At 67.2% G+C, this 230,686-nt stretch carries 192 protein-coding genes and 2 pseudogenes (2 of these 194 running past the window's edge); 63 read left to right on the forward strand and 131 right to left on the reverse strand.

Annotation, left to right across the window (positions count from 1 at the left end):
- Positions 1-582, forward strand: the 3' portion of a protein-coding gene (locus VZC37_RS11965) for an ABC transporter permease (protein WP_330432720.1). It extends 198 nt beyond the left edge of the window; only the last 582 of its 780 coding nucleotides appear in the window; its start codon lies off the left edge, out of view; it ends in the stop codon at positions 580-582.
- 182 nt (positions 583-764) lie between these two features.
- Here the strand turns inward: VZC37_RS11965 and VZC37_RS11970 are convergent, their stop codons facing one another.
- Both VZC37_RS11970 and VZC37_RS11975 read right to left on the reverse strand, forming a co-directional pair.
- Positions 765-1,571 carry an anti-sigma factor gene (locus VZC37_RS11970; RefSeq protein ID WP_330432721.1) on the reverse strand — a complete coding sequence of 269 codons (807 nt, stop codon included), beginning with the start codon at positions 1,569-1,571 and terminating at the stop codon, positions 765-767.
- Positions 1,564-2,142, reverse strand: coding sequence for a sigma-70 family RNA polymerase sigma factor (locus tag VZC37_RS11975; protein ID WP_330432722.1), 579 nt, complete (start codon positions 2,140-2,142; stop codon positions 1,564-1,566). The genes VZC37_RS11970 and VZC37_RS11975 overlap by 8 nt, the downstream gene beginning before the upstream one ends.
- Before the next feature lie 154 nt (positions 2,143-2,296).
- On the opposite strand from VZC37_RS11975, the gene VZC37_RS11980 reads away from it, so the two are divergent.
- Entirely contained in the window at positions 2,297-3,259 is a 963-nt protein-coding gene (locus VZC37_RS11980; RefSeq protein ID WP_330433133.1) for an alpha/beta hydrolase, read from the forward strand.
- A gap of 42 nt (positions 3,260-3,301) precedes the next feature.
- Here the strand turns inward: VZC37_RS11980 and VZC37_RS11985 are convergent, their stop codons facing one another.
- Complete coding sequence (locus tag VZC37_RS11985; protein WP_330432723.1) at positions 3,302-3,682, reverse strand: LuxR C-terminal-related transcriptional regulator; 381 nt, start codon at positions 3,680-3,682, stop codon at positions 3,302-3,304.
- 266 nt (positions 3,683-3,948) lie between these two features.
- On the reverse strand, positions 3,949-4,650 hold the full coding sequence (locus tag VZC37_RS11990; protein ID WP_330433134.1) for a response regulator transcription factor: 702 nt from the start codon (positions 4,648-4,650) through the stop codon (positions 3,949-3,951).
- A 250-nt stretch (positions 4,651-4,900) separates the two neighbouring features.
- Here VZC37_RS11990 and VZC37_RS11995 point away from each other — a divergent pair, with 250 nt between their 5' ends.
- The gene (locus VZC37_RS11995; protein WP_330432724.1) at positions 4,901-5,659 is read left to right on the forward strand and encodes an acetoacetate decarboxylase family protein; all 759 of its coding nucleotides are present in this window, start codon (positions 4,901-4,903) and stop codon (positions 5,657-5,659) included.
- A 70-nt stretch (positions 5,660-5,729) separates the two neighbouring features.
- Complete coding sequence (locus VZC37_RS12000) at positions 5,730-6,743, forward strand: pirin family protein (protein ID WP_330432725.1); 1,014 nt, start codon at positions 5,730-5,732, stop codon at positions 6,741-6,743.
- A gap of 136 nt (positions 6,744-6,879) precedes the next feature.
- Here VZC37_RS12000 and VZC37_RS12005 read toward each other — a convergent pair whose 3' ends face one another.
- Together VZC37_RS12005 and VZC37_RS12010 are read right to left on the reverse strand one after the other, a co-directional pair.
- Positions 6,880-7,551: a CE1759 family FMN reductase gene (locus VZC37_RS12005; protein ID WP_330432726.1), complete on the reverse strand. Its 672-nt coding sequence runs from the start codon at positions 7,549-7,551 to the stop codon at positions 6,880-6,882.
- Positions 7,548-8,669, reverse strand: coding sequence for an LLM class flavin-dependent oxidoreductase (locus VZC37_RS12010; RefSeq protein WP_330432727.1), 1,122 nt, complete (start codon positions 8,667-8,669; stop codon positions 7,548-7,550). Before VZC37_RS12010 ends, VZC37_RS12005 begins: the two co-directional genes overlap by 4 nt.
- A gap of 162 nt (positions 8,670-8,831) precedes the next feature.
- Between VZC37_RS12010 and VZC37_RS12015 the strand changes: the two genes are divergently transcribed.
- The gene (locus VZC37_RS12015; protein ID WP_330432728.1) at positions 8,832-9,344 is read left to right on the forward strand and encodes an MTB12 C-terminal domain-containing protein; all 513 of its coding nucleotides are present in this window, start codon (positions 8,832-8,834) and stop codon (positions 9,342-9,344) included.
- Positions 9,345-9,519: 175 nt separating this feature from the next.
- Positions 9,520-10,143 (forward strand): hypothetical protein, encoded by a 624-nt coding sequence (locus VZC37_RS12020; protein ID WP_330432729.1) that lies wholly within the window; start codon positions 9,520-9,522, stop codon positions 10,141-10,143.
- 15 nt (positions 10,144-10,158) lie between these two features.
- Here the strand turns inward: VZC37_RS12020 and VZC37_RS12025 are convergent, their stop codons facing one another.
- The 4 genes from VZC37_RS12025 to VZC37_RS12040 all read right to left on the reverse strand — a co-directional run bounded on the left by VZC37_RS12025 (position 10,159) and on the right by VZC37_RS12040 (position 44,091).
- The gene (locus VZC37_RS12025; RefSeq protein WP_330432730.1) at positions 10,159-10,407 is read right to left on the reverse strand and encodes a hypothetical protein; all 249 of its coding nucleotides are present in this window, start codon (positions 10,405-10,407) and stop codon (positions 10,159-10,161) included.
- Positions 10,408-10,735: 328 nt separating this feature from the next.
- On the reverse strand, positions 10,736-10,966 hold the full coding sequence (locus VZC37_RS12030) for an MbtH family protein (RefSeq protein ID WP_330432731.1): 231 nt from the start codon (positions 10,964-10,966) through the stop codon (positions 10,736-10,738).
- Positions 10,967-11,005: 39 nt separating this feature from the next.
- Positions 11,006-36,004 carry a non-ribosomal peptide synthase/polyketide synthase gene (locus VZC37_RS12035; protein WP_330432732.1) on the reverse strand — a complete coding sequence of 8,333 codons (24,999 nt, stop codon included), beginning with the start codon at positions 36,002-36,004 and terminating at the stop codon, positions 11,006-11,008.
- Entirely contained in the window at positions 36,001-44,091 is an 8,091-nt protein-coding gene (locus tag VZC37_RS12040; RefSeq protein WP_330432733.1) for an amino acid adenylation domain-containing protein, read from the reverse strand. Before VZC37_RS12040 ends, VZC37_RS12035 begins: the two co-directional genes overlap by 4 nt.
- 444 nt (positions 44,092-44,535) lie before the next feature.
- On the opposite strand from VZC37_RS12040, the gene VZC37_RS12045 reads away from it, so the two are divergent.
- The 4 genes from VZC37_RS12045 (at position 44,536) to VZC37_RS12060 (ending at position 48,320) form a co-directional block, all read left to right on the forward strand.
- Entirely contained in the window at positions 44,536-46,032 is a 1,497-nt protein-coding gene (locus VZC37_RS12045; RefSeq protein WP_330432734.1) for an ATP-binding cassette domain-containing protein, read from the forward strand.
- Positions 46,029-46,838, forward strand: coding sequence for an ABC transporter permease (locus VZC37_RS12050; RefSeq protein WP_330432735.1), 810 nt, complete (start codon positions 46,029-46,031; stop codon positions 46,836-46,838). The genes VZC37_RS12045 and VZC37_RS12050 overlap by 4 nt, the downstream gene beginning before the upstream one ends.
- A complete protein-coding gene (locus VZC37_RS12055; protein WP_431309390.1) occupies positions 46,835-47,740 on the forward strand; it encodes an ABC transporter permease in 906 nt (301 codons plus the stop codon). Before VZC37_RS12050 ends, VZC37_RS12055 begins: the two co-directional genes overlap by 4 nt.
- A 61-nt stretch (positions 47,741-47,801) precedes the next feature.
- On the forward strand, positions 47,802-48,320 hold the full coding sequence (locus VZC37_RS12060; RefSeq protein WP_330432737.1) for a phosphoribosyltransferase: 519 nt from the start codon (positions 47,802-47,804) through the stop codon (positions 48,318-48,320).
- Positions 48,321-48,355: 35 nt separating this feature from the next.
- On the opposite strand, the gene VZC37_RS12065 is transcribed toward VZC37_RS12060, so the two are convergent.
- Together VZC37_RS12065 and VZC37_RS12070 are read right to left on the reverse strand one after the other, a co-directional pair.
- Positions 48,356-48,697: a hypothetical protein gene (locus VZC37_RS12065; protein WP_330432738.1), complete on the reverse strand. Its 342-nt coding sequence runs from the start codon at positions 48,695-48,697 to the stop codon at positions 48,356-48,358.
- 166 nt (positions 48,698-48,863) lie between these two features.
- Positions 48,864-49,097, reverse strand: coding sequence for an MbtH family protein (locus VZC37_RS12070; protein WP_330432739.1), 234 nt, complete (start codon positions 49,095-49,097; stop codon positions 48,864-48,866).
- A 151-nt stretch (positions 49,098-49,248) separates the two neighbouring features.
- On the opposite strand from VZC37_RS12070, the gene VZC37_RS12075 reads away from it, so the two are divergent.
- On the forward strand, positions 49,249-49,620 hold the full coding sequence (locus VZC37_RS12075) for a GNAT family N-acetyltransferase (RefSeq protein WP_330432740.1): 372 nt from the start codon (positions 49,249-49,251) through the stop codon (positions 49,618-49,620).
- A 9-nt stretch (positions 49,621-49,629) separates the two neighbouring features.
- On the opposite strand, the gene VZC37_RS12080 is transcribed toward VZC37_RS12075, so the two are convergent.
- The 4 genes from VZC37_RS12080 to VZC37_RS12095 form a co-directional block, all read right to left on the reverse strand.
- On the reverse strand, positions 49,630-52,059 hold the full coding sequence (locus VZC37_RS12080; protein ID WP_330432741.1) for an ATP-binding protein: 2,430 nt from the start codon (positions 52,057-52,059) through the stop codon (positions 49,630-49,632).
- Between the two features lie 78 nt (positions 52,060-52,137).
- On the reverse strand, positions 52,138-53,667 hold the full coding sequence (locus VZC37_RS12085) for an alpha-amylase family protein (protein WP_330432742.1): 1,530 nt from the start codon (positions 53,665-53,667) through the stop codon (positions 52,138-52,140).
- A complete protein-coding gene (locus VZC37_RS12090; protein WP_330432743.1) occupies positions 53,655-54,995 on the reverse strand; it encodes a cation:proton antiporter in 1,341 nt (446 codons plus the stop codon). The genes VZC37_RS12085 and VZC37_RS12090 overlap by 13 nt, the downstream gene beginning before the upstream one ends.
- Before the next feature lie 106 nt (positions 54,996-55,101).
- Positions 55,102-55,710 (reverse strand): TetR/AcrR family transcriptional regulator, encoded by a 609-nt coding sequence (locus VZC37_RS12095; RefSeq protein WP_330432744.1) that lies wholly within the window; start codon positions 55,708-55,710, stop codon positions 55,102-55,104.
- Positions 55,711-55,840: 130 nt separating this feature from the next.
- Between VZC37_RS12095 and VZC37_RS12100 the strand changes: the two genes are divergently transcribed.
- The 3 genes from VZC37_RS12100 to VZC37_RS12110 are packed head-to-tail and all read left to right on the forward strand — an operon-like array spanning position 55,841 to position 57,524.
- Positions 55,841-56,434, forward strand: coding sequence for a hypothetical protein (locus tag VZC37_RS12100; protein ID WP_330432745.1), 594 nt, complete (start codon positions 55,841-55,843; stop codon positions 56,432-56,434).
- The gene (locus VZC37_RS12105; RefSeq protein ID WP_330432746.1) at positions 56,431-56,958 is read left to right on the forward strand and encodes a pyridoxamine 5'-phosphate oxidase family protein; all 528 of its coding nucleotides are present in this window, start codon (positions 56,431-56,433) and stop codon (positions 56,956-56,958) included. Before VZC37_RS12100 ends, VZC37_RS12105 begins: the two co-directional genes overlap by 4 nt.
- Entirely contained in the window at positions 56,958-57,524 is a 567-nt protein-coding gene (locus tag VZC37_RS12110; protein WP_330432747.1) for a dihydrofolate reductase family protein, read from the forward strand. The genes VZC37_RS12105 and VZC37_RS12110 overlap by 1 nt, the downstream gene beginning before the upstream one ends.
- 76 nt (positions 57,525-57,600) lie before the next feature.
- On the opposite strand, the gene rpsQ is transcribed toward VZC37_RS12110, so the two are convergent.
- The 11 genes from rpsQ to rpsJ are packed head-to-tail and all read right to left on the reverse strand — an operon-like array spanning position 57,601 to position 62,880.
- Positions 57,601-57,900: a 30S ribosomal protein S17 gene (gene rpsQ / locus VZC37_RS12115; protein ID WP_330432748.1), complete on the reverse strand. Its 300-nt coding sequence runs from the start codon at positions 57,898-57,900 to the stop codon at positions 57,601-57,603.
- Positions 57,897-58,130: a 50S ribosomal protein L29 gene (gene rpmC, locus VZC37_RS12120; protein WP_330432749.1), complete on the reverse strand. Its 234-nt coding sequence runs from the start codon at positions 58,128-58,130 to the stop codon at positions 57,897-57,899. The genes rpsQ and rpmC overlap by 4 nt, the downstream gene beginning before the upstream one ends.
- Entirely contained in the window at positions 58,130-58,546 is a 417-nt protein-coding gene (gene rplP / locus VZC37_RS12125) for a 50S ribosomal protein L16 (protein WP_330432750.1), read from the reverse strand. Before rplP ends, rpmC begins: the two co-directional genes overlap by 1 nt.
- 3 nt (positions 58,547-58,549) lie before the next feature.
- Positions 58,550-59,356, reverse strand: coding sequence for a 30S ribosomal protein S3 (gene rpsC / locus VZC37_RS12130; protein ID WP_330432751.1), 807 nt, complete (start codon positions 59,354-59,356; stop codon positions 58,550-58,552).
- Entirely contained in the window at positions 59,356-59,766 is a 411-nt protein-coding gene (rplV, locus tag VZC37_RS12135) for a 50S ribosomal protein L22 (protein ID WP_330432752.1), read from the reverse strand. The genes rpsC and rplV overlap by 1 nt, the downstream gene beginning before the upstream one ends.
- Positions 59,766-60,047 (reverse strand): 30S ribosomal protein S19, encoded by a 282-nt coding sequence (gene rpsS / locus VZC37_RS12140; RefSeq protein WP_005170311.1) that lies wholly within the window; start codon positions 60,045-60,047, stop codon positions 59,766-59,768. Before rpsS ends, rplV begins: the two co-directional genes overlap by 1 nt.
- A 20-nt stretch (positions 60,048-60,067) precedes the next feature.
- A complete protein-coding gene (gene rplB, locus VZC37_RS12145; RefSeq protein ID WP_330432753.1) occupies positions 60,068-60,904 on the reverse strand; it encodes a 50S ribosomal protein L2 in 837 nt (278 codons plus the stop codon).
- Between the two features lie 30 nt (positions 60,905-60,934).
- Positions 60,935-61,240: a 50S ribosomal protein L23 gene (gene rplW / locus VZC37_RS12150; protein ID WP_330432754.1), complete on the reverse strand. Its 306-nt coding sequence runs from the start codon at positions 61,238-61,240 to the stop codon at positions 60,935-60,937.
- A gap of 1 nt (position 61,241) precedes the next feature.
- Complete coding sequence (rplD, locus tag VZC37_RS12155; protein ID WP_330432755.1) at positions 61,242-61,898, reverse strand: 50S ribosomal protein L4; 657 nt, start codon at positions 61,896-61,898, stop codon at positions 61,242-61,244.
- Positions 61,895-62,554 carry a 50S ribosomal protein L3 gene (gene rplC / locus VZC37_RS12160; RefSeq protein WP_330432756.1) on the reverse strand — a complete coding sequence of 220 codons (660 nt, stop codon included), beginning with the start codon at positions 62,552-62,554 and terminating at the stop codon, positions 61,895-61,897. Before rplC ends, rplD begins: the two co-directional genes overlap by 4 nt.
- Positions 62,555-62,574: 20 nt before the next feature.
- Positions 62,575-62,880, reverse strand: coding sequence for a 30S ribosomal protein S10 (gene rpsJ / locus VZC37_RS12165; protein ID WP_003938093.1), 306 nt, complete (start codon positions 62,878-62,880; stop codon positions 62,575-62,577).
- 664 nt (positions 62,881-63,544) lie between these two features.
- Here rpsJ and VZC37_RS12170 point away from each other — a divergent pair.
- The 5 genes from VZC37_RS12170 to VZC37_RS12190 are packed head-to-tail and all read left to right on the forward strand — an operon-like array spanning position 63,545 to position 71,248.
- The gene (locus VZC37_RS12170) at positions 63,545-64,021 is read left to right on the forward strand and encodes a hotdog fold domain-containing protein (RefSeq protein WP_330432779.1); all 477 of its coding nucleotides are present in this window, start codon (positions 63,545-63,547) and stop codon (positions 64,019-64,021) included.
- 44 nt (positions 64,022-64,065) lie between these two features.
- Positions 64,066-66,777 (forward strand): glutamate--cysteine ligase, encoded by a 2,712-nt coding sequence (locus VZC37_RS12175; RefSeq protein WP_330432780.1) that lies wholly within the window; start codon positions 64,066-64,068, stop codon positions 66,775-66,777.
- Between the two features lie 3 nt (positions 66,778-66,780).
- On the forward strand, positions 66,781-68,580 hold the full coding sequence (locus tag VZC37_RS12180) for an N-acetylglutaminylglutamine amidotransferase (RefSeq protein ID WP_330432781.1): 1,800 nt from the start codon (positions 66,781-66,783) through the stop codon (positions 68,578-68,580).
- A complete protein-coding gene (locus VZC37_RS12185) occupies positions 68,577-70,547 on the forward strand; it encodes a S9 family peptidase (RefSeq protein ID WP_330432782.1) in 1,971 nt (656 codons plus the stop codon). The genes VZC37_RS12180 and VZC37_RS12185 overlap by 4 nt, the downstream gene beginning before the upstream one ends.
- Entirely contained in the window at positions 70,544-71,248 is a 705-nt protein-coding gene (locus VZC37_RS12190) for a GntR family transcriptional regulator (RefSeq protein WP_330432783.1), read from the forward strand. The genes VZC37_RS12185 and VZC37_RS12190 overlap by 4 nt, the downstream gene beginning before the upstream one ends.
- Before the next feature lie 17 nt (positions 71,249-71,265).
- Here VZC37_RS12190 and VZC37_RS12195 read toward each other — a convergent pair whose 3' ends face one another.
- The 7 genes from VZC37_RS12195 to VZC37_RS12225 all read right to left on the reverse strand — a co-directional run bounded on the left by VZC37_RS12195 (position 71,266) and on the right by VZC37_RS12225 (position 79,922).
- Complete coding sequence (locus tag VZC37_RS12195) at positions 71,266-72,384, reverse strand: AraC family transcriptional regulator (protein WP_330432784.1); 1,119 nt, start codon at positions 72,382-72,384, stop codon at positions 71,266-71,268.
- On the reverse strand, positions 72,381-73,412 hold the full coding sequence (locus tag VZC37_RS12200) for a helix-turn-helix domain-containing protein (protein WP_330432785.1): 1,032 nt from the start codon (positions 73,410-73,412) through the stop codon (positions 72,381-72,383). The genes VZC37_RS12195 and VZC37_RS12200 overlap by 4 nt, the downstream gene beginning before the upstream one ends.
- Before the next feature lie 60 nt (positions 73,413-73,472).
- Entirely contained in the window at positions 73,473-74,186 is a 714-nt protein-coding gene (locus VZC37_RS12205; protein ID WP_330432786.1) for a hypothetical protein, read from the reverse strand.
- Positions 74,187-74,333: 147 nt separating this feature from the next.
- Positions 74,334-75,743 carry a glutamate decarboxylase gene (gene gad / locus VZC37_RS12210; RefSeq protein WP_330432787.1) on the reverse strand — a complete coding sequence of 470 codons (1,410 nt, stop codon included), beginning with the start codon at positions 75,741-75,743 and terminating at the stop codon, positions 74,334-74,336.
- A 69-nt stretch (positions 75,744-75,812) separates the two neighbouring features.
- Positions 75,813-77,777, reverse strand: coding sequence for a YhgE/Pip domain-containing protein (locus VZC37_RS12215; RefSeq protein WP_330432788.1), 1,965 nt, complete (start codon positions 77,775-77,777; stop codon positions 75,813-75,815).
- Between the two features lies 1 nt (position 77,778).
- Positions 77,779-78,540: an ATP-binding cassette domain-containing protein gene (locus VZC37_RS12220; protein WP_330432789.1), complete on the reverse strand. Its 762-nt coding sequence runs from the start codon at positions 78,538-78,540 to the stop codon at positions 77,779-77,781.
- A 101-nt stretch (positions 78,541-78,641) separates the two neighbouring features.
- The gene (locus tag VZC37_RS12225; protein WP_330432790.1) at positions 78,642-79,922 is read right to left on the reverse strand and encodes a metal-dependent hydrolase family protein; all 1,281 of its coding nucleotides are present in this window, start codon (positions 79,920-79,922) and stop codon (positions 78,642-78,644) included.
- Positions 79,923-80,477: 555 nt separating this feature from the next.
- Between VZC37_RS12225 and VZC37_RS12230 the strand changes: the two genes are divergently transcribed.
- Positions 80,478-81,218, forward strand: coding sequence for an aspartate/glutamate racemase family protein (locus VZC37_RS12230; protein WP_330432791.1), 741 nt, complete (start codon positions 80,478-80,480; stop codon positions 81,216-81,218).
- Positions 81,219-81,222: 4 nt separating this feature from the next.
- Here VZC37_RS12230 and VZC37_RS12235 read toward each other — a convergent pair whose 3' ends face one another.
- Together VZC37_RS12235 and VZC37_RS12240 are read right to left on the reverse strand one after the other, a co-directional pair.
- On the reverse strand, positions 81,223-82,401 hold the full coding sequence (locus VZC37_RS12235; protein WP_330433135.1) for a CynX/NimT family MFS transporter: 1,179 nt from the start codon (positions 82,399-82,401) through the stop codon (positions 81,223-81,225).
- A gap of 50 nt (positions 82,402-82,451) precedes the next feature.
- A complete protein-coding gene (locus tag VZC37_RS12240) occupies positions 82,452-83,132 on the reverse strand; it encodes a FadR/GntR family transcriptional regulator (protein ID WP_330432792.1) in 681 nt (226 codons plus the stop codon).
- Between the two features lie 162 nt (positions 83,133-83,294).
- Between VZC37_RS12240 and VZC37_RS12245 the strand changes: the two genes are divergently transcribed.
- Together VZC37_RS12245 and VZC37_RS12250 are read left to right on the forward strand one after the other, a co-directional pair.
- Complete coding sequence (locus tag VZC37_RS12245) at positions 83,295-84,020, forward strand: DsbA family protein (RefSeq protein ID WP_330432793.1); 726 nt, start codon at positions 83,295-83,297, stop codon at positions 84,018-84,020.
- Between the two features lie 25 nt (positions 84,021-84,045).
- Positions 84,046-84,696 carry a vitamin K epoxide reductase family protein gene (locus tag VZC37_RS12250; protein ID WP_330432794.1) on the forward strand — a complete coding sequence of 217 codons (651 nt, stop codon included), beginning with the start codon at positions 84,046-84,048 and terminating at the stop codon, positions 84,694-84,696.
- Between the two features lie 24 nt (positions 84,697-84,720).
- Here the strand turns inward: VZC37_RS12250 and VZC37_RS12255 are convergent, their stop codons facing one another.
- Genes VZC37_RS12255 through mftE form a run of 4 tightly spaced genes read right to left on the reverse strand, consistent with a single transcriptional unit; the run spans position 84,721 to position 88,684 of the window.
- Entirely contained in the window at positions 84,721-85,149 is a 429-nt protein-coding gene (locus tag VZC37_RS12255) for a PPOX class F420-dependent oxidoreductase (RefSeq protein ID WP_330432795.1), read from the reverse strand.
- 9 nt (positions 85,150-85,158) lie between these two features.
- Positions 85,159-86,502, reverse strand: a complete 1,344-nt coding sequence (gene mftG, locus VZC37_RS12260) for a mycofactocin system GMC family oxidoreductase MftG (protein ID WP_330432796.1) — start codon at positions 86,500-86,502, stop codon at positions 85,159-85,161.
- 5 nt (positions 86,503-86,507) lie between these two features.
- On the reverse strand, positions 86,508-87,941 hold the full coding sequence (gene mftF, locus VZC37_RS12265) for a mycofactocin biosynthesis glycosyltransferase MftF (protein ID WP_330432797.1): 1,434 nt from the start codon (positions 87,939-87,941) through the stop codon (positions 86,508-86,510).
- Entirely contained in the window at positions 87,938-88,684 is a 747-nt protein-coding gene (gene mftE, locus VZC37_RS12270) for a mycofactocin biosynthesis peptidyl-dipeptidase MftE (protein ID WP_330432798.1), read from the reverse strand. Before mftE ends, mftF begins: the two co-directional genes overlap by 4 nt.
- A 180-nt stretch (positions 88,685-88,864) precedes the next feature.
- On the opposite strand from mftE, the gene VZC37_RS12275 reads away from it, so the two are divergent.
- Positions 88,865-89,977, forward strand: a complete 1,113-nt coding sequence (locus VZC37_RS12275) for a CaiB/BaiF CoA transferase family protein (protein ID WP_330432799.1) — start codon at positions 88,865-88,867, stop codon at positions 89,975-89,977.
- Here VZC37_RS12275 and VZC37_RS12280 read toward each other — a convergent pair.
- The 6 genes from VZC37_RS12280 to mftA all read right to left on the reverse strand — a co-directional run bounded on the left by VZC37_RS12280 (position 89,974) and on the right by mftA (position 94,335).
- Positions 89,974-90,375 (reverse strand): hypothetical protein, encoded by a 402-nt coding sequence (locus tag VZC37_RS12280; protein ID WP_330432800.1) that lies wholly within the window; start codon positions 90,373-90,375, stop codon positions 89,974-89,976. The two genes, VZC37_RS12275 and VZC37_RS12280, sit on opposite strands and share 4 nt — an antisense overlap.
- A complete protein-coding gene (locus VZC37_RS12285) occupies positions 90,359-91,171 on the reverse strand; it encodes a mycofactocin-coupled SDR family oxidoreductase (protein WP_330432801.1) in 813 nt (270 codons plus the stop codon). Before VZC37_RS12285 ends, VZC37_RS12280 begins: the two co-directional genes overlap by 17 nt.
- Positions 91,172-91,293: 122 nt before the next feature.
- Entirely contained in the window at positions 91,294-92,493 is a 1,200-nt protein-coding gene (gene mftD, locus VZC37_RS12290) for a pre-mycofactocin synthase MftD (protein ID WP_330432803.1), read from the reverse strand.
- Between the two features lie 44 nt (positions 92,494-92,537).
- Positions 92,538-93,824, reverse strand: coding sequence for a mycofactocin radical SAM maturase (mftC, locus tag VZC37_RS12295; protein WP_330432804.1), 1,287 nt, complete (start codon positions 93,822-93,824; stop codon positions 92,538-92,540).
- Positions 93,825-93,868: 44 nt separating this feature from the next.
- Complete coding sequence (gene mftB / locus VZC37_RS12300) at positions 93,869-94,240, reverse strand: mycofactocin biosynthesis chaperone MftB (protein ID WP_330432805.1); 372 nt, start codon at positions 94,238-94,240, stop codon at positions 93,869-93,871.
- A complete protein-coding gene (mftA, locus tag VZC37_RS12305) occupies positions 94,240-94,335 on the reverse strand; it encodes a mycofactocin precursor MftA (RefSeq protein WP_330432806.1) in 96 nt (31 codons plus the stop codon). The genes mftB and mftA overlap by 1 nt, the downstream gene beginning before the upstream one ends.
- Positions 94,336-94,445: 110 nt before the next feature.
- On the opposite strand from mftA, the gene mftR reads away from it, so the two are divergent.
- The 3 genes from mftR (at position 94,446) to VZC37_RS12320 (ending at position 96,665) form a co-directional block, all read left to right on the forward strand.
- Positions 94,446-95,066, forward strand: a complete 621-nt coding sequence (gene mftR, locus VZC37_RS12310) for a mycofactocin system transcriptional regulator MftR (protein WP_330432807.1) — start codon at positions 94,446-94,448, stop codon at positions 95,064-95,066.
- A 132-nt stretch (positions 95,067-95,198) separates the two neighbouring features.
- Positions 95,199-96,254, forward strand: coding sequence for a ferredoxin--NADP reductase (locus tag VZC37_RS12315; protein WP_330432808.1), 1,056 nt, complete (start codon positions 95,199-95,201; stop codon positions 96,252-96,254).
- 42 nt (positions 96,255-96,296) lie between these two features.
- Entirely contained in the window at positions 96,297-96,665 is a 369-nt protein-coding gene (locus VZC37_RS12320) for a DoxX family protein (RefSeq protein ID WP_330432809.1), read from the forward strand.
- Positions 96,666-96,842: 177 nt separating this feature from the next.
- Here the strand turns inward: VZC37_RS12320 and VZC37_RS12325 are convergent, their stop codons facing one another.
- The 6 genes from VZC37_RS12325 to VZC37_RS12350 all read right to left on the reverse strand — a co-directional run bounded on the left by VZC37_RS12325 (position 96,843) and on the right by VZC37_RS12350 (position 101,195).
- Positions 96,843-97,565, reverse strand: a complete 723-nt coding sequence (locus VZC37_RS12325; RefSeq protein WP_330432810.1) for a DNA alkylation repair protein — start codon at positions 97,563-97,565, stop codon at positions 96,843-96,845.
- A gap of 5 nt (positions 97,566-97,570) precedes the next feature.
- Positions 97,571-98,785: an NAD(P)/FAD-dependent oxidoreductase gene (locus VZC37_RS12330; RefSeq protein ID WP_330432811.1), complete on the reverse strand. Its 1,215-nt coding sequence runs from the start codon at positions 98,783-98,785 to the stop codon at positions 97,571-97,573.
- Positions 98,786-98,882: 97 nt separating this feature from the next.
- Positions 98,883-99,452, reverse strand: coding sequence for a hypothetical protein (locus tag VZC37_RS12335; protein WP_330432812.1), 570 nt, complete (start codon positions 99,450-99,452; stop codon positions 98,883-98,885).
- On the reverse strand, positions 99,449-100,099 hold the full coding sequence (locus tag VZC37_RS12340; protein WP_330432813.1) for a hypothetical protein: 651 nt from the start codon (positions 100,097-100,099) through the stop codon (positions 99,449-99,451). The genes VZC37_RS12335 and VZC37_RS12340 overlap by 4 nt, the downstream gene beginning before the upstream one ends.
- On the reverse strand, positions 100,099-100,617 hold the full coding sequence (locus VZC37_RS12345) for a hypothetical protein (protein WP_330432814.1): 519 nt from the start codon (positions 100,615-100,617) through the stop codon (positions 100,099-100,101). The genes VZC37_RS12340 and VZC37_RS12345 overlap by 1 nt, the downstream gene beginning before the upstream one ends.
- Positions 100,614-101,195 (reverse strand): hypothetical protein, encoded by a 582-nt coding sequence (locus tag VZC37_RS12350; RefSeq protein WP_330432815.1) that lies wholly within the window; start codon positions 101,193-101,195, stop codon positions 100,614-100,616. Before VZC37_RS12350 ends, VZC37_RS12345 begins: the two co-directional genes overlap by 4 nt.
- 152 nt (positions 101,196-101,347) lie before the next feature.
- On the opposite strand from VZC37_RS12350, the gene VZC37_RS12355 reads away from it, so the two are divergent.
- Complete coding sequence (locus VZC37_RS12355) at positions 101,348-102,808, forward strand: amino acid permease (RefSeq protein ID WP_330432816.1); 1,461 nt, start codon at positions 101,348-101,350, stop codon at positions 102,806-102,808.
- Positions 102,805-103,689, forward strand: a complete 885-nt coding sequence (locus VZC37_RS12360; RefSeq protein ID WP_330432818.1) for a universal stress protein — start codon at positions 102,805-102,807, stop codon at positions 103,687-103,689. Before VZC37_RS12355 ends, VZC37_RS12360 begins: the two co-directional genes overlap by 4 nt.
- Positions 103,690-104,039: 350 nt before the next feature.
- Here VZC37_RS12360 and VZC37_RS12365 read toward each other — a convergent pair whose 3' ends face one another.
- The 4 genes from VZC37_RS12365 to VZC37_RS12380 form a co-directional block, all read right to left on the reverse strand.
- Complete coding sequence (locus VZC37_RS12365; RefSeq protein ID WP_330432819.1) at positions 104,040-104,903, reverse strand: SDR family oxidoreductase; 864 nt, start codon at positions 104,901-104,903, stop codon at positions 104,040-104,042.
- 51 nt (positions 104,904-104,954) lie between these two features.
- Positions 104,955-105,566, reverse strand: coding sequence for a TetR/AcrR family transcriptional regulator (locus VZC37_RS12370; protein WP_330432820.1), 612 nt, complete (start codon positions 105,564-105,566; stop codon positions 104,955-104,957).
- Entirely contained in the window at positions 105,563-106,924 is a 1,362-nt protein-coding gene (locus tag VZC37_RS12375) for a cytochrome P450 (RefSeq protein WP_330432821.1), read from the reverse strand. The genes VZC37_RS12370 and VZC37_RS12375 overlap by 4 nt, the downstream gene beginning before the upstream one ends.
- Positions 106,925-107,205: 281 nt before the next feature.
- Complete coding sequence (locus VZC37_RS12380) at positions 107,206-108,201, reverse strand: o-succinylbenzoate synthase (protein ID WP_330432823.1); 996 nt, start codon at positions 108,199-108,201, stop codon at positions 107,206-107,208.
- A gap of 68 nt (positions 108,202-108,269) precedes the next feature.
- Between VZC37_RS12380 and VZC37_RS12385 the strand changes: the two genes are divergently transcribed.
- Positions 108,270-109,202, forward strand: coding sequence for an oxygenase MpaB family protein (locus tag VZC37_RS12385; protein WP_330432824.1), 933 nt, complete (start codon positions 108,270-108,272; stop codon positions 109,200-109,202).
- A 212-nt stretch (positions 109,203-109,414) separates the two neighbouring features.
- Here VZC37_RS12385 and VZC37_RS12390 read toward each other — a convergent pair whose 3' ends face one another.
- From VZC37_RS12390 to VZC37_RS12405, 4 genes are all read right to left on the reverse strand, one after another.
- Entirely contained in the window at positions 109,415-110,170 is a 756-nt protein-coding gene (locus VZC37_RS12390; protein WP_330432825.1) for an alpha/beta fold hydrolase, read from the reverse strand.
- Positions 110,171-110,235: 65 nt separating this feature from the next.
- Positions 110,236-110,526: a hypothetical protein gene (locus VZC37_RS12395; RefSeq protein WP_330432826.1), complete on the reverse strand. Its 291-nt coding sequence runs from the start codon at positions 110,524-110,526 to the stop codon at positions 110,236-110,238.
- A gap of 140 nt (positions 110,527-110,666) precedes the next feature.
- Positions 110,667-111,635, reverse strand: a complete 969-nt coding sequence (locus VZC37_RS12400; protein ID WP_431309391.1) for an alpha/beta hydrolase — start codon at positions 111,633-111,635, stop codon at positions 110,667-110,669.
- A gap of 129 nt (positions 111,636-111,764) precedes the next feature.
- Positions 111,765-112,577, reverse strand: coding sequence for an SHOCT domain-containing protein (locus VZC37_RS12405; protein WP_330432827.1), 813 nt, complete (start codon positions 112,575-112,577; stop codon positions 111,765-111,767).
- Positions 112,578-113,132: 555 nt separating this feature from the next.
- Here VZC37_RS12405 and VZC37_RS12410 point away from each other — a divergent pair.
- The 3 genes from VZC37_RS12410 to VZC37_RS12420 are packed head-to-tail and all read left to right on the forward strand — an operon-like array spanning position 113,133 to position 115,206.
- Entirely contained in the window at positions 113,133-114,053 is a 921-nt protein-coding gene (locus tag VZC37_RS12410) for a TIGR04222 domain-containing membrane protein (protein WP_330432828.1), read from the forward strand.
- Positions 114,050-114,916: an MbnB/TglH/ChrH family RiPP precursor modification enzyme gene (locus VZC37_RS12415; protein ID WP_330432829.1), complete on the forward strand. Its 867-nt coding sequence runs from the start codon at positions 114,050-114,052 to the stop codon at positions 114,914-114,916. The genes VZC37_RS12410 and VZC37_RS12415 overlap by 4 nt, the downstream gene beginning before the upstream one ends.
- Entirely contained in the window at positions 114,913-115,206 is a 294-nt protein-coding gene (locus tag VZC37_RS12420) for an SCO6045 C-terminal-like domain-containing protein (RefSeq protein WP_330432830.1), read from the forward strand. Before VZC37_RS12415 ends, VZC37_RS12420 begins: the two co-directional genes overlap by 4 nt.
- 107 nt (positions 115,207-115,313) lie before the next feature.
- Here VZC37_RS12420 and tuf read toward each other — a convergent pair whose 3' ends face one another.
- From tuf to VZC37_RS12450, 6 genes are all read right to left on the reverse strand, one after another.
- On the reverse strand, positions 115,314-116,504 hold the full coding sequence (gene tuf, locus VZC37_RS12425; RefSeq protein WP_330432831.1) for an elongation factor Tu: 1,191 nt from the start codon (positions 116,502-116,504) through the stop codon (positions 115,314-115,316).
- A 114-nt stretch (positions 116,505-116,618) separates the two neighbouring features.
- A complete protein-coding gene (fusA, locus tag VZC37_RS12430) occupies positions 116,619-118,724 on the reverse strand; it encodes an elongation factor G (protein ID WP_330432832.1) in 2,106 nt (701 codons plus the stop codon).
- Between the two features lie 78 nt (positions 118,725-118,802).
- Positions 118,803-119,273 carry a 30S ribosomal protein S7 gene (rpsG, locus tag VZC37_RS12435; RefSeq protein WP_330432833.1) on the reverse strand — a complete coding sequence of 157 codons (471 nt, stop codon included), beginning with the start codon at positions 119,271-119,273 and terminating at the stop codon, positions 118,803-118,805.
- A gap of 6 nt (positions 119,274-119,279) precedes the next feature.
- Complete coding sequence (gene rpsL / locus VZC37_RS12440) at positions 119,280-119,651, reverse strand: 30S ribosomal protein S12 (RefSeq protein WP_007619326.1); 372 nt, start codon at positions 119,649-119,651, stop codon at positions 119,280-119,282.
- Positions 119,652-120,121: 470 nt separating this feature from the next.
- Complete coding sequence (locus VZC37_RS12445; RefSeq protein WP_330432836.1) at positions 120,122-120,748, reverse strand: DUF8020 domain-containing protein; 627 nt, start codon at positions 120,746-120,748, stop codon at positions 120,122-120,124.
- 185 nt (positions 120,749-120,933) lie between these two features.
- Positions 120,934-121,821 (reverse strand): exodeoxyribonuclease III, encoded by an 888-nt coding sequence (locus tag VZC37_RS12450; protein ID WP_330432837.1) that lies wholly within the window; start codon positions 121,819-121,821, stop codon positions 120,934-120,936.
- Positions 121,822-121,848: 27 nt separating this feature from the next.
- Here VZC37_RS12450 and VZC37_RS12455 point away from each other — a divergent pair, with 27 nt between their 5' ends.
- The 3 genes from VZC37_RS12455 to VZC37_RS12465 all read left to right on the forward strand — a co-directional run bounded on the left by VZC37_RS12455 (position 121,849) and on the right by VZC37_RS12465 (position 126,331).
- Complete coding sequence (locus VZC37_RS12455) at positions 121,849-123,528, forward strand: sigma-54-dependent Fis family transcriptional regulator (protein WP_431309392.1); 1,680 nt, start codon at positions 121,849-121,851, stop codon at positions 123,526-123,528.
- A 142-nt stretch (positions 123,529-123,670) separates the two neighbouring features.
- Positions 123,671-125,167, forward strand: coding sequence for an aldehyde dehydrogenase family protein (locus VZC37_RS12460; RefSeq protein WP_330432838.1), 1,497 nt, complete (start codon positions 123,671-123,673; stop codon positions 125,165-125,167).
- A 51-nt stretch (positions 125,168-125,218) separates the two neighbouring features.
- Complete coding sequence (locus VZC37_RS12465; RefSeq protein ID WP_330433138.1) at positions 125,219-126,331, forward strand: NDMA-dependent alcohol dehydrogenase; 1,113 nt, start codon at positions 125,219-125,221, stop codon at positions 126,329-126,331.
- Positions 126,332-126,449: 118 nt separating this feature from the next.
- On the opposite strand, the gene VZC37_RS12470 is transcribed toward VZC37_RS12465, so the two are convergent.
- The 10 genes from VZC37_RS12470 to VZC37_RS12515 form a co-directional block, all read right to left on the reverse strand.
- Positions 126,450-127,496: a YdcF family protein gene (locus VZC37_RS12470; protein WP_330432839.1), complete on the reverse strand. Its 1,047-nt coding sequence runs from the start codon at positions 127,494-127,496 to the stop codon at positions 126,450-126,452.
- 271 nt (positions 127,497-127,767) lie between these two features.
- A complete protein-coding gene (locus VZC37_RS12475) occupies positions 127,768-128,418 on the reverse strand; it encodes a TetR/AcrR family transcriptional regulator (RefSeq protein WP_330432840.1) in 651 nt (216 codons plus the stop codon).
- Positions 128,415-129,221 (reverse strand): enoyl-CoA hydratase family protein, encoded by an 807-nt coding sequence (locus VZC37_RS12480; RefSeq protein WP_330432841.1) that lies wholly within the window; start codon positions 129,219-129,221, stop codon positions 128,415-128,417. The genes VZC37_RS12475 and VZC37_RS12480 overlap by 4 nt, the downstream gene beginning before the upstream one ends.
- An 11-nt stretch (positions 129,222-129,232) precedes the next feature.
- Positions 129,233-130,420 (reverse strand): acyl-CoA dehydrogenase family protein, encoded by a 1,188-nt coding sequence (locus VZC37_RS12485; protein WP_330432842.1) that lies wholly within the window; start codon positions 130,418-130,420, stop codon positions 129,233-129,235.
- A complete protein-coding gene (locus VZC37_RS12490) occupies positions 130,417-132,486 on the reverse strand; it encodes an acetyl/propionyl/methylcrotonyl-CoA carboxylase subunit alpha (RefSeq protein WP_330433139.1) in 2,070 nt (689 codons plus the stop codon). The genes VZC37_RS12485 and VZC37_RS12490 overlap by 4 nt, the downstream gene beginning before the upstream one ends.
- 8 nt (positions 132,487-132,494) lie before the next feature.
- Complete coding sequence (locus tag VZC37_RS12495) at positions 132,495-134,093, reverse strand: acyl-CoA carboxylase subunit beta (protein ID WP_330432844.1); 1,599 nt, start codon at positions 134,091-134,093, stop codon at positions 132,495-132,497.
- Positions 134,090-135,250: an acyl-CoA dehydrogenase family protein gene (locus VZC37_RS12500; protein WP_330432845.1), complete on the reverse strand. Its 1,161-nt coding sequence runs from the start codon at positions 135,248-135,250 to the stop codon at positions 134,090-134,092. Before VZC37_RS12500 ends, VZC37_RS12495 begins: the two co-directional genes overlap by 4 nt.
- Positions 135,247-136,977, reverse strand: a complete 1,731-nt coding sequence (locus VZC37_RS12505) for an acyclic terpene utilization AtuA family protein (RefSeq protein WP_330432846.1) — start codon at positions 136,975-136,977, stop codon at positions 135,247-135,249. The genes VZC37_RS12500 and VZC37_RS12505 overlap by 4 nt, the downstream gene beginning before the upstream one ends.
- Positions 136,978-136,981: 4 nt before the next feature.
- The gene (locus VZC37_RS12510; protein WP_330432847.1) at positions 136,982-137,782 is read right to left on the reverse strand and encodes a TIGR03084 family metal-binding protein; all 801 of its coding nucleotides are present in this window, start codon (positions 137,780-137,782) and stop codon (positions 136,982-136,984) included.
- A gap of 114 nt (positions 137,783-137,896) precedes the next feature.
- Complete coding sequence (locus VZC37_RS12515; RefSeq protein ID WP_330432848.1) at positions 137,897-138,829, reverse strand: hotdog domain-containing protein; 933 nt, start codon at positions 138,827-138,829, stop codon at positions 137,897-137,899.
- 169 nt (positions 138,830-138,998) lie between these two features.
- Here VZC37_RS12515 and fadD1 point away from each other — a divergent pair, with 169 nt between their 5' ends.
- From fadD1 to VZC37_RS12530, 3 genes are all read left to right on the forward strand, one after another.
- On the forward strand, positions 138,999-140,591 hold the full coding sequence (gene fadD1, locus VZC37_RS12520; protein WP_330432849.1) for a fatty-acid--CoA ligase FadD1: 1,593 nt from the start codon (positions 138,999-139,001) through the stop codon (positions 140,589-140,591).
- Between the two features lie 77 nt (positions 140,592-140,668).
- Entirely contained in the window at positions 140,669-141,667 is a 999-nt protein-coding gene (locus VZC37_RS12525) for a phosphotransferase (RefSeq protein WP_330433140.1), read from the forward strand.
- Positions 141,664-142,683: an NAD-dependent epimerase/dehydratase family protein gene (locus VZC37_RS12530; protein WP_330432850.1), complete on the forward strand. Its 1,020-nt coding sequence runs from the start codon at positions 141,664-141,666 to the stop codon at positions 142,681-142,683. Before VZC37_RS12525 ends, VZC37_RS12530 begins: the two co-directional genes overlap by 4 nt.
- Positions 142,684-145,234: 2,551 nt before the next feature.
- Here VZC37_RS12530 and VZC37_RS12535 read toward each other — a convergent pair.
- Genes VZC37_RS12535 through VZC37_RS12570 form a run of 8 tightly spaced genes read right to left on the reverse strand, consistent with a single transcriptional unit; the run spans position 145,235 to position 152,139 of the window.
- Positions 145,235-146,095, reverse strand: a complete 861-nt coding sequence (locus tag VZC37_RS12535; protein WP_431309405.1) for an SDR family NAD(P)-dependent oxidoreductase — start codon at positions 146,093-146,095, stop codon at positions 145,235-145,237.
- A gap of 43 nt (positions 146,096-146,138) precedes the next feature.
- Positions 146,139-147,407, reverse strand: coding sequence for a hypothetical protein (locus tag VZC37_RS12540; RefSeq protein ID WP_330432851.1), 1,269 nt, complete (start codon positions 147,405-147,407; stop codon positions 146,139-146,141).
- Positions 147,408-147,415: 8 nt separating this feature from the next.
- Positions 147,416-147,958, reverse strand: coding sequence for a Cif family virulence factor (locus VZC37_RS12545; protein ID WP_330432852.1), 543 nt, complete (start codon positions 147,956-147,958; stop codon positions 147,416-147,418).
- A 35-nt stretch (positions 147,959-147,993) separates the two neighbouring features.
- Positions 147,994-148,185, reverse strand: a complete 192-nt coding sequence (locus VZC37_RS12550) for a ferredoxin (protein ID WP_330432853.1) — start codon at positions 148,183-148,185, stop codon at positions 147,994-147,996.
- A gap of 6 nt (positions 148,186-148,191) precedes the next feature.
- Positions 148,192-149,535: a cytochrome P450 gene (locus tag VZC37_RS12555; RefSeq protein WP_330432855.1), complete on the reverse strand. Its 1,344-nt coding sequence runs from the start codon at positions 149,533-149,535 to the stop codon at positions 148,192-148,194.
- Positions 149,532-150,320: an SDR family oxidoreductase gene (locus VZC37_RS12560; protein ID WP_330432857.1), complete on the reverse strand. Its 789-nt coding sequence runs from the start codon at positions 150,318-150,320 to the stop codon at positions 149,532-149,534. The genes VZC37_RS12555 and VZC37_RS12560 overlap by 4 nt, the downstream gene beginning before the upstream one ends.
- A complete protein-coding gene (locus VZC37_RS12565) occupies positions 150,320-151,558 on the reverse strand; it encodes a cytochrome P450 (RefSeq protein WP_330432858.1) in 1,239 nt (412 codons plus the stop codon). The genes VZC37_RS12560 and VZC37_RS12565 overlap by 1 nt, the downstream gene beginning before the upstream one ends.
- Positions 151,558-152,139: a TetR/AcrR family transcriptional regulator gene (locus VZC37_RS12570; protein ID WP_330432859.1), complete on the reverse strand. Its 582-nt coding sequence runs from the start codon at positions 152,137-152,139 to the stop codon at positions 151,558-151,560. Before VZC37_RS12570 ends, VZC37_RS12565 begins: the two co-directional genes overlap by 1 nt.
- 64 nt (positions 152,140-152,203) lie before the next feature.
- On the opposite strand from VZC37_RS12570, the gene VZC37_RS12575 reads away from it, so the two are divergent.
- From VZC37_RS12575 to VZC37_RS12600, 6 genes are all read left to right on the forward strand, one after another.
- A complete protein-coding gene (locus VZC37_RS12575; RefSeq protein WP_330433142.1) occupies positions 152,204-153,670 on the forward strand; it encodes an aldehyde dehydrogenase in 1,467 nt (488 codons plus the stop codon).
- A 367-nt stretch (positions 153,671-154,037) separates the two neighbouring features.
- Positions 154,038-154,784, forward strand: a complete 747-nt coding sequence (locus VZC37_RS12580; protein ID WP_330432860.1) for an SDR family oxidoreductase — start codon at positions 154,038-154,040, stop codon at positions 154,782-154,784.
- Entirely contained in the window at positions 154,781-155,677 is an 897-nt protein-coding gene (locus VZC37_RS12585; RefSeq protein ID WP_330432861.1) for an NAD(P)-dependent oxidoreductase, read from the forward strand. Before VZC37_RS12580 ends, VZC37_RS12585 begins: the two co-directional genes overlap by 4 nt.
- Positions 155,674-156,057 carry a carboxymuconolactone decarboxylase family protein gene (locus VZC37_RS12590; RefSeq protein ID WP_330432862.1) on the forward strand — a complete coding sequence of 128 codons (384 nt, stop codon included), beginning with the start codon at positions 155,674-155,676 and terminating at the stop codon, positions 156,055-156,057. The genes VZC37_RS12585 and VZC37_RS12590 overlap by 4 nt, the downstream gene beginning before the upstream one ends.
- Entirely contained in the window at positions 156,054-157,442 is a 1,389-nt protein-coding gene (locus VZC37_RS12595; protein WP_330432863.1) for an alpha/beta hydrolase domain-containing protein, read from the forward strand. Before VZC37_RS12590 ends, VZC37_RS12595 begins: the two co-directional genes overlap by 4 nt.
- A 60-nt stretch (positions 157,443-157,502) precedes the next feature.
- The gene (locus VZC37_RS12600; RefSeq protein ID WP_330432864.1) at positions 157,503-158,159 is read left to right on the forward strand and encodes a PaaI family thioesterase; all 657 of its coding nucleotides are present in this window, start codon (positions 157,503-157,505) and stop codon (positions 158,157-158,159) included.
- An 8-nt stretch (positions 158,160-158,167) separates the two neighbouring features.
- On the opposite strand, the gene VZC37_RS12605 is transcribed toward VZC37_RS12600, so the two are convergent.
- From VZC37_RS12605 to VZC37_RS12615, 3 genes are read right to left on the reverse strand one after another with little or no spacing between them, the layout of a single operon-like run.
- Positions 158,168-158,905, reverse strand: a complete 738-nt coding sequence (locus VZC37_RS12605) for a branched-chain amino acid ABC transporter ATP-binding protein (protein ID WP_330432865.1) — start codon at positions 158,903-158,905, stop codon at positions 158,168-158,170.
- Positions 158,902-161,664 (reverse strand): branched-chain amino acid ABC transporter permease/ATP-binding protein, encoded by a 2,763-nt coding sequence (locus tag VZC37_RS12610; RefSeq protein ID WP_330432866.1) that lies wholly within the window; start codon positions 161,662-161,664, stop codon positions 158,902-158,904. The genes VZC37_RS12605 and VZC37_RS12610 overlap by 4 nt, the downstream gene beginning before the upstream one ends.
- Before the next feature lie 57 nt (positions 161,665-161,721).
- The gene (locus tag VZC37_RS12615; protein ID WP_330433143.1) at positions 161,722-162,930 is read right to left on the reverse strand and encodes an ABC transporter substrate-binding protein; all 1,209 of its coding nucleotides are present in this window, start codon (positions 162,928-162,930) and stop codon (positions 161,722-161,724) included.
- A 300-nt stretch (positions 162,931-163,230) separates the two neighbouring features.
- Here VZC37_RS12615 and VZC37_RS12620 point away from each other — a divergent pair, with 300 nt between their 5' ends.
- Together VZC37_RS12620 and VZC37_RS12625 are read left to right on the forward strand one after the other, a co-directional pair.
- A complete protein-coding gene (locus tag VZC37_RS12620; RefSeq protein WP_330432867.1) occupies positions 163,231-163,941 on the forward strand; it encodes a TetR/AcrR family transcriptional regulator in 711 nt (236 codons plus the stop codon).
- Positions 163,942-163,983: 42 nt separating this feature from the next.
- A complete protein-coding gene (locus tag VZC37_RS12625; protein ID WP_330432868.1) occupies positions 163,984-164,916 on the forward strand; it encodes an amidohydrolase family protein in 933 nt (310 codons plus the stop codon).
- On the opposite strand, the gene VZC37_RS12630 is transcribed toward VZC37_RS12625, so the two are convergent.
- The 4 genes from VZC37_RS12630 to VZC37_RS12645 all read right to left on the reverse strand — a co-directional run bounded on the left by VZC37_RS12630 (position 164,904) and on the right by VZC37_RS12645 (position 168,964).
- Complete coding sequence (locus tag VZC37_RS12630) at positions 164,904-165,683, reverse strand: amino acid ABC transporter ATP-binding protein (RefSeq protein ID WP_330432869.1); 780 nt, start codon at positions 165,681-165,683, stop codon at positions 164,904-164,906. The two genes, VZC37_RS12625 and VZC37_RS12630, sit on opposite strands and share 13 nt — an antisense overlap.
- Positions 165,684-165,686: 3 nt before the next feature.
- Positions 165,687-167,429 carry an ABC transporter substrate-binding protein/permease gene (locus VZC37_RS12635; protein WP_431309406.1) on the reverse strand — a complete coding sequence of 581 codons (1,743 nt, stop codon included), beginning with the start codon at positions 167,427-167,429 and terminating at the stop codon, positions 165,687-165,689.
- 172 nt (positions 167,430-167,601) lie between these two features.
- Complete coding sequence (locus tag VZC37_RS12640; RefSeq protein WP_330433144.1) at positions 167,602-167,877, reverse strand: DUF2277 domain-containing protein; 276 nt, start codon at positions 167,875-167,877, stop codon at positions 167,602-167,604.
- Positions 167,878-167,995: 118 nt separating this feature from the next.
- Positions 167,996-168,964, reverse strand: a complete 969-nt coding sequence (locus VZC37_RS12645) for an NADPH:quinone oxidoreductase family protein (RefSeq protein WP_330432871.1) — start codon at positions 168,962-168,964, stop codon at positions 167,996-167,998.
- Positions 168,965-169,013: 49 nt separating this feature from the next.
- On the opposite strand from VZC37_RS12645, the gene VZC37_RS12650 reads away from it, so the two are divergent.
- Complete coding sequence (locus VZC37_RS12650; RefSeq protein ID WP_330432873.1) at positions 169,014-169,712, forward strand: class I SAM-dependent methyltransferase; 699 nt, start codon at positions 169,014-169,016, stop codon at positions 169,710-169,712.
- A gap of 76 nt (positions 169,713-169,788) precedes the next feature.
- Here the strand turns inward: VZC37_RS12650 and VZC37_RS12655 are convergent, their stop codons facing one another.
- From VZC37_RS12655 to VZC37_RS12670, 4 genes are all read right to left on the reverse strand, one after another.
- Positions 169,789-170,757: a hypothetical protein gene (locus tag VZC37_RS12655; protein ID WP_330432874.1), complete on the reverse strand. Its 969-nt coding sequence runs from the start codon at positions 170,755-170,757 to the stop codon at positions 169,789-169,791.
- A 143-nt stretch (positions 170,758-170,900) separates the two neighbouring features.
- On the reverse strand, positions 170,901-171,650 hold the full coding sequence (locus tag VZC37_RS12660; protein ID WP_330432875.1) for an SDR family NAD(P)-dependent oxidoreductase: 750 nt from the start codon (positions 171,648-171,650) through the stop codon (positions 170,901-170,903).
- On the reverse strand, positions 171,647-172,591 hold the full coding sequence (locus tag VZC37_RS12665; RefSeq protein WP_330432876.1) for an alpha/beta hydrolase: 945 nt from the start codon (positions 172,589-172,591) through the stop codon (positions 171,647-171,649). Before VZC37_RS12665 ends, VZC37_RS12660 begins: the two co-directional genes overlap by 4 nt.
- Positions 172,588-173,985, reverse strand: a complete 1,398-nt coding sequence (locus VZC37_RS12670; protein WP_330432878.1) for a flavin-containing monooxygenase — start codon at positions 173,983-173,985, stop codon at positions 172,588-172,590. The genes VZC37_RS12665 and VZC37_RS12670 overlap by 4 nt, the downstream gene beginning before the upstream one ends.
- Positions 173,986-174,113: 128 nt before the next feature.
- On the opposite strand from VZC37_RS12670, the gene VZC37_RS12675 reads away from it, so the two are divergent.
- Positions 174,114-174,761: a TetR/AcrR family transcriptional regulator gene (locus VZC37_RS12675; protein WP_330432879.1), complete on the forward strand. Its 648-nt coding sequence runs from the start codon at positions 174,114-174,116 to the stop codon at positions 174,759-174,761.
- Between the two features lie 228 nt (positions 174,762-174,989).
- Here the strand turns inward: VZC37_RS12675 and VZC37_RS12680 are convergent, their stop codons facing one another.
- The 5 genes from VZC37_RS12680 to VZC37_RS12700 form a co-directional block, all read right to left on the reverse strand.
- Positions 174,990-175,850, reverse strand: coding sequence for an LLM class F420-dependent oxidoreductase (locus VZC37_RS12680; RefSeq protein ID WP_330432880.1), 861 nt, complete (start codon positions 175,848-175,850; stop codon positions 174,990-174,992).
- 65 nt (positions 175,851-175,915) lie between these two features.
- A complete protein-coding gene (locus VZC37_RS12685) occupies positions 175,916-176,962 on the reverse strand; it encodes a prenyltransferase (protein WP_330432881.1) in 1,047 nt (348 codons plus the stop codon).
- On the reverse strand, positions 176,959-177,702 hold the full coding sequence (locus VZC37_RS12690; protein WP_330432882.1) for a class I SAM-dependent methyltransferase: 744 nt from the start codon (positions 177,700-177,702) through the stop codon (positions 176,959-176,961). The genes VZC37_RS12685 and VZC37_RS12690 overlap by 4 nt, the downstream gene beginning before the upstream one ends.
- 77 nt (positions 177,703-177,779) lie before the next feature.
- Positions 177,780-179,054: a glycosyltransferase family 4 protein gene (locus VZC37_RS12695; protein ID WP_330432883.1), complete on the reverse strand. Its 1,275-nt coding sequence runs from the start codon at positions 179,052-179,054 to the stop codon at positions 177,780-177,782.
- A 4-nt stretch (positions 179,055-179,058) separates the two neighbouring features.
- Positions 179,059-180,735 (reverse strand): FAD-dependent oxidoreductase, encoded by a 1,677-nt coding sequence (locus tag VZC37_RS12700; protein ID WP_330432884.1) that lies wholly within the window; start codon positions 180,733-180,735, stop codon positions 179,059-179,061.
- Positions 180,736-180,834: 99 nt separating this feature from the next.
- Between VZC37_RS12700 and VZC37_RS12705 the strand changes: the two genes are divergently transcribed.
- From VZC37_RS12705 to VZC37_RS12715, 3 genes are read left to right on the forward strand one after another with little or no spacing between them, the layout of a single operon-like run.
- The gene (locus VZC37_RS12705; protein ID WP_431309393.1) at positions 180,835-181,677 is read left to right on the forward strand and encodes an acyl-[acyl-carrier-protein] thioesterase; all 843 of its coding nucleotides are present in this window, start codon (positions 180,835-180,837) and stop codon (positions 181,675-181,677) included.
- A 38-nt stretch (positions 181,678-181,715) separates the two neighbouring features.
- On the forward strand, positions 181,716-181,964 hold the full coding sequence (locus VZC37_RS12710; RefSeq protein WP_330432885.1) for a type II toxin-antitoxin system Phd/YefM family antitoxin: 249 nt from the start codon (positions 181,716-181,718) through the stop codon (positions 181,962-181,964).
- Positions 181,961-182,341: a type II toxin-antitoxin system VapC family toxin gene (locus VZC37_RS12715; RefSeq protein ID WP_330432887.1), complete on the forward strand. Its 381-nt coding sequence runs from the start codon at positions 181,961-181,963 to the stop codon at positions 182,339-182,341. The genes VZC37_RS12710 and VZC37_RS12715 overlap by 4 nt, the downstream gene beginning before the upstream one ends.
- 45 nt (positions 182,342-182,386) lie before the next feature.
- On the opposite strand, the gene VZC37_RS12720 is transcribed toward VZC37_RS12715, so the two are convergent.
- From VZC37_RS12720 to VZC37_RS12760, 9 genes are all read right to left on the reverse strand, one after another.
- Entirely contained in the window at positions 182,387-182,935 is a 549-nt protein-coding gene (locus VZC37_RS12720) for a DUF3558 domain-containing protein (protein ID WP_330432888.1), read from the reverse strand.
- Positions 182,932-183,828 carry a DUF3558 family protein gene (locus tag VZC37_RS12725; protein WP_330432889.1) on the reverse strand — a complete coding sequence of 299 codons (897 nt, stop codon included), beginning with the start codon at positions 183,826-183,828 and terminating at the stop codon, positions 182,932-182,934. Before VZC37_RS12725 ends, VZC37_RS12720 begins: the two co-directional genes overlap by 4 nt.
- A gap of 12 nt (positions 183,829-183,840) precedes the next feature.
- A complete protein-coding gene (locus VZC37_RS12730) occupies positions 183,841-183,975 on the reverse strand; it encodes a hypothetical protein (protein ID WP_431309394.1) in 135 nt (44 codons plus the stop codon).
- A gap of 147 nt (positions 183,976-184,122) precedes the next feature.
- A complete protein-coding gene (locus VZC37_RS12735; RefSeq protein ID WP_330432892.1) occupies positions 184,123-185,859 on the reverse strand; it encodes a hypothetical protein in 1,737 nt (578 codons plus the stop codon).
- 141 nt (positions 185,860-186,000) lie between these two features.
- The gene (atzF, locus tag VZC37_RS12740) at positions 186,001-187,653 is read right to left on the reverse strand and encodes an allophanate hydrolase (RefSeq protein WP_330432893.1); all 1,653 of its coding nucleotides are present in this window, start codon (positions 187,651-187,653) and stop codon (positions 186,001-186,003) included.
- Positions 187,650-189,680: a 5-oxoprolinase/urea amidolyase family protein gene (locus tag VZC37_RS12745; RefSeq protein ID WP_330432894.1), complete on the reverse strand. Its 2,031-nt coding sequence runs from the start codon at positions 189,678-189,680 to the stop codon at positions 187,650-187,652. The genes atzF and VZC37_RS12745 overlap by 4 nt, the downstream gene beginning before the upstream one ends.
- A gap of 40 nt (positions 189,681-189,720) precedes the next feature.
- Positions 189,721-190,389, reverse strand: coding sequence for an urea amidolyase associated protein UAAP2 (locus tag VZC37_RS12750; RefSeq protein WP_330432895.1), 669 nt, complete (start codon positions 190,387-190,389; stop codon positions 189,721-189,723).
- Positions 190,390-190,500: 111 nt separating this feature from the next.
- On the reverse strand, positions 190,501-191,349 hold the full coding sequence (locus VZC37_RS12755) for an urea amidolyase associated protein UAAP1 (RefSeq protein ID WP_330432896.1): 849 nt from the start codon (positions 191,347-191,349) through the stop codon (positions 190,501-190,503).
- 61 nt (positions 191,350-191,410) lie between these two features.
- Complete coding sequence (locus VZC37_RS12760; RefSeq protein WP_330432897.1) at positions 191,411-192,979, reverse strand: amino acid permease; 1,569 nt, start codon at positions 192,977-192,979, stop codon at positions 191,411-191,413.
- A 257-nt stretch (positions 192,980-193,236) separates the two neighbouring features.
- Between VZC37_RS12760 and VZC37_RS12765 the strand changes: the two genes are divergently transcribed.
- On the forward strand, positions 193,237-193,884 hold the full coding sequence (locus VZC37_RS12765) for a TetR/AcrR family transcriptional regulator (protein WP_330432898.1): 648 nt from the start codon (positions 193,237-193,239) through the stop codon (positions 193,882-193,884).
- A 100-nt stretch (positions 193,885-193,984) separates the two neighbouring features.
- Here VZC37_RS12765 and VZC37_RS12770 read toward each other — a convergent pair whose 3' ends face one another.
- Positions 193,985-194,461 carry a DUF4188 domain-containing protein gene (locus VZC37_RS12770; protein WP_330432899.1) on the reverse strand — a complete coding sequence of 159 codons (477 nt, stop codon included), beginning with the start codon at positions 194,459-194,461 and terminating at the stop codon, positions 193,985-193,987.
- Positions 194,462-194,516: 55 nt separating this feature from the next.
- On the opposite strand from VZC37_RS12770, the gene VZC37_RS12775 reads away from it, so the two are divergent.
- Positions 194,517-195,113, forward strand: a complete 597-nt coding sequence (locus tag VZC37_RS12775) for a TetR/AcrR family transcriptional regulator (RefSeq protein ID WP_330433146.1) — start codon at positions 194,517-194,519, stop codon at positions 195,111-195,113.
- Positions 195,114-195,123: 10 nt separating this feature from the next.
- Entirely contained in the window at positions 195,124-195,627 is a 504-nt protein-coding gene (locus VZC37_RS12780; RefSeq protein WP_330432900.1) for a MarR family transcriptional regulator, read from the forward strand.
- A 259-nt stretch (positions 195,628-195,886) separates the two neighbouring features.
- Here the strand turns inward: VZC37_RS12780 and mmsB are convergent, their stop codons facing one another.
- From mmsB to VZC37_RS12795, 3 genes are read right to left on the reverse strand one after another with little or no spacing between them, the layout of a single operon-like run.
- A complete protein-coding gene (gene mmsB, locus VZC37_RS12785) occupies positions 195,887-196,891 on the reverse strand; it encodes a 3-hydroxyisobutyrate dehydrogenase (RefSeq protein WP_431309407.1) in 1,005 nt (334 codons plus the stop codon).
- Positions 196,800-197,966: an acyl-CoA dehydrogenase family protein gene (locus tag VZC37_RS12790; RefSeq protein WP_330432902.1), complete on the reverse strand. Its 1,167-nt coding sequence runs from the start codon at positions 197,964-197,966 to the stop codon at positions 196,800-196,802. Before VZC37_RS12790 ends, mmsB begins: the two co-directional genes overlap by 92 nt.
- Before the next feature lie 32 nt (positions 197,967-197,998).
- The gene (locus tag VZC37_RS12795; RefSeq protein ID WP_330432903.1) at positions 197,999-199,537 is read right to left on the reverse strand and encodes a CoA-acylating methylmalonate-semialdehyde dehydrogenase; all 1,539 of its coding nucleotides are present in this window, start codon (positions 199,535-199,537) and stop codon (positions 197,999-198,001) included.
- Between the two features lie 189 nt (positions 199,538-199,726).
- Between VZC37_RS12795 and VZC37_RS12800 the strand changes: the two genes are divergently transcribed.
- The gene (locus tag VZC37_RS12800; protein WP_330432904.1) at positions 199,727-200,188 is read left to right on the forward strand and encodes a flavodoxin family protein; all 462 of its coding nucleotides are present in this window, start codon (positions 199,727-199,729) and stop codon (positions 200,186-200,188) included.
- Between the two features lie 27 nt (positions 200,189-200,215).
- Here VZC37_RS12800 and VZC37_RS12805 read toward each other — a convergent pair whose 3' ends face one another.
- A complete protein-coding gene (locus tag VZC37_RS12805) occupies positions 200,216-201,067 on the reverse strand; it encodes a DMT family transporter (protein ID WP_330432905.1) in 852 nt (283 codons plus the stop codon).
- Positions 201,068-201,172: 105 nt separating this feature from the next.
- Between VZC37_RS12805 and VZC37_RS12810 the strand changes: the two genes are divergently transcribed.
- Both VZC37_RS12810 and VZC37_RS12815 read left to right on the forward strand, forming a co-directional pair.
- On the forward strand, positions 201,173-201,448 hold the full coding sequence (locus tag VZC37_RS12810) for a hypothetical protein (protein ID WP_330432906.1): 276 nt from the start codon (positions 201,173-201,175) through the stop codon (positions 201,446-201,448).
- Complete coding sequence (locus VZC37_RS12815; RefSeq protein WP_330432907.1) at positions 201,445-201,930, forward strand: SixA phosphatase family protein; 486 nt, start codon at positions 201,445-201,447, stop codon at positions 201,928-201,930. Before VZC37_RS12810 ends, VZC37_RS12815 begins: the two co-directional genes overlap by 4 nt.
- Before the next feature lie 177 nt (positions 201,931-202,107).
- Here VZC37_RS12815 and VZC37_RS12820 read toward each other — a convergent pair whose 3' ends face one another.
- The 5 genes from VZC37_RS12820 to VZC37_RS12840 form a co-directional block, all read right to left on the reverse strand.
- Complete coding sequence (locus tag VZC37_RS12820) at positions 202,108-203,055, reverse strand: esterase/lipase family protein (RefSeq protein WP_330432908.1); 948 nt, start codon at positions 203,053-203,055, stop codon at positions 202,108-202,110.
- Positions 203,056-203,238: 183 nt separating this feature from the next.
- The gene (locus VZC37_RS12825) at positions 203,239-204,354 is read right to left on the reverse strand and encodes a DNA polymerase IV (RefSeq protein WP_330432909.1); all 1,116 of its coding nucleotides are present in this window, start codon (positions 204,352-204,354) and stop codon (positions 203,239-203,241) included.
- 399 nt (positions 204,355-204,753) lie between these two features.
- Complete coding sequence (locus VZC37_RS12830) at positions 204,754-205,542, reverse strand: hypothetical protein (RefSeq protein WP_330432910.1); 789 nt, start codon at positions 205,540-205,542, stop codon at positions 204,754-204,756.
- Positions 205,543-205,714: 172 nt separating this feature from the next.
- Positions 205,715-206,533, reverse strand: coding sequence for a carbon-nitrogen hydrolase family protein (locus VZC37_RS12835; protein ID WP_330432911.1), 819 nt, complete (start codon positions 206,531-206,533; stop codon positions 205,715-205,717).
- Positions 206,534-206,537: 4 nt separating this feature from the next.
- Positions 206,538-208,199, reverse strand: a complete 1,662-nt coding sequence (locus tag VZC37_RS12840; RefSeq protein ID WP_330432912.1) for a flavin monoamine oxidase family protein — start codon at positions 208,197-208,199, stop codon at positions 206,538-206,540.
- Positions 208,200-208,357: 158 nt separating this feature from the next.
- On the opposite strand from VZC37_RS12840, the gene VZC37_RS12845 reads away from it, so the two are divergent.
- The 3 genes from VZC37_RS12845 to VZC37_RS12855 all read left to right on the forward strand — a co-directional run bounded on the left by VZC37_RS12845 (position 208,358) and on the right by VZC37_RS12855 (position 211,271).
- Positions 208,358-208,732, forward strand: coding sequence for a VOC family protein (locus VZC37_RS12845; protein WP_330432913.1), 375 nt, complete (start codon positions 208,358-208,360; stop codon positions 208,730-208,732).
- A gap of 69 nt (positions 208,733-208,801) precedes the next feature.
- The gene (locus tag VZC37_RS12850; protein WP_330432914.1) at positions 208,802-210,142 is read left to right on the forward strand and encodes a glutamine synthetase family protein; all 1,341 of its coding nucleotides are present in this window, start codon (positions 208,802-208,804) and stop codon (positions 210,140-210,142) included.
- A gap of 4 nt (positions 210,143-210,146) precedes the next feature.
- Positions 210,147-211,271 (forward strand): amidohydrolase family protein, encoded by a 1,125-nt coding sequence (locus tag VZC37_RS12855; protein WP_330432915.1) that lies wholly within the window; start codon positions 210,147-210,149, stop codon positions 211,269-211,271.
- Here VZC37_RS12855 and VZC37_RS12860 read toward each other — a convergent pair.
- Genes VZC37_RS12860 through VZC37_RS12870 form a run of 3 tightly spaced genes read right to left on the reverse strand, consistent with a single transcriptional unit; the run spans position 211,257 to position 213,415 of the window.
- Positions 211,257-211,967, reverse strand: a complete 711-nt coding sequence (locus tag VZC37_RS12860; RefSeq protein ID WP_330432916.1) for a hypothetical protein — start codon at positions 211,965-211,967, stop codon at positions 211,257-211,259. The genes VZC37_RS12855 and VZC37_RS12860 overlap by 15 nt on opposite strands.
- Entirely contained in the window at positions 211,967-213,058 is a 1,092-nt protein-coding gene (locus tag VZC37_RS12865) for a hypothetical protein (RefSeq protein ID WP_488803383.1), read from the reverse strand. Before VZC37_RS12865 ends, VZC37_RS12860 begins: the two co-directional genes overlap by 1 nt.
- A 15-nt stretch (positions 213,059-213,073) precedes the next feature.
- Positions 213,074-213,415, reverse strand: a complete 342-nt coding sequence (locus VZC37_RS12870) for a WXG100 family type VII secretion target (RefSeq protein ID WP_330432918.1) — start codon at positions 213,413-213,415, stop codon at positions 213,074-213,076.
- A gap of 127 nt (positions 213,416-213,542) precedes the next feature.
- Here VZC37_RS12870 and VZC37_RS12875 point away from each other — a divergent pair, with 127 nt between their 5' ends.
- Complete coding sequence (locus tag VZC37_RS12875; RefSeq protein ID WP_330432919.1) at positions 213,543-214,436, forward strand: AlbA family DNA-binding domain-containing protein; 894 nt, start codon at positions 213,543-213,545, stop codon at positions 214,434-214,436.
- Positions 214,437-214,447: 11 nt separating this feature from the next.
- On the opposite strand, the gene VZC37_RS12880 is transcribed toward VZC37_RS12875, so the two are convergent.
- Together VZC37_RS12880 and VZC37_RS12885 are read right to left on the reverse strand one after the other, a co-directional pair.
- Positions 214,448-215,323: an alpha/beta fold hydrolase gene (locus VZC37_RS12880; RefSeq protein WP_330432920.1), complete on the reverse strand. Its 876-nt coding sequence runs from the start codon at positions 215,321-215,323 to the stop codon at positions 214,448-214,450.
- 33 nt (positions 215,324-215,356) lie between these two features.
- Positions 215,357-216,235, reverse strand: a complete 879-nt coding sequence (locus VZC37_RS12885; protein WP_330432921.1) for a hypothetical protein — start codon at positions 216,233-216,235, stop codon at positions 215,357-215,359.
- A gap of 94 nt (positions 216,236-216,329) precedes the next feature.
- Here VZC37_RS12885 and VZC37_RS12890 point away from each other — a divergent pair, with 94 nt between their 5' ends.
- Positions 216,330-216,779 (forward strand): MarR family winged helix-turn-helix transcriptional regulator, encoded by a 450-nt coding sequence (locus VZC37_RS12890; protein ID WP_330432923.1) that lies wholly within the window; start codon positions 216,330-216,332, stop codon positions 216,777-216,779.
- A gap of 281 nt (positions 216,780-217,060) precedes the next feature.
- On the opposite strand, the pseudogene VZC37_RS12895 reads toward VZC37_RS12890, so the two are convergent.
- Positions 217,061-217,741: pseudogene (locus VZC37_RS12895) on the reverse strand (IS30 family transposase); the annotation flags it as partial.
- Between the two features lie 24 nt (positions 217,742-217,765).
- Between VZC37_RS12895 and VZC37_RS12900 the strand changes: the two are divergent.
- Positions 217,766-219,154: an IS256 family transposase gene (locus tag VZC37_RS12900; RefSeq protein ID WP_330432925.1), complete on the forward strand. Its 1,389-nt coding sequence runs from the start codon at positions 217,766-217,768 to the stop codon at positions 219,152-219,154.
- Between the two features lie 60 nt (positions 219,155-219,214).
- Here VZC37_RS12900 and VZC37_RS12905 read toward each other — a convergent pair.
- The 6 genes and pseudogenes from VZC37_RS12905 to VZC37_RS12930 form a co-directional block, all read right to left on the reverse strand.
- Positions 219,215-220,117: pseudogene (locus VZC37_RS12905) on the reverse strand (transposase); the annotation flags it as partial.
- A gap of 141 nt (positions 220,118-220,258) precedes the next feature.
- The gene (locus VZC37_RS12910) at positions 220,259-224,215 is read right to left on the reverse strand and encodes a DNA-directed RNA polymerase subunit beta' (RefSeq protein WP_330432926.1); all 3,957 of its coding nucleotides are present in this window, start codon (positions 224,213-224,215) and stop codon (positions 220,259-220,261) included.
- Between the two features lie 42 nt (positions 224,216-224,257).
- A complete protein-coding gene (rpoB, locus tag VZC37_RS12915) occupies positions 224,258-227,746 on the reverse strand; it encodes a DNA-directed RNA polymerase subunit beta (protein WP_330432927.1) in 3,489 nt (1,162 codons plus the stop codon).
- A gap of 620 nt (positions 227,747-228,366) precedes the next feature.
- Complete coding sequence (locus VZC37_RS12920; RefSeq protein ID WP_330432928.1) at positions 228,367-229,338, reverse strand: hypothetical protein; 972 nt, start codon at positions 229,336-229,338, stop codon at positions 228,367-228,369.
- Positions 229,338-229,961, reverse strand: coding sequence for a hypothetical protein (locus tag VZC37_RS12925; protein WP_330432929.1), 624 nt, complete (start codon positions 229,959-229,961; stop codon positions 229,338-229,340). Before VZC37_RS12925 ends, VZC37_RS12920 begins: the two co-directional genes overlap by 1 nt.
- Before the next feature lie 43 nt (positions 229,962-230,004).
- Positions 230,005-230,686, reverse strand: partial view of an MCE family protein gene (locus VZC37_RS12930; RefSeq protein WP_330432930.1) — the 3' portion only. It continues 560 nt past the right edge of the window; only the last 682 of its 1,242 coding nucleotides appear in the window; its start codon lies off the right edge, out of view — the gene reads right to left on this strand; it ends in the stop codon at positions 230,005-230,007.

Below are 230,686 nucleotides of genomic sequence, written 5' to 3' on the forward strand. Positions count from 1 at the left end.
GCCGCCATCACCACCGTCGGACTCGCGAACGACATGTCCGACGGCATCATCGACCGCCTACGATCGTTGCCGATGTCACGTCTGGCGGTGATCGCCGGCCGGGTGAGCTCCGACATGCTGCTCGGCGTCCTCGGACTCGCCGTGATGGTGGCGTGCGGACTCGCGATCGGCTGGCGGGTCCGCGGCAGCGCTCTCGACGCGGCGATCGCCTTCGGCATCATCGTCCTGTTCGCCCTCGCGATGGCGTGGGTGGGAGCGGTGACCGGGCTGGCCGCACCGAACGTCAATGTGGCACAGAGCATCGGCTTTCTGTGGATGTTCCCCGTGACATTCCTGTCGAGTGCGTTCATCTCGGCGCAGAGCCTGCCCGGATTCCTACGGCCGATCGCCGAATGGAATCCGGTGACCGCAGTCGCCACGGCCTGCCGACAGAAGTTCGGCAACCCGTCACCCCCGGACTTCCCGGCCCCGTCCGGGTGGGTCGCCGAGCATGCCGTCGGCTATTCGATCGGCACCAGTCTGGCCATCCTCGCCGTGTGTATCCCGTTGTCGCTGATCCTGTATCGGCGGTCGACGAACTGACCCCGGGGTCTCGATACGCCACTCACTCCGTTCGCGGCTACTCGACCAACGGAAGGGGCAACGCCCCCCGCCGGTTGAGTAGCGACGTGCGAGCCTGCGAGCCCGACCCCAACCGCTGGTTGAGTAGCGACGTGCGAGCTTGCGAGCCCGACGCGTATCGAAACCCGCCGCACCCGAGCAGATTACAGTGCCACCTGCGCAAGGATCGGTGTCGTCGGTTGCGGTGAGCCACCTGCCGGCTCGACGGTGACGGCGAGAACCGTTGCCGAACCCAGGTTCTCGACGACGGTCGGCGAATCGCCACCGCCCGACGGGATCAGCCCGGCCGACACCGGCTGCTCCTCGTCGGCGACCAGCCAGAGCTGGAACTCGCGGTCTGCCGGGATCGGGTTGTCGAGATCTCTCAGCAGAGCCACCGCCTGGTCGGTCTCCCGCGAGGTCACCACCGAGATGGTGCCCCGATCGTCTTGCAGTTCCTGCGCCGAGAGTTGCGCGTCGGGCGCGGACAGCACGTCGAGCACCTGCTGTTGGGCCGCGGTCACCGTCGGCGCTGCGGGTTCGGGTGCCGTTCCGCGACCGATCAGCACGCCCGCGCCGAGAGCGACCACAACGGCCACCGCGGCGGCGGCGACGATGGCGGCTCGGCTGCGTCGACGGGCCCGGTCGATCGGGATCGCCGCGGGCACATCGCCGTCGTCGACTCGGTCCGGCACCCCACCGCCGTCCGGCCGAGTGCTTTCGCGACCGCCGGGCGTGGTGAAGACATGATCGAGCACGCGGTCGCGCAGGTCGGCCGGGGCGTCGACCGCGTAGGAGCTCGCCAGATCGGCCATCGCCGCGCGGGTCTCGGCGATACGGGCGTCATAGATGCGACGTTCGACGTCGGTCAGGCCGCGGAGTTCTTGCTCCACGCGTTCATATTCCGCGGGCGGCAGCACCGCCACGGCATACAGTTCGATGTGGTCGTCGAGCCAGTCGGTATCAGGCATACTCACGACCCCTCAGACAGTTGCGGAGTTTGCGCAGGCCGTCGCGGATGCGCGTCTTGATGGTGGGCAGCGGCGTCGACATGTGTTCGGCCACCTCGGGATACGTCAGCCCACCGAAGTACGACATCTCGATGCTGTCGCGCTGCAGGTCACTGAGCCGGTTGAGGCACGTCCGGAGCTCTACGCTCTCCTCGCGCTCCACCACGATGTCGAGCGGCACGGAACCCGGTGGCGCCTGGTTGCCGGACTCGTATTCCGTCGCCTTGCGACTGTGCAGTTCCTCCGAGCGCACCCGGTCCACCGCGCGACGGTGCGCGATGGTCATCATCCAGCTGATGACGGTTCCGCGCCCGGGGTGGTACTGGTCGGCTTTCTGCCAGAACTGCAGATACGCCTCCTGGACGACTTCCTCGGCATAGTTGCGGTCACGCACGATGCGCAGGGCGAGTCCGTAGATCCGCGCGCTGGTGAGGTCGTACAGACGGGTGAATGCGACCCGATCACCGATCGCCGAATCCGCGAGCAGGGTACGCAGGAGTTCGGGATCGTTGGCCGCCCCCGGGGATGTCATCCCTCCACGGTAGCCAACACCGCGTGCCACAGGCCGGATCGCTTCGCGATGCGGTCTCAGGAACGGCCGTTACACTTGGACAGCCGCGCACGGAGTGGGAACGGATTGGGGCATCGTGGGGAGACATCAGCGTCTGATCGCCGGGGTGTTGGCGATGGTCGCCGCCATCGTCGGAACATGGGTCGCCGGCGCCGGGACGGCGTCGTCGGCACCGGCGTCACGGATCGTGAGTTCCTATGACGACGACCCGCAGCAGGTCACGCTGGTCGTGTACTCCGCGTCGATGAACGAGAACATCCCCGTCACCGTGCTCACACCACGTGACCGTTCCCGGCCGAGCCCCACACTGTATCTGCTCAACGGGGCAGGTGGCGGTGAGGACTCCGCGACGTGGGAGGCACGGACGGATTACAAGGAGTTCTTCGCCGACGAGGATGTGTACGTGGTGACGCCCGTCGGCGGCGCGTTCTCGTATTACACCGACTGGCAGCGCGATGATCCGGTCCTCGGCCGCAACCAGTGGCAGACCTTCCTGACCGAGGAACTGCCACCGCTCATCGACGAACGCTTCAACACGACCGGACGCAACGCCGTGGCCGGGATCTCGATGGCCGGCACCACGGTCTTCAATCTCGCCATCGCGGCACCGGGCCTCTACCGATCGGTCGCGGGATTCAGCGGTTGCGCCCGCACCAGTGATCCGCTCGGCCAGCAGTACATCCGATTCGTCGTCGCCGATCGTGGCGGGGGCGACCTCGAGAACATGTGGGGCCCGATGAACGGTCCCGGCTGGCGCGCGAACGATCCGTATCTGAATGCGGAGAAGCTCCGCGGCACCAAGATCTACATGACGTCGGGCACCGGACTTCCCGGGACGCACGAGCGCCTCGAGGACCCGTTCGTCGACGGCGATCCGTTCTTCCTCGCCAATCAGGCGGTGCTCGGTGGGGTCATCGAGGTCGCCATGGACCAGTGCTCGCGGCAGATGGCGGGCCGGCTGGCCGAACTCCGCATCCCCGCCGACGTCACGTTCCGCAACACGGGCACCCACTCATGGGGCTACTGGCAGGACGACCTGCACACCACCTGGCCGAAGATCGAGCGCGATCTGCGCTGACCCGGCACGCACTCGCCGCCTCCGGGCGACGGGTCGGTCAGGTCACCAGCGGTCGAGACTGGTGTAACCGTCCTGGAGCGCCCTGGCCAGCAGGTGGGCCTTGGTCGGGGCCTCGCGTCCGACGCCGGAGTACTTGGCCCGAATCCGGGCGAGGTGGGTGCTGACGGTCGACGCCGAGATGAACAGGGCGGCGGCAGCTTCCTCCTTCGACTCGGCGGCCAGCCAGGCCAGCAGCACCTCGACCTCGCGCGACGACAGTTCCGGACGACGAAGCTCTGGCATCGCACCTTCCGCGTTGCGATAGTCCGACAGTCGGGCGACCGGACGTCCCGTGGGCGCGGCTGGTTCGCCGAGAGTGTGTGCGCCGACCCGCGGATGCGGTGCCGACGGCGGTTGTTGTGGAATGTGTGAACGCGCGGTCATCTGTCATCCTTCACTCGGCACCACTGTCCCCCGCTGCTACGGGCGCTCCAGTCCCCCGACAAGACCGCACCACAGGAACTGCAGGCTAGGTCACCGGCGTTCGATCGGTGTAGACCCAGAACTGGGGACACCGCCTATCCGGCGGGCACCACCTATCGGCCTCCGACACACTGTGACCTGGAGTTATGGGGACGTCGCCACCATGATCCGCAGGCGAGACACGAGGTGAGATCCGTCTCAGTCGGGAGGTGTTTCTCGCCCTGGACTCATGGGCGGGAGTCGCCCGGTCGGCCGGAGGCACGTCCGATTCCGCCGCGCCGCGACGACCGGTTCGGCGCGGTTCCCGGTCCGCGTCCCGGGAACGGCAGCCATCCGTCCTCGACCGCGCGCTTGAAGAGATCGAGCTTGGTGTGGGTGGGCCGGCCGGCTGCCGCGTACTTCTGGCGGATTCGTTTGAGGTACTCGTTGACCGTCTCGGCGGAGACACCGAGCGCGGCCCCCACCCCCGCGGACGTCTCACCGGACGCGTAGAGCGTGAGGACGCGTTGCAGCTGGGGACTCAGGTCGACCGTCGCGAGTTCGGGGTCCCCGTCGATCGCCGCGGCCCATTCGGTGGTCAGTACCTCACACCCGGAGCCGGCGGCCCGGATGGCGTCGACGATCTCCTGCTCCGAGGCAGATTTCAGGACCACCCCGAGTGTCCCTGCCCGGGCGGCGGACCGAAGGAGCGCTGGGTGCTCACCGGAGGTGTAGACGACGGTGCCGATACCCGATTCGGTGAGGCGGGTGACGTTCTCGCCGGGGGTCGTGCCGTCGTCGAGGCGCAGATCGAGGATCACGATGTCGATCGGGATTCCCTGTTGCAGCAGGCCGCTGACGGTGGTTGCCGAGCACACCAGCTCGAGATCGGCATGTCGGTCGAGAATCCGCTCGACACCCCAGACCGGCGACGGATGGTCGTCGACCATGCCCACGCGGACCACGGACCGGACCTCAGGTGTCACCCCTACCTCCGTCCGTTCGACCGCCGCCGGCGTGCCCCGGCATGCCCCGGCGTGCGGTTGTACAGCGCACCCCCAGACTAGTCCGTACGTGACTCGGGTCATGCAGTCGACCGACTCATCCAGCCGAGGTGCGATCCGCCGAAGTACTGGTCACATCCTCACCGAACTGACAGGATGAAACGAGAACATGTTCTAGTTCCGAGGAGAGTTGCCGATGACCCACACCGCGTCCACCCACGAGATCCTGGGCAGCACCGTCACGATGCCGGTCGAGATCCGTCACGCGCGGTGCTTCGTCGCCGGATTCACCGCGGACAGCTCGGCGGTCGAACGGGCGATCCGATCGGCGGGTACGGAGGGACGAGTACGGCCGCTGCGTGTCCGGCCCGGCCGCACGATGTGCATGGTGGTTTTCGTCGACTACGTCGACGGCGACCTCGGGCCGTACAACGAGTTCGGCGTCTGTTTCCTCGTCGAGGATCCGAGTCGGCCGCCGAGTTCGCCGCTCGCAGCGCTGGGTTCGCTGGCCCGCGGCGACGCCCGAGCGCTGATCCACCATCTACCGGTGGACGGCGACTTCACCCTCGCGGCCGGCCGCGGCATCTGGGGCTTCCCCAAGACCCTGGCCACCTTCGACGTCGACCACGAGGCGGCGACCAAACACGGTCGGGTCAGCGCAGACGGACAACTCATCGCGGACCTGACCGTCCGACCCGGAATCACGGTGCCCGACAACGCGAAGGACACCGTCCTCAACGCCTACTCCCAGCTCGACGGTGTCCTCCGGTTGACCCCGTGGAAGCTCACCTCCACCTCGGGCACCCGCAGCCGGGTCGGCGGGGCACGCCTGACCCTCGGCGACCATCCGATCGCCGACGAGCTGCGATCTCTGAAACTCGGACGCCACGCGCTGATGTCGACGTCCGTCGACAAGGTGACGATGACCTTCGAGGACGCCACGATCGTGTCCTGACCCGATCCCCGACCCCGGGGTTCTCACTACACTGGCCGGACAGCCCGAACGACGTGCGGATGGTGCGGTGATGAGCAATCTGGAGACCCGACCCGACGAGATCGACTGCCGCCCGGCAGTCGAGCGAACCGCGCCCCGCACCGACGGCGCCGTGGCCGTCGAGGTGCTCACGGCGCGCGACGTCCCCCTGGGCGGGCCACGCGCGATGACCGTGCACCGCACTCTCCCCCAGCGCCGCCGCTCGCTCATCGGCGCGTGGTGCTTCGCCGATCACTATGGGCCCGACGATGTCTCGGCGACCGGCGGGATGGACGTACCACCCCACCCGCACACCGGTCTCCAGACGGTCAGCTGGCTGTTCTCCGGAGAGATCGAGCACCGCGACACGATGGGCAACCACGCGATGGTCAGGCCGGGCGAACTCAATCTGATGACTGCCGGACACGGAATCGCCCACACCGAGGTGTCGACGCCGGACACGACGATCCTGCACGGCGTGCAGCTGTGGGTGGCCCTGCCGGAGTCGGCGGCCGACACGAAACGCGACTTCGCCCACCACATCCCGCCGGTCGTCGAGCGCGCGGGTGTGGAGGTCCGCGTCTTTCTGGGTGACCTGCTCGGCGAACGATCACCGGTACACACCTTCACTCCACTGCTCGGCGCCGAGTTGCGGTTGCGGCCGGGCGCACAGATCGACCTCCCGATCCGGCCCGAACACGAGCACGGGGTGCTCGTCGACGCCGGCGTCATCCGGATCGTCAACTCCGTCGCGGAGCCGCTGGCGCCGACCGAACTCGGCTACGTCGGCCTCGGCGCCGCGACGCTGCGTCTGCGCAACGACTCGGAGGTCGAAGCACGCGCCGTGCTGCTGGGCGGAGAGCCGCTCGACGAAGAGATCATCATGTGGTGGAACTTCATCGGCCGCAGCCACGACGACATCGTGGCCTTCCGCCGGCAGTGGTCCGATCACAGTGACCGGTTCGGCCAGGTCGAGGGCTACGCCGGCGACACCCAACATCTGCCCGCGCCGGCGTTGCCGACATCGCGCCTGAGCCCGCGACACAACGTCCCGGGTCAGGCGTGATCCGGGTCGGCCCTTCGTGACCCTTCGTGACGCTCGCAAGCTCGCTCCTCAGGGACCAGGGGGGTTTCGCAAGCTCGCGCTCACCCGATCCCTGAGGAGCCCGCGAACGAAGTGAGCGTGCGTCACGAAGGGTCGGTCAGGCGTGGTGGCCGAGGAGCTTCGCGAAGTTGTCGATCCCGGCCTGTTCGGCCGACCGCTGCGAGTCGATCTGTCGGCCGGTCTCGGTCGCGTCCGGGGCCGTCTCCCGCGGCCGATCGGTTCCGGAACCGCGGATCGCGGTGACGAGTTCGCCTGCCGCACGCCGGATGCGATCGGTCAGCAGGGCGGTGTCACCCGTCGTGCCGGCCCAGTCCTCCGCCGCCGCGTAGACACCCGTCGGGAGGACGACGGCCCGGAGGTAGCTGAACAGCGGACGCATCGCGTGGTCGAGGACCATCGAGTGGCGCGGGCTGCCGCCGGTCGCGGCGATCAGGACGGGGATGTCACGCATCCGGTCAACCTCGACGAGGTCGAAGAACGACTTGAACAGACCGCTGTACGAGGCGTTGAAGACGGGTGTGGCCGCGATGAGGCCGTCCGCACGGTAGATGGCCTCGAGGGCGTCGCGCACCCCGGCGACAGCGAATCCCGTCGTCATCGACCGGGCCACATCCACCGCCAGATCGCGCAGGTCGACGACGACCACCTCGACCGCGCCGGCCGGGAACGCGGTCGTCACCGAATCCACCAGTCGGCGCACGAGCAATCCGGTCGACGACGGTTCGCCGAGTCCGGCGTTGACGGCGACGATCCGCACCGGTGCGGTCATGCTTCCACCTTCATTTCGGCATGGTCTGCGGGGCCCTCGACGAAAGCGGCATCGCGGGCGGCGACGAGCGAGGCGTGCGTGGGAGCATCGGGCACCTGCGTCGGGCGGCCCGCAGCGAACCCGGCGCGCAGATCCGGCAACACCTCGCCGAGTTCATCGAGCTGGGAGAGGACCGTCTTGAGCGGCAGCCCAGCATGGTCGACGAGGAACAACTGGCGCTGGTAGTCGCCGAAGCTCTCCCGGAACGACAACGTCTTGTCCAGGAACTCCTGCGGACTGCCGACGGTCAGCGGGGTCTGATCGGTGAACTCCTCCAGCGACGGGCCGTGCCCGTACACCGGCGCCTTGTCGAAGTACGGCCGGAACTCACGCACGGCATCCTGCGAGTTCTTCCTGATGTAGAACTGCCCGCCGAGCCCGACGATCGCCTGCTCCGCGGAGCCGTGCCCGTAGTGCTCGAAGCGTTCGCGGTAGAAGCCGATCAGCTGCTGGAAGTGTTCCTTCGGCCAGAAGATGTTGTTGGCGAAGAATCCGTCGCCGTAGTACGCGGCCTGCTCGGCGATCTCCGGACTCCGGATCGACCCGTGCCAGACGAACGGCGCGACCCCGTCGAGCGGGCGCGGAGTCGAGGTGAACGACGTCAGGGGCGTGCGGAAGTTGCCTTCCCAGTCGACGACGTCCTCGGTCCACAGCCGGTGCAGCAGATGGTAGTTCTCGATCGCGAGCGGAATGCCCTGACGGATGTCCTTGCCGAACCACGGATAGACCGGCCCGGTGTTCCCGCGGCCGAGCATGAGGTCGACACGCCCGTCCGCGAGATGCTGCAGCATCGCGAAGTCCTCGGCGATCTTCACGGGATCGTTCGTGGTGATCAAGGTGGTCGCGGTGGACAGTTGCAGCCGTTCGGTCTGGGCGGCGATGTAGGCGAGCGTCGTGGTCGGCGATGACGAGAAGAACGGCCGGTTGTGATGCTCGCCGAGGGCGAAGACGTCGAGACCGATGTCCTCGGCCTTCTTCGCGATTTCCACGATGGCCTTGATCCGCTCATTCTCTGTGGGCTCGACGCCGTTCGTCGGGTCCACCGTGATGTCGCTGACGCTGAAGATTCCGAACTGCATGTCGCGCCTCCCTGGCACTCTGCGGATTGTCACCCAGTCTAACCGGACCGCGGTCCGATTAATTCCCTCGTGCCTCGCCGCACGTCACGCGCCCGTTCGGTGTCCGGGTCTCGACAATCCGGCCATGGGTTAGTGTGGGCTTACTCAAGAGGAGGAGACGAAATGAACGTTCGGAAGTCCCTGGCTGCGGCCCTGTTGTCGGGCGCAGCGGTCTTCGCGGTCGCCGGTTGTTCCGAAGAGGCCACGGACACCGCGAGCAGCGCCGCCAACGACGCCTCCGCGGCCGTGGCCTCCGCAGCGAGCGACGCGACGCAGGCGATCATCGGGCTGAGCAATGACGACGCACAGGTCATCCTGCGCAAGTCGGTCAATACCGATACCTCGTCGGAAGAGCTCGAGGCCGTCGTCGACACGACGAACCCGGCCACCAAGGCCGCACTTCAGGGCTACGCCCGGGCGTCGAACGCGGCCGGCTACACCCCGGACGTCTACACCGTGACGAACGTGCGTGAGGACGGCGAGAACAACGCCGTCGCCACCGTGTCGATCGCGAGTCCGCATGCACCCCAGCCGATCGACATCGAGCTCGCGTTCGTCGAGGTCGACGGGGAATGGAAGCTCGCCGGGAGTGCCATCACCCAGCTGACGACCATGGGCGGACAGCACGGCGGCTGACCGTCGCACGCTGATCGTGTTCTGGCCGCAACCGGATGCCCGGTTGCGGCCAGATTCGTTTCAGACGCCGTTATGCGTTCGTGATCTTGTTCCGGTGCAGTGGAATCAGACAGAACCGACGATCACCCCGCGCGGGGTGGTACCGGGCACAGGCCGAACGGCCAGGAGGTACGCCATGCGGGGGACCGATCATCCGACCGAGTCGATACCACCCGCGGTGACCGACCAGATCCTGACCTGGCCGACCGACAACCACGACACCGGGTATCACGACCTCGGGTATGACAACGCCGGGTATGACGACACCGGCTATGACAACACCGGTGCGTACGGGCGGGATGAGTACACCCCTGGTGATCACGTCATCCGCAGCGACGACCACGACAGGCTCCCGCCGGTGACACCGTCTTCGGTGTTCGCGCCGCCGATCAACCCGACCGCCGACCGCCCACTGCCGCCGCCCGCGGACATCTGGGTGCCGTCGGTTCCCGATGCGACGTCGCCGCCCGCCCGACACCTTCGGCAACCCAGTTCGGCCATGGCGACCACGGCTCTGGTCACATCGATCGTGTCGTTGCCACTGGCTTTGATCGGAGTCGGCGCGATCGTCGGCTTCGTCGGAACGATTCTGGGTGTCGTCGCATTGGTCCAGGTCGCGGCGGGCCGCCGGCCTGCACCCGAACCCAACCGTTATCGAGGTGCCGGTCGCGCCATCACCGCCGCAGCGCTCGGAATCGTCAGCATGGCGATCGGGGCGCCGATTCTCCTGGTGATCTTGATGTTCATGGCCGTCGTCTGATCGACGACAGCATGCTCAGCTGACGGCGCGCAGGCGTCGGCTGTCGCCGCCGCCGAGTTCACGGCTGAGCCAAGCGACGACCTCGCTCATCACCTGATTGCGTTCGGTCGCACTCTCGATCCGTGCCAGCCCGGGCATGCAGTTGATGAGGCCGGCGTGGAAGGCCGCGTCCTGCGACATGCCGTGACGGTCCATGACGTCACCGTAGGCAGAGATGGCGTCGTTCAGCTCGGCGTAGGTGACCGCGTCGTCTCCGATGCGCACAGCGGCCAGGCGCGGGGTAATCTCTGCCCGTCGCCGGATATCGTCAAGCAATTCATTCATCATGACAGTCGTTCCCCCGAGCTCGATACGTCAACCCTGGCCACGCTGCCTCCCAGTCAGACTGGCACCGGGTCCTTCTCTCTAGCTTGCCTTGCTAACGGACCTTTGGGAACCACTGGTGCCACTTTGTGTGTGAATCCACAGGATGTTGCGGATACTTCGTACGCCCTTCATGTTACTGTTGTGACTCCCGTTATCGAAGTGACGGATGCGCTTGATGTGCAAGCGTTATCGCGGCGTCACGGCATCGCGACGTGGACAACGACGGTCAGCCGTCGGACGTCGCCCGGTCGGCCGCCATCGCGTCGATCAGGCTCTGTGGCCGCAGGTCCGTCCAGTTCCGCTCCACATAATCCAGGCATGCCGCCCGGGTGTCCTCACCGAACACCGTGGTCCAGCCGGCCGGGATCTCGGCGAACGTCGGCCACAGCGAATGCTGGTTCTCGTCGTTCACCAGGACGTAGAAACGTCCGTTCTCGTCGTCGAACGGGTTGGTCATCGTGATTCCTCTCGGTTGAAGGTCGGGGTGGGGTGTCGATCATCTGTCGCGGCCAGGCAACCTCCGCCGGAGCTCGGGGCCGATGACCTCGAGCGCCGGGGCGTTCGCGAGACCGAGATGGTCGGATTCGACGTCGACGTTCGTGATGTCGCCGCGCACGTAGGGTGCCCAGCCTCGGGCGACCGCACTCGGGTCGGCCTTGTCCCGGGTCGCGGTGAACACGAGCAGGGAACCGTCGAACGGCTCCGGACGGAAGTCGGCCACCAAGGTCTCCCCCATCGCGAAACTGTCCATGACGCCCTGCACCTGACCCGCGTCCAGCAGACCCATCGACGCGATCTGTTCACGGACGATGGCGGCGACCTCCTCGGCCGAATCGGCGTGGACGTCGTCGTCGAGGTCGAACAGGTCACGCCACCCGCCGAGGAAGTCCCCGACGTAGTCGCCGCCGAGCGCGACCCCCGGCGGTGCGACGCCACCGGTTCCGTCCGCCGCCTGCGGCGGGATCGGAGATGAATCCATGACGCCGAGGAAGGCGACCTCCTCGCCGTCGGCGCGCAGAGCGGTCGCGATCGCGTAGGCGATGTACCCGCCCAGCGACCAGCCGAGCAGGTGATACGGACCGTGCGGGGAGACCTGGCGGATCTCGTCCAGATAGCGGGCGGCCATCTCCTCGACCGACCCGGCGCTCGGCTCGCCGGCCACCACGTGCGGGTCTTGCAGGCCGTAGACGGGGCGGTCGCCCAGATAGGGCACGAACCCGCCGTAGAACCAGGCGAGCCCGCCGGCCGGATGGATGCAGAACAATGGGGGCTGCGACCCGGCCGCGTTCAGCGTGATCAGCACCCGGCCGCCGGTGGCGGCGCCCGCATCGATCCGCGTGGCCAACCCGCGCGGCGTGGGGTCGTCGAACAACCACCCGAGTTCGACCTCGTAGCCGCGCTCGCGCAGTCCCGCGAGCACCCGCGTCGCCGACAGCGAATTGCCGCCGAGGTCGAAGAAGCTCTGGGTGGCGCCGACCCGTTCGGTGTAGAGCACATCGGCGAAGACCGCCGTCACCGCCACCTCTGTCTCGGTCGCCGGGTCGACGTGGTCGGCGCCCGCGTCGATGACCGGCTCGGGCAGCGCCCGCTTGTCGAGCTTGCCGACCGGCGTGAGCGGCAACGAGTCGAGGACGGTGAGGCTCGCGGGCACCATGTGCGACGGGAGGCTTCGCGCGACGTGGTCGCGGACGTCGCCGAGATCTGTACTCGCATCGGCCACGATGTAGCCGGCGAGGGCGGTCGCCACCGACCCACCGACCCCGATGACCACTGCCGACTCGACGGCGGGATGCGCGGCGAGAACGGCTTCGATCTCACCGAGTTCGATCCGAAGACCACGCAACTTCACCTGATCATCAGTGCGGCCGGAGTACTCGAGTACCAGCTCTCCGAGAGTGCCGCGGCGCCACCGCACCACATCGCCCGTGCGGTACATCCGTTGCCCGGCAACGCCATACGGATTCGCGACGAATCGGTTCGAGGTCAGCCCCGGGCGGTCCAGGTAGCCGCGCGACTGCGCACCGCCGGTCACGTACAACTCGCCCGGCACACCCTGGGGAACGGGCCGCAACCGGTCGTCGAGCACCTGCAGACCGACCCCGGCCAACGGTGCCCCCAACCGCACCGGCTCCCCGGCGGTCATGGGCTCGCTGATCGTGATGCCGATGGTCGTCTCGGTCGGCCCGTACAGGTTGTGGATGCGGGTGTGCGGCGACCACTCGTCGACGAGCAGGCCGGGCACCGCCTCGCCACCCGCCGCGAGCGCTTCCAGATCGGGCAGCTCCGCCGGGTCGAGGGTGGTCAGCACCGTCGGCGTCAGGAAGGTGTGGGTCACCCGATGGGTTCGCATGAAGTCCTGCAATGCGGTGCCACCCACCGCATCCGACGGCCGATATGCCAACGTGCCGCCGTTTCGCGTGGCGAGCAGATACTCCAGGACGGAGGCGTCGAAACTCGGTGACGCGAAGCCGAGGACAACCGGCGCGTCGCCGACCCGCAACCGCCTCGTCTCCTGCTCGGCGAAGTTGGCCAGTCCGGTGTGGGTGACCGACACGCCCTTGGGCCGACCCGTCGATCCCGAGGTGTAGATCACGTAGGCCACGTTCTCCGGCCGGACCACGCCGTGTCGCTCGTCAATGGCCACGGCGTTGTGCGGCAACGCATCCACCGCGTCGGCGACCGTGTCGTCATCGAGGTGAACCCAGTCGAACCGTTCGGCCGGCAGATCGACGGCACCGACGGTGAGGCCCAGGACGGCCCCGGAGTCCGCCACCATGTTGCGGACCCGCTCCGCGGGATAGTCCGGATCGATCGGCACGTAACCGGCACCGGTCTTGGCCACCGCCCAGATCGCGGTCAACAACTCCACCGACCGGCCGATCGCCAACGCCACCAACGATTCCACGCCGAGACCTCGCGAGATCAACCAGCGTGCCAGGCGATTGGACCGCGCGTCGAGTTCGGCATAGGTAACCGACGCCCCCGTGCCGTCGACGACCGCCACCCGATCACCGCATCGTGCCGCCACGTCGGCGAACATGTCAGCCAGGAGCCGCGGCGCCACACCGTCACCGCCGGACACCGGCGTCAGCTCGGCGGCCAGATCCGACGACGACAACGCGATGTCGGCGGTGACGGTGCCCGGCCGGTCGGCGACGGTCCGCAGGATCTGCACCAGAGCCGCCCCGAACACCGCCACCTGCTCGGCGTCGAACGCGTCCGGAAGGTACTTGAGCGTCACCGACATTCGACCACCGTTCATGGGCGCGGTGGCCATGTTCAGCGGATAGTGGGTCGCGTCGGCGCCGTCGTAGTCGAGGATCTCCAGCCCGCCGGTGAGTGCGGCATCGGTGGTGGACAGTGACTCGGTGTCCACCGGATAGGACTCGTGCACCGTCAGGGTGTCGAACAGCGGGCCGGCACCGCCGGTGTCGGCGAGGGGCATCAACTCGGGAAGCGACAGATGCTGGTGGTCGAGCACCGACACCTTGGACTCCTGCACACGGGCCAGCACATCGGAGATCGGCGCATCGGGGTCGACGTCGATCACGGCCGGCAGGGTGTTGATGAACAGGCCCACCATCGATTCGACACCGTCGAGGTCGGCAGGGCGACCCGAGACCGTCTCGGCGAAGGTCACCACCCGGGTGCCGGTCAAGCGCGACAACAGCACCGCCCAGGCGAACTGCAGGACCGTGGCCACCGTGGCGCCCGTGGTGCGGCCGACGGCCTCGATCGCCGCGGTGAGGTCCGCGTCGAGTTCGAGTGTGAGGTCGCGGGGCATCGCCCCGGTCGTCGCGGTGACGCCGGGCGCCACCAGTGTCGGCCCTTCCACCGGCGCGAGGACTTCTCGCCACGCCTGCACGCCGGCAGCGTGTTCGGCAACCGCGATCCTCTTCACGTGATCGGCGAAATCTGCTGTACTACTGCCGATCTGACCGGTGTACGTGGTCCCGGATGCGTACAGTGCCAGCAGGTCGGCCAGCACCAACGGTCCCGACCATCCGTCGAGCAGGATGTGGTGGTTGGTCACCACGAGGTGCGCGGTGGCGCCGTGCCGGATCACCGCGAACCTGATGAGGGGCGGCCGGGCCAGGTCGAACGGGATCCGACGCTGATCGTCGGCGACCGCGCGGACACCGGTGGCCACCGACCCGCCGTCGCCGAGCTCGATCACCTGCCATGGCACGTCGACCGATTCCGGCACGACGCCGACGACGGCACCACCGGCGGTGCGTTCGAACCCGGATCGCAGTGCCCGGTGATGACCGAACAGCGCCTGCGCCGCGGTCCGGAGCCGATCGAGGTCGATGACCCCGCCGAGTTCGAGAACCGCCTGCACGACATAGACGTCCACCGACGCGCCGCCGGACGCCGACGCCCGTTCGTACTCGAAGTGCAGACCCTGCTGCAGCGGAGTGAGTGGCCAGACGTCGGCTCCCGGTGCGCGGCGGGCGATCTCGTCCAGCTCCTGCTGGGTGATACCGGTGCCGGGCACATCCGACGGGGAGAGCCCGAGGTCGGTGCCCGACGTCACGAGGTCGACGACCGCGGCGAGTTCCTCCTGCCACCGGCGACCGATGTCGACCACGTCCGCCGCGTCGAGAACCCCTTGTGCGTACAGGAGATCCGCGGTGAGGGCACGACCGTCGCCGGAGGGCACGGTGCCCGCGTTGAGGGTCAGCACGTTCATGGCGGTCATCGCACCCGACACCGTCGCCGGCAACGAGGGTGCGGTGGTATCGACCATGAACGGCAGCACCACCGCGTCACCGGCGTTGCGGCCGCCGGCGCCGAAGAAGTTGAATCCGATCGACGGCAACCGGCATCCGGCCAGCCGCGACCCCGTACCATCCGGAACCCCGTCCTGTGCCCCGGCCGGCACCCCGTCCTGTGCCCCACCGAATCGCAGCAGACCGAAACCGATTCCCCGTTCCGGGGTGCCGAGACGTTCCTCTTTCACGGCCTTCAGGGTGTGGACGGTGTCGCCGGACGGGTCCACCAGCGTGGGCGCGATCGTGGTGAACCAGCCGACGGTTCGGGACAGGTCCGCCGACCGTGGATTCGCGCCCCGGCCGAGCACCTCGTCGTAACGACCGTGCCCTTCCACCAGCACCGAGACCGGCTCGGTGTCGGTGATGCCGCGCGAACGCTGCCAGCCGCGCACCGCACGGCCGAGGGCGGCGAGGAGGGCGTCGTTGACGTGGCCGCCGAATGCCTCCGGCACCTCTGTCAGCAACGCTTCGGTGATGTGCGGGCCGATCTCGACGCGCAGCGAGGCGACATCGGAGAACCGGTCTCGATTCCGGTCGAACGGCGCCCCGAAGTCGGTGGGCGGTCGGCCCACGCGTGCGAGCCAATGGTCGGCCTCGTCGAGATGGACCTCCGTGCGGGCGACCATCGCCTGATGCCATGCACGTGCGCTCGTGACCTCCGAACGCACCGCCACGGGCTGGCCGGAACTGAGTTGCCCCCACACGGTCACCATGTCCTCGACGAGGATCGGCCACGACACCGCGTCGACCGCGAGGTGATGGATCGCGAGAACGACCCGCGCCCTGCGCAGCCCGGCACCGTTCACCCCAGCCTCGTTCACCCCAGCCTCGTTCACCCCAGCCTCGTTCACCCCGGCACCGCTCACGAGAACCGCGGACACCAACGCCCCGACCGCCGGGTCGAGCTGTCCGAGTGCGGCGGTGTGCGCGTCGACGAGGGCGGCGTCGAAATCCACCGAGCCGACCTCGGCATCGGTGGCCAACTCGGACACCACGGCACCTGTGCCGACCCCGGCGACATGGCTCCAGACGCCATCGGTCAGCTCGAGTCGCGCCGCGAGCATGGGATGGGCGTCGACGACCGCCTTCAGCACCTGGGTCAGGTCCGCCGGTGTGAGCCCGTCCGGTGCGATCAGCACCGTGGATTGCGAGAAGTCGGCGAAATCAGCCGGCCCGTCGGACAATTCCAGCATCCAGCCGGCCACCGGCGGGATCGCCACCGCACCGACGCCGCCACCGGAGGCCTCGGCGAGCAACTCCGGCGACCCGTCACCGGATGCGACGGCACGGGCCATCGCCCGAACCGTCTTGTGCTCGAACACCTCTCGCGGGGACACAGCGAGACCGGCCGCGCGGGCCGCCGACGACAACTGGATGGAGAGGATGGAATCGCCGCCGAGCGCGAAGAACGAGTCCACCACACTGACGCGATCGACGCCGAGGACACCGGCCACCACGGCGGCGAGCAGTTCTTCGGTCGACGAGGCGGGTGGGACGTAGTCGTCGCCGGGACCCTCGATCTCGGGGACCGGCAGCGCCTTGCGATCCAGTTTCCCGTTCGCCGTCAACGGGAGCCGGTCCACACCGATGATGACGCTCGGCACCATGTAGCCCGGCACCGCCCGCGCGACGGCATCCCTGACCTGCTGCGCATCCACAACGCCGTCGGCGTCGGAGACCACATAGCCGACGAGTTGCTCACCGCGTCCGGCAATCTCGGTGACGTTCGCCGCGGCCGCGGTCACGCCGTCGACGGCGAGCAGCGCCGCCTCGATCTCGCCGTACTCGATGCGGAAGCCGCGCAGCTGCACCTGCGCATCGCCACGGCCGAGGTATTCGATGTCGTCGCCGACGCGACGGGCCAGGTCGCCGGTGCGATACATCCGCGTGCCGTCGGGTCCGGACGGATTGGCGACGAAACGCGTCGCGGAGAGTTCCGGCCGGCCCAGATAGCCCTGCGCCAGTTGGCCGCCGACCACATACATCTCACCGATGACGCCGGGCGGGACCGGATGCAGTCGGTCGTCGAGGATGTGGATCGCGAGGGAGTGCAGCGGTCGGCCGATCAGCGACGCGTCGCCGGCGGCGACCAGCGTCGGATCGAGCGGGCGGAAACTGACGTGCACCGTCGTCTCGGTGATGCCGTACATGTTCACCAGGCGAGGGGCGTCGCCTGGATTGTCCCCGCCAGGGTGATCGTCGTACCAGCGACGGACCTGGTCGAAGCTCAGTGCCTCGCCACCGAACACGATGTAGCGCAGCGGCAACGACGCAGGGTTGCGCCGACGCGCGTCGATCAGCTGATAGAACGCCGACGGGGTCTGACTCAGAACGGTGACCCCCTCGTCGGCGAGCAGCTCGACGAAGGCGTCGGGATCGCGGGCCACCGAACGGTCGACGATGACCAGCCGCGCACCGGACAGCAACGGCCCCCACATCTCCCAGACGGAGAAATCGAAGGCATACGAGTGGAACATGGTCCACACGTCGGTGTCGAGGAAGTCGAAATCGCCTGCGGCGGTGTCCATCAACGTCACGACGTCGCGGTGGGTGATCTCCACCCCCTTGGGACGGCCGGTCGAGCCGGAGGTGTAGATCACGTAGGCCCGGGAATCGGGACGCGGCGTCCGGCCCGGCGCTGTGCCGCCCTCGGCGAGGAGGTCGGCGACCCGCACTGCGGCCACGCCGGACGGCAGCACGCCGAACAGTTCGTGACCCTCGGTGTCCGCGTCGGTGATGACGACGCCGACCGCGGCGTCGGTGACGATGTACCTCAGGCGATCGACCGGGTTGGTCGTGTCCAGCGGAAGGTAACCGGCTCCGGACTTCAGCACCCCGAGGATCGCGACCATCAGATCGGTCGACCGGGCGGTGGCCACACCGACGAGGTCCCCGACTCCGACACCCCGGGTCGCCAGTGCCGCGGCGACGGCATCGGAGCGTTCGTCGAGGTCACCGTAGGTCAGCGTCACGCCGGCGGCGCTCACCGCCGCCGCGTCCCGGTGGAGCCGGACGGACTCGGCGAACAGCTCGACGAGGGTGCGATCGGTGTGGGCGGCGGGCACGACGGGCGCCGGCAGGGCCTCGAGGGTGGCCGCCTCGTCGTCGGAGATGAGGTCCAGGTCGCCGACCGGGCACGTCATGTCGTCGACGGCGCCGCCGAGAACCCGGAGGAACCGATCGGCGAGCGCCACGATGGACGATTCGTCGAACAGATCGGTGGCGTACACGATCTGGGCAGACCACCCACGACCGGCGTCGGATGTCGCGACGCCGAACATCAGGTCGACCTTCGCCGGGGTCTCGGGAACCTCCACCGGCGAGATCGTCAGCCCGTCGACGGCGACCGGTCCGATGCCGGTCGACAGCTCGGCCACGGCCGACTGGTTGAACGTCAACGTCACCTGTGCCAGTGGCGAGAATGCCTCGGAGCGGACCGGATCGAGGTCGTCGACGACTGTTTCGAACGGGACGTCGGCGTTCGCGAAAGCGGCGAGATCGTCGGCGCGGACCCGGTCGAGCAACTGCTCGAAACTATCCGACCCGTCGACCCGGGTGCGCAGCACGAGGGTGTTGACGAACATACCGACGAGGGGATCGAGGTCGCGGTGGCCGCGACCGGCGATCGGTGTGCCGATGGCGATGTCGTCGGTCGACGACAGGCGCGCGAGCAACACCGCGAGCGCGGTGTGCACGACGATGAACGGGGTGACTCCCCGATCCCGTGCCACGTCGACGATCCGGTCGGCGAGTTCGGCGGGGATCTCGTAGGAGACCTGGGCTCCCCGGTTGGTCGCCACCGCGGGACGGGCCCGGTCGGACGGGACCTCGAGGACGTCGGGCAGTCCGGCGAGTTGTTCCCGCCAGTAGGCGAGCTGCCTGCCGACCACCGAGTCGGTGTCGCCGGTGGACCCGAGTACGTCGTGCTGCCACATCGCGAAGTCGGCGAACTGCACTGCGAGCGGCGCGAATCGCGGTGCGTCACCCGCAGCCCGGGCCTCGTACGCGGCGACGAGGTCGGTCACCAACGGCAGCATCGACTCGCCGTCGGCGGCGATGTGATGGGCGACGACCGCGAGAAGCGTGTCGTCGTCGGCGATCTGATGCACCCGCACCCGCAGCGGCCGCTGCCGGGTCACGTCGAATCCGGCGACCACCGCCGCCGCCATCTCCGCCTCCGAATCGACCACTGCCCAATCGAGTTCATCGTCGATCGTCTCCGGCGAGCCGATCACCTGCCGGGGTGTGCCGTCGACCGCCGGGAACGTGGTCCGCAGCACCTCGTGTCGTGCGACGACGTCGACGACCGCGGCGCGCAACGCCGCCACGTCGAGACCACCGGAAAGACGCAGCAGCACAGGCACGTTGTAGGTCGACGACGACGGATCGAACTGGTTGATGAACCACATCCGGTTCTGCGCAAACGACAGCGGGATGTGCTCCGGCCGTGGCTGTACGGCCTGCAACGGCGCCAGTCCCGCACCGCGCCCGCTCACCCGTTCGGCCAGCATCCGGACCGTCGGCGCGTCGAACACGTCGCGCACCGAGACGTCGGCGTCGAGCAGTTCAGCCACCCTCGCCGCCACCCGGGTCGCCGACAACGAGTTGCCGCCGACGTCGAAGAAGCTGTCGATGACGCTGACCTGTTCTGCGCCCAGCACATCGGCGAAGACGGCGGCGATCAGTTCCTCGGCCCCGGTGGCCGGCGCCACATACTCGGCGGCGACGTCGATCACCGGTTCCGGCAACGCCCGCCGGTCGAGCTTCCCGACCGGGCTGCGCGGCATCTCCTCCAGCACCGTGATGCTCGAGGGCACCATGTGCGTCGGCAACCGGTGGGCGACGAAATCGCGGAGATCCGCGACGGCGACCGGCGTGCTGGTCACGACGTATCCGGCGAGAGCGGTGGCGACCGATCCGCCCAGGCCGATCACCACGGCGGATTCCACATCCGGATGACTTGCCAGCACGGACTCGATCTCGCCCAGTTCGATACGCAGGCCACGTAGCTTCACCTGGTCGTCGCTGCGACCCTCGTACTCGAGGACCAGGAGCCCGTCGAGGTCCCGGCGCCACCGGACGACGTCACCGGTCCGATACATCCTCGCGCCGTGGTCGAACGGGTTCGCGACGAATCGGCCGGCGGTCAACGCCGAACGACCGAGGTAGCCACGGCCGAGCGCATCGCCGACGACGTAGAGTTCCCCGGGCACGCCGACCGGGACCACACGCAGCCGCGAATCCAGCACGACCATGCCGACACCGGGGATCGCACCCCCCAACGTCACCGTCTCCCCGGATCGCAAGGGGGAACGGCTCATCGACACGACGACGGTCGTCTCGGTGGGGCCGTACGCGTTGAAGAACGCCACCCGGTCACCCCACCGGTCGACGAGCCGCTGCGGTACGGCTTCTCCGCCCGCCGCGAGGGTGGTCAGACCCAGAACCGCGTCGGGGTCCAGGGTGGCCAACACGGTCGGGGTCAGGAAGGTATGTGTGATCTGTTGTGCACGGATGAACTCGGCGAGCTCGTCGCCGCCGAGTGCGGTGTCCGGACGGTACACGAGGGTGGCGCCCGACCCCATGGCCATCAGCCACTCGAGCACCGAGGCGTCGAAACTCGGCGACGCGAACGCCAGGACCCTCGACTCCGCGGTCACACCGAATCGGTCGATCTCGGCCACCCCGAAATTGACCAGACCGCGGCCGGTGACGGCGACACCCTTGGGTGTGCCGGTGGAACCGGAGGTGTAGATGACATACGCCAGGGCATCGACGGACAGGCCACTGCGGAGTTCTGCGTCTCGCACCGGCGTGGCCGACAGCGCGTCCAGTTGGCCGGCGACCTCGGGATCGTCGAGAACCGACCACGTCACACCGTCCGGCAGCGTTCCGCGGTGGCGCGACGTGGTGAGGCCGATCGCGGCCCCGGAGTCGGTCAGCATGTGGGATATCCGATCGACCGGATACCCCGGGTCGATCGGGAGGTGCGCGGCCCCGACCTTCGCGGCCGCCCAGATCGCGGTGAGCAGATCCGCCGAGCGGCCGATCGCCAGGGCGATCAGCGAGTCGGTACCCACACCTCGCGCGATGAGCCATCGCGCGAGGCGATTCGCCCGTGCCTCGAGTTCGCCGTAGGTCAGCGTGGTGCCGGCAGCGTCGACGACGGCCGTGCGGTGTGTGAAGCGGGTCGCCGCGTCGGCGAACAGGTCGGCGAGCAACTGCGGTCGGGTGCCCGGACCGCCGGTGACCGGTGACAGCTGGGCGGCCTCGTCGGCGGGCAACAGATCCAGGTCGCCGACGAGGCGGTCGGGGTGGACCGTCATCTCGTCGAGGAGGCGCAGCATCGAGTCGGCGAACCCGACGACCGTCGACTCCTCGAACAACGAACGGGCGTAGGTGAATTCGAGCGTCATCGGGTTCTGCGAGGTCCGGTCGACGAGGCTCACGGTCAGGTCGAACTTGGCCGCCTGATCCGGTAGCTCAAGGGGTCGCGCCCGCAGGCCGGCCAGTTCGACGGCGCCCGCGTCCGGCGTCCCCGCGACATGGGCGAACGCGATCTGGACGAGCGGCGCGAACGCGGTGGACCGCTCCGGCGACAGTTCCTCGATCAGATCCTCGAACGCGACATCGGCGTTGGCGAAGGCGTCGAGGTCGACGGTCCGCACGTCCGACACGAGATCGGCGACGGTGGCCTCCGGGTCGACATGGGTGCGCAGCACCAGCGTGTTGACGAACATGCCGACCAGGTCGGCGACGGCCGCCTCGGTGCGTCCGGCGATGGGGGTACCGATCACCACATCGTCGGTGGCGGCGAGACGGGCGATCAGCATCGCCAGCGCGGCATGCGATGTCATGAACACGGTCACGCCATGCGTGGTGGCGAACTGTTCGATCTGCCGGGTCAGCGCAGCACCGACCGGGATCGACACCGTGCCGGCGGTGGTGTCGAGCACGGCCGGTCGCGGACGGTCCATCGGGAGGTCGGTCACCGACGGCAGCGCCCGCAGATGTGTCCGCCAGTGATCCATCTGCCGGCCGAGCGGACTCGCCGGGTCGTCGATGGTGCCGAGCGTCCGTCGTTGCCACAGCGCGTAATCCGCGTACTGGACCGCGAGATCCGCATCGAAGGCGGCCGTTGCCTCGACCCGCGCGCGGTAAGCGGCCAGCAGATCGGCGACGAAGACCGGTGTCGACGCGCCGTCGAACGCGATGTGGTGCACGGTCAGCACCAGATCGTGCCGGGTGGCCCCACGCGGTCGAATCCGACCGCGGATCGGCATGTCGGTGGTGAGGTCGAAACCACCGGTCGCCGACTCGGAGAGCGCGGCGTCGGTGTCGGCGACGGCCCAGTCGAGCTGTGCGCGTGCCCGCTCGGCACCGAGGATCACCTGGTGCGGCCCGTCGGCGTCGGCCGGGTAGACGGTGCGGAGCACCTCGTGGCGTTCGATCACGTCCCCGAGCGCCCCGGTGAGGGCGGTGATGTCCAGAGAACCGCTGAGTTCCAACGCCATCGGGATGTTGTACGCCGACGACTCGGGGTCGAAGCGGTTGATGAACCACATGCGGGACTGTGCGGTCGACAAGGGTATCCGAGACGGCCGGGGTGTCGCCGTCAACGGGACCACGGTGCGGTCCCGATCGGACAGGGCGACAACGAGTTCACGCACGGACGGGGTGTCGAACAGGTCGCGCACGGTCACGTCGACGCCGAGCAGGTCAGACACCCGGGCGGCGACGCGCATCGCCGACAGCGAGTTGCCGCCGAGGTCGAAGAACCCGTCGGTGACACCGATCCGGTCGACTCCGAGCACGTCGGCATAGATGGCGGCGACGACCTCTTCGTTCTCGGTGGTCGGTGCGACGTACTCGTCGGCCTCGAACACCGGCTCCGGCAACGCCTTACGATCCAACTTGCCCGAACTGTTCAACGCGATGTCATCCAACGCCACCCACACCGACGGACGCATGTACTCCGGCAACGCCGCAGCCACCACACCCCGCGCCACCGACACATCCACCGACCCCGGCGACACATACGCCACCAAATGCTGCGCCCCCGTCGGCGCCACCACCACCGCACACGCCGCATGCACCACACCCGGCACCGACGCCACCACCGTCTCGATCTCACCCAACTCGATCCGCTGCCCCCGCAACTTCACCTGAAAATCCGTACGCCCCAAATACTCGATCTCACCCGCGGCACCCCACCGCACCAAATCCCCCGTCCGATACAACCGCGACCCCGCCACCCCAAACGGATCCGCCACAAACCGCTCCGCAGTCAACCCCGACCGCGTCGCATACCCCCGCGCCACCTGCACCCCACCGACGTAGAGCTCACCCGGAACCCCCGGCGGCACCAACCGCAACCGCCCATCCAACACATACGTCCCCGTATTCCACACCGGCACACCGATCGACACCTCACCGTCGACGGTGGTCACGTCGACGTGGGTCATCTCGACGGTGGTCTCGGTCGGCCCGTAGGTGTTGAGAATCGTTGCGCTGGGCAGCAGTTCGTGGGCACGACGGACCAGGGCCGGCGGGAACGTCTCCCCGGAGGAGAACAGCCAGCGCAGGGAGTCCAGCGCGGCCAACCGTTCCGGCGGGACGATGTCGAGGAACACCGACAGCATGGACGGCACGAAATGCGCTGATGTGACGCCGGCCTCGGCGATCACATCGGCCAGATAGACGGGATCGGCATGCCCGCCCGGCCGCGCGATCACTACGGTCGCGCCTGACATCAGCGGACCGAACAGCTCAGGCACCGACACGTCGAACGTGAACGGTGTCTTGAGGATCACGCGGTCGCCGACGTTCCACGGATAGTCCGCGAGACCCCAGCGCAAGCGATTGAGCACCGCGCTGTGCGGCAGTACGACGCCCTTGGGACGTCCGGTCGAGCCGGAGGTGAACAGTGTGTAGATCGCGTCGTCGGGCCGCAGCGCCACCACACGTTCGGTGTCACTGATCGGCGCTGTGTCCGGGTCGACGTCTGCGGCGGTGTCCACCCGAATCACCCGCAGGTCGACGTCGTCACACCACCGGGGTGGTTCCGTCGGGCCGAGGACAACCATCTCGACGCCCGCGGTGTCGACCATGTAGCGCACCCGATCACTCGGCGCCGTCGGGTCGATCGGCACGTACTGCGCACCGGCGGCGACGATCGCGTGGATCGCGACCACCATGTCCACCGAACGCTCCAGCGAAACCCCCACCGCCCCACCGGGGCCCACGCCCAGCGCGATGAGCCGCCGGGCGATCTCCGCGACGCGCGCACCGAACTCGGCGTAGGTCACCGATCGCGCGCCGTCGATCAGTGCCACCCCGTCGGGGGTCGCCGCCACCTGGGCCGCGACCGCGTCGGCGACCGACCGATCGGACACGTCCACGTCCGGACCGGCGGAGAAAGTCAGGACCTTCGCTCGCGTCTCGTCGGTCAGCAGATCGACATCCCCGACGGCGGTGGCCGGGACATCGGTGAGCTCGGTCAGGACGCGGACGAACAGTTCCGCCATCCACGCGACGGTCGCCTCGTCGAACAGGTCGGTCGCATAGGTGACCGAACCGGACCACGCGTGTCCGGGCGCCGCCGAACCGACCGTGATCGACAGGTCCAGCTGGGCGGGGATCTCGGCCGGTGGCAGTGCGGTCACCTCGAGCCCCGACACCGAGATGTCCGCGTCGGTGACCGACGCGCTCGGATCGAACGAGAGCATCACCTGGGCCAGCGGGGCGAACGCCTCCGACCGCACGGGGTCGAGCTTCTCGACCAGCGCCTCGAACGGGACGTCGGCGTGGGCGAAGGCATCGAGATCGGTCCGGCGGACACGACCGAGCAACGAGGAGAACGATTCTCCGAGCTCGACCCGGGTGCGCAGGACCAACGTGTTGACGAACATGCCGACGAGCGGATCGAGGGCCGCTTGACCGCGACCGGCGACCGGGGTCGCGACCGCGATGTCGTCACCGGCCGACAGGCGGGCGAGCAGTGCGGCCACCGCGCCGTGCACCACCATGAACGGTGTCACGCCGTGGTCGGCGGCCACCGCGGCGACCCGTTCGCCGACGTCGGCGGGGACGTCGAACGAGTGCCGGGCACCCCGGTGGGACGCGACGGATGGGCGCGGCCGGTCGGCGGGCAGGACGATCGCATCCGGAAGTCCCGCGAGTTCCTCGGTCCAATAGGCCAATTGGCGGCCGACCAGGGAGTCCGGATCGTCCGGGGAGCCGAGGACGCGGTGCTGCCAGATCGCGTAGTCGGCGAATTGCACATCCAACGGCCGGAACCCCGGTTGGGCGCCGCTGCTGCGTGCGACGTAGGCGGTGACCAGATCCGAGACCAGCGGCAGCATCGACTCACCGTCGGCCGCGATGTGGTGGGCGATGAGACCGAGGACGTGCTCGCGCTCGTTCGTGCGCCACAACCGGACGCGCAGCGGCTGATCCGTCGTCACGTCGAACCCGGTGGCCACCGCGTCCTGCAGGTCGCCCGGAGTCTCCACGACGGCCCAGTCGAGCCCGTCGGCCACGGAGTCCGCGGAAGCGATCACCTGCATCGGGACACCGTCGACGGCCGGGAAGGTGCTGCGCAGCACCTCGTGCCGGATCACCACGTCGGTGACCGCGTCCCGCAATGCCGCGACGTCGAGTTCCCCGTGCAGTCGGAGCAACGCCGGGACGTTGTATGTCGGTGCGTGGGTGTCCATCTGGTTGATGAACCACATCCGCGCCTGCGCGAACGACAACGGGATTCGCTCCGGCCGCGGGGTCACCGCGGCGACCCGTTCGAGGCTCGCCCCGCGGCCACCGACCGCTGCGGCCAGCTCACGCACGGTCGGTGCGTCGAAGACGTCACGCACCGACACCGCCACACCGAGGGCGTCGGCGGTCCGCGCGGCCACCCGGGTCGCCGACAACGAGTTGCCGCCCAGGTCGAAGAAGCCTCCGGTGGCGCCGACCCGATCGAGATCGAGGACCTCGGCGAAGACCGCCGCCACCGTCTGCTCCGCGAAGCCCTCGGGTGCGACGTACTCCCCTGCTGCCTCGATCACCGGTTCGGGCAGGGCACGCTTGTCGAGCTTGCCGACGGGTGTCAGCGGCAGCGCGTCGAGCACGGTGACACTCGCCGGCACCATGTGCGCGGGCAACCGGCGGGCGACGAAGGCCCGTAGGTCGGCGACATCGATGTCGGTGCCGGCCACGGCGGGCACCACATAGCCGGCGAGTGCGGTGGCCACCGACCCGCCGACGCCGACGACCACCGCGGTGCCGACCGAGTCATGCGCGGCCAGTGCGTCTTCGATCTCACCGAGCTCGATCCGCAGGCCACGCAGTTTGACCTGATCGTCGCTACGGCCCACATAGTCGAGCACCAGTTCCCCGGTCGCCGCTTCCCGCCGCCACGCCACCACGTCACCGGTCCGGTACATCCGTGCGCCGGGTGCCCCGTAGGGTCCGGCGACGAACCGGTCCGCGGTGAGCGCCGGGCGTGCGAGGTATCCCCGAGCCAACGCATCGCCGATCACGTACAGGTCGCCCGCCATACCCACCGGGACCACCCGCAGGCGGTCGTCGAGCACCACGAGGTCGACACCGGGTAGCGGTCCGCCCATGTGCACGCGCGCACCGGCGTGGAGCGGATGGCTCATCGTCACCGCCACCGAGGCCTCGGATGGGCCGTAGGCGTTGATGAATCGGAGACGTGGGCCCCACCGGTCGACGAGCGTCTGCGACACCGCCTCACCACCGCTGCCCAGCACCGAGACGTCCGGGATGTCCGCGGGATCAATGGTCGCCAACACCGTCGGCGTCAGGAACACGTGGCTGATGCGGTGTTCTCGGATGAACGCGGCCAGCATCTCGCCGCCCGGGGTGTCGTCGGGCCGGTAGACCAGTGCGGCACCCGACATGGACGCCATCAGCCATTCCAGGACGGAGGCGTCGAAGCTCGGCGATGCGAAGCCGAGGACCCGCGATCGGGGATGCACGTCGAATCGGGCGATCTCGGCCGAACCGAAGTTGTACGCGCCGCGGTAGGTGACCGGCACACCTTTCGGGGTTCCGGTCGAACCCGACGTGTAGATCACATACGCGATCGCATCGAGGTGTGGGGTGCCGATCCGTTCGGCGGGCGCCAGGGCATCGGTGTCCAGCCCGGAGGTCTCCGCGGTGAAGGCCGGGGCGTCCACGACGGTCCAGGCGACGTCGTCGGACAGTCGTGGCAGGTACCGATCGGTGGTGAGTCCCAGTGCCACTCCGGAATCGGTGAGGATGTGCGCGATCCGCTCCGGCGGGTAGTCGGGGTCCACCGGCACGTAGCCCGCACCGGTCTTGGCGACGGCCCAGATGGCGGTGAGCAGGTCGGTCGACCGGCCCAGCGCCAACGCCACGAGCGACTCGACACCGACCCCGCGAGAGACGAGCCATCGCGCCAACCGGTTCGACCGCGCATCGAGTTCGGCATAGGACAGTTGCGTTCCGCCGGCGTCGAGCACCGCGGGCCGATCGGGATGGCGCGCGACGACATCGGCGAACACTTCCCCGAGGAGTCGGGGGGCTGCGCCGACGCCACCCGTGACCGGGGTCAGCTCGGCTGATCGCGCGGCGGGCAGCAGCGCGAGGTCGGCGGTGCGGATGTCGGGATCGGCCACCGCGCAGCGAATGATCTCGACCAGGGCGGTGGCGAACACCTCGATCTGGTCGACGCCGAACGCCCCGGGGAGGTACTTGAGTTTCAGTGCGAAGCCGTCGGCCACGGGCGAGGTCGCCAGGTTGAGCGGGTAGTGAGTGGCGTCGAGCAACTCGACGTTCCGTACGTCGAGCCCCAGAGTTTCTGCGGCGGAGAAGGAGTCGGTGTCCACTGGATACGACTCGTGCACGGTCAACGTGTCGAAGAGCGGACCGTTCCCGGCGTGGGCAAGGGCGGTGAGCCGCGGCAATCCCAGGTGCTGGTGATCGAGAACGGCGACCTTGCCGGCCTGGATGCGACGCAGCACGTGCCGCACGCCGGCGTCGGGGTCGACGTCGCACACCGCGGGCACGGTGTTGATGAACAGACCCACCATGGACTCGACGCCGTCGAGATCGGCCGGGCGTCCCGACACCGTCTCGCCGAAGGTCACCACGCGTTCACCCGTCAACCGGGACAGCAGCACCGCCCAGGCGAAACCGAACACGGTCGCCACGGTGGTGTCGCTGGACCGGGCCAGCGCTTCGGCACCTGCGGACAGCTCGTCGCCCAACATGACGATGTGGTCGCGGGGCAGCAACCCGGGGGTGGCGCTCGCCCCGGGCGCCACCAGCGTCGGCGCCGTCACCGGGGACAAGATCTCCGCCCAGGCCGCCTCGCCCGCCGCGACGTCGGACGACCCGAGTCGCCGGAGGTGGGTGGCGAAGTCCGGTGTGCCCGGCCCGGCCGCGCCGGTGTAGGTGACCCCGGAAGCGTAGAGCGACAGCAGATCCGCGAGCACCAGCGGGCCGGACCAGCCGTCGAAGAGGATGTGGTGGTTGGTGACCACGAGGCTCGTTGATGTGGCGCGCCGGACCAGGACGAAACGGACCAGCGGCGGTGCCGCGAGGTCGAACGGCGTCACACGTTCGCGTTCGCAGATCTCGGCGATGCGCGCGTTGGCCGCATCGTCGTCGAGGTCGCGGAGGTCGACCGTCTCCCATGGCGCGGTGGCCGACTGCGGCACGACGGCGACCACCGACCCGCTGTCGGTCTCGGTGAAACCGGAACGCAGCACCCGGTGATGCGCGAACAACTCATCCGTGGCGCGGCGTAGTCGAGCCTCGTCGACGTCCTCGCCGAGTTCCAGAACTGCTTGGGTGACATACACATCGACCGCGGAGTGGTCGGCGGTGGCGAGCGCGGACTCCAGTCGAAGGCCGAGCTGCAGCGGTGTCAGCGGCCACACGTCGGCACCGGGATACCGGGCCGCGAGCATGTCCAGGTCGGATTGGGACACATCGGTGCCGGGCACGTCGGACGGCGACAGCCCGACCTCGCCCGTACGGACCGCGCCCACGATCTCCGCGAGCTCGGCGGACCAGCGGATCGCCAGGTCCTCGACGTCGTCGGCGGACAGGATCTCACCGGCGTACAGGAAATCCGCGGACAGTTCGCGGCCGCGGTCAGTTGCCCGGGTCCCGACGTTCACGGTGATCACGTTCATCGCCGTCATCGCGCCCGACACCGTGGCCGGCAACGCCGGAGCATCGGTGTCCGGCGTGAACGGCAACCCGGCTGCCGCAGACGCGGCGCCGCCGGCTCCGAAGAAGTTGAACCCGATCGATGGCAGCGGTCGCCCCGCCAGGCGGTCGTCGCCACCGAATCGCAGCAGTCCGAAGCCGATTCCGCTGTCCGGGCGGGCCAGCCGCTCCTCCTTCGCGGCCTTCACCGCATGCACACCGTCCGCACCCGGGTCGAGCAGCATCGGAGCGATCGTGGTGAACCACCCGACCGTGCGCGACAGGTCGGCCGACCTCGGCTCGGGTCCGGTCGCGACGACCTCGTCGTAGCGACCGTGGCCTTCCACCAGGATGCCGACCGGTGCTGCGTCGACGATGCCCCGAGCCGCCTGCCACGACCGGACGGCACGCGCGAGCGCGGCCAGCAGCGCATCGTCCAGATTGGCCCGGAAGGCCTCGGGCACCTCGGTCAGCAGCGCCTCGGTGACGTCGGAGTCCACGCGGTGGCGCAGCGAACCCACGGTCGCATAGTTGTCACGCGACCCATCCAGCGGTGCACCGAGATTCGTCGGCGCCGGGAGGCGGTCCGACCAGTAGTCCACCTCGCCACGGCGACGTTCGGTCTGGGTGGCCACCGCCGTGGCCCATGCGCGCGCGGTCGTCGCCTCGGGCCTGATTGCCGGGCGCCTCCCGTGGTGTAGATCGGCCCACACGGTGACCACGTCCTCACCGAGGACCGGCCATGACACCGCGTCGACACCGAGGTGGTGGATGGCAAGCACCACGCGCGCTCCGTCGGCACCGGATACCAGCACCGCCGACACCAGCGCGCCGGTGGACGGATCGAGGCGGCCCACGGCATCGGCGTGTGCACGTGTGATGAGGTCCGCGAACTCGGCAGATCCGGTCCGCACCCGCGCGTCGACGATGGCCACCCGGGCCGCGCTCGGGGTACCCGCGGTGAGCGTCCACCCGGTCGGCGACGCCTCGAGTCGGGCCGAGAGCATCGGGTGCGCGCCGATCACCACGTCCAGCACCTCACGGAGCCGGTCGGCGTCGAGGTCGTCGGGCGCCACCAGTACCAGGGCCTGCGAGAAGTCGGCGAAATCGTCTGCAGAGGTGGACAATTCGAGCATCCACGAGACGACCGGCGGTAGTGGGAGGTCACCGGAACCGCCACCGGGCGCCTCGTCGAGCAGCGGCAGGCGGCTGTCCGAGTCGAGAATCGACCGTGCGATCGCCCGGACGGTCTTGTGCTCGAACACCTCTCGTGGAGACAGTGTGATCCCGGCGGCCCGCGCCGCCGACGCCAGCTGGATGGACAGGATCGAGTCGCCGCCGAGCGCGAAGAACGATTCGACCACGCTCACCCGGTCGACGCCGAGGACCCCGGCAACGACCCCGGCCAGCGTCTCCTCCGTCGAGTTCGCCGGAGCGACGTACTCTTCGGCCTCGAACACCGGCTCCGGCAACGCCTTACGATCCAACTTGCCCGAACTGTTCAACGCGATGTCATCCAACGCCACCCACACCGACGGACGCATGTACTCCGGCAACGCCGCAGCCACCACACCCCGCGCCACCGACACATCCACCGACCCCGGCGACACATACGCCACCAAATGCTGCGCCCCCGTCGGCGCCACCACCACCGCACACGCCGCATGCACCACACCCGGCACCGACGCCACCACCGTCTCGATCTCACCCAACTCGATCCGCTGCCCCCGCAACTTCACCTGAAAATCCGTACGCCCCAAATACTCGATCTCACCCCCGACACCCCACCGCACCAAATCCCCCGTCCGATACAACCGCGACCCCGCCACACCAAACGGATCCGCCACAAACCGCTCCGCAGTCAACCCCGACCGCGTCGCATACCCCCGCGCCACCTGCACCCCACCGAGGTACAGCTCACCCGGAACCCCCGGCGGCACCAGCCGCAACCGCCCATCCAACACATACGTCCCCGTATTCCACACCGGCACACCGATCGGGACCATGTCCGCAGCGTGGGTGACGTCGACGTAGGCGACCTCGACGGCCGCCTCGGTGGGTCCGAAGAGGTTGACGATCTGTACGTGCGGGAGCATCTCGTGCGCGGCGGCGACCACGGTCGGCGGCAGCGCCTCCCCCGAGGCAAACATCCATCGCAAGGTGGTGAGCGTGCGAATCCGGTGGTGTGGGACCACGTCGAGGAACACCGACAGCATGGACGGCACGAAGTGCACGGAGGTGGCGCCGGTCTGCGCGATCAGGTCGGCGATGTAGAGGGGGTCGGCGTGGCCGCCCGGCCGTGCCACGACCATGGTGGCCCCGGATGCCATGGTGGCGAACAACTCCGGGACCGACACGTCGAAGGTGATCGGCGTCTTGAGAATGACCCGGTCCCCCGCGGTCCACGGATACTCGTGCAGCCCCCAACGGAGCCGGTTGAGTACCGAGCGGTGCGATACGGTCACACCCTTCGGGCGGCCGGTGGAGCCCGAGGTGAACAGCGTGTAGATCGCGTCGTCACCGCGCAGGGGGCGCAACCGCTCTGCGTCGGTGACGGGCTCCACGTCGGTCGGGACGTCCGTCGACGCCGAGACGGTCCGCACCGTCACCGTGGCGGACACGTCGTCGAGCCACCCGGGCCGGGCGTCGTCGCCGACGAGGATCGTACCGACGCCGGCCGTGTCGAGCATGTACCGCACCCGGTCGGCGGGTGCGGCGGTGTCGATCGGCACGTACTGCCCGCCGGCCGCGACGACCGCGTGGATGGCGACGACGAGCTCCACCGAACGCTCGAGCGAGACACCGACGGCCACCTCGGGACCGATGCCCGCCCCGATCAGCTCGCGGGCCAGGATCGCCACCCGCGCACCGAACTCGGCGTAGCTGACGGTCCGCTCGTCGACCAGGAGGGCGGGAGCGTCGGGAGTGGCCGAGACCTGGTCGGCCACCGCCTGGGCCACCGAGGTGTCCGGGATGTCCACGACCTCGCCCACGGACCAGTCGGTGAGTTCCCGGTGCTCGGCGACGGTGAGCAGGGCGGCATCGGACACGACCGAATCCGGTTGCGTCACGAGAAGATCCAGCAGACCGACGAATCTACCGACGAATCGCTCGATCGTTGCGGCGTCGAACAGATCCGTGGCGTACACGATCTCACCCGACCACGGGTGGTGTTCGGCCGCGGTCGCGAGGCTCATCAGCAGGTCGACCTTGGCCGGGGGGCGGCTCACCTCGGTCGGTGCGATGGCCATTCCGGCGACCGACACGGATTCCATGCCGGCGGCCAGTTCCGCCATCGACGATTGATTGAACGTCAGCATCACCTGCGCCAGCGGCGCGAATGCCTCCGACCGCACCGGGTCGAGACGTTCGACGACCGTCTCGAACGGTACGTCGGCGTTCGCGAAGGCCTCCAGATCGGTGCTGCGCACCTGGTCGAGCAGCTCTGCGAAGGTCATCGCCTCGTCGGTTCGCGTTCGCAGCACGAGGGTGTTGACGAACATGCCGATCAGCGGGTCGAGCACGCCCTGACCGCGTCCGGCGATGGGGGTGCCGACCGCGATGTCGTCGGTGGCCGACAGCCTGGCGAGCAGCACCGCGAGCGCGGCGTGGATCACCATGAAGGGTGTCGCACCGACCGCGCGGGCCAGTTCGCCGACGTGATCGGCGGTGGCCGAGGGTACCTCGAAGGTGACCCGGTCACCGCGGTAGGACGCGACCACCGGCCGGGGCCGGTCGGCGGGCAGTTCGAGGACGTCGGGCAATCCGGCGAGCTGACGAGCCCAGTAGGCGAGTTGGCCGCCGACCACCGAATCCGGATCGTCGACGGCGCCGAGCACCTCGTGCTGCCAGATGGCGAAGTCGGCGAACTGGACTGCCAGCGGCTCGTAGGTCGGCGCGTCGCCGGCGACCCGGGCCTCATAGGCGGCCGCGAAGTCGTCGACCAGCGGTACCAGCGACTCGCCGTCGGCGGCGATGTGGTGCACGACGAGGGCGAACAGCCAATCGCCCGAGTCGCCGCGCAGCAGCCGGGCGCGTACCGGCCAGTCGGTTGTCACGTCGAATCCGGTTCCCAGCGCCGTCTCGATGTCGGCGGCCGAGTCGGCGATCCCCCAGTCGATGGCGCCGTCGATCTCGGCGACCGGACGCACGTCCTGTACCGGCACGCCGTCCACCGCGGGGAAGAGCGTGCGCAGCACCTCGTGCCGCGCGACGACGTCGAGCAGCGCCTCGCGCAGCGCCGCCGCATCGACGTTCCCGGTCAGCTGCAGCAACATCGGCACGTTGTAGGTCGGCAGCGACGGATCGAACTGGTTGATGAACCACATCCGGGCCTGCGCGAAGGACAACGGCACCCGGTCTGGTCGGCGCGGAACCGCGAGCACCGGCGCGAGGCCCGCCCCGCGGCCCTCGATGATGGCGGCGAGGCCGCGGACCGTCGGTGCGTCGAACACGTCACGGACGGAGAGATCGACTTTCAGCACCTCGCCGGCACGTCCGACGATGCGCGCCGCGGCGAGCGAGTTCCCGCCGAGGTCGAACACCGAGTCGGCGACGCTGACCTCCTCGAGGCCCAGCACGTCGGCGACGATCTCGACGAGCGCCTCCTCGGTGTCGCCTGCCGCGGCGACGAATTCGGTGTCGACGCTGATCTTGGGTTCGGGCAGTGCCCGCCGGTCGAGCTTGCCGTTGACGGTGAGCGGCAACTGGTCGAGGACCATCACCACGTCGGGCACCATGTAGCTGGGGACGGCGGTGCCGGCGGCGCTTCTCAGTTCCGCCGGTGTGACCGCGGAGGTCCCGGTGAGCACCACATAGCCGACGAGCAGTTCATCGCCGCCGTCACGCCGTTTGACCGCCACCGCCGCCGCATCCACGCCCGGGGCGGCCAGGAGTGCCGATTCCACTTCGCCGAGTTCGATACGGAAACCACGCAATTGGACCTGGGCGTCGGATCGACCCAGATACTCGATGGTGTCGCCGCGGCGGATGGCCATGTCACCGCTGCGGTACATCCGGTCACCCGGGCCACCGAACGGGTTGGCGACGAATCGGCCCGAGGTGAGGCCGGGCCGGTCCAGGTACCCGCGGGTGACCTGGGTGCCGCTGACGTAGATCTCTCCGGGCACGCCGTCCGGGGCGGGACGCAGACGGTCGTCGAGCACCGCCATGGTGAGGTTCGGCAGCCCGTCCCCGATGTCGGATCCCTTGGCCGACACCACGAAGTCCGGGTCGAGAGCGCGGAAGGTGGAGTGCACGGTGGTCTCGGTGATGCCGTACATGTTCACCAGGACGGGGCCCACCGATCCCTCGGCCTCGACGCGGTCGGCATACCATCGCCGCACCTGCTCGAAATCCAGTGCCTCGCCGGCGAACACCATGTAGCGGACGGTGCCCGACAGGCGGGTGCGCGACGTGGGGCGGACCGCTGCGGCGAGCTGATAGTAGGCCGACGGGGTCTGCGACACCACGGTCGCGCCCTCCGCGATCAGCAGCTCCGCGAACTCGTCCGGGCTGCGGGTGGTGAGGAAGTCGACCACCACGAGTCGCCCGCCGAACAGCAGGGGTCCCCACATCTCGAACACCGAGACGTCGAAGGCGTACGAGTGGAACATCGTCCAGACGTCGTTCTCGGTGAAGTGGTAGTGCACCTGCGCCGCCGACATCAGGGCCAGAACGCTGCGATGCTCCACCACAACACCTTTGGGCCGTCCGGTCGAGCCCGAGGTGAAGATCATGTATGCGGCGAGCCGTGGGTCCACGGTGGTGGGCAACGCAACGCCGGAACCGGCGCCCCGTGCGATCAGCTCGGTGGTGGTCTGCCGGCCGACGTCGAGGTACGCGAGCGCCTCGACGCCGTCGGGGTCGGTGATGACGAGGGTCGGCGCGGCATCGGCGACGACGAAGGACAGGCGTTCGGCGGGATGGGAGATGTCGAGCGGAAGGTATGCCGCACCGGTCTTGAGGATCCCGAGGATCGCCACCATCACCTCGGCCGTGCGTGGCGTCGCCAAGCCGACGACGGACCCGGCACGCACACCGGAGGCGATCAGACCGGCCGCGAGCGCATCCGACTTCTCGTCGAGTTCCCGGTAGGTGAGCGCGGTTCCGGCCACATCGGTGACCGCGACGCGGTCGCCGAAACGGTGCACGGCGGAACGGAAGATGCCGGGCAGCGACCCCCAGTCCGTGGTTCCCGCGACCGCGCACGCGCGATCGCGGATCTCGGTGATCGCGGCCTGGGTGGCCGCGGCGATCTCACCGGGCGCGAGGCCGTCCTTCGGAATCAGGCCGGTGACGACGGCGCTCACGGCGGCATCGGTGTCCATCCCGCGGGCGGCGAACACGGCCGCGGTCGGGGCGACCCGTTCGTCGAGTTCGGCGAACGTCATCGCCCCGTCGGACGACGTGGGTGTCCGTGGTTCGATCCGGGCTGCGACCGCGATCAGGTCCCGCGTCGGCGGACGCCGCCCCCATGCTGTGGAAATGTCCGCCGAGTCCACACCGATCCCGGTCACCTGCGATCGCTACCTTCCGTTTCGGTGGCCTCCGTCGTCGACTGTTCGCCCTGCGCCACAATGGCGTTCGCGCGGTTTCGCAGATCGGAGAGAAGAGTGTCGAATCCCTCGGGGCCGGACTCGGCCAGCCCCGGGACGAGCGTCATCGCCGCCATGGTCAGGGCCGAATCCGCATCGGGGGCAGTCGGACTCATGGCAGTCATCATCACCTCGAGGTCGCCGAAGCTGACCACCGACGGAGTGATGACGGCCGGTGCCGTCGGGTCGGCCGCCGCCGCACGCATGATCAACGTGGAGAGCGCGACATCCGGTCCCGCATCCTCCGCCGCGGCGGCGAGGACCTCGTCGTCGAGCCTCAGCCGCACGTCGCCGACCGTGATCTCGGGGTCGGCGGTGATCGCTTCGAGCACCTGCACATATCGGGCGGCCAACCGCTCGACCGTCGCGTGCTCGAACAGATCGGTGGCGTAGAGGAACTGGGCGCGCATCGCTCCGCCCAGCTCGTCGCGGTCCGGATCGTTCGGGAACAGGGTGAGCTGCAGATCGACCTTCGCGGAGGTGAGCTCCTCGTGGATCGGCTCGACGGTGAGCCGATCGAACTGCAGACTCGGGAAGTCGACGTCCTGGAACGCGAGCATCACCTGGTAGATCGGGTTGTAGGAGGTCGGCGGCTTCGGCAGCGTCCGCGCGACGATCTCGTCGAATGCCACGTCGGTGTGCGACATGTCGGCGAGGTCCTCGTTGCGCACCCGTGCCAGCAGGTCGACGAATCGCTCGCCGGGGTCGACCCGGGTGCGCAGCGCCAGGGTGTTGACGAACATGCCGACCACGTCGTCGAGACTCTGCTCCCCGCGACCGGCGAACGGCGTACCGATCACCAGGTCGGTACTCCCCGACATCCGGTTGAGCAGTACGGCGAACGCGGCGTGGACGACCATGAAGGTCGTCGTATGGTGCCGGCGCGCGATCATCTCCAGTCCTGCGACGACCTCGGACGCGATCTCGAGGTCCACCGACTCACCCTGGAAGCTCGGCGATCTCGGCCGCTGGTGGTCGTGCGGCAGGTCGAGGCGTTCAGGCACTCCCGCCAGGCGGGTGTCCCAGTAGGCCAACTGCCGTTCCTCCTCGGTGGTGCCGTCGGGATCGGTGACGGCGAGACGTTCGGAGAGCCAGAGGCTGAAGTCCGCGTACTGCACGGGCAGCGGCTTCCAGGCCGGTTCGGCGCCGGTGCTGCGCGCGGCGTATGCGGTCATCAGATCGCGTGCCAGAGGGGACATCGACGCGCCGTCGGCGCTGATGTGGTGGATCACGAACACCAGGACGTGCTCGGTGGTCGAGGCACGTAGCAGCACCGCCCGCACCGGCGGCCGGGTGGTGATGTCGAACCCCTCCCCGGTGACCTCGCCGATGGCGCTCTCGAGCGAGCCGCCGGCTTCTCGGACCTCGACGGTCAGTTCGCTCTCGACGACGTCGGCCGGCATGATCACCTGAACCGGTTCGTCATTGATCATCGGGTACGTCGTGCGCAGCGATTCGTGCCGGCGGACGAGGTCGGCGGTCGCCATCTGCAGTGCGGCAACGTCGAGGTCACCGGTGAGGCGTAGCGCCATCGCCACGTTGTAGGCCGCCGAATCCGGGTCGGCGCGATTGACCAGCCAGAGGCCACGCTGCATCCCCGACACCCGGACGAGTTCGGCGCGGCTGCGGGCGAGCAAAGGTGGGGCACCGTGACCGGTCGGACCGCCGGCCAGCGACTGCGCGAGCATCGACACTGTCGGGTGCTCGAACAGCACCTTGACCGGCACCGGCCGATCGAGCAGTGCCGAGAGCCGCGAGGTCACCTTGGTCGCCGACAACGAGCTGCCGCCGAGGTCGAAGAAGTCCGCATCGGCGCTGATCCGGTCCAGGCCGAGCACCTGGCCGAAGATTCCCGCGACCACCGCCTCCATCTGCGAACTCGGCGCCCGGTAGAGCACGGATGAGGAGAAGTCCACCGGTGGAAGGGATTTGCGATCGATCTTTCCGGAGGTGGTGAGCCGGAACTCGGGGACGACGACGAGCGAGTGCGGCACCATGTACGCGGGCAGGTGAGCCGCGGCCTGCTCGAGAATCCGCTTGGGTTCCACCGACGCCCCGTCGGTCAGACGGGCGTAGGCGACGAGTACGTCGTCGCCGCCGGGGCCCGGAACACCGAGGCTGACGACCTCGCTGACCAGGGGGTGACGGGCGATGGCCGCATCGACCTCGCCCGGTTCGATGCGCAGGCCGCGGATCTTCAGCTGGAAGTCGGTGCGTCCCACATATCTCAGCGCGCCCGACGGTGTGCGCACCACGCGATCGCCGGTGCGGTACATACGCTCCCCCGCACCGAACGGGCTCGCGACGAAACGCGTCGCGGTCAGATCGGGCCGAGAGTGGTACGCCTGTGCCAACTGGATGCCGGTCAGGTAGAGCTCGCCGGGGACGCCGGTCGGGACCGGTCGCAGGGCCGGGTCGAGCACGAGTGCTCCGACGCCGGGAACCGCGCGACCGATGGTGACCTCATCGCCCTCGTGCAACGGTCCGGCGGCGGTGGCCCAGATGGTCACCTCCGTCGGCCCGTACAGATTGAAGAACGCGCGACCCGCACGCGCCCAGCGCCGCATGAGATCCGGCGGGCAGGCCTCGCCGACGCTGATGACCCGGCTCAGGGTCGGCACCGCTGCGGGCTCCAACGTCGCCAGGGCGGACGGCGTCATCACGGCGTGGGTGACCTGGTGCCGGTCGATGAGCGCCGCGAGTTCGTCGCCCCCGTACACCCCGCTCGGACTCACCACCAGTTCGGCTCCGCTGCCCAGGGCCATCAGGATCTCGAAGATCGACGCGTCGAAGCTCGGCGACGCGACATGCAGGACGCGGGATCGCTGGTCGAGGCGCAGGATCTTCTTCTGATTCGTCGCGACCGTGGCGAGACCGCGGTGGCTCAGGGCCGCCGCCTTGGGCTTGCCGGTGGATCCCGACGTGTAGATGAGATAGGCGAGGTCGTCGATCACGGGCACGCGCACCAGTTCGTCGGCGCGCAGTCGAGCGCCACTGTGACCGGCCAGCTGCCACTCCACCGACTCGTCGTCGATCGGCAGCCACTCGACCCCGTCCGGCACCCTGCCGGCGACCTCGACGGACGTCAGGCCCAGGCATGCCTCGCTGTCGGCGAGGATCTCCGCCAACCGGCCTGCCGGGTGGGCCGGATCGACGCTGACGAACGCCGCCCCCGACTTCGCCACCCCGAGCATCGCGATCACCGACAGATGCGACCGCGGGACACAGATGGCCACCACATCGCCCGGACCGACGTCGCGCGAGATCAGTTCGCGGGCAAGTTGATTCGTGCCGGCCTCGAGCGTCGACCAGGTGACCGTGTGGGACCCGCTGATCGCGACCGCCGACGGGTTGGCCTGGACCAGGCCGTTGAACAGCAGATCCCGCAGCGTCTCGGGAACGGCCGGGGACTTCGGATGCCGGGTCAGTGCGGCGATCTCGGCCGGGTCGACCAGGTCGATCGTGCCCACCCGGCGGGTGGGTGCGGCGATCATCGTCCGAAGCACCAGCTCGAGCTGCTGTGCCAGACGCTCGATGGTCCGCTGGTCGAAAAGGTCGGCAGCATAAGCGAGTTCGACGTCGAATCCGCTGGAACCAACGTGATCGGTGACGGTGATGGAGAGATCGAACTTGGCCGCGGGTACCCGCGCGTCGAGCATCTCGGCGGCCTCGGTCCACTCCTCGAGCGCCCGCGCCTGTCCGGGGTGCATGGTCAGCGACACCTGGAACAGCGGCGTGTGCGCGGCCGATCGCTCCGGGGCCACGGCCTCCACCACCCGCTCGAACGGGATCGTCGCATGACGCATCGCACGGGTGCGGGTGGTGTGCGCCCGATCCAACAGTTCGGCGGTCGTGTCGCCCGGGCCGACCGGCGTCCGCAGCACCACGGTGTTGACGAACATCCCGACCAGCTCGGCGGTCTCGGGTTCGTCCCGTCCGGCGACGGCGGTACCGATCGCGACCTCGTCGACCTCTGCCCAGCGCGCCAGCAGGATCGCGAAAGCGGTGTGCAACACGGAGAACGGGGTGACGTTGTGGTCCCGTGCCAGCGCGCGGATCCCGGCGACGAGATCCGGATCGAAGGTGGTGTCGACGTATCCGCCACTGCCGGACGCCACATGCGGCCGCGGATGGTCGGTGGGCAGCGGCAGGAACCCGGGCAGTCCGGCGAGTTCGTCCTGCCAGAACGCGACGCCGTCGGTGGCGATCGTCGTCGGCTCGTCGGGGGCCCCGAGCAGTCGGTGCTGCCACATCGCGAAGTCGGCGTACTGCACGTCCAGCGGCGGAAGGGGGCTGTCGGCCCCCCGCCGACGGGCGGTGTAGGCGACGAACAGATCACGGATCAGCGGGACCAGCGAAAACCCGTCGCCGGCGATGTGATGCAGCACCACGACCACGACGTAACCTGCCGGGTCCTGCAGAATCCGGGCACGGAAAGGGATCTCGTTCGCGAGATCGAATCCGCGTGCGGCCTCGGCGGCGATCACCTCGTCGATCCGGCCGTCGACGACGGCGACTTCGGTGTCGATGGTGGACAACGCCTCGGTGGAATCGAGGATCTCCTGGACGGGTTCGCCGCCATGCGAACCGAACCTGGTGCGCAGGGTCTCGTGGCGTTGCACGAGGTCGCCGATCGCGTGCGCCAGGGCCTCGATGTCGACGTCATCGCCGAGGCGGACGGCGCCGGGCATGTTGTACGTCCCGGCGCCGGGGTCCATCCGGTTGACGAACCACAGCCGGGTCTGGGCGTGCGACAACGGGATGATCTCCGGCCGCGGCTCGACCCGCGTGAGCGTCGGACGTCCGTCGGCGCCGGTCGATCGGGAGCGCTCGGCGATCTCGCCGACGTCGACCGAGGTGAACACGTCGGTGAGGTCGATCCGCACGTTGTGTTCGACCCGCGCCCGGGACACCAGGCGGGCCGCCATGAGGGAATCCCCGCCGAGCGCGAAGATGTTGTCCCGCAGACCGATCCGTTCCACTCCCAATGCCTCGCCGATCAGTTCGGCCAGTGTGATCTCGACAGGTGTGCGGGGGGCTTCGTAACCCACCACCGGTTTGAGGTCGGGCGCGGGCAGACGCTTGCGGTCGAGCTTCCCGGTCGCCCCGATCGGGAACTGGTCGAGCAACACGGCCGCGGAGGGGACCATGTGCGACGGGAGGTGACGACGGCACCACGACAGGGCGGCCGCCTCGCTCACCGACTCGTCCTCGGACCGCAGATACGCCACCAACACCGGGCCCGGACCGAGGTCCGTACGCGGAATCACCGCGGTGGCGTCGATACCCGGCATCGCGTCGAGGACCGCCTCGATCTCTCCCGGCTCGATCCGCTGGCCACGGATCTTGACCTGGAAGTCGGTGCGGCCCAGGTATTGCAGCTCGCCGTGGCTGTCCCACCGGACCAGGTCGCCGGTGCGGTACATCCGGTCACCCGGGGCCTTGAACGGGTCGGCGACGAACCGATCGGCGGTCAGGTCGGCACGCCCGACATAGCCGTCGGCCAATTGGCAGCCGGCGAGGTACAGCTCCCCCGCCACGCCGGCGGGTACCGGCTGCAGGCGGGTGTCCAGAACATAGGTGTCGGTGTTGGCGACCGGACGTCCGATCGGGACCGGCCCGTCCTCGGCGACGACCCGGTGCTCGGTGACGTCGACCGCCGCCTCCGTCGGCCCGTACAGGTTCACCAGTTCAGCGGTCGAACCGTCGAGGACGCGGTCGGCCAGCAGGCGGGGCAACGCCTCGCCGGAGGTGAACACCCGACGCATCGCCGGCGGGAACAGCGTCTCGTGTCCCTCGTTCTGCAACACCCCGTCGTTCTGCAACACCCCGTCGTTCTGCAATACCCCGTCGTTCTGCAACACCTCCGTGTACACGTCGAGCATCGAGGGCACGAAGTGTGCGACGTTGACGTCGCGTCGGGTGATCAGGTCGAGCAGGTACTCGGGGTCGCGGTGTCCACCCGGCCGCGCGATGACCATCCGCGCACCCTGTGCCAGCGGCCACAACAGTTCCCACACGGAGACGTCGAAGGTGAAGGGGGTCTTGTACAGCACCCGGTCGTCGACCGACAGCGGATAGTTGGTCTGCATCCACGCCAGGCGGTTCACGACGGCCTCGTGTCCGACCTGCACACCCTTCGGGGTGCCCGTGGAACCGGACGTGAAGATCACGTATGCGGCCTCGCGCGCACCGCCCACGGTGCGGACCGCCGCCGATTCGCCGGCGGCGTCGGCTCCCCGCGCGATGGCGTCGAAGCCGATGTCGGTCAGGCGTGAGGCATCGATGACCACCGGCGCCGACACCGTCTTGGCGATCATCTGCCGCCGTTCGTCGGGCGCAGCGGGGTCGACGGGCACATACGCCGCGCCGACGGTCAGAACCGCGTAGATGGCCGCGACCTGGCCGATGCCGCGGTCGAGCGCCACGACGACGTGATCGCCGCGGCGCACACCCGACGAGACGAGGTGTGCGGCGAGTACTCGCCGGAGACGGTCGAATTCGGTGTACGACCACTGGCGGTCGTCGAACTCGACGGCGACCCGGTCGCCGTGGTCGGCGACGTTGCGTTCGAAAGGTTCCAGCAGGTGGGTGATCTGCTCGGGTTCACCGAGGGCGGGCCCGTGGCCGAGGTCGATCAGTTCCTGCCGCTCGCCGGGCATCAGCAGATCCACGTCCCCGATCAGGGTGTCGAGGCGATCGAAGAGCCGCCCGAGGAAGACCAGGAAGCGCTCGAGGTGGCCCCGCAGTTCGTCGACGGTGTAGAGATGCGGATTGCCATGTAGGTCGACGACGAGCCGGGCCCCGGGGCTGGCCTGGTAGACGTTGAGGCGCAGGTCCTCCAGGATCCCGGACGTCAGGATCTGGTATTCGACCTGGGCACCGACCATCTCGATCGGCTTGTCGAAGAACATCAGGTTGACGATCGGACCGAACGAGGCTGTGTTGGCGTCGGCCAGGCCGGCGTCGATGCGGATGTCCTCGAACCGGTACCGCTGGTGGCGCAGGGCGCCGGTCAGCTCGAGTTGGCTCTGTTCGATGAGGTCGCGGGTCGACAGCCGCGATACGTCACGTGCCCGGATCGGCAGCATGTTGGCGAGCATGCCGCTGGCGTTCTTGATCTTGGCGGTCGCACGGCCGGTAACGGGAAGGCTGAGCACCACGTCGTCGGTGCCGGCCATACGGGCGAGATAGGCCGAGAAGCCCGCGGTCATCAGCACCGCGGCGGAGGTGTTGAGCTCTGCGGCGATCGCGTCGAGCCGGGCCTGTGCGTCTGCGCTCATCTCGTCGCCGGCCACGAGGTTGCGCGGTGAGAGCGGAGCGGCCGCCGACTGTTGTGCGAGTGTCACCCGTTCCGGCAGGTCGCTGACCCGCTCCACCCAGTGGTCCCGATCGGTCAGGCGGCGAGAGCCCTCGCGGTATTTGATGTCGTCGGCGACCAGTTCGGCGAGCGTCGCACGCGGCTTCGGCGTGTACTCGGCCCCGTCGATCGCGGCGTTGTAGCGGTTCAGGACGTCCAGAACAGAGGTCAGGCCGGCATATCCGTCGAGTGCGATGTGATGCGCCCGCACGTACCAGAAAGATCGATCGTCGGCGACGCGGATCAACGAGGAATTGACCAGGCGATCGGTACGCAGATCCATTTGTCGCTGATAATCGTCGTTCATCCATTGGTGAGCGGCGGCGACCGGATCGGGGCGATCACGAAAATCGAGGAAATCGACGTCGTTGTCCATCTGCCGGTCGACGAACTGCATCGGGACGCCGTTGACCTCGACGATGCGACTGAACGCGGACTCGCGGTCGCGGCCGCTCTCGACGGTCACCCGGCGGAAGAGTTCACGATCGAGTTCGCGCCCGTCGTCACGGATGTCGAGATACTGAGCAACGGTAACGGAATAGTCGGCAGAGAGGTTCTCCGCGAACCACATACCGCGCTGCGCGGCGGTCAGTTCGAGGGGTGTCGGTTGGGTCTCGGTGGCATCATGGGTGCGTTCTGCTGACCCCATCGCCTCTCTCTTCCAGTCGGTCGGCCAGCCTGATCCAACGACTCAATCGGCCGGCCCGATCCGGCGACGAACACATTCGACCGACGCAAGGATCGCTGCGGGCTGTCTGTTCCGTGGGAACAACACTGTTCCCGGGGAACAGTCTGCGTCATTATCCACCTTTCAAATCGGACTACGCCATGATTCGGTTGAATGGATGAGCGCCGACGAAACCACCGGAAACAGGGAGCAAACGCCTAGCTCACAGAAGGAATTCGGTTCTGGGCGTCGGTTCGTTACTTATTCTCGGGTGGGGTCGTCCAAACGTACGAAGGCGGCGGCGGGACAAGTAATGTTTGAGCCTCTCCGAACGACAATGTCGGGAGGGCGATGCCGGATTTGGGTAGCATCGCCTCCAGCGACCGGCCGTGCTCCGGCACCCGAGGTGGCCGAGAGGAGTAATCGATGGCCGAGCCATCCCACAGGTCCACCACTGCCGAGACGGCCCCAGCGGCCACCGAGGTCGACATGGACACGCTCACCTCGGGCGATCTCGACCTCGCCCGCACCATGACGAACAACCACCCCGCACCGCCGAAGCCACGACATCGACGTGCGCGTCACGCGAAGGTCGTCGGGGACGAGTCGCCGACGGTGCCGCTGCCCCCGGTCTCCAAGCCGGTGCCCGATCTGTCCGGGTCCGACTCGACCGGATCCGACACGACCGGGCCCGACACCACAAGTCCCGACACCACCGGACCCGACACAACCGAGTCCGCCCTCACCGAACCCGCCGCTGTCGCCGAGGGCTGGCGCATCGTCGATCCCGTCGACGCCGTCGGGAGCACCGAGGCCACCGCGCCCCCGGCCACACATATGCCCCCGGAGACCGGCGTGCCGGCCGAGCCGACGCTTGATCGGGACGGGAGCGAGAGTCCCGTCCCCGATCGCGACGGGACCGATTCGCCGCCCGCCGCCATCGAGGTGGTCGGCCTGCACAAGCGGTTCGGCGAGAACGTGGCGGTCGAATCGGTGAGCTTCTCCGTCGCGAAGGGCTCGATCCTCGCGTTGCTGGGCCCCAACGGGGCGGGCAAGACGACGACCGTCAACATGCTGTGCACGCTGCTCAAACCGGATGGCGGCTCGGCGACGGTGGCCGGACACGACGTGGCATCCGACGCCCCGGGGGTGCGTCGCTCGATCATGCTCACCGGACAGTTCGCCGCCCTCGACGAAGCGCTCAGCGGTCGCGACAACCTCATCCTCTTCGGTCGACTGATGGGCCTGTCGAAATCTGCTGCCCGCTCGCGCGCCGACGAACTGTTGACGTCCTTCGACCTCACCGCCGCGGCCGGGCGACGCGTCGGCGAATACTCCGGCGGGATGCGTCGCCGGATCGACATCGCCTGCGGCCTGGTGACGCAGCCCGAGGTCGTCTTTCTCGACGAACCCACCACCGGACTCGACCCGCGTAGTCGGCAGGAGGTGTGGAAGCTCGTCGAGTCGTTGCGCGACCAGGGCGTCACCACACTGCTCACCACGCAGTATCTCGAAGAGGCCGACACCCTCTCCGATCACATCGTCGTGATCGATCGCGGACGGGTGATCGCCTCGGGGACCGCCGACGAACTGAAGTCCGCCACCGGCGCATCGCACTACGAGGTCACCCCCGCCGATCCGGCCGATCTCGACCGGCTCCTCGAGTGTCTCGGCGACCTGGTGGCCGACACCACCGGCGCCGTTGCCGCGGACCGGACGAGCCTCGCGGTGCCGGCTCCGGACGGTGCGGACACCCTGGTCGAGATCGTGCAGCGCACGACCGGCGCGGGTATCCGGCTCTCCGACGTGGCACTGCGCCGCCCCAGCCTCGACGAGGTGTTCCTCGCCCTGACCGATCCCTCCCTGACCAATCCGGCTGTCGCGCAACCTGTTTCACCGGCCACCGCGGACGATCCCGCATGACGTCGAGCGGGGTGGCCGCCGGAGGCCTGGCGGTGGGGCGCCCCGCGACCAGTGGGGTCATCCAGTGGTGGACGCTCACCGCCCGTGGGTTGCGCGCCATGGTCCGCAACGGCGAGATCGTGTTCGCATTCGTGGCGCCGGTGCTGCTGGCGATCTGCTTCTATCTCCCGCTGCGGACGATCATGGACGCGGACCCGTCGATGGACTACGCCGCATTCCTGATGCCGATCATCTCGTTGCAGTCGGTGAGCTTCGTCGCCTCGTCGGCCGCGATGCGTGCATCGGTGGACACCACCAAGGGCATCAACACGCGGTTCCGGACGATGCCGATGCCGATCGCGATCCCCACCCTGGCCCGGCTGGGCACCAACGCCGTGCTCCTGATCATCTCGGTGGCCTGCGCGGCCGCCACCAGTCTGGTGATGGGATGGCGACCCCTTGGCTCGGCACTGGAGACCATCGGCCTGTTCGCCGTGGTCCTCGCCGTCGGGGTGCTGATCGCCGTGCTGGCCGACGCGTTGGGGCTGCTGTCCAACAGCCCGGAGGCGACGAGTCAGGCACTGTCGCTGCCGATCCTGGTACTCGGCCTGCTCTCGACCGGCTTCGTGCCCGAGGACCAGTTCCCCGAATGGATTCAGCCGTTCGTCCGCAATCAGCCGATCTCACAGTTCGCGACATCGATGCGCGCCCTCAGCGACGGGACCGTCACCCTCGAGATCCTGACACCGACCATCTGGTGGTGCATCGGTCTGGCGATCGTCGGTGTGGTGCTGACCGCGATCGGCATCCGGAGGGCGGTGCGATGACCGCGGCAGACACCCCGACCACCTCCCCGGCGACATCAGTCCTGGCGGCCTCAGGCCCGGACGTGTCCGCTCCGACTGGATCAGCCCCGACCGTGTCCGCTCCGGCTGCGTCCGCCCCGCGGGAGAGCACGGTGCGGGCCTGGGCAACCCAGAGCGTGGTCCTCGCCTGGCGACAGGTGTCGGTGATGGTGCGAGACAAGGCGACGTTCCTCCAGCTGGTCCTCGTACCGATCCTGACGCTGCTGATGTTCAAGGTGGTTCTCGGTGATGCGATCGGGAGCGCCACGGGTCAGGACAGCACGTACGGGACCGTGCCGCTGGTCATCCTGGTCAGCGCCATGTTCGGATCGGTCGCCGCAGGTATCCGGCTCAACCAGGAACGCGGGACCGGGTTGTTGTCGCGGCTCTACGTGCTCCCGATCAATCGGGCCGCCGACCTCACGTCCCGACTGATGAGCGAGATGCTCCGCATCGTGGTGGTCACCGCCCTCCTGATCGCGGTGGGCACCACCATCGGATTCGACATCACCGGCGGGGTGATCGCGGTCGCGGGCATCTTCGGGGTCGCGCTGATGTACGGCGTCGCCTACGCGACCCTGGTACTCGCCCTCGCCGTGAGCGCACGCCCGTCCGCTCCGCTCGTCCCGCTCCTGTCGCTGGTGTCGAGCGTGCTCATGTTCTTCAACTCCGGGTTCTCACCCGTCGACGCGTACCCGGGCTGGCTGCAACCCATCGTCGAGAACCAGCCGATGACCCCGACGATCGAGGTGATGCGGTCCCTCGCTGCGGGGGGACCCATCGCGGAGAACATGATCAAGGTGACGATCTGGACGGTCCTCATCATCGGCGTGTGCCTGTACCCGGCGCTGCATGGCTACCGGAAGGCCGCGACGGCCCGCTGATCGGCAGCACTCACCCGGGGTTTGTCGCGCACGGCGGGACAACAGTTGGCAGAGTTGTCCCATGGACATCGAACAGGCCGACACCCCACTGCCGGATCGGGAGATCCTCACCTGGGCACTCAACGGCGACGCCTGCCGGTCGCTCGCCCAGATGGTCGCCGACGACGGATTCGTCCCGGACATCATCCTCGGGATCGCGCGTGGCGGACTCATCCCGGCCGGAGCTTTGGCCTACGCGCTCGAATGCAAGATCCTGATCTCACTCAACGTGGAGTTCTACACCGGTATCGGCGAGACCTTGGCCGAGCCGGTACTGCTGCCGTCGTTGTTGGAGAGCAGCGGTCTCGTCGACCAGCGCGTACTGGTCGTCGACGATGTCGCCGACTCCGGCAAGACCTTGAAACTGGTCAACGACTACTGCGAGAACCAGGGACGTGTCGCCGAGGTCCGTAACGCGGTGATCTATCAGAAGCCACACACCATCACCCGACCCGACTACAGCTGGCGGACCACCGACAAGTGGATCGATTTCCCGTGGTCGGCCGACGGGCCGGTGGCAGGTATCGAGGTGTCCCGCTGATCGCCGTATCCCGCTGATTGTGGTGGAGGCGACGGTCACCCGATGGCGCGTAGGCCCGTCTCGCCGTCGCCGAGGTCGCGCGCGAGCCAGTCGATCACCTGACTGACCGTGACGGCCACGGCCGCGGGCTCGCCGAGACGGCCGATGCGCGGCAGACAATGCAGGATCGCCGCGCAGATGGTGGAACCGATGCCGAGGCCGTTGAGGTCGGACACCATCCCGTAGCGCATGAGGGCGCGGGACAGGTCGCGGTAGGTGGCGCTCTGCCCGCTGAACCGCACCGCGGTCAGCGTCGGGGTGATCTCGGCGCGGCGGGCGACCTCGTCCCGGGTCGCACGTAGTCGTGCGGCCTGCCAGGATCCTGGTTCTCTGGCCATGCTGACCCGCTTTCCACCACTGAGAACCTTCACGATGCTCCGGGGAAAGTTCTCCGTGAGGAAATGATGACAGTTCGATGCGGGTCTGTCAGGCAGGCGCGACGGATTCGCAGCGGATCACGGCGCGTCCACGGCGTGTCATTCCGGGTGTGTCATTCCGGGTGTGTCATTCCGCCGCGCGCTCGGCGCGATCCGCCTCCATGGCGTCGATCAGGCTCTTCGGCCGCAGATCGGTCCAGTTCTGCTCCACGTACTCGAGGCAGGCCGCGCGGCTTTCCTCGCCGAACACCTTGGTCCAGCCGGCCGGGATCTCGGCGAAGGTCGGCCACAGCGAATGCTGGTTCTCGTCGTTCACCAGGACGTAGAAACGTCCGTTCTCGTCGTCGAACGGGTTGGTCATCTGAGGTGTCGTTCCTCTCGGGTCGAGTGATGCCTTCGGTCCGCCAGGTTTTCCTGATCGTACCGGTCGCTCACCTGGGCCGGAACATCGCGGACCACCTCGGGTTCCGTGGTTCGGACGATGGCGCCTCCCGGGCCGTAGGCTCTCGGACATGGCCACCGACAAGACCGGAGCCGCCACCACGGTCTCCCAGAACCCACCGGCGCAGCGATTCGAGATCGCGGTCGCCGACGCCACCGGCGACCCGGTCACGGCGGGATTCACCGCCTATCGGGACCGCGACGCGGCCGGAACACCGCAGCGCGTGTTCTTCCACACCGAGGTCGCCGACGAGTTCGGCGGCCGCGGGCTGGGCACGATCCTCATCCACCAGGCGCTCGACGCCACCCGCGACGAGGGGCGGGTGATCGTCGGCGTGTGCCCGATGGTGGCGGCGTTCCTGCGCAAGCACCCCGAGTACTCGGATGACTCCCGCAACCCGACGCCAGAGATCCTGCGGTGGTTGGACGCCGAACTCCGGTGACCGCACCGCTCAGGTGAGCGCGCCGGAGCCGCTGGTGAGGGTGCCGTCGGCGGCACAGTCGTGACGTCGGACACCGCTGTCGTCGGTGGCGACGATGGTCGCGCGGGTGGCCCGTCCGGGCGGCATCACGCGGGCGGTGACGCGACCGGATCGCATCTTCGCGAGTTCGGCGACGACCAGGTCGTCGAGCCGGGCCTGTAGTCCCCGGGCATCGTTCATGCCGCCGTCGTCGAGCAGTACCACCGCGACCCCCCGCCGTCGCGCCTGCCACACGGCCGCCCTCACCTGTCCGGACTGCCATGCGGGGGCCCGGATGCCGTCGCGCAGTTGGGCTTCGATGAGTCGTGCGAGCGCCACTTCGTCGGCGCGGAAAACGTGGCCCGCGGCGACCTTCTGCAGCATCGGTCGAGCCTCGCGGTCGAGCAGCGCCAGTTGCCGGTCGCGCTCGTCGGTGGCCGCGGCGAGCGCGGCGTCGTCGGCGGCGAACCGCACCGCTCGGGCGCGCAGGGTGCGGATGCCTGCGGCGATGGGTCGGAGCATCACCGCGAACAGCGACGCGAACAACATCACCGGGTACACCCAGGACGTGAAGGCGATTCCGTCGACGAAGCCGATGTCGCGGGCCCATCCCCAGATCCCGGCCGACAAGCTCATCGCGACCGCACCGACCCAGGCGATGCCGACCCGTCCACGGATGGCCAGCAACGCGAGCACCACGATCCCGCCGATCGCCGCGGGCAGGCATTGGGCCGGTTCAAAGGTGGCCGCCGGTACCGACCACCACGCAGTCCCCGTACCGATCACCATGAGCGCGAGTGCGCCGCACCCGTCGCGGAGCGGCAGCGGGTCGCCGCGGCGACGCGTCAGCAGGGCGAGGTCGCCGGCCAGCACCACGAACGCGACGGTCAGACCCACCCAGTTCCACACCGACCGGATCTCCAGACCGGACCCGATCGTCACGATCACATACGTCACGCCGAGCGCCAGCAATGCGCGCACCACCTGCGGAGAACGCAGGCCGAAGATGTCGACGGCGTCGTCGGACATCGGCTCGACCGACGTCTCGTGCTCGGCGATCGCGGACCGGCGCCGGGGCATTGCGGCCGGTTCCGTCCCGGATACACCGTGGTGGCGGCCCGCTTCGTGGTCATGGCATTCACGCAGCCAACCGAGGATGACGGTGGTGCCGCGCCCGGGGGCGCTCTGCACCTGCGCCGAACCACCGGGGATCGACTCCATTCGTCGTCGGATGCCGACGGCGACGCCGAACCGCTCCGGTCGAACCGAGGCGGGGTCGAAGCCGCATCCGTCGTCGACGACCGCGACAGAGACCTCGTCGGCACGCAGGTTTCCGACCACCAGGCACGATGCGTCGCCACCTGCGTGGCGCCGGACGTTGCGGATCGCCTCGCACATGGCATCGAGGATCGCGGTGACGACGTCGGTCGGGTAGGCGCCGGGAGAACGGGCGACGGTGTCGTCGCCCGGATGTGGTCCGGTCGAGTCGGGCTCGATCGTCAACTCGCGATCGATGTCGTCACCCATCGACGCCAGAGCCGACCGGATGCGATGCACGAACTCGTCGGCGCCGATCGTGGTGGACGGTTCGTCGTCGTCGCGGCGGTCGAGTTCGTCCAACGCCGAGGCCGCCTGGGCGCGCAGACCTCGCTGCGGTCGGCCCACGTCGACGGCGAGCAGGATCGCGATCACCTTGTCGTGGATCAGCGCGGCGAAGCGGGACCGCTCGGCATCCTGGGCAACCGACGCGGCCGACGCCGCCGCCTGCTCGATGGCGGCGGCACGCGACCCGTCGAGAAACCGTGCCGTCCGAACCGTGACGACAGCGACCGCGAGGAACACGACGGTCAGAGCCATCTGCAACAGCGAGCCGAGATAGAGATCGAGCCGGAGCTCGCCGTAGAGCCCGAACAGATTGGCGGTCTGTGCCAGCAGCGTGATCGCGACGATGTGCACCACGCCGAGTCTCGGGTGTCCGGTCATCCCGAACAGCAGGCCCGCGACCCCCGGGAACTGCACCAGCCACACGCTCCACGACGACCCATCCGGAGCGAGGTCACCGGTCCACGCGACGAACCACAGTGCCACGGCGACAGCGACACCGAGGTTGCAGCCGAACGCGAGTGCGGTGAGATGGGGCAGGCGTGGGCGGTAGCTCGCGACGATGACGAGCAGGGCCGGCACCGAGACGAGCAGCATGCTGACCGGCGGCCACCAGGCCGCGGTCACCTCGGCCTGCGCGACGATGAGCGGCGTCAGTCCGGCGGTGAACACGAGCAGCCCACACCCGATGAACCGCGACCCGTATCGGCGGATGCGCGCGAGATCCGACCCGTCGGTCGGGCCGATGAGGTGTCGACGCCACGGCCGCACCGGCGCCGATCCCGTCGACGCCGGCCGTGTCATCGTCGGCGTGGCCACCTACTCCCCGATCTGCTGGTCGTACTCGCTCTCCACGGACATGATGACCCTGCCGACAACCGGGTGCCAAGGCCGGCCTCACCACATGTCGAGCCCGCCAGTACCGCACCGCAGCACCGACCAGCCCCACGGCGACAGCAACAGCCCGACGCCGCCGTCGGCATCGGCCTGCAGCCGCTGCCCGGAGAACACGTCGACGACCCGCGCTCCCGGCGCGAGGAACGAGACGTCGTCGCCGGTAATCCAGGCCGGAAGGACACGGGCAGACGTCGACGTCGCGGACATGTTGACGACGACCGTCCATCGACGATCGCCGGTACGCGTCCAGCAGATCACGGCGTCGGGTCCGGCGACCTCACACGACCGAAATGCGCCGGAACCGAACGCGTCGTCGCGCAGGACGTCGAGCAACGCGCGGTAGAAGAGGGCGCGCTCGGAGTCGACCGGTTCCGCCGGCATCCGGCCGAGCTGGACCGGCAGACGCGTACGACGCCCGGTGATCTGGCCCTGATGGATCAGCCGTGCACCGGGCAGGGTGAGGAAGGTGACCGCGGCCTGGCGATCACGTCCGTCGAACGCGACCGGTGCCCGCGGCTCGTCGTGGTTCTCGATGAACCGCAACGTGGGTGGACGCGCATCGTCGGTGGCCAGTTCAGCGGCGCCCAGTTCATCGGTGCCCAGATGTCGGTGCAGCGAGCCCGGGTCGTCGCGGAGCGTGTCGTAGAGCGACTTGTCGTAGCACAGGTCGAAACCCTGATCGATCAGCGCTGCCTCCGTGCCCCAGTACGCCTCGGCGATGAACGTGAAGCCGGGATGCTCGGCCCGGACGGCGTCGATGACCGCAGGCCAGAAGTCCGTGTCCGGCGCCGGCCCGGCCCGCTCGCCCCAGGTGCCGGCGAAGACGTCGGACATCATCAGCATCGCCATGTCGCAGCGCACCCCGTCGCACTGCTGCGCGATCGACCGCAGCGTGTCGATCTGGGCGGCCCGCAGGTCCGGATGAAAGGCGTTGAGCTGCAGCACATCGGTCCATGCCGGAAAGTACGGGTCGCGGCCGTGCGCGATGACGTGGCCGGCGATCTCGGTGAACGACCCCGCCTGCTCCGTCAGGTCGGCACGGTCACCCCGGACGAACCACACCGGATGCGTCCTCGCCCACGCATGGTCGGTGGCGACGTGGTTGGGCACGAAATCGAGGATGAGCGCCAGCCCGCGGTCGGCGAGCGCACGCCGCGCCTGAGCCAGGCCGTCGGGCCCACCGAGGTGCTCGTCGACCATGTACTCGCGCACCGCATATGGCGACCCGACCACGTCGTCGTCGCGCAGATCGGGCAGTGACTCGGTGAACCACTCCATCAGTGGGCGGTCGGCGCGCGCGATGTCGGCCCCGGCCGGGCTGCGCCGCCACACGCCCATCAGCCAGACGGCGTCGAACCCGCCGGCGGCGATGCCATCCCAGGTCTCGTCGTCGACGTCGGCGAGTGTCATCGCCGCGCCGGCCTCCTCCGTGCCGAGACGCGAAGTCAGTTCGGCCAGCCATGGCCACGTGTTGATCTCGTAGATGAGTGGCGAGGCAGGCAGCCGCCGATGCGCGGTCACCGACGCCACCGGTGGACACCACTGGGCCGCATGCGGACATGCCCGTCGTCTGGCGTCGCGGGTTGGCCGTCCTGGGGATAGCGACGAGCCACCGGTCCGGCGGTCGCGCCGTGGAGGACGACACTGGCCAGTACGGTGACGCCGATCGCCGCGACCGCAGCCTGCGCGTTGGGGTCGGAGCCCAGTTGTTCGGCGCCGAGCAGGGCGAACACCACGGAGGCGAGCCCACGCGGCCCGAACCACCCCAGTATCAGCACGTCTCGGCCGCGCAGTCCGGCGCCCACCAGCGACACCGCGACCGGCAGCATCCGGAATACGGTCAGGCTGAGGACCGCGTAGCCCGCCATCAGCGCCAGATCACCCGCCTCGACGACGTGGAACGCCAGCGGGATGAGGATCGAACCGAACAGGAACCACACGACCAGGGCGAGCAGTTCACCACCGAGCTCCGGCAGTACCTCCAGGACCGTCGTGTCGTCACCGTGCCGACGTGCCGCATCACCGCCCGCCGGTCCGGTTCGTCTGTCCTCCACACGCTCCCGGTCGAGGACGTAGCCGAAGGTCATGCCGGCGACGAAGGCGGCGATGAAGCCGTTGCCCTCGACGCCGATGGCGAGCGCGAACACACCGACCGCGGTGGCCAGCGCGGCGATCTGCCGGGTCTTGGGCGAGGAGAGATCGCGAGCCGCCGACTGATTGATCGCCCACGCGGCGAGTCCACCGACGACGACACCGATCCCGATGCCGAGGCCGAGTTCGACCGCCGCCTCGCCCACCGTGATCGCGTCGGCTCCGGCGACGCCCAGAGCGCTCGCCGCGATAGCGATCGCAAGCGTCACAACGGGAGTCGCGATACCGTCATTCAGGCCGCTCTCCACGTTGAGGGACAACCGCAGCCTGCGCGGGATACGTTCGTCATCGATCACCTGCACGCTCAGCGCGGCATCGGTCGGGGCCAGCGCCGCACCGACGAACAGTGCCAGCCCCCAGCCGAATTCGCTGAACATCACCTCTGCACCCACGGTCCCGAGGCCGATGGTCAGCGGCAGGCCCACCAACAGCAGGCGGGCCGGCAGTCGCACGGCGCGGCGCAACCGTCCCACGTCGACACGGGATGCGTCGGTGAACAGCACGAGTCCGAGGGTCAGTTCGGCGAGAGTGTGGACGATCGACGTGTCGACATCGATCGTCAACAGTCCCCAGTCCGGGTTGCCGAGGAGGTAACCGGCGACGACGAACAGCAGCGGCCCGGTGACGTCGTGGCGGGTCAGCATGCGCGACAGCACCGCCCAGATCAACACGAGAAGGCAGACGACGGCGACAGCTGACTCGGTCATCACGCGTCCGCGTCCGCGCCGATCGGCATGTTCGGATTATGCAGCACAGAGCGCTTCGACGTGGACCCGATACGCGCCCACCACGCGGCTGCGCCCGCCCGGTGTCCTACTCCACCGTCGGCGGCGACAACACGGCGAGCACTGTTGTCTCGATGAGTTCGCCGGCCGCGTCCGGCGTGTGCTCACCGCGATACACCGCGCGCGAGGCGCCGTGCAGGATGTCCTGAATCGTGGTGATCTGCCAGGTCAACGGCATGTCGTCGCGGAAGCGACCGGCGCCACGTCCACGCTCGAGCAGCGTCCGCATCCGGGCGATCGGTTCGAGGTGAGCCTCGTGGAGGTCCTCCGAACCCAGCGATTTCTCCGCCGCCTGCACGAGCGCCCCGTGGCGATGGGTGAGCCGCCAGGAAGCCCCGAGAAGCCGGCGCATCACCTCGACGGAATCACCGTCGAGGTCGACGTCGGACAGTTCGGTCTCGGCGCGCGCCATCGCGGCGTCGACCACTGCGGCGATCAGCGTCGCACGGGAATCGAAGTGCCCGTACAGCGTCACCCGGCCCACCCCGGCCTCGCGGGCGATGTCGGCGAGACTGGCATCGGGGTCGCGCGCCAGCAATCGGGTCGCGGCATCGACGATCGCGGCGGCGTTCATCCGGGCGTCTGCACGCCTCGCACTGTTCGGTCCCGTCTGCGTGTTCGGGTCGGTCTGCGCCACCAACACATGATGCCTGACCAGGTGACGCTTCTCAAACACGCATGTTCGAGTTACTGTGGTCCCAAATTGAACATCCATGTTCGAGTTATTGCCGTCGTCAAGCAACGACGACCCGTCTCCAGGAGCGCCCATGTCACGTCCTGCCCCCACCGAGGAACGGAACTCCGAACGCCTGCGGCCTCACCGTTCACCGCTGCGATGGTGGCCGGTGGCGACCGGGCTCTCCCTCGGAGTGTTCTCGATCGTCACCGACGACCCGAACACGATCGACGGGATTCTGCCGGTCCTGGTGATCGCGACAACCTGCTACGCACTGATCGCCTTCACCGGCCGCACGTCCTGGTCGTGGCCGATCACCGGGCTGTTCGCGGTTGTGTACCTGGCCGCCGACGCCGCGTCTGCGCCGGCGGTGGTCATCCTCGTCGGCGTCACCGTCGTGGCCGTCGGCGTGGGTGTCGCGTCCGGTCGCTGGCGGCCGCCGCCACCCGAGATGGGATGGCAACCGTGGGGTGCATCGGTTTTCCACGCCGCGGCGATCGGCGCCCTGTTCCTCGACGTGACCGTCGCCAAGGTGGTCATCGCGGTCGGACTTCTGCTCCACGGCGCGTGGGACATCGCTCATTGGCGCCGCCAGGCGGTGGTGTCGCGGTCACTCGCGGAATGGTGTGCCGCGCTGGACATCAGCTTGGGCATCGGGGTTCTCGCACTGGTGGCATTCACATGACCGGCGCCCCACAAGCCGAAACACTCTTCACGCCGTCCGACGCGACGCCGATGAGCACGGATGAGTCGACGGTGAAACCATGGCGCGACGCCCGTCGGTGCCTGGAGACTGCTCCGAAGATCTGGCTGTCCACGGCACGTTCGGACGGGCGGCCACATGTGATGCCCGTGATGGCCGTGTGGGTGCGCGATGCTCCGTACCTCACCACCCGTCCCACATCGCGCAAAGGACGCAACCTGATTGCGGATCCGCGTTGCGTCATCACGGTCTCCTGCGACGATCTCGACCTCGTGGTGGAAGGAATTGCCAGGCACACAACCGACGACGACGAGATTCGGTCCGTCTCCTCGGCTTTCCTGTCGAAGTACGCGTGGGAGTTCACCGTCGGCGACGGCGTCGTCCGGGACGATGGCCTTCCCGGCGCGCCCGAGTACTTCTTCTTCTCGATCACACCGACCCGCGCCTTCGGCTACGGCGCGGACGGCCTGACCGCGACGCGCTGGCGATTCACCGAGGAGCCCTGATGCGCAGAATTGTGGTGTCGATGTGGACCACGCTCGACGGGTACGTGGCCGGCGTCGACGACGAGATGGACTGGCTCGCACCCGACGACGACATGGCGGCCTATGAGACGTCGCTGGTCATGAGCGCCGAGACGTTGCTCCTCGGCCGCGTGACCCACGCCGACTTCGCCGGTGCTTGGCCCCCGATCGCGCGCGACGCGGATCAGCCGCCCGAGACCCGCGCCTACGCGCAGCGGGTGGACGAGATGCCGAAGATCGTCGCCTCCCGATCCGGCGCGATCACCGACTGGGACAACACGTCCCGTCTCGACTCACTCGACCGTGACACCGTCGCCGCTCTCAAGGCGGCAGGCGACGGCATCGTCGTGGTGTACGGGAGCCTGGCCGTCATCGCCGCCCTGCAGCGGATCGGCGCCGTCGATCAGTACGACCTGCTCGTCCATCCGACGGCGTTGGGCGCGGGCAAGCCTCTGTTCACGTCCGGCACCCGCCTGCAGCTCGTCTCGACGGAGGCGTTCGGGTCGGGGGTCACGCTGATGCGATACACCCCGGCCGTCGGGCCCTGACATGCCGCGAACGCACGAGTGGCCCGCTCCCTCTCGGGAACGGGCCACTCGTGTCGACTGTGTCGGTGACGGCCTCTTACTTGGCCTTCTCCAGCACCTCGACGATGCGCCAGTGCTTGGTCGCCGACAGCGGGCGGGTCTCCATGATCCGCACGCGGTCGCCGATACCGGCGATCTCGTTCTCGTCGTGTGCCTTGACCTTGCTCGTGGTCCGGATGATCTTGCCGTACAGCGGGTGCCGCGTACGATCCTCCAGCTCGACCACGATGGTCTTCTGCATCTTGTCACTCACCACGTAGCCGATCCGCTCCTTGCGGCTCGCACGCGGATCGCTCGCGACGTTCTGGCTTGCGCTCACTGCTTGGTCCTCACTCATGCGTCATCACCTTCCGGTCCCGACGCCAGACCCAGCTCACGCTCGCGCATCACGGTGTAGATCCGGGCGATCTCGCGACGCACGGTCCGCAGACGACGGTTGTTGTCGAGCTGGCCGGTGGCCATCTGGAAACGAAGGTTGAACAGCTCTTCCTTCGACTCGCGCAGACGATCGACCAGATCGGTGTCACTGAGCTCGCGCAGCTCGTTGGCTGCCACTCCGAGTGCCATCAGAACTGCTCCTCTCTGGTCACGATGCGGGTCTTGATCGGGAGCTTGTGCTGCGCGCGGCGCAGGGCCTCGCGAGCGGTCTCCTCATTGGGGTAGGTCATCTCGAACAGCACGCGACCCGGCTTGACCGGGGCCACCCACCATTCCGGCGAACCCTTACCGGAACCCATGCGGGTCTCGGCCGGCTTCTTCGTCAGCGGACGGTCCGGGAAGATGTTGATCCACACCTTGCCGCCACGCTTGATGTGCCGGTTGATGGCGATACGAGCGGACTCGATCTGCCGGTTCGTGATGTACGCACTTTCCAGCGCCTGGATGCCGTAGTCACCGAACGTCACCTTGGTGCCGCCCTTGGCCTGGCCCTTGAGGCTGGGGTGATGCTGCTTGCGGTGCTTGACCCGACGGGGGATCAGCATGAATCAGCCCTCCTGCTTCTCGGCGCCCGCCGCTGCAGTCGCCTCGGCCGGAGCATCTGCGGCACGACCCGCATCGGTGCTCGTGGCAGTGGTGCCCGAGGCACCGCTGCGGCGAGGCCGGCTGGGCCGGCGCGGACGACGGTCCTCGGTGGCCGGCGCGGCTGCACTCAGCTCGCGTCGTCCGCCGACGATGTCGCCCTTGTAGATCCACACCTTCACGCCGATGCGGCCGAAGGTGGTCTTGGCTTCGTAGAGTCCGTAGTCGATGTCGGCGCGCAGCGTGTGCAGCGGCACGCGTCCCTCGCGGTAGAACTCACTGCGGCTCATCTCTGCGCCACCCAGGCGACCCGAGCACTGGACCCGGATGCCCTTCACGTTCGGCTGACGCATCGCCGACTGGATCGCCTTGCGCATCGCGCGGCGGAACGCCACACGGTTGCTCAGCTGCTCGGCGACGCCCTGGGCCACCAACTGGGCCTCGGACTCTGCGTTCTTCACCTCGAGGATGTTCAGCTGCACCTGCTTGCCGGTCAGCTTCTCCAGGTCGCCACGGATCCGGTCGGCCTCGGCGCCGCGGCGGCCGATGACGATGCCCGGACGGGCGGTGTGGATGTCGACGCGAACCCGGTCACGGGTGCGCTCGATCTCCACCTTGGCGATGCCGGCGCGCTCGAGTCCGGTGGACAGGAGCTTGCGGATGGCGACATCCTCTTTGACGTACTCCGCGTACTGCTTGTCGGCGTACCACCGCGAACTCCAGTCCGTGGTGATGCCCAGACGGAAGCCGTGCGGGTTGATTTTCTGGCCCACTACTGAGCTCCCTTCTTCGGCTGACGCGAGCGGGCGCGACCGCCGGTGGCCTTCTCCGGAAGGCTCTCGACGACGACGGTGATGTGGCTGGTGCGCTTGCGGATGCGGAACGCACGGCCCTGCGCACGCGGCTGGAACCGCTTGAGTGTCGGGCCCTCGTCGGCGAACGCGGTGGCGACGACCAGGGTCCGGCGATCCAGATCCAGGTTGTTCTCCGCGTTCGCGACAGCGCTGGCGAGGACCTTGTACACCGGCTCGGAAGCCGACTGCGGGGCGAACCGCAGGATGTCGAGGGCCTCGTCCACGCTCTTGCCGCGGATCAGGTCAAGTACACGACGCGCCTTCATCGGCGTGACCCGCACGAAGCGTGCGGTCGCCTTGGCCGTCGGATTATCGGTCTGCGTAGTCATTACCGGCGCTTCGCTTTCCGGTCATCCTTGATGTGACCCTTGAAGGTGCGGGTGGGGGCGAACTCGCCCAGCTTGTGCCCGACCATCGACTCGGAGACGAACACCGGCACGTGCTTGCGGCCGTCGTGGACGGCGAAGGTGTGGCCGATGAAGTCCGGGATGATGGTCGAACGGCGCGACCAGGTCTTGATGACCTGCTTGGTGCCCTTTTCGTTCTGCGTGTCCACCTTGGCAAGCAGGTGGTCGTCGACGAACGGGCCCTTCTTGAGGCTGCGTGGCATTCTCTAACTCCCTCCTGTGCTTATCGCTTGTTCTTGCCGGTGCGACGACGCCGAACGATCAGCTGGTCGCTGGCCTTGTTCTTACGGGTCCGGCCTTCCGGCTGGCCCCACGGGCTGACCGGGTGGCGACCACCCGAGGTCTTGCCCTCGCCGCCACCATGCGGGTGGTCGACCGGGTTCATCACGACACCGCGCACGGTCGGGCGCTTGCCCTTCCAGCGCATACGGCCGGCCTTGCCCCAGTTGATGTTGCTCTGCTCGGCGTTGCCGACCTCGCCGACGGTGGCGCGGCAGCGCACGTCGACGCGACGGATCTCACCGGACGGCATACGCAGGGTGGCGTAGGTGCCCTCCTTGCCGAGCAGCTGGATGGCTGCGCCGGCGCTGCGGGCCATCTTGGCGCCACCACCCGGACGCAGCTCCACGGCGTGGATCTGGGTACCGGTCGGGATGTTGCGCAGCGGCAGGTTGTTGCCGGGCTTGATGTCGGCACCGGGGCCGCTCTCCACCACAGCACCCTGGCTCAGGCCGCGGGGTGCGATGATGTAGCGCTTCTCGCCGTCCACGTAGTGCAGCAACGCGATCCGCGCGGTGCGGTTCGGGTCGTACTCGATGTGGGCGACCTTGGCGTTGACGCCGTCCTTGTCGTGGCGACGGAAGTCGATGACGCGGTAGGCGCGCTTGTGGCCACCGCCCTTGTGGCGGGTGGTGATGCGGCCGTGGGCGTTACGTCCACCGCGGCTGTGCAGCGGACGAACCAGCGACTTCTCCGGATGGTCGCGGGTGACCTCGGCGAAATCGGCGCCACTGGCACCGCGACGACCCGGGGTCGTCGGCTTGTATCTACGAATAGCCATGTTCTAGTCCCTCAGTTCTGCGAGTCCCGGTCAGCCGACCGGTCCTCCGAAGATCTCGATGGGCTTGCTGTCTGCGGCCAGGGTCACGATCGCGCGCTTGGTGTCCTTGCGCTTGCCGTAGCCGAAGCGGGTGCGCTTGCGCTTGCCCTGCCGGTTGGCGGTGTTCACGCTGGTGACGGTGACGTCGAAGATCTTCTCGACCGCGATCTTGATCTGGGTCTTGTTCGACTCGGGGTGCACCAGGAAGGTGTACACGTTGTCCTCGATGAGTCCGTAGGACTTCTCGGAGATCACCGGCGCCAGGATGATGTCACGCGGGTCAGCCTGCGTAGCCATCTCAGGCCTCCTTCTGGTTCTGTGCGATGAACGCGTTGAGCGTCTCCACGCTGAACACCACGTCGTCCGCATCGAGGACGTCGTAGGTGTTGAGCTGATCCGGCGCGATCGGCAGGACGTTCTGCAGGTTCGCGACGCTCTTCCAGGCGGCCACGTCCTCGCGGCCGAGGACCACCAGGAACTTGCGACGGTCGCTGAGCGCCTCGAGGAACAGACGTGCCGACTTGGTCGACGGGGTCTGTCCGGCCACCAGCTCGGTGATGACGTGGATGCGCTCGTTGCGGGTCCGGTCCGAGAGGGCTCCGCGCAGGGCGGCGGCCTTCATCTTCTTCGGGGTCCGCTGGCTGTAGTCGCGCGGCTGCGGTCCGTGCACGGTGCCACCGCCGGCGAACTGCGGTGCGCGGGTCGAGCCCTGACGGGCGCGACCGGTGCCCTTCTGCCGGTACGGCTTGGCGCCACCGCCGCGGACCTCGCCGCGGGTCTTGGTGGCGTGCGTGCCCTGGCGACCTGCGGCCTGCTGGGCCACGACGACCTGGTGCATCAACGCGATGTTCGCGGGGGCGTCGAACAGCTCGGCGGGCAGATCAACGGTGCCGTTGGTCTTGCCGTCGGCCGTCTTCACGTCCAGCGTCAATTTCGTGCTTGTCTCGGTGCTCACTTGGTCGCACCACCCTTCACTGCGTCGCGGATCACCACGATGCCGCCCTTGCGGCCGGGGATCGCGCCCTTGATCAACAGCAGACCGGCCTCGGCATCGACCTTGTGCACGGTCAGGTTCTGTGTGGTCACGGTGTCGTTGCCCATCCGGCCCGCCATGCGCATGCCCTTGAACACACGACCCGGGGTGGCGCAGCCACCGATCGAGCCGGGTGCACGGTGCACGCGGTGCGCGCCGTGGCTGGCACCCAGACCGGCGAAGCCGTGGCGCTTCATCGCGCCGGCAAAGCCCTTGCCCTTGGAGGTGCCGGTGACGTCGACCTTGGTGCCGGCATCGAAGATCTCGGCGGTCAGCTCCTGGCCGACCTCGAGCTCCGAGACGTCCGCGATGCGGATCTCGGCGAGGTGACGGCGCGGGGTGACACCGGCCTTGGTGTACTGCCCGGCGACCGGCTTGGAGACCTTGCGCGGGTCGATGGCACCGTAGGCGACCTGCACGGCGGTGTAACCGTCGCGCTCGGCGTCACGGAGCTGGGTGATGACGTTCGGTCCGGCCTGGATGACCGTAACCGGGACGACACGGTTGTTCTCGTCGAAGACCTGGGTCATGCCGAGCTTGGTGCCCAGGATGCCTTTGGTCGAACTCTGATTGCTCATGATTTCTTCTCGCCCCCCGCCTACTGGATGTTGACGTCGACGCTGGCCGGCAGATCGATGCGCATGAGCGCGTCGACCGTCTTCGGCGTCGGGTCGAGGATGTCGATGAGTCGTTTGTGAGTGCGCATCTCGAAGTGTTCGCGGCTGTCCTTGTACTTGTGCGGCGAACGGATGACGCAGTAGACGTTCTTCTCGGTGGGCAACGGCACCGGGCCGACCACGCGTGCCCCGGTGCGGGTCACGGTTTCCACGATCTTGCGCGCCGAAGCGTCGATCGCCTCGTGGTCATAGGCCTTGAGCCTGATGCGGATCTTCTGTCCCGCCACGCTGTGTCCTCTTCCGTCAGTTGTTCTCGACAGACAAACACCGCGTGACCTGGTCCGACGCAAACTGTCGGTGGGCACATGATCACCCGCGTGAGATTCGGGGATCGACGCTGTTCATCTATCGTTGTACGTTGGCTCGCCACTGGAGCGAGCCGGCTGTGCTCCGGCACCCGCGGTCGGGCGTGTCGTGTCCACGAACCTGATTCGGCGCATGCGTTACACGCCCTGGCCCGGAATCCGGGGCCTGGGAGTCATTCACCTGATCGAGGCCGCAGAGATCTGCGTCCACCGGTCAAGGCAACCCGAATAGTATGCACCAGCCCGGGGTGCAGATTCAAATCCGCCCGCACATACCCTCGCCAAGTCTTGTCACGGCGGTCGACAGAACCCGGAATTTCGTCGAGAGAACCGCCCCAACCCGGTCCCGACGCAACCCCCCTCCAGGTTCTCTCGGCGAAATTCCGGGTTCTGTCGACGTGCATCCAGGTTCTCTCGACGAAATTCTGGGTTCTGTCGACGCGATCAGAGGTTCTCTCGACGCGATCCGAGGTTCCGTCGGCGAAATTCCGGGTTCCGTCGGCGAAATCGCGGGTTCCGTCGGCGAAATCCCGGGTTCCGTCGGCGATCGGCCACCCGATCTTACCCCCGAGTAAGATCAGCACCCATGACCGCCTCCCCCACCTACGCCCTCCGCCGACGCCTCCCCGACAACGTCGTCGGGCGCACGCTGTTCTCCCTCGGCATGGTCGCCCGCGTCCCGTACTTCGGCACGGTCCTGCCGTATGTCACCGACATGCGTCCGGGCTTCTGCCGGGTGACCGGCCCCAACTGGTTCGGCGTCCACAATCACCTCGGGACGTTTCACGCGATCGCGGCGTGCAACCTCGCCGAGGCGGCGATGGGGATGCTGATGGAGGCGACCACTCCGGCAAGCCACCGCTGGATCCCCAAGGCCATGTCCACGCAGTACCTCGCCAAGGCCACGACCCGGCTGACCGCGGAAGCACGCCTGGCCGAACCGGTCGACTTCGATGCGATCGCCGACGGCACCGACGTCGTGATCGAGGTACGTGTCCTCGACTCGCACGGAGCCGAGGTCGTGCACTGCGACATCACCACCTGGGTGACTGCCAAGCGCTGACTGCTGGACGTGCCGTCACACGCGGATACTTCTACGCTTGGACGATGACGGCGGACATCGAGCGCGCCGATCCGGGCGATCTCCGCCGAGGAACACGCAGAGTGGGTGTGGAGGAGGAATTCCACCTCGTCGACCTGCGTTCGTCGCGGCTCACGACACGCGCGCCGGAACTGCTGGAGATCCTGCCCGACGACGGTCCGTATGTAGAGGAACTGCAGAGCTGCGTCATCGAGGCCAACAGCGGCGTCTTCGACACCCTCACCGATCTTCGGGACAACCTGCGCTCCCATCGGGCCGGGCTGGTGGACGCGGCCCGCACGCTCGGTATCGGCGTCGTCGCCGCCGGCTCGGTGCCGCTGGCGGTGCCGACGCAGATGCGGGTCACCGAGAGCCCGCGATATCGCCGCATGCTCGCCGACTATCAGCTCCTCGCCCGCGAACAGCTCATCTGCGGCACGCAAGTGCATGTCGACGTCACCGACCGCGACGAGGCGGTCGCGGTGGCGTCGCGCCTGGCCCACCACATCCCGACGCTCCTCGCGGTGTCGGCGAGCTCTCCGTTCTGGGCCGACGGCTCCGACACCGGGTATGCCAGCGTGCGCACCCTGGTGTGGCAACGCTGGCCCACGACGGGTCCGTTTCCCGAGGTACGCGACGCCGACGAGTATGACGCCGAGGTCGATCGCCTGATCAGCAGCGGGGTGATCTCCGACCCCGGAATGGTGTACTTCGATGTTCGGCCGTCCGCGCACGTCGGCACCCTGGAACTCCGCGTCTGCGACAGCTGCCCGTCGGTCGACACGATCACCCTGATCGCGGCGCTCTTTCGCGCCCTCGTGACCCGCGAGGCCGCCCGCCTCGACGACCCGGTCGCGCCCACCCCGCCCGCGCTGTACCGCGCGGCCGTGTGGCAGGCCGCACGATCCGGGCTCGAGGGCGACCTCATCGATGTGGCACGCGCCGCCCCACGACCCGCCGCCGACGTTGTCGCCGACCTGGCCGCGTCGCTTCGACCCATCCTCGAGGAGACCGGCGACTGGACTCTCGTCGACGAACTGACCCAGGCCACGATCGATGCGGGCAGTTCGTCTGCCCGGCAGCGCCGCATCCTGCGGCGCACCGGCCGGCTCACCGCCGTCGTCGACGGCCTGCTCGCCGAGACCGCGGGGACCCTGACGGCGGCGGCACGGCCGTTTGATCCCGACGGTCGACTCCTGCACGGTTATCAGCGGGCCGAGCCCGTCGCCGATGTGCCGATGGTCGAGACCCCCGAACGGCTGTCCTATGACGAGGCCGTCGACCGGGCCTCGATCGCTCGCCCGGGATACCGGGAGATCCTGTCCGCGGCCGCCGACCTCGGCGCCGTCGAACTCCGCAAGCGGCAGTACCAGATCGAGCGCGAGCAGAGCACCGACGGAGTGACGTTCCGGGTGAGCGGCCAGGATCGCGCCCAACTGTTCCCCCTCGACGTCGTCCCCCGCTACATCGGTGCCGACGACTGGCTGCGGGTGGGCGCCGGCCTACGGCAGCGGGCGCTGGCGTTGAACGCGTTCATCGTCGACGTCTACCGCGACCAGCGCATCGTCGCGGACGGCATCATCCCGCCCGAAGCGCTCGACCGGGCGCCCGGATACCGACAGACGGGCCGGGTGCCGTCATGGCAGCGGGTGCGCACGCACATCTGCGGGACGGACCTGGTCTCCCCCGCACCCGGACAGTTCCTCGTTCTCGAGGACAATCTCCGTGTGCCGTCGGGGATCGCGTACGCGATGTCCAATCGCGCGTTGATGACCCAGTTCCTTCCGGAGTTGCCGATGCCGGCCGAGACGATGTCGGTCGCCGGTGTGCCGCACATGATCCGGGACACGATCACCGCTGCCGCGCCGCCGGACCCGGATCCCGATGGTGTCGACATCATGTTGAGTTCGGGGTGGACCGATTCGGCGTGGTTCGAGCACACCCTGTTGGCGCGCGGCGCCGACCTGAAGCTCGCGACACCGGAGAACATCTCGGTCGACGCGGTCGACAGCACTGACCGGGCACGTGTCTTCGTCCACCACGGCACCACGCGGACGCCGGTCAACACCGCCTATGTCCGGATGGACGAGGACATGCTGCTGTCCTCGAAGGGGTTCGACGACCAGCCGCTACGCACCGGCATCCTGGCGGCGCTCGCCGCCGGTCGACTGTCGATCGTCAACGCGTTGGGTAACGGCATCGGCGACGACAAGGCGATCTACTATCACGTTCCGGCGATGATCCGGTACTACCTCGGTGAGGAACCGCTGATCGGACAGGTCCGGACCTGGCTGTGCGCCGAGCGACACCAGCGCGATCACGTGCTCGCCAACCTGGCCCACCTGGTGGTCAAACCGATTGACGGGCTTGGTGGTTCCGGTATCACGATCGGACCGGAGTGCTCGGACGCAGAACTCGCCCGGCGCCGCGAGGACCTGATGGCCCAGCCCGAACGCTACATCGCGCAAGAGGTGATCGCACTGTCCACGCATCCCACGTTCGACGGCAACGGCTTCTATGCTCATCATGTCGACCTCCGGGTGTTCGTGCACCTGCGCGACGAGGACGGTCAGGTCACCGCGCACATCGCTCCGGCCGCGTTGAGCCGGGTGGCGCCGGCGGGCAGCCTGATCGTCAACTCGTCACGCGGCGGCGGAGGCAAGGACACCTGGGTACAGGGTGTCGGGGTGCAGGATGTCGGGGCGCACGGTATTCGGGCAGCAACGGGAGAGGAATGACCTATGTGCGGCGTATGTGGTGAGATCCGTTTCGATGCAACACCTCCGGACATCTCGGCGGTCGACGCGATGACGTGCGAGATGACCCGACGCGGGCCCGACGGCTCGGGGGTGTTCGCGAAGGGGTCGGTGGCGCTCGGGCATCGGCGACTCAAGATCATCGACCTGTCCGAACGCGGCGCACAGCCGATGGTCGACCCCGAACTCGCGCTGGCGCTGGTGTTCAACGGCTGCATCTACAACCATCGTGAGCTCCGCGGCGAGCTCGAGGCGAAGGGCTACCGATTCTTCTCCCACGCCGACAGTGAGGTGATCCTCAAGGCCTTCCACGCTTGGGGACCCCAGTGTGTCGACCACCTCATCGGCATGTTCGCCTTCGCCGTCGTCGACACCGACTCCGGGACGGTGACGCTGGCCCGCGACCGACTCGGGATCAAGCCGCTCTACATCGCCGAGACCCCCGGGCGGCTCCGGTTCGCATCGTCGGTGCAGGCCCTCCTGCGGGGCGGCGACGTCGACACGTCGATCGATCGCGTTGCGCTGCACCACTACTTCAGTTTCCACTCGGTGGTCCCGGCACCACACACGATCTACAACGGAATCCGAAAGCTGCCGCCGGCGACGGTCCGCACCATCACGCCGGACGGTCGTAGCACCGAGAAGCGTTATTGGACACCCGCATTCGAACCTCATCCCGATCGAGCCGATTGGGATGAACGGCGCTGGCAGCACGAGCTCCTGGACTCGCTGCGCACGTCGGTACGGCGGCGCATGGTCTCCGACGTCCCGGTCGGTGTGCTGCTGTCGGGCGGCGTCGACTCATCGCTGGTGGTGGCCCTGCTCGCCGAACAGGGCCAGCACGACCTCGCCACGTTCAGCATCGGATTCGATTCCGCCGGAGGCGAGTCCGGAGACGAATACGCCTACTCCGATCTGATCGCCGACACCTTCGCCACCGACCACCACAAGATCCACATCGGCACCGACCGCCTGCTGCCCGCCGTCCCGGACACGATCGCGGCGATGGGCGAACCGATGGTCAGCCATGACTGTGTGGCCTTCTATCTGCTCTCCGAAGAGGTCAGCAAGTCGATCAAGGTGGTGCAGTCCGGCCAGGGCGCCGACGAGATCCTGGGTGGGTATTCCTGGTATCCGCCATTGCGTGACACCGCACGCGCGGACACCACGAAGGCGTACGCCAACGTGTTCTTCGACCGGGGGCACCGCGCGATCCGCGACCTCCTCGACGACGAATATCTGGCCGACGCGGACTACGACCCCAGTTGGGAATTCGCGCTCGCCCACCAGTCGGCGCCGGGCGCACGGACCGCAGTCGACGCCGCGCTGCGGCTCGACACCACGGTCATGCTGGTCGACGACCCGGTCAAGCGGGTCGACACGATGACGATGGCGTGGGGTCTCGAGGCCCGCGTGCCGTTCCTCGACCACGAGTTCGTCGAACTGGCGGCGACATGTCCGCCCGACCTGAAACTGGCACACGGCGGCAAGGGAGTACTCAAGGAGGCCAGCAGAAGCCTGCTTCCCTCCGCGGTGATCGACCGCACCAAGGGCTACTTCCCGGTGCCCGGTATCCGGCACCTCGACGGCGGGCTGCTCGACCTGGTCACCGATGCGCTGCGGTCGCGACCCGCAGTCGATCGCGGTCTCTACCGGCCGGCAGCACTCGACCGACTGTTCGCCGACCCCAACGGAATCCGCACCACGCTCGACGGCAACGAACTGTGGCAGGTCGCCCTGCTCGAGATGTGGCTGCAGAGCATGGAAGCGGTCACCACTCGATGACCGCCCGTGAACCCTTTCCGTCGGGACCGACGATCGACCCGAGAGCGATCGCCCCGACTCGTACGGTCCGGTTCGACGACACCGGATGGCACACCTACGGCCCCTCGGTGTCACCGGATGGCTCGGCGTTCGCCTACATCGTCGACGACGGGACCGGGTATCCCCGTGCGGCGCAACGTTCTCTCTCGGTCGACGGGGTCGGCGACCTGCGCTGGGTACGGTTGCGCGCCAACGGCCCGGTCCGCCGGGTGGTCCACTCCACCGACGGTCGGTGGCTGGCGATCGAGATCGCACCGAGCGGCGGTGAGCATCATCAGGTCTGGGTGGTGACCACGGATCCGGAGGACGACACCGCGTTCCGGGTCGGCACCACCCGGCCCGACGGCCGCTCGTTCCGGACCGTCACCCTCGTCGGCTGGGACACCGACTGGGTGCTGCTGACCGCGACCGATTCCGACGGCACCGCGCACAGCCTGCGCGTGCATCCGGGAACGTCCACGACGATGACCCTCGATGTGCGGGTCGGCGGGGCACTGATCGATTCGTGGAAGGGCGCGACGCTGGTGCGGGTGGGTCCGCGTGGGTATCGCGACATGCTGCTGATCCGACGGCGCGTCGACACCGTGGACGGCGAGATCACCATGACCCCACTGCTGCCCAACGATCCCGGGTCGGTCACCGACCACGGGTACATCCTCGATCAGGGCTTCGACCATTCCTCCCTCGTGTTCGTCGGCCCGCCGCAGGATGCACAGCGCGACCTCGACAGCGTGCAGGCGCTGGTCATCAGCGACTTCGACGCCAAGTTCCCCCGACTGCTGGGCGTCGAGGTGGCCGAGCACGGCGTCCGGTTCCGCGTGTTGGCCCAACGCGGCGACATCGGGGTCGACGAGTTCGCCGTGTCCAACGACCAGTCGACCGTGGCGATGCTCTGGAACGTCCGCGGGCGCAGCGAACTTCAGGTGCTCACCCTGCCGGATCAGACTCTGCACGAACCGATCCCGCTCCCCGGCGACGTTGCGAGCGATCTGTCGATCAGCGCCGCCGGCACCCTGGTCGCCGTCACGGTGTCGAGCCCGCAGCATTCGCCTCTGGTACATCTGGTCAACACCGTCACCCGCGAGGTGTTCGCGGTACGGGACGACGTGGTCGCCGGTTCGGGCAGCTCGAGTGCCCTGCAGCCGGAGTTGGTGGAGTTCTCGGCACGCGACGGGATGCCGTTGTCGGGGTGGCTGTTCCGCGCGAAGCGCGACCGCGGCTCCCCGCCGGCACCGGCTCTGCTGTACTTCCACGGCGGCCCGGAGGCCCAGACACGACCCGACTACCACTTCCTGTTCGGTCCGCTCGTTGACGCCGGGATCACCGTGTTCGCACCGAATGTGCGCGGGTCGTCGGGCTACGGACGCCTGTTCTCTCATGCCGATGACCGATACGGACGGTATGCGGGTATCGACGACGCCGCCGACTGCGCCGAGTATCTAGTGTCGCAGGGCATCGCGGACGCCGACTCGCTCTACTGCTCGGGACGCTCCTACGGTGGCTATCTCACGCTGGCCTGCCTCACCTTCCATCCCGACATGTTCGCCGCCGGGATCGCGATCTGTGGGATGAGCGATCTCGAGTCGTTCTTCCGCAACACCGAGCCATGGATAGCGGTGGCCGCCTACACCAAATACGGCCATCCCGAATCGGATCGAGAGCTGCTCGCCGACCTGTCGCCGATCCATCGGATCGCCGATGTGCGCGCCCCGCTGCTGGTGGTGCACGGCGCCCACGACACCAACGTGCCGGTGAGCGAATCACAGCAGATGGTCGACGAACTCCGAGCCCGCGGTGCCACCGCAGAGATGTTGCTGTTCAACGACGAGGGCCACGAGATCGTCAAGCGCCACAATCAGCAGCAACTCACCGAAGCGGTCGCCGGATGGATTCTCGAGCATCCGAGACGACCGGGAGGACCCAGATGAGCTCGCGCATGACCGAGCGGCTGATCGCACAACTCGTCGAGACCAGGACGGGCAGCGCCCGCGCCAACGTCCTCGAAGAACTGCGACGGCTGATCCTGTCCGGTGGCGCGCCACCGGGGGTGCAGCTCCCGCCCGGTGAGATCGCGGACGCGTTCCGGGTCAGCCCCATCCCGGTCCGCGAGGCGCTCAAGACCCTGGTGGGTGAGGGACTCGTCGTCCACCAACGCAACTCCCCGTACCGGGTCAGCCAGCTGTCCACCGAGGAACTCCGCGAGATCTACTTCGTCCGCGGCACTCTCGAGCAGGCAGCTCTCGCCCAGGCGGTCACACGCATCGACCCGGCCGCCCTCGACCGCGCCCGCAGGTGCCACGACGACCTGGTGACCGCAGTGAAGTACAACGACCGCAAAGCTTTCCACATCACCTCCCGGGAGTTCCACCGCGAACTCACCGAACCGTGTGCGATGCCGCGACTGCTCAACATGTTCAACGCGACCTGGAATCTCACCGAGCCGTTCCAGGTGATGCGGTCGGTGGGCACCGCGACGCAGGAGGCATTGAACGACGACCACGCGACGATGCTCGATGCGTTCGCGGCGCGCGACAGCACAGCGCTGCTGGAGATCGCGCAGATCCATCATCGGCGGCTGGAGAGTGCGATCATCGAGACCTCGGCCGAGCTGGATGTGCGCCATGACTGACCGGCGGTCCGCCCCGACTACAGGCAGACTTCGCCCGGTCCGAGAGGTTCGCTGTCCCACTGCTCGCCGGGCGGCTGCGAGCGGAACTCGGCCGGCGTGACGCCGGTCCGGTCACGGAACCGGTTACGCATCGTGGACGTCGAGGAGAACCCCGCGGCCCGAGCGACCTCGGACATCGACATGTCCGGCCGGTCGGTCAGCAATGCCCGCACTTCCGCCACTCTCCGGTCGGCGATGACGTCGGACGGCGTGGTGCCGCTTCCCGCGAAGTGTCGATAGAACTGGCGGCGGCTGAGGTGGAGTTCGCGTGCCACGTCCGGTGCCGCGAAGTCCGGGTCGCGGAATCGACGTTCCACGAGTTCGCGGGTGCGTTCTCGGATCGACCGGGTGGTCTCGACAAGCGAGTGCGCCCGATAGGACTGCTGGGCCAGAACCGATGTCACCAGTCCGATGACCGCCCGCTGGGCCGCATCGGTGGTTCGTTCCGAGGTGACGCGTGTCGATGGCGTCTGTCCGAACCGTCGCAGGAAGGTGGTTGTGGCCCGGACCAGCGCGGTGTCGGCCGATATCGGGGACAGCCGGCGTAGGACACCTGCCGACTCGCGGCCGAGCGCGGCGATCGGGACCGTGAGCATCACGGTCTCGCAGACATCGGTCACCGACATCTCAGCGGGCTCGGCACTGCTCAGGATGACCAGTTGCCCGGCGCGGAAAGTCTGGTCCGGCCGCCCCGGCATCGTGAGCCGCCCCCCGGATGAGGGAATGAGCAGGACCAGTTCGGCATCGGCGGGTTCGACCACCTCGTTGGTGGAGCGGAGCACCGAGCACGGCGTCGCGATGCAATCGACGATCGTGATCGCACCGACGCGACGTGAGTGGACGATCGCGTCGAACCCCGCCGAGTCGGTCGAGGTGACATGCAGGGTGCCGAGAAAGTCGGCGAGGCCACGAGAACCGCGGAAGCGATGCACTTCGTCTCCCGAGTCGGCACCGACGAACCTGGCCTGCCACCGATCCACCCGCTCCCGCGCGAGCCCCGGCCGGGTGAGAGTCGAGCCTGCGGCGGACGCGAAGTACGGCGGCACGGCATGTGACGCAACGAATTGTCGACGCGGGCCGCCGTAGACTTCGGTCACCTGGGGCCGTCCCCACAGAGTTGATGTGGGGGCACGTCGGCCATCTGGCGACGGTATTCGTCGGGCGTCATCCCGAACTTGGCCCGGAATCGGTTGCGCAAGGTCGCCGCCGAGGAGAACCCGGCCGACTCGGCGATCCCCTCGAGACGTACCCGGTCACCTTGTGCGAGCAGGGCGCGAGCGAATTCGAGTCGTCGGTCCGCGATCATCTCGGTCAGGGAGAGGTCATGACCCTCCAGTCCTCGGTAGAGGTTTCGTCTACTGATGTGGAGGCGTTGGGCCACCACCTCTGGACCGAATGTCGGGTCGCGGAAGTTACGCTCGATCAGGTCGTCGACGGCTTCTCGCAGAAACAGCGGGTTCTCACGGAGATCGTTGTCCTGCGGACTGTCCTGTTCCAACATGGCGCGGACGACGTCGATGACCGCGAGCTCGGTGTCGAGGTCAACGTCGGCGCCACCGAAGGCGGTGTCCCGGGCGATTCGGACGATCAAACCGGCACACGAGCGCGTGAGCAGGGTGTCCGGGGGTACGGGCGCTACCGTTGCGCCCCCGGCGATGTCGCCGCCCACCAGCTCGCTCGGCACCCAGATGCCGGTCGCGTCTGTCACGCCATGGGTGGTCAGGTCGTACGGGATGCGACTGTCGGTGACGGTGAGCTGCCCGGGCCGAGAGACGAAGTCGCGGTTGTTGGCGGTTCCGGTCGTACTGCCCATCGTCTGCACCGCGACGATGAGGAAGTTCGACGGGTACTCACGAATGTGGTGTGCGGTCCGCCTGGTGCGGACCGCGGTCTGCAGGATGCTGAACGCGATGAGGTTCGACATCGGGCGCCAGAGGGCGAGCTGCTCGAAATCGTCCGGCTCACCCGCATCGAGGTCGACGAATTCTGCATACGTCTCGATGCCGTGCCGGCCGCGGGTCCGGACCTGTCGGGACCGATTGGTCCCCAACCGCTCACCGGCACCGTTCACACGCCACCAACGATCGATGATCGCTGGGTCGAGCCCGGATTGGGGGACGGTCACGAGGGTTCCTTCGTCAGTGTGCCCCCCGACCCACGGATGATCATCGCACTCCCTTGCAGATCATGGATTGGGACTTTGGTCCCGATTCTTGGAATTCGCATCGATTGCCGACACCGGGTAAACGATCAACGAGGCAATGAAAAAGCAGAGTGCACCGACGAATGTCCCCAGATTGGCGAGAAGCGCATCGACCGTGACGCCACTCGTTGTTATATATGCGCCGACGGCGGACACACCGAAAGCCACACAGCCGAGCATGTTGATCTGTCCCGACCACCAATCGCGACGGTTGGGCGCCCACGCGCGGTCACTGCGCGTATACGCGATCAACACGAAGAAACCGCTGATGAGGAAGGCAACGGAGCCTTCTGCGTTGGGCGTCCAAACGAGATGTTTCTGTGCTGCGATCGTATGTGCCTGTAGTGCTGCGCCGGTGCTGACATTGAACAACAAGGTGCCGACGAACTGGGTTGCGGCTGCCAGCCATTCGGCCCGCACCATCGTTCCCGGAGAATAGGACACCGGAACCGTTACCGGCCCACTGGTGACGAGTTGAATGAACGCGGCGAAGGTGAAGAACCACGCGCCGACAAAGAAACACAGGTTCGCCGCCGACGCGCCCATCATGCCGGCCAATCCCGGCGCCGATCCCGCAGCGAACAGCGCAGAGCCGATCATGAAGCCCATGCACTGCTTGTTCGGTGTCGGCGTGAGAATCCGCCCGGACCAGGTCGGCGCCGACGACCCCGAGCGGCCGGCGGTGGCGTCAGTCATCGCCACCTCGCGTGTCGGACGGGGTGGGCATCATCGGTCTCCTGCCGTAACGGCCGTGGGGCGGACGCGGGTCCCGCGCGAGAAGGTTTCGACCCCGCGAGCCGATGTGACTCGCGAGGGCGAAATCTCGCGCGTGGTGATGTCGGATCAGTGATGGAAGTGGGAACCGGTCCCCTCGCGAGGCATCGGAGCCTCGAGGTTTTCGAGGAAGGCGACCTCACTTTCGAGGTCGCGCAACAGTGCGTCGGCCAGGTCCCGACTCAGTCCGGCTCGAACGACGATCCGCTGCAGCGTCAGATCCGCGAGGTCGTCGGCCATCGGATAGGCCGGCACCAGCCATCCCTTCATCCGCAGCCGGTCCGAGAGGTCGAACAGCGTCCATTTGTCGGTGTAGCCGGCTTTCAGCTTCCAGGCGAACACGGGGATGGTGTCTCCCTTGCTGACCAGATCGAACGGCCCGATCTCGGCGATCGCCGACGACAGGTATTGCGCCACGTCCAGTGACCCCTGCTGCACCTGCCGGTAGCCCTCGCGGCCCAGTCGGAGGAATTGGTAGTACTGCAGCAGTACCTGCGCGCCGGGACGGGAGAAGTTCAGCGCGAGGGTGGGCATGTCGCCCCCGAGGTAGCTGCAGTGGAAGATCATGCTCTCCGGCAACGCGTCGGTGTCGCGCCAGATGATCCAGCCCAGGCCCGGGTACACCAGCCCGTACTTGTGCCCGGAGGTGTTGATGGACACCACGCGCGGCACGCGGAAGTCCCACTCCAGGTCGGGCTGGCAGAACGGCGCGATCATGGCGCCCGACGCACCGTCGACGTGGATCTTGACGTCGAGACCGGTCTTCTCCTGGATCTCGTCGAGCTTGGCCGAGATCTCCTTGACCGGTTCGTAGAGACCGTTGTAGGTGACACCCATGATGGCGACGACGCCGATGGTGTTCTCGTCGACGTAGCTCTCGAGGTCGTGGCCGTCGAGCAGGATGTGCTCCTCGCTCACCGGAACCCAGCGCGGCTCCACCTCGAAGTAGTTGAGGAACTTCTCCCAACACACCTGAACGGCGGTGGACAGCACCAGGTTCGGCTTCTCGATGGACTTGCCCTCGGCCTTACGTCGGGCCTGCCAATGGCGCTTGAGGGCGAGACCACCGAGCATCGCGGCCTCCGACGAACCGATGGTCGACGTCCCGATCGAGTTGTCCACGTCCGGAACATGCCAGAGGTCGGCGATGATCTTCCAGCACCGGTCCTCGATCGCCGCGGTCTGCGGATACTCGTCCTTGTCGATCATGTTCTTGTCGTACGTCTCGGCGTACAGCTTGTTCGCCTCGTCGTCCATCCAGGTGGACACGAAGGTGGCGAGGTTCAGCCTTGCGTTGCCGTCGAGCATCGCCTCGTCGTGCACGATCTGATACGCGGTCTCCGGCAGGCTCATGTCCTCCGGGATGGTGAACTTCGGGAGTTCGGTCGCTTCTCCGGGTCGCACGAAAACCGGGTTGAGGTTCAGCGTGTCACCGATGTTGGTGGTGGCACGGGCGTTCGTGTGCGAGCGATCGGTCATTGGTACCTCCATAGGTCAGGTGTCGGGATCAGGTCGGATCGGGAGACGGTTCGGCTACATGACGGCCCACTAGACTTCGACCGGCGGGTAGAGCCGATCCATGTTGTACTGCCGGTTTCGGCGGGCAGCCCAGGTCGAGATGGCCAGGAACACCACCGTCAGCACCGACAGCACCGCCACGGCGATCCACAGTCGGTGGTCGACGCCGCCCACGGTCAACTGTCGTAAGCCGTTGACCGTGTACGTCATCGGGTCAACCCAGTGGATGTACTGGAACGGTGCGGTCGTGGTGGGCACGGGATAGATTCCTCCCGCCGAGGTGAGCATGACCATCAGGAAGGCCAGCGTCACCACCCTGCCGACGGCAGGTCCGAACACGGCGTTGAGCATCTGGATCATCGCGAGGAACACGGCGACCATGAGCAACATGAACGCGAACGTCGCCACGGGATAGGCCGGCCGGAGGCCCACGGCGAACACCACGACCAGGTACAGGATGGTCGCCTGCAGGAAACCCACGAAGAACGTCGGCGCGAAGGATGCCAGCACCGCCCGCAACGATCCGAGGCCCTGCGCGATGGGCCGGGACTGCAACGGCGTGAACAACATCCAGGCGATGATGCTGCCCACGAACAGCGCCAGACCGAGGAAGAAGGGGGCGAATCCGGTGCCGAACGTCTTCGCCTCGTTGAGCGTGTTCTCCTCCAGCACCACCGGCTGACCCAACGTCTTGGCGAGCGCTGTGCGCTGGTCGGCAGACCAGTGCGGCACCGCTCGGACGCCTTCGTCGACCTGTCCGGCGAGCTCACTCGTCCCGGCCGCGAGCTGCTCTGTGCCCGAGGACAACTGATCGGCACCATTGCTCAGCTCGACCAGTCCGGTACTCAATTGGGTCGCGCCCGAACTGAGTTCGTCCGCAGCTCCGCGCGCTGCGACGATGTCGGACTGCAGGCCGCCGTTCTGCAACAGCCCCATGGCGATCCGCACCGGGCTCTGCGGGTTGCCGAGTTGCTGGGACAGCGCGGCGGAGTCCGCCCGGATCTGGGCGAGTCGGTTGTTCGCCTCGGGTCCGAGGCCTTGCGTCCTCAGCGCGCTCTGCGCCGGTGCCAGTACGTCGGCAAGCCGACGGATGTTCGGATCCGAGCTGGCACGCAGTTGGGTGACGACCGACGACACCGCCTGGGATGCCTGCGACTGCGTGTTCTGCGCGGCGCCCAGCTGATCGGCCACCGCGCTGGTGCCCGACCCGAGCCGGTTCACCAGTGCGGTCATCTCGGCGGGCGACATCCCCCCACCGCCACCCGAGTTCAGCGCCGCGAGCACCGGATCGGTGGCGCGCACCACCGCGTCGTCAAGGGTGTTGAGTCCACCGGCGAGTTCGGCGGCGCCGTCCTTCGCGGTGACCAGATTGGTGGCGAGCTCGCCGGCGCCGGTGTTCGCCTGCTGCATGCCGGTGTTCAGCTCGTCCACCCCGGCCTTCGCCTGCTCCAGTTTGGGCATCAGTCCGGTGACGTCGTTGATCACGATGTCGAAGGTCGTGGCACCCACCTGGGCGCCGACCTGATTGACCACCTGTTCGGCGGCATCCTGACCCATCACCGTCGAGAGGTAGTTGTTCGCATCGTTGTAGGTGAAGATCAACTGTGCCGAACGCGCGTCACCGCTTGCCGGAGAGGCGATGTCGGCGCTGAATTCCTCGGGCAGGGTGATGGAGAAGTAGTAGGTGCCGTGTTCGACGCCGTCGGCTGCCTCCTCCGGAGACACCACGTGCAGGTCGAGCTGGTCGGAGGAGATGAGTCCGTCGGCCACCTGCTTGCCGGCGTCGAGAGGCTGCCCCTGAACGGTCGCTCCGCGGTCCGAATTGACCAGGGCGACCGGGATCTTGTTGACGGCGTCGAACGGATTCCAGAATGCCCACAGGTACAGCGCGCCATACATGAGCGGCATCAACACGATGACGATGAGCGCCAGACGCGGCATGCGGCCGCGGTAGTAACGCTTGAAATCGCTGCCCGGCGAAAACGCAGCAAGCATGTCAGAGAATCCGTTCCTGTTGTTCCAGCATCGCGAACTCGTTGTCGGTGAGGTTCTCGACGCGAATCACCTCACGGACACCGGCACCCGGGTGGACACCGTTGACGTCGGCGGTGATGACCGTCTGCTCGGCACCGAGCGCAACGAGGCGCTCGGTGAGGATGCGCGTGCTGTCGATACGGGACAGGCGATCGACACCGCCCACCACCAGCAGCGGCGGCCGATGCACGTTGGCCACGGCGATCCGGAAGAGGCTCGCGGTCAGTTCGGGGAGTTCCTCGACGAATGCGTCCATCGACGGCAACGCCAGATCACCGAAGACCGGGCGGCAGATCCGCTCCAGGTCCTCCTGCCGGGATTGCCGAACCCACTTGTACCACGGTGCACGCCAACGGATCTGCTCGGTGACGACGTCGTGCACCCGGATGGCCTGCTCGATGCCGTCGACCTCGTCGATGTCGGCGATCGCGGCGCGGGCGAAGAGGTGATGCGCATCGTTGGTGCGGCCGAATGCGGTCAGGTCCCCCGACGAGGGCTTCATCCGACCGGCGAGGGTGAGCAGCAACGCGGTTCGGCCGCGGCCACCCGAACCGACCAGTACCGTGACCCCGCCTTCGGCGACTCGCAAGCTGGTCGGGCCGAAGATGTGACCCCAGGATGCACGGACCTCGATGTCCTCGGCCACGAGCAGGACGCCGTCCCCCGGTGCGTCGTGCACCCCGTCGCCGCTGTTCGGGTCCGACCGGTCGTCGGTCGTGGTCATGGTCGCTCCTCGATGTCGCCGGCACATGCGGGCGTGATGGCCGCCCGATCCGGACGCGGCCGTGCAGAGATGGTCAGTGGGGTCGAACTCGACCGCATCGGTCAGAGGGTGTTCTTGAAGATCTGGCCGCCTTTGATGATCAGCTTCAGATTGGTGTCGGGGTCCGAGAGCACCGACAGGTCGTCGAGCGGGTTTCCGTCCACCAGCAGGACGTCGGCCCATGCATCGGGCGCGACGACACCGAGGCGAGCGGCGCCATACGGGTTGCGATCGCCGGCCATCTCGAAGAGCTCCGCGTTGCCCGAGGTGAGCATCCGCAGCGACTCGGCGTTGGAGTAGAACTCACCCATGCGCGCGGCCATGACGCTCTGCCTCGCCGCCGACTGCGGCTCGAGGAGCAGGTCGGTGCCGAAGGCCACCTTCACGCCGTACTTCTTGGCCCACGAGTACACGTCCTCGGTTCCGTGGCAGATCTGCCGGTTCTTCTCCGCCCGATCGGGATCCGGATAGTGATGGTCGTCTTCGGCAAACGGCTGCATCGACAGCCAGATGCCTTTCTCGCCGATCAGTGCGACGGTCGACTCGTCGGCGAGGTGGCCGTGCTCGATCGATCGGACCCCGGCCTCGATCGCACGCCGGATGCCGGGCACCGTGTACACATGAGTCGCGACGTACGTGCCGTAGTCCTCGGCCGCGTTCACCGCCGCACGCATCTCGTCGGGCGTGAACTGAAGGGTGTACAGCGGGTCGTACATCGATGCCGCCCCACCCCCGATGGTGAGCTTGATCTGCGACGCGCCTTTGCGGAGTTGCTCACGCACCGCCGTGAGAACCCGCTCCACGCCGTCGACGGTCCGGGTGAACCCGATCGAGTCGGTGCGGCTCGGCCCACCGCCGAACGCATATGGCGTCTCGTAGACGAACGCGAAGTCACCGTGGCCGGAGGTCTGGGAGATCATCGCCTGACTCGGAAAGATGCGCGGCCCCTCGAAATCACCCCGGTCGATCACTGTCTTCAGTGGCGCGGTGTCCCCACCCATGTCCCGGACCGAGGTGAAACCCCGATACAGCATGCGCTTGGCCTCTGCGAGCGTGTTTGCCACGAGCAGCCCGGTCGCACCCATCACGAAGTCGAGGTAGCTGTTCGCGTTGCCCATCAGGTGGACGTGCGCGTCGGTCAATCCCGGCATCAGGAACCGGCCACCGCCATCGATCTCGACGGTGTCGGTGCCGGGCGCATCGCCGATCGGGGACTGGGACACCGCTGCGATCCGGTCGCCCTCGATGAGGACGTCGCGTGCGTCGGTGGCGGTGTCGGACAGCCCGTCGAACACGCTCACATTTCGGATCACCAACCGTGAGTTCGGTGTACTTCGTGACATGAGCTGAAAGCTAGGTCAAACCGAACTCCGGTGTCCAAGTGACGATGTGCCAGTCAGAAACGTCGTCGAACCGACCCACTCCGGCGCGTTGCGGACCGTCGGCGAACTTCCTCCGCGAAGACCTGATCCGCTGGTGGAGAGCCATTTTCGGGTGCGCTCGTCCACTCGGGCGGCCGATGATCGGTCCGGGAGCCGCCGGCGGGTCACGTTTCGGGCCAACTCTTCTGCATATCACCGTGCGGCGTGGCCATCACAGCGAAGGAACGAATTCGTGCACCAGTCGGCACGATCTGGCGCCCGCACCTCGATGCCTCGGCGTCCTGCCGGACGTGGGATGGCACGGATTTGCACATAGTGCGACACCGCATCGGCCGGGCCGCGTCCGGAACCGTTCCAACAGTGTGACCCTGTATCCGGGTGAACAAACCTGTATCCGGCCGAGGCACTCTCCGGAATATATGGGAGCGTTAATTCCCGGGTAACAATCGATTCCTACCGTAGTGTCGGCGGCCCGTACCCCGCCGGCGAGCACCGAGGCGACGTGAGGAGACGCCGATGCGCATCTGCGTCATCAATCCGAACACCTCGTCGGCGATGACCGACATCATCGCGACCGCGGCTCGGTCGGTTGCGCGTCCCGATTGCGAGATCGTCGCCGTCACGTCGTCGATGGGTCCGGCGTCGATCGAGAGTCACTACGACGAGGCCCTCGCCGTTCCCGGCCTGCTTCGCGCCATCGCCGAGAATCCCGACTGCGACGGTTACCTCATCGCGTGCTTCGGCGATCCCGGCCTCGATGCCGCCCGTGAGGTCGCCGCTGCCCCCGTTCTCGGTATCGCCGAAGCCGCGATGCACCTCGCCGGCCCGTTGGGACGCAGCTTCTCGGTGGTCACGACCTTGCACCGAACCATCGGCCGCGCAACCGATCTGGTCGACCACAACGGTTTCGCCGGACGGTGCGCCGGTATCCATGCCTGCGACATCCCGGTACTCGAACTCGAGACCAATCCGGCCACCGCCGAGATCCTCGAGAAGGCGTGCCGGGAGGCGTTGCACACCGATGGCTCGGACGCGATCGTCCTCGGATGCGCGGGAATGGCCGACCTCGCCCACCGGATCGGTGACGAGATCGGTGCACCGGTCGTCGACGGTGTGGCAGCGGGGGTGGGCATGCTCACGTCGATGGCCGCGATGGGTCTGCGGACCGGGACGGCGTCGGGTGAGTTCCGCCCACCGCCGGCGAAGGAGTACTCCGGCATCCTGCGCGACTTCGGGATCGGCCGACCGGGCAGCTGACCGGTCAGAGCACCATCTTGACGTCGCGCGCCGCCCACAGCGCGGCCACCCCCTGCGGGATCAATGCCAGCCCGAGCGCACCCATCGCGAACGACCATGACCCGGACAGGTCGTGCAGCCCGCCGATGAGGATGGGCCCCACCGCCGCGACGACGTACCCGATCGACTGGGCCATACCCGACACCTGACCGGTGACTGCCGTCGAGGGACTGCGCAACACCATGAACAGCAACGCGAGACTGATCGATGCACCGGGGCCGAACATGACCAGCATGACCCACAGCGTGGTGAGGTGGTCGGTACCGAGCAATCCGACGAAACCGGCGGCGCACAGGGAGATCACCGCGAGGGTCACCAGGCGCTGATCGGCCCACCGCCCCGCGACGATGGGAACCACCAACCCCGCGACCAACGCCATCGCCTGACCCGTCGCCAGGATCGCGCCGGCCTGTGCCGCCGTCCGGCCGTCCTCGAGCAGGTATTGCGGAAGCCACGCACTGAACGTGTAGAACACCAGCGACTGCGAACCCATGAACACCGTGATGGCCCAGGCGATCGGGTTGCGCAGCAACGATCCCGACGGTCCGGAGGCAACCACCCGATGAGTCGTCGACAGCTGCGGAATCCACACGACCAACGCCAGGACCGCCAGCAATCCCCACGACGCGAGAGTGACCTGCCAGTCGCCGCCGAGGCGCTGGTCGATCGGGACGGTCAGCCCCGCTGCGACGGCCGCGCCACCGGACAGGGTCATCGAGTACAGGCCGGTCATCAGTCCCGAGCGATGCGCGAAGTCACGTTTGACCAACGCCGGCAACACCACGTTGCACACGCCGATCGCGGCTCCGATCACCGCCGACCCGACGAACAGGCAGGCGACATCGGGGATGAAGCGCAGACCCATTCCCCCGATCAACACGATCAGCGCACCGAACACCGTTCGCTCGATACCGAACCGCGCCGCCAGTTTCGGGGCGAACGGTGCGCTCAGGCCGAAGAAGAGAATAGGCAACGCGGTGAGCATCCCGGCCAGCGCACTGCCGAAGCCGAGATCCGCCATGATCTCGTCGACGAGAGGCGCCACCGACACCACCGCGGGCCGGAGATTGGCGGCCACCAGCATGATGCCGAGTGCCGAGACGATGGTGCCGACGGATCGCGCCCGGTTCGGTGGCGCCGACATCGCACCGCGTGTGTCGGCGATCTGCGGGTCACGCGCCGACGAACCGTCGGTCATGCGCCGAGGCCCCGACGAGCGTCATCGAGGTAGGAGCGAACGGCCGCGCGCGCCGCATCGGCATCACCGGCTGCCAGTGCGTCCACCAGTTCATGATGGCCGCGCGGAAGGGTCCCCTCGGCGACGCTCGGGTCGACGACGGCGCGGTGTGTCCGCACCATGACCTCGACGATCCCGCCGTAGAGCTCGGCCAGCAGACCGTTGCCGGACGCGGCCACCACCGCGGTGTGAAATGCGATGTCCGCGTCGGCATATGACTGTGTGTCACCCGACGCCAGGGCGCGTTCCGCCCGGTCGAGCAGGGCACGTAGGTCCTCGATCTGCCGGCCCGTGACCTGAATGGCCGCCGCGGCGGCGGCCTCCACCTCGATCGCGCGACGGGCCACCAGCAGCTCCCGATGGGCTTCGTCCGATACGCAACGCCCGATGGCCGCGGCCAGCCCGTTGACGCTGCGGACATAGGTTCCGTCGCCGCGGCGTGGCACCAGCATCCCGGAGTGTTCGAGCGCTCGCACCGCTTCCCGGATCGTGTTGCGGCCGACTCCGAACTGTTCCACCAATTGCGGCTCGGGCGGGATTCGCTCACCGACCGGCCACTGGCCGCTGCGGATCAGTTCGTGCATGCGTCCGACCACGAGCTCGCTGGTGCGTGCCGGCGGGACGATGAGGTCGGCCATACAAACAACCTAACATCCCATGTTTGAGGCGGGTTAAGGATACTGTGAGGTCGACCAAGTAGCCTGTTTCGGGAAGTCCCTGCGCGACGCGGCCGCACGTCGGCCGCCCGTTCGCCAGGGTCTGCACAACCGTCCATCGAACAGCGAAGGCTTCAGCACCCCATGGCCCAGAACTCGAAGAAGGTCATCGTCGACCCCCGCAAGGCGGAGAAGCGCCGATCCATGCTCATCCGTATCGGGGCAGCCGTCGCGTTGATCGCGATCGCCGTGGGCATCGGGCTCTGGGCTGTGCTGTCGAACGAATCCAGCACCGGCAGCGCCTCGGAGGTGACGGTCGCCACCGACGACAACGCCTTCCGCGTGACCGGTGCCCCTGCCGGTAGCACACCGCCCGCGGTGGTGACGGTGATCGAGGACTTCCAGTGCCCGGCCTGCGCACAGTTCGAGCAGCAGTTCGGCCCGGTGCTCGCCGAACTGCGGGAGAATCCGAACGTGGCCGTCGACTACACGCCGATCGCGATCCTGGATCGCATGTCGAGCACCGACTACTCGACCCGGGCCGCCAACGCCTCGGCATGCGTGGCCGAGTCGACCGCCCAGAACGGCGACTTCACCACGTGGCTCCAGTTCCACGATAAGCTCTACGCCCAGCAGCCCTCCGAAGGCGGCGCCGGACTGACCGACGACCAGCTGAACAACCTCGCCACCGAGGCCGGCGCGAGCAACGTCCGCCAGTGCATCGATGACCGTCAGTTCGAGGACTGGGTCGCCGACACCACCCAGTCGGCCGGCGCGACGTCCACCCCGACGGTGCGCATCAACGGCGAGGACGTCCAGCTGTCGACGCCGGAGGCCCTGCGCGACGCCGTTCTCGCCGCCACCAACTGAGCCCGCCACCGGAGATCACCGCATCATGACCGACACCACCGACCACCGCGACGGCACGACGGCTCACCCCGAGGACGCCGAGGAGCCCTCGGCGCCGCGGGGGTGGGCGTCCGTCGTTCCCGCCTCCCGGCCGGTCGGTGTCGCCATGTTGCTCGCCGGCGCCATCGGGCTGCTGGCAGCCGCGACCCTCACCGTCGAGCGTTTCCATCTGCTGGTCGATCCGAACTACACACCGAGTTGCAGCATCAACCCGGTCCTCTCGTGCGGCTCGGTGATGGTCACCGACCAGGCGGCGATCTTCGGCTTTCCCAATCCGCTGATCGGCATCGCCGCGTTCTCGGTCATCGTGGTCACCGGAGTGCTCGCGACCGCGGGAATCGCTCTGCCCCGGTGGTATTGGCTCGGTCAGACGGTCGGCACGCTCGCCGGGTTCGTGATGGTCAACTGGCTCGCCTACCAGAGCCTGTACTCGATTCACGCCCTGTGCCCCTACTGCATGGTGGTGTGGGTCGTGACGCCGCTCATCCTCGTCCTCAGTGCGGGCCGGGTTCTCGGATCTTCGCGTGTCGCAAGCGAGGTCCGGGGATGGCTCTGGGTGCTGCTGCCGGTCTGGTACGTGATCGTGATCGTCGCGATCGGGGTCGAGTTCTGGGACTACTGGTCGACCCTGATCTGAGTACCGGACCTCGGCCGGTGACGGTCAGCCCGACACGTCGAGATGGGCGATGACCTTGGTCGGCTCGATCCAGACGACGAGTTCGCCGGGCACGCCGTTGCGTTCGCCGAATTCCTCGGCCCGGTCGGCTCCCATGTACCGAGCGCCGCATGCGGTGGCGATCCGCCGGACCTCGGCGAGATCGTCGCCGGTGACCGCACGGCCCTGGATCTGCACGAATGCGTAGGGCGGTGCGGGTAGGTCGACGGTCAGCACCACGCGCGGATCCCGGCCGATCGCACGGCCTTTCGCGGTCGTCGCCCCGGTGTTGAACGCGATCCGGTCGCCGTCGAGGACGAACCAGACGGGTGCGCTCAGCGGCCTGCCGTCGGCGGCGAGAAAGGCCAGATGGCCCGTCTTGGTTCCCTCGGTGAGGAAATCACGGATCTCCGGGTCGGTGAGACTTCGACTCATGGCGCCAGCCTACGGCCCGTGACGTCGGGTAGGTATGAGCTCGTCGGCGATGCGCACCGCGACCATCATGATGGTCGCGTGCGGCCCGCTGCGGCCGGCGGTCGGCAGTATCGAGCCGTCGACGATCCGCAACCCGGCGATGCCGTCCACGCCGCCGCGCGAATCGGTTCGCTTCCCCATCGGCATGCTGCCCCACGCATGCTGCGACGTTCGGACCACGGGATCGACGGCGATCGACCCCGGTTCGACGATGTCGGCGAAGTCGTTCGATGCGAGCATGGTCGCGACCGCGTCGACTCCGCGCCCGGCCTTGTGTGCCGACGCAGGATCCATCGAACCGAGGTCGACGATCGTCCCGCTGGGCCCGGTACGGATCGAGCCGGCCGACCCCGGACGCATCACCGCCACTCCGATCGCCGGCCCGGCCGGCGGAAGACCTTTGACGTAGTTCGCCATATCGGCGCTATAGCACCGTATTTCGAGGTCGTCGGCGGTGTGGACCACCGACTGGAGCAGCGCGGTGCGGCGGTGTGCGACGACGTCGCGGCGCCGATAGTGCACCAGGATCTCGCGGTGCTCGTGAATGGGGAGTTCCCGGATACCGGCGAGTGCGCCCAGGTCCGAACGCAGCAGGATCGCGGCGGTCCCGAGCGTTCCGGCGCTCAGCACGACCTCGCCGGTCGACAGCGCCTCATCGCCGATCCGGACCCCGTCCACCCGGGTGCCCGACACGATCAGTTCCGCCACCTCCGCGTCGGTGACGACGGACAGGTTCGGGCGGTCGACGACGGGCCGTAGATACGCCTCCGCGGAGGTTCGGCGCAACCGCCCGTCCCGGTTGGACCGGACCCGATTGACGCCGGTGATCGGCCACGCGTCGCGCGGGGCGCGGACGGGAAGCTCCTTGGCCCAATAGGTTTCGAAATGCTCGACGACGTCGGCGAGTTCGTCGTCGGCGAATGCGGACACTCCCATCGTCCCGTTCGGACCGTCGAGTTCGTCGAAGGAGGTCGCGATGTCCTCGAGACCCCAATCGTCGGGCCAGCCGACGAAGTCGTCGGGGTGCCAGCGCAGGAAGTAGCCGCCATTCACCGCCGCGGAGCCACCGACGCCACGGCCGCGGACGACGCCGAGACCGGACATCTCCTCGATGTCGACGGCGTAGTCGGCCCCGCTCTCGATGGGGAGTCCGCCGAGATCCCGCACCGTCGCCGACGGCCAGGCCCGCGGACCGCGTTCCACCAGCACCACGCTGCGGGCCGGATCGCGGGACAACCGTTCGGCGATGACACAACCGGCACTGCCCGCCCCGACGATCACGACGTCTGCCGTCGTCGGCAATACCCCGCGCATCGGGGCTATGTGGTGAGAACGGGACGCAGCGCGCCGAGGTCACGGTGAGCGATGGCACCCTGCCACAGGCCGGCTCCATAGGCGAGGTCGTCGAGCCGGTGCAGCACGGTGTAGCCGAGCGGACCGAGGGCGGGACCCCCGGCCGGATCCGCGACCACCTGGCGGGCCCACGACACCACCCCTTCGGCCAGTGCGACCTCGATGGCGAGCGTGCGGAACCGCGGCCAGAACAGCGCCAGCACCACCGCAACCGGCCAATAGTGACGGCAGATCGCGCCGGCCGCCTGCAAGAGCCCGAAGCCCACCGCTCGACCGGTCATCTGCGTCGCGACCAGCGGTGCCCCGGGTAGTTCGCCCAACCGCCGACGCAGTCGCATGCCGGTGTTCGCCACGATGATGAGCGCGATCGCCAGACCGATGCGGGTGCGGGTCAGCAGAGCGGCGACGGCGAGAGCCATCGGGATCGACATCACCACCGGGGCGGCGAACCCGCCGTGGCGGTCGGCGAGGTGGGCGGCACCGGTTCCGTAGAAGCGTCGCCGCTGCAGTACCGACCGCACGTCGGTGCGGTGGTCGTGTGCGACCTCCGCCACCGGGTCGTAGCGCACGCGCCAGCCCGCCTTGTGGGTTCGCCAGCACAGGTCCACGTCTTCGGCGACGCGCAGTGACTCGTCGAATCCACCGAACGCCTTGCGACGCACCACCATTGCAGCACTGGGCACGTAAGGCACACGACTGCCGGGCACCACCGAACATTCCTCGGGACCCATGTCGAGCGACGAGTGCCCGTTTTCGTAGCGCTCCACCATGGACGCGTCACGCTCCGCCCGGCTCAACCCGACGATGCGCGGGGCGACGATCGCCACGGCAGGATCGGAGAAGTGCCCGAGAAGCATGGTGAGCCAGTCTGCGGTCGGCACGACATCCGAGTCGAGGAATGCGACGAAATCGGTGGTCGCCGCGGACGCGCCGGCGTTCCGTGCCGCCGACGGGCCACGGTTCTCGTCGAACCGGATCACCCGATGGCGCTGGTCGACTCGGATCGGTGTGCGCGAACCGTCGTCCACCACGATCACCTCGACGCCCTCGACCGCGCCCAGCAGTCGATCGACACCGGATTGGTTGTCGCGCACCGGAATCACGATGGTGACGTCTGCGGGCGTGGGGCCGAACATGGGCCGGGGATTGGCGATCCCGCTGTCCAGTAGTCGGCGTGCGAGGCTGCGGGTCGCGGGATCGCACACCTCGATCCGCCCGTCCGCGGACGTCATGCCGAGCGCGGCGTCGGTCAGCCGCAGCATGCGGGTCGGCGATCCACCGACGAGGTAACGCAGGTCTCGGCGGCGGGCACACCGCATGTCGATCTGGACCTGGAATCCGTCGGGGAGCGTGTGCTCGACCGTCGCCACGGTCTTGGCCTCCCGGTCGATCGCCGTCATCCGAGCCGCCCGCTCTCCCCGACCGCCCACGCCCGCACGGCGGCGACGAGTTCGGAGACGAGGGCGTCGGTCAGCTGCTCCCCGTGCGTACTGCTCGCGCCGGTCGGATCACCGAGCACGCCGTTGTCACTGACCGCGGCGACTCCCCCGGCGCGCATCGTCGGCAGCAGCGTCGACACGGGCGATGTGTTCCCCGACTCGGCGGCCGTCATCGCGACCGATTCGGGCGAAAAGTGCAGTAGTACCGAGGTTTCGGTGAGTCCCGCATGTGCGTCGGCGTTCGGGAACGCGCACGGGAACCATGCGACGTCGCGTCCTTCGTACCGCAGTCGCCGAACCGCCTCGACCAGGGTCGGGCCGTTTCCGCCGTGTCCGTTGACGAAGACGAGGCGATCGGCCCATCGGCACGCACTGCGGCCGAACTCGATCAGCAGCATCCGCAAGGCGTCGTGGCCGAGTGAGATCGTGCCGGGAAATCCCTCGTGTTCCCCGCTCGCCCCGTAATTCAGGCCGGGTGCGGTGACGACGAGACGGGAACCGTCGGGTTCGCCCGATGCGCCGGTACCGAACATGGCGAGTGCGTGGACCGCGCGGCCGGCCACCTCCTGGGCGATCCGCGCGTCGGTGTCGAGGGGCAGGTGCGGCCCGTGCTGCTCGGTGGCCCCCAGCGGAACCAGCACCGTGCAGGTTCGTTCCGATAGTTCGGGCCACGACATCTGTCCCAACGCGGCCCGACGCTCCATTCGTTCAACTTTAGCGACGCGGTCGGCGCGTGTTAACCGGGTCGGCCCAATTCTTCGATAGGAATCCTGCATCCATGGGAATGATCGGCCCGACTGTCCGAGCGCTCGATCGGTTGTGGGATGCTGGACGGCAGACGTGAGACCCGACACATCGGGGCGGGTACGGATCGGGAGGACACCATGACGTCGACGACACCACGTAGCAGCGGAAAAAGCGGACCACTCAGCGCAATCCGGGTGGTCGAGTTCGCAGGTATCGGACCCGGACCGCATGCGGCGATGCTGCTGGCCGACCTGGGCGCCGACGTCGTGCGGGTCCAGCGTCCCGGTTCGCTGCCCGCGGCCGACCGCAAGGCCGACGCGCTACTGCGGGGGCGGCGTGTCGTCGAGGCGAATCTGAAGGACCCGGCCGATCGGGACACCATCCTCGGACTGGTGGCCAAGGCTGACGTTCTCCTCGAGGGTTTCCGACCCGGTGTGATGGAACGCCTGGGATTCGGCCCCGGCGACCTCGATGAGGTCAATCCCGGACTCGTCTACGGCCGTATGACCGGGTGGGGTCAGGACGGGCCGCGCGCCGACCGTGCAGGCCACGACATCAACTACATCTCCCTGACCGGCATGCTGCACGCCGTCGGCCGCAAGGACGACCGCCCGGTGCCGCCACTCAACCTCGTCGGCGACTTCGGCGGCGGTTCGATGTTCCTCGTCGTCGGTGTCCTCGCCGCGCTGCAGGAGCGCCAGGTATCGGGCCGCGGACAGGTCGTCGACGCCGCTATGGTCGACGGCGCGTCGGTGCTGGGCCAGATGATGTGGGCCTTCCGCGGCACCGGCCTGTGGAGCGATCAGCGGGGCGTGAACATGCTCGACACGGGCGCCCCGTACTACGAGGTGTACGAGACCTCGGACGGCAAGTACATGGCCGTCGGCGCAATCGAACCGCAGTTCTATGTGGAACTGCTCACCGGCCTGGGGCTGGCCGACGCGGATCTGCCCGCGCAGAACGACATTGCGCGGTGGCCGCAGCTGAAGCAGATCTTCACCGACACCTTCGCCTCACGTACTCGCGACGAGTGGTCGAAGGTGTTCGAGGGCACCGACGCGTGCACCTCGCCGGTCCTCGATTTCGGTGAGGCACCGTCCGATCCGCACATGGCCGCGCGAGCGAACCTGGTGGAGATCGACGGCGTGATGCAGGCGCAGGTCGCACCCCGGTTCTCGCGGACGACGCCGGACACCCCCGCCGCCCCCGATCGGGTCGCGACCGATCCCGCCACCCTCTGGCAGGATTAGGCCCGCACCTCACCCCGCCGACGTGCCCAGCACGGCGGCACGTCACCTCCCAACGCGCCCAGCACCGCGGCACGCCACCTCCCAACGCGCCCAGCACGGCGGCACGCCACCTCCCAACGCGCCCAGCACCGCGGCACGCCACCTCCCAACGTGCCCAGCACGGCGGCCGACAGAACCCAGAATTTCGCCGACAGAATCCAGCCGTACATCCACGCGGATGCGAACAGCACTCTCTGGATTCTGTCGGCGGAATTCGGGGTTCTGTCGGCGTGAAAAGAGATTCCGTCGGCGCGAAAAGAGATGCCGTCGGCGCGAAACAGGATGCCGTCGGCGCGAAAAGAGATGCCGTCGGCGCGAAAATGGGTTCCGTCGGCGAGAAACTCAGACCTTCGTCGCACCCATGTCGATGGAGAACTCGGCCCCGGTGACGGCTTTGGCGCCGTCGGATGCGAGGTAGAGGACCGCGTCGGAGATCTCGTCCAGCGAGGCCACCGGATGGTGGTTCATCATCGAGCTGAGATGCGGTGCGACCCAGGGGATGCCGAAGATCCGGTGCGCTTCGGTGTCGGCCACGCCCATCGGGGTGTCGACCGCATAGGGGTGCAAGCTGTTGACGCGGATGCGGTAGTGTCCGAGTTCCTTGGCCGCGGTCTGGGTGAGCCCGCGCAGTCCGAACTTCGACGCGGAGTAGGAGGCCTGCAGGGGCATCGCCTTGAGGCCGGCAGATGAACTGATCACCGTGATCGACCCACCGTTGCCGGCCTCGAGCATGGCCGGGATCGATGCGCGCAGCGTCTTCCACGTGCCCACCAGATTGACGTCGACGACGTCGGTGAATTGCTCCTCGGTCAGTTCCCAGACCTTCCCCCAGGTGAGCAGTCCGGCATTGGCCACCACGCAGTCCAGTCGTCCGAACTGCTCGACACCATCGGCGACGAGTTGTTCCTGGAACGACAGGTCGCGCGTATCCCCTTGTCGCGCAAGAATCTTTCCGCCGGCCTCCTCGACGAGACGGATCGTCTCGGCGAAGTCGTCAGCGGTCGCGGCCGGGTAGGTCGTGTGGTCGGCCACCGGACCTGCGATGTCCATGCCGATGATCGCGGCACCTTCGCGCGCGAACCGCAGCGCGTGGTTACGTCCCTGGCCGCGCGCCACGCCGGTGATGTAGACGACCTTGCCGTCGAACTGCCCCATCCCCAGAGTCCTCGTTCTCTCGTCGTGGTCACCCGCCACAGGTGATCCGTGTGAGAAAACTGTAACACGTTCTACTTTGGGTGGCGGGTGACCGAGGGGCCGATGATCAGCGGATCGTCGTGTCAGGCGACGCCGAACGAGCGCTCGAAGTCTGCCGGGATGACCAGGTCGTCGCGGCTAAGTTCGTGAACACTCTTGCGTCCCAGACCCATCAGCGACGAGTCGAGTCCCATGCGGAGCAGATCGAGAACGTTCTCGACACCCGCCTGCCCGTTGGCGGCCAGTCCCCACAGGTACGCGCGTCCGACCATCACCGCACGTGCACCGAGCGCCAGCGCCTTGGTGACGTCGCTGCCGCGACGGATGCCGCCGTCGAGGAGCACCTCGATGTCGTGGCCGACCGCGTCGGCGATCGGCCCGAGGACGCGAATGGTCGCCGGGGTGCCGTCGAGGTTGTTGCCGCCGTGATTGGACACCGAGATCGCCGACGCACCGATGTCGACCGCACGCCTCGCGTCGTCCATCCGGGTGATGCCCTTGACCATGAAGGGCCCATCCCACTGCTCGCGCAGCCACTTCAGGTCGTCCCAGGTGGGCGGCGGGGTGTTCATCCACTGCCCGTAGGCGCCGAAGAAGGTGGGACCGGGCTCACCGGGCGGGGTGAGGTTCGGCGCGGTCAGATCCGGGATGTTGATGCGGCCGCCCTTGACCCAGTCCAGGGCGTAGCGCGGCCGTACCGCGATCTCCGGAGCGAGCTTGAGAAGCGCCGGGAAGTCCACCTTCTCCGGGATCTCCGGGCTGCCCCAGTCACGGCCCACGTTGAACACCCAGTCGGTGGTCACGATGAGCCCCTTGGCACCGGCCGCCTTGGCCCGCTCGGCGCGGGCCAGGATCTCGTCACGCGAGCCGAGCCAATAGATCTGGAAGAAGATCTTGTCGTTGACGGCCGAGACCTCCTCCACCGGATGAGAGGCGAAGCTGGACAGGCCCATCGCGGTTCCACGCGCTGCTGCGGCGCGGGCCACGGCGACCTCACCATCGGGATCGACCGCCTGGACACCGGTCGGGCTGATCATCACCGGGAACGAGATCTCCTGGCCCATGACGGTGGTGGACAGTTCACGGTCGGGCTGGGTCCCGACGACATGCGGTGCGAATCCGAGTTCGTTGAACGCCTGCGTGTTGTCGTTCACCGTGATCCCGGCCTGGGTTCCGGCGACCAGCGACGAATACACCGACTTCGGCAGTCGCTTCTTGGCGCGCCGCTGCGCTTCGTGCACGGTCTCGAACCAGGGATTCCTGGCCCACGGATTCTTCGGCATCGTTCTACCTATCTGTTCGATGAAGTGAGACCCGGCTCGGCGGGTCAGCGGCTGTCCGGGGTGAACCCGGCCAGCGGGTTCTCGTCACAGCTCTTGGACGGGGGCGCACCGACGGGCAGCAGGTCGCCGTCCGGCCGCCGCGTCATCAGCGTCAGCGGGGTGCCACGCGAATGATCTTTGTTGGCAGTCGGTTTGGTGCGGTCACCGGCGAGCAGCTCCTCGCCGTAACCCTGCACACATTCGGGATCCGGACCGGCGAGCGGCAGACCGGTGAAGAACTTGGCGGCCATACAGCCACCGCGGCATGCGTCGAAATGCGCGCACTTGGTGCAGGCGCCGGCATTCTGCGGTTCCCGCAGTTCGGTGAAGAGGTCGGAGCGCTGCCAGATCTCCTGGAAGCCACCATCGGTGGTGATGTTGCCGGCGAGGAAGTTCTCGTGGATGGCGAACGGGCACGCGTAGACGTCGCCGACCGGGTCGATCAGGCACACCACACGACCCGCGCCGCACAGGTTCAATCCCGGGAGCGCGCCTCCGCCACCTGTCCCGGCGAACGCGGACAGATGGAAGAACGAGTCACCGGTGAGCACGTTGTCACCGTGGGCGACAAGCCAGTTGTAGAGTTCGCGCTGCTGTTCGGGGAGCGGATGCAGGTCGTCCCAGACGTCGGCGCCACGACCGGAGGGCCGGAGCCGGGTGATCCGCAGGGTCGCGCCGTACCGATCCGCGAGTGCCTTGAACTCGTCGAGCTGGGAGACGTTCTCCCGCGTCATGACGACACTGATCTTGGCGTCGGCGAATCCGGCCTCGTGCAAATTCTCCAGGGCACGCACGGCCATGTCGAACGACCCCGGTCCGCGGACGGCGTCGTTGACCTCGGCGGTCGCGCCGTCCAGGGAGATCTGCACGTCGACGTAATCCGAGGCGGCGAGCCGTGCCGCGACCTCTTTGTCGATGCGTAAACCGTTGGTGGAGAACTTGACCCCCACCTGATGGCTGGTCGCGTAGTCCACCAGCTCCCAGAAATCAGGGCGCACAGTGGGTTCGCCACCGCCGATGTTCACATAGAAGACCTGCATGCGTTGCAGTTCGTCGATGATCGCCTTGCACTGTTCGGTGGACAGCTCACGCGGATCACGTTTACCCGACGACGACAGGCAATGCACACAGGCGAGATTGCAGGCGTAGGTCAGTTCCCACGTCAAACAGATCGGGGCATCGAGGCCTTTCTCGAACTGATCGACCAGCCGTCCCACCTTCGGCGGGGAACTGGGGGCGGGCGCGGTGTCCACCGAAGCAGTTGCGGTGGGTGGCATTTCCAGGGTGGTCATCGTTGGACTCCTCAGGGGCGTGGCGAGTCGGGTGCGGTCCGGGGTCAGGCGTCGGGTGATGATCCCGGCGGGCGGCGGGTGATCATTCCCGAATCGGCGAGTGCACGCAGCGCCTGCAGGTAGAGGGGCCGCTCGGCCGCCTCGATCCCGGCCGCGGCGAGAGCCTCATCGGCAGACCGGTGGTCGGCGAGCGACTGCACGATCCCGACGACGGTCAGATTCTTCAGGAACGACAGTTTGCGTGTGCCGAAGTGATAGAGCAGCGCACCGAACGGCTCCGGCCGCAACGCCACCTTCGGATTGAGCTCCCACGCGGCGTCGATGTCGAACGGAGCGGGATCTACCGGGGTGGGGCCGGGCCCGGCGGTCGCATCGACGCGACCACCGGACACCGGACTCGATGTCGGGACCGACATCAGTAGACCCCGCACATCCCGTCGATCGACACTTCCTCGACCAACGATTCGCCCACGAGCTCCTCGTGATCCGACGTGACAGACTGATCAGCCATGATCCAACCTCCAAATTCTCTCGATCGTGATGTGGATCACGGGCTACTATAATGGCACTCGGTGCAGAAAAACAGCCCCAGGCACCAAACTGCCCGAATGGACAGGTGACATGACTCCGCCCGACGCGCCCGCTCCCCTGACGCAGACCGGCCAACCAGGCCGGCGACCGGTCACGTCGCGGGCGCAGATCAGCGCGGTCGCGATCGACCTGTTCACCGCCAACGGTTTCGAGGAGACCAGCGTCGACGACGTCGCCGACGCGGCCGGCATCGCCCGACGGACCCTGTTCCGCTACTACCCGTCGAAGAATGCGATCGCGTGGGGCGACTTCGACGGTCACCTCGACGCGATGCGGGCGCTGCTCGCCGACATCCCGCCGACCGAACCGATCGCCGACGCGCTGCGCCGCGCCCTGATCTCGTTCAACCGGGTGCCGCCGGCCGAACTGGCCGGACACCGTCGCCGGATGACACTGCTGCTCGGTGTTCCTGCGCTCCAGGCCCATTCGATGCTCATGTATGCCGAATGGCGACAGGTGGTCGCCGAGTTCTGTGCACAGCGGCTCGGATTGTCCGACGACGACCACCTGCCGCAGACGATCGCCTGGATGTGCCTGGGCACCGCCCTCGCCGCGTACGACCAGTGGCTCGCCGATCCGGACGCCGATCTGGAGACCCTCATCATCGCCGGGAGTCGTACGCTTGCGGAGGGCGTCGGCGCCCTGTCATGATCGGCGGGCGCTGCGGTAGACTGAACTAGAACGTGTTCTCATTTTCGCTTGAACAGCGACGATGACGCCCGAGTGACGCGTGACAGATGTCGTCGAGACCACGGTGGGACTCGAGCGGCGGAGAGGTGGGAGATGACCGAGCTGACACCACATGGCTCGAGGAGCGTGATCCTGACGGTCACCGACGTCATCGACGAGACCGCCGACGCTCGCTCGATCGTCTTCGACGTCCCCGACGCGCACCGCGACTCCTTCACCGAGTACAAGCCCGGCCAGTTCCTGACGCTTCGAATCCCCAGCGACCGCACCGGTTCGGTGGCACGGTGCTATTCCCTCGCGTCGTCGCCGAAGACGGACCGGCTGCCCAAGGTGACGGTCAAGCGGACCTCGGACGGCTACGGGTCCAACTGGGTGTGCGACAACCTGTCCCCCGGTTCGCAGATCGAGGTGCTGCCGCCGTCGGGCGTCTTCACCCCCAAGGACCTCGACACCGCACTCCTGCTGATCGCGGCCGGCAGCGGGGTGACGCCCGTGATGTCGATCCTGAAGGCCGCCCTGCATGCAGGTACCGCGCCGATCACGTTCTTCTATGCCAACCGTGGCGTCGACGACGTGATCTTCGCCGACGAGCTACGCGACCTGCAACGCGATCACGCCGACCGACTGACCCTGGTCCACTGGCTGGAATCGCTGCAGGGGCTGCCCGACGACCGGTCCCTGGCCACCCTGTTCCGCGCCTACGCAGACCACACCGCATACATCTGCGGCCCCGGACCGTTCATGGACGCTGTGCACAAAGGCCTTGCGGGCGCGGGCTTTCCGCATCACAACGTCCACACCGAGGTGTACAACTCGCTGTCCGGGGACCCGTTCGCCGATGTCGAACTCGAGGAGGTCACGGAGTCCGAGGACGCCGAGGCCGCCACGGTCGAGGTCGAGCTCGACGGCGAGACACACAACCTCCGGTGGCCGCGCAAGCGCTCGTTGGTCGACATCATGCTGGCCGCAGGCCTCGACGCGCCGTACTCGTGCCAGGAGGGTGAGTGTGGCTCGTGTGCCTGCACCCTCACCGAGGGTACGGTCGAGATGGAGAACACCGGCGCGCTCGATCCGGAGGACATCGCCGACGGGTACATCCTGGGATGCCAAGCGCATCCGACGTCGGATGCCCTCAAGATCGAGTTCTGAGATCCGAGCGGCCGGCACCACAACACGACCCAGGGGGAACCGATGAGTCCCGACCGACTGGCCCGACTCATGGCCGGAATGCTGATCACGATCGGCACACTGCACTTCGTCGCGCCAAAGCCGTTCGACGACATCATCCCGGAGGAAATCCCCGCCGACCCGAGGACGCTGACCTACGCCTCCGGCGCGGCCGAGATCGGAATCGGCGCAGGCCTGCTGGCCCCGCGGACCCGGCGCTTCTCCGCGGCGCTGGCCGCAGCATTGTTCATCGCCGTCTACCCCGCCAACATCAACATGGTGCGGTTGTGGAAAGACAAACCACTCGCGATGCGGGCCGCGGCGATCGGCCGTCTGCCGCTTCAGTTCCCGATGATCTGGGCCGCGATCAAGGTCTTCCGCGGGTCGCGCTGAAGGCTGCCGCGTACGAGGTCTCGATACGGCGCCTCGCAAGCTCGGGGCCTACTCGACCAGCGAAAGGGTCCGGCGCCTCGCAAGCTCGGAGCCTACTCGACCAGCGAAAGGGCAACCATTCTTCCGATGGTCGAGTAGCCGCGAACGAAGTGAGTGGCGTATCGAGACCCACGTTCCTCAGCGCAACGAACGGTAGTGCGCCCGCTCGTCCGCCTCGAGGTGCTCGATCGCGTAACTCAGTGCGGTGCGGCCCATCCGGGGTGCGTGGTCGGCCAGATACGACGTGAGCAGATCGCGGTCGACCCGCTTGCCCATCTCGCGCAACATCCACCCGGTCGCCTTCTGGATGAGATCCCGGCGGTCGTCGATGACCACCGGCACCACCGCCAGAGTCGCCTCCCCCACACCGTGTTTGAGGAACGCAAACGTCCCGACGATGCCCGCCCGACGCATCCACAGGTCGGGTTCGGAAGCGAGTTCGACGAGCTTGCCATGGTCTCCGCGCCGAACCAGCCATGCGCCGAGAACGGGATCGGCCGACGCGTCGACCAGATCCCAGTTGTTCACCCGACCCTCCGCCAGCGCGCCGAGGTACTGATCCACCCAGCCCCTGCGCGTGGGGTCGTCGGGTGCGCGTTCGAACTCGGCCCGCATCAACAAGAGTCCGGCCAGTCGGTACTCATGGATCTCCGACGCCAGCAGCCGGTCGACCGTCGCGGCGTCGACACCGCGGAATCGCTTGGCCACCGCACGCAACTGGGGAACCGTCACCCCGATGAACCGATCGCCCTCCCCGTACTGGCCGGGGCCGGTCTTGAAGAACCTCGCCGACCCTTCCGCGCGCACCGGGTCGGCGAGCTCGGCGATCGCCGCCTCGATATCGGCTGGGGTGGCCCGCACGGGGATTAGCCCAGGAGTTCGGCGATCGGCGTCGGCGTGAGCAGCTTGGGCCGTGTCTTCATCACGGCACCGACCTTGCCGGCACCCACCACACCGGTCAGCACCCCGTCACGACTGTAGTAGGCGAGGAACTTGGTTCCGTCGTCGTCGACGAGATGCAGGTCGTCGGTGGCTTCCGGACGACCGAGGACCTGGATCTTGAGGTCGTACTGATCGCTCCAGAAGTACGGTGGCGCAGCGGGGATCATCGCGTCGGTCTGTGCGATCCGATGTGCGACAACGGTCGCCTGCTCCACCGTGTGGGTCCAGTGCTCGACGCGGCGGGTACCGCCTTCCTCGGTGCGCCAGTTGGCGACGTCACCGAGCGCGTAGACATCGGGGACCGATGTCTGCCCGTGTTGGTCGCAGGCGATGCCGCCGCCGGACTCCCGTGGCGCGAGCTCGATTCCGGAGCCGTCGAGATAGTCGGTGACCGGGGTCGACCCGATGCCGACGACCACGATGTCCGCGGCGACCTCGGTGCCGTCGGCCAAACGCACCCCGGTCACCTTCGCGCCGTCCGATACCACCTCCTCGACCCCGACTCCCGTGCGGACGTCGACACCGTTCGCGACGTGCATCCGGGTGATCAGGTCGCCGATGCCGGTGCCGAGCGCAGCAGCCAACGGCGACGGCGCCGGCTCGATGAGTGTCACCGCGAGTCCGGAGCGGATCATGCTGGCGGCGACCTCGCAGCCGATGAACCCAGCACCGACGACAACGGCTCGCGATGCCTGACCCATCTCGGCGCGTAAGGCGAGGGCGTCGTCGATGGTGCGCAGCACGTGTACCCCGGCCACACCGTCGGTGCCCGGGAGCGCGCGGGGCACCAACCCGGTCGCGAGGACGAGCGATTCGTAGGCGATGGTCTCGCGGATGGCCTCGTCGTCGAGACGCTGCACGGTCACCGTGTGGTCTGCGGGCGAGATCTCGCACACCCGCTCACCGATTCGCAGCGTGACCGATGAATCGCTGAAATAGTCGGCCGGCTTGAGGTCGACCCGGTCGTCCTTGCCGAGAAGCACCGACTTCGACAGCGGCGGGCGATCGTAGGGCGGATGGGCTTCCGCGCCGATCAGTGTGATCGGTCCTCGGTAGTCGTTGCTGCGCAAGCTCTCCGCGACACGGATACCGCCCAGTCCGGCACCGACCACCACAACACCCGCAGGTGACCCGTTCATGACGTCTTCCTCCTGACACGTTCGTCGCCCGTACCAGCCAGAACTGCCGCCACGGGTCCGGCCGCGACGCGGCCGTGGGAATGCGTACGAGCATCCCTCACCGGGTGACGTCGCCGACCGGATCGAGGTCGGCGAGCCGCCAATGTCCCTCGACATTACGCATAGACGCCCACCGAGCGATAGAAGTGCGTTCCCCGTTGCGTTCCGTCTGGTTGTCAGATGTGGCACCGTCCGACGGCGGTGTCGTCACCGTCTGGTCGATGAAGACCAAGACCCGAGCGATGTCGTCGCCGTACGAGTCGACCCCCGTGCCGACGACCCGCGAGGTCATCGTCACCCCGGCTTCGACGGCGCCGGGCAGGATCACGTCGGCGCCGGAGACCTCGTACACGGACTCCAGCGGGGCGGTGAGCTGGGCCGCCACCTCCCGTCGGGCCTGTGCCCCGGAGTCCGGGGCGAAGTTGGTCAACGCGGTGACGGCATCGCTGGTGGCGGTCAGCAGTGCGGTGCGCTGCGCGTCGTCGGAGATCGGGCGGGCCCGCTCGGCAGCGATGAAACCCACGACGGCCAGCACGGCGGCGACCACGACGACCGCGACCGCGATCGCGGCGCGTCGACGGGCACGTGGACCGAGATGCGGGCGCGGTGCGTTCTCTGCGGGTGTCATGCCGGCTCCGTCCCGCTGATGAGCCATCGCGAACCGACCCGGGTCACCGTCACCTCGACCGTCACCCGGTTCTGACCGGGGTCGGCGCCGACGAGTGCCGGGTCGGACGCCTCGGCGACCACCAGCGACACCGCGACGGCGCCGTCGTCGTCGCTGGGCGGGTCGGTGACCAGACCGGCGGACAGGACCGTGCCGCTGCTCGGCCGCCCCATGCCACGGACCTCCGCGGACAAGGCGTCGGCGACGTCGCGTATCCGATCGTGCTGCTCACCGGTGGTGACGGCGAGCGCCCGATCGATGTAGGCGGCCGGATCAGTCGGATCGGCGGTCAGCAGCGCGGCGACCCCCGCTTGCGATGCCTCGAGCGCCGCCTGTTCCGCTGCCGACCGGCCCGCGGCGTCACGGTTCTGCACCCACAGTGTGACCAGGCCACCGAGAGCGACCACGAGCACGGCGACACACACGACCGCAGCGACGCGGAAGCGCGACGAGCGTCGTCGGGCGCGTGCCCGGAGAGCGCCCGCAGCCGCGATCCGTGCCTGCCGCGCCGCGCGGGTGGCATCATCCACCCGTCGTCGCGCGCGAGCGAGGCCCTCGGCGCCGGATGCCGGATCGGAGGTCGTTCGGGTCTCGTCGGGGGCGCCCATCACAACACCTGGACCGCGGTCAACACCCACTGATCCCCCATACGGTCGAATTGTGCAGTGATCGAACGCCTTTCGGTTGTGGACTCGCCGGCATCCGAGCCCTCCGTGGTCACCGACGTCCTGATCAGCGTCTGACCCCGATCGGGTTCGGCGTCGACCACACCCACCACCTCGGGTCGCCAGACGACGCTGCGCACCCCGTCTGCCGGCGGGCGGGTCAATTCCGTCGCATACCGATCCGCGAACTCACCGCCGATCAACGCCCGCGCACGGTCACGATCGGCCCGCCACGAGGACACGTCCACCGAGAACACCTGTGCGACGATCTCACCGGCGTCGCGGCGCAATTCGGTGCGCGTGCGCTCGGTGGCCGAGTCGTCGGCCCGCTGCCGCCCCTGCGCGACGAGTGCGCCCAGCATCACCAGCAGCGTCAGCGCCAGGACGGACGCGACGACGAGGGCACGTCGCGTCGAGATCACCTGTGATCGCCGATCATTCATCGGAAGTCGCTTGCTCATGGGAGATACTGCACCGCTGCGAGTTTGAGTCGACCGTCGTCGGGTTCCACGAGCACGCTGAGCCGAAACTGCTGCACGGGTTCGGGACTCGCGGAGTCGTCACGGCCGTCGGTGAACACCACGGTGGCCGCGACGAGCACGCTGGCCCGGTCACCCGAGCGCGCCGACACGCCTGCTCCGTCGACGACGCCGCGGCCGATGGTGCCCTGCGAAACGACGAATCGGGTATAGGCGTCGGCGGATTGGGCGAACTCGTCACGGAAGGCGCCCGTCGCGCCGTCGAGGATCCGGCGCACCTGTCCGGCGCCGCGGGGGTCCGGGCTGAGCAGCACCTCGACCCGTTCTGTGGCGGCCTGCCGGAAGTCCTCATCGGTGTAGGACCGTTCCGCGCGGACCCAACCAACCACCGCGATGACGGCGACGACACTTGCTACCAGCGCCAACCCGATGGCCCACCGGTCGGCACGCGACCGACGCCGAAGACCCGCCCTGACCTCCTGTTCGCGCAGATCGTCCACCGCGCGACGCAACTCGACACGAGCCGCCAGCTCCTCGTCGAGCACGGCTTCCCTGGCCATCGATGGTCCTCTCCGCCGGTCCGTCGACCCCCCGTCGACGGAGTCCACCCTATCGACGGAGACAACCGGCGGTCCCGGCTGTTTGGCCGATGCCGTGCGAAAGCGGCGATTCGGGCGCAGAATCGACTACTACTGCGAGAAGGGCAGCGCCGATGACGCAAGCACAGTCGTTTTCGAGCACAATTTTCCGTCGTAAGCCCGTGGTCGGCGCGCGGGCGCCCGGGCAGGCGGCAGACGAACCGCACCTGAAACGCAGTATCGGGACCTTTCAGCTCACCTTCTTCGGCGTAGGGGCCACGGTCGGCACCGGTATCTTCATCGTGATCCCGGAAGCGATCAGCATGTCCGGCCCGGCCGTGATCCTGTCGTTCCTCATCGCCGGCATCGCGGCGGGGCTGGCCGCGATCTGCTACGCGGAGATGGCATCGGCGGTCCCGGTGTCGGGGTCGAGTTACTCGTATGCCTACGCGACGATGGGCGAGGTCGTGGCCGTTGGTATCGGCGCGTGTCTGATGCTGGAGTACGGCGTGTCCGCCGCCGCCACCTCCATCGGGTGGGGGCAGTACCTGAACGAATTGATCAACAACCTCTTCGGCTGGTCGATTCCGAACGAGTTGACCGCGGCACCGTGGGGGGTCGACGACCCCGGCTGGATCAATTTGCCGTCGGTGATCCTCGTCGTGATGTGCGGACTACTGCTGATCCGCGGTGCCAGTGAATCCGCGCTGGTCAACACGATCATGGTGTCGATCAAGATCGGTGTGCTGCTCCTGTTCGCGGCGGTGTGCTTCACCGCGTTCACGTCGAGTCACTTCTCACCGTTCATGCCGGAGGGGATGGCCGGGGTGACGTCGGCAGCCGCGGTCATCTTCTTCACCTTCATCGGGCTCGACGCCGTGTCCACCGCGGGCGACGAGGTGCGCAATCCGCAGAAGGCGATGCCGCGTGCCATCGTCGGCGCCCTGATCGTCGTGGTCAGCATCTACCTGCTGACGGCCGTCGCCTCCATCGGCGCGCAGGCCTGGACCGAGTTCAGCCCCGACGACGAGGCGAGCCTGTCGAGACTCGCCAACAGTGTCACCGGTTCGACGTGGGTCGGCGACATCATCGCGCTCGGCGCGGTCATCTCCATCTTCTCGGTCACCCTCGTGGTGATCTACGGGCAGACACGCATCCTGTTCGCGATGGGACGCGATGGGCTGCTGCCCAAGACCTTCGCTCAGGTCAGCCCGAAAACGATGGTGCCCGTGAACAACACCGTGATCGTCTGCGGCGTCATCGCTCTTCTGGGCGGGTTCGTGCCGATCGACGCACTCTGGGATCTGGTCTCGGTTGGCACCCTCGCCGCGTTCATCACCGTGTCGATCGGCGTCGTCATCCTGCGCCGCACCATGCCCGACCTCCCGCGCCCGTTCAAGGTTCCCGGCTACCCGGTCACCCCGGTGCTGTCGGTGGCGGCCTGCGTCTGGATCCTCAGCGGCCTGGCTCCGGTCACCTTCCTGTTCTTCGGGCTGTGGGTCGCCGCTGCGCTGCTGTTCTACTTCCTGTGGGGCCGCCGGCACAGCAAGCTGAACACGGGGCCCGCCTCCAGCGCCGATGAGGTCTCGCAGTGACGATCCTCGTCGGGTACGTCCAGGGCGAAGGCGGCACCGGCGGAGTCCAACTCGGCGCGATGGCCGCGGAGTCGCTGGGTACCGACCTCGTGGTCGCGACGGTGGTGCCGAAACCGTGGACCACCCCCTCGATGGGAAAGGTCGATGCGGAGTTCACGGCCTGGACCGATCAGGTCGTCGAGAAGGCTCGGCAGGAGATCACCGACTACATGGAGATCTACCCTCCCGAGTTGTCGTGGGAGTTCCGGCGACTCGACCATCGGACGGCGTCACGCGCGCTCATCGACTGCGCCGTCGAACTCTCTGCCGACGGCATCGTGATCAGTTCGACCGGCGACGGCCAGCTCGGCCAGATCGTGGTCGGGTCCACCGGTGACACGCTGATGCACCGTTCACCGGTCGCGGTCGGCATCAGCCCGCGCGGATACCGGTCCCCGAAGCACGGCCAGCTGACCAGGGTGACCGTGGCGATCACCGGCGCCGACAAGGCCTCCCGCGCAGTCCTGGAACGTGGGCGCAGCCTGTCGACTCGCATGGGCAAACCCCTGCGGGTGATCACGTTCGCGGTGCGGGGCGGTGCGATGTACCCGCCACTCGTGGGGCTCAGTACCGAGGACGCCGTCCTCGAACAGTGGCAGGAGCAGTCCGCGCACGCCCACCACGAACTGCTCGACGACGGCTCGATACCGTCGGGCACCGAGTGCGCGGTCGCCGCGGGTCGCGGGTATCGCGAGGCCTTCGACTCCATCGACTGGATCGAGGGCGAGGTGCTCTTCCTGGGTAGCACCCGCGAAGGCGTGCTGTCCCAGGTGTTCCTGGGTTCCCGTGCCGCCAAGATCATTCGGCATTCGTCGGTTCCGGTGGTGGTGTTGCCCAGGTGACGGAGTCGCCGACGAGCGGGTAGGCACCGCCCACCCGCGGATCGAGTAGGCACCGAGCGAAGCGAGGCGCCGTATCCCCCGCCGATCGAGTAGGCACCGAGCGAAGCGCCGTATCCCCCGCGGATCGAGTAGGCACCGAGCGAAGCGAGGCGCCGTATCCCCGCCGATCGAGTAGGCACCGAGCTTGCGAGGCGCCGTATCGAGATCACGCGCAGCAGGTTTCGATACGCCGGCTCGCAAGCTCGCGCGGCTACTCAACCAGCGAAAAAGGGCACGCCGGCTCGCAAGCTCGCGCGGCTACTCAACCACCGAAAGGGGCACGCGCGGCGCGAGACCACCGAAAGCCGTCGCTACTCCGCGCCGATACGGCGTGAGTACTCGGCGCGCCGCCCGTGATCGAAGTCGAGGAACATCGTGTCGAGCTTGGTCATCCGACGCGACGCCCGCTTCATGCGCTGGGGGATCATCGGGTTCGCGTGGGTCCACGCCATCGACCGGGGCGCGGTCAGCCGTACCCGGGGGCGGGCGATGATCGAGAGCACCTGCGCCGCCACCTCTTCGGGTTCGATCGCCCGCACCATGCTGTTGGTGTTCAGACCCGAGATGAGTCCCGTCCGGGTGAACGTGGGCAACACCGTGCTGATCCGCACGCCAGTGTTCTCGAGTTCGGCGTCGAGCGCCTCGGAGAACTCGATCACGGCCGCCTTGGCACCGTTGTAGATGGTGAGACCCGGCGTCGGCAGCCGGCCCGCGACCGAGGCGATGTTGACGACCTGGCCCTGCCCACGCGCAACCATCCTCCGCGCGGCCAACTGCGTGCCGGTGATCACGCCGATGACGTCGATGTCGTAGGTCCGTCGGATCAATGCGTCGTCGTAGGAGAGGAAATCGCCGACGGGCATGATCCCCGCGTTGTTGATGAGCACGTCGATCGGACCGACGGCCGTCTCGACCGCGTCGAGAAAGTCCGCGAACGAGGCGCGGTCGGTCACGTCGACGGTGAACCCCTCGACGCCCAGGTCAGCCGCCGCCTTGCCCACGGCGTCGTCGTCGATGTCGCCGAGCGCGACGACCGCACCCGCATCGAACAACTGCGTCGCGGTCTCGAATCCGATCCCGCGGGCTCCGCCGGTGATCGCGATCACCTTGCCGCGCAGTGCAGCACGGATCTCCTCGCGGTCGGGACCACGGCGCAACAGATCACGAACAGACATCAGAAGAACCTTCCATGGAGAGTCCACGAGCGTGGAGGTGGGCGCCGGCGGTCACCAGATCATCGGAGCGAGGAACTTCGCGGCGAGATCACGGACCGCATCGGGGTGCTGACGTTCATCGGACGCGGGCACCTCGAGGTAGGAGATCACCAGGCGGACATGCAGTTCCACCGCCAAGTGCAGATCCTCATCGGGCATCGTCGCGCCCGCGTCACGCAGTGTGGCCGCGACGCGGTCGGTGACCATGTCGACGAACAGTGCGGTGACCGCCGAGGTGATGCCCCTCATCTCCGAATCGGTGAGCACCAGCCGACGCATCAGCGGGTCCTCGGTGATCATCACCGCGCCCTCGGCGAATGCCTCCACGACCGCCTCGGCCGGACCCAGCCCGACAACGGCCTGCGTGAGTCGGTGCATACCCCGCTCGTAGAGGCCGTTGGCTACGGCGAGCAGCAGCGCTTCTTTGTTCGGGAAACGCCGATACAGGGTGCTGCGACTCACGCCGGCCTGTACCGCCACCTCGTCCATGTTCGCGCGACGCACACCGACAGAGGTGAACTCGGCCTCGGCGGCGGCGAGAATCGCCTGCTCCTGGTCCTCCGGGCTGGCAGTGTTGCGGGCCTTGCGCGCAGTCTTCGTCTGCGACGTCGACGCCGGCGTCATCGGCGGCGGAGGTCGACGGGCAGTTTGTCCTTCGGTACCGGCAGCGCGCTGTAGTCCATCGGCATCTCGTAGCTGTCGGGGACCGACCACTCGTAGTCGCGCAGCAGATGATGCAGGATCGTCTTGATCTCCATCTGGCCAAAATACAGCCCGATGCACTTGTGGACCCCGCCGCCGAACGGCATCCACGCCATCCGGTGCCCCTTGTCCTCCTTGCGCTCTTTCGTGAAGCGCTCGGGATCGAAAATGTCCGGGTTGGTGTAGAACTCCGGGTCACGATGATTGGTCATCTGCGGAACGGTGACCATCGACCCCTTCGGCACGAAGAACCCCTGCACCGAAGTGTCCTTGACCGCCATCCGGGGCTGCGCCGGCACCGGCGGACACATCCGCAGCGACTCCTTGAGCACCAGGTCGAGCACCGAGAGCTTGGCGAGGTCGTCATAGCCGAGTTCCGGGTTGAGTTCGAGGGACTGCTCGCGAGCCTGCTGCTGCCATTCCGGCGCCTTCGCCATCCGGTAGGCCATCTGCGTCATGGTGATCGTCGACGTATCGTGCGCGGCCATCAACACGAAGATCATGTGGTTCACGACGTCCTCGTCGGTGAACCGCTCCCCCTCGTCGCCCTCGACGTGACACAGCACCGAGAAGAGGTCAGGGGTCTCGCGGGCACGTTTGGCGGCGATGTTCTCGTAGAAGAACTCCTCGAGGATCTTGCGGCCCCGCAAGCCCTTCCACCATCGTCCGCCGGGCACCGGCTTGCGCACGTAGGCGACGCCGGCGCGCACCGTGTCGATGAACGCCTTGTTGATCTTGTCCGCCTGGTCCTTGGGTAGTTCCATCCCGAGGAAGACCTCGAGCGCGACGTCGAGGGTGAGGCTCTTGAACTCATCGAACATCTTGACCTGCCCGGTCGGGAGGTCGGCGACGCGCTCGGCGATCATCGGCTGCATCTCCTGCATGTAGCCCTTGAGCGTCGACGGCGTGAACGCCTGCTGCAGGATGTGCCGGTGATGACGGTGCTCGTCGAAATCGAGGAGCATGATGCCCCGATTGAAGAAGGGGCCGATGAAATAACTCCACGCGGGACCGTTCGCGAACGCCTTGTCGCGGTTCATCAGGACTTCGTCGGCGGCCCGCGGTCCCGCCGCGATCACCATCTTGACACCGAGCGCGTTGAGGCCGGAGACCTGACCGAACCGCGCCAGGCGCTCGTCGCCGAACGCGAAGGGATCGCGTCGCATCGACATCATCTCCAGGATCCCGTTGCGCTGCGCCGTCGGCACCGCCAGCAGGTCACTGCCCGCCGGCGCCTCTGCGAACACTGCCGACCGCTGCGCTGTCCCTGTCGAGCTCATAGCCACTCTCCTCGTCCCCGATCCACGTCGTGCGATGCGTCGATCCACGTGATCCGCGTCGCATGATCAGTCTATTGGAACAGAAATCGGAAAATGTTTCTAGTGTCCCGCGTCGGAAATTCGTTCCATGAGTTCGGCGGTCCAGGTGGATGCATCGCGAGGCGGCGGAGGAGCAGGTACTGGATGTACCTGCGACGACGCCAACGAAGCGAGGCGCCGCCTGGGCGTCGAAATCATCAACGAATTTCCGACGCGGGACACGAGTACCTCCGGGTGGGCCGTTACTCGTCCCGGACGGCGGGTCCGCCCGCCAGCACCGCATGACACCGCACCAGCCGTTCCCGCCACCACCGCTCACGATCCGGGTCGGCACGCGGCAGCGAACGCGGGGGCAGGTCGCCGGTGAACCATCGTGGCTCCACCAGCCCGTCGGCGGGCACGAAGGGCTCCGCGACGTCGTCGGTGAACATGCTCCCGGTACCCAACCCGCACGCGTGGTCGAGACGCGGCAACGCCGCGGCGGCGGCCACCCCGGCCGCCATCCCCACCGCCGAGTCCAGCGCCGACGACACCACGACCGGAAGGCCGATGGTGTCGGCGAGTTCGAGTGTGGCGCGCATCCCGCCGAGCGGTGCGACCTTGACGACCGCGATGTCGGCGGCGTCGGCGGCAACCACGCGATACGGATCGTCGGCCTTGCGGATCGATTCGTCGGCCGCGATCGGCACCTCGACGGCTCGGCGCACGGCCGCGAGTTCCGGCACGGTGGCGCACGGCTGTTCGACGTACTCGACGTCTCCGATCGCCCGGATGGCGTCGATCGCCTGCTCGACCGACCAGCCGCCGTTGGCGTCGACGCGGACCGTCGGAACGACATCGCGCGCCGCGTCGACGCGGGCGATGTCGTCGGCGAGGGTCTGGCCACGTTCGGCGACCTTCACCTTCGCGGTCGTCGCACCCGGGTATCGCCCGAGGATCTCCGCCACCCGGTCCGCATCGACCGCGGGCACGGTCGCGTTGACCGCCACGGTGTCTCGTACCGGTTTCGGCGGGCCGAGGTAGGCGGCCTCGATACCCGCCGCCAGCCATGCCGCGGCCTCGACGTCGCCGTACTCCACGAACGGACCGAACTCCCCCCAGCCGGCCGGCCCGCGGAACACGACCATCTCGCGCTCGGTGATCCCGCGGAATCGCGTGCGCATGGGCAGCCGGACGACGAACGACTCGGCCAACAGTTCGTCGGGTCCGGGCAGATCCTCGACCACAGGTGCCTCCACTCGTCGGCTTACATCCATCGTTGGAACAAATCTTTCATTCCGTTCCAACCTGGGTTACCCTTCCTGACATGTCAGTCAACCAGGACTACGAGCGCTCGATCCGCGAGGCCGAGCCGATGATCGAGCCCGACGACCCGGACTCGGCCCTGCCCTCGCCCCGTCTGGGCGCCGATTCGCTGATCTGGAAGTTCTACGGCGACAGCCGGGGCATCCTCGGGTTTCAGCGCCTCGCCGGCACGGAGAACTGCATCGAGCAACTCGGCCAGGCGGTGCTGGACCATTCGGTGATCTTCGACGACTTCCTCGGTCGGGCGAAGCGCACCGGACCTCCGGTGATGAAGACCGTCTACAGCACCGAACCGCAGAAGTGGGGTCGGACCGTCCGCGACTTCCATCGCGACATCAAGGGCACCATCAGCGACGGCTCGCGATACCACGCCCTGAATCCCGAACTCTTCTACTGGGCCCACGCGACATTCGTCGACCAGGTGCTGTACATCACCGATACCTTCATCCGCCGGCTCAGCTACGCCGAGAAGGTGCAGATCTTCGAGGAGAGCAAGGTCTGGTACGACCTGTACGGCGTGAGCTCACGCAGTCAGCCGCAGACCTACGAAGAGTTCGTCGAGTACTGGGACGACATGCTCGATCGCTTCGTCCCGCACAAGACGGTCGTCTATGCCACCGGCTACATCCGCCAGGGCCTACCGCGGCCGAAGAAGATCCCCGCCCCGGTGTGGAAGATCGTCTCGGCGCCCCTGAACGCCTTCCTGCGCACCGTGATCGTCGGGACGCTGCCGCAACAGATGCGTGACGTCTGCGGACTGAAGTGGGATGCCAAACGGGAGAAGAACTTCCAGCGCTTCGCCGCGGTGATGCGAACGTTGAACCCGGTGTTCAACCGCCTCCCGATCAAGTGGCTGTACGTGCCATGGGCATATCAGGCGTGGCGCGAGATCGGGGTGGACCCGCGACCGCTGTACAACAAGCCGGCCGCCTGACCGTCTCGACTGGGCGCCGTTTTCGGTCGACTGGGCACCGTTTTCGGTCGACTGGGCACCGTTTTCGGTTGACTGGGCGCCGTTTTCGGTTGAGTGGGCGTCCCACGTGAATGATCTCCGGCGAACGACCACTCGGTGAGGACTGTTGGCGGGAGTCGGGTGCCGCGTTTGCGGGCGTACCCCGCCGATCGACTCCGCCAAATCGTCCCAGGTCAGCTGCTCTGAACGAATTCCCCCGCGGCAGCAGCGAATTCGGCTGGCTTGTCGCGATGCACGCTATGACCCGCATCGATCTCGACGAATCGGGCGGCGGGCAGCGTCTCGCAAAGGGTGCGCAGGTGACGGGGCGGCAAGAAGCTCCGCCGGCCACCGGAGATCACCAGGGTGGATGCGGCGACGACGTCGAGGCGTGCCCACCAATCGGGGTCGGGAGTCTCGAACTGCCGGCCTACCTCGGCGCCCACGCGGCGATCGAACCGGATCAGTGGCCACGGATTCCGTACCGCGGCGCCGACTCCGCGTACACGTTCGCCGAGTGACGCGGCGACGACGATGCCCTCGTCGACGTGGCCCTGGTCTCGCGGCATCGGCGGGACCTCCTCGAGTACCAGCCGTCGCACCCGGTCGGGTATCGCCATCGCCAGGCGGAGCACGGTGTGCGCACCGAGCGAGTGCGCAACGATGTCGGTCACGTCGATGTCGAGCTCGTCGAGTACGAACTCGAGGTCATCGCGAAAGTCATCGAGCAGGTACGTCGGCGCGTGACCGCTGCGGCCGTGTCCACGCAAGTCGACCGAGATCACCTGCCGGCCCACACGACGCAGAGCACTCGCGAACGCACGCCACGTGGTGTGATCGCCGGCCATGCCATGTACCAGCAACACCGGCGGACGTTGCCCGTCGTGACCCGAGACCCGAACGCCCAGCGCCAGGTCACCGGTCGGGTTCGATCGATTCAGCACGCGCACGTGATTCTCATACGTCAAACGGCAGCCCGGACACAAGTTGGGTGCACGGCGCTGAAACGTCAGAATCAGACCCTGCCTGCCGGCCGCGCGATGTGAGCCTCCCATCTGCGGCGGCGTTCGTCGTCGGTTTGCTCCCACCATGGCGTCCCGCGCTCACCCAACGCGACCTTCGCGGCCTGCACCCCCCGGCGCGACTCCGGCGCGCCCCTCGTGCGTTTCACCTCTCGGCGCCACGCCATCAGGATCGACTGCAGCTCAGCGCGCCGTTCCTCGGGGATCAGCGGGTCCGTTGCCTGCCACTTCCGACCGTTCACGACGACGTGCCGACCGTCGGGAGTTCGTTGCGGACGGGACATGTTCCCAGAGTGTCACGCCGGCTCGAAACGGTGCGTGATCAGATCTCTCTCACGGCTTCTGCAGGGCGACGCTGTTCATCACCCCGAGCGGCCGCGCTCGCGGCGTTTGTCGGTGCGGGGATCTGTCAACACGGATCGGATCAGTCCCGGAACCAACCACTGCGCTTGGCCTCGAGAACCATGTCCTGCCAGTAGCCCCACTGGTGTGTGCCGACCGCGGGGTAGTCCGTGGTGATCCGGACGCCGGTGATGGCGGCGGCGATCTCGAACGTCCGGGTCTGTGCGAGTGAGATCACCTCCAGGGGTGTGCCCTTGATCGAGCCGATCGCGTCGGTGTTGTACTTACCCCACACGCCCGAAGCGGCGCCGACCCGGATCCGCATGCCCCGCATCCGGTCGAGCTGGGCGACAGAGTCGTTCGCGATCCAGCGGTTGTGCCACGGCGGGCCCCACATGGCGTCGGCGCTGAACGGGCCCACACCGGCGGCCATCCCCGCGTCGATCAACGCCAGGCGCACCGCCTCGCGCATCGTCGGCGCGGATGGGTTCAGGAAGCCCGACATCGAGAAGATGTGGGAGATCCGCTTCCGGTGGTACGCACCGAAGATCATCGCGGCGTTGCCGCCCATCGAGATGCCCATCATGGCGTACTTGCCGCGCGGACCGACCGCGAGGCCGCGTGCGTCGAGTTCGTTGATGATGGTCTTGAGCCGACAGGTCCACCGGTAGCGGTACTTGACCTTGTTGCCGGGGCTGGCGGCTTCCCAGTCGGTGTAGAAGCTGGCCAGGCCACCGACCGGCTGGATCACGTTGACGCCCGAATCGGCGATCCGCTGGATACGCGTCTCGTGCCGCCAGCCGCTCTTGTCGCCGGTCGCGCGCAGGCCGTCGAGGGCGATGACCGTCTTGTAGTTGCCCCACCGGGTCCACATGTCGACCGGCGTCGTCGGCATGCCGCATCCGGAGACGTAGAACCGGCCGAAGGACGCCGCGCTCGCGTTTCCGGCCTCGACGGAACCGATGCCGACGATGGTGGCTGAGACGAGCAGACAGACCAGGAATCGGCGCCGCTTCGCCAATCGGCGTGGGCGCATGGAGAGTACCGGCACCGCAGAACCGTAATCCGTTGTCCGAGTGGCTTGCCACACCTGTGACCAGAGCAGCGACAGACCGAAACCGCGCTGTTACCAAAGTGGCGGATGTTGCTGGAGTGATTTAGTCACTCGATGTCATGTGCGTCAGGCGTCAGAGAGGATCTGCCGGCGAGCCGTAGCGTACTCGGCCTCGGTGATGACGCCGGTCGCCTTCAACTGCTCGATCTCGGCGAGTCGCTCCTGCAGCGAACGCCCTCCCTTCGCCGAGCCGGTGCCGGTGGCGCCGATCGGAGTCGTTCCGGCCGTCGGGGAGGCCGTCGAATACCGGCGGGCCACCTGACTGACCTCGTCACGTTCCTCGGGATTCGAGCGGAGGTCGACGGACCCGTCGGTCGGGATTCCGTTGCGGCGCAGGATCTCGAAGATCTCGATGAGCGGCTCGGCCTGCCCGGTGAGATCGTAGGTCGTACCGTCCTCGGACGAGATCGTCATGGGCACCGATCCGGCGATCGCAGCCGTTGCCTGCCAATCGATCTCGGCCACCCGGGTTCGGAGATCGGCACGGACCGCGACGCGACGCCGGTGCAGCAACGCCTGGTGGGAGATCGGCACCGCGGTCTTGACCTGAACGTCGAACGGGGCGATGCCGTCGCCGCCGACCCGCAGCCCGATGACCATCAGCGGATGATGGTTGATCTCGGTTCCGGTCTGGGTGAACGATGTGACGTCTGCCAGGGCCATCCGGCCGTCGAGTCCCGGTTGCCTCACATGCGACGCGTTCGCCCGGCCCGTCATCGGCGCGAGAACACCGAGGTGCTCGTCCACGGTGCCGCGCACCGACCGCACGGACCGGATCACGACGACCGTGATGATGATCGCGATCACCACGAACAGTGCCGTGATGCCGAGGCCCACCCACAGCATCCAGTCCTGGTCGGCGTTGGTGACGGTCGTCATCGATCAAGGGTAGGCCGACCGCCGCCTCCCAGTCGGCCTGATCATGTGAACATCCGACGCGGGCGTTCCGGATGCCGCGGGTCCGTTCGGAGAACGCGACTCACCGACGGCCCGCGCGAACCGAACCGACCCGCGCGAACCGAGTGCACCCGCGCCGACGGCTTGGTGGACACGCGAAAGTACGCACGGGGCCCAGCGGTCCATCACGGATCGGCGACAGATGTCGACGCCATCTGGACACGACCGGGCGATTCGCCCACCCTCACCCGAAGATGCGGCCCGCTGTCCAGACCTACGGTGTTCGCGCCGCGGCCGTTGGGACCGCGCTGTACGGAATGTCTCTGCTCCGGCAGTTCGATCCAACTGGCGCCCGCGGAGGCCAGAGCAGTTCGTGCGGCCAGTGCGGCGGTTGCAGTTGCGGGTGACGAGCCGCCCGTGTCCTCCGTTCGACCGAGGCGGATATCGGAACGGCCACGATCGCGGACCGCGACTGGACAGTTCCTGACCTGCACAGATACTGATCTCATCTGTGGAGTGCGAAAGGTGGAGAGACCGATGAGTACATCGTCTGTGTGGGGCATCCCGGGCCCACTCCTGGTCATCATCGTCGTCGGCCTCTCGGCACTTGCTCTCGGCTGGATCGTGCTCTCCGGGCGGCGACTGCGGGACGACGACGATCGGCCACTCGACGAACTCTCCCCGACCGAACTGGGCATGCTGCTCTCCGACCACCACGCGATCTTGACGGCGCTGGTGGAGCTTCGCACCGAAGGCCTGATCAATGTCGCCGGCCGGAAGCGACGACCGACGGCAGTCGAGGTACACAGTCTGGATCCGCTGTCGCGCAACATCTACGGCCGACTCGCGCCGTTGTCCGCACAGCCGAGACCTCGGAGATCCACGTTCGGCGGCCCCATCCGTCGGAAACGCCGTTCAGTCGTCCGACGGGATACCCGAGTTCTGCTCGAACCGCTCAGAGCCGACCTCACCGACCGCGGGTATCTGGTGCGGAACCTCGGCCCACGGGCATACCTACCGTTGTGCGCCGTCGCCGCCTTTGGCGTGGTCTGCATATGGCAAAGCATCGTCAACGAACAGACCCCGTCGCCAGGTGCCGCAGGCATCATCGGCGCCGTGCTTCTCGTCGATCTTGCTCTCGCCCTGGAGATCCGCAGCCGCCGGCGACGTCGGACCGTACGCGGCGAGCAGGCGCTCGGGCTGGCCGAGGCCGAGCACGAGCACCTCGACCCGTCGCTGCACCCGGCCATCGAGACCTACGGGAAACGCGCGGCGGCCATCGGCAGTGCGTTGTTCGGCCTGGCCCTGGTCCACCAGTTCGACCCTGCATTTGCCAAAGCCGCCGGCGCGACCTGGATCCACGGCGGAGCGCCGGCCACCGCCGGGATCGCCGTCACCTGCGGCACCTGGGGCGGCGGCGACAGCTGTGGCGGCGGTGGTGGCGGGTGCGGTTCATGACACCTCACTCCCCGAACCCGTCAGACCGGCCAGTCGCCACGTGGCCGCACGGAATCGGAATCGGCTGGCGCCCAGAGATCGCCGGCCTCGTATCCGATCTGCCCGGGCTCGGATTCTGCGAGGTGATCGCCGAATCCGTGTCTCGCTACCCGATCGAGATGCTCAGTGCGCTGGACGTCCCGGTGATCCCGCACGGCATCGGCCTATCACTCGGTGGCGCCGAACCCGTGACACCCGAACGGATCTCGCTGCTCGCCGACTGCGCCGAGCGCCTGAAATCGCCGCTGGTCAGCGAACACGTCGCGTTCGTCCGGGCCGGCGGTGTCGAAGCCGAGCATCTGTTGCCGATACCGCGATCACGGGAGGCCCTCGACGTGCTGACCGACAACATCCGACGCACCCAGGACGGACTTCCGGTGCCGCTCGCCGTCGAGAACATCGCCACGCTGTTCGACTGGCCCGACGACGAGTTCTCCGAAGGCGAGTTTCTCGCCGAGGTCATCGATCGCACCGACGTCCACCTGCTCCTCGACGTCGAGAACGTGTACGCCTGCGCCAAGAATCGGGGCACCGACCCGGTGCGGGATCTGGAACGCCTGCCACACGAACGCATCGCGTACTGCCACGTCGCCGGCGGCCACATGGTCGACGGGCGATATCACGACACGCACACCGATCCGGTCCCGCCCGACGTGCTGGAACTCGTGGCCCAGATCGCCGAAACCGGTGCAGCGCAGGCCTTCATGCTCGAACGCGATGGGAACTTCCCACCCGCGCGTGAGCTGCTCGCCGAACTCGACGCGATCGCGGACGCGGCACGGATGGGCCGCATCACAGACGGCAGCAGGTGGTGGGTGGCATGACCGACAACCTCGCACGACGCCAGGCCGCGTTGGTCCGAGCGCTCGTCGACGGTGGTGACCCGCCGGCCGGGTTCGATCCAGGCGCTGTCGCGGCGGCAGCAGAAGTTCTGCGGCGCAAGCGGTCTGCGCGCACGGGTGCCACCACGCCGGACTCGGAGCAGGCTCCGACTGCTCGGCCGCGTAGACGATGGTGGCAGTGGTCACCGAATGCGGTTCGTTCCGGCGATCGCGGGTCGGTTCGGGAAACGCGGGTCGTCGACGGCCCGCATGAACCGAACCGACCCGCGTAAACCGAGTGAGCCCGCGCGAACGGACCCAATGGAAAGCGAAAGGCGCCCGGCCACTTTCGTGACCGGGCGCCTCCCTCGACTCAGTGAGTCAGATCAGAGTGACAATGTCACTTGTTGATCTTGGTGACTCGACCCGCACCGACGGTGCGGCCACCCTCGCGGATGGCGAAACGCAGGCCCTCGTCCATGGCGACCGGCTGGATGAGCTTGACGCTCATCTCGGTGTTGTCGCCCGGCATGACCATCTCGGTGCCCTCGGGGAGGGTCACGACGCCGGTCACGTCGGTGGTACGGAAGTAGAACTGCGGACGGTAGTTGTTGAAGAACGGGGTGTGGCGTCCACCCTCGTCCTTGCTCAGGATGTAGGCCTGGCCCTCGAACTCCGTGTGCGGAGTCGTGGTGCCCGGCTTCACGATGACCTGACCGCGCTCGACGTCCTCACGCTTGAGGCCGCGCAGCAGCAGACCGGCGTTGTCGCCTGCCTGTGCCGAGTCGAGCAGCTTGTGGAACATCTCGATACCGGTGACGGTGGTCTTGGTGGACTTGTCACGGATGCCGACGATCTCGACTTCCTCGTTCACGTTGACCTCGCCGCGCTCCACACGACCGGTGACCACGGTCCCGCGACCGGTGATGGTGAAGACGTCCTCGACGGGCATGAGGAACGGCTTGTCGGTCTCGCGGACCGGGTCCGGGATCGACTCGTCGACGGCAGCCATGAGCTCCTCGACCGACTTGACCCACTCGGCGTCGCCCTCGAGCGCCTTGAGCGCCGAGACCTTCACGACCGGGGCTTCCTCGTCGAACTCCTGGGCGGCCAGCAGTTCGCGGACCTCCATCTCGACGAGCTCGATGATCTCGTCGTCGTCGACCATGTCGGCCTTGTTCAGGGCGACCAGGATGTAGGGCACACCGACCTGGCGGGCCAGCAGCACGTGCTCACGGGTCTGCGGCATCGGACCGTCGGTGGCGGCGACCACGAGGATCGCACCGTCCATCTGGGCCGCACCGGTGATCATGTTCTTGATGTAGTCAGCGTGACCAGGAGCGTCGACGTGCGCGTAGTGGCGCTTGTCGGTCTCGTACTCCACATGCGAGATGTTGATCGTGATACCACGAGCCTTCTCTTCGGGAGCCTTGTCGATCTGATCGAACGCGAAACTCTGGTTGAGCTCCGGGAACTTGTCGTGCAGCACCTTGGTGATGGCCGCGGTCAGCGTGGTCTTGCCGTGGTCGACGTGACCGATGGTGCCGATGTTCACGTGCGGCTTGGTCCGCTCGAACTTCGCCTTCGCCACTTTGTTTGTCCTCCTGGACTGTTGTTGTCCTACTGGGCGGATCCCAGCAGGAGTTGTTCACTTACGTTGTTGCGCCCGCTTGTGGGCCAGCGCGGTCGCGATGGTCGCCGACGATTACTCGCCGGTGGCCTTCGCGATGATTTCCTTCGACACGTTCGACGGAACCTCCGCGTACGAGTCGAACACCATGGAGTAGTTTGCCCGGCCCTGGGTCTTCGACCGAAGGTCTCCGATGTAGCCGAACATCTCCGACAGCGGCACCTGTGCCTTGACGACACGTGCACCACTGCGCTCCTCCATGGCCTGGATCTGGCCACGGCGGGAGTTCAGGTCGCCGATCACGTCACCCATGTAGTCCTCGGGTGTGGTGACCTCGACCGCCATGAGCGGCTCGAGGATCACCGGACCGGCCAGCTTCGCAGCCTCTTTGAGGACCTGCTGGCCTGCGATCTTGAAGGCCATTTCCGACGAGTCGACGTCGTGGTACTGACCGTCGAGCAGGGTGGCCTTGATGTTGACCAGCGGGTACCCGGCCAGCACGCCGTACTGCATGGCGTCCTGGATACCGGCGTCAACCGACGGGATGTACTCGCGCGGCACGCGGCCACCGGTCACGGCGTTGTCGAACTCGTAGGTCGCGCCGTCCTCGGCGTCCACCAGGGGCTCGAGCTTGATGATGACCTTCGCGAACTGGCCGGAACCACCGGTCTGCTTCTTGTGCGTGTACTCGTGCTTGTCGACCGCCTTGCGGATGGTCTCGCGGTAGGCGACCTGCGGCTTGCCGACGTTGGCCTCGACCTTGAACTCACGCTTCATGCGGTCGACCAGGATGTCGAGGTGGAGCTCGCCCATGCCGCCGATGACGGTCTGGCCGGTCTCCTCGTCGAGCTGCACCGAGAAGGTCGGATCCTCTTCGGCGAGCTTCTGGATGGCCGTCGACAGCTTCTCCTGGTCGGACTTGGTCTTCGGCTCGATGGAGACGTTGATGACCGGGTCCGGGAAGCTCATCGACTCGAGCACGATCGGTGCATTCGGATCGCACAGGGTGTCGCCGGTGGTGGTGTCCTTCAGGCCGATCATCGCGTAGATGTGGCCCGCAGTCGCGTCCTCGACCGGGTTCTCCTTGTTGGCATGCATCTGGAAGAGCTTGCCGACGCGTTCCTTCTTGCCCTTGGTCGCGTTGAGGACCTGGGTGCCGGCGTTGATGCGGCCCGAGTAGACACGCACGAAGGTCAGCTTGCCGAAGAACGGATGTGCGGCGATCTTGAACGCCAGCGCGGAGAACGGCTCGTCCGAGGACGGCTTGCGCGACATCTCTTCTTCTTCGTTACCCACGGCATGACCCTCGACCGACGGAACGTCGAGCGGGTTCGGCAGGTAATCGATGATCGCGTCCAGCATCGGCTGGACACCCTTGTTCTTGAACGCCGAGCCACAGATGACCGGGTAGAACTCGCGGGCGATCGTCAGCTTGCGGATGGCGCCCTTGATCTCCTCGACGGAGAGCTCCTCGCCACCGAAGTACTTCTCCAGCAGGGCCTCGTCGCTCTCGGCGACGGTCTCGAGCAGCTTCTCGCGGTACTCGGCAGCCTGATCGGCCAGATCCGCGGGGATCTCCTCGATGGTCGGCTCGGCGCCGATCTCGACGGTTCCGCGCCAGGTGATGGCCTTTTGCTCGATCAGGTCGACGACGCCGTCGAAGCTGTCCTCGGCACCGATCGGCAGCTGCAGCACCAGCGGCTTGGCGCCGAGGCGCTCCTCGATGGTGCGCACGGTGAAGAAGAAGTCGGCACCGAGCTTGTCCATCTTGTTGACGAAGCAGATGCGCGGAACTTCGTACTTCTCCGCCTGCCGCCAGACCTGCTCGGACTGCGGCTCGACGCCTTCCTTGCCGTCGAACACGGCAACCGCACCGTCGAGCACGCGCAGGCTGCGCTCCACCTCGACGGTGAAGTCGACGTGCCCGGGGGTGTCGATGATGTTGATCTGGTTGTTGTTCCAGAAACAGGTGACGGCGGCGGAGGTGATGGTGATACCCCGCTCCTTCTCCTGCTCCATCCAGTCGGTGGTCGAGGCACCGTCGTGGGTCTCACCGATCTTGTAGTTCACACCGGTGTAGAAGAGGATTCGCTCGGTTGCGGTGGTCTTGCCGGCATCGATGTGGGCCATGATGCCGATGTTGCGAACCTTTTTGAGGTCGCTGAGCACTTCCTGTGCCACTTGGTTTCCCTTCGGGAATTGCTGTTGAACAGGGCTTGGGCTCCGCGCGACGAGTTCATCGCCACGCGGAGCACGTTCTCACCAGCGGTAGTGCGCGAACGCCCGGTTGGCCTCGGCCATCTTGTGGGTGTCTTCGCGACGCTTGACCGACGCGCCGAGACCGTTGGAGGCGTCGAGCAGCTCGTTGGCCAGACGCTCGACCATGGTCTTCTCGCGACGCTGACGGCTGAAGGTCACCAGCCAGCGCAGGGCGAGGGTGTTGGCACGGTTCGGCTTGACCTCGACCGGGACCTGGTAGGTGGCGCCACCGACGCGGCGGCTCTTCACCTCGAGGGTCGGCTTCACGTTGTCGAGGGCGCGCTTGAGGGTGATGACCGGGTCGGTGCCGGTCTTCTCGCGTGCCTGCTCGAGCGCGCCGTAGACGATGCGCTCGGCGGTCGACTTCTTGCCGTCCAGCAGGATCTTGTTGACCAGCTGGGTGACGACGGGCGAACCGTAGACCGGATCGTTGATCAGGGGGCGCTTGGGTGCGGGTCCTTTACGTGGCATGACTTATCAGTTCCCCTTCTTCGCGCCGTAGCGGCTGCGGGCCTGCTTGCGATCCTTGACACCCTGGGTGTCGAGCGAGCCGCGGATGACCTTGTAGCGCACACCCGGGAGGTCCTTCACACGACCGCCACGGACGAGCACCATCGAGTGCTCCTGGAGGTTGTGGCCCTCACCCGGGATGTAAGCGGTGACCTCGACGGAGCTGGTCAGGCGCACACGGGCGACCTTGCGCAGCGCGGAGTTCGGCTTCTTCGGGGTGGTGGTGTAGACGCGGGTGCACACGCCACGACGCTGCGGGCTCCCCTTGAGGGCCGCGGTCTTGGTCTTGGCAGCCTTGTCGTGACGGCCCTTGCGGACCAGCTGATTGATGGTTGGCACTAGGTGTTCATTCCTTATGTTGATGTTGGCATCTGTTGCGGTTGGTGCTCCGGGCAAGCATCGACAACCGTTTCCGATTACGTTGCTTCCACAACTCGCCCCACCAGCGAGTTCTCGCTGGTCAGTACAATTTTGCTACCCCGAGGTCGGGCGTGTCATACACTCGACGACGGTATCGCCTGTCAGGCCGTGTGCTCGGGGTTACCCGGGCATGCGGACTGGCCCAGCATGGGCCGGGCACCGGCGAACCACTCTACCGACCGAGTTTGCACAGGTCAAAAAACCGTTCCCGCAGATGACCGGGCGCGGGCACGCGGGTGAACGGGCGGCAACCTACCACCCTCTCAACGCCTGTCACCGTGAGTTGGTTCCGTGGAACGACACAGGGTGCTCCGTGAAACGACAAGGGTTGCCGCACCGCTCGATTCGCGAGCCATGCGACAACCCCTGTGCCGACTACCGTGCGCCGACTACGGCGTGTTCCACCACGCCAGCACCGACGGCCAGGCCTTCGGATTCACGCGCTCATAGGCGATGTAGGCGCCGATGCCGGCGCCGATGACCGCGCCTGGCAGCCACCCGAACGGGATGAACGCACCGACGAAGTAGCCGATGAGGCCGCCGACGACCGTCGACAACTGCGTCTCGGCGTTCCAGCCCTTGTTCAGTTCCGCCCACATCATGTCGTAGCGCTGCGCCTTGGTGATGCGTTTCCGCTGTGCGGCATCGGTCGCGGCGCGGTCCAGCAACGCCCGGTACTGAGAGCTGACCTGCGGGACGAAGGTCGCGGTGGACCGGTCCGCACTGACCGACCAGCGCAGCGGGACACTGAACCCGTCCATCGTGCCGACGAGAGGCATCGCGTCAACGACGCGTCCGCCACGGTCCACGACCTGCAGTTCGCTCCCCGCCGCATTCGGCACAAAGACAGCGTCGCGCAGCTTCGCGACAACACCCTGACCGTCGGCGGCGATCCCGGCATTGACGAAAGGTGCGGACGGCGACGCCGGTGCGGCGTTCGCCGTGGCGGACGGGATCGCGACCGATGCGACGGTGATCGCCGCGATCGCGAGGAGGTAACGGTGTATGCGCTTCATTGACCCCAACTTCGATGAACATGGAATCCCCAGCGGGAATGCTGAGAGACGCCTGAACCCTATCGGCACGAAATCGGAGATCTGTCTCAGAGTCGGCCCGACGTGCTGGGGATCACTGGCCGTGTCAGTTGGGTGAAGGACACCAGTGACCATCGCGTGAGCGAATTGCCGGTCGGCGTGTCCGGTCAGTCGCTCGACTGCGGCAGCTTGACGCGCGCAGCTGCCCGCTTGGCCGGATTCGACGGCGGTGGCACAACAGGACCGACGTCACCGTCGGGAGCGGTGTCGAGGTCGACGATCACCGGGGCGTGGTCGCTCGGTTTGCTGCCCTTGCGGGCCTGCCGGTCGATCCAGGCGGCGGCCACCCGCTCGGCGACGGGCCCGCCGGCGAGGACGAGGTCGATGCGCATGCCGAGGTCCTTGTGGAACATGCCGGCCCGGTAGTCCCAGTAGCTGAATACCCGGTCGTCGGGCCACCGGTCGCGGACCACATCGTGCAGCCCGAGCGAGCCGAACGCAGCGAGCGCGGCGCGTTCCGGCTCGGTGACGTGCGTGTGCCCGACGTAGGCGTCCGGGTCGAAGACGTCGGCGTCGGCGGGCGCGATGTTCATGTCGCCACACAACATCGTGTCGACGGCGTCATCGCCCGCTGCGACGCTGTCCCGCAAGCGGGCGAGCCACTCCAGCTTGTACCGGTAGTGATCCGAGTCGGGCGTGCGCCCGTTCGGCACGTACAGCGAGTGGATGCGCACTCCCCCACACAGCGCCGACACCGCTCGCGCCTCGGTCGGCGACTCCGGCTCGGGGTAGCCCGGAACACCGTCGAAACCGCGACGGACATCGTCGAGGCCGACTTTCGACAACAGCGCCACACCGTTCCACTGCCCCTGGCCGACGTGGGCGATCTCGTAACCCCGCTCGGCCAGGTCGGCACCGAGGACCTCGTGGAAGGCGTCGTCGGACAGTTTGGTCTCCTGCAGGCAGACGACATCGGGCTGTCGCTGATCCAGCCAGGGCAGCAGCCGGGGAATCCGTTGCTTGACCGAGTTCACGTTCCAGGTGGCGACGCGCATGGGTCAACGGTAGCGGCCGGGTCGGACTTGGCATTCACGGTGACCTGTGTCACGTTTGTCTCCATCGACGTCTCCCCTCGGACCTCCGACCGTGCGCCACGCCGATCCGTCATCGAGTACTCCTGGCGACGATCGGCGATGTCGGGCGTGCGGCCCGCCGATCCGATGCCGACCGCGACGCTCGACATCGCGCCCGCGGATCCGCTGCTCGACGCGGCACGACCGGTCCTCGACGATGCGGCGACGCGGTTGGCCGACACCGACATGTCCCTGCTGCTCGTCGACCACGAATGCCGCATGGTGTCGCGGGTCGCCTTCGGAGCCGCGATCGAGCGCACCCTCGATGAACTCGGCGCCACACCCGGAGCGCCGTTCGGCGAAGAGATCGTCGGCACGACGGCGCTCGGCACGCCTGCGGAGATCCGCGGCGGAATCGCGGTCAACAGCAGTGAGCACTATCTGGAGCGATTCAAGGCGATCAGCTGTTTCGGGCAGCCGATCGTGCACCCGGCCACCCGGCGCCTGGCCGGCATCATCTGCATGTCCGAGAAAGCCGAGCGGATCAACCCGCTCGCGGTCCCGTTCGTCAACCAGGTGGTCGCCGACATCGCCGACCGCCTGCTCGATCGTTCCCGAGCCCACCAGCGGCGGGTACTCGACGCCTTCCAACGCGCCGCGCCACGCCGCGACATCGCGGTCGTCGCCATCGGCGACGACCTACAGCTCACGAACGCACTGGCCGCAGAACTGCTCTCTCCCACCGACATCGGGGTTCTGCGCGCTTTCGCCTGCGATCCCGGCCTGCGCGACACGGTGCTGCCGCTGACGCTGGTCTCCGGGGTCGAGATCGAGATCGGCGTCGAGCCGGTCTCCGGTGCGCGGGGTGCGGCTCTGTTCCGTTTCCGGCCGGTCCAGTCCGGATCTCCGACGCAGGCACCGGTCTCACCGTCAACGTCTGCCGCGCAGTCGGTCACCGTCGCGATCACCGGGGAGCCCGGTAGCGGCCGCTCGACACACGCCGCGGCCCTCCTCGAACGCTTTCCAGGGCCGGAGGCAGTGGTCGTCGACGTCGCCGACGACCTGATCGACGGACGGCAACCAGACGTCGTCGGGTCCATCGCCCGGGCGCGCGCCCGGCACGCACCGCTGATCGTCGACGGCGTCGACCTCCTCGACGACCGGTCGGTGGCACTCCTCGGGAAAGCCGCGGCGAACTGGTCCGGCGAGGCACCGATGATCATCGTGAGTGCCCCTCGCGAGCAACTCACCGTGGGCGTCGCCGCACTCATCGGACGCTGTGCGCGTCGCATCGACCTGCTGCCCCTGCGGCATCGCAACTCAGAGTTCGCCGCGATCGCCAGCGAAATGCTCGAGTGCATCCACCCCGGACTCACCCTGTCCGGCAAAGCCACCGACGCATTGCTGAGTCAGGACTGGCCGGGCAACTTCGCGGAGCTCGAATCCGTTCTGCGCCAAGCCGCCGACGGATGCACCACCCGCGGCGCGAGGGTGGTCGAGCCGGCCGATCTCCCACCGAGTCATCGCGCCACGAGCCGGGCCGCACACCTGTCCGGTCGGGAGCAGGCCGAACGCGTCGCCATCATCGAGGCCCTCGATCGCGTCGGCGGCAACAAGGTGCACGCCGCACGCGAACTCGGCATCAGCCGCACCACGCTCTACGCACGGATGCGGGCCTTGGGGATCTGACCCCAAACGGCGTGCCGGCGCAACTGTTCAGTCCGGTGTTCAGATTCTGTACAGCCAGGGCCCGCCCATCGGTGGCAGAAATGAGTCAGGTCACATCTATGACCCAGATCACTGCCGATCTGTCACCGACCAGGAGGTTTCCATGACCGCCGTCGCCACCGACCTACTGCCCCGGGTTCGCGACTTCATCGCCGCGGACCGACCGATGCTGATCGGGGGTGAGTGGGTGTGGGCGGAGACCGGCCGCACGTTCGAGACGATCGATCCGGCGACCGCACGGCCGATCACGGCGGTCGCTCATGGCGATGCCCGCGACGTCGACCGAGCCGTCCGCGCCGCGCGCCAGGCCTTCGACGACGGGCCGTGGTCGCGGATGAAGCCCAACGAACGTGAACGGCTGCTATGGCGCGTCGGTGACCTCCTCACCGAACGCGCCGCGGAGTTCGGGCAGCTCGAGGCGCTCGACAACGGCAAGGCGGCGACTATCGCCACCGCCGTCGACACGACGTGGTCCGCCGACATCTTCCGCTACAACGCCGGCCTCGCCACCAAGATCACCGGTTCGACGGTCGACGTGTCGATGCCGTTCGTTCCCGGTGGCGAATTCCATGCGTACACCCTGCGCGAGCCGGTGGGCGTCTGCGGATTGATCGTCCCGTGGAACTTCCCCCTGTTGATGGCTGCCTTCAAGTTGGCCCCGGCTCTCGCGGCCGGCAACACCGTGGTCCTCAAACCGGCCGAACAGACCCCGCTGACCGCTCTGCTGCTCGGTGAGATCTTCCAGGAAGCCGGTTTTCCACCGGGCGTGGTCAACATCGTCACCGGATTCGGCGACGCGGGCGCCGCGCTCTCCGCGCACGATGATGTCGACAAGATCGCGTTCACCGGTTCGACCGAGGTCGGAAAGAAGATTGTCGACGCGGCCAGGGGTAACCTGAAGAAGGTGTCGCTGGAGCTCGGCGGAAAGAGCCCGAACATCGTGTTCGCCGACGCCGACTTCGAGAAGGCGGTCGCCGGCTCGGTGGCCGCGTGGATGTTCAACCACGGCCAGTGTTGCGTGGCGGGCACGCGCCTGTTCGTCGAGCGGCCCATCTTCGATGAGTTCACCGCCGCCGTCGCCGAGGCCGCATCGCAGGCGAAGATCGGACCCGGACTCGATCCGACGACCGAACTCGGACCCCTCGTCAGCCAGGAGCAGTTCGACCGCGTCTCCGGCTATCTCTCGGCCGGCCTCGCCGACGGCGCACGGGCCCTGACGGGCGGAAAGCGTTGGGGCGAAGAAGGTTTCTTCATCGAACCGACCGTGTTCGTCGACGTCGAACCGTCTTTCTCCATCGTGACCGAGGAGATCTTCGGACCGGTCGTAGCTGCCCTGCCGTTCGACGCCGATTCCGGAGTAGCCACTGCCGCAAACGATTCCATCTACGGTCTGGCCGCCGGCATCTGGACGAAGGATCTGTCCAAAGCGCACAAGACCGCACGACAGATCAAGGCCGGCTCGGTGTGGGTGAACCAGTACAACGGGTTCGACACCGCGATGCCGTTCGGCGGATACAAGCAATCCGGTTGGGGCCGCGAGCTGGGGTCGTCGGCGATCGAGCTCTACACCCAGACCAAGGCCGTCAACGTCGCCCTCTGACCCCGTCCATCATCTCTATTCGCAAAGGAGCGAACCATGAAGACAGCAACGATGACGACAAAGGCAGCTGTTCTCACCGGACCCGGCAAGCCGTTCGAGATCACCGAGCTCACGCTCGATCCACCCAAGGACGGGGAGGTGCTCATCAAGTACACCGCCGCCGGACTGTGTCATTCCGACCTGCATCTCACCGACGGTGACCTGCCACCGAGATATCCGATCGTCGGCGGTCACGAGGGTGCGGGGATCATCGAGGAGGTGGGGCCGGGGGTCACCAAGGTCAAACCGGGAGACCATGTGGTGTGCAGTTTCATCCCGAACTGCGGGACCTGTCGGTACTGCTCGACCGGACGCCAGTCCCTGTGCGATATGGGCGCCACCATCCTCGAGGGGTCGATGCCGGACGGTTCGTTCCGATTCCACGACGGTGACACGGATTTCGGCGCCATGTGCATGCTCGGCACGTTCGCCGAACGCGCGACGATCAGCCAGCATTCGGTGGTGAAGGTCGACGACTGGCTACCACTGGAGAAGGCCGTTCTGGTCGGATGTGGCGTCCCCACCGGATGGGGATCGGCGGTGTACACCGGCAACGTTCGTGCCGGCGACATCGTGGTCATCTACGGCATCGGCGGAATCGGCATCAACTCGGTGCAGGGTGCCGTGCACGCGGGCGCCAAACACGTCATCGTCGTCGACCCGGTGGCGTTCAAGCGCGACACGGCCATCAAGTTCGGCGCCACCCACGCATTCGCGAGTGCCGCCGAGGCACAGGAGACGATCACCGAGATCAGTTGGGGCCAGGGCGCCGACACGGCGATCGTGACCGTCGGCACGGTGGACGAGGAGGTCGTGTCGGCAGCGATCGGCGCCGTCGGCAAGGGCGGAACGGTTGTGCTGACCGGACTGTCGAGCCCCGAGAAGTTCACCGTGCACTGGCCCGGTATCGATCTCACCCTGAACGAGAAGTCCATCAAGGGCAGCCTGTTCGGGTCGGCCAACCCGCAGTACGACATCGTCCGGCTCCTGCGGCTCTACGACGCCGGCCAGCTCAAGCTCGATGAACTGGTCACCACCACCTACACCCTCGACCAGGTGAACGACGGCTACCAGGATCTGCGCGACGGCAAGAACATCCGCGGCGTGCTCATCCACGACCACTGATCGCAGGCTGCACAACTACAACCGAGAAGACGGCAACCGAGAACCCCGGCCCGGACGCGATGCCCCCGCCGCGTCCGGGCCGGTCCATGCGCGTCCGTGCCTCACTGGTGCAGGGACACTAGAGGATGTTCACCAGTGACATCACCCAGGGCACCGACAACACAACGATCACAGCGAGATTGAGCTGCCAGTGATCGCGCAGAATCGCGACGAACTCGCGGACCTGCGCGTTCGGGAAGAAGTATGCGGCGGTGTGCGCGCCGGTGCTGAAACCCTCGATACCTGCGGAGCGCATGAGGGTCGCGGCGCGGAACGCGTGATAGTCGCTCGTCACGACCGCCGCCGCCCCGCTGGTGTGGTGTTCGTCGAGCAGTCGTTTCGTGAAGGTCAGGTTCTCGGCGGTGTCGGTGGAGTCGTCCTCGAGCCGGACTCGGCCGCGGTCGACACCGTGGTCGGCGAGATAGTTCGACATGGCCTCGGCTTCGGACAGCCGCTCGTCGTTTCCTCGGCCGCCGGAGCACACGAGAATCGGGTCGAGACCGGTGCCGATGGCGAGATCCATCAACTCGCGTCCGCGATCGAGCCGTCCTGCCAGCAGAGGACTGACGCGGTCGCCTCCGATGAGGCCGGCCCCCAGCACGATCACCGCACCCACGGGCTGTGTCCTGGCACGGCGGCGTCCGTAGATCGCGTACACCAGCGACCATCCCAGGAAGGCGACGAACACGAACCCCAGATATCCGGCCGGCAGCCCGATGGCGAGCACGAGCAGAAGAAATGTGTTGGAGGCCGCGGCATCGAACCACCCGATCACCACACCGACGAACACCGCGGCGACGTAGCCGACCAGCAGTGCCCCGAGCAGAGACGACAGCAGCGTCGCGGGACGGGCACCTTCCTTGCGAGCCAGGTCGACGCCGTTGACGATCAGGTAGATCCCGAGGGCGACGATCGCGAGCAGGCCACACATCCCGACGGCGATCAACGTCCACGCCCCGGTGAGTTCGCTGCCCGTCGCCGCCACCCCGAAAAAGACGAGCAGCATGACGGCCAGGACACCGGCGGCGGCGAAGTAGAGACCGGGCCGCAAGCGGCGGGGATCACGCCACGCGGTGATCAGCCCACTCAACACGAGCAGAGCCCACACCGCCGCGAAAATGTACATGTCCCAATCCTGTCAGGTCGCCTGCAGCACCATGTGATCCCGGAGGAGCCGACCCCCGGTCGCTGAGGAGCGAGCCTGCGAGCGCGCCGCCCTGAGGAGCGAGCTTGCGAGCGTCTCGAAGGGTCACGGGGCCCTTCGTGACGCTTCGCTCGTTCCTCACGAAGCTCCTCAGGGACCAGGTGGGGCGACCTCGCGAGGCTCCTCAGGGACCAAGTGGGGAACCCTCGCGAGGCCTCTCAGGGACCAAGGTGGGGAACCCTCGCGAGGCTCCTCAGGGACCAGGTGGAAGGCTCTGTGGACCGGGTGGGGGAACCAGCACCGCGGACACCATCGCCGTCCACGTGGCGACCACCTGCGCGCGCCGCTTCGAGTCGTCGGACAACGTGTCGGCGAGGCCGAGGCCACGGGCGAGGTCGAGGGTGACCTGCGCGATCCGGCGCGAGTCCGGGTAGCGGCCGTCGGGATCCAGTGCGGCGACCGTCATCTGGTGTGCGGCGCGGGCGAATTTGTCCTCCATCGGCAGGATGAGCTCACGCAGTGCGGGATCCGATGCGGCCGCCGCCCACACCTGCAGGGCGGCTTTGAACTGGGGGCCGGTGTAGATCGCGACCGCACGATCCACCGCGGCCGCGACCCGTTCGGTTTCGTCATCGGGCAAGGCCGCGAGTGTCGTCGATGCGGTCGAGGTCATGTCGTCGAAGACCTGCTCGAGCACCGCCGTGATGAGGGCCTCGCGCGTCGGAAAATGATGCTGCGCCGCACCCCGGGACACCCCGGCACGCATCGCCACCGCAGCAACCGTGGCCGCCGACCACCCGTCGTGCGCGAGTGCGTCGATCGTGGACCGCAGCAACCGTTCCCGCGTGAGCCGTGAGCGTTCCTGCTGCGGTTCACGGGAAACGGGTTGGCGAGGGTCGGTCACTTCGCGTCCACGGTGAGATCCCAGGGCGGTCGTTGCTTCGACAGGAACGCCGTCATCCCCGCCCGGGCCTCGTCGGACCCGAACAGTGCCGCCGACTCGGCGGCCCGCACATCGGCCGACGCGTCGAAATCCGCCAGGATCGAGGCGGTGGCCAGGGCCTTCGACGCCGCCAACCCTTGCGGCGACGACCGTCTGATCCCGGTCAGCACCGCGTCCAGTCCGGTGGCGAGGTCATCGGATGACGCGAATGCCTCGGTGGCCAGCCCGATGCGAACCGCCGTGCGGGGGTCGAACGTCTCGCCGGACAGGAAGTACCGTCCGGTGGCCCGGGCGGTCAGTTTCGGCAGCAGTACCAGCGAGATCACCGACGGCGCGAGCCCGAGGCGCGCCTCGGTGAGGGCGAAGGTGCACGACGGTCCGGCGAGCACGATGTCGGCGGCCCCGATGAGTCCGAAACCGCCTGCCCGGACGTGTCCGTCGATGCGGGCGATCACCGGCTTGGGCATCGTCAGGATCGTGCGCATGAGGTCGATCATCGATCGGGTACCGTGCGCCGACGCGTCCTCGACCGACATTCCGGACTTCAGCGCCTCGCTCAGATCGGCTCCCGCACAGAATGTTCCACCCGTGTGAGTGAGCACCACCGCACGAACCGACGGATCGTCGGAGGCGGAGGCCAATGCGGCGAGCAACTGATCGACCAGTGTCCCCCCGAGCGCGTTGCGGTTGGCAGGTGAGTCGAGGACCACCGTGGCGATCCCGCCGGCGACAGCCGTGTGGACGACCTTGGTCGTGTTGGTCATGTCACCTCACCTCAGTAGGACTTGGGCAGCCCGAGACTGGTCTGGGCGACGAAGTTCAGGATCATCTCCCGGCTGACCGGAGCGATGCGTGCGATACGCGCCAGCGCCAGCATCGGCGCCAGGCCGTACTCGGTGGTCAATCCGTTGCCGCCCATGGAATGCACGGCATGGTCGACGATCTTCACGCACGCCTCCGCGGCCGCGTACTTGGCCATGTTGGCGGGCTCTGCCGCACCCCAGTCGTCGCCGGCGTCGTACAGGGTGGCAGCCTTCTGCATCATCAGCTTGGCCATCTCGATCTGCACCTTGCCCTCCGCCAGCGGGTGTGCGATGGCCTGGTGGGCACCGATCGGCGTCTTCCACACGGTGCGGTCGTTGACGTAGGAGACGGCCTTGCCGAGCGCGAAACGGCCCATGCCGACCGCCGATGCGGCTGCCATGATCCGTTCCGGGTTGAGTCCCGCGAACAACTGGCTGAGCGCGGCATCCTCCGACCCGACGAGCGCGTCGGCCGGAAGCCGCACGTCGTCGAGGAAGAGCTGGAACTGCTTCTCCGGGTTCTGCAGTTCCATGTCGATCATCGTGTACTCGAAGTTGGGCGCATCGGTCGGCACGATGAACAAGGCGGGCTTGAGTTTTCCGGTCTTCGCGTCCTCGGTACGAGCGACGATGAGGACCGCCTCGGCCTGGTCGACACCCGAGATGTAGACCTTGCGTCCGGTCAGCAGCCACTCGTCGCCGTCGCGCCGGGCAGTGGTGGTGATCTGGTGGGAATTGGACCCGGCATCTGGTTCGGTGATCCCGAACGCCATGGTGATGGTGCCGTCGGCGAGGCCGGGAATCCACCGGTCCTTCTGTTCGTCGGTGCCGAAGCGCGCGATGATGTTTCCGCAGATGGCCGGCGACACGACGAGCATGAGCAGACCGGCACCGACGGCGGCGATCTCCTCCATGACGATCGACAGCTCGTACATCCCGGCCCCACCACCGCCGTACTCCTCCGGCAGGTTGACGCCGATGAACCCGAGTTTGCCTGCCTCCAGCCACATCTCGTCGGTCTTGCGACCTTCGCGAGCGCACTCCCGGAAGTAGTCCTGTCCGTACTTCGCAGCGAACGCCGCCACCGACGCGCGCAAGGCCGCGCGTTCCGGGGTCTCGATGAAGGGGTTGGGCGCGGTGTCGTCGATCGTGTCGGTCATCGAGAAGTCTCCTCTTGCTGAGCGGTGGTGGAATCGTTGGTGGTGTCGGTGTTCTCGGTGTCGTCGGCGGTGATCACCGCGAGGACGTCGCCTACGGACAGTTGCTGGCCGGCCTGCACGGAGAGGGTGGCGACCACACCATCGGCGGGTGCCGAGATGGTGTGCTCCATCTTCATCGCCTCGAGCCACAGGAGTGGTTGTCCGGCGGTGACGCGTTCACCCTCGGCGACCGCGATCCGGATCACCGAACCCGGCATCGGCGCCAGCAACGACCCGGGACGGGCGATCGCCGACGGGTCGACGAACCGCGGGACCCGACGCAAGGCCACCGTGGCATCCGGACCGTCGACGACGACGAGGTCGGCGTACCGCGACACCCGCAACGTGCGGCGCACACCGCCGACGTCGACGGTGACCAGGCCTGCGGTCACCGCGACGACCGTGCACTCGGGGAGATCCGGCAACTGCACGCCGTCGCGGTCGTGGCGGTACCGGACCTCGATCTCGCTGTCGGTCCGCGTGTCGAGGTAGCGGCGAACGCGGTGAGCGGACGCCAGATTGCGCCACCCCGAGGGCAACCCACGTTGCACCCGCGCATCCCGACGCGCCTGCTCGGCATCGGCCAGGGCAGCAGCGCTCGCGGCGACCCGGACGTCGTCGTCGGTCGCCAGGGGCATCGACAACACGTCCAAGCCGATTGCGTCGATGAATCCGGTGTCGGTGTCGCCGGCCAGGAACTGCGGATTGCGCAATGTGTTGACGAGCATGTCCCGATTGGTGACCGGGCCGTGGATGGTGGCGTCGGCCAACGCCCGCGCCAGCATCGCCGCCGCCCGCCGCCGGTCCGGCGCCCAGCTGATGACCTTCGCGAGCATCGGGTCGTAGAAGGTCGAGATCTCGCTACCACTCTCGATGCCGGAGTCGACCCGGATTCCGGGACGTGCCAGCGGGCCGAACACGGCGTCGGAGTCCACGGCGATGCCATGCACGGTGCCCGACTGCGGCTGCCAGTCGGCGGCCGGATCCTCGGCGTAGAGCCGCACCTCGATCGAGTGCCCGGTCGCCGCCGGGGCCTCGGGGGCGAGCCGCTCGCCCATCGCCACCCGGAGCTGCCACTCCACGAGATCGGTACCGGTGGTCAGTTCGGTCACCGGATGCTCGACCTGCAGGCGGGTGTTGGTCTCCAAGAAGAAGAACCGTCCGGTCTCGTCGGCGAGGAACTCGACCGTCCCGGCTCCGGTGTACCCGATCGCCGAGACCGCGGACCGTGCGGCGGCGAACAGCTGCGCCCGCAGATCGCCGCCGATGCGTTCCACCAGTGGCGCCGGTGCTTCTTCGACGACCTTCTGGTGCCGCCGCTGGATGGAACACTCACGTTCGCCGACCGCCCACACCTCACCGTGGGTGTCGGCCATGACCTGGACCTCGATGTGATGGCCCCGCTCGACGTACGGCTCACAGAACACGGTCGGATCACCGAACGCCGACTCCGCCTCGCGCGCCGCAGCCGCCACCGCGTCGGACAGTTCATCGAGCGTACGGACGATCCGCATCCCACGGCCACCGCCACCTGCCGACGCCTTGATCAGCAGCGGCAGGTCGTCGGCGGTCACGGCGGCCGGGTCGAGGTCGCCGAGGACCGGTACCCCGGCGTCGGCCATCAGCTTCTTGGCGTTGACCTTGGAGCCCATGGCGGAGATCGCCGACGCGGGCGGCCCGATCCAGGTCAGTCCGGCGTCGATCACCGCCTGCGCGAACTCGGCGTTCTCGGAGAGGAAGCCGTATCCGGGGTGGATGGCGTCGGCGCCGGCGGCGTGTGCGGCGGCGATGACGAGATCACCACGCAAATAGGTCTCCGCGGAAGTGGCGCCCGGCAGGCGGACCGCGGCATCGGCCATGCGCACATGGGGTGCCGCGGCGTCGGGGTCGGAGAACACCGCGACGGTCCGCATGCCCATCGCCCGCGCGGTGGTGAACACACGGCAAGCGATCTCGCCGCGGTTGGCGACGAGCACGGAGGTGATCTCTGGGGTGGGGTTGATTTCTCGGGTGGGGGTGTCGGTCATCATGGGCCTCACATCCGGAAGACGCCGAAGTTGGACGTGCCCTGCACCGGGGCACTGTGGATCGCGGAAAGACAGAGCCCGAGAACCGTTCTGGTGTCCCGAGGATCGATGACACCGTCGTCGTAGAGCATCCCCGACAAGAACGCCGGAACCGACTCGGCCTCGATCTGCCCCTCGATCATCTGCTTCATGGCGGCGTCGGCGGCCTCGTCGACCGTGCCGCCGCGGGCCTCGGTGGCCGCCCGCGACACGATGGAGATGACACCGGCGAGTTGGGCGGCACCCATCACCGCCGACTTGGCACTCGGCCAGGCGAACAGGAACCGCGGGTCGTAGGCGCGTCCGCACATGCCGTAGTGACCGGCGCCGTAGCTGGCACCCATCAGCACGGAGATGTGCGGAACGGTCGAGTTGGAGACCGCGTTGATCATCATCGAGCCGTGTTTGATGATGCCGTTCTGCTCGTACTCCTTGCCCACCATGTAGCCGGTCGTGTTGTGCAGGAACAGCAGTGGGGTGTTGCTGCGGTTGGCGTGCTGGATGAACTGGGTCGCCTTCTGCGCTTCCTGGCTGAACAGCACACCCTGCGCGTTGGCGAGGATGCCGATCGGATAGCCGTGCAGGCGTGCCCATCCGGTGCACAACGAGCTGCCGTACTCGGGTTTGAACTCGTCGAAATCACTGTCGTCGACGATGCGGGCGATCACATCACGCGGGTTGAACGGGATCTTCAGATCCGACGGCACGATGCCGAGCAATTCTTCCGGGTCGTGGCGGGGTTCGCGAACCTCGGTCGCGGGTGCCGGCCCCTGCTTGTGCCAGTTCAGTCGCGACACGATGCGCCGGCCGATGCGGATGGCGTCCTGTTCGTCGGCCGCGTAGTGGTCGGCGAGACCGGACTGGCGAGCGTGCATCTGGGCGCCGCCGAGGGATTCGTCGTCGCTGTCCTCGCCGGTTGCCATCTTGACCAGCGGCGGGCCGCCGAGGAACACCTTGGAGGCGTTCTCGATCATCACGACGTGATCGCTCATGCCGGGGACGTAGGCGCCACCGGCGGTGGAGTTGCCGAAGACCAGCGCGATCGTCGGGATGCCCGCCGCGGACAGCCGGGTGAGGTCGCGGAACATCCGCCCACCAGGGATGAACACCTCTTTCTGGGTCGGCAGGTCCGCGCCGCCGGATTCCACCAGCGAGATGACGGGCAGCCGGTTGGCCAGTGCGATGTCGTTGCAGCGCAGGATCTTGCGCAGCGTCCACGGATTGGAGGTGCCGCCACGAACGGTCGGGTCGTTGGCGACGATCATGCATTCGACGCCCTCGACGACCCCGATGCCGGTGACGACCGATGCGCCGACCTGGAAGTCGGAGCCGTAGCCGGCGAGTGGACAGAGCTCGAGGAACGCCGAGTCCTCGTCGATCAGCAGCTCGATGCGTTCGCGCGGGATCATCTTGCCGCGCTTGCGATGCCGTGCGACATACTTCTCGCCGCCGCCGGCGAGCGCCTTGTCGAACTCGTTCTGCAACTCGCCGAGCTTCTCGGTCATCGCCGCGCTCGCGGAGGCGAATTCCTCCCCGGCCGGGTCGAGTGTGGAGCGTAGTGCGGTCACTGCTGGTACCCCAATCGTTTGGCGGCGAGGCCGGTGAGGATCTCGGTGGTGCCACCACCGATACCGAGGATGCGCATGTCGCGGTACTGGCGTTCGACCTCGGTGCCGGTCATGTAGCCGAGTCCGCCGAATAGTTGAACCGCTGTGTTCGCGACCCACTCCCCCGTCTCGACTGCGGTGTTCTTGGCGAAGCACACCTCGGCGATGAGGTCGTCGTCGGAGCTCACCTTGCGCTCGACGACGGCCCGGGTATAGGTGCGGGCGACGTCGATGCGGCGCGCCATCTCGGTCACCGTGTCCTGGACGGACTGGCGAGCGATCAGCGGCTTCCCGAAGGTCTCCCGGTCGCGCGCCCAGGCGAGCGTCAGATCGAGGCAGCGCTGGGCACTGGCGTATGCCTGGACCGCCAGCCCTGCCCGCTCCGAGACGAAACCGGCTGCAATCTGTGCGAATCCGGAGTTCTCCGCACCGACCAGGTTGGTGATCGGTACCCGGACGTCGGTGAAGGAGAGTTCCGCGGTGTCCGAGCTGCGCCAGCCCATCTTGTCGAGCTTGCGGGTGACGGCGAATCCGGGCGTGTCCGTCTCGATGACGAGCAGCGACACCCCCGAGGCCCCCGGTCCGCCGGTGCGGACCGCCGTGGTGATGAAGTCGGCGCGGACGGCGGAGGTGATGTAGGTCTTGGCGCCGTTGACGATGTAGTGGTCGCCGTCGCGTACCGCCGTGGTGCGGAGGTGGCCGACGTCGCTGCCGCCGTCGGGCTCGGTGATCGCGAGGCTGCCGATCTTCTCACCGGCCAGCGTCGGGCGCACCCATCGGTCGATCTGCTCGGGGTCTCCGGCGGCGATGAGATGCGGGAGGGCGATGCCGTGGGTGAACAGCGAAGCGAACACGCCGGCCGCGGCCCCCGCCTGGTGGAACTCCTCGCCGAGGATCGACGCGTCGACCAGGTCACCGCCGGACCCGCCGACCTCCTCGGGTATCCCGAGGCCGAAGAGCCCGAGTTTCGCTGCCTCGCGGTGCAGTTCGCGTGGCAGCAGACCGTCGCGTTCCCACTCGTCCTGGTGGGGCAGCACGTGCCGCTCGACGAACCCTGCGACCGTGGCGCGCAGTTGCCGCCGCTCCGGGGTCTCCCACACCGGGCTGGTGATCGTCACTGATTCTCCTGACTCTGCTGTGTGAATGCCACCGGGATCGGCACGGGACGCGACCGCAGCCACTCCCCCATTCCCTTGGCCTGCGGGTCGAAGCGCACGTTCTCCGCGACGCCTCGACCGAGCACTCCCTCGATGACGAAGTTGACGGCGTTCAGGTTGGGCAGGCGGTAGCGGCGGACGGTGAGCTCGGCGACCTCGGGAAGCAGTTGTTTGAGGAGGTCGACGTCGAGAGTGTGATCGAGCCACGCGAAATGTGCCGGATCTCGCACCCAGACACCGATGTTCGCGTTGCCGCCCTTGTCACCGCTGCGTGCTCCGGCGAGCGTTCCCAGCGGCAACGACGCGGTTGGACCCCAGTCGGGCGGCAGTTGCGCGGGCGGCTCTTGAGCGTCGACGGACACGTCGCCGCGGAGCGGGCTCGGTGCGATACGTTCGACGACTCCCGACGGCAACGCAACCCGGTGGTCGACGACCTCGGCTGCGACGTATCCGGGTTCGAAGACGCCGTAGGGTGCGCCGTTGCCGGGTGGCGCGGTCATGGTGAAGCCCGGGTAGCTGGCCAGCGCGAGCTCGACCGCCGCCGCCGAGAACGGTCGGCCGACCTTCTTGGCGTCCGGATCGCGCACCACGCAGCGCAGCAACGCGCTCGCCTGCTCCTCGGTGGTCGCATCGGTGCGGTCGAGACGAGAGAGGTCCCAGTCCATCTCGGCCGGCTGGGTCGGCAGTGCCGCGGTGAACTGCTCGCGGAACAGCTCGGCCTTCGCGTCGATGTCGAGTCCGGTGAGGATGAGGGTGATCTCGTTGCGCACCCCCGCAAGGTGATTCAGCGACACCTTGGTCGTGGCGGGTGGAGCCTCGCCGCGCACTCCGCTCACCCGCACCCGATCGTCGGCCTCCTGTGACAACGCGATGGTGTCGAGTCGGGTCGTCACGTCGGGCCCCAGATAGCGTGGTCCGCTGACCTCGTACAACAACTGGGCGGTGACCGTGCCGACCGTGACCGCACCGCCGGTGCCGGGATGCTTGGTGATCACCGACGATCCGTCGGGCCCGACCTCGGCGATGGGGAAGCCGAGATGACCCATCCGCGGCAACTCGGTGAAGAACGAGTAGTTGCCGCCGGTGGCCTGTGCGCCGCATTCGATGATGTGGCCGGCCACCACCGCACCCGCGAGGGCGTCGAGATCCTGGTATCCCCAACCGAATTCACTGGCGGCGGGTCCGACCGTGAGGGAGGCGTCGGTGACGCGGCCGGTCACGACGACGTCGGCGCCGGCGTCGAGCGCGGCCTTGATCCCGAACCCGCCGAGGTACGCGTTGGCCGTGAGTGGATTGCCGAGCCCGAGGTCGGCGGCCCGGTCCGTGAGGTCGTCTCCGTCGACGAACGCGATGGCGGCGTCGACACCGAGACTGTCCGCGAGTTCGCGTAGCGCGACGGCGAGGCCGTGTGGGTTCAGGCCTCCCGCGTTGGCGACGATCCGGACACCCTTGTCGATCGCGAGGCCGAGGCAGTCCTCCATCTGACGCAGGAATGTCTTGGCATATCCGGACTTCGGGTCCTTCATGCGGTCGCGCCCCAGGATCAGCATGGTCAACTCGGCGAGGTAATCGCCGGTGAGATAGTCGAGGTCACCGCCGTCGAGCATCTCGCGGACGGCAGCGAACCGGTCGCCGTAGAAGCCCGAGGCGTTGCCGATGCGGATCATCCGGCCTGTGGTGTCGGCCATGACGTCAGGCCTCCGATCCGGCGCTCGTCGTCGCCCGGCCGGTGCCGGGTGGGCCGGCGAACGCCTGGGCGATGCGTGACCACCGGTGCGCCTCGGCGCCGACGATGTCGAGGTCGAGGTCGTCGAGCGGCCGACGCTGGGTCACCAACTGGCAGAAGTCACCGGCCGGTCCGCGCACGATGTCGGTCGCGTCCTCGGGACCCCAGGTCCACAATTCACCCGACGGCGCGGTGATCTCGTAGCGGAACGGCGCGGACGGTGGAGTGAGGCCGTTGACCGCATAGGCGAAATCGCGGGTGCGGACCCCGATGTGCACGACACCACGGATCCGGTCCGTGTCGACACGGGTGACCCCCAGCGTGTCGGCGACGTCGAGCCCGTGCGCCCAGGTCTCCATCAGCCGGGCCGTCGCCATGGACGCCGCCGACATGGGCGGTCCGAACCACGGGATCTTCACACCGTCGGGCACGGTGCGCAGCGCATCGGCCAGCGCGGCCCGGGCCGTGCGCCAGTCGTCGAGGATCTGCGCCGGCGGTGCCGCGGAACGCTTCTCGGCCGCCTCGTCCACAAAGCCCTCGGGGTTGTGCGCCCCCTCCTCGATGACCTTCGCGAAGCCCTCGGGATCGGTGGCGGCGATCGAGGCCACCTCGTCGGTCCACGACAGATGGGCGATCTGATGGGCGATGGTCCACCCCTCCGCCGGCGTCTGGCGCGCCCACGACGCGTCGTCCAGCCCGGCGACGAGACCATCGAGCTCACGGGATTCTTCGGTCAGATCGGCGACGAGCCTGTCCACCAATGACATGCGACCAGCGTCACACAGGGCCTCAGAAAAATCAAGCACGCATGATTGTTTTTCGCCGACAGAACCCCAGATCTCGCCGACAGAACCCCGAAAGTCGCCGACGGAACCCTGCGGTCAGCGGTAGACGACGTCCGCGGTCGCGGTGCTCAGCAGCAGACCGTCCTGCGCTCGCATGGTCGCCTCGAAGGACGCGATCCGACGACCGACCTTGATCGGCACCACCTCGACGACGACGTCGGTGCCGCGCACGGCCGGCGACCGGAGGAACCCGATGGCCAGATCCCCGAGTTGGTAGTCCACCCCGGCAGCGGCGTTGGCCTGTCCCGCGAACGAGCACGCCTGCGCCGCCACCGATGCGATCACCCCGCCATGCATGGTGCCGAAGAGGTTCCCCATCCACGGTTCGGTCGTGACCGTGAACTGCACCCCGGCGGCCCGGTCGTGGTCGGTCAGCGCGACCCGGCCGTTGAGCAGATCGACGATGGGTCCGGCCGCCAGTGCTCCGCTCGCGATCTGCTCGATGATCTCCCGGCCCGACAGGTGCGGGTCGATCGCGGGAGGGAGGTCGACGCCGTGTGTGTACGCCGAGCTCGGGGTCGGGCCGAGTCCGGGCGCCTTGGACGGGGCCTCGTCGTAGCTGCGTCCCACGGCCACGTTCCGCGCGGTCCCGGTGCAGCACACATGGCCGGTGGAGGTGGCGATGTCGACACGGGTGGAACCGAAGCTGTCGTCGCGCATCATCAGGTCGGCGGTGGCCGTGATCCGGTCGTCGATCCCGACGTGGCCCTGCATGGCCATCGACAGCCGCGCCTGCACGCACGGGGTGGTAGTCGGTCCGGACCGGAAGTACGGCAATCCGCCCAGGTGGTCGAACAACACCGCGAGCGCCGCGAGGTCGATGCGTCCGCGGTGATCGGCGAAGAGCGGTCCGAGTTGTTGCTCGGCGACCACGCGCCCGCGGCCCGCGACCGCGACGTTGCCGATACCGAACCCGCTCACCGGGTCGTTCGGCGGTTCGCGGTGGATCCAGTTCGAGTCGGCAACCATGGGTACTTCTCTCACAAGTAGGGCGTCTCTCACAGCCAGGGCGGGGCGGCGCAGCACGGCACCGCATATCAATCCAAGCACCCACCTCCGAGTGGTCGGCATCACGCGCCAGTAGACATTTCTCAGAATCTGTACACACGAAACGAGAACACGTTCTACAGTTGGGCTCGTGGCTGAGACCGTGACACAGCTCCTCCGTGAGCGCGCGAACGACGACAATCCCGCGATCACCTACAACGGTGACGAGTGGACGTGGCGGGAGTACATCAGTGCCTCCTCGGGTGTGGCCGCCGCGGTCATCGGCGTGATCGACCGGTCGCGGCCCGCACACGTCGGAGCCCTGCTCGGCAACACGCCGGGCATGCTGGTCGCGCTCGCGGCCGGCGCGCTCGGCGGCTATGTCACCGTCGGCGTCAACAACACACGCCGCGGCGAGGGATTGGCCGCCGACATCCTGCGTGCGGACTGTCAGGTCCTGATCACCGATGCCGAGCACCGGCACCTGCTCGACGGGCTGGACCTGCCCGGCGTCCTCGTGTTCGACATGTCGTCGCCGGAGTGGGCCGAACTCCTCGCAGACGCCGGCGATCTGGTGCCGCTGAGCGAACCGACCGCGATGGACACGTACATGCTGATCTTCACCTCCGGAACGAGCGGTAATCCCAAGCCGGTGCAGTTCGCGCACATGATGATCCCGTTCGCCGGTCCGGTACTGGCGGACAAGTACAACGTCGGCCCCGGCGACGTCTGCTACCTGTCGATGCCGCTGTTCCACTCCGCCGCGCTGATGGGCGGATATTGCGTGGCCTTGTGCGGTGGCGCGGCGATGGCACCGGCGAAGTTCTCGGCATCGACTTTTCTCGACGACATCCGTCGGTACAAGGCCACCTACATGAACTATGTCGGCAAGCCGCTCGCCTACATTCTCGCCACCGAGGAGAAGCCCGACGACGCGGACAATCCGCTCCGTGTCGCCTTCGGCAACGAGGCCACCGACCGTGACATCGACGATTTCTCCAGGCGGTTCGACTGCACCGTCTGGGACGGTTTCGGGTCCACCGAACTCGCGATCATCATCACCCGCGAGCCGGGAACGCCGGAAGGTTCGATCGGCAAGGGCTTTCCCAATGTGGCCGTGTACAACTCCGACACCCTGACCGAATGCCCACGGGCGGAGTTCGACGAGAACGGCGCACTCACGAACGCCGACGAGGCGATCGGTGAGCTGGTCAACGTCGACGGAGCCGGCATGTTCATGGGCTACTACAACGATGCCGACGCCACCAGCGAACGGATGCGCCACGGCAAGTACTGGTCGGGCGATCTCGCGTACAAGGACGCCGACGACTGGATCTATCTCGCCGGCCGGACCGGCGACTGGATGCGGGTCGACGGCGAGAACATGGCCGCGGGGCCGATCGAACGGATACTGCTACGGATACCCGAGATCAATCGCACGGCCGTCTATGCCGTACCGGACGAACACGTCGGCGACGCGGTGATGGCCGCGGTCGTGCTCCAGGATGATGCCACCCTCACACCCGAGTCGTTCGCGGAACAGCTCGCCGCGCAGTCGGATTTGTCCCCCAAGGCCTGGCCACGGTTCGTCCGGATAGCCGACGACCTGCCGACCACGGCGACCAACAAGATCCTGAAGCGGGAACTGAAGAAGGAAGGCGCCGTCGCGGGCGACGGAACACTGTGGACCAGGGACGCGAGGTCGACGCACTACCGTGTCGCCGCCGACACTGCGACGGTCTGACCGGCGTGACGGCGTCCACGGCGGATGGGACCGGCCGCTCAGCTCTGCCGACCGATCCGGACCACCTGAGTCCGGAGATGTTGTCCGACCTGCTCGGTCTCACCGGACGTCGGGTTCTGTCCGTTCGTCATGAGCCGGTCGGGTCAGGGCAGATGGCCGGCTCGTTTCGCCTCACTCCGACGTACGACGATGGTGACGGTCTGCCACCCACGATGGTCGCCAAGATCGCGGTCGGCGATGCGTCTCAACGCCAGTTCGCGTCCGGGGTGTTCCGCAACGAGGTGATGTTCTACCGCGACCTCGCTCCGACTCTCGATGTTCCGGTGCCGGCGTGTCATGCCGCCGAGATATCCACGGACGCCACCGAGTTCGTCCTCCTGCTGCAGGACATGGCGCCCGCTGTGCAGGGCGATCAGATCGCTGGATGCACACCGCAGGAAGCTCGTGCCGTCGCGGTTGCCGCAGCCGGCCTGCACGCCCCACGTTGGTGTGACGAGAGCCTGTTCGACATGCGTGGACTCGCGCTACCGGGTCACGACGACCGCTTGCTGATGGACTCGGTCCTCGAGCCGATGGCCGAGGCCTTCCGCTCCCGATTCGACCTCGGCCGACGAGAGGCGGCGGCCATCGACTGGCTGGTGGCCGAGGCCGGTCCCTGGTTGGAGCGGAAGCCATCAACGTTCGCCGTGATTCACAGCGATCTCCGTATCGACAACGTCCTCTTCGGCCCCGGCGACACGGTCACTGTCGTCGACTGGCAGACGATCACCGTCGGAAACCCGCTGCGCGACATTGCCTTCCTGCTGTCGACGAGCCTTTCGATTGCTGATCGGCGTGAGCATGAGCGCGACATCGTCGGCGCCTACCATAAGGCACTCGTGGAGAAGGGTGTGACCGGCTACTCGTCTGAGGAGTGCTGGGCCGACTATGTCGACTCGCTGATCCAGGCGCCGATGATCATCGTGTTCGGCTGTGGTGCGGCGATTCCGACGGAGCGCGGTGATCGGATGTTCCGTGTCATGCTGGAGCGCAGCGCAGCAGCGATCGACGACCTCGTTCCCGGTGCCCTGGGGTGAAGCTGGTCATCGGCGCCACCGGCTTTCTCGGCTCCCGTCTGGTGCGTCAACTCGTGGAGTCGGGGGAATCGGTGCGTGTACTCGTCCGCCCGACCAGCGATACGAAGTCCATCGATGATCTCGATGTCGAACGAGCAGTCGGTGAGCTGTTCGACGCGGAGTCGGTTGCGGCCGCGATGGATGGCTGCGATGTGGTGTTCTACTGCGCTGTGGACACGCGGGCATGGCTGACCGATTCCACCCCGCTGTTTCGGACCAACGTCGACGCGCTGCGCGCGGTGCTGGATGTGGCCGTGTCGGTTGATCTGCGCGCCTTCGTGTTCACCAGCTCGGCCGCGACGATCGGTCTGGTGTCCGGGCGGCTCGCCGATGAGGGCGACGCGTTCAACTGGTCCGACCGGGCGCCCGATTATGTGCGTTCACGTGTGGCCGGGGAGGAGCAGGTGCTCGACTACGCTCGCTCCCGAGGATTGCCCGCGATGGCGATCTGTGTGGCGAACACCTACGGTGCGGGCGACTGGCAGCCGACACCGCACGGTTCATTCGTTGCCGGGGCCGCGCTGGGCAAACTGCCGTTCACGGTCCGCGGGTGTCGATCCGAGTCCGTCGGTGTCGACGATGCCGCGCGGGCGCTGGTTCTCGCAGCTGAGCGCGGTCGCCCCGGTGAGCGGTACATCGTCGCCGAAAGGTCCGTCGATCTAGGCGAAATCGTCGCGATCGCCGCCGACGCCGCGGGTCGCCGGCCACCGCGGCTCGTACTCCACCGTCGAGTGCTGTATGCCATCGGAGCGGTGGGCTCGGTGCTGACACGACTGACCGGGCGACCTCGTCAGTTGACGGTCGCCTCGGTCCGGCTGATGCACATCATGTCACCAATGGACCACACCAAAGCGGTCCGCGAATTGGGTTGGAGCCCTTCACCGGTGAGCGAGTCCGTCGTCGACGGTGCGCGCTTCTGGGTGGACCGAGTCGCGCGACGCCGTGCACAGCGGACGAACAGCGTGGGTGACCGCTGACGGTCGTGATGTGCGGTCGGTGGTGCGCGGGCGTCGGACCTGGCGATCAGGGCACATGACCGACTGATTCCGGGCGATAGGTTGTAGCGCGGATCGGTCGCGCCGATCGTGAACGGGGTTGATGCCGATGCGCCCGTACGGTCGACCTCGAGATCCTCATCGGCGCATACGTCCTCGGAATCGCCATCGAGGTCTATCGAGGCGTCGGCCGGCACAGTGGGTGCAGTCTGGCCTTCTGCCGTCTCGTCCTCTGGGGTCTCGTCTTCTCCGGTCTGGTCCTCTGGGGTCTGGTCCTCTGCGCCTGACACGTTCACAGCGCCCTCGGGGAGGGTGGTGCGGTCAGCGTCGGTCGGGAAGTCGGTGGTGAGGTCTGGTCTCCGGATCTCGGCGCTGCGGGTGTCGGACCGCCCGGCCCGGCATCCGTCCACACCGCACCCGCAGCGCAGTTCGGCACCGGGCACACCGATCAACTCGGCCAGCGCGATCACCCGCTGCTGCCCGACCCGACGACCATCGGCCCGACACACCCGCTCAGCGATCAACCCGGCGATCCGCGCCTGCAGAAACACTCCAGACTCCGCCGGGATACACGCCTCGAGATTCATGTGCCCGAACGATTCCTTGCTGAGCACCACATTCGCGTAGACATCTGAGATGTCCTCACGGTTCTCCGCAGCCCCATCCGGGTCCAGACCGATCACCGCAGAATCCAGATCCTCACGCAACGCCGTATCCGTCGTCGCCCGATGCCCCAACTCCAGAGCAATATCCTCAAACGTCACCGACACCCCACCGGCAGCAGCGTCGGTATCGGATTCTGAGTCGGAGTCCGCATCGTCGGGCGACGTGGCGTCGGCATCGGCGGTGGGGATGGCATCGGAGTCGGCATTCCCGTCCGACTCACCGGCGTCAGCCGTCGGGTCCACTCCATCAGCGACGTCCTCGTCGACGGCGCCGCTGTCAGCGAGATCCTCCTCGGCAACGTCCTTGTCAGCTGCGTCCTCGTCGGCAGTGTCCTCGCCGTTGGTGGAATCGTCGTGGGAGTCGTTGTGCCCCATCGCATCCTCGGCGGCCTCGGCGAACCGATCCTGCAGATCACCCTTCGGCGCCGCCGCAGCCGCCCGCACCAGCAACGACATCCGATGCGTGCTGAAATCCCCGTCCAGATACGCCTCACGGATCTTCGGGAACTCCCCCAGCATCTCCCCCAGACGCGACCACTTCCCCGCCATCGTGCGCGACACACCCAACGCAACGAGATCTCCGAGATCGCAGCACGCTCGGCATGCTGACGCGCCCGCACCCGACCACCCGGCCCCTGCCCGAACAGGCGCTCGTTGTACGTCGAAAGGCCTAAGCGATACGCCCCGAGAACCACCCGCGCCTCGGCCTGCCGACTCAACCGCAACGCATCGCGCAAACCAGGAACCAGATCATCAGGCTCCGACGACGCCAACAACCGCTCATCGTCCGGCCGATCGGAAAACGAGAGCACGGAACGCCTTTCGCGAGCATCGGTTGCGGAGAATGCGGTGGAGAAGAACTGATGTCAGAGTATCGGGCGGGTACGACAATATTTGTTCGTCGAAGTCGTCGGTGTGGATGTCCGCATTTGATTGGTTTGAGAACAGGGTATCGGTGGATACCGACAAGAATTGGTGCACAGTGGGTTCGAGGTCTCGACTTCGACAAGCTCAGCCCGGCGGATACACTTCTCGCCTAGCGGCTCGAAGTTACTCGACCAACGGCAGAAGACGCGGCTCGAAGCTACTCGACCAACGATAGAAGGCGCGACTCGCGAAGCTACTCGACCAGCGGTGAAAAGAACGCTCATCGGCCGGCCGATCGGAAAACGAGAACACGGAACGCCTTTCGCGAGCATCGGTTGCGGAGAATGCGGCGGAGAAGAACTGATGTCAGAGTATCGGGCGGGTACGACAATATTTGTTCGTCGAAGTCGTCGGTGTGGATACCTGCATTTGATTCGTTGAGACTAGGGTATCGGTGGGCACCGACAAGAGTTGATGCACAACGGTTCAAGAGGTCTCGAGGTCTCGATACACTCCTCGCCTAGCGGCTCGAAGCTACTCGACCAACGGGGAAAAGAACGCCCATCGGCCGGCCGATCGGAAAACGAGAACACGGAACGCCTTTCGCGAGAATTGGCTGCGCGGAACGTGGTGGGAACGAACTGATGTCAGAGTATCGGGTGGGTACGACAATGTTTGTTCGTCGAAGGTCGGTGTGGATGCCCGCATTGATTCGTTGAGACTAGGGTATCGGTGGGTACCGACAAGGATTGGTGCACAGTGGGTTCGAGGTCTCGATACACTTCTCGCCTAGCGGCTCGAAGCTACTCGACCAACGGTAGAAGGCGCGGCACGAAGCTACTCGACCAGCGGTGAGAGCAGCGATCGATGGTTTCGGCCGGGCGGGCCCTTCGTGACGCATCGCTCGTTCCTAGCGAAGCTCCTCAGGGACCGAATACACGTCACCCCTCGCACCTCGCGAGGCTCCTCAGGGACCGGCTACCCTCTCTCGCGAGGAGTGTTCAGCTCAGGAGGTCGGCCAACTCGGCGAGAGTGTACGGCGCCGAGTCGTTGTGGTCACGGTAGGCGACGAAGGATGCCTGTTGCGGCTCGTAGCGCCCGATGAAACCGCCTGCCGCGGTGAATACCTGACCGGTGATGGAGCGGGCGGCGTCACTGGCAAGGAAGACATACAGAGCGGCCACATATTCGGGCGGAGCGGGGTCGAGCGCTGCGTCGCGGGTCAGCTCGTCGAGGATGCCACGTCGGTGCAGGCCCTCGATGTGCGCCACGTAGTCGTCGCCGGTCGACAACCGCGACTTCGCTCCGGGCATCACCACGTTCACGCGGACGCCCCGGTCGGCGAGATCCGCACCCGCGGCGAGCGCCAAGGCATTCACACCGCCCTTGGCCGCCGGATACCCACTGCCCCCGAACATTCCGAGCGAGGCAGCCGAACCGGTCAATACGATCGACCCGGACTCCTGTTCCGCGAAGACCCGACCGGCCGCGCGGACGAGGTGAAATGCACTCATCAGATGTGCGTCCAACTGGGCCCGGAAGTCCTCGGTGCTGATCGACAGGATCGTCGAGCCCGGCGGCTCGGCGATACCCGCACAGTTCACGGCGATGTCGAGTGCCCCGAACTCGGACAGTGCCGCATCGACCATCTTCTGGGCGACCCCGTCGTCGCCGGCAGACCCGACCACGCCGACCGCGTACCCGCCGCCGCCACGGATCTCGGTGACGGTCTCGTCGACAGCCACCGGATCTCGCCCGTTGACCACCACCGACACCCCGCGCCCGGACAGCGCATAGGCGACCGACAGTCCGATCCCACGGGTCGCGCCGGCGATGGCGGCGACGCGACCCGACAGACTCAGCTCCGCAACCCCGCCTCCGGGTTGCGCCTGCGCATCGGCCGCATCAGACACCGCTGCTCACCGGGGTGATCGGGATGGATCGACCGCGGTCGGTGAACTCGAAACTCGCACCGGAGCTGAATCGTGCGATGGCCACCTCACCTGTTTCCTTGTGCGGCTCATCACCTCTGGACAGCACGAACTCGATGGCTCCGTCGGCCTCCCCCGCCGATGTCACCGTCCAGTACGTGTCGACGGCGGTCGCGATCGCCTGCAGCGGTCCGGACTCCCCGACCTTCAGCAGCGTCACCCAGCCGCCGTCTGCCATGGCACCCGAGTCGCTCGGCACCTGCACCACCACGTCGTCGCCGCGCACCTCGGCGCCGACTCCGGTGTACTGCCGCGGCCCCAGCACCGGATGCAGGTTGATCACCGTCGCCAACGCCTCCGCGTCGGAGCCCAATCGCAGTGCAGCTCGCAACCGGTCGGCCGACAACCCCGCGATGCCGGTCAACTGTTTGCGATAGATCTCCTGCACCTGGTCTTCATCCATGGCGTGCCGCCGCACCGACCAGAGAAATCCCAGCGACAGCAACTGGTGCTGCAATGCGATCTCCTCGGCCATCCGCGCCAACGCGGTGTGCGACCACTCCCTGAACTGGAGGTCGGCCAGGAGCGGGCCGCGGTAGTCGACCAGTCCGTCGGTCGCCGACCCGTCGATGGGCGTGAGCTCCGTCCGTCCGGCGCGCGTTTCGAACATCTCCTGCGCATCGGCGGGAAGGGGCAGTTCGTCCCGGTCGTCCTCGATCGTCACCGTCCACTCACAGTGTGGTGTGCGACCTTCCGGACGCCGGGGCGGCCGATGGATCGGACGAATGCGCGCCCGGCGGTTCGTGGCGATGGCCGTCGCGTCGAAGGTCGGGTCCTCGATGTCGTGGCACATCGTCGTCACATAGTCGTCGCCCATCGGTTCGACATCCATGAGGGCGCCGCAATGCTGCAGGAAGAACGACCCGTGATACTTGTCGGTGACCTCGTAACGGAAGTCCATGAACTGAGGCGGGGCACCGATGTCGAGTTGTAGGCACTTGAACATGTCCTCGACACCGTCACCGTCGATACCCAGGGCCGTACGCATACGGTGGGTGTAGACGGGGCTGGCCGCCATCCACTCCTCGATCGCGACCTGTCCCATCACCTCTCGTCCGAAGGCGCTGATGAGATGTGCCATCCCGCTGCGGTCGATCAACTGGCCGGACAGCAGCAGTTCCGGTACGAGTGTGGCGAGCTGTTCTTGACTCAGGCCTTGATAGGCCGGGGCTGGAAGAGTCATGTCTCAGCTCACCAGAACGCGACGGGCGCCTTGCCGAACGGATACCACCCCGGCTGGTCGCCGGTGGCCTTCTCGATCCGTTTCAGCATCCCGTCGCTCATCGCGTTGCTCTTGAGCATCTCGATGAACAGGGCGGACACATTGCCGTAGTCGAAGAAGTCACGCTGCCAGGAGAACTGGAAGTTGCCGCCGTACTTGAACCAGCTGCCCTGGATGCCTTCGAGGGCGTAGTGCGACCCGTCCTCACGCGTGCCCTCGTACACCTGCTTCCAGAACCCGATCATGTCGCCGGTCTGATCGTCGATCACCCACGCCTGATAGGGGTACTCCCAGCCTTCGAGCCCTTCCATCTCCTGGCCGAGCGCGATGTCACGGATCTCGTCGCGCCCGACGGCCATGAAATCCTTGTCGGGCCCGTAGTTCCACCCGTAGGTGGCGTCCTCGGTGTAGAACTCCGCGAGGGGCTTCCAGTCACCCGCCTTCTCCGCAGCGACGTTGGCGTCGAGCCATCGCTGCTTCATCTCCTCCAGTTCGGCACGATCAAAAGCCATGTCATCCACTCCACTTCACTCGTCTTCGAGATGATTCAGTCTTCAACAATTCTCAGAGCCTGGGTCGGGCAGTACATGACCGCGGCCTCGACCTCTGCTCGAGCGCTCTCATCGGGCTCTTTGTCCAAGATCTCGACGTGGTCGGAGTGCGCCCGGAAGACGTCGGGCGCCTCCATCTCGCACATGCCATGCCCCTGGCACAGGTCCAGATCCACTTCGACACGCATCGGTGGTCACCGCCTCCGGTACTTCACGCGGCACGGCTGCTGGAGTTGGACCACCATCTTCGAGTGGTCGTTGCGGTAGGTCTCCGACGGTTGGAGCATCTCGAACTCGTAGTTCTGGAACAACACCGAGAAGATCGCCTTGAGCTGCATGATCGCGAACTGCGCACCGACACAGCGATGCCGGCCTGCGCCGAACGGAATCCACGTCCACCGGTTGGCCAGGTCCTCTTGCCGTGGCTTGTCGTAGCGGTCCGGGTCGAAAGTGTCCGGTTCCGGGAAGTCCTCCGGCAGCCGGTTCGAGATCGCGGGCGAGACGGCGATCGACTGGCCGGCCTTCACCTCGAAGTCCTCGACGTGGAAATCGTTCTGCACCACACGCATCAGGACGATGAGCGGCGGGTGGAGACGAAGCGCCTCCTTCAACGCGTTCTCCAGTTGCGGCATCTGGCGGGTGTGCGCGAACGTGTACTCCGGCCGCTCACCCTCCGGTGTGTCACCGTAGATCTCGTCGAGTTCGGCGTACACGCGTGCCATGTACTCGGGATTTCGCAGCAACTCGATCAGCGTCCACGCCGCCGTGCCGGACGTGGTGTGATGTCCGGCGAACATCATCGAGATGAACATGCCGGTGATCGTGTTGGCGTCGAACCCGACCTGGACGAGGACGTCCATCAGGTCGCGATCTTCCTTGTTCTCAGTCGGATTCGCGATCCGCTCGTCCATCACACCCTGGATGAACTCGACCAGCTCGGCCCGCGCCTCGTCCCGCTTGCGGAAGCTCTCGATGTCGGCGTTGTAGTCGACGTAGGCGATCGGGTCGGTGCCCTTTTCCAGATCGTGGAACAGGTGCGCGATGTGGCCGTCGAGCCGCTCGCGGAACTTCCGACCGATCAGGCACGCCGACGACGTGTACAGCGTGAGTTCGGCGAAGAACTCGAGCAGATCGATCTCGCCTTCCTCACCCCAGTTCGCGATGATCCGCTCGGCCTCGTTCGGGATGGTCACCGCATGCTGCTTCATGTGCGGGCCCTTGAGCGCCGAATTGTGGATTGCCTTCGAGCGTTCCTCCGGGCTGGTGTCGAAGACCACGCCCTCGCCGAACACGGGTGTCATGAACGGGTATGCGGCGGCCTGATCGAGATCCTCTTCCGGCGCGCGGAAGAACTCCTCGTTCGCGAGTGCGCCGGAGACCAGCACGACTTCACGGTCGGCGAGTTGGAACTGTCCTACGTCGCCACATTCCTCGCGCACGCGCCAGAACAGACCGATCGGGTCGGTGGCCAGTTCGTCGAGGTGGCCGTGCTCGCCGTCTCCGCCGGAGACGCGCTTGGGCTTGGTCAGAGCGGTCATGCGTCGGATCCCTTCTTGTTGAGTGCGCCTTCGGCCTCGATCTCCACCACGCGCATGTGCGCGCCGCGCGGCATCGCGACGATGGCGGCGACGCCCTGGGCGAGATGCTCCGGCGCGAGGAAGTTCCCGTGCCGCGCCAGGCCGTGTTTGATCCAGTCGTTGAGCATGGCCTCGGTGGATTCCTGATCCAGATTCATACCCATCCCGGTGATGGTCTGCCCGGGACGGATGACACTGGCCCGCACCCCGGTTCCCTCGAGCTCCAGTTGTACGGTCGCCACAAGTCCGTCGATGCCGGCCTTCGCGGCCACATAGGCCGATGACCACGGACGCGGATGCAACACGACATCCGAACCGATGAACACGAAGTCGCCACGACCCCGTTCGATCATGCCCGGAACGACGGCACGATAGATCCGATGCGCGCCGACGAGGTGAATGTTCACCTGCGAAGCGAACTCTTCCGACGTCACCTCGTAGGACAGTCCGATCGCGAGGTCACCCGCGCCGGCGACCGTGACCTCGATGGGCCCCAACGCAGCCTCGGCCTTGGCGACGCAGTCGACGACCGACTGCTCGTCGGTGACGTCGAGCGGAACGGCCACGGCCTCACCACCGGACGCCGTGATCTTGTCCGCGAGTTCCTGGAGACGGTCGATCCGGCGTGCCGCGAGTGCCACCGGATAGCCTGCTGCAGCGAGGTATTCCGCGGTGGCCGCGCCGATCCCCGACGATGCGCCGGCCACCAGGACCGGACGTCGGTCGGGATGTGGGATGAACGTCATCAGCGCACCTGCACTTTCACGGGGAGTTCGGCAAAGCCACGCACATTCACCGAATGCACGCGAACCGCCTGCTCGATGTCGATGTCGACGGACTTGATGGTTCGGACCACCTCGGACAGGCCGATATTCGACTCGAGCCGGGCCAGGTGGGCACCCAGGCAGAAGTGCGTGCCCATCCCGAAGCTCATCAGCGACTGACTGCAGTCGCGCCCGATCTGGTACGCGTCGGCGTTCTCGAAGACTTCCTCGTCGCGGTTGGCCGACCCGACGAGCAGCAGGACCCGATCGCCCTCCGGGATGGTGATGTCGCCGTAGGTGACATCGGTGGCGACCTTGCGCAGCACCATCTGCGTCGAGTTGTCGTAGCGCAGTGTCTCTTCGGTCCAGTCCGGTACGAGCTCCGGATCGGCGACCACCTTGGCGAGCTCGTCGGGGTTGCGCCACGCCCAATACAGGGCGTTGGCAAGCAGTTTCGTGGTGGTCTCGTTGCCGGCGACCACCATCAGCACCATGAACCCGACGATCTCGTCCTCCGTGAGGCTGGTCTTCTCACCCGTCTCGTCGTCGTCGATCTCCGCGGTGATCAGAGCCGACACCAGGTCCTCACCGAGATCACCTCTGCGCTCGGCGATCAACGCTGTGTAGTACTTGTGCAGCTCGATGTACGCGTAGACGGCGGCTTCGGGGATGTCGAGCACCCCTTCCTCGCGGTGCAACAGCAGATCCGACTGCTTGCGAAGGAAGGACCGGTCGGCCTCCGGCACGCCCAGCAGCTCCGACACCACGTCCATCGGCAGCAGGCCCGCGAAGTCCTCGACGTAGTCGAACTCCCCCTTCTCGAGGCACCTGTCCCAGTGCTGACGGGTCAGTTCGGTGATGCGCTCGGTCAGGTCGTTGACTCGGCGGGGAGTGAAGCCCTTCGACACCAGCTTCCGGATACGCATGTGCTTCGGGTCGTCCATCGCCAGGAACGACATGGACTTGTGAGCATCCGGACCGTACGACGACGGGTCCATCGACACGCCCCATGCGTTCGACAGGTTCACCGCGTCCCGGAAACCGGCTCGGACGTCGGCGTGCTTGGCCAGCGCCCAGAAGTTCATCTCGGCGTTGTAGTAGACCGGCGCCTCGTGCCGGAGCCGAGCGTAGGTGGGATACGGATCCTCGTGGAAGTCATAGGCATACGGATCGAACGGGACCAGATGCTCCATCCCGGTCCGCGTGACGATGTCGGTCATCACTTCTCCATCAGTAGATGTGCGGCTGCGACAAGACGTTCCGACGTCTGCTCGTAGGACATGTGCCCCATCCCTGCGTGCACGAGACCGCCGGCGTAGATCATCTCCAGCGTATCGAGCAGCGGCCCGGGGTGCTCGGGATCGACCTCCAACGCCTCGGCGAGCCGTCGCCGGATGAATCCACCGATGCGCAGACGTAGGTGCTCGACGTCCGGGTCGGTACCGAGCAGTGCCATCGTGACCGCTCCCCCGAGCTGGCCTTCACCGGCCACCACCATCGAGACCTCGCGCAGAACCTGCGAGACCCGTTCAGCGGCCGGGGCCGACAGGTCCGGCTCCGCGACGCCGGCACTGAGACGACGCCAGAAGACTTCCGCCACAAGGTGACTCTTCGACGAAAAGTACGTGTAGGCCGTGGCCGGCGCGACACCCGCCAACTTCGCAACCGAACGCACCGTGAGCCCGTCGAAGCCTTCGGTGTTGAGGACCTCGACGGCCGCGTCGGTCAGCCGATTGACGGTTTCCGCCTGCTGCTGGGTGAGCCTCCGGCGGGTCGATTCCTGGAACACGGGACTGGACATGTGAGCGAGGCTACACTAGCTTTGAACTTGAGTCCAGACACCTGTCCAGATGGAGTTCCAGACAATGGCCCTACGCCCCGCATCGTCGTCAGAACTGCTGATCGACGGCAAACTCGTCACCGGCAACGGTGGCACGTTCGATGTCATGAACCCGGCAACCGAAGAGGTCCTCGGCCAGGCCGCCGACGCCACCGCGGACGACATGGATGCCGCCATCGCGGCCGCCCGCCGGGCCTTCGATGCCACCGATTGGTCGCGCGACCACGCCTTCCGCGCTCGATGCCTCCGCCAGTTGCGGGACGCCCTGCTCGCGCACGCGGATGAGTTCCGCGAACTCACCGTCGCCGAGGTCGGTTGTCCCGCATTCCTGACCAGCGGCCCGCAGTTCGAGGGTCCGGTCACCGACCTGGGCTACTTCGCCGATCTCGCCGAGAACCACGAGTGGACGAAAGATCTCGGACTGGCCAAACCGATGGGCCTCAAGAACACTCGCGAGGTCCGCTCCGAGGGCGTCGGCGTGGTCGGCGCCATCACGCCGTGGAACTTCCCGCATCAGATCAACTTCGCGAAAATCGGCCCGGCCCTGGCCGCCGGGTGCACGGTGGTCCTGAAGCCCGCACCCGACACACCGTGGTGCGCGGCGCTCGTCGGGAAGGTGATCGCCGAGGAAACCGACTTCCCACCCGGCGTGATCAACATCGTCACCTCCAGCGACCACTCGCTCGGCGCCCAATTGTCGACCGACCCGCGCGTCGACCTGGTGTCGTTCACGGGTTCCACCGCGACCGGCCGCAAGGTGATGGCGTCGGCGGCGGAGACGCTGAAGAAGGTGTTCCTCGAACTGGGCGGCAAGTCGGCATTCATCGTCCTCGACGACGCCGACCTCGCATCCGCCTGCTCGATGGCGGCGTTCAACGTCGTCACCCATGCCGGACAGGGCTGCGCGATCACCACCAGGCTCCTTGTTCCTCGCGAAAAGCTCGAGGAGGCAACTGCCCTCACCCGAGATGCGATGTCGGGGTTCGCCGCCGGCGACCCCACCGACCCCGGCACCATCTGCGGACCGCTGATCTCCGCAGCGCAGCGCCAACGCGTCGAGTCCTACATCGAGCTCGCCAAGAGCGAGGGCGGGACCATCGAGGTCGGCGGCGGACGCCCCGCCGACAAGAGCGCGGGATTCTTCGTCGAACCCACACTGATCTCGGGGCTCGACAACTCCGCACGCGTGGCGCAGGAGGAGATCTTCGGCCCGGTTCTGGTGATCATCGCCCATGACGGCGACGACGACGCCATCCGCATCGCCAACGACTCACCATACGGCCTGTCGGGGGCGGTCTGGGGCACGGACCCAGACCGGATCAACAAGGTGGTCAACGGGGTTCGGACCGGCACGATGGGCATCAACGGCGGCATCTGGTATGCGGCCGATGTGCCGTTCGGCGGCTACAAGCAGTCGGGCATCGGACGGGAGATGGGTGTCGCCGGCTTCGAGGAGTATCTGGAGTCCAAGGCCGTAGCGACGCCGGCATGACCATCTGTCACCGACCGCCGGGGCGATCTCGATACACCTCCTCGCAAGCTCGTCGGCTACTCGATCAGCGAGGAGGGGTCCACCCAACCGCTGGTCGATCAACGAAGAAGGGACCACCCACCGCTGGTCGAGTAGCGACGAGCGAGCTTGCCAGCCCGACGCGTATCGAGACCCCGTCGGCCAACCGATCTCGATACGCCTCCTCGCAAGCTCGTCGGCTACTCGATCAACGAAAAAGGACCACCTACCGCTGGTCGATCAACGAGAAATTCCGCTGGTCGAGTAGCGACGAGCGAGCTTGCGAGCCCGACGCGTATCGAGACCCTGTCGATCAACGAGACCGAGAACCACAACAGAAAGCAGGACAATGACTTCCGAGAACCGTAAGCGTTTCCAGGACAAGACCATCATCGTCACGGGCGCCGCCGGAGGAATCGGTGAGGCGTATGCGCGTGGCCTCGCCGCGGAGGGCGCCAACGTCGTGATCGCCGACCTCAACGACGAGGCGGGCAAGCAGGTCGCCGCCGACATCGGCGGTCTGTACGTCAACACCGATGTGTCCGATGAACAGTCGGCACAGGCACTCGCGACCGCGGCGGTCGACGCCTACGGCACGGTTCACGGCCTGGTGAACAACGCCGCCATCTACGGCGGAATGAAGCTCGATTTCCTCATCACCGTGCCGTGGGACTACTACAAGAAGTTCATGAGCGTGAACCTCGACGGGGCACTCAACGTCACCCGCGCCGTCTACCCACACATGGCCGACGGCGGCGCCATCGTCAACCAATCCTCCACGGCGGCATGGCTCTACAGCGGTTTCTACGGCCTCGCGAAGGTCGGCGTGAACGGCCTCACCCAACAGCTGGCCACCGAACTCGGGGGCCAGAACATCCGGGTCAACGCGATCGCACCGGGCCCGATCGACACGGAGGCCACCCGCTCCACCACCCCGAAGGAGATGGTCGCCGACATCGTCAACCGGCTGCCGCTCAAGCGGTTCGGTACACCGGAGGATCTGGTCGGCATGTGCCTGTTCCTGCTCTCCGATGAGGCGGGCTGGGTGACCGGGCAGATCTTCAACGTTGATGGCGGGCAGGTCATCCGGTCATGAGCGACGGCTCCACACCGTCGACCAAGCGCGCGCGGCTCGGCTATGTCGGCCTCGGCAACATCGGCGGCCCCATGGCAGCAAGCCTGGCCAAGTGGGACGGCGGGCTCACGGTCTTCGACATCTCGCGTGAGGCCATGGCCACACTCGTGGATCAGGGTGCGGTAGCGGCGAGTTCGCTGTCCGAGCTCGCCGCCAATGCAGACATCATCGGCATCTGTGTACTGAATGACGAGCAAGTACGCACGGTGGTGACCGGCGACGGGGGGCTGCTCGAGACGGCCGGGCCGGGGACCATCATCACCGTCCACTCCACCATCAGTCCGCAAACAGCCGTCGACCTGGCGGCGACGTGTGCGGCCAAGGACGTCACCCTGCTGGACGCCCCGATCTCGGGTGGGGCCGCCGGTGCAGAGCAGGGCAGGCTCGCCGTCATGGTGGGCGGTGACCGCGCGTCCTACGAGCGTCTCAAGGAGCCGTTCGGCCTGGTGGCAGGAATGCTGGTCCACGCCGGCAATGATGTCGGCTCCGGCACCAAGATGAAGTTGGCCCGCAATCTACTGCATTTCATCTCGTTCAACGCCGCGGCCGAGGCCTCGCGGCTGGCGGAGGCGGCCGGGATCAGTATCACCAAGCTGGGCAAGGTGGTGCGGCACACGGATGCGATCACCGGAGGTGCCGGTTCGATCATCCTGCGCGACACCACGGCACCCATCGAACCCGACGATTTCTGGTACGACGTGTTGATGCCTGTGCGCGGGCTGGGCGAGAAGGACCTCTCACTTGCACTCGAACTAGGACGGGAGCTCGCAGTCGATCTCCCATTGGCCGAGATCGCCCGTCGCGACTTCGCTGCCGGGCTCGGCGTGCCACATCTGGAAGGAGACGCGACATGACCGCGGCGGAAGAGAACACGGACCCCCAGCGACAGAAGGGCCTCGACATGATGTCGAAGGTCTACGGCTGGGAGATGTCGGACGGTCCGGGAGACTTCTTCGCGCACACCTGCGATCAGGTCTTCGGGGAGGTCTGGACCCGCGACGGACTGAGCCTTCGCGATCGGCGACTGCTGCTTTTCGGGGCTCTCGCCGCCACCGGCCAGACCGACGTCGCCGAGATCCAGGCGGGTGCTGCGCTGAAGAACGAGGAACTCACACCGGCGCAGCTCGAGGAGATCAGCTTGTTCCTCTGCTACTACGTCGGCTGGCCACTGGGCACCAAGATGCACTTCATGTTCGGGAAGGTCATCTCGCAACATCAGAAGAACCAAGCGTGACCGAGACCATCGGCTTCGTCCAGCTGCACGGCGGTGACGGCCATTCCGTCGTCAGCGCGACTCCCGGACCCGACCTCACCGCGCACGGCTACCGTGAGGACGAGTACGCCGCCAGTGGCGTCGCCTACAGCTACGAACCCTCAGCGGACCACGAGGTCGTCCCACGTGACTCGGCCAGCTTCACGACGCGCGTGCTCGTGCGCCGTCCGGTCTCGGCCGACGATTTCACCGGCACGGTCGTCGTCGAGTGGCTCAATGTGAGCAGCGGATCGGACGCCGCACCCGAGTACACCTATCTGGCCGAGGAACTCGTCCGCGGCGGATATGCATGGGTGGGAATCTCCGCGCAGTTCACCGGGATAGCAGGCGGTGCCGGTTCGGTGGAGATGGCCGCCGCCGACGGGCCTCAGGCCCTGGCCGACAAAGACCCACAACGCTATGGCTTACTGCACCATCCGGGCGACGCCTACTGCTTCGACATCTTCGGCACCGTCTGCGCGGCACTTCAACAGGCCACGGACAACAGCCATCCGCTGCACGATCTGTCGGTGAAACAGATTTTGGCCGTCGGTGAGTCGCAGTCGGCGATGGCGCTCACGACCTATGCGAACCATGTCGTCGAGGTCCACGACGCCATCGACGGCATCCTCATCCACAGTCGCGCGGCCGGCGAGATGCCCTTCGGGGAACCCGGATGCGGTGTCGACATCGCCACCGTGTTCGACGCGGAGCCGGCGACGATCCGTGAGTCCCTGCGCATCCCGGTGCTGATCGTGCAGACCGAGACCGACGTACTGACGAACTTCCGGTTCGTCCGGTCCCGCCAACCCGACACCGACCGTCTGCGGGTCTGGGAGATCGCCGGCACCGCGCACGCCGACCTCCATCAGATCGGCCCGTACGAGGATCTGCTCGGCTGTCCCATGCCGGTCAACCGCGGGCAACAGCGCTTCGTCCTGCGGGCCGCCCTGAGCCACCTCACGCGGTGGGCCGGCGGAGGTACCCCGCCGCCGTCCGCGCCACCGCTGCGCGTCGACAACGCCACTGCCACTTTCGAACTCGACGAGATCGGCAATGTCCGCGACGGGGTTCGCACGCCGTGCGTCGACGCCCCGACGCAGGTGCTGAGCGGGATCGTCTCCGCCGACCTCCCGCGGATCTGTCTGCTCTTCGGCTCGACCACACCCGCCGACCCCGATCTCCTCGCGCGCCGCTACGCCGACGCCGACGACTACCTCGCGCAGTACCGAGCCGCGACCACTGAGGCCATCGACGCCGGATTCGCGCTCGAAGCCGACCGCGAGGAGATCCTCGCCGATGCCCGCCCCGACCTCGTGCCGGCCCCGACCTCAAACCCCTCAAGCCCACAGTCGACCGTCCGATGAGCCGAGACCGTGCCGAGCGGTGCCGATCACCGCGACCGTTCGAGCAGCGATAGGAGCCCTATGGAGTTCACCCTCGAGGACATTTCCGACGACGAGATCTCGCGCCGCCGGGACCTGTACGAACCGCTCACCGCCTCGGTCCGCGAACTCGTCGACGCCGTGATCCGCACCGAGGTCGACGACGACTCGGTCCGCGAGGCCCATCGATTGGTCCAAGCGGCCGTCGAAACTCTGCGCGCCGAGCAGATCGACGGGTCCTACGGGGTCCGCTTCTCCGCCGACCTGCAGGGCATGCCGTGGGGAAATGCGGTGATCGGGCTGCGAAATGCCATTGCGCCACCTGTACAGACCGTGCGCGACAGCGACGGCCGCGTCACCGCGGACTTCACGCTCGGCGCGGCGTACGAGGGTCCGTCGGACTGTGTGCACGGCGGGATCTGCGCGATGGTTCTCGACCACGTGCTCGGCGACGCCGGTAGCGCCGACGACGTCCCGTGCTACACGGGGACCATCTCGCTGCGCTTTCTGCGCCCCACCCCGCTCGGATCACTGCACGCCGAGGCCGTCATCGTCGAGCGGGACGGGCGGAAGAAGATCGTGCAGGGTTCCTTGTCGGATGCGCAGGGGCAGACGGTGACCGCCGAAGGCGTGTTCATCGTGCCGAAGAACTGGGACGGGCCGATGCCCCGCAAGGCACGACGTCCGGGCGAGGCGTAGCCGACCGTTCACGCCGACGTCGGGTGGTCTCCGACACCGTGGAGATACGCGCGTTCGACTCGCCCCATGTCCGCGGCCAGGGTCGCTGCCGCATCTTCCAGGGCGACCGTACCGTGCACCAGCACGAGTGCCCGGTCGGCGACCTCGAGCGCCAGCCGTACGTGCTGTTCGACGAGGACGACCGCGGTGCCCGTGGCCGCGACCTCACGCAAGACGGACATGATCGACTCGACGACGACCGGCGCGAGGCCCATGCTGAGTTCGTCGATGAGCAGGACCTTCGGCTTCTGCAGCAGAGCTCGTGCGATGGCGAGCATCTGCTGCTCACCTCCGGAGAGCTGCCCGGCAGCGACCCGCAGACGTGGTCGTAGCGCCGGAAAGTACTGCAGCACTTCCTCCATCGGGTCCTCGCCGGACTTGCGCGTGCGCTGGTGGACAGCCAGCCGCAGATTCTGCCGGGTGGTGAGTCGCCGGAAGAGGGCTCGGTCGTCGGGCACCAGGACGACCCCGGCACGGACCGCACGTCGAGGGTTGCCCGACGGCATCTCGTTACCGCCGACACGGACCGTTCCCCCCGCTCTCGGGATCAGGCCTGACAGTGTCAGCAGTAGCGTCGTCTTGCCCGCGCCGTTCGGCCCCAGGAGGGCGACGACCTCACCCTCGTCGACGGAGAAGTCGAGGCCACGGACACACGGACTCGTCCGCACATGCCCGGCGTCGAGATGGGTGCAGTCCAGCACGGTCATGTCGGTACCTCCTCGTTCGCCGGCGGTGTGGGTGCCCCATCTCGCTCGTCGTGTGCGGGTGAGCCCAGGTAGGCGCTGACAACCCGTGGGTCACTGCGGATCTCGGCCGGTGTCCCGGAGGCGATCACCCGGCCGAGGTCGAGCACGACGACCCGGTCACAGATGTCGAACACCAGATCCATGTCGTGATCGACGAGGAGCATCGTCACACCGGATTCCCGTGCCGCCCTGAGTCGGTCACCCAGCCACCGACTCTCGGCGCTGTCGAGTCCCGCGGCGGGCTCGTCGAGGAGCGCTACGGCGGGGCGCCGGGCGAGGACGCGGGCCACCGACACCAGCTGCCGCTGACCTTGCGAGAGGTCCGCCGCGGCCGTATCGGCGAAGCCGTGGATGTCGAGCAGTCGCAGGACCGCGTCGCAGGTTTCCGACGCGTCGCTCCCGGTCATGCCGGCGAGGACGTTCTCCGCCACGGAGAGTTCGTCATAGAGCTCGAGATCCTGGAATGTCCGGCCCAGGCCTGCTCGGCTCCGGCGATGCGGCGGACCGCTCAGTTCCGTGCCGGCCAGCACCACCCGACCGTCCGAGCGAACGAATCCGCCGACGGCGTCTATCAGCGTCGTCTTGCCTGCCCCGTTCGGTCCGATCAGTCCCACGATCTCACCGGAACGCACATCGAAACCGACATCATCGACTGCCCGCACCGTTCCGTACCGAACGGTCATCGCCTCGACGGACAGGATGACCTCGGCCGTCCCCGACCGGGCAGGTGCGTCCGGACGCGGCGCGAGGGTGGGCTCCGAGTGGTCTGTGCCGATCACGGGTGCGGTCGGTGCCGAAGTTCTCCGCGACATCCACCTGTGGAGGAGGCCGGCGAGACCGTCGGGGTTGGTGACCACGGTGAGCACCAGCAGGATTCCGCTGACGAGCATGTAATAGTCACCGAACGCGAGGTAGCGGTCGGAGGCGAAGTAGAGGATGCCACCGGGGGCGAGCACGCCGGCGAGCAACGCTCCGGAGATCGACGTCACACCCGCAACGTAGAAGATCGCGAACAGCCCGATCCCGGCGAACACCGTGAAACTGCCTGCGGTGGCCAGGGTTTGTTGATACGCGAGCAGCGCGCCACCCAGACCCGCGATGAAGGACGCGATGGCGAACGCCGCGAGCTTGACGACGCCGACGTTGATGCCGGTGGCGGCCGCCGACCGTTCGTTCGCCCGCACCGCGAGCATCGACGCGCCCAGGCGGCTGCGACGCAGCCAGGCCACTCCGCCGGCGACGATCACGATGGTCGCCAGGCAGACGATGCCGAAGGCGAGTCGGGGATATCCCTGGCCTGCACCGATTCCGAGATCCAGTCCGAACAGCGTCGGCGGTTCGATCGGCGCTCCCTGCATTCCGCCGTTGAAGGTCGGATTGCGAAACCAGAAGGCTTCGAGGAACACCGCCAACGCGAGTGTCGCGACCATCAGCGGCAGACCACGCACCCGCAGGGCGGGAAGTCCGACCAACACCCCGACCACCATCGCCGCGCACGCCGCCAGCAGCGGCGAGATCGGGAACGGCACACCGAGATCGGAGCTGAATCTGCTGAGACTGTAGGCGCCCACCCCGGCCAGTGTGAGCTGCGCCAGCGACACCTGACCGGCGTAACCGGTGACCACGACCTGCGAGAGCGCGATCACCCCGAAGATCATCGTGGCGATGACCGCGAGCCGAAGACTCCCCGATGTGGTGAGCAGCGCACCGAGCCCGATGATCACACCGATCAGCACCGACAGCGTCAGGCGTCGCGGCCTCGGCGATCGCCCCATGTACTGGCGGATCACCGCACCGCGTCCCGGCAGCGGCTGCCCGCGGATCAGCAGGAATCCGACGATGAGGACGAGCGGCACCGCCTCGGCGACACCGGCCTGCGGCAGCCAGTCCCAGGTCGACTGTAGGTTCGTGGCCTCCGACTGCAGCATCCCGATGAGCAGTCCCGCGCCGACCGTGACGGCGATGCTGGCGAAGTTCCCCACCAGGGCAGCGGCGAGGGCGGGCACGATGAACATGGTGTACGCGACCGGGTTCAGCGGCACGATCGGCGCGATGACGATACCGCCGATACCCGCGGTCGCCGACGACAACGCCCAGTTGCTGATGGCGATCCGATCCGGCGACAACCCGGTGACGAGCGCACCCTTCTCGGACTCGGCGGCAGCCTCGGTGGCGACCCCGAATCGGGTGTAGCGCAGCACGAGTCCGGCGCACACGGCGATACCGACGATGACGACGGCCAGCCACAGACGGTCGGCCGGCACCGCGCTGCTGCCGATCTCGACCGGCTTCGGCGCGAAGATCGGGCCGACGGTCGGCGTGTCCGCTCCGACCCGCAAGGCGATGAGTGCCTGGATCACCAGCATCAGGCCGATGGAGGCGACCGCCTTCGCCAACACCGGAGCGGTCCGCATCTGACGAAAGACGGCCAGATACAGGATCACGCCGAGCACCGCCGAGATGACGACCGAGATGATCATCGCGGGCGCCACGGCCAGATCTCCGCCGAGGTCGATGGTCGACGGGAACCCGGGGATCGGGATGAGCAGCTCCCCGTGCCGTAGGAACGCGAAAGTGTATGCGGCATAGAGGGCGACGGCGCCGGTGGCGAAGTTCACCACACCGGAGCTCTTGAAGGTCATCACCAGGGCGAGGCCGAGTGCGGCGTAGACCGCACCGTTGCCGAGGCCCAACGCGAGGAAGGCGAGATGCTGTGTCATGAGACGTCCTCGGTCGGGGGCCGCACGTGGCGACCCCCGACCATCGGGTCGGTGCGGTCAGTTCGCGCCGTTGTTGACCGCTGTCGTGTTCTCCAACGTCGCGTCATCGGTGACGTCGCTGACGAGGATCGCCCGACTGCACAACGCCCTCAGCTGGGGCACCGCGCTGCCGTCACAGGTGAACGTGATGCCCTCTGCCGCCGGCAGCGGCACATCCTTCGCCGACGACATCGCGGTGGCGATCGCCTCCGGCGTGACCGGTCCGGTCAGCGACTCCCCCACCTCGCCGAGTGACATGACCACCTGGTAGCCGAGGTAGCCGAGCCCGGCCGGGTCGGTGTCCGGCGCATACTCGGCCATCACGCTGCGGTACAGGTCAGACGACTCGGTGTCGGCGCCCACGACGACCGTGGTGAACGCCTTGGCTCCGGCGACGGCCTCGTTCCCGACGTTGTCGAGGACGGGTTTGTCGAGGCAGCTGGCGATCAGATACTTCTGCACGTCGGGCGCCACGGTCTGCAGAGCCTTCAGCGACGAGATGCACTGGCCGGTGTCCCCGAGAATCGTGACGGCGTCCGGGTTGTCGGCCAGGCCGGCGGTGATCTGTGGTGTGGGATCGGCGGTCCCGGTCGGCACCGTGACCACTTTCAGTTCGATCCCGGCCTGCTCGAACATCGGTGTGCCCAGCGCCTGCACGGACGCGGCTGCGTCGCCACTGTCACCGACGAGCACGGTGAACTTCTTGTATCCCGCCTGCGCAGCGGTGGCCGCCTGCCCCGACAGGACTGCGACGATGCCGCCGGAGAGCATGTAGGCGTTCTCCGAAACCATCTCGACCTGCGACACGGGCGCCTGCGAGATGTAGGGGATGCCCGCGCCGGTGATGATTGGCAGCATCACCGCACCTTGCGCCCCCAACGGCGAGATGACCGCTGCGACTTGGTCCTCCACCATCTGGTTGGCGCAGGCGGTCGCCGAGGCGGGGTCCTCCTGCTGCTCGCAGACGACGAGATCCACCTGGTGCCCACCGATTCCGCCGCCGTTGTTGTTCAGGTACTGCGCGGCAGCCTCACCACCCTCGCGCACCATGGGCAGCGACACGGCCCCGCCCTCGGGGGTGATGTAGCCGATCTTGATCGGATCACCCGTGGCCGGGTTCGACGGAAGGGCAGAGGTGTCACCGGCCGGGGCCGAGGAGTCCGACGAGCTGTCGTCGGCACATGCCGTCACGCCGCCGAGGACGAGCAGTCCCGCCGCACCGGCCATGCCGACCGCACGTAGCCCGCGCAGGAAAGAAGGTGATCGTTTCACTTGGCCCCCTCAGAGCTCTGATTGTCTCGGCCGAGAGAATGGCTCCGACCTGCATGAACGTCCAACAGTAAGGCCTTACGGTATCCTCTCACCATTGGGCCGCTCGAGAGTGACTGTAGCGTGATGTGGATCACCATTGGATACCTTTTGCGGAATACGGGCGAATCGCGCCACTCGCCGATCCGACCGGCTCACCCACGTAGGGTCGGGCGAGACCTGCCCGGCTGCGAACGCCCAGGAATGTGAAGGGAGACGATGGCCAACGCCAAGTCGCGCCGCACTTCGCCGAACCGGCGTGCTCGCGGATCGATTTCAGCTGACGAAATCGTCACCGGCGCTTTTGAGGTTGCCAATCGGTTGTCGCTCGGCGAGTTCAGCATGCCGCTGCTCGCCAAGCATCTCGACGTTGGCGTCACCAGCATCTACTGGTACTTCCGGAAGAAGGAAGACCTCCTCGATGCCATGTCGGAGAAGGCCAGCGAGGAGTATCAACAGGCAACCCCGTTCGACGGAGCGGACAACTGGCGTGACGCGCTTGACCGACACTTCCGCCGGATGCACGAGGTGTTCCGATCGCAGCCGGCACTCGTCGAATTGACGCTGTTGCGCATTCGGGGTGCCCGCGCGAGTCCGGCGTCACTGGAGATAATGGCCGCGAAGCTCGAGACGATCATCGCATCGCTCGTCTCCGCAGGATTCACGAGTGAAGATGCGCTCGAGGTGTATCTGTCGCTGCTGGCCCACGTCTGCGGCGCGGCCATGCTCGAACACTTCGGTGTGTTCACCGGCACCTCGCACGTACGGTCCGGGGCGGACGCGACGGGCAGGACGAACGACCCCCTGGTCGACGTTCTGTCGTCCCGCGGACATCACATCGACAACCCGCACGAGTCGACGTTCGAGTTCACGTACCAGGCAATCCTGAACCACGCAGAGGAGCGGTTGAGGGGCCACCGGCGCAGGTGACCCACCGAGGTGTCCCTGACCCGTCCGGGTAGCGTTGACGACGTGAACAGCGCCGTTCCGAACAGCACGTCCCCACCCTTCAGCGCCGACGAAGCCGCCCGGGTCAGGGCGATCTGGACATCACTCGGCCTGCCCGGACTCATCGACGTCCACACCCACTTCATGCCGAAACCGGTGATGGACAAGGTCTGGGCGTACTTCGACTCCGCGGGGCCGATGCTCGGCCGCGAATGGCCGATCACCTACCGCGCCGACGAAGACGTCCGGGTCGCGGCTCTGCAGGAGTTCGGCATCCGCGCCTACTCGTCGCTGGTGTATCCCCACAAGCCGGACATGGCCGAGTGGCTCAACGGGTGGGCCACCGACTTCGCCGCCCACCACCCCGATTGTCTACACACGGCGACGTTCTACCCGGAGGAATCGGCGCCGACCTACGTGTCACAGGCCATCGCACGCGGCGTCGGGGTGTTCAAATGTCACATCCAGGTCGGCGACTTCACGCCGACGGACTCGCTCCTCGACGGCGTGTGGTCGCAGATCGCCGACAGTCAGATCCCGGTGATCATCCATTGCGGGTCGGGTCCGGCTCCCGGCAACCACACCGGCCCCGGGCCGATAGCGGCACTGCTCCATCGTTTTCCGTCGTTGCCGCTGATCATCGCGCACATGGGAACCCCGGAGTACGTCGAGTTCCTCGACCTCGCCGACCGATATCGCAACGTCCGATTCGACACGACGATGTCGTTCACCGACTTCGCGGAGGAATCGGCACCGTTCCCGCGAGATGCGTTGCCCCGCTTGCTCGATCTCGGCGATCGAATCCTGTTCGGCAGCGACTTCCCGAACATCCCGTACCCGTACACGCATGCGCTCGAGGCACTGATCCGGCTCGACCTCGGCGACGACTGGCTGCGTGACGTGATCTACCGAAACGCCGCCGACCTGTTCGCCATCAGCACCGCTCAGAGCACCTGAGACAGGAAGTTGCGCAGGCGTTCCGACGACGCATCGGTGAAGATCTGCTCGGGTGCACCGGTTTCCACGACCGCCCCGTGGTCCATGAACAACACGCTGTCGGACACGTTGCGTGCGTAACCCATCTCGTGGGTCACGACGACCATCGTCATGCCCTCCTCGGACAGCTCGGTGATCAGCGCGAGCACACCCTTCACCAGTTCGGGGTCGAGCGCCGAGGTCGCCTCGTCGAAGAACATCACCTGAGGTTCCATCGCCAATGCGCGGGCGATGGCGACGCGCTGCTGTTGCCCGCCGGACAGGTTCCCCGGCCGCGCGTCGGCCTTGTTCCGCAGGCCGACGATGTCGAGCTGCCGTAACGCCACCTCATGCGCCTCGTCCTTGCTCAGACCGCGCAGCTTCTGTGGTCCGAGCGCGATGTTCTGGGCGACAGTCTTGTGCGGGAACAGGTTGAAGTGCTGGAACACCATGCCGATGCGGCGCCGCAGCTCGTCCGGGTTGTCCGCCAGGACCGAACGCCCATCCAGCAAGATGTCGCCCTGATCCGGTTCGTGCAGCCGGTTGAGCACCCGCAGCAGCGTCGACTTCCCCGATCCCGACGGACCGATCACCGTGGTAGTCGTCCCGGCGTCGACCTGGATGTCCACGCCGCGCAGGACATGATTCTTGCCGAAGGACAGATGCAATCCAGTGCCGGTCAGTGACACGGCATCTCGGGACACGGCATCTCGGGACACGGCGTCACGGCTGTTGGTGGGGTCGGACACTGCTCATCCCTTCTCGACGGCGGTCGGCGGCAGGGGGTCGTCCTCGGTTTCGGCAGGTCTACCGGTCCGCAGCCGGGCATCGATGTAATTGACCAGATGCGTCAGCGGGATGGTCAGCGCGAGGTAGACGATGCCGGCGGCGACCAGCGGTGACAGGTTGCCGGTCTGCGCGTTGAGATCACGCCCCACCGCGAACAGTTCGCGTTGGCTCGCCAGCAATCCCAGGAAGTACACCAGCGAGCTGTCCTTGATGAGGGAGATGAACTGGTTCATCAGGGCCGGCAACACGCGTCGCACGCCCTGCGGCACGACGACGAGCCGCATCGACTGCCGATAACTGAATCCGATCGCCCGTGCGGCCTCCATCTGCCCGTCGTCGACGCTCTGGATGCCGGCTCGGAAGATCTCACCGATGTACGCCGCGGCCAGCAGGGCCAGGGCGATCGCGCCCAGCCAGAAGGGGTTGTTGCCGGTGATGCCGCGGACCACGGGGCCGACACCGAGACCCACGATGAGGATGACCACCACGGCGGGCAGGCCTCGGAAGATGTCGGTGTAGACACGCGCCGGCCATCGCAGCCATCGGGATCGCGAAATGCCGGCAACCGCCAGCAGCATGCCGAGAATGGTGCCCAACACACCGGACACGACCGACAGGATCAAGGTGTTGACCAGGCCGGTCTTGATGAGATCGGGGAACGATTCCTGGTACAGCTCCCAGTCGAAGAAGGTGGCGCCGAGCTGCTCGAGAGTGCTTCGCGGGGCCGTGTCGGTGTCCTCGGAGTCGTCGGCGGCCGCGTTCTCCCGGGCGATCGCGGCGAAATCGGGCAGCTCGGGTTCTGGGGCGGCCTTGCTTCCCGGTTTCCACCCGTCGGGCAGCTCGCGCGGAACCCAGTCGGCGTAGAGGTCGGCGTAGGTGCCGTCGGCGATCACGGCGTCCAGACCGGAGTTGAGCGCCTCGGTCAGCCGCGGCTTGTTCTTGCCGATCGCCCACGCGATGAAGTTGTTGACGCTGAAGGTGTTCTCGACGATCGAGGCGTTGTCGCCGGGCTGCACCGACCCTTCGGCCTGCTGCGACGGCGCCACCCAGGCGTCGATCTGCCCGGCCTTCAGGTTGGCGTACGCGGTCGCGTAGTCGGGGAACTTGACGGGGTCGAGTCCCAGCGTGTTGACGACGTAGTCGTCCTGCACCGTGCCCTGGACGACACCGATGCGCACCGACTCGTTCAGGTCGTCGAATCCCCCGATCGAGCCACCGTCAGGGGCGACCAGCGAGAAGTACCCGAAGTCGTAGCCGTTGGTGAAATCGACGGTGCGTCGCCGTTCGTCGGTCGTCGTGATCGACGACGACCCCACGTCGAACCGGTTGTTTGCCACCTGCGACAGCAACCCGGCGAACTCGGTCCCGGCGAACTGGATCTGCAAGCCCAGTTTGGCCGCGACCGCCTTGAGGAGCTCGTTGTCGAAGCCGGTGAACACACCTTCGCTGTTCACGCAGATACTGGGGCCGGCGTCCGAGAGCGTCCCGACCGACAGTCGCCCGGGCGTCAGCAGTTCCAGCCCGCTCACGTCGATCTGGTCGATCGGTGTCGTGGTCTCGGTGGTGAAGCGGTCGTCGCCGCCCTGATCGGCCGCGGCGAGATTCACCGGCGCGGCCGACGCGGACCCCACGCCCGGCGGGGCACAGTTGTCGGTGGGCGCCGCAGCCGCGCGCGGGGGTGCGAGCACAGCGACGGCGGCCATCATCACACCGATGACCAGCACGACGGCTGCGGCCGTGATGCGCAGCAGGCGGGGTGCGGATGTCATCTCTGCACAGTAGCGAGGACCACCGCTGCCATCCGCCGTACGACGCCCACTGGGTGAAAGTCGACCCGGCTCCTGGTCGAGGTCGGACTACGAGGGGGTCGAGGTCGGACTACGCCGAGTCGCGCGCGGCGATTCGCGCCCGGACCTCGGGACGCCGCAGTGGCGGCACCGTCTTGGGCGGCTGCCGTCGTTCGGGGAGCGCGTCGAGAAGTTCGTGGGTGGCGTCGGTGACCTTCTGCACAGCCGCTTCGAACGCCTCGACGTTGGCGGCCGACGGATGCCGGACGCCGCTGACCTTACGGACGTACTGTCGCGCGGCGGCCTCGATCTCCTCGTCGGTCGCGGCGGGTTCCAAGCCGCGGAGTTCGGTGATGTTGCGGCACATGGTGGGCTCCTCGGGCAGGTTGTGGTCGGTGGCCTCGATACGCGCCGGGCTCGCAGGCTCGCTCACCCGTTGGTCGAGTAGCCGACGAGCCTGCGAGGAGGCGTATCGAGACCCGTCGTCACTCCGCGATCTTGACGACTGCCTTCCCCAGGATCCGCCCCTCGGCGAGATCCGTCAACGCCTTCGGCAGTTCGTCGAGCGTGTAGGTGACGTTGACCTGCGGACTCATCCCGGCGGCGATCATCTCGCCCAGCTCGTCGTGCAACAGGGCCGGCAGATCCGGATGGGTGCGCACGTATTCACCCCAGGCGGCGCCCACCACCGAGATGTTGCGGAACAACACACGGTTGAGCTTGACGGTGGGGATACCGCCCGCGGCGAACCCGATGACCACGTACCGGCCGTCCGGCGCGACCTGACGTAGGGCCTCGTCGAAGACCTCGCCGCCGGACGGGTCGATCATCACATCGACACCGGCCGGCTCGATCTCCTTGAGCTTCGCACCCCAGCCCTCTTCGAGCTGGATCACTTCGTCGGCGCCCGCGCTGCGCAGCAGTTCCTCGGCCCCCTTGCGATGAACGATCGCGATCACCTTGGCGCCCATGGCCTTCGCCACCATGATGGATGCGGTGCCCACGCCGCCTGCCGCGCCGAGGACACCGACGACCTCGCCCGGCGCGGTCTGCGCACGTACCTTCAGCGCGAACAGCGCCGTCTGGTAGTTGATGCCCATCGCGGCACCCTGTTCGAACGACAGGCCCTCGGGCAGCGGCAGGAGCTGTTCGGGAGCCGCCACGACCTGCTCGGCGAAGCCACCGACGACCGAGGCCACGAGCACCTTGTCGCCGGCCTTGACCGACGACCCCGCCGGCGCCTCACGCACCACACCGGCCACCTCGGTACCCGGAGTGAACGGAGTCGGGACGCGCAGCTGGTACTTGCCCTGACTCATGAGCAGGTCGGGGAAACACACCCCGCACGACTTGATGTCGACGAGGACCTGTCCGTCGGCGGGTTTCGGGTCGTCGACGGTGGTCAGCTCGAGTCCGTCAGGACCGGTCTCTGTAGTCAGCACCTGTGCTTGCATACGGCTCACCCTACTGTGCGGCGATGGGCGAACGGATAGGATCTGCCTCATGACCGCATCGTCGACGCAGATGTCGAACACACCATCGCCGGAGCGACGGAAGGTCGCCGAGGACGCCCCCGGGTTCATGCCGCTCGACGAGGCGCAGACCCTGTTCGAGATCGCGGGCGAGTATCTGTCACAACGTGATTCGACGAAGGTCGGCGTCGAGATCGGCACCTATTGCGGCAAGTCGACAGTGTTCCTCGGTGCCGCCGCCGAGGCGTGTGGGGCGACCATCGTCACCGTCGACCACCACCGCGGTTCCGAGGAGCATCAGCCCGGTTGGGAGTACCACGACGAGTCCCTGGTCGACCCGCACACCGGCACGCTGGACACGTCGGCCCGCTTCCGCCGCACCATGTTCGACGCGGGACTCGAGGACACCGTCGTGGGCATGCTGGCGCCGTCGGCGACGGCCGCGAAGGTGTGGGGAAAGCCTGCCGACTTCGTCTTCATCGACGGCGGCCACAGCATGCAGGCCGCGCAGACCGACCTCGACGGCTGGGCGCCGTGGGTGCGGATCGGTGGTGCACTGCTGATCCACGACGTGTTCCCGAACCCGGAGGACGGCGGCCGTCCCCCGTACGAGATCTACTGCCAGGCCCTCGCGACCGGCCAGTTCACCGAGGTGCGCGTCGAGGGCTCGCTGCGCGTCCTGCGCCGGGAATCCGGCACACCCGGCGAGCCGCTCTCCCCCGCCGCCTGATCAGTTCCTCCGCCCGGTTTCGTCAAACTCTCCCCGAACTTCGGGAGGGTTCGACGAAACCGGGAGGACGAACAAGTCACCCCACGATGCCCGCCGTCCGTAGACCGGCGAGCACCTTCGGGTGAAGCACGTGTGGGCGGTGCGCGTCCGACCACGTCCAGCGCACGACGTGCGGTCCGGCGTCGCGGATCGCGTCCTCCCGTAGCTTCTCCTCGTAGATGACCTCCTCGGGGAGTCGGTTGTCGCCGAACGGATTTGACCGGTGGTACTTGAAGCGACCGTCGAATTCTCCGACCAACCTGAGTCTTCCTTCCTCGTCGCGCCATCCGAAGTCGCCACGGACCACCACCGTGCGTCCGCCAAGGCTCACTGGAATCCTCACCTGCAGTTCTGGCTTCGGGATCAGGGGGCTGTCGGACAGCCCGAGTCGACTCACCGATTCGCCGATACTCTCCGACCTTCCGTCGGCGACTGCCAGCGCCGATCGCAGCATCGCGATCCCCCGATGTCGCCGCATCTGTTCCGCCGCCGTCTGCAGATCCGCGATTGCGACGCCGAGGTGAAGGCCCGAGTCGAGGGCACACACAGCCTGCGCCAATGTGCCGGTACGCGCGACGTCGCACAGAGTCCGAGCCAACGAGGTGACCCGGACACCGCCGATGCAGACGATGTCGGATTCCGAGAGTGCCGACTGATGGATGATCCCGCGACGGATGCGCTTTCCGGTGGTCGCCGACGTGAAATGAACAAGCGTGAGATCGGGTCTGAGCAGCGGTACGCGATGCATGATCGCCGCCGAGATATGGCTGACGGTGCGCGCCGGCCCGCCGTTTCTGGACGCTGCGATGACCGTGGCCCGGTAACGCTCCAACTTGGCCGTGTGCGATTGCATGGGTTCCCCGGAGACGGGCAGGTAGGCGCCATGCCACACCCTTTCGGCGGCACCGTTACGAACCCTCCGGCTCAACGCGCTGTCGGTGGTCCCCGTGACGACGGCGTCCGAGCGGAACACAAGGTCGTCGGCGCCGATGTGCGGATTCTCCATGGGCAGCGATGATGCCCCGATTCACACGCAACGCCGCGATTTCATCCACAGGCTCGGACGCCGCCTCGCGGATCCTCCCGTTTCTTTTCGTCAAACCCTCCACAAGTCGACGGAGGGTTCGATGAAATCAGGGGGAAGAACCGTCAGGGCACCATGGCGCGCAGCTTGCCGAGCACGTCGGGGTAACGCTGCAGATGTGCGCCACCGTTGACGTCGAAGGCGGCCCCGGTGATCCAGGACGCCTTGTCGGAGGCCAGGAGGGTCACCATGTCGGCGATCTCGTCCGGGCGCCCGGCCCGTCCCAGGGGTGTGTTCTCGATGTACTCGTCCGTCAGCCCCGGCACGATCGACAATCCCGCGGTCAAGGGGGTGTCGACCAGGCCCGGCGACACGGCATTCACCCGGACTCCGCGTGACGCCAGCTCCAGCGCGGCCACCTCCACCAGCATCGTCACCCCGGCCTTCGATGCGCAGTAGGCGCCCATCCCCGCACCGGGCTGTCGCCCGTTCAGCGATGAGATCACGACGATGCTGCCGCCGTCGGCGATGCGTGGTCCGGCGTGTTTGAGCACGAGGAATGAACCGGTGAGACAGACGTCGATGGTGGTCTGCCATTGCTCCAGTGGGAGTTCGGTGATGGCGCCCGGGATCGTCAGGCCGGCGCAGCTCACCACCGTCCGTAGGTCTTCGATGCCGTCGAAGCCGGCGGCGACGGATGCCTCGTCGGTGACGTCCATGGCCACCGCGCGGGCACCCATCTCGTCGGCGGCCGACCGCGCGGCCTCGGCGTTCACGTCGGCGACGACGACCTGATTCCCCTCGGCGACAAACGCTTTCGCCACGGCGAGTCCGATTCCCGACGCGCCGCCGACCACGAGGGCGGTGCCGCTCATCGCGCCGCGGCCTCGGCCGCCGGCACCTCGACCGTGAGGTGCCTGGTGAGGAACGAGATCTGATGTGCGACAGCGGTCTCGAACCAGTCCTTGCCCTCGAACACGTCGAAGTGGTCGCACGGATAGTGCCGAACCTCGGCGCGCGCCTTGAATCCGGCCTTGGCTGCGGCGTGCGGTGGTGCGCCCTGATCGAAGTCGGCGATCTGCATCAAGACCGGGGCATCGACGTCTTCGGCCGCTTTGTCGGCGCGGAAGCTGCCGAGTTCCAGGCCGACGGAGGCGTCGACCTCGTTGCGCCACGACGGTCCGGCGATCTCGAGGTAGTCCTCGTAGAAGCCGGGCGAGGTGAGTGCCGCCTTCTCCCCCGGCCTGCCGACGACCGGCATCATCGTCGGCGCACGTCCGGCTTTGGCCCCCAGGGCACTGCCGATCCCCACGACGGTGGAACGCAACATCGAGGCGGCACCGACCTGCGGGTAGTGGTGAACGCCCGCCGACAACCCGTTCACCAGCGGGACCATGCTGATCACCGCGGCGATGTCGGATCGGCCACCGGCGACGATCAGTGCGTGGCCGCCGGACTGGGAGATCCCCCACAGGATCACCCGCCCGGGGTCGATGCCCGGTTGACGTTTTGCCGCGACGATCGCGCTGCGGTAGTCCTCGGCCTGTGCCCGCATCGAGATACGTTGGCGCGGCTCGCCTCCCGACAGCCCGAAGCCGCGGTAGTCGAACGCGAACACCGCCAGACCGGCGTCTGCCATCCGCCGAGCGTACGGGTCCAGGCCAGAGTCCTTGGTGCCGGCGAATCCGTGCGCCATGACGACCACCGGCCGCCCGGTCGACGCATCGAATGGTGATCGCTCGGCGCCCGGATAGAACCAGGCGTCGCAGGTCGTACCGAGGGAATCGAACGTGACGTTCTGCCGGGTGGTGGTCATCGGCCGGCTCCCGCCGTCGCGGCAGCCGGTTCGACGGACAGCTCACCCACCCGCGACCAGGACGGACCGCCTTGTGCCGCCGCACGTCTCATCCCGGACGGAATTTCCTTGGTTCGCATGTCGTGTTCGTAGAGATAGTGATCGAGCTGCTGGGTGTGTCGCGGCCGGTCGAGCATGTGTCCGGTGTAGAACTGCATGTCCTCGGTGATGACACGGTGCATGTCGTCGACGTCGGGCAGTCGGTAGCGGCCGACGGCGTAGGCCCCGATCAACCGCGCCTGGCACTCGACGAACGGGAACAACGTCGGGGTGGCCTGTGCGAATCCGGCGAACACGAGATCGTCGACACCCGGATAGAACATCCGCTTGTACAGGTCGATGCGATTGTCCGGTGCGCTGATGAAGTCCTCGTCGAAGAACGGGAAGGTGATGTTGTAACCGGTTGCGTAGATGATGATGTCGAAGTCGTCGGCGGTTCCGTCCTCGAAGTGCACGGTGTCGCCGTCGAGTCTGGCGATGTTGGGTTTGGCGATCACATCGCCCGAGCCGAGGCGCAGCGGCAGTTCGACAGACTGGGTCGGATGCGCTTCGAAGAACTTGTGATTCGGCGTCGGCAGGCCGTAGTCCTCCGGACGTCCGGCGGTCATCGGCTGCATGACCTGCATGAACTTCCGCTGCCAGGACCATGGGATGTACGGGGAGGTGTGGTAATACTTGTCGGCCGGCGTGCCCGCGAAGTACTTCGGCACGATCCATGCACCCGATCTGGTCGACAGGGTCAGTTTGTTGTCGAGCGCCTTCGACGAGAGCTCGACCGCGATGTCGGCGGCACTGTTTCCCAAGCCCACCACCAGGATCCGCTTTCCGGAGAACTCATGCGGCGTCTTCGGGTCGACGTAGTGGTGCGCGTGCATCTCGAGGCCGTCGAACTGGCCGGGGAAATCGGGTAGCCGGGGATCCCAGTGGTGCCCGTTGGCCACGATCAGCAGATCGAACAGTCGCCGCTCGCCACGCTGGGTCTCGAGTTCCCAGCCGCCGTCGTCGAGGCGGCGGGCGTGGGTGACACCGTTTTCGAACTCGATGTTGTCGAGCAATCCGAAGGCCTCGGCGTAGGAGTCCAGGTACGCCTTGATCTGGGTGTGGTGCGGGAAGTCCGGATAGCTCTCGGGCATCGGGAAGTCCCGGAACGACAACTGATGTTTGGACGTGTCGATGTGCAGCGAGCGATAGGCGCTGCTGTGCCCGTTCGGATTCCCGAATGCCCAGTTTCCGCCGATGCGGTCCGAGGATTCGAAACAGGTGTAGGGAACGCCGTAGTCGGCGAGCATCTTGCCCGCGGTGAGGCCGCTGATGCCGGCCCCGATGACCGCGGTCCGCGGTAGGTATGGACTCATGTCGTATTCCTCACCGAACGCCCGGCCGCACCGGATCAGTAGACAGATTGCCCATTCTGTCTACCGCATTTCCGCGGCCGGGTAAACAGAATCCGAGATTTGTCTACAAGTTTTGCTAGGGTTCGAACGTGAAGGAGGCACCGCCACAGAGTCGGCCCACGAGCACCGTCAGCGCACGGCTGCTCGACGCAACCGAGAAACTGCTGGCCGACAAGGGAATCCGGGCGACCACGATGCAAGAGGTGGCTGAGACTGCGGGTGTCTCACGGGCGTGGCTGTATCGGCACTTTCCGGACAAGTCGACGTTGGTCGGTGCTGCCGTCGTGCGGCTGAACGAATCGTTCTGGTCGGATGCCGTCCGCGAGCTGGACGAGATCGGCGACTTCGAGCGGCAAGTGGCGGCAGGGGTGCGGATCGGACGTGGCGCCTACGACGACCCCGGCACGCTGCTCCTTCGCCTGCGGACCGAGGAGCCCGACGACTTCGCCGCGTGCGCCGGGGCCGGTGTCGCCGGACTGGTGCCCGACCTCGCGCAGTTCTGGCTGCCCTACATCGAGGCCGCCGCGGAACGTGGCGAGATCCACCCCGGACACAACCTCGCCGAGGTGTCGGAATGGGTTGCGCGCGTGCTGATCAGCCTCGGAACCGTGCCGTCGGACACCATCGACCCGGACGACTCGGACGCCGTCCTCGGGCACGTCCGGCGGTACCTGATGCCGGCGTTGCGGGCAGATCCGGGGGATGTGGCGGATGGTCTCGATACACCGCTCGGCTAGCGCCTCGCGGCTACTCGACCAACGGTTGGGGGGGCCACTCGACCATCGGTGGGGGGGCCGCCCGACCAACGGTTGGTGGGCCACTCGGCTAGCGGTTTGGGGGGCCGCCCGGCCAGCGGTTGGGAGACACGACGGCACCGGCGCCCAATGGACGGGAAACAGCCGCACAGTCAACGAAAAGTAGCGCCCAGTCGACAGGAAACGACGCACAGTCGACCAAGCCGCCGATCAGCCGGCGGCGACCGGTGCGAGGTCGAGCTTGCCGGCGAGCTTCGCCAGGTACGCCGTCGCGCGCTCCACGCTGTCGTCGGGCAGACCGTAGAGCACCTGGGTCACTCCGATTTCCCGCCACTTGTCCAGCTTCTCGGCGACCGGTTTGAAGTCGAGGACGACGATCTGCGGATCACCCGCACGACCGGCATCGGACCAGATCTGCTTCAGCAAGGCCACCGATCCCTCGATGTCGTCCTCGCCCGGGGTGGTGATCCAGCCGTCGGCGCTGCGCGAGATCCACTTGAAGTTCTTCTCGTTGCCGGCCGCACCCACCAGCACCGGGATGTGCGGCTGCGTTGACTTGGGCCATGCCCAGCTGGGACCGAAATCGACGAACTCGCCGTGGTACTCGGCCTCTTCGTCGGTCCAGAGGGCTTTCATCGCCTCGAGGTACTCCCGCAGCATGGTCCGCCGACGTTTCGGCGGCACCTTGTGATCGGCGAGTTCGTCCAGGTTCCAACCGAATCCGACGCCGAGAGTGAGGCGGCCGGACGAGATATGGTCCACCGTCGCGAGTGTCTTGGCCAGCGTGATGGGATCGGACTGCACCGGCAGCGCGACAGCCGTGGCCAGCCGGATCCGCTCGGTCACGGCGGCGGCAGCCGCCAGTGACGTCCACGGATCGAGAGTGCGCATGTAACGGTCGTCGGGCAGCGACGAATCCCCCGTCTGTGGATGCGCGGCGTCGCGCCTGGTAGGGATGTGCCCGTGCTCCGGCACGAAGTAGGACGCGAAACCCGCCTCCTCGATGAGTGGTGCCAGCACGTGCGGTTTGAGGCCGCGATCACTGGTGAACTGCACGATTCCGAATTCCATGGGTCCTCCCGCGCGACGTCGCGTTCGCTGCCGCCCCACTTCCGGACGGCTGACTGGACACTAGTCTAGGTGATCGGATCGCCCGCGACCAGGGTTTCCCGGACGTCGCGAAAGATTCCCTCCCCCGCGCTGGTCCGGCTGATCGCGTCGGCGGCCAGGACCACGGCAGCCGACGTCCAGCAGCTCTTCTCCACCGGCCACCGCTTACCGTCGGCGTACACCAGGCCGGTCCAATACGAGCCGTCCGGATCGCGCAGGTGCTGAATGGATTCGACCAGCTTGACCGCATCAGCCGTGTCACCGAGGGCGTCCACCGCCAGGGCCAGCTCGCAGGTCTCCGCGCCGGTGACCCAGGGACGATGGTCGACGCATCGGATCCCCATTCCGGCGACCACGAATTCGTCCCAGCGCCGAGCGATGTGCTCCTGTCCGGCGCGACCGCGCAGGGCACCACCGAGAATCGGGTAGTACCAGTCCATCGAGTGATCCGACGGCGGTTCGAAGTTCTCCGGCCGGTCGCGGATCACGTCCCCGAGCGCGGTGTGTGCTGCGGCCCAGGCGTCCTCGGGCTGCCCCATCTCGTCGGCGATCCGCACCGCACAGTCGATCGCCTGGAAGATGCTGGCGTTGCCGGTGATCTGGGCTTGATCGAACATCGCCCCGGTGCGGTGATCACCACCCCACCGGAAGGCGCCGTCGGGCCGCTGGTACTTCATGACCAGGTCGATCGCCGACCACACGGTCGGCCACATCTCGTCCAGGAATCGGGTGTCCCCGGTGATCAGGTAGTGATGCCAGACCCCGACGGCGATGTAGGCACAGAAGTTGCTGTCGATGTTCGGGTCCTCGACCCGACCCTCGACCATGCGGATCGGCCATGATCCGTCGTCACGCTGGTGACGTCGTGACCATGCGTAGGCCGCCTCGGCTTCGGCGATGCGGCCGGTGACCGACAGGGCCATCGCCGATTCGACGTGGTCCCACGGGTCGGTCTGTCCGCCCGGGAACCACGGCAGCGCACCCGAATCCTCTTGCATCGCAGCGATCGCGGCGCCCGTGGCGTCGACCTGCTCCGCGGTGAGGACACCCGCGATCGCCGGGAGCGGCGTCACCTGCTTCCGGCGTCGGCACCGCCGGACGACTCGGGTTTGCGCAGATACAGCGCGACCGACTTGCCGATGACCGGGTTGAGCGCCTGCTCACCCACCCGGGTGAGCCAAGGCTTGCTCATCATGTCCCAGACCAGCAGCTTGTGATAGGCCTTGACCAACGGGTTGCCGTCGTTCTCCACGCCCACAGCACATTTGATCCACCAGTACGGGGCGTGCAGCGCGTGTGCGTGGTCGGTGCCGGTCACCTCGAGTCCGGCCCGGGTCAGTTTGTCGGCGAGCTCGGATGCCTTGTAGATGCGGACGTGCCCGCCCTCGACCTCGTGGTACGCGTCCGAGAGCGCCCAGCACACCTTCTCCGGCCAGTAGCGCGGCACGGTGACGGCCGCGACGCCGCCCGGCTTGAGGATGCGCACCATCTCGGCGATGGCACCTTCGTCGGTGGGGATGTGCTCGAGGATCTCGGACATGAGGACCACGTCGAAGCTGTTGTCCGCGTACGGAAGCCGCAGGGCGTCACCGACCTCGGCGCGAGCTTTCGCGTCGCCGGGGACATGCCCTTCGGCCATCATCGCGTCGAACATCTCCGCGACGTCGGCCATGTCCGACTCGGACTGGTCGAACGCGATGACATCCGCTCCCCGGCGGAACATCTCGAACGAGTGCCTACCCTGTCCCGCCCCGATGTCGATCGCCTTGGTCTGCGAACCAACCCCCAAGCGATCGAAATCCACTGTCAGCACTCGTTCTTCTCCTTCGAATCCTACGACCGTCGAATCCTACGCCGCTGCGATCAGTTCGCCGCGCCGCCGATCGTCGGTCAGTTCACCGTGCGGTCTGCGACTTCTCGATCGGCCGCAACCCGTTGCAGCACCGTCTCATAGTGTTCGGCCGTCTTCGCGGCGACCGCAGCCCAGCTGTAGCGCTCCTCGACGCGCCGGCGCCCACCGTCACCGAGTCGGCGACGCAGGTCGGCGTCGTCGAGCAGCCGCCCGATCGCCTGGGCGAGCTTGCCGGAGTCACGAGGCGGCACGAGCACCGCCGCCTCCTCGTCGGTGCCCACGACCTCCGGGATCGCCCCCGCGCGGGTTGCGACCAGGGGTGTCGCGCAGCTCATCGCCTCCACCGCCGGCAACGAGAAGCCCTCGTACAGCGAGGGCACGCAGGCCACCTCGGCCGATGCCAGCAGGTCGGCCATCTCCTCGTCCTCGAGCCCGGACACCACCCGCACCTTGTCGCGGATCGCGAGGCCGTCGATCATCTTCGCCGACGGCCCGTTGGGATCGAGCTTGGACACCAGGACCAGTTCGATGGGCCGTTCGGCGCTCAGCTTGGCAACCGCCTCCAGCAGATACGACACGCCCTTGAGCGGCGCGTCTGCGCTTGCGACACAGGCGATCCGGCCGGGTACACGCTCCACCCCCGGCTTGAACACCTCCGTGTTGACGCCGAGCGGGATGGTGGTGATCCGGCCCGACGGGATGTCGAAGGCCTTGCGGATGTCCACCTCACTACTACGGGACACGGTGAGCAGCTCGGGAATTCGACGCGACACCCGTCCCTGCATGCGCAGGAACGAATGCCACCGCCACGCGGTGATCTTGCGCCATCCCTTGGCCGCCTTGACCGCCAACGTGCGGTCACGCGTGATCGGGTGGTGGATCGTCGCGATCAGCGGAAAACCGGCCTTCTGGATGTCGAGCAGTCCATAACCGAGGCACTGGTTGTCGTGGACGATGTCGAAATCGTCGCGACGGCCCCTCAGCAAACGAGCCACGCGCAGGCTGAACGTGAGCGGCTCACCGAAACTCGCCGTCCACATCGACCCGACCTCGAGGGCGTCGATCCAGTCCCGGTACTCCCCCGGTCGCGGCGTCCGGAACGGGTTCGGCTCGTCGTAGAGGGCCATACTCGGCACCTTGGTCAGCTTCACCCCGGCGTCGATGGCAACCTGGTCGAGCTCGGGATACGGCTGGCCTGAGAAGATCTCGACGTCGTGCCCGAGCAGCGCCAGCTCGCGAGACAGATGCCTGACGTAGACGCCCTGGCCGCCACAGTGCGGTTTGCTGCGATACGACAGCAGTGCTACACGCATCCCCTTACACCGGTTCCATGCCGGCGGCGGTCTCGAACTCGGCGACCGAGACGAACTTGACGCGGCGACGACCCGCCGACTTGCCCGCGTCCCGTTCTGCGGTGTCGATGGCCTTCCAGCCGGCCAGGTCGATCCGGCGCGCACCGCGATCGGAGACGATGTCGGCGACATCGTCGCGGGGAGTCGACGGCGCGGACAGCGCGTCGTCGACGAAGTCCCGCAGCACTGCCTCGGCAGTCTGCTGGCCGCACATTCGGTTCATCCCGATCCCCCCGGTTGCCCCTCGTTTGATCCAGCCGGTCACGTAGAGACCGGGCATCACGTCGCCGTCGGCGGCCGCCTGCACACGCCCGTCCGTGTTGGGCACTACACCCTTCACCTCGTCGAACGGCAGGTCCATGACCGGCACGCCGCGATAACCGATGGCGCGCAGCACGACCCCGGTTTCCAGCTCGAAGCGTTCGTCGGTCGGGGTCACCGCCACCCGCTCGGTTCCCGGCGCGTAGGCGTTGCGCACGCAGGTGAGCGACTCGATCTGTCCGTCGCCGGAGATCTCCATGGGAGAGACGAGGAAGCGGAACACGATCCGTCGATTGCCGTCGGTGGCAGGACGTTCGGCGAACTCACGCGCGAGCCGGATCTTGGTGGCGATGGTGGAGTCCAGCGTGTCGTCGTCCAGCGCCGCCTCGGTGGCCGCGTCGAGAACCAGCTCGTCGGGATCGATCACCACGTCGACACCCTCGACGTCGCCGAGAGCGAGGAACTCGCTGTTGGTGTACGCCGCCTGGGCGACGCCGCGACGGGCGAGCAACTCGACCTCGCGGACGTTGGACTCACGCAGCTTGGCGAGGGCGTGGTCGGCGATGTCGGTTGTCGCGAGTTCGTCGGGGTCGCTGACGAGGATGCGGGCGACGTCGAGGGCGACGTTGCCGTTGCCGATCACCACCGCGCGCTCCGACGACAGGTCGACGTCGAGGTCCGCGTAGTCGGGGTGACCGTTGTACCAGGCGACGAATTCGGTGGCCGGAATCGATCCGGCCAGGTCCTCACCCTCGATGCCCAGCCGCTTGTCGGTCGCGGCGCCGACCGCGTAGATCACCGCGTGGTAGCGCTCGGCCAGTTCGGCGTGCGTGATGTGCTTGCCGACCTCGACGTTGAGGAAGTACTGGAAGTTGCGTTTGGCCGCGGTGGCCGCGAACGTCTTCTCGACGCCCTTCGTCGGCGCGTGGTCGGGCGCGACGCCGGCCCGGACGAGGCCGTACGGAGTCGGCAGCCGGTCGAACATGTCGACCTTGACCTGCGGCTTGCGGACCAGTTCCTCGGCGGCATAGAACGCCGCCGGTCCGGCTCCGATGATCGCGACGTGCAGTTCGCCGTCGGGCAGCTGCGGCGCCTTCTTGGGGGGCACGAGGCCGCCCTCGACATCGTGGTCCTTGTAGTAGTCGGCGTTGATCTGCAGGTACGCCTCGTCGCGCTCTTCGAGCTGGTCATCCGGAAGGATCGCCTCGACGGGGCATTCATCGATGCAGGCCCCGCAGTCGATACAGGTCTCCGGATCGATGAACAACATCTCCGCCGTGAAGAACTCCGGCTCGTCCGGCGTTGGGTGGATGCAGTTGACCGGGCACACGCTGACGCAACTGGCATCGTTGCAACATGGCCGGGTGATCACATGCGCCATCTGCTGTTTCCTCGAAATCCGACACGTGGAACGTGTTCTAGTTTTTTCGTCCTGAGTATCTTAACTGTAAAGATACCGGCGGCGGAAAGTAGGGACCGAGTGAGCAACTCACCCAGCGGGATCACCATGGAACCACTGAGTGAACGCAAGGACGGTGCGCGGTACTTCGAAGCGGACTATCGGGTACGCACCGGCGACGTCGACCAGGAGATGCGGGTGCGGCTCGACGCCGTGGCCCGCTACCTGCAGGATGTGGCCAACGACAACATCGAGGCGACCGACTACGGGCAGAGTGATCCGTTCTGGATCGTCCGGCGAACCGTCATCGACGTCATCCGGCCGATCTCCTGGCCCGCGACGGTCACCGCGCAACGCTGGTGCGGGGCGCTGTCGACCCGATGGACCAACATGCGGGTACGGCTGACGGCGGAACACGAGACCAACCGGTTCAACCCCGAGCACCGTGAACCGGGACTGATCGAGACCGAGGCCTTCTGGATCAACGTCAACGACCAGGGCATGCCGTCCCGGATCACCGACGACATGTTCGAGATGTTGTCGTCGATGACCGACGAGCATCGCCTGCGGTGGCGGTCGATGAACCCGGACAAGGCACCCGACCCGGACGATCTGGAGCTGGCCGACCGGGAGCATGTCCTCCGGATCACCGACTTCGACCCGTTCAAACACCTCAACAACGCCGCATACCTGGAGGCGATCGAGGACGAGGTCCTCGACCATCCCGACCTCGTCGACGCCCCGCATCGCGCGGTCATCGAGTATCTGCGGCCGATCGTGCCGGGAGTGTCGATCACCCTGCGACGGGTACGCGAACCCGACCGGCTGCTGATCTGGATGATGATTCCCGCCGACGGCCCCGATGCGGAGGTCGGTGAGCTGGTCGTGGCCGCGACTGTGTCGGTGACCAAGCTGGGCAAGTGAGCAGGCGGGTCAGGTAGCACAAGTGCTACCCTGGGTCGATGGTGACCGTCGGCCTGCGCGAGTTGCGGCAAGAAGCGTCCGAGTTGGTTCGGCGAGTCGAGGCCGGAGAGCAGATAACGATCACTGTGTCCGGCCGTCCGAGCGCCCGCCTCGTCCCCGCGTCATCGCATGCGTGGCGTCAGTGGGAGGACGTCGCCGACCTCTTCGCCGGTCCAGCGGATACCGAGTGGGAATCGGATCGCGACGCCGTCGATCAGGCGATCGGAGATCCGTGGCGGCACCGATGAGGGCGATACTGGACACGAGTGTCGTCGTCGGCTCCGACGTCGCACCCTTGCCGGGCCAGCTCGCGTTGAGTTCGATCACCTTGGCCGAGTTGCATTTCGGTGTTCTCGTCGCCAAGACTGCCGCGGTCCGGGCCGAGCGATTGCGCCGACTGGTGTTCATCGAGAAGGCGTTCGATGCGTTGCCCGTCGACGACGGTGCGGCGGCCGCATACGGACAGATCGCGGCCGCTGTCGTCGATGCGGGCCGTCAGCCGCGCGCACGGTCACTGGATCTCCTCATCGCGGCGACCGCACGGGCCCACGATGCCCGCCTCTACACCCGGAACCCATCCGATTTCGTCGGGCTCGACGATCTGGTCGAGGTGGTCTCGGTCTGACACCCGCGCTGCTCGCGCGCTCGGGACCGCGGACAGAGCCGCGACTCACTGCCCGCCGCTGAGCAGCAACTCCATCAGCTTGATCGGGGCGGCGCACGGGTCGGCGGGCACCGCCACGGTCCGCGGCTCGACCCACCAGGTGTAGACGCCGCGGCTGGGTGCCCGGGCGGTGACGCCACACACGGCGGGACGGTCCGGGTCGCGCTGGGTGAACGCCGCCTGGCTGGCGACCTTGATGTTCTCGGTCTCGTAGCCCAGCTGCTTCGCCGTCTCCTTCTCGACGTTGGGATCGCCCCACTCGAACCAGTTGAACGTGACGCCGGCCGTGGTCGAGCCCTCGACGATCCATCGGCAGATGGCTCCGTTGAACGTTCCGCGTGCCACCGTGCCGCCGACGACCTCCGCGATCTGCATCGGTGACAGCACCGAACATTCGAGAAGGAGATTGTCGAACTGGTCGGTGTCGACACTGCCCTCCGGCCGATCACCCCCCGCGCCGACGGGCACCGGGTTTCCGTCGATGCTGCGCGCGCACGCGGTGCCGAGCCCCAGGATCACCACCAGGGCGACGACGACGGTCACCACGCGCCTCATGACGCCCGCTCGATCGACAGGCGGGACAGTTCGGTCGCGGCGTCACAGAGTTGCTCGGTCGACGGCGGATCCTCGCCGAGAAGCGCCTGCGATCCGGCACTGACCGACCATTCGAAGAAGTCGGCGCCGAATCCGATGCCGATCTCGCAGATGCCCATGTCGGAACCGACGAAGCCTTCGTGTCCGGCGATCTCGATGTTCCCGGTCGACTCCCGGGACAGCTGGATGGTCGCGCGCTCCCGGCCGATGGGCGAGCCGCGATACCAGTTGAACGAGGCGACCGGACCCGTGCGGTCACCACTGCTGTCCCACTCGCACACCGATGCGTTGTTGACGGTGTTGGTGAGTGCACCGAACCGGGTGATGCGGCCGACCTCCTCCGTGCTGACGCCGCCGCATTCGCCGAAGAACGGCCCCGACCCGGCGTTGCCGGGCGCTTCGGGGGTGTTGGGTGCGGCCGGATCGGCCGTGTCGTCGGCCGAGCAGCCGGTCAGCGCCAGGGCGATCATGACGACGGTGGCGACGAGGAATCCGCCCCGCATCCGGAGGCGATCGAGTTCACGCCGTTCACGTTTGGTGGGGCGGCCCGCTCCACGGTCGCGGCGGGGCTGACTGGCCAGGACCTCCCGGGGCGGCGGTGGCGGGCTGTGATCGATGAAGCACTCGGCAGCCGCGGGCGCGGACACACGTTTGCTGATCAATTTCGTCACTTCGACGACGCGTTCGTGGCCGTGCAGACGCACACGGACTTCGTCGCCGAGGACGACCGGTTGCGCGGGCTTGGCGGTGATGCCGTTGACCCGGACGTGGCCACCGCGACAGGCCGCCCCCGCCGCGGACCTGGTCTTGGTGAGCCGGATCGCCCAGATCCAACTGTCGACGCGGGTGGCCATTGCTCCTCTGGGTTACTGCTGACGGGTCAGGAAGTAGTAGCCGGCGCCTCCGGCCACCAGGCCGATGAGCAGCGCAGGCCAGAAGCCCATCAGCAACCACAACACTCCGAACAACACGATCGCCGGCGACACGGCAGCGACACTCATGCCCGGGTGCTGTCGCACGACCTCCGAAACCGCTTTGCGTCTCGCTGGATCTACCGCCATGACTCCTCCTCGGTACGGCCGGTCAGGGTGAGGCTGATCGATGCCTCCACTGTAGCCAAGAGGAGCGGGGTGACCGTCGCGCCGAGGTCAGTCGTCGGAAGCCGCGGAGGTGTCGTCCGAACTCTCCGCGGCCGGATCGGAGTCGGAGGCAGTGTTGTCGGTGGTCTCGGTGTCGTCGGCGGCTTCGGTGACGTCATCGTTGGCCTCGGTGGCGTCGTCGACGGTCTCGGTGGAGTCGTCGACGGTGGAGTCGTCGGCCGGTGCGCTGTCCTCCGTCTCGTCGGACAGATCGGTCGGCCCGGTGTGGTCGGCCGGCTCCGTCGCGTCGGCCTGGCCGGCGTCGTCGACATCTCCACCCCCGTCGGATGTGGTGGCGGATGCAGTGGTGTCGGCTGCAGCGGTGTCGGCTGCGGGGGTGTCGGCTGCGGGGGTGTCGGCGCGGTGTGCCCCGACGTAGCCGCTCGCGGTCGGCTCGGGCGCCCGATGCCGACCCACATAAGCGGTCGTCTCCGCGGTCGAGGTCGACGATGCGAGTGCTTCGGCAGCGGCATCCGACGATGCCTCCTCCGCGACGGCGAAGGCCGGTCCCGTTGCTCCGATCCCGAATGGGAACTCGAACTCCGGGAGGTGCAGTACGGGCACGATCTCGCCGGTGTCGAGTTCACCGAACGTGAGGACCGGCACGCCCAGGTGGTTGGGCCGTTCCTGTCCGTTCACCGTCACCATCGGATGGAATGTCAGGGTCTGCCCGAGCCAGTCGATGCTCGTCGATTCCTGCGGGCCGTAATCGCTGGTGAGCCGGAAGAAGTTGCCGCCGAGGAGGTCGTAGTCGCCGGCGACGCTCAGCCGTGCCACGTCCTTGCTGAGAGTGAGGGGCTGACCCTCGAGCACTTGGGTCAGGACCTGACCCAGGACGTCGGCCGGGTCAAAGAGCACCGCCGACGGGTCGGTCAGGCCGAACTGCACCTCACCGTTGGGCTCCTTCCAGCGGAAGTCGAAGGTGCCCAGCACATTCGCGCATGCACCGACACCCTGGGCGTATGCACCAGTGAGTCCCCCGTAACAGCTGACATGGGCGACCTCGGGGACCTCGAGGTCGGTCGAGACGGTGAAGATCGTGACCGGGATGGCGCTGGTGGTCCAGGCGTTCGCCATTCCGACGACGGCGAATGCGAAGGCGGTTCGGCCGTCGCTCGCCCCCGACGTGGCCAGGCTGAGCGGCAGGTAGGCGGCCGAGGTCGCGCTACCGCCACCGGAGGCCAATGCGAACTGCACCCCGTCGCCGATCACCCTCGCGCTGCCCTCCGGCAGCGGTGCGTCGGGCACCGGGTCGACCGTCACCCCGAGCGCCTCAGCGGCCGCGATGGCGAGTTGGCGCAACCCTTCGGTCACGACATTGCCGCCCTCTGTGTTGAGGTACGACTGGAGGGGGTCGTAGACGTCGGCGGGGACGAGGTCGATCGAGGTCGGCATCACGAGCGCGACCCCCGCGCCCGTGGAACCCGTGCAGTCCGCACCACCGGACGCGGGCCCACCATCGGAATCCGACGAGCACAGGTCGAACCGCCACTGCTCGGCGAGCTCCTGGGTCACCCCGTTGTTGGCGAGCGCGGAGATGACATCACCGATCGTGCCCGTAGGGCTCGGGAGCGAGAAGTCGGGGGCGGCGTGCGCCTGTCCGGGATTCGCCTGGGCAACACCGAGCGCGGCGACGGTGGCCAAGGTCGCGGCGCCGACGGCTGCACCGGCCCGTCGCCGTTGGCGATCATGCTGCCGTCGCACCGTGCGTGACTGCCGAACTCCGTTGCGGCCCATGTTGGTCATCCGTCCCAATCCCCTGTCCCACCCGATGTGAGCCGGCTCATTGAATCATGTCCGTTTCGCGCCGATGTGCGATTTCAAGGAATTACCGAACGATCGAGAATGGCCGACCGGTCGGTCGCGCCCGGGCGGGCAAGGCCGGTGTCACCACCTCTGCCGGTCGAGCCGCTCTCCGTTCTCGGCGGCATCGGCCGCGCAGCCGAACCCGACCACCCAGCTGCCGTCGGACAGCTCCACGCTGCCGAGCATCATCGGCGCGGGCAGTGCAGCCAGGAACTCCCCCAACGCATTCGGCGACAGGGTCCACACCTCCCCGGCGATCGACCTGCCGTCCGGATCGCGCACCAGGCCCGGTTTGGGCGGCACGGTGTCGAGCGCGACGAGGCGGTAGCACGGTGCGGTGGCCACCTCGCCGACCCAGCGCGCGCCCCGCTCGGACAGCTCGTGCGTGAGTGGGCCACCCCGCATGTGAGCGCCGAAGACGGCGAGTTCCACGCTCGGCGCGACGCTCTCCGGCCACGCCGCACTGATCTCGCCGTCTCCGGCGAACCGGCGCGCGAGGTCCATCACCGCAGCATCCTCGTGTGCGCGTCCGAGCAGGGTGATGCCGAATTGCGATCGGGTGCCATCGGATTCGTCGACCGTACCGGCCGGGACGGCCACTCCACACAGGTCGAACAGGTTGCAGAAGTTGGTGTAGGTGCCCATCCGCGAGTTGACTCCGACCGGATCGTCGGCGACCTCGGTCAGGGCCGGATGACAGGGCGCGGTCGGCACCATGAGTGCGTCGGCATCACCGAGTTCGGCCATCGCCTCACGCCGCAGTTCCGCGAGCCGGGTACGGGCGTCCAGCAGCTCCACGGCGGTGAAACGATCTGCTGCGCCGATGATTCCGGACACGACGGGGTCGAGTCCGGCCGTGGCATCGGCATTCGCGATGAAGGCGCCCACCGCGTGCGACCGTTCGGCGACGAGCGCGTCGTCGTACAACAGCCGCGCAGCCGCCAAGAAGGGCGTCAGATCGATCGGTTTGATGCGGAGTCCGGCTTCCTCCGCACGTCGCACCGCGGCACCGAAGGCCGCTCGCCACTGTTCGGACAGCTCCGGCAGCTCGGCGGGGATCGCGATCGTCGGATGCTCGGTGGCCGCCAACGACGTCGTCGCGCCGAACGGCCGGGGACCCGGCGCCTGCGCCATCGCCGCCATCGCCCGGTTCGCCAGCGCCAGCGTCTCGGCGAACACGGTCACCGTGTCGTAGCTGGCGCACGCCGGCACCACCCCCTCGGTGGACACGACGTCGACCGTGGGTTTCACCCCGACGATGCCCTGCAGGCCCGCGGGCACACGACCCGATCCGGCGGTGTCGGTCCCGATCGCGATGTCGGCGAACCCGAGCGCGACCGCGACGGCCGAACCCGAACTCGAACCACCGGAGATACGGTCCGGTCGCCGCGAGTCCCGCACGGCCCCATACGGACTGCGCGTTCCGACGAGGCCGGTCGCGAACTGGTCGAGATTCGTCTTGCCGATCACCACGGCACCCGCCGCGCGTAGTGCGGCCACCGCGGGTGCGTCCGCCTGCGGCTCGTAGGCGTATCCGGGACACGCTGCGGTGGTCGGCACGCCGGCCACGTCGACGTTGTCCTTGACCGCGAGGACGATTCCGGCGAGCGCACCACCGCCGTCCACCGATGCGGCGTACTCGCGCTCGACATCGGCGCGCGGGCGCAGGGTGATGAACACCTCGGGCCGATCCGCCTCGTCGATGCGGCGATAGATGTCGTCGATACGGCTCATGCGACCTTTCCTTCTGTCAGTTCCGCCGCGGCGTTGCCGGCGACTCGCGCGAATTCACCTTGCTGCGACCATCTCTCACGCTCCTCCGCACGGGCGAACTCCATGGCACCACGTGTGGCGGCGATGTCCTCGGCGTTCTGGTCGAGGAACTCCTGATGGGCCGCCAACGAGAAGCTGCCGTCGGAGATCCGGACGCTGTCGCCGCGGCCGGCGGCGACGTCGGCGCGCATGTCGAGCAGCTCGTTCGCGCTGACCGGATACCACCGGATCTGATCGAAGAAGCGCAGCAGCCACGGGTGCTCGGGATCGAATCCGGGTGCGGGCAGCGGGTGTCGGTGATTCCACACCTGGGTGGTGCGCCCGACGAACTGGTATCCGCCCGGCCCTTCCATCCCGTAGATGCACATGTAGGCGCCACCGATCCCGACCGCGTTCTCCGGAGTCCAGGTGCGCGCCGGGTTGTACTTCGTGGTGACGAGCCGATGTCGCGGATCCAACGGGACGGCAACCGGCGCACCCAGATAGACATCTCCGAGGCCGAGAACCATGTAGTTGGCGTCGAACACGATGCGGTGCACGTCATCGACCGAGTCGAGACCGTTCATCCGGCGGATGAACTCGATGTTCCACGGGCACCACGGAGCATCCGAACGGACGCCGAGCATGTACCGTTCGATGGCTTCGCGGGTCGCGGGGTCGTCCCATGAGAGGGGTAGCTCGACGATCCGGCTGGGCACCACGAGGTCCTCGGCGGGCGGCAGCTGACTCTCACACTCGGTGAGCCACTGCAGCATCCGCTGCTGCGACCACACGTCGGGATCGGCCTTCACCTGCAGCGAGCGGATTCCGGGTGTGAGGTCGATCAGCCCCTTCGGCTGTTCGGCCGCGATGCGTTCGCTCAGTGCGTGCACCCGGGCGCGCAGCGCGAGGTCGAGCCGCATGTCGCCGTATTCGACGAGGATGTTGTCGTCCCCGCTGCGCCGGTAGGTGACCGCGGTCGCGCCGTCGGCGGTGGTGGTGGCACCCAGGACGCCGTCGTCGGGATCACCGCCGTCGGAGAGGACGTCGACGAGGCAGGCGCGCCGACCCAGTCCGATCTCCGACGGGGACGCCGCCCGTTCGCTGCGAATCGGGATGAACCGCACGGTGTCACCGGGCTTGAGCTGTCCCAGCTTCCATCGCTCGGCGGCGACCACCGTCACCGGGCACACGAAACCACCCAGGCTGGGGCCGTCGGGGCCGAGCAGGATGGGAGTGTCACCGGTGAAGTCCAGCGCGCCGACCGAGTACGCGTTGTCGTGGATGTTGGACGGGTGCAGCCCCGCCTCACCGCCGTCGTCCCGCGCCCACCGCGGTTTCGGCCCGATGAGGCGGATGCCGGTGCGATCGGAGTTGAAGTGGACCTCGTACGCCGTGCCGAGCAGGTCGTCGATGTCCTCGGCGGTGAAGAACTCCGGTGCGTTGTGTGGGCCGATGGTCACGCCGAGCTGCCAGGTGTGGGTGAATGCCGGCTGTTCGTCGGTGAGGATGCGCCGCGGTGACCGCGCGACGTCGCCGGCGATGGCGAGTTGGTCGCCGTCGGCGAGTTTGCGGCCGTCGAGCCCGCCGAACCGACCCATCGTGAAGGTCGACCTGCTGCCGAGGTAGTCCTCCGCATCGATGCCGCCGCCGATGGCGATGTAGATCCGCATGCCGATGTCGGCCGCCGCCCCGACATCCAGCGTGTCGCCGGCCCCGACGTGGATCGGAACCCACTGCGGTACACGCCTACCCGAGATGGTCACGTCGACAGGGGCGCCGGTGACGGCGACCACCCGGGGCTTGGTGAACCGAAGTGCGGGCCCCATCATCGTCGCTTCCAGCCCGGCGGCGTCCGCAGGGTTGCCGACGGCCTCGTTGGCCAGACGGAACGACAGGTCGTCCATCGGTCCGGACGGTGGGACCCCGACCTTCCAGTAGCCGATGCGGCCGGGCCAGTCCTGGATGGTGGTCTGTGGCCCCGCGCGGTGAACGGTGATGGTGGCCATGTGTTCGATACTCCTCGGGTGAAGTGGGGTGGCTCGCGGATCAGCCCGCGTGGGGCCGGGTGACGATGACCCGGACCTCGGTCGGGTCGAATCCGTTGCAGGGGTTGTTGATCTGCGGGCAGTTGGAGATCAGCACGAGCGTGTCGACATCGGCGCGCAACGCGAGTCGCTTACCCGGCGCCGACAGCCCGTCGACGATGCCGAGCGATCCGTCCGGATCCACCGGCACGTTCATGAAGAAGTTCACGTTCCCGACCATGTCTCGTTTGCCGAGGCCGTGTCGTGCTCCGCCGATGAGGAAATTCTCGACGCACGCATGCTGGTGCTTGGTGTGGTGCCCGTAGCGCAGGGTGTTGGATTCCTGCGAGCAGGCGCCGCCGAGGGTGTCGTGGTTGCCGACCTCGTCGTCGACGATGGTCATCAGCGGGTTGGACTCCTGGTCCCGGATCACCGTGCCGGTGGTCAGGAAGATGTTGCCCTGCGCGGCGATCGTCGCCTGGGCGGAGTACCGGATGGTGTGATCCCGGCCGCCGTAGAACAGTGTGTCGACGGCCTGGTTGCCGTAGAGGTCGACGATGGTCAGGACGTCGCCGGCGGCGACGATCCCGGACCAGGGTGCGCGGTCGCCGATCACGGCGTCGGTGATGACGTCACCGGGCACCAGGGCGAGGTCGGCGGGGTTGGTGGTGATGAGTGATGTGGTGGTCATGGGTTTCCTCGGGTGAGTGGGGTCTCGATACGCCCTCGGCTAGCGCCTCGGACTACTCGACCAGCGGGGGTTCGGCGGGGGTCTCGATACGCCCTGCGGGGTCGGACGGTGTCAGAAATGTGCTGCGGACCAGACGTCTTCGGAGTTGGCGACGGCGCGCTGGTACTCCGGGTCGGTCGCATCGACGGTGGCCAGGAGTTCGTCCAGATCGGAAGTGGCCTTCCACGAGAGGATCTCGAGCGGACCGGTGTCGAACGTCGGTGACGGATCGAGCGGATGCGCGGTGTTGACGACGGCCACCACACACGGCAGGTGCAGGATCAGGTCGACGGATTTGTCGCGGCCGGCCGAGCCCTTCGATGTCAGCGTGCCATCGCTCTCCACGACCACGCCATGGAAGAACGACAGGGACGGCGCCACGTCGGAGGGCGTCAGGCCATGCTTCGCGGCGGCCAGGGTGAACAGCTCCCGCCCGGCAGGGGTGTCCGAGTGGGCTACGCCGGCACCGTATTTCGCGGTGTTGCCGGCGAGAGTCGAGGTGCCGCAGAGTGCGTCGTGGTGTCCCGAATCGTCGGCGACCACGGTGGCGAGGGCTCGGCCCTGGTCACTGAGCAGCGGGTGCCCGGTCGACAGGTAGGCCTGCCACGGCACCTTGACGGTGTCGGCCACGTTGAGCCGTTCCCACGGTGCGTCCGACCGCCAGAGCAGGACGTGGGCGCAGGCGGTGCCGGTGACGTCGCGCAGACGCAGTCGGGTACCCCGTGCCAGCACCTTGCTGGTGTAGCGGCCGCCGGGAACCGTCTCGGCCCAGGTCAATCGGGAAGGGTCGACACCGGCCGGAGGGTTGGGCCAGCGGGAGGCCGGCACCACCGGCATGGTGTCGGTGATGGTCCCGGCCTGCGACCGGGCGTGCTCGCGGGCGCCTGCGGTGGTCGCGGTGCCGTCGGTGGTGGTGGTCATGGTGATTCTCCTGAGTAGCGTTGTCGTGCAAGTGATTTCGATACGATCAGCGAACGGTGCGTTAGCGGCTCGTGTCGACTCGATCGACGATCGGCGAGGTCACCGGTTTCGGATGTTCCTTGCCGCGCGGGAAGCAGGCGATGCCCACGAGAACGGTGATCGCGATGCAGATCGGGCCGGCCCAGCGCAGGATCGGCATCTCACCTGCCGGGTCGAAGATCTCGGCCCGCGGCCAGGCGAGGTTGGTCACCATGAACGTGCCGTAGGCGACCGCGAGCACGTTGACGACGATGCCGAACCGTCCCATCGTGAACAGCTTCTTGCCCTCGGCGTCGACGGCGGCCCGGTCGGTCGGCCAGCCCTGGAACCGGCGGTAGAGCATCGGCCCGGTCACCGACAGGTAGGCGAGGTAGATCAAGATGATGCAGACGCTGGCCAGGGTGGCGAAGATCGCCGAGTTGCCGACGTTGACGAGCAGGATGCCGATGCACAGCACACCGATCAGGATTGCGGGTGCGATGGGTGTCCCGGTGCGCTCGTTGACATGCGACAGGGTCTTCGAGAACGGCAGGCGGCCGTCCCGGGCCATCGAGAACATCAGACGCGAGCACGCGGTCTGGATGGCGAGGGTGCAGATGAAGATCGCCACCGCGACGTCGCAGAGCAGCACCTTGCCCCAGAAGCTGCCGAGCACCGAGTCGAGCACGTACGGGAGACCACCGGTGGCGAGTTGTTCGTCGAGGGTCGGTGCGGCCATCAGCGCACCGAGCAGCATGAGACCGCCACCGATGGCCGAGACCGTCAGCGCGAGACGGATGGTCTTCGGTGCGACGCGGCGCGGATTGCGAGTCTCTTCCGCGAGTTCACCGGCAGACCCGAAGCCCACCATGACGTAGGCGGCCATGAGTCCGGACACGATGAACGCCCAGATGTAGCCGGGCTGCTGGCCGGGGATGCCGGTGTCGAACACGACGTCGGGGCCACGCTGGGCGTGGGTGAACAACGCCAGCACCACTGCGACGACGCCGACTAGTTCACACGTCACGCCGATGTTGTTGATTCGGCTCATCCACGAGATGCCGACGCAGTTGATGGTGGTGACGATGACCAGCAGGACCGAGCCCAGCAGGACCGCGTTGGCCGCACCGCTGGTGCTGGTGAGGGTCGGGTCGTCGCCGATGACCTGGAATCCGCTCCAGACCGACGGCAGCACGACCTGCAGAGCGATCGCGGCCGCGGATGCGGTGACGATCTGGGCGATCATCATGAACCAGCCGCCGAACCAGCCGATGACTTCTCCGCCCATCCGGCGTGACCACTGGTAGATGGCCCCGGAGATCGGGTAGCGGGCGGCGATCTCGGCGAAGCACAGCGCCACCAGGAACTGGCCTGCGTAGACGATCGGCCACGTCCAGAAGAACGCCGGCCCGCCGAACCCGAAGCCGAGCCCGAAGAGCTGGAAGATCGTCGTCAGGATGGACACGAACGAGAAGCCGGCCGCGAAGGAAGCGAACTTCCCGAGCGAGCGGTGCAGTTGCTGGTCGTACCCGAACTCGGAGAGATCGTCGGCGTCCCCGCCTCCCGAGGACGGTGGCGGGACGGGTGGCGGTGTCGTCGCGGTGGAGGTCATGTGTCGTCTCTCTGCTGAGGTCTTCGTGGTCGGCTCAACGGTGAGCGGCTTATCTGTCGGTTGATAGATAACCGTGCGGCAATTTCTATCAAGTGACAGAAATGTTTCGTCCACGGAAACCCGCGCTAAGAGTGTGTTACATAGCGCAGGTCAGAGCCTCGCGACCCCGCAACATCGGTGCGTTAGGCTGATTTCTGTCGGTCGACCGAGACAGCGGCGTGAACAGAACACCGGCGCGAGCAGAATCGAGGACTGCCATGGCGACGCGGGCGTCTACACCAGAGCGCACGGCCAGCCCGGGCCGCCCCCGGTTGGTCAAACCCAAGCGGCGCGGCGACACGGCGCGCGAGGAGATCCTGGATGCCGCCGCCGAGTTGTTCACCCGCCACGGGTACACCGGAACCTCGACCCGGATGATCGCCGACGCCGTCGGCGTCCGGCAGGCGTCGCTCTATCACTACTTCAAGACCAAGGACGACATCCTCGCCGCGCTGCTCGCCACCACCGTCGACCCGTCCGTCGAACGAGCCCGTGAACTCCTCGACACCGAAGCACCTGCCCTGCAACGTCTACTGGACCTGGCGCGCTACGACGTGACGCAGTTGGCCGCCGGACGCTGGAATCTCGGGGCGCTCTACCTACTACCCGAACTCGCCGACGACCGTTTCGGCGAGTTCCGCACCGCCCGCCAGGAACTCGCCGCCGCGTACGAGTCGCTCGCTACCGAGACCCTCGGCAACGCCTCCGACAACCGGCGCCTTCTCCCGTTCCGCCTCGTCGAGTCGGTGATCATGATGCGTTCCGACGAACAGCGCGGCGAACTCGGCGATCACACGGTGGCCGGCCTGGTGGACACCATCGTCGGGGCGATCGAGATGCTTATCGAGCACACACCGTCGGCGTGACGGCGTTCGTCCCCCGCGTGTTGTCGAATCCTCCGGAAACTTCTGGGGGAGTTGACGATTTCCAGGGGAAACGTCGATCACCGCTACACGGCGATCGCGGCTAGACCGGGCAGCGCGCGAGTCTTGCGGCCGCGGTGGCACTCCCCCGCCCGATCGGCTCGGCGCCGACCGCTTCGGCCAATCCCCACGGCGGCATCCCGCTGCTGATGGTCTCGTGGTCGCCGATCACGTACGTCTCGTGCCAGATGCCGACCGAGTTGGTATCGGCGAAGCGTTTGTTGAACCATCGCCAGGCCGGGAGATGAGGAGCGTCGGCGTCTGCGGCGAATCGTCGCAGGTCCTCCGGGGATCGCCAGTACGAGAGCACCATCAGCGACGAACCCACATAGAGACGGTAGGTGAGCATCCCCGCGTCCGTGTGTCGGCGGAGATGAAACAGCATGCGCGGCATGGCGAGGAAGACGGAGAGCCACGCGCGCACGCGCAGCGGGTTGGTGACACGCATGCCGATCAGGAACAGTGTGGTGCCGGGCGGCGGTGTCTGGTTGGTGAGTCGACGAGCATCGGGACGTGGCATCCTGGCCTCCGGGTCGGAGTTTCATAACGTCGTTACAAAACAACGTTATGAAACAATCGTCGCCATGGCAAGACCCAAAGTGCACACCGACGAACTTCGCGACCGATTGCTCGACGAGGCCGTCGCCGTTGTCGGCGAGCGCGGCGTCGATGCGTTGTCGGTCCGGGAGGTGGCTCGAGCCGCCGGCACCTCGACGACAGCTGTGTACTCACTGTTCGGCAACAAGGAGGGCCTGATCCGGGGTGTCTTGGTCCGTGCTTTCGAGTCGTTCACCGCGGCGCAGGAATCCGCGACCGGCGCCGAGGTCGAGTCCGACCTCGCCAATCTCGGTGTGCAGTACGTCGGGTGGGCACTGGGCAATCCGCGCCTGTACGAGTTGATGTTCGGCGAATCCCGGGCGGGTATCGCCCCCACCGCCGAAACGGAGGCCGCATCGGCGCGGGCCATCGCACCCCTGCGTCACGGCGTGGCGCGGGCCATCGACACCGGCGTGTTCCGGGAGGGAGCCGACGTCGACACCGTGGCGGCATCCCTCTGGTCACAGGTCCACGGATTGTCGTTGTTGCTGCTGTCGGGCCATTTCCCTGCGGCCGCCGACCCGGCCGCGTCGGCGATGGCCGTCATCGACGGATGGCGTGCCGATCGTGGATAGGGTGTGAGGCATGGCAGGCCGCAGTATGCGTTTCGACCCGATCGCCGAGGCACGGCAGAACTGGGCGGACGCCGGATGGGGCGACGTCGCCGACGGCATGGTCGCGGTGACCTCGATCATGCGCGCACACCAGATCCTGCTGGCCCGCGTCGAGGGCGCGCTGCGGCCCTACGACCTGAGCTTCTCGCGGTTCGAACTGCTTCGCCTGCTGGCCTTTTCACGGCAGGGCGCGTTGCCCATCACCAAAGCGAGTGATCGGCTGCAGGTGCACGTCACCAGCGTCACGCATGCGATCCGACGGCTCGAGGAGGCGAAACTCGTCCGGCGGGTCCCCCACCCCACCGACGGCCGGACAACCCTGGTGGAGATCACCGACCTCGGCCGGTCCACGGTCGAGGACGCCACCGCGACACTCAACGACGAGGTGTTCGGGGCGGTTGGGATGACCGACGACGAGATGTCGTCGATGGTGACCGCGATTCAGTCGCTCCGGCACAACGCGGGTGACTTCTGACGAGGGATTCAGCGCGCACCGTCACCACTCGATCCCTGGGGAGGTCCGGAGCCTGCGGAGCAAGCCCTCCCACCTGGTCCCTGAGGAGGTCCGGAGCCTGCGGAGGACCGTCACGAAGGGCCCTTCGAGACCCTTCGATACTCGATACGCTCGCAAGCTCGCTACTCAGGGCGGCGCGCTCGCAAGCTCGATACTCAGGGGACCAAGGGGTGGGTGGCCCTTCGTGACGCTCGCAAGCTCGCTCCTCAGGGACCGGGGGTCAGTGGAGGGTCTTGATGATCGCGCTGAAGTCGAGGTCGGCGTGCTGTTCGGCGAAGCTCTTGTAGATCTGCGCGGCATGGGTGCCGAGCGGAGCACGGGAGCCGGTGCTGCCGATGGCGTCGAGGGCGAGGCCGAGGTCCTTGTTCATCAGCGCCGTCGCGAAGCCCGGCTTGAAGTCGTTGTTCGCGGGTGACGTCGGGACGGGCCCCGGCACGGGGCAGTTGGTCTGGACGGCCCAGCAGTTGCCGGTGGCGCCGGTGATGACGTCGTAGAGGGCCTGATCGGACAGCCCCAGCTTCTCGGCCAACACGAATGCCTCGCCGACGGCGATCTGCTGGACCGCCAGCACCATGTTGTTGCAGACCTTCGCGGCCTGCCCGGCACCCGCGGCACCGCAGTGGATCACCTTGCCGGCCATGGGTTCCAACGTCGGCCGAGCCGCGGTGAAAGCCTCGTCCTCGCCGCCGACCATGAAGGCCAGCGTGCCGGCCACCGCGCCCTTCACACCACCGGACACCGGGGCGTCGAGTTGCGCGAATCCGTGATCGGCGGCCTGCTCGTGGATCGACCGCGCGTCATCGACGGAGATGGTCGAACTGTCGATGAGCAGCGCACCGGTCTGGGTGGCGGGCAGGATCTCGGTGTACAGGTTCTTCACGATGGCCCCGCTCGGCAGCATGGTGATCACCACCTGGGCGGCGGCCACGGCCTCGACTGCGGTCGGGAACGTCTCGACCCCGTTCTCCTGCGCCGTCTTCACCGCCTCGGGCACCGGATCGAAACCGTGCACGGTGTGCCCGGCTTTCACCAGGTTCGCTGCCATGGGACCACCCATGTTGCCGAGGCCCAGAAAGGCGATCGTCGTCATTGTCGAATCTCCCTGTGTTCGATGATGTTGTGCGGCGGTACGGTCAGCTCTCGCGGTACCGCGACGCGATCGACCGCCCGACCACGACCCGCATGATCTCGTTGGTGCCCTCCAGTATCCGGTGCACCCGTAGATCGCGGACGATCTTCTCGAGACCGTATTCGTTCAGATACCCGTAGCCGCCGTGAAGTTGCAGCGCCTGGTCGGCCACCGTGAAACAGTTGTCGGTGACGAAGCGTTTGGCCATCGCGCACTTCTCCACCTTGTCGGGGGCGTCCGCGTCGAGCGCCGCGGCCGCCTGCCACAGCATCAGTCGCGAGGCCTCCAACGAGGTCGCCATGTCGGCGAGTGTGAACCGGATGGTGGGCTCGTCGATCAGCGCGCCGCCGAACGCTTTCCGGGATGCCACGTACTGGGCTGCCCGGTCGAATGCGGCCTGCGCGCCGCCCAACGACGACGCCGCGATGTTGAGGCGTCCCCCGTTGAGCCCGTTCATGGCGATGCCGAAGCCGATCCCCTCCTCGCCACCGAGCAGGTTCGCGGCCGGAACCCGCACCTCGTCGAGGATCACCTGGGCGGTGGGCTGGGCATGCCAGCCCATCTTGCGTTCCTGCGCACCGAAACTCAGTCCCGGACGGCCCTTCTCGACGATGAATGTCGAGATACCGCGCGGACCGTCGGCGCCGGTGCGAGCCATGAGGATGTAGACGTCACTCGCGCCGGCACCCGAGATGAACTGCTTCACCCCGGTGAGCACGTAGTCGTCGCCGGACCGGACCGCCTTCGTGGACAGCGCGGCGGCGTCGGAACCGGCACCCGGCTCGGTGAGGCAGTAGCTGGCGACGGCTTCCATCGACGCCATCTTCGGCACCCATTCGGCCCGTTGTTCGGGGGTGCCGTATCCGTCGACCATCCACGTGCACATGTTGTGGATCGAGAGGAACGCGGCGACGGCCGGGTCGGCGTAGGCCAGCTGCTCGAAGATCCGCACGCCGTCGATCCTGCGCAGACCGCTGCCGCCGACGTCCTCGGCACAGTAGATGGCGGCCATGCCGAGCTCGGCTGCCTCACGGAGTTCGTCGACCGGAAAGTGGTGGCTCTCATCCCATTCCAGGGCGAAGGGCGCCAGTTTCTTGGCCGCGAACCCGGCGGCGGTCTCGACGATGACGCGCTCGTCGGCGTCGAGACCGCTGTCGGTGATGATCGTCATGCGTGATGCTCTCTTACGTTCGCTGCCGAGGGTCAGTCCATCGTCGGGATGACGAACTCGGCCCCGTCCTTGATGCCCGACGGCCACCGGGAGGTGATGGTCTTGGTCTTGGTGTAGAACTGGATCGACGCCGGGCCGTGCTGGTTGAGGTCACCGAAACCGGACCGCTTCCAACCACCGAAGGTGTAGTAGGCCACCGGAACCGGGATGGGCACGTTCACGCCGACCATCCCGACGTTGACCCGCGCGGTGAAGTCGCGGGCGGCATCGCCGTCCTGGGTGAAGATGGCGACACCGTTGCCGTACTGGTGATCCGACGCCAGCGCGAGCGCCTCTTCGTAGTCGCCGGCCCGCACGATCTGCAGGACGGGCCCGAAGATCTCGTCGGTGTAGGACGTCATGTTCTTGGTGACATGGTCGAACAGGGTCGGGCCGATGAAGAAGCCGCCGGAGATGTCCTCGTCGCCGTAGGACTGCTCGTCGCTGGTGCGTTCGCGACCATCGATGACCAGCTCTGCACCTTCCTCGACGCCCTTGGCGATGTAGCCCTTGACCCGCTCGAGCGCCGCGGCGGTCACTAGCGGTCCGTAGTCGGCCTTCGGGTCGAGGCTGTGGCCCACCCGCAAGGCGTTGACCTTGTCGATGAGCTTGGCGCGCAGTCTTTCTGCGGTCTGCTCGCCCACCGGGACCGCGACGCTGATGGCCATACAGCGCTCGCCGGCACTGCCGTAGCCCGCGCCGATCAGCGCGTCGGCGACCTGGTCGAGGTTGGCGTCGGGCATGACGATCATGTGGTTCTTCGCACCACCGAAGCACTGGGAACGCTTGCCGTTGGCCGCGGCCGTCGAATAGATGTACTGCGCGATGTCGGAGCTGCCGACGAAGCCGAATGCCTGGACATCGGGGTTGTTCAGCAGCGCGTCGACGGATTCCTTGTCGCCGTGCACGACCTGGAAGACGCCGTCGGGCAGACCCGCCTGGGTGAAGTACTCGGCGAGTTTCACCGGCACCGACGGATCACGTTCGCTGGGCTTGAGGATGAAGGCGTTGCCGCATGCCAGCGCCGGGCCGGCCTTCCACAGCGGGATCATCGCCGGGAAGTTGAACGGCGTGATACCGGCGACCACTCCGAGCGGCTGCCGAACCGAGTGGACGTCGATACCCGCGCCGGCGCCTTCGGTGAACTCACCCTTGAGGAGGTGCGGGATGCCGATGGCGAACTCGATGACCTCGATGCCGCGCTGGATGTCACCCTTCGCGTCGGCGTGGGTCTTGCCGTGTTCCATCGACAGCAGGGTGGCGAGTTCGTCGGCGTTCTGGTTGACGATGTCGACGAACCGCATCAGCACGCGGGCGCGGCGTTGCGGATTCCACGCCGCCCATTCACGTTGCGCCTCGACGGCGGTGGCGACCGCGGCATCCACCTCGGCCGTGGTGGCGAGCGGAACCTTCGCGGCGACCGCGCCGGTGCTGGGGTTGAACACGTCTGCGAAACGGCCGTCGGTGACGGTCACGGCGGAGCCGTTCAGGAAGTGAGGGACGGAACGGACGTCGACGTCAGTAGTTGACACGGGGAGATCACCTTGATTCGGGAGTAGGGCAACGCCGGGGGAATCGGCTTCCGTCCTTAATAGTAGGACATCCAAGTATTTTCGCAAGCCCCCTCCACCTGCAGGTTTCCGGCCAGATGGAAGTTAGGGTAGCCTCGCCTATCGGAGTCGTGGCCACCGAAGCACGACATCGAAGGGAGCCTCCAGATCATGTCTGTCGTCATCCTCTATGGGACCGAGACCGGGAACTGCGAACTGGTCGCCGACGCGATCGCCGATGTCCTCGCGTCCGATCACGATCCCTCGATCTACGACATGAGCGAGTTCGCCGTCGAGGATCTCGATCCGGCGGACTTCCTGGTCGTCGTCTGCTCCACCTACGGCGAAGGTGAACTGCCGACGGGTGCGGAGCCTTTCGCCGAGGAACTCGACGATGTGGACCCGGATCTCTCCGGACTTCGGTTCGCGGTGTTCGGCCTCGGCGACACCGTCTACGGTGAGACCTTCAACCGCGGGGGCGAGATCATCGCGGGCATGTTGGCCAAGCGCGGCGCCACCCAGATCGGCGAGCACGCCCGTCACGACAATTCGTCGGCGGTGAAGCCGGCGAAACAGGCCGCGGAGTGGGCCGAGTCCATCAGCGGACTGATCGACGCGGTGCCCGTCAACTGAGACGACAACCGTCGACTGCGATAGCCGTCAGCCGCGCCCGGGACCGTGAGCCCGTTGCGCGATCTCCTCGGCGCGCACCGCGGCCAGCCTGGTGAGCTCCAGCACCGCGCGGACCATCACGGCGAGAACCACGCCGAGGAACAGTGCGGTGGGGACCGACACGGTGAGGTTCTCGCCCAGCAGCACCACGCCGAGCGCCATCGAAACCGCCAACTCCATCACGGTGAGCGCCGGGAACGACGTCTGCAGCTCACCGGCACCGAACGCACGCTGCTGCGCGACGATCGCCGCGACACCGACCAGCACGAACAGGTAGAGCTCCGGGTAGAACAGCGCGTGCTCCAGATCGTGCACGAGACGCACCGCGACCGCCTTCACCAGCAGCGCCGACACCCCGAACAGCGTGCCCGCGGCCACCCCGTACAACAGCGCCTTGTAATGCCGATTAGATCGCTCGGCGGCGACGACGCAGCACAAGACGACCGCGATCACCGCACCGACCGTCGCGGCGACGAGTACCTCGTCCGGCCGCCGCTGCGACGGTTCCGGACGCGAGATGACGAGGAACACGGTCACGCACGCCACGAGGACCGCTCCCCACGCCCACTCGACCCGCAGTGGCCATCGATGGTCAGCCCACGCCTCCATCGGCAAGGCGAACAGGATCGCCAGCACGACGATCGGCTGAACCAACAGGATGGAGCCGAGTCCCAGCGCGACGACCTGGGCCCCGAACCCGCAGATGGCGATGGCGGCGCCCAGCCACCAACCGCGCGCGATGGCACCGCTCGCATACGACGCGCGCTGCCGCATCACCGTTCCACCTGCGATCATCAGCGCCGCCGCCACAGACAGCAGCGCGGGGACCCAGGTATGCACCCGGTCCACCCTAGTGATCACCGCCGCCGCTCCGTTCGCGACCTGAATGGGCTGCTCACGGTGTGTGCGCACAACGTTGTCGCCCGCGCGTCGTAGGTTGGGAGCATGCGGTATCAGCCCGATCTCGAACGTCTGATGACACTCGACGGCGACACGATCGTCCGGGTGTGCAGCTCACCGCGCTCTGCCGCGCAGCTGATCGACGAGGCCCTCGACGAATGCATCGCGTTCGACGAGCTCGCCGACGAGCACCTCGTGTCCGGGGCCGATGACGACGCCTCGTACTGCCGGCAGGAGGCTGCTGCGTGGCGCGCGACGGCGTCGCTGCTGCGCGTGATCGCCGCCGAGCGCGCCGGACGCCGTGCGGCAGGTGCCGCATGAGCCGGACCTTGGTGCTGATGCGGCACGGGAAGTCGGGTTATCCGGCCGGAGTCGGAGACCACGAACGGCCACTCGCCGAACGCGGCCAACGTGAGGCCGCGCTCGCCGGCCGGTGGATGGGTGACGAAGGACTGCAGATCGACGCGGTCGTGTGCTCCACGGCGACGCGGACGCGGCAGACCCTCGAGCGCACCGGGATCGACGTCCCGACCGTCTACGTCGACGACGTCTACGGCGGTGCACCGGACGATATTCTCGAAGCCGTGCGGGTACACGCCCCGACCGACGCACAGACCGTGATGGTGGTCGGCCATTCACCCGGCATGCCCGCCACCGCGCTCACCCTCGACCCCGACGGTCACATCGACCGGTTCCCCACGTCCGCCTACGCCGTGGTCACCCTGGGCACCCCATGGGACCGGGTCGGCCTCGACGTGGACGCGGACGCCCGGCTCGTCGGCGTGCGGATACCGCGCGAATGATCGCTCCCTCCTAGTGTCCCGCGTCGGAAATTCGTTTCATGAGTTCGGCGGTCCAGGTGGATGCATCGCGAGGCGGCGGAGGAGCAGGTACTGGATGTACCTGCGACGACGCCAACGAAGCGAGGCGCCGCCTGGGCGTCGAAATCATCAACGAATTTCCGGTGCGGGACACTAGCATCAACCGCCGGTGTAGGGCGCCACCGGGACACACGGGACGGACGGGGCGTTGTCCGGGTCGAGCGCGCCGAGCACCATCGCCGCGGAGCGCCGGTTGGACGTGATCGACGCGTGTTCGGACCGATCGATCGCACAGCCGTCCTGCACGACGATGTTCGTGACGTCGATGCCTGGCGGGCCGTCGAGGATTCCGGTCCAGTACGGCGTCACGATCTGATCGTCGCGGGTCACGATGTTGGTGTACGCGACTCCCGGCAGATAGGGAGTCGGTTGCCGCACTGCCTGATTGAACGTCAGGTCGTCGGGCGGTGGGACGCAGTGGGGGCACTCCGGCCGTGGCGGCGCCGGGATACCGAGCCCCCGCCGAAACTGGGTGACCGCATCGCTGCGCGCGTCGCCGGAGTCACGCTCCTGCCGCCAGTACGGCGCAAGGGACACGTAGTGGGCGACCTTGCCCCGGCCACCGAGGTACTTCATCCAGTAGGTGGGGATCTCGGTGCCCTGCGAGTGACCGACGATGTCGACCTGCCGGGCGCCGGTCGCCGCCATCACCCGGTCGACGAATGTTGCCAGTTGCCAGGCACTCTCGGACTTGGGTCCGAGCCCGCCCAGCGCCGACAGCGGCCATACCGGCGACAGGGCACCGTAGGTGGGTGCGAATACGCAGTAGCCGGCGTTCTTCAGCACCGGCGCGAGAGTGGCCCAGTTCGTCTGGCGCCCACCGCCGGTGCCGTGCACCAGGATCACCGGACGGGGATGCTGCCTCGTCGGACGACATCCGTAGTCGTTCGTCCCCGGAAGGGACCCGCCCGGGTCCGCGAGTTCGGCGCCGATGCCTGCCGTGAAGTCGTAGACGACGGGTAGTGGTCGTGGTGCGGCCGACGCCGGGGCCGCGCACATCACCAGCGCCGCCACCACCGCGACCAGGAACGCGAGACCCGCACGCATCAGCTCTCCTCCTCGTCCCCCTCTAGTGTCCCGCGCCGGAAATTCGTTTCATGAGTTCGGCGGTCCAGGTGGATGCATCGCGAGGCGGCGGAGGAGCAGGTACTGGATGTACCTGCGACGACGCCAACGAAGCGAGGCGCCGCCTGGGCGTCGAAATCATCAACGAATTTCCGGCGCGGGACACTAGGGCATCACCAGATCGCAGCGTACGCCGAGCAACCGCACCGGCCGCTCGATCTCGAAATTCCCGAGAAGCTCGGAGATCACCGGTGCGATGTCGTCGAATCGGGTCGTCGGCGCGGGCAACTTGCGTGACTTGGTCCGGGTGTAGAACGTCTTGGTCCGCACCGTCACCGCCACCCGGAACACCTCGCGTTCCTCGGACAGAACCTGGCCGAGCAGGTCCTCGGTCAGTTCCAAAGCTGCCGCGCGCATCTCGGCAGCGTCGGTCATGTCTGTCGGGTACGTACGTGACTTGGAGTGCGAACGCGCCAACCACGGCTCTTCGGTGATCGTCGAATCGCCACCACCGCGGCACAACACATAGAGCCAATTGCCCTGGTGCGGACCGAATATCCCGATGAGATCGTCGCGCGGTGTCGCGATCAGCTCCTCGACCGTGTCGACGCCGTGGCCGGCCAGCTTGGCAGCGGTCTTGAGTCCGACACTCCACAGATCTCGGCAGGGTCGTGGACCCATCAACGGCAACCAGTTCGGCTCGTCGAGCAGGAACACCTTCTCGATGTGGAAGGGCGCGAGGGCATCTGACGCAGGCTCGGGCTTCTTCGCGAAGCCCGTCGCCATCTTGGCGCGCTGTTTGTTGTCGGAGATCCCGATCGAGCAATGCAGGCCCGTTCGGTCGAAGATCTCCGTGCGGATCCGCAGAGCGAGATCACCGATGGCCGGCCGATCGTGCGCGACGGGACCGTCGCCGTCGACCCGATCCACGCCCATGTAGGCCTCGTCCCAGCCCCACACCTCCACCGGATGGCCCAGGCCCCGCAAGACCGACATGACCTCGGCCGACGCGACGTCGTAGGCGGGGACGTCGAGGGGCAGGTAGATGGCGTCGGGCATCTTTCGGTATGCCGCGCGCAGCGGCATCCCCGCACGAACACCCGCGTCGCGTGCCTCGTACGACGCACAGGTGACGACCTTGCGTGCCTCCGTGGGATCGCCGTTGCCCCCGACGATCACCGGGACACCCACGAGTTCAGGACTGCGCAGGCGTTCCACGGAGACCTGGAACTGGTCCAGGTCGACGTGAATCAGCCACCGGTAGCGTGCTGCGTCGGCCACGGACTCAGCGTACTGCGATGGCACCGCCGAGCCCCCTGTCACACCTCGAGCCGGGAGTCACGCCTCGAGCCGGAAGTCACACCTCGGGCCTGACGTCACACCGGGTCGGGTCGGACATGCTGCGACGACAGCCGACCGACCCGACCCGACCCCTCGAGCGACGCCTCCCCTGCGTCCATACGGGTTGCTGAGATGGGCAGCCGACCGATCGCGAGTCGGTGACGTGCCGCAGAATTCCCCTCTGACGTGCGCGTTCGACTTCTTCATAAGTTACCCGCGCGTAGCTTACCGATGCGTAACCTACGGTAAGGTAAACCCGCGGGCTTGTCCAGTGGTGTAGCTCATATTCGTGGTCGGTTGTGATCGGCATCGCAATCACGTCACCCACGACACCGCCGGCTATCTCACTTCACGTCGCGCTGCTATGCGCAGTTCCGCCATGTCCAGCCCGGCCGCTCGGCAGGCCTCGCGAAGGGCATCGGGGTTGTAGTCGATGGTCCGCGGCGCCGATCGCCGCCGGCGATCGCTGGGCACCGACCACCGCGCGTCGTCGGACTGGGCGAAGAATGCACTCGCCTTGCTGATGTAGGTGGCCATCAGGCGAGCGGAACCATCCGACAGCCCGCCGAGCGCAGACCGCAGCACATCTTGCAGCAGCGCACGCTCGTCATGCAGTGGGCGTGGACGCAGATGCAGTGCGCGAGAGGCGGTGTGGCAATCCGTCGGGTCGGTCAACGTATGGGCGGCGACGAACGCGAACGCGACCCGCACCGTCCGGGCGCCCTGCGGATCGGCCGACCACCGATCCGAACGCGCGATGTACTCGACCGCCCGGACCGGAAGTGATGACGGAATCCGGGCGAGTTCTGCTGGACCACAACCGGTCTCATCGAGCGCCTCGACGGCCAGCCGTTTCATGACGCCGATCCGGCGGGTATGCGTGCGCAACATCCCGGACAGTGCGATCGACGCGTCGAAGGTGATGGCGAAGTCCTGCGGCGCATCGAGCAGCGCGTCCACACCGGGTATGACGATCACTTCGGTCACCTCGATCGCCTCGAGAAGTGCCAGCGATCGCGGTAACGAATCGTCGGCCGCCATCCTCGTGCGACGTGTCAACGTATCGGGCATGACCCCCTCCTGCACCGTGACGAACAGCGTGATGACCAGCCCGACTCTGGAATTCACGATCTGACAACTGTCGACCCCCACGTCGACCCACCCGTCGCACCGCGACCTACCCGCCGGTAACTTCGATGCGTATCGCTACCGTAAGGTAGCGCCACCCGGTCTGTCCAGAGACAATCTCGTTGCGGTTGTAACGTATTTCACCGGCCCAGCGGTGTCCATGCCTCGCAGATCAGTAGAGTTCGGGGCGGCGGTCGGCCAGATACGGATAGGTCTCGCGCGATCCTCGCAGCAGCGCGCGCCCCGTATCCGCGAGGATCATGTCCGGGATCCGACCCGCCTCGGCGATCACCGAACCGGTCGGGGCCACCACCATACTGCGGCCTCCGAAAACCAGATCACGTTCCGCACCACAGTAATTGGCGTACGCTACGTACACCTGACTCTCCAGCGCCCGCGCCGGGAGCAGGACGTCTTGGACGACGTCGTAATCGATCATGTTCGCGGTGGGCACGCAGATGACGTCTGCTCCGCGAACGGCGCACGAGCGGACCAGTTCCGGGAACTCGACCTCGTAACAGGTCAGCAGCGCCACCCGCCAGCCGGCCACCGTGACGACGGGAGGCGGCACCGATCCGGCCGCGACCATCGCCCGGTCGATGTCGCCGAACAGGTGGGTCTTGTGGTGCGTTGCCAGCGGCTTGCCGGTCCCGTCCACGAGACGGATCGCGTTGTACAGCAGTCCGTCCCGCGCGCGCTCGACACAGCCGTAGAGGATGGCGATGCCATGCCTCCGGGCCATCTCGCACACGCGGGCGGCGATCGGTCCGTCTTCGGCGTCGGCCAAACGTTCGGCCTCGTCGGCGGCGAGGCTGTAGCCGGTCACCATCATCTCCGGTGTGATCAGCAGATCGGCCGCATGACGTGCCGCCTGTGCGGCGGCGTCGTCCAGGCGTTCCAGATTCTCCGCGACGCCGGCGGGCACGGATTGACATTGCCAGAGGGCCAACCGAAGCCGGACGTCGGCGACGTTCTCGAGGTCATCGGTCATGTGATCACAGCCCGATGTCGAGGGGGCCGAGCTCGGCGTAGCGTTCGCCCGGACCGGGATTGTCGGGATGGGCTGCGCCACCGAAGTGGTTGATGACCCCCCACACCGCGTTGAGTGCGGTCTGCACGGCACCTTCCACCCAGGCCGGCATGAACGAGACGTCGTCGCCGGCGAGGAAGATGCCCCGTTCGGCGTCGGGCAGTCGTTCCTGTCCGTGGAAGTGGCCGTACATGCGGGTGTTGTAGCGGTAGTGCCCGGGCAGCGCACCTTTGAAAGCACCGAGGAAGTGTGGTTCGTTCTCCCAGGAGACGGTGATCGGCCGCCCGACGATGTGTGCGGCGATGTCGACGTCGGGGTAGATCTTGCGCAGCGCGTCCAGTGCCAGCGACACCCGCTTCTCCACCGGATGTGGCAGCACCTTCAACGCGTCGCTCATCCACGTGTAACTCAGGCAGATGACGCCGGGCCGATCGGGACCGTTGTCGAACAGGTAGGTCCCGCGGGTGAGCCGGTCGGTCAGCGTCATGCTGAGCAGGTCGCGTCCGGTCTCGGGATCACGGTCCTTCCAGAACGGCCGGTCGACCATGACGAAGGTCTTCGACGACTGCATGTAGCGGGTCCGGTCCAGCGCCATCCACAGATCCTGGCTGAACAGGCTTTCGTCGCACTCGATCTCGGTGGAGAGCAGCCACGCCTGACAGGTCGCGACGACGGCCGGGAACTCACGTGAGTCGCCCCACCGGTCGACGACCTCGATGCGGTTCGGGCCGAGTCTTCGCAACGCTGCCACGCCGGCGCGGGGTACACCGCTGTGCAGGGCGGACAGGCTGGTACCGACGGGCCAGTGCCGGATGCGCGGCGGCGTGTCCGACCACAGGCGGCGGGGCACCTGTTCGGCGCCGCCGACGATCAGATGCTGCTCGGTGTCGCAGTTGGTGACCACCACCCGGAAGATCTCCAGCATCGAGTTGGCGAAATCGGAATCCCATCCGCCGGTACCGAATCCGACCTGTCCGAACAACTCCCGATGCCGGAAGCTCAGCGAGCCGAACTCGTCGGAGGTGGCGAGGAAGTCGTAGAAGCTGCGGTCATCCCACTCCACCACCAGCCGGTTCCACAACTCCTTCAGCCGCGCAGCGTCACGGGTGCGGATCGCGTCCTGCAGCGCCGAGAAACCGGCGACACGTTCAAGCGCGCTGTCCCAGGCCTTCTCGATCTCGGTGTAGATCGACGGGAGGTCGTCGAGCGTTCGGGCGTACAGCGTCTCGCCGCCGAGGTCGATGACGGTGCTGCCCGCCGCGGCGGTCAGCGGGTTGGGGAACGGGCGCGACCGCAGTCCGAAGGAGTCGACGTAGTGGAAGAAGGTCGACGAGGACACCGGAAACCGCATGCCGCCGAGTTCGGCGACCTCGGGTTCACCGGGCACGAAGTGTTCCGACCACAGGCGCCCGCCGATCCGCTCGGGCTCGTACACCACCGGGCGCAGACCGATCTTCATGAGTTCGTACGCCGCGACCATGCCCGCCATCCCGGCACCGATGACGGCCACCTCGGAGCCGAGGGCCTCGGCGGGCACCGACCCGATGCCGGCCGGATGGGTGATCCAGTCGTCATAGGGGAACGGGAAATCCGGACCGAAGATGGTCACCGGCGGATCGGGCTGCACAGGTCCAGCGTATGGCGAGGGCGCGGCCGCCGCGGGGTTCCGCGACGCCGACGCGCCGTGACCACCCGATGAAGATCTCGCGATTGCGGACCTTTGCTGTCCGCGATCCGGTTGACAATGTGACTACCGAGATCCATCGACAACAGAGAGGCACAGCCATGGATTGGACACTCGAAGTCGCGTTCCTACCCGTCACCGATGTCGACCGCGCGAAGGACTTCTACACCAGGATCGGGTTCAACCCCGACCACGATCAGTCCCCCAGCGACGACGTCCGCTTCGTCCAGATGACGCCACCGGGATCGTCCTGCTCGATCGCGTTCGGGAAGGGGATCGTCGAGAAGGCCGGCCCCAATGCAGGCCCGCTCATGCTGTGCGTCTCGGACATCCACGCGGCCCGCACACAGCTCATCGAGGCCGGTGTCGATGCGAGCGAGGTCGATGAGCAGCCGTGGGGGCACTTCGTCTACTTCACCGACCCGGACGGCAATGATTGGAACGTGCAGTACCTGCCGTACCGGTACGAGAGCTGACCGTCCCGAGGCCGAGCGCGTCCGCCGTTTCGTGTGCGGCGGACGCGCCGGGGCACGACACTGTGAGTTATGCAGTCGGGAGGTGTGCAGTCGGGCGCCGTGGGTACCGAGCCGACCGTGCTGATGGGCACGATCGTCAACCCCGCGGGTCTGACGCTCGCCAAGATCGTCCCGCAGACCCGAGTCCCGGTGTTCGCGTCGGCCGGTTTGGGCGCCAGTCCCACGTGGCATGCCTTTGCCGCCGACCAGGTGGGGATCGCCTTCACCGACGCGATCGGCGTCGTCGGGGATCAGCGCATCCGGATCGACCAGGAGGCGATGCGCACGATCGACACCGGGCTGGCCTGGGCCCCGGGCGAATTCTTCTCCCAAGCCGGTGAGCCGATACCCCAGTGCGCACGGGGCACGTTGCGCCGGGTGGTCGACCGGCTCGCGGCGGCAGGTCTGCAGGCACTGGTCGGACACGAGATCGAGTTCGTCGTCACCGGCCCGCACGGTGAGCGCGAGCCGTCGGATCTGTGGGCGCAGTACGGCGCCGCGGGGGTGCTGGAGCATGAGGCGTTCGTCCGGGAGGTGCTCTCGGCGTGCGAATCGACCGGGATCGGTGTCGAACAGTTCCACCCGGAGTACGGGCACAACCAGTTCGAACTGTCCGTCGAGCCGCTCGACCCGGTGTCCGCCGCCGATCAGGTGGTGTTGACCAGGATCGTCCTGGGCCGGATCGCCCGACGTCACGGCTTGCGAATCAGCCTGTCCCCCAAGCCGTTCGCCGACGGAGTCGGGTGCGGCGCACACCAACACATCTCACTGCGGCGCGGCGAGGCGCCGGTGTTCTCGGACGGTTCGGGTGCAGCGGGGATGACGGTGGACGGCGAGCACGCGGTGGCCGGTGTCGTCGACGCGATGATCGAGCTGCAGGGCGTCCTGGGCGGATCGGTGGTGTCGGGGCTACGGATGCTGCCCGGCCAGTGGGCGGGCGCCTTCGCCTGCTGGGGTGTGGAGAACCGAGAGGCAGCGGTCCGACTCATCTGCTCCGGACCGTCGACCCCGCGTGGCGCCAACCTCGAGGTGAAGGCCATCGACGGCTCGGCCAATGTGTACTTCGCGACCGCCGCGATCCTCGGTGCCGCCCTGCGGGGCATCGACGCACGGATGACGCTGCCGCCGCAGGTCATCGTCGATCCGTCGACGCTCACCGAGGCGCAGCGCACCGACGCCGGCATCCGTCCGTTGTCGGCGGATCAGAGCACGGTCGTCGACACGATGGACTCGTCGCCAGTCCTGCGCGACATCCTCGGCGACCCGGCTGTCGACGCGCTCGTCGCGGTCCGGCGCTACGAGGTCACGCACTTCCCCGATCACACCGCGCAGACCCTGGCCGACCGGTTCCGGCTCGCGTGGAGTGTCTGAGCGAATGGCGTTGTCCCCCGGTGCGATCGCCGCTCACATCGCTGACATCCCGCTCGTGGATCACCACGTTCACGGCTGTTGGACCGGACGTGGCGATCGCACCCGGTTCGAGAACGCACTGAACGAGGGCAACACCGACCCGGTTGCCGCCGACGACGCCCCGTTCGACTCGCAGATCGGTTTCGCCGTGCGCCGGTGGTGTGCACCGGTCCTCGGCCTACCGACACACGTCCCCGCAGACGACTACTGGCGGTGTCGGGCAGCGCTCGCCGAGGATGAGGTGGCGCGGCGATTCCTGGGCGCCGCCGGGGTGAGCGACTGGGTCGTCGACACGGGTCTGCCCGGCGTGGCCGACCTTCCGACGCTGGCCGCGTGGTCGGGATCGGCTGCACACGAGGTGATCCGGCTCGAATCGCTCGCCGAGGACGCCGTCGCCCGCGGCGGCAGCTACATCGACGCGTTCGACGAGATCCTCGACGACCGATCCGCGACAGCGGTGGGCACGAAGTCGATCCTGGCCTACCGAGGCGGCTTCGACGGCGACCTGACCGACCCGGACCCGAGTGACGTCGAGGAGGCCGCCCGGAGGTGGCGTGACGCCGGCGCATCACGGCTGACCGACCGGACGTTGCTGCGCTTCGGTCTGCACCGCGGGCTGCGACTGGGCAAACCGCTGCAACTGCATGTGGGGCTCGGTGACCGCGACGCCGATCTCCATCGCACCAATCCCCTACTGCTGCTGGATTTCCTGCGGAACAGTGGCGCCACGCCGGTGATGCTGTTGCATTGCTATCCCTACGAACGTGAGGCCGGGTACCTCGCCCAGGCCTTCAGCAATGTCTACGTCGATGTTGGGCTTGCGGTGAACCACCTCGGCGCACGCGCCCCCGAATTGATCGCACGCGTGCTGGAGTTGGCGCCGTTCCGGAAGATCCTCTACTCGTCGGATGCCTTCGGCCCGGCCGAACTGCACTACCTGGGTGCGGCGCTGTGGCGCCACGGGCTGGCGGCGACGCTGCAGCGCTTCGTCGACGCGGACGCATGGGCGCTCGATGACGCCATACGGGTGGCCGAGCTGATCGGGTTCGGGAATGCGCGGCGGGTGTATGGGCTTTCAGTCGGCTGTTGAGGCCCTCTCCACTGCCCGTACGAACAGTTCGTCGAACCGTCCGGTGTCCAAAGCGCTGTCGAAGCCGAAGATCTCTTCGTAGAAGGTCACTCTCTTGTCCCCGAGCTGAGCATGGCCGATCAAGCTTTTCTGCTGCGCGGGGACCGAGTTCGGGTTATCCGGATACGGCTCGGTGGTTACGACTGTCTCGATCACGAGAGATTCGGTGTCGATCCCTGGGGGAACGGGACGTTCCGTTGTCGTCATGGAGATCTCACCTTCGCCCGCTACTACGGCGGTGAAGCTGCCGCACTGGCGATACACTTCGCGGGTCTGTTCGAGGCTTTCGCCCCCACGTGTCACGAAGTCCCCGAACGATGGTTTGTAGGGCCGCTCATGCTCGACATAGATTCCGCGACGCTGGGACGCCTCGGTTCGGTCCGCCTGCTGCGCAAAAACCTGCTCACACACTGCAGGCGTGTACTCGCGGGTGGCGACGCTGTGCCGCTGCTGTTCAGCGAGTTCCCCAGCCGAGGAACCTGGGTGCAGTTCGTAGCCCTCACCGAAGTCGGACGCCTCCAGGAGTTCGCTGGATGACGAACCCGAGGCGTCGAGACCATCACTTCGCTCGGTGTTCTGGCCACACGCCGTTGCACCCAGCAACGAGGCCACGAAGAACGCCGCAACGACAACGAGGCGTCTGACGTAGCGCTCCATCAGGAAGTACCCCCGGGGTCTGGAACTCGTACACCTTTGGAATGAAGTTTGACGACGTCACCATGGCTTATCGGCTGCCAGTTGGGGGCGTTGTCGGTGGTGACCTGAATACCATTTGCATCGACTCGCGTGACGCCCGAAACCTCGTAGTCGTAGCCATAGGTGATCGCCAGGTAGCTTTTCCCGTCGACTTCCACCGACCCGACCGAGGTCGGTTGCGCGCCGACGACACGAAGTTCCTTCTGTTGCGTCACTCCCAGTTCGACGTGACTTCCGTTCTTCGTCGGTATGCCGACCCCTCCCCCCATTCCGTCGCCGGTCTCCGGGTTCTGTGGAAGCAAGTTCCTCGATATCCCTCCCCGAGCACCTTGGTGCGACGGGTCGATCGTGACTGGAAGAGCGTAGGTGCGCGCCAGGTCCGACGTCATGTCGGGATCACTCCAGTCCTTCGGCACCTTGACATCGAGAATCCTTGTACTCGACATTTTCGGACTCGGCCCGGCGACTGGGACCCCCGGAGTCATCGGCACTTCTCTACCCGGGAGATGGTCGGGTGTCTCAGGCGGCGGCAGTACCGCGTTACTGCCCGACAACGTGGCTGGGGCTATCTCACCGGTCGCCGCCTGAATCGCCATCGCCAGATCGCGATCGGCATCGTCGGCGGCCAGCATCACCCGGTTCAGCATGACTTGCGCCGTATCGCGATCGTTCGCCCGGTCGACGTTCATCGTGCTGATCTCCCAGGCCGGAAGTTCCACGTTCCCCGACGCGTCATCGATCACCAAGCCCTTGGCCGCGGCGAAGGCACGTACCTCCTCGAGTTGCCGCTTGACCGCCTCGACTTCTGCCTGCGCGACCGACGCGGCCTCTGCGACCGCCGCCACCTCGTTGCCGTGGGCATCGATGTCTGCCCGCTTCTTCCCCGCCGCCTCGTCGGGGGCCTTGCCTGCGGTGCCGCCCCATGTCTCGAAGAGCTCAGGTGATCGGAGTTGTTCACTCGTGGTCGAGCACGCCACCTGGCGAGCCTGGCACACGCGAAAGACCTCGCCGATCTGTGCGGGGTCCCAGCGGTCGATGTCCTCGGGTGTCATCGCGAATCCGCGCCTTCAGTCCAGATTCACCAGCAGTGGCTGGTCGTCGCTGCTGGTGATCCGGCGGAGCCGCTCCGCGTTCTTCATCTCCTCGTTCTCGAACCGGTTCGCGGCGTCGTGAATCCCACGTGCGTGATCGTTGACCGTCGTCACCAAGATGTCGGCTGTCGCACGCCACTGCCCTGTGACTGCTGACAAGGCAGCCTTCGAGGCGCCTGCCCAGCCGCCGAGAGCCGCATCGAGTTCGCGGTGCTCACGGTCGAAGATGTCAGAGACGTCACTTGCGGCCTGACCGATCCGCGTCCCTGACGCCCGCATGACGCGAAAGTCTGCCCTCAACTCGTCCTGTGTGGTCATATCTCCCCCGCTGCGAATCGTTCGCCGTCCGTCTCCGCCATGTATGTAGGACGCGCGGGTGCACTCGTCGGTTCCGTCGTCGACCGGGTCGATTCGTTGCGGATCCGGATTCGCCATACTGTCCGATGTGCGCGAACCCGGATCAACAGTCATCGAGGCCTTCGACGTCGCCGAACCTGTGTGGGCCACCGCGGGAGCCCTGCTGTTCGTGCTGGTACTCGCGATGGTGTTCGGCACGGTGGCGCGATGGGTGTTGCGGCGACGGGCACGGCTGAGCTTCACCGCGTCCGTCGTCCTGTCGATTCTGGGATCGGCGGTGGGACTCCTGGTCGCCGGCGTGGTGAACCCCGACGCCCGGGTGTGGAGCGCCGTCACCGTCATCCTCTGCCTGCTGAGCTCGATCGGCGCCGTCGCCACCTATGGTGCGATCGCAACCCACTTCCAGCGCCAGCACCACGTCCCGATCACCGAGTTGTTGGCGGCGGGCGAGTCCGACCGCGTCGAGTTCAAGTCGACCGCACGGATCAACATGCGCACCGGCGACAAAGATGCGCGGATGGAGCACGTGATCGTCAAGACCGTGTCCGGCTTCCTCAACGGAGGGGGCGGCACACTGCTGGTCGGCGTCGACGACGACGGCAACCCGCTGGGCCTCGATCGCGACTACGCCACGTTGAAGGTGCCCGACGCCGACCGGTTCGAGCTGTGGCTGCGGGATCTGTTCACCACCGCCCTCGGCCAGAATGCGGCCGCCGCCATCGGCGTCAGCATCGAGGACGTCACCACAGACGACGGTGCGCAGCCGGTCTGCCGGATCAGCTGCTCACCGTCGACGCGACCGGTGTATCTGCGTGCCGGTAAGAACGCCACACCCGAGTTCTGGGTGCGCACCGGCAATTCCACACGGCAACTCACCGTCGACCAGGCCGCCGACTACGTCATGAACCGATGGCCACTGGGCGCCGGTTCCGCGGTCGCCGCGCAGGTCCGTGCCGCGGTGCGATTCTCTGTCGATCGCTGACCCGGACAGCATCACTCGGCGTCGAGGATGCGCCGCAGGGTCTGGGCGAAGCCATCGGGTTCGCCGTGCATTCCGTATTCGCCACCCAGAAAACCGTTGTGCCCGCTCGGGAAATCGATCTGTTCGAGGCCGGCCGCCGCGGCCAGCGCCGCGGCGCTCCGATGGGCGACCTCGCCGGACGATTCGACGCCGGTGCCGATCACCACCCGGGTCGACGCTGCACGTAGCGCATCGACGTCGAACTCGTAGCTGGTGCAGGTCCTGATGTTCAAACCGATCAGCGGGTCGGTGCGGTCACCGTCATCCTCCGTCGGCAGGCCGAACTGAGCCGGATTCGGTTCCGGTTCATCGAGATATGACGACGCCAACTCGCCCTTCTGGGAGACCAAGGCGACGAACTTCGCCATCGCCGGCCCGAGTCCCCGTGCCTGATAGGTGTCGTACATGTCGTCGCACACGGCGAGGATCACGTCGCGGTCGGGCAGAAACTGTGCCGTCGGTGGCTCATGCGCCACAAGGGTGGTCACCAGGTCGTCGTCCCCACGTCCGACCAGCGCCAGCGCGTTGACCGCTCCCCCGCTGCTGGCGAGCATGTCCACCGGGCCGGCATCGAGTTCGGTGATGACAGCGGCGATGTCGTCGGCATGGACGAGTGGGGTGTACTCCGCGGCGTCGTCGGTCCGGCGGCTACGGCCGACGGCCCGCGGGTCGTAGGTGACGATCACCCGATCCGCGAAGAAGCCCGAGAGGGTTGCGAACCCGCTTGCGTCCATGGGTGATCCGACGAGGAACAGTGGTCGGTTCGATGTGGTAGCTGCGGTGCCGCGGATGTCGTAGGTCAGTACTGCTCCGGGCACCTCGAGGGTGTGCGTTTCCGATGTGGTCATGATCAGTCCTTGTGTCTGGATGAAGGTCATCGGTCAGACGCGTTGCATCGCAGCGTATCCGAGGGTGAACGGCGCATTCTGCTCATTCGTGCCGTGGACGATGGCGGTTTGCCGTGTGCCGTCCGACGCTGCGGTCCACGACCGGATCGTCCTGGTCGTGTTGCCGGGACGCGGGCACGTCTGCACCGGTGGGTCCAGTTTCGCGGTGTTCCCGCGGACGAGCATCGACCATACGCAGCCGTCGTCGGTCTGTGCGGTGATGCGATTGCCGTAGTCCGCGGTCATCAGGACGGCCCCCTGCTCGGGGGTCGGTCGCACTCCGTCGGCGCCGCGCACGATGCTGATGTTGCGCATCGATGCGGGGTCGGCGGCGTCGAACCGCCACGTCCCGACGAACGCGGAGACTGCCGCCCCGTCACCGTCATCGGTTCGGGTACGCGCCCCGGTGGGCAATGCGAAGTCGAGGTCGCGGTCGGCGCGGTGACTCTTGGCGGTGATCTTCTCGGTCATCGCGTCCCCGTCGACAGTCGCCGTCCACGACGTGATCGTGTACGAGACGTTGGACGTCGGGTTGTTGCACAGCTGCGCGGGCGGATCGAGACGCAGCGCGTCTTCGCCGGCGTGGAATCGCCAGGTGCAGCCGACATCGGTCCGCCCGATCACGATGTCGCCGTCGGGATTCTGCGGGTCCCGAGTGAAGACGACGTCGCCCACCTGTGGCGCCTGCTGCGGGCCCGTCGGCAGTGCGAGCTCGGCCATGTTCAGACCAGACGACGGATCGGGCTGATCGTAGTTCCATTTCCCGAGATAGCGGTCGACGCGACTCTGCGACGCCTCGTCGGTCGGCGAACTGCACGCGGCGACGACACCGACGAGCAGGATGAGAGCGGGTAGCAGCGAGCGTCTGGTCATGGGTGGCTCCCGACGATATAGTGACTCGGCTGAAGGAAAGTAGTTTATCTATCGACTAGATAAACTAGTTATCAGATTAGCGAGGTATTCACGGGTGTCAAGCTCTCATGCGGATCTCACGCGCGAGATCGCCCAGCGACTGGGCCGCACGGTGGAGTGGGGAATGCGGATGAACCACTCGGCCGCATCGTCGCTGAACATCAACACCAGTGACATGTTCTGTCTGCAGGCCCTGCAGTCCGGCCCGAAGACAGCCGGCGAACTCGCGCGACATCTCGGCATCACCACCGCGTCGACGACGACGATGATCGATCGGCTCGAGCGCGCCGGGTTCGTCACTCGCACACGGGATCCGCAGGACCGCCGACGGGTTGCCGTGCAACTCGTCGACGATCGCGCGCGTCAGGAGATCGCACCGCTGTTCGCTCCCCTGGTGCGATCCTGGCTCCAGCACCTGGCCGACTACGACGAAGCCGAGCTCCGGGTGATCGCGGGGTTCCTCGCGTCCGTCGAGGAGTCGTTCGCGGCGGAGATCGAGGGCTGACCACGTTCTGGCCACAGCATGCGAACGGCCCCCGCGCTCCGGAGCTGCGGGGGCCGTTTGCGATTCGGCTTGCGTGATCTCGATACGCCCTCGGCTAGCGCCTCGGACTACTCGATCGGCGGTGGGGCGGACTACCCGATCGGCGGGTGGCGGTTCTGGCCGCAGTTGCAGGTTCTGGCCGCAGTTCCGGGTCCAAGCCGGAACCTGGAACTGCGGCCGGAAACAGCGAACGGCCCCCACACTCGAGGCGGTTTCAAGGGGTCGACGCAACACTGCCTGTTCTACTGGGTGGTGATTAGATCACGCAGACGCTCGGCTGGGGTATCCCAGCCGAGCGTTTTGCGTGGGCGGCCGTTGAGCTCCTGCGCGACGTGCTCGAGATCAGCCGGACCGTAGACGCTTAGGTCGGTGCCCTTGGGGAAGTATTGGCGGAGCAGCCCGTTGGTGTTCTCGTTGCTGCCGCGCTGCCAGGGACTGGCCGGATCGCAGAAATACACTTGCATGTCGGTCGCGACCGCGATCTGCTTGTGTCGGGCCAGTTCGGCGCCCTGGTCCCAGGTGAGCGACCCGCGTAGGTGCGCGGGCAGGTCCTTCATCGCGGTGATGAGTGCGTCGCGGACCTGTTCGGCGTCGTGTCCGTCGGGAAGGTGTAGCAGCATCGTGTAGCGGGTGGCGCGTTCGACGAGGGTGCCGATCGCGGTTTTGTTCTGCTCACCGGTGATCAGATCCCCTTCCCAGTGGCCGGGAACGGCGCGGTCGGCAACTTCGGCGGGACGTTCGCTGATCATCACCATCGGGTCGATGAACCGCTGATACCGCTCGCCTTCTTTCCGCCGCGGCTTGCGTCTGGTGCGCCCGGTTCGGAGTGCTTGCTGCACTTCGCGTTTCATCCCTCCTCGGGCTTGGAAGTATAAGGCTTGATAGATCGTTTCGGAGGTGTCAGATGTTCTGTGTAAGTCCGGTGCTCGGTAGTGAGAGGAAGATCTATGAGCATGGCGACAGACAGCGACAATCAGCACGACGAGGAGCAGCTGCCGGAGTTGGCTGAGCCTCGCTCGACCGCGGAGGTGGCTGAGGCGTTGGAGGCCTCGGGCATGATCGATGGGCTGCTGGCCCAGATCGACTCTGGTCAGATCCAGATCACCGGCGAAGGTGGCCTGATCCCGGGGCTGATCAAAGTCGCTCTCGAGCGCGGCTTGAGGGCCGAGCTGACCGATCATCTCGGCTACGCGAAGGGCGATCCGGCCGGCCGGGAGCTACCGAACGCCCGTAACGGGACGACGCCGAAAACGGTGGCGTCGGAGGCCGGGCCGGTCACGTTGAACATCCCCCGCGACCGTGACGGCTCGTTCACCCCGCGGCTGGTGCCGCGCGGCTCGCGGCGGCTCGGCGGGCTCGATGACATCATCATCTCGCTGTATGCCGGCGGGATGACGTTGCGCGATATCCAGCATCATCTGGCGTCCACGCTGGGCACCGAGCTGTCGCATGAGACGATCTCCAAGATCTGCGACGAGGTCCTCGACGCGGTCGATGAATGGCAGAACCGGCCACTGGAACCGCTGTATCCCGTGATGTTCCTCGACGCGCTGGTGGTCAAGGTCAAAGACGGCGCTCACGTGCGAAACAAGCACGCCCACATCGCAATCGGCGTCGACATGGCCGGCGTCAAGCATGTGTTGGGGATCTGGATTCAGGCCGAGGAAGGCGCGAAGTTCTGGGCCGGGGTGTGCGCGAATCTGGCCAACCGCGGCGTCAAAGACGTGCTGATCGTGTGCTGCGACGGACTGACCGGATTCCCTGAAGCGATCGAAGCGACCTGGCCCAAAGCCACCGTGCAAACCTGTGTGGTGCACCTGATCCGCAACGCGATGCGGTTCGTGAACTACAAAGACCGCAAAGAGGTGGCCCGCGCGCTCAAACCGATCTACACCGCGCCGAACGCCGAGGTCGCCCGCCGCGAATGGGAAGCCTTCCGCGACTCCGAACTCGGCGCCAAGTATCCCAGCGCGACCCAGGCGTTCGACCGTGCCTGGGACCGGTTCATCCCGTTCCTGGAGTTCCCGCCGGAACTGCGCAAGGTCATCTACACCACCAACTCGATCGAGTCACTGAACTATCAGCTCCGCAAGATCATCAAGAACCGCGGCCACTTCCCGAACGATGCCGCGGTCCGCAAACTGCTCTGGTTGGCGATCTGCGACATCGAGGACAAACGAGCCATCGCACGGGAGAAGCAACGCGGCAAACGCGGCCAGGTCAGCCCACAGGCCCCCGGACGACTCGTCGAGGGCCAAGTCGTCACCAACTGGAAACAGGCCCTCGGCCAGCTCGCGCTGGCCTACCCCGAACGCATCGAACCCCACCTGAACTGACCCGCAGCAACCGACAGAAAAACAAGGAGCGACGTTCTTACACAGACATCTTGACAAGCTCATCGTTTCGTGGCTCACCCGCATACTCTCGTCGTCGGGATGATCCCGGCGCAGGCGATGCGAGATCTGCTCCGGCGAGAGCTTCCTCGACAAGCCTTCCTCGACCGCTGCCCGTAGGACCGTGTTCACCACCAGCTTGGACTTCTTGGGCCGCGCCCGGGCCGCCGCTGCGGCCCGATCCGCCTGGTGCGGCAGATACCGGCCGGCGACACTATGCGCACGCACCTCGCGGGAGATGGTCGAGACGTCCTTCCCGATCCGCGCGGCGATGGTCCGCATCGAATCCTTGACCACCAGCCCGTCAGCGATCGCAATCCGATCCTCCAGCGACAGATACCGATCGCTGATCACCGAGACAGCGACATCCGGGCAGGTCATAGTGGCCACGGGCTGTTTGTAGACGGTTCCGTGGTGGTAGTCCACGACCCGCCCGTCCGGATAGATCCGCGTGTTGCGCGTTTGCCGGATTCCCTGACGCCAGTCCCGGCCGGTGCGTTCGTTGACCCCGACTTCGCGGGCCGCCCGCACCGCCGACCAGCCCTGCCCAACCAACTCAAGGAACCGCTTCTCGGCCTCCGGCTTACCGACCGCCTTCAGCTTCGCGGCAGAGACGAGACCAGCATCGACCAGGACCCGGCGAGCAACCGAGAACGCCACATCGCACTCGATCGCAGCCCTGTTGATCGAGCCGGTCCTAGTGAACACAGCCACGATCCGTCCCGGATCAGCCGGCTTACCCGGCCCGCGTGGCCGCCCTACCGGCCGGCCGATCGCCCGGAGAATCGCGTAGCACCGTTGCCGCGGCACACCGACCGCAACAGCGGCTTCCTTCACCGGCACCCCGGCATCCACCAGCCTCGCCAACTGGTCACCGAACCGAACACAGTCCTCCTGAAACGACATGATCGTCGCAACCTCTCATCTGAGAGTGTTGCGACGATCATGTGAACCCGCCGGAAAGTGCGGGGGCCGTTTGCGATTCGGCTTACGTGATCTCGATACGTCCTCGGCTAGCGCCTCGGACTACTCGATCAGCGGTGGGGCCTACCGGTAGTCGTTGGAGAACCCGTAGTCGTCCAGCGGCACCGCAGCGCCGGCGGGAGCACCGAAGGTGCCGTCCGGGCTGTAGTAGGTGTCGTCGTAGGACGGCACCGCGTAGGCCGCGGCACGTGCTTCCTCGGTCGGCTGCACCTGGATGTTGCGGTACCGGTTGATGCCGGTACCGGCCGGGATCAGCTTACCGATGATCACGTTCTCCTTGAGACCGATCAGCTTGTCGCTGCGGCTGTTGATGGCCGCATCGGTCAGGACACGCGTGGTCTCCTGGAACGACGCCGCCGACAGCCACGACTCGGTCGCGAGGCTGGCCTTGGTGATACCCATCAGCACCGGACGTCCGGCGGCGGGCTCGCCACCCTCGGTCACGACGCGACGGTTCTCCGACTCGAACTCGGCACGCTCGGTGAGCGAACCGGGCAGGAACTCGGTGGCACCGGAGTCGATGATCGTCACGCGACGCAGCATCTGACGCACGATGGTCTCGATGTGCTTGTCGTGGATCGACACACCCTGGCTGCGGTAGACCTCCTGGACCTCGTTGACGAGGTGCACCTGCACCTGACGCGGGCCCATCACGCGCAGCACCTCGTGCGGGTTCGCCGAACCCTCCATGAGCTGCTGGCCCACATCGACGTGGTCACCGTCGGCCAGCAGCCGCTCGGAACCGTCGTCGTGCTTGAACACGCGCAGACGCTGACGCTTCGAGATCTTGTCGTAGACAACCTCTTCCGAGCCATCATCGGGGATGATGGTGATCTTGTAGAAGCGGTCGTCGTCCTCGAGGCGCACCCGGCCGGAGACCTCCGCGATCGGCGCGACACCCTTGGGCACGCGCGCCTCGAAGAGCTCCTGGACGCGGGGCAGACCGCCGGTGATGTCCTCACCGACGCCACCCTGATGGAACGTACGCATCGTCAGCTGGGTACCGGGCTCACCGATCGACTGGGCCGCGATGATGCCGACGGCCTCGCCTATGTCGACGAGCTTGCCGGTCGCCATCGAACGGCCGTAGCAGCACGCACACACGCCGGTGCCGGTGGCACAGGTGAGCACCGACCGCACCTTGACCTGGGTGATACCTGCGGCCAACAGTGCTTCGATGGCCGGGTCGCCGAGGTCGTGACCCCGTTCGACGATGACGTTGCCGTTCTCGTCGAGCGCGTCGGTCGCCAATGTGCGGGCGTAGGTGGAGGTCTCCACGTGCGCGTCGCGGATCAGCGTGCCGTCGGGCTGCTTCTCGGCGATCGTGGTGTTGATGCCACGCTCGGTGCCGCAGTCGGTTTCGCGGACGATGACGTCCTGGGACACGTCCACCAGACGACGGGTCAGGTAACCCGAGTCGGCGGTACGCAGCGCGGTGTCGGCCAGACCCTTACGGGCACCGTGGGTGTTGATGAAGTACTCGGCCACGGTCAGGCCCTCGCGGAACGAGGACTTGATCGGACGCGGGATGAACTCACCCTTCGGGTTGGTCACCAGACCCTTCATGCCCGCCAGCGAACGGATCTGGGTCATGTTGCCCGCCGCACCCGACTTCACGATCATCGGGATCGGGTTGTCGTCGGGGTAGTGGGCCTCCATGACCTGGCCGACCTCTTCGGTCGCCTGCTTCCAGATCTCGACCAGCGCGTCACGACGCTCTTCCGGAGTCAACGCACCGCGCTGGAACTTGCGCTCCAGGCCGTCGGCCCGCTCCTCGTACTTGTCGAGGATCTCCTTCTTCTGCGGCGGCACCAGCACGTCGGCCATCGACACGGTCACACCCGAACGGGTGGCCCAGTAGAAGCCGACATCCTTGAGCTTGTCGACGGTCTGGGCGACCACGATCATCGGATACCGCTCGGCCAGGTCGTTGATGATGACGGCCTGACGCTTCTTCGGCATCTGCTCGTTGACGAACGGGTACTCCACCGGGAGCAGCTCGTTGAACATGACGCGGCCCAGCGTGGTGTCGCAATCCCAGGCCTGACCGTAGGTCCAGCCGTCCGGGAACAGCTCGGCCTCGAGGTCGGCCGGCGGGCGCTGATCGGTCAGGCGCACCTTGATGCGCGACTGCACGGTCAGTGCACCGAGGTCGACGGCCATGATGGCCTCGGCCGGAGTGGAGTAGACACCGCGCTCGACGTCGTCGTTCGATGCCGGGCTGTACTCGCCGGTCGCACCCTCCTTGAGGGTGGTCAGGTAGTACAGACCGGTCACCATGTCCAGACGCGGCATGGCGAGCGGACGGCCCGATGCCGGCGACAGGATGTTGTTCGACGACAGCATCAGGATGCGCGCCTCGGCCTGCGCCTCCGCGGACAGCGGGAGGTGCACGGCCATCTGGTCACCGTCGAAGTCGGCGTTGAACGCCTCACACACCAGCGGGTGCAGCTGGATGGCCTTGCCCTCCACCAGCTGCGGCTCGAAAGCCTGGATGCCGAGGCGGTGCAGCGTCGGTGCGCGGTTCAGCAGCACGGGGTGCTCGCCGATGACCTCTTCGAGGACGTCCCACACGGCGGGGCGCTGACGCTCCACCATGCGCTTGGCCGACTTGATGTTCTGTGCCTGGTTCAGGTCGACCAGACGCTTCATCACGAACGGCTTGAACAGCTCGAGCGCCATCAGCTTCGGCAGACCGCACTGGTGCAGCTTGAGCTGCGGGCCGACGACGATGACCGAACGGCCCGAGTAGTCGACGCGCTTGCCGAGCAGGTTCTGACGGAAACGACCCTGCTTGCCCTTGAGCAGATCCGAGAGCGACTTCAGCGGGCGGTTGCCCGGTCCGGTGACCGGACGGCCGCGACGGCCGTTGTCGAACAGGGCGTCGACCGACTCCTGCAGCATCCGCTTCTCGTTGTTGACGATGATCTCGGGGGCACCGAGGTCGATCAGTCGCTTGAGGCGGTTGTTGCGGTTGATGACGCGGCGGTACAGGTCGTTGAGGTCGGAGGTCGCGAAGCGGCCACCGTCGAGCTGCACCATCGGACGGAGCTCCGGCGGGATCACCGGCACGGCGTCGAGCACCATGCCCAGCGGCGAGTTGCCCGACTGCTGGAACGCGGCGACGACCTTCAGTCGCTTGAGCGCACGCAGCTTCTTCTGGCCCTTGCCGTTGCGGATGGTCTCGCGCAGCGAATCGGCCTCGGCGTCGATGTCGAAGTTCTCCAGGAGCTTCTTGATCGCCTCGGCACCCATCGCGCCGGCGAAGTACTCGCCGAAGCGCTCGTCGAGCTGCCGGTAGAGCTTCTCGTCGATGATCAGCTCGCCCGGGCTCAGCTTGACGAAGCGGTCCCAGATCTCCTCGAGCTCGTCGAGCTGACGCTGCGCGTGATCGCGCATACGACGCATCTCGCGCTCGGCACCGTCACGCACCTTGCGGCGCACGTCGGCCTTGGCGCCCTCGGCCTCCAGCTCGGCGAGATCCTCTTCGAGCTTCTGCTGACGCTCGTTCAGATCGACGTCACGCTGGTCGGCGACGGCCTTCTTCTCGACCTCGATCTCGGCCTCACGGGTCGACAGCTCCGCGTGACGCAGCTCGTCGTCGACCGACGTGATGACGTAGGCGGCGAAGTAGATGATCTTCTCGAGATCCTTCGGCGCCAGGTCGAGCAGGTAGCCGAGCCGGCTCGGCACACCCTTGAAGTACCAGATGTGGGTAACCGGGGCGGCCAGCTCGATGTGGCCCATCCGCTCACGACGCACCTTGGCGCGGGTCACCTCGACGCCGCAGCGCTCACAGATGATGCCCTTGAAGCGGACGCGCTTGTACTTGCCGCAGTAGCACTCCCAGTCGCGGGTGGGGCCGAAGATCTTCTCGCAGAAGAGTCCGTCCTTCTCCGGCTTGAGCGTGCGGTAGTTGATGGTCTCGGGCTTCTTGACCTCACCGTACGACCAGTTGTGGATGTCATCGGCCGTGGCGAGACCGATCTTCAGTTCGTCGAAGTAATTGACGTCGAGCACTTGTTACCTTTCGAGAGCTCTAATGTCGTGGGTCGGTGAGGGTCAGTTGGCGAGATCGTCGACCGTCGCGGACTCGTTGCGCGACAGGTTGATTCCCAGGTTCGCCGCAGCGCGCTCGAGGTCCTCGTCGTCGGAGTCCTGCATGGTGATCGCGGCACCGTCGGACGACAGCACCTCGACGTTCAGGCACAGCGACTGCAGCTCCTTGAGAAGCACCTTGAACGACTCCGGGATACCCGGCTCGGGGATGTTCTCGCCCTTGACGATCGCCTCGTACACCTTCACGCGGCCTACCACGTCGTCCGACTTGATGGTGAGCAGCTCCTGCAGCGTGTAGGCGGCGCCGTAGGCCTGCATGGCCCAGCACTCCATCTCACCGAAACGCTGACCACCGAACTGCGCCTTACCGCCGAGCGGCTGCTGCGTGATCATCGAGTACGGACCGGTCGAACGCGCGTGGATCTTGTCGTCGACCAGGTGGTGCAGCTTGATGATGTACATGTAGCCGACCGAGACCGGGTACGGGAACGGCTCGCCGGAGCGACCGTCGAACAGCGTCGCCTTGCCGTCGCTGTTGACCATCACCTCGCCGTCGCGGTTGGGCAGCGTCGAGCCCAGCAGGCCCTGCAGCTCCTCCTCGCGCGCACCGTCGAACACCGGGGTGGCGGTGTTGGTGTCGGGCTCCGCGGAGTACATCTCCTCGGGCAGCTTCGACGCCCAGTCCGGCACGCCGGAGGCCACGTTGATGTTCCAGCCGGCCTTGGCGACCCACCCGAGGTGGGTTTCCAGGATCTGGCCGATGTTCATACGACGCGGCACACCGTGGGTGTTCAGGATGATGTCGACCGGGGTGCCGTCGGGCAGGAACGGCATGTCCTCCTGCGGGAGGATCTTGCCGATGACGCCCTTGTTGCCGTGGCGTCCGGCCAGCTTGTCGCCGTCCTGGATCTTGCGCTTCTGAGCCACGTACACACGCACGAGCTCGTTGACGCCGGGAGCCAGATCGTCGTCGTCGTCGCGGCTGAACACGCGCACACCGATGACCTTGCCGGTCTCGCCGTGCGGCACCTTCAGCGAGGTGTCACGAACCTCGCGCGCCTTCTCACCGAAGATCGCGCGGAGCAGACGCTCCTCCGGGGTCAGCTCGGTCTCACCCTTCGGGGTGACCTTGCCGACCAGGATGTCGCCGTCGCGGACCTCAGCACCGATGCGCACGATGCCGCGCTCGTCGAGGTCGGCGAGGACCTCGTCGGAGACGTTCGGGATGTCCCGGGTGATCTCCTCGGCACCGAGCTTGGTGTCGCGGGCGTCGATCTCGTGCTCCTCGATGTGGATCGAGGTGAGGGTGTCCTCCTCCACGAGACGCTGGCTCAGGATGATCGCGTCCTCGTAGTTGTGACCCTCCCACGGCATGATCGCCACGAGCAGGTTCTTGCCCAGGGCCATCTCACCGTCTTCGGTGCACGGACCGTCGGCCAGCACCTGGCCGGTCTCGACACGCTGGCCCTCGTCCACGATCGGGCGCTGGTTGGCGCAGGTGCCGTGGTTGGAGCGGGCGAACTTACGCATCCGGTAGGTGTCGCGGGTGCCGTCGTCGGCCATCACGGTGATGTAGTCGGCGGAGACCTCCTCGACCACACCGGTCTTGGTGGACACGACCACGTCGCCGGCGTCGACGGCGGCACGCAGCTCCATGCCGGTACCGACCAGCGGCGACTCGTTACGCACCAGCGGCACGGCCTGACGCTGCATGTTGGCACCCATCAGGGCGCGGTTCGCGTCGTCGTGCTCGAGGAACGGGATCATCGCGGTCGCGACCGACACCATCTGGCGCGGCGAGACGTCGAGGTAGTCGACCTGATCCGGGTTGACGAACTCGACCTCGGAGCCCTTCTTGCGGACCAGCACACGGCTGTCGCTGATCTGCCCGTTCAGGTCGTAGTTGGTGTTGGCCTGGCCGACGAGGTAGCGGTCCTCTTCGTCGGCGGTCAGGTACTTGACCTGGTCGGTGACCACACCGTTCTCGACCTTGCGGTACGGGGTCTCGATGAAGCCGAACGGGTTGACCCGTGCGTACACCGAGAGCGAACCGATCAGACCGATGTTCGGACCCTCAGGGGTCTCGATCGGGCACATACGGCCGTAGTGGCTCGGGTGGACGTCGCGGACCTCGAGGCCGGCACGCTCGCGGCTCAGACCGCCGGGGCCCAACGCCGACAGGCGACGCTTGTGGGTGAGGCCCGACAGCGGGTTGTTCTGATCCATGAACTGCGACAGCTGGCTGGTGCCGAAGAACTCCTTGATCGCCGCCACGACGGGACGGATGTTGATCAGGGTCTGCGGGGTGATCGCCTCGACGTCCTGGGTGGTCATGCGCTCACGCACGACACGCTCCATACGTGACAGACCCACGCGGATCTGGTTCTGGATCAGCTCGCCGACGGTACGCAGACGACGGTTGCCGAAGTGGTCGATGTCGTCGACCTCGACGGGGACCTCGACGCCACCGGGCACCGTCATGAAGGTGGTGGTGTGCGGGTCGGCCTCGTGCAGGCGCACCAGGTACTCGACCGTCGCGACGATGTCCTCGCGCGTCAGCACGCCCTCGCCGGACATGGGGTTGTCGGTGAGGCCGAGCTTCTTGTTGATCTTGTAGCGACCGACGCGGGCCAGGTCGTAGCGCTTCTCCTTGAAGAACAGGTTCTCCAGGAGGTTCTCCGCGGACTCCTTGGTCGGCGGCTCGCCCGGACGCAGCTTGCGGTAGACCTCGAGCAGCGCCTCGTCCTGGTTGGCGGTGTTGTCCTTCTCCAGGGTGGACATCATGATCTCGGAGAAGCCGAAGCGCTCCGCGATCTCCTCGGTGGTCAGGCCCAGTGCCTTGAGCAGCACGGTGACCGGCTGGCGACGCTTGCGGTCGATGCGAACGCCCACGGTGTCGCGCTTGTCGACGTCGAACTCGAGCCAAGCACCACGGCCCGGGATCACCTTGACGGTGTGCAGGTTCTTCTCGGTGGCCTTGTCGATCGAGGAGTCGAAGTAGACACCCGGGCTGCGCACGAGCTGGCTCACCACGACACGCTCGGTGCCGTTGATGATGAAGCTGCCCTTGTCGGTCATGATCGGGAAGTCGCCCATGAAGACGGTCTGCGACTTGATCTCACCGGTGTTGTTGTTGATGAACTCCGCGGTGACGAACAGCGGCGCCGCGTAGGTCATGTCCTTGTCCTTGCACTCCTCGACGGAGGCCTTGACCTCGTCGAAGTGCGGGTCGGAGAAGGACAGCGACATCGAGCCGGAGAAGTCCTCGATCGGGGACAGTTCGTGCAGGATGTCCTCGAGGCCGCCGGTCGGGTTGTCGTCACCCCGGGCGATGGCCTTGGCGCGCCACTCGGGGGATCCGACGAGCCACTCGAACGAATCGAGTTGGAGGTCGAGGAGGCCGGGGACCTCCAGTGGCTCGTCGATCTTTGCAAACGATGCGCGCTTGGGCGCGCCGGGGATGGTTGAGGTGGACTGGCGGTCGAGTGCCAAGATGCGTCCTTCCAACACGAAGTGTTCTACCTAGCTCGGTGCTTGGCTTGATGGGCCGTTCGCTGGTGACACCTGCGATTTCGGCGATCACCACGAGCACACACAGCAAAGGTGGCTAGAGGAAGGATCGATACATGGACAGGAGGCAGCCAGCGCAACGTCCAACTGTAGCAGAAAATAGACGCACTTTGTCAAGCCGCGTCTTGAAGTGGCTCCGCGCTAATGGCTGCCTGCACGTCGATCACTGGTGACAGAGTGGCCCGACAACGCCCATACGTCAAGCGCTACGCGCATATTCTCGTCAGAAAATTTGCGCCTTACCTGCGCAGTACGGCCAACCGCGCGCCCCCTGGTCCCCGAGGAGGCCGGAGCTTGCGCGTACCCCTGGTCCCTGAGGAGGCCGGAGCTTGCGGAGGCCGTCACGAAGGGCCGCCCCTTCGTGACGCTCGCAAGCTCGCTCCTCAGGGAACGGGGGGAGGCGCCCTTCGTGACGCTCTTAAGCTCGCTCCTCAGGGAACGGGGGGAGGCGCAAGCTCGCTCCTCAGGGAGCGGGGCAAGCAAGCTCGCTCCTCAGGGAGCGGGTCGGATAAGGGAGAGGGGGTCGCGGGAAGCGGCGAGTGCTAGAACGCCTCGACCTTGTTGATCAGCCACGCATCGCCCTGCTTGACCATGCCGAACTGATAACGCGGGGCGGCGCTCTGCCCGGCGATCCCGGCCTGCTGCTGGCTGACGATCATGTTGACGACGACCCGCGCGGTGTCGCCGTCGCCGCCACCGCTGAGATCGGCGACGCCGACCGTCTCCACGCGGCACTCGGCGACGGCCTGGGTCTGCCCGAGGATCTCGCGCTGCTGGGGCAGGTACTGGTCGAACTCGGTGAGTGCCTCGCCGGTCAGCACGGCGCGCGCCTGCTCGGCCCATTTGTCGACATCGACGGTGTTGACGGTCAACGCACATGCCTTGCTCTGCACCTGCGAGGTCAGTTCGGTCGTCGCGGGCCGGTCGACGAAGGCCTTGTTGGGCCCGATGTCGGCGCCGGGATGGAGTCCCGCAATGAGGGCGAAGATCCCCAGGACGGCCGCGATCGCGGCCATGACGACGACGGTGGCGCGTCGTCGTGAGCCGCCGGGGCGGCTGCCGGGTGATATCGCCGACTCCGGCGCGGTCGGCGCGGCTGCGCCGTCGCCGGGGCGAAGGGTGGACACGCGAGAGACGGGACGCTTCGGCGCCGGCTTCGGCTTGTCGGCGTCGGCGGCATCCGGCGACTCGGCGACTTCCGGGGTTCCGTCGGCGGCTTCCGGGGTTCCGTCGGCGACTTCCGGGGTTCCGTCGGCGGCTTCCGGGGTTCCGTCGGCGGGCTCGGGGGTTCCGTCGGCGACTTCCGGGGTTCTGTCGGCGAGATCTGGGGTTCTGTCGGCGAGATCTGGGGTTCCGTCGGCGAGATCCGGGGTTCCGTCGGCGGGATCGGCGGGGACCTGGGTGCTCTCGACGGGCTCCGACGACGACGTCTGGCCGGGGGCCGGACGGCCGGCGACGCGGGGTGTGGGCCGCCGCTTCGGCGCCTTGCGCGACGGACGCGGGTTGTTCGGCATCAGTTGCCCCCTCCCTCGGCGCCCGGCGCCGGGGCGGCCGCGCCCGGTTCCTGATACTGCAGCGAGTCGAGGGGCACGATGTCGTTGGCCTTCCACGAGTCGCCGTCCTTGGTCATCGAGACGGAGAAGCCCATGGTCTGGGTGACCCCGGCCTCGTTCTCCCGCTTCGACGTGGCGGCGACGTACACCAGCACCTTGGCCGATCCGCCGTCGGCGTCGACCTCGGTGGGCGCGCTGCGCACCAGACGCGACGTCAGCGTGGCGGCCTGCGGCCCGGCGTCGGTGATCATCGAGTTCAGGTTGCTGACGTCCTGATTGGTGATCTGTTCGCGCGCCTTGCCCGTCAGCGACGCGTCCACCCGACGCTTCCAGTCCGCGGTGTCCTGCGGATCGACCGTCGTGACGTTGATGATGGCCTGCTCGGCCCCACCGACCGCGCCGTCGCGCGCGTCCTGGATGGGCTTCTGGACGAAGTAGGCCTGGTAGCCCTGATAGCCGAACCAGACGGCGCACACGGCTGCCGCGATCACCGCGATGATCGCCGCGGCCAGCGCCACCGTGGTCCCGGCGCTGCGCGACTGTGCGGGTCCCGTCGTCGGGGACGCCGATGTGTTACTCGTCATCGGCCGTCACCTAACCATCGGGACCTGAGAGGAACCCAAACACTCACTGCGGGCGGACTCCCAACAACGCTGCCAACTGCCGCGCCAACGGATTCAGGTTCAGCTTGTCCGGATCCTTCTTCGGGGTGTCGTCCCACGGCTGGGCGAAGTCCGGATTCGCGTACACGGCCCGTTCGCCGCTGCGCACGCCCGTCGGGTTACCCACCGGCACCGAACATTTGGCGTTGGTGTTGAACGGGAACTCGTCGTACCGGATGTCGAAGGACGGGTCCTCGCGCTTCATCCGCTGCACCATCTCCTGCGTGCCCTCGTAGCCCCGGGTACAGGCGGCCGGGTTGTTCGTCTCCAGCACGACACCGAAGTGGATCTGACCGTCGCCGGGGGCGGGGCTGTGGCTGCCCGCCGACAACGCCGACAACATGGCGAACGTCGCCGAGGTAGCGAAGGCGGTCGGTTCGATCGTCCGGACCGTGCTCGCCAACTGCTTGACGACGGTGGAGATGTCGCCACCGCTCTCCTCGAGAAGCGCAGAGATCTGGGTCGCCGATGCGGTGCCGGTGGTCAGCAGACGCCGCAGATCCGGATCGGACTGCGCCAGAGTCGCCGTGATGACGTCCAGGTTCCGCGACCACGACAAGATGGCATCCGACTGCTCGGCCTGGGTACTGAGCACCACATCCGAGTTCTGGATCAGCGAGATCGTCTCGTCGAGCGAGTCATAGCCG

It is taken from the genome of Gordonia sesuvii, assembly GCF_036350415.1.
Classification (GTDB): Bacteria; Actinomycetota; Actinomycetes; order Mycobacteriales; family Mycobacteriaceae; genus Gordonia; species Gordonia sesuvii.

What these genes read in the sequence shown, in the direction of transcription:
- VZC37_RS12175 (WP_330432780.1), top strand. Translation starts at nt 64,066, where the DNA reads ATGACGGCGGACATCGAGCGCGCCGATCCGGGCGATCTCCGCCGAGGA.
- rpsG (WP_330432833.1), bottom strand. Translation starts at nt 119,273, where the DNA reads ATGCCACGTAAAGGACCCGCACCCAAGCGCCCCCTGATCAACGATCCG.
- VZC37_RS12350 (WP_330432815.1), bottom strand. Translation starts at nt 101,195, where the DNA reads ATGGCCAGGGAAGCCGTGCTCGACGAGGAGCTGGCGGCTCGTGTCGAG.
- VZC37_RS11995 (WP_330432724.1), top strand. Translation starts at nt 4,901, where the DNA reads ATGACCCACACCGCGTCCACCCACGAGATCCTGGGCAGCACCGTCACG.
- VZC37_RS12735 (WP_330432892.1), bottom strand. Translation starts at nt 185,859, where the DNA reads ATGACCAACATGGGCCGCAACGGAGTTCGGCAGTCACGCACGGTGCGA.
- VZC37_RS12730 (WP_431309394.1), bottom strand. Translation starts at nt 183,975, where the DNA reads ATGAGTGTCGCTGCCGTGTCGCCGGCGATCGTGTTGTTCGGAGTGTTG.
- VZC37_RS12665 (WP_330432876.1), bottom strand. Translation starts at nt 172,591, where the DNA reads ATGACCACCACCCGGCAGAACGTCACGTTCGATTCCCTCGGTACGACC.
- VZC37_RS12010 (WP_330432727.1), bottom strand. Translation starts at nt 8,669, where the DNA reads ATGCAGTTCGGAATCTTCAGCGTCAGCGACATCACGGTGGACCCGACG.
- VZC37_RS12870 (WP_330432918.1), bottom strand. Translation starts at nt 213,415, where the DNA reads ATGACCACACAGGACGAGTTGAGGGCAGACTTTCGCGTCATGCGGGCG.
- VZC37_RS12020 (WP_330432729.1), top strand. Translation starts at nt 9,520, where the DNA reads ATGCGGGGGACCGATCATCCGACCGAGTCGATACCACCCGCGGTGACC.
- VZC37_RS12850 (WP_330432914.1), top strand. Translation starts at nt 208,802, where the DNA reads ATGCAGTCGGGAGGTGTGCAGTCGGGCGCCGTGGGTACCGAGCCGACC.
- VZC37_RS12055 (WP_431309390.1), top strand. Translation starts at nt 46,835, where the DNA reads ATGACCGCGGCAGACACCCCGACCACCTCCCCGGCGACATCAGTCCTG.
- rplB (WP_330432753.1), bottom strand. Translation starts at nt 60,904, where the DNA reads ATGGCTATTCGTAGATACAAGCCGACGACCCCGGGTCGTCGCGGTGCC.
- VZC37_RS12375 (WP_330432821.1), bottom strand. Translation starts at nt 106,924, where the DNA reads ATGAGCTCGACAGGGACAGCGCAGCGGTCGGCAGTGTTCGCAGAGGCG.
- VZC37_RS12800 (WP_330432904.1), top strand. Translation starts at nt 199,727, where the DNA reads ATGTCTGTCGTCATCCTCTATGGGACCGAGACCGGGAACTGCGAACTG.
- VZC37_RS12170 (WP_330432779.1), top strand. Translation starts at nt 63,545, where the DNA reads ATGACCGCCTCCCCCACCTACGCCCTCCGCCGACGCCTCCCCGACAAC.
- rpsS (WP_005170311.1), bottom strand. Translation starts at nt 60,047, where the DNA reads ATGCCACGCAGCCTCAAGAAGGGCCCGTTCGTCGACGACCACCTGCTT.
- VZC37_RS12725 (WP_330432889.1), bottom strand. Translation starts at nt 183,828, where the DNA reads ATGGCCACCCGCGTCGACAGTTGGATCTGGGCGATCCGGCTCACCAAG.
- VZC37_RS12635 (WP_431309406.1), bottom strand. Translation starts at nt 167,429, where the DNA reads ATGATGGCCGCCGTCGCTGTGCTCGCACCCCCGCGCGCGGCTGCGGCG.
- VZC37_RS12545 (WP_330432852.1), bottom strand. Translation starts at nt 147,958, where the DNA reads ATGGCTTTTGATCGTGCCGAACTGGAGGAGATGAAGCAGCGATGGCTC.
- VZC37_RS12490 (WP_330433139.1), bottom strand. Translation starts at nt 132,486, where the DNA reads ATGACCGACACCCCCACCCGAGAAATCAACCCCACCCCAGAGATCACC.
- VZC37_RS12620 (WP_330432867.1), top strand. Translation starts at nt 163,231, where the DNA reads ATGGCCAACGCCAAGTCGCGCCGCACTTCGCCGAACCGGCGTGCTCGC.
- rplW (WP_330432754.1), bottom strand. Translation starts at nt 61,240, where the DNA reads ATGGCTACGCAGGCTGACCCGCGTGACATCATCCTGGCGCCGGTGATC.
- VZC37_RS12845 (WP_330432913.1), top strand. Translation starts at nt 208,358, where the DNA reads ATGGATTGGACACTCGAAGTCGCGTTCCTACCCGTCACCGATGTCGAC.
- VZC37_RS12185 (WP_330432782.1), top strand. Translation starts at nt 68,577, where the DNA reads ATGACCGCCCGTGAACCCTTTCCGTCGGGACCGACGATCGACCCGAGA.
- VZC37_RS12220 (WP_330432789.1), bottom strand. Translation starts at nt 78,540, where the DNA reads ATGACCACGACCGACGACCGGTCGGACCCGAACAGCGGCGACGGGGTG.
- VZC37_RS12345 (WP_330432814.1), bottom strand. Translation starts at nt 100,617, where the DNA reads ATGAGCAAGCGACTTCCGATGAATGATCGGCGATCACAGGTGATCTCG.
- VZC37_RS12240 (WP_330432792.1), bottom strand. Translation starts at nt 83,132, where the DNA reads ATGGCCGACCTCATCGTCCCGCCGGCACGCACCAGCGAGCTCGTGGTC.
- VZC37_RS12720 (WP_330432888.1), bottom strand. Translation starts at nt 182,935, where the DNA reads ATGAGGCGCGTGGTGACCGTCGTCGTCGCCCTGGTGGTGATCCTGGGG.
- VZC37_RS12420 (WP_330432830.1), top strand. Translation starts at nt 114,913, where the DNA reads ATGACCGACAACCTCGCACGACGCCAGGCCGCGTTGGTCCGAGCGCTC.
- VZC37_RS12225 (WP_330432790.1), bottom strand. Translation starts at nt 79,922, where the DNA reads ATGTCACGAAGTACACCGAACTCACGGTTGGTGATCCGAAATGTGAGC.
- gad (WP_330432787.1), bottom strand. Translation starts at nt 75,743, where the DNA reads ATGACCGATCGCTCGCACACGAACGCCCGTGCCACCACCAACATCGGT.
- VZC37_RS12255 (WP_330432795.1), bottom strand. Translation starts at nt 85,149, where the DNA reads ATGAGTCGAAGTCTCACCGACCCGGAGATCCGTGATTTCCTCACCGAG.
- VZC37_RS12750 (WP_330432895.1), bottom strand. Translation starts at nt 190,389, where the DNA reads ATGACCACCACATCACTCATCACCACCAACCCCGCCGACCTCGCCCTG.
- VZC37_RS12695 (WP_330432883.1), bottom strand. Translation starts at nt 179,054, where the DNA reads ATGCGTGTAGCACTGCTGTCGTATCGCAGCAAACCGCACTGTGGCGGC.
- VZC37_RS12815 (WP_330432907.1), top strand. Translation starts at nt 201,445, where the DNA reads ATGAGCCGGACCTTGGTGCTGATGCGGCACGGGAAGTCGGGTTATCCG.
- VZC37_RS12465 (WP_330433138.1), top strand. Translation starts at nt 125,219, where the DNA reads ATGACGACAAAGGCAGCTGTTCTCACCGGACCCGGCAAGCCGTTCGAG.
- VZC37_RS12015 (WP_330432728.1), top strand. Translation starts at nt 8,832, where the DNA reads ATGAACGTTCGGAAGTCCCTGGCTGCGGCCCTGTTGTCGGGCGCAGCG.
- VZC37_RS12060 (WP_330432737.1), top strand. Translation starts at nt 47,802, where the DNA reads ATGGACATCGAACAGGCCGACACCCCACTGCCGGATCGGGAGATCCTC.
- VZC37_RS12600 (WP_330432864.1), top strand. Translation starts at nt 157,503, where the DNA reads ATGGAGTTCACCCTCGAGGACATTTCCGACGACGAGATCTCGCGCCGC.
- mftR (WP_330432807.1), top strand. Translation starts at nt 94,446, where the DNA reads ATGACTCCGCCCGACGCGCCCGCTCCCCTGACGCAGACCGGCCAACCA.
- VZC37_RS12075 (WP_330432740.1), top strand. Translation starts at nt 49,249, where the DNA reads ATGGCCACCGACAAGACCGGAGCCGCCACCACGGTCTCCCAGAACCCA.
- VZC37_RS12045 (WP_330432734.1), top strand. Translation starts at nt 44,536, where the DNA reads ATGGCCGAGCCATCCCACAGGTCCACCACTGCCGAGACGGCCCCAGCG.
- VZC37_RS12745 (WP_330432894.1), bottom strand. Translation starts at nt 189,680, where the DNA reads ATGGCCACCATCACCGTTCACCGCGCGGGGCCACAGACCACCATCCAG.
- VZC37_RS11990 (WP_330433134.1), bottom strand. Translation starts at nt 4,650, where the DNA reads ATGGTCGACGACCATCCGTCGCCGGTCTGGGGTGTCGAGCGGATTCTC.
- VZC37_RS12480 (WP_330432841.1), bottom strand. Translation starts at nt 129,221, where the DNA reads ATGACCAACACGACCAAGGTCGTCCACACGGCTGTCGCCGGCGGGATC.
- mftE (WP_330432798.1), bottom strand. Translation starts at nt 88,684, where the DNA reads ATGGAGCGTCGGGCCGCGTTGGGACAGATGTCGTGGCCCGAACTATCG.
- VZC37_RS12070 (WP_330432739.1), bottom strand. Translation starts at nt 49,097, where the DNA reads ATGACCAACCCGTTCGACGACGAGAACGGACGTTTCTACGTCCTGGTG.
- VZC37_RS12335 (WP_330432812.1), bottom strand. Translation starts at nt 99,452, where the DNA reads ATGACACCCGCAGAGAACGCACCGCGCCCGCATCTCGGTCCACGTGCC.
- VZC37_RS12650 (WP_330432873.1), top strand. Translation starts at nt 169,014, where the DNA reads ATGACCGCATCGTCGACGCAGATGTCGAACACACCATCGCCGGAGCGA.
- VZC37_RS12605 (WP_330432865.1), bottom strand. Translation starts at nt 158,905, where the DNA reads ATGACCGTGCTGGACTGCACCCATCTCGACGCCGGGCATGTGCGGACG.
- VZC37_RS12770 (WP_330432899.1), bottom strand. Translation starts at nt 194,461, where the DNA reads ATGCCACGTCCCGATGCTCGTCGACTCACCAACCAGACACCGCCGCCC.
- VZC37_RS12790 (WP_330432902.1), bottom strand. Translation starts at nt 197,966, where the DNA reads ATGACGATCATCACCGACAGCGGTCTCGACGCCGACGAGCGCGTCATC.
- VZC37_RS12180 (WP_330432781.1), top strand. Translation starts at nt 66,781, where the DNA reads ATGTGCGGCGTATGTGGTGAGATCCGTTTCGATGCAACACCTCCGGAC.
- VZC37_RS12460 (WP_330432838.1), top strand. Translation starts at nt 123,671, where the DNA reads ATGACCGCCGTCGCCACCGACCTACTGCCCCGGGTTCGCGACTTCATC.
- rplC (WP_330432756.1), bottom strand. Translation starts at nt 62,554, where the DNA reads ATGAGCAATCAGAGTTCGACCAAAGGCATCCTGGGCACCAAGCTCGGC.
- VZC37_RS12865 (WP_488803383.1), bottom strand. Translation starts at nt 213,058, where the DNA reads ATGACACCCGAGGACATCGACCGCTGGGACCCCGCACAGATCGGCGAG.
- VZC37_RS12680 (WP_330432880.1), bottom strand. Translation starts at nt 175,850, where the DNA reads ATGGAATTCGGAATCGTGCAGTTCACCAGTGATCGCGGCCTCAAACCG.
- VZC37_RS12570 (WP_330432859.1), bottom strand. Translation starts at nt 152,139, where the DNA reads ATGTCCAGTCCCGTGTTCCAGGAATCGACCCGCCGGAGGCTCACCCAG.
- VZC37_RS12215 (WP_330432788.1), bottom strand. Translation starts at nt 77,777, where the DNA reads ATGCTTGCTGCGTTTTCGCCGGGCAGCGATTTCAAGCGTTACTACCGC.
- VZC37_RS12555 (WP_330432855.1), bottom strand. Translation starts at nt 149,535, where the DNA reads ATGACCGCTCTGACCAAGCCCAAGCGCGTCTCCGGCGGAGACGGCGAG.
- VZC37_RS12855 (WP_330432915.1), top strand. Translation starts at nt 210,147, where the DNA reads ATGGCGTTGTCCCCCGGTGCGATCGCCGCTCACATCGCTGACATCCCG.
- VZC37_RS12900 (WP_330432925.1), top strand. Translation starts at nt 217,766, where the DNA reads ATGAGCATGGCGACAGACAGCGACAATCAGCACGACGAGGAGCAGCTG.
- VZC37_RS12585 (WP_330432861.1), top strand. Translation starts at nt 154,781, where the DNA reads ATGAGCGACGGCTCCACACCGTCGACCAAGCGCGCGCGGCTCGGCTAT.
- VZC37_RS12580 (WP_330432860.1), top strand. Translation starts at nt 154,038, where the DNA reads ATGACTTCCGAGAACCGTAAGCGTTTCCAGGACAAGACCATCATCGTC.
- VZC37_RS12810 (WP_330432906.1), top strand. Translation starts at nt 201,173, where the DNA reads ATGCGGTATCAGCCCGATCTCGAACGTCTGATGACACTCGACGGCGAC.
- VZC37_RS12330 (WP_330432811.1), bottom strand. Translation starts at nt 98,785, where the DNA reads ATGAACGGGTCACCTGCGGGTGTTGTGGTGGTCGGTGCCGGACTGGGC.
- VZC37_RS12090 (WP_330432743.1), bottom strand. Translation starts at nt 54,995, where the DNA reads ATGACCGAGTCAGCTGTCGCCGTCGTCTGCCTTCTCGTGTTGATCTGG.
- VZC37_RS12715 (WP_330432887.1), top strand. Translation starts at nt 181,961, where the DNA reads ATGAGGGCGATACTGGACACGAGTGTCGTCGTCGGCTCCGACGTCGCA.
- VZC37_RS12105 (WP_330432746.1), top strand. Translation starts at nt 56,431, where the DNA reads ATGACCGGCGCCCCACAAGCCGAAACACTCTTCACGCCGTCCGACGCG.
- VZC37_RS12920 (WP_330432928.1), bottom strand. Translation starts at nt 229,338, where the DNA reads ATGCCGAACAACCCGCGTCCGTCGCGCAAGGCGCCGAAGCGGCGGCCC.
- VZC37_RS12765 (WP_330432898.1), top strand. Translation starts at nt 193,237, where the DNA reads ATGGCGACGCGGGCGTCTACACCAGAGCGCACGGCCAGCCCGGGCCGC.
- VZC37_RS12660 (WP_330432875.1), bottom strand. Translation starts at nt 171,650, where the DNA reads ATGAGCGGCACCGCCCTCGTGGTCGGCGGCGCGTCGGGAATCGGACTC.
- VZC37_RS12235 (WP_330433135.1), bottom strand. Translation starts at nt 82,401, where the DNA reads ATGTCGGCGCCACCGAACCGGGCGCGATCCGTCGGCACCATCGTCTCG.
- VZC37_RS12040 (WP_330432733.1), bottom strand. Translation starts at nt 44,091, where the DNA reads ATGGGGTCAGCAGAACGCACCCATGATGCCACCGAGACCCAACCGACA.
- VZC37_RS12445 (WP_330432836.1), bottom strand. Translation starts at nt 120,748, where the DNA reads ATGAAGCGCATACACCGTTACCTCCTCGCGATCGCGGCGATCACCGTC.
- VZC37_RS12560 (WP_330432857.1), bottom strand. Translation starts at nt 150,320, where the DNA reads ATGACGTTCATCCCACATCCCGACCGACGTCCGGTCCTGGTGGCCGGC.
- VZC37_RS12820 (WP_330432908.1), bottom strand. Translation starts at nt 203,055, where the DNA reads ATGCGTGCGGGTCTCGCGTTCCTGGTCGCGGTGGTGGCGGCGCTGGTG.
- VZC37_RS12485 (WP_330432842.1), bottom strand. Translation starts at nt 130,420, where the DNA reads ATGACCGACACGATCGACGACACCGCGCCCAACCCCTTCATCGAGACC.
- VZC37_RS12505 (WP_330432846.1), bottom strand. Translation starts at nt 136,977, where the DNA reads ATGGCCGACACCACAGGCCGGATGATCCGCATCGGCAACGCCTCGGGC.
- VZC37_RS12885 (WP_330432921.1), bottom strand. Translation starts at nt 216,235, where the DNA reads ATGACCAGACGCTCGCTGCTACCCGCTCTCATCCTGCTCGTCGGTGTC.
- VZC37_RS12640 (WP_330433144.1), bottom strand. Translation starts at nt 167,877, where the DNA reads ATGTGCCGCAACATCACCGAACTCCGCGGCTTGGAACCCGCCGCGACC.
- VZC37_RS12780 (WP_330432900.1), top strand. Translation starts at nt 195,124, where the DNA reads ATGGCAGGCCGCAGTATGCGTTTCGACCCGATCGCCGAGGCACGGCAG.
- VZC37_RS12880 (WP_330432920.1), bottom strand. Translation starts at nt 215,323, where the DNA reads ATGACCACATCGGAAACGCACACCCTCGAGGTGCCCGGAGCAGTACTG.
- VZC37_RS12405 (WP_330432827.1), bottom strand. Translation starts at nt 112,577, where the DNA reads ATGACGACCGTCACCAACGCCGACCAGGACTGGATGCTGTGGGTGGGC.
- VZC37_RS12835 (WP_330432911.1), bottom strand. Translation starts at nt 206,533, where the DNA reads ATGACCGATGACCTCGAGAACGTCGCCGACGTCCGGCTTCGGTTGGCC.
- rplP (WP_330432750.1), bottom strand. Translation starts at nt 58,546, where the DNA reads ATGCTGATCCCCCGTCGGGTCAAGCACCGCAAGCAGCATCACCCCAGC.
- VZC37_RS12925 (WP_330432929.1), bottom strand. Translation starts at nt 229,961, where the DNA reads ATGACGAGTAACACATCGGCGTCCCCGACGACGGGACCCGCACAGTCG.
- VZC37_RS12395 (WP_330432826.1), bottom strand. Translation starts at nt 110,526, where the DNA reads ATGTCCCGTCCGCAACGAACTCCCGACGGTCGGCACGTCGTCGTGAAC.
- VZC37_RS12320 (WP_330432809.1), top strand. Translation starts at nt 96,297, where the DNA reads ATGAGTCCCGACCGACTGGCCCGACTCATGGCCGGAATGCTGATCACG.
- VZC37_RS11980 (WP_330433133.1), top strand. Translation starts at nt 2,297, where the DNA reads ATGGTCGCCGCCATCGTCGGAACATGGGTCGCCGGCGCCGGGACGGCG.
- rplV (WP_330432752.1), bottom strand. Translation starts at nt 59,766, where the DNA reads ATGACTACGCAGACCGATAATCCGACGGCCAAGGCGACCGCACGCTTC.
- VZC37_RS12515 (WP_330432848.1), bottom strand. Translation starts at nt 138,829, where the DNA reads ATGGTTGCCGACTCGAACTGGATCCACCGCGAACCGCCGAACGACCCG.
- VZC37_RS12450 (WP_330432837.1), bottom strand. Translation starts at nt 121,821, where the DNA reads ATGCGCGTCGCCACCTGGAACGTGAACTCGGTCAAGCAACGGATTCCC.
- VZC37_RS12760 (WP_330432897.1), bottom strand. Translation starts at nt 192,979, where the DNA reads ATGACCTCCACCGCGACGACACCGCCACCCGTCCCGCCACCGTCCTCG.
- VZC37_RS12645 (WP_330432871.1), bottom strand. Translation starts at nt 168,964, where the DNA reads ATGCAAGCACAGGTGCTGACTACAGAGACCGGTCCTGACGGACTCGAG.
- VZC37_RS12655 (WP_330432874.1), bottom strand. Translation starts at nt 170,757, where the DNA reads ATGGAGAATCCGCACATCGGCGCCGACGACCTTGTGTTCCGCTCGGAC.
- VZC37_RS12030 (WP_330432731.1), bottom strand. Translation starts at nt 10,966, where the DNA reads ATGACCAACCCGTTCGACGACGAGAACGGACGTTTCTACGTCCTGGTG.
- VZC37_RS11970 (WP_330432721.1), bottom strand. Translation starts at nt 1,571, where the DNA reads ATGCCTGATACCGACTGGCTCGACGACCACATCGAACTGTATGCCGTG.
- VZC37_RS12385 (WP_330432824.1), top strand. Translation starts at nt 108,270, where the DNA reads ATGTCAGTCAACCAGGACTACGAGCGCTCGATCCGCGAGGCCGAGCCG.
- VZC37_RS12365 (WP_330432819.1), bottom strand. Translation starts at nt 104,903, where the DNA reads ATGTCTGTTCGTGATCTGTTGCGCCGTGGTCCCGACCGCGAGGAGATC.
- VZC37_RS12410 (WP_330432828.1), top strand. Translation starts at nt 113,133, where the DNA reads ATGAGTACATCGTCTGTGTGGGGCATCCCGGGCCCACTCCTGGTCATC.
- VZC37_RS11985 (WP_330432723.1), bottom strand. Translation starts at nt 3,682, where the DNA reads ATGACCGCGCGTTCACACATTCCACAACAACCGCCGTCGGCACCGCAT.
- VZC37_RS12315 (WP_330432808.1), top strand. Translation starts at nt 95,199, where the DNA reads ATGACCGAGCTGACACCACATGGCTCGAGGAGCGTGATCCTGACGGTC.
- rpsQ (WP_330432748.1), bottom strand. Translation starts at nt 57,900, where the DNA reads ATGAGTGAGGACCAAGCAGTGAGCGCAAGCCAGAACGTCGCGAGCGAT.
- VZC37_RS12250 (WP_330432794.1), top strand. Translation starts at nt 84,046, where the DNA reads ATGACCGACACCACCGACCACCGCGACGGCACGACGGCTCACCCCGAG.
- mftA (WP_330432806.1), bottom strand. Translation starts at nt 94,335, where the DNA reads ATGGCTGATCAGTCTGTCACGTCGGATCACGAGGAGCTCGTGGGCGAA.
- VZC37_RS12525 (WP_330433140.1), top strand. Translation starts at nt 140,669, where the DNA reads ATGTTGTCCGACCTGCTCGGTCTCACCGGACGTCGGGTTCTGTCCGTT.
- VZC37_RS12710 (WP_330432885.1), top strand. Translation starts at nt 181,716, where the DNA reads ATGGTGACCGTCGGCCTGCGCGAGTTGCGGCAAGAAGCGTCCGAGTTG.
- VZC37_RS12100 (WP_330432745.1), top strand. Translation starts at nt 55,841, where the DNA reads ATGTCACGTCCTGCCCCCACCGAGGAACGGAACTCCGAACGCCTGCGG.
- VZC37_RS12275 (WP_330432799.1), top strand. Translation starts at nt 88,865, where the DNA reads ATGACGTCGACGACACCACGTAGCAGCGGAAAAAGCGGACCACTCAGC.
- VZC37_RS12590 (WP_330432862.1), top strand. Translation starts at nt 155,674, where the DNA reads ATGACCGCGGCGGAAGAGAACACGGACCCCCAGCGACAGAAGGGCCTC.
- VZC37_RS12110 (WP_330432747.1), top strand. Translation starts at nt 56,958, where the DNA reads ATGCGCAGAATTGTGGTGTCGATGTGGACCACGCTCGACGGGTACGTG.
- VZC37_RS12065 (WP_330432738.1), bottom strand. Translation starts at nt 48,697, where the DNA reads ATGGCCAGAGAACCAGGATCCTGGCAGGCCGCACGACTACGTGCGACC.
- VZC37_RS12610 (WP_330432866.1), bottom strand. Translation starts at nt 161,664, where the DNA reads ATGACACAGCATCTCGCCTTCCTCGCGTTGGGCCTCGGCAACGGTGCG.
- VZC37_RS12340 (WP_330432813.1), bottom strand. Translation starts at nt 100,099, where the DNA reads ATGGGCGCCCCCGACGAGACCCGAACGACCTCCGATCCGGCATCCGGC.
- VZC37_RS12050 (WP_330432735.1), top strand. Translation starts at nt 46,029, where the DNA reads ATGACGTCGAGCGGGGTGGCCGCCGGAGGCCTGGCGGTGGGGCGCCCC.
- VZC37_RS12540 (WP_330432851.1), bottom strand. Translation starts at nt 147,407, where the DNA reads ATGACTCTTCCAGCCCCGGCCTATCAAGGCCTGAGTCAAGAACAGCTC.
- mftF (WP_330432797.1), bottom strand. Translation starts at nt 87,941, where the DNA reads ATGACGGCGATCGACCGGGAGGCCAAGACCGTGGCGACGGTCGAGCAC.
- mftG (WP_330432796.1), bottom strand. Translation starts at nt 86,502, where the DNA reads ATGCGCGGGGTATTGCCGACGACGGCAGACGTCGTGATCGTCGGGGCG.
- VZC37_RS12285 (WP_330432801.1), bottom strand. Translation starts at nt 91,171, where the DNA reads ATGGGGCAGTTCGACGGCAAGGTCGTCTACATCACCGGCGTGGCGCGC.
- VZC37_RS12000 (WP_330432725.1), top strand. Translation starts at nt 5,730, where the DNA reads ATGAGCAATCTGGAGACCCGACCCGACGAGATCGACTGCCGCCCGGCA.
- mftB (WP_330432805.1), bottom strand. Translation starts at nt 94,240, where the DNA reads ATGTCGGTCCCGACATCGAGTCCGGTGTCCGGTGGTCGCGTCGATGCG.
- VZC37_RS12470 (WP_330432839.1), bottom strand. Translation starts at nt 127,496, where the DNA reads ATGTACATTTTCGCGGCGGTGTGGGCTCTGCTCGTGTTGAGTGGGCTG.
- VZC37_RS12700 (WP_330432884.1), bottom strand. Translation starts at nt 180,735, where the DNA reads ATGGCGCATGTGATCACCCGGCCATGTTGCAACGATGCCAGTTGCGTC.
- VZC37_RS12755 (WP_330432896.1), bottom strand. Translation starts at nt 191,349, where the DNA reads ATGACCACCACCACCGACGGCACCGCGACCACCGCAGGCGCCCGCGAG.
- VZC37_RS12550 (WP_330432853.1), bottom strand. Translation starts at nt 148,185, where the DNA reads ATGCGTGTCGAAGTGGATCTGGACCTGTGCCAGGGGCATGGCATGTGC.
- VZC37_RS12370 (WP_330432820.1), bottom strand. Translation starts at nt 105,566, where the DNA reads ATGACGCCGGCGTCGACGTCGCAGACGAAGACTGCGCGCAAGGCCCGC.
- VZC37_RS12230 (WP_330432791.1), top strand. Translation starts at nt 80,478, where the DNA reads ATGCGCATCTGCGTCATCAATCCGAACACCTCGTCGGCGATGACCGAC.
- VZC37_RS12670 (WP_330432878.1), bottom strand. Translation starts at nt 173,985, where the DNA reads ATGAGTCCATACCTACCGCGGACCGCGGTCATCGGGGCCGGCATCAGC.
- VZC37_RS12615 (WP_330433143.1), bottom strand. Translation starts at nt 162,930, where the DNA reads ATGGCCGGTGCGGCGGGACTGCTCGTCCTCGGCGGCGTGACGGCATGT.
- atzF (WP_330432893.1), bottom strand. Translation starts at nt 187,653, where the DNA reads ATGAGCCGTATCGACGACATCTATCGCCGCATCGACGAGGCGGATCGG.
- VZC37_RS12510 (WP_330432847.1), bottom strand. Translation starts at nt 137,782, where the DNA reads ATGTCATTGGTGGACAGGCTCGTCGCCGATCTGACCGAAGAATCCCGT.
- VZC37_RS12005 (WP_330432726.1), bottom strand. Translation starts at nt 7,551, where the DNA reads ATGACCGCACCGGTGCGGATCGTCGCCGTCAACGCCGGACTCGGCGAA.
- mftD (WP_330432803.1), bottom strand. Translation starts at nt 92,493, where the DNA reads ATGCCGAAGAATCCGTGGGCCAGGAATCCCTGGTTCGAGACCGTGCAC.
- VZC37_RS11975 (WP_330432722.1), bottom strand. Translation starts at nt 2,142, where the DNA reads ATGACATCCCCGGGGGCGGCCAACGATCCCGAACTCCTGCGTACCCTG.
- VZC37_RS12575 (WP_330433142.1), top strand. Translation starts at nt 152,204, where the DNA reads ATGGCCCTACGCCCCGCATCGTCGTCAGAACTGCTGATCGACGGCAAA.
- VZC37_RS12190 (WP_330432783.1), top strand. Translation starts at nt 70,544, where the DNA reads ATGAGCTCGCGCATGACCGAGCGGCTGATCGCACAACTCGTCGAGACC.
- VZC37_RS12565 (WP_330432858.1), bottom strand. Translation starts at nt 151,558, where the DNA reads ATGACCGACATCGTCACGCGGACCGGGATGGAGCATCTGGTCCCGTTC.
- rpmC (WP_330432749.1), bottom strand. Translation starts at nt 58,130, where the DNA reads ATGGCACTCGGAGTGGCAGCCAACGAGCTGCGCGAGCTCAGTGACACC.
- VZC37_RS12205 (WP_330432786.1), bottom strand. Translation starts at nt 74,186, where the DNA reads ATGACTGACGCCACCGCCGGCCGCTCGGGGTCGTCGGCGCCGACCTGG.
- mftC (WP_330432804.1), bottom strand. Translation starts at nt 93,824, where the DNA reads ATGACCACCCTGGAAATGCCACCCACCGCAACTGCTTCGGTGGACACC.
- VZC37_RS12415 (WP_330432829.1), top strand. Translation starts at nt 114,050, where the DNA reads ATGACACCTCACTCCCCGAACCCGTCAGACCGGCCAGTCGCCACGTGG.
- VZC37_RS12355 (WP_330432816.1), top strand. Translation starts at nt 101,348, where the DNA reads ATGACGCAAGCACAGTCGTTTTCGAGCACAATTTTCCGTCGTAAGCCC.
- VZC37_RS12860 (WP_330432916.1), bottom strand. Translation starts at nt 211,967, where the DNA reads ATGGAGCGCTACGTCAGACGCCTCGTTGTCGTTGCGGCGTTCTTCGTG.
- VZC37_RS12245 (WP_330432793.1), top strand. Translation starts at nt 83,295, where the DNA reads ATGGCCCAGAACTCGAAGAAGGTCATCGTCGACCCCCGCAAGGCGGAG.